The sequence below is a fragment of the Mesorhizobium sp. B2-3-12 genome (assembly GCF_006442205.1).
In the GTDB taxonomy this organism is placed as follows: domain Bacteria; phylum Pseudomonadota; class Alphaproteobacteria; order Rhizobiales; family Rhizobiaceae; genus Mesorhizobium.
In genome coordinates this window covers 1-221,627 of record NZ_VFVR01000001.1, presented here as the reverse complement: position 1 = coordinate 221,627, position 221,627 = coordinate 1, and the positions used below count along the sequence as shown (strand labels likewise).

232 protein-coding genes, 2 tRNA genes and 3 pseudogenes (1 of these 237 running past the window's edge) are annotated in these 221,627 nt (G+C 62.6%); 100 read left to right on the top strand and 137 right to left on the bottom strand.

From position 1 onward, the window contains the following. Together FJ948_RS01195 and FJ948_RS01190 are read left to right on the top strand one after the other, a co-directional pair. On the top strand, window positions 1-1,301 hold the 3' portion of the coding sequence (locus tag FJ948_RS01195; RefSeq protein WP_140701397.1) for an amidase family protein. The gene continues 265 nt to the left of window position 1, outside the view; the window shows 1,301 of its 1,566 coding nt (coding positions 266-1,566); the start codon falls outside the window, past its left edge; the stop codon is at window positions 1,299-1,301. A gap of 28 nt (window positions 1,302-1,329) precedes the next feature. Further along, on the top strand, window positions 1,330-2,127 hold the full coding sequence (locus FJ948_RS01190) for a YdcF family protein (protein WP_140701396.1): 798 nt from the start codon (window positions 1,330-1,332) through the stop codon (window positions 2,125-2,127). Here FJ948_RS01190 and FJ948_RS01185 read toward each other — a convergent pair. Beyond that, a complete protein-coding gene (locus FJ948_RS01185; RefSeq protein WP_140701395.1) occupies window positions 2,076-2,819 on the bottom strand; it encodes a DUF599 domain-containing protein in 744 nt (247 codons plus the stop codon). The two genes, FJ948_RS01190 and FJ948_RS01185, sit on opposite strands and share 52 nt — an antisense overlap. A 173-nt stretch (window positions 2,820-2,992) precedes the next feature. Here FJ948_RS01185 and FJ948_RS01180 point away from each other — a divergent pair, with 173 nt between their 5' ends. The 3 genes from FJ948_RS01180 (at window position 2,993) to FJ948_RS01170 (ending at window position 5,884) form a co-directional block, all read left to right on the top strand. Then, on the top strand, window positions 2,993-4,396 hold the full coding sequence (locus tag FJ948_RS01180) for an L-serine ammonia-lyase (RefSeq protein ID WP_140701394.1): 1,404 nt from the start codon (window positions 2,993-2,995) through the stop codon (window positions 4,394-4,396). 74 nt (window positions 4,397-4,470) lie between these two features. Next, window positions 4,471-4,908, top strand: coding sequence for a DUF1489 family protein (locus tag FJ948_RS01175; protein ID WP_140701393.1), 438 nt, complete (start codon window positions 4,471-4,473; stop codon window positions 4,906-4,908). Between the two features lie 274 nt (window positions 4,909-5,182). Continuing rightward, a complete protein-coding gene (locus FJ948_RS01170) occupies window positions 5,183-5,884 on the top strand; it encodes a DnaJ domain-containing protein (protein ID WP_140701392.1) in 702 nt (233 codons plus the stop codon). 46 nt (window positions 5,885-5,930) lie between these two features. On the opposite strand, the gene FJ948_RS01165 is transcribed toward FJ948_RS01170, so the two are convergent. After that, window positions 5,931-7,352, bottom strand: a complete 1,422-nt coding sequence (locus tag FJ948_RS01165) for a D-alanyl-D-alanine carboxypeptidase (protein ID WP_140701391.1) — start codon at window positions 7,350-7,352, stop codon at window positions 5,931-5,933. 284 nt (window positions 7,353-7,636) lie between these two features. Between FJ948_RS01165 and FJ948_RS01160 the strand changes: the two genes are divergently transcribed. The 6 genes and pseudogenes from FJ948_RS01160 (at window position 7,637) to FJ948_RS01135 (ending at window position 13,001) form a co-directional block, all read left to right on the top strand. Continuing rightward, window positions 7,637-7,966, top strand: coding sequence for a phasin family protein (locus tag FJ948_RS01160; protein ID WP_140701390.1), 330 nt, complete (start codon window positions 7,637-7,639; stop codon window positions 7,964-7,966). A 307-nt stretch (window positions 7,967-8,273) separates the two neighbouring features. Further along, window positions 8,274-8,603 (top strand): ATP-dependent Clp protease adapter ClpS, encoded by a 330-nt coding sequence (gene clpS, locus FJ948_RS01155; RefSeq protein ID WP_010909565.1) that lies wholly within the window; start codon window positions 8,274-8,276, stop codon window positions 8,601-8,603. A gap of 6 nt (window positions 8,604-8,609) precedes the next feature. After that, entirely contained in the window at window positions 8,610-11,078 is a 2,469-nt protein-coding gene (gene clpA, locus FJ948_RS01150) for an ATP-dependent Clp protease ATP-binding subunit ClpA (RefSeq protein ID WP_140701388.1), read from the top strand. Between the two features lie 65 nt (window positions 11,079-11,143). Further along, window positions 11,144-11,772: pseudogene (locus FJ948_RS01145) on the top strand (chloramphenicol phosphotransferase). A gap of 150 nt (window positions 11,773-11,922) precedes the next feature. Beyond that, complete coding sequence (locus tag FJ948_RS01140) at window positions 11,923-12,654, top strand: AzlC family ABC transporter permease (RefSeq protein ID WP_140701387.1); 732 nt, start codon at window positions 11,923-11,925, stop codon at window positions 12,652-12,654. After that, window positions 12,651-13,001, top strand: a complete 351-nt coding sequence (locus tag FJ948_RS01135) for an AzlD domain-containing protein (protein ID WP_140701386.1) — start codon at window positions 12,651-12,653, stop codon at window positions 12,999-13,001. Before FJ948_RS01140 ends, FJ948_RS01135 begins: the two co-directional genes overlap by 4 nt. A gap of 12 nt (window positions 13,002-13,013) precedes the next feature. Here FJ948_RS01135 and FJ948_RS01130 read toward each other — a convergent pair whose 3' ends face one another. The 4 genes from FJ948_RS01130 to FJ948_RS01115 all read right to left on the bottom strand — a co-directional run bounded on the left by FJ948_RS01130 (window position 13,014) and on the right by FJ948_RS01115 (window position 16,007). Continuing rightward, window positions 13,014-13,445, bottom strand: coding sequence for an HIT family protein (locus FJ948_RS01130; protein ID WP_140701385.1), 432 nt, complete (start codon window positions 13,443-13,445; stop codon window positions 13,014-13,016). Window positions 13,446-13,523: 78 nt separating this feature from the next. After that, complete coding sequence (locus FJ948_RS01125; protein ID WP_140701384.1) at window positions 13,524-14,744, bottom strand: GNAT family N-acetyltransferase; 1,221 nt, start codon at window positions 14,742-14,744, stop codon at window positions 13,524-13,526. 55 nt (window positions 14,745-14,799) lie between these two features. Then, a complete protein-coding gene (locus FJ948_RS01120) occupies window positions 14,800-15,528 on the bottom strand; it encodes a glycerophosphodiester phosphodiesterase (RefSeq protein ID WP_140702174.1) in 729 nt (242 codons plus the stop codon). A gap of 14 nt (window positions 15,529-15,542) precedes the next feature. Next, window positions 15,543-16,007, bottom strand: a complete 465-nt coding sequence (locus FJ948_RS01115; RefSeq protein ID WP_140701383.1) for a RidA family protein — start codon at window positions 16,005-16,007, stop codon at window positions 15,543-15,545. A gap of 138 nt (window positions 16,008-16,145) precedes the next feature. On the opposite strand from FJ948_RS01115, the gene FJ948_RS01110 reads away from it, so the two are divergent. From FJ948_RS01110 to tsf, 5 genes are all read left to right on the top strand, one after another. Further along, window positions 16,146-16,976 carry a cell envelope integrity EipB family protein gene (locus FJ948_RS01110; protein ID WP_140701382.1) on the top strand — a complete coding sequence of 277 codons (831 nt, stop codon included), beginning with the start codon at window positions 16,146-16,148 and terminating at the stop codon, window positions 16,974-16,976. A gap of 36 nt (window positions 16,977-17,012) precedes the next feature. After that, window positions 17,013-17,291, top strand: a complete 279-nt coding sequence (locus FJ948_RS01105) for a DUF4031 domain-containing protein (protein ID WP_140701381.1) — start codon at window positions 17,013-17,015, stop codon at window positions 17,289-17,291. Then, the gene (locus FJ948_RS01100) at window positions 17,288-17,899 is read left to right on the top strand and encodes a LysE family translocator (RefSeq protein WP_140701380.1); all 612 of its coding nucleotides are present in this window, start codon (window positions 17,288-17,290) and stop codon (window positions 17,897-17,899) included. The genes FJ948_RS01105 and FJ948_RS01100 overlap by 4 nt, the downstream gene beginning before the upstream one ends. Before the next feature lie 177 nt (window positions 17,900-18,076). Continuing rightward, a complete protein-coding gene (gene rpsB / locus FJ948_RS01095; RefSeq protein ID WP_140505484.1) occupies window positions 18,077-18,859 on the top strand; it encodes a 30S ribosomal protein S2 in 783 nt (260 codons plus the stop codon). Window positions 18,860-18,985: 126 nt separating this feature from the next. Beyond that, window positions 18,986-19,906 carry a translation elongation factor Ts gene (tsf, locus tag FJ948_RS01090; protein ID WP_140701379.1) on the top strand — a complete coding sequence of 307 codons (921 nt, stop codon included), beginning with the start codon at window positions 18,986-18,988 and terminating at the stop codon, window positions 19,904-19,906. Window positions 19,907-19,919: 13 nt separating this feature from the next. Here tsf and FJ948_RS01085 read toward each other — a convergent pair whose 3' ends face one another. Next, on the bottom strand, window positions 19,920-20,855 hold the full coding sequence (locus tag FJ948_RS01085) for a LysR family transcriptional regulator (RefSeq protein WP_140701377.1): 936 nt from the start codon (window positions 20,853-20,855) through the stop codon (window positions 19,920-19,922). Between the two features lie 112 nt (window positions 20,856-20,967). Here FJ948_RS01085 and FJ948_RS01080 point away from each other — a divergent pair, with 112 nt between their 5' ends. From FJ948_RS01080 to lpxB, 13 genes are all read left to right on the top strand, one after another. Further along, window positions 20,968-21,495, top strand: coding sequence for a nuclear transport factor 2 family protein (locus FJ948_RS01080; protein WP_140701375.1), 528 nt, complete (start codon window positions 20,968-20,970; stop codon window positions 21,493-21,495). 35 nt (window positions 21,496-21,530) lie between these two features. Beyond that, a complete protein-coding gene (locus tag FJ948_RS01075; RefSeq protein ID WP_140701373.1) occupies window positions 21,531-22,640 on the top strand; it encodes an aldo/keto reductase in 1,110 nt (369 codons plus the stop codon). 152 nt (window positions 22,641-22,792) lie between these two features. Then, on the top strand, window positions 22,793-23,515 hold the full coding sequence (gene pyrH / locus FJ948_RS01070; protein ID WP_140701371.1) for a UMP kinase: 723 nt from the start codon (window positions 22,793-22,795) through the stop codon (window positions 23,513-23,515). 110 nt (window positions 23,516-23,625) lie between these two features. Further along, window positions 23,626-24,180 carry a ribosome recycling factor gene (gene frr / locus FJ948_RS01065; RefSeq protein ID WP_140701370.1) on the top strand — a complete coding sequence of 185 codons (555 nt, stop codon included), beginning with the start codon at window positions 23,626-23,628 and terminating at the stop codon, window positions 24,178-24,180. Between the two features lie 32 nt (window positions 24,181-24,212). Beyond that, entirely contained in the window at window positions 24,213-24,947 is a 735-nt protein-coding gene (locus FJ948_RS01060; RefSeq protein WP_140701368.1) for an isoprenyl transferase, read from the top strand. Beyond that, window positions 24,944-25,759: a phosphatidate cytidylyltransferase gene (locus tag FJ948_RS01055; protein ID WP_140701366.1), complete on the top strand. Its 816-nt coding sequence runs from the start codon at window positions 24,944-24,946 to the stop codon at window positions 25,757-25,759. The genes FJ948_RS01060 and FJ948_RS01055 overlap by 4 nt, the downstream gene beginning before the upstream one ends. A gap of 97 nt (window positions 25,760-25,856) precedes the next feature. Then, window positions 25,857-26,999, top strand: a complete 1,143-nt coding sequence (gene rseP, locus FJ948_RS01050) for an RIP metalloprotease RseP (RefSeq protein ID WP_140701364.1) — start codon at window positions 25,857-25,859, stop codon at window positions 26,997-26,999. A 217-nt stretch (window positions 27,000-27,216) separates the two neighbouring features. Beyond that, window positions 27,217-29,598: an outer membrane protein assembly factor BamA gene (gene bamA, locus FJ948_RS01045; protein WP_140701362.1), complete on the top strand. Its 2,382-nt coding sequence runs from the start codon at window positions 27,217-27,219 to the stop codon at window positions 29,596-29,598. Window positions 29,599-29,673: 75 nt separating this feature from the next. After that, complete coding sequence (lpxD, locus tag FJ948_RS01040) at window positions 29,674-30,729, top strand: UDP-3-O-(3-hydroxymyristoyl)glucosamine N-acyltransferase (protein WP_140701360.1); 1,056 nt, start codon at window positions 29,674-29,676, stop codon at window positions 30,727-30,729. After that, window positions 30,722-31,189, top strand: a complete 468-nt coding sequence (gene fabZ, locus FJ948_RS01035; RefSeq protein ID WP_015317790.1) for a 3-hydroxyacyl-ACP dehydratase FabZ — start codon at window positions 30,722-30,724, stop codon at window positions 31,187-31,189. The genes lpxD and fabZ overlap by 8 nt, the downstream gene beginning before the upstream one ends. 13 nt (window positions 31,190-31,202) lie before the next feature. Then, window positions 31,203-32,036 carry an acyl-ACP--UDP-N-acetylglucosamine O-acyltransferase gene (gene lpxA, locus FJ948_RS01030; protein WP_140701358.1) on the top strand — a complete coding sequence of 278 codons (834 nt, stop codon included), beginning with the start codon at window positions 31,203-31,205 and terminating at the stop codon, window positions 32,034-32,036. Then, window positions 32,008-32,913 carry an LpxI family protein gene (locus tag FJ948_RS01025; RefSeq protein WP_140701356.1) on the top strand — a complete coding sequence of 302 codons (906 nt, stop codon included), beginning with the start codon at window positions 32,008-32,010 and terminating at the stop codon, window positions 32,911-32,913. The genes lpxA and FJ948_RS01025 overlap by 29 nt, the downstream gene beginning before the upstream one ends. A 1-nt stretch (window position 32,914) precedes the next feature. Beyond that, a complete protein-coding gene (lpxB, locus tag FJ948_RS01020; RefSeq protein WP_140701354.1) occupies window positions 32,915-34,093 on the top strand; it encodes a lipid-A-disaccharide synthase in 1,179 nt (392 codons plus the stop codon). A gap of 72 nt (window positions 34,094-34,165) precedes the next feature. Here lpxB and gltA read toward each other — a convergent pair whose 3' ends face one another. Both gltA and gltX read right to left on the bottom strand, forming a co-directional pair. Further along, on the bottom strand, window positions 34,166-35,488 hold the full coding sequence (gene gltA / locus FJ948_RS01015) for a citrate synthase (RefSeq protein ID WP_015317794.1): 1,323 nt from the start codon (window positions 35,486-35,488) through the stop codon (window positions 34,166-34,168). A 183-nt stretch (window positions 35,489-35,671) separates the two neighbouring features. Further along, window positions 35,672-37,096 (bottom strand): glutamate--tRNA ligase, encoded by a 1,425-nt coding sequence (gene gltX / locus FJ948_RS01010; RefSeq protein ID WP_140701352.1) that lies wholly within the window; start codon window positions 37,094-37,096, stop codon window positions 35,672-35,674. A gap of 103 nt (window positions 37,097-37,199) precedes the next feature. Between gltX and FJ948_RS01005 the strand changes: the two genes are divergently transcribed. Beyond that, window positions 37,200-39,665 carry a ComEC/Rec2 family competence protein gene (locus FJ948_RS01005; RefSeq protein ID WP_140701350.1) on the top strand — a complete coding sequence of 822 codons (2,466 nt, stop codon included), beginning with the start codon at window positions 37,200-37,202 and terminating at the stop codon, window positions 39,663-39,665. Here the strand turns inward: FJ948_RS01005 and lexA are convergent. Together lexA and FJ948_RS00995 are read right to left on the bottom strand one after the other, a co-directional pair. Beyond that, a complete protein-coding gene (gene lexA / locus FJ948_RS01000; protein WP_140701348.1) occupies window positions 39,659-40,402 on the bottom strand; it encodes a transcriptional repressor LexA in 744 nt (247 codons plus the stop codon). The two genes, FJ948_RS01005 and lexA, sit on opposite strands and share 7 nt — an antisense overlap. 386 nt (window positions 40,403-40,788) lie before the next feature. Beyond that, a complete protein-coding gene (locus FJ948_RS00995) occupies window positions 40,789-41,562 on the bottom strand; it encodes a GntR family transcriptional regulator (protein WP_140701346.1) in 774 nt (257 codons plus the stop codon). 153 nt (window positions 41,563-41,715) lie between these two features. On the opposite strand from FJ948_RS00995, the gene FJ948_RS00990 reads away from it, so the two are divergent. From FJ948_RS00990 to kynU, 4 genes are read left to right on the top strand one after another with little or no spacing between them, the layout of a single operon-like run. Next, complete coding sequence (locus FJ948_RS00990) at window positions 41,716-42,702, top strand: ABC transporter substrate-binding protein (RefSeq protein WP_140702172.1); 987 nt, start codon at window positions 41,716-41,718, stop codon at window positions 42,700-42,702. A 60-nt stretch (window positions 42,703-42,762) separates the two neighbouring features. Continuing rightward, window positions 42,763-43,542: an ABC transporter ATP-binding protein gene (locus tag FJ948_RS00985; protein ID WP_140701344.1), complete on the top strand. Its 780-nt coding sequence runs from the start codon at window positions 42,763-42,765 to the stop codon at window positions 43,540-43,542. A gap of 5 nt (window positions 43,543-43,547) precedes the next feature. Next, window positions 43,548-44,471, top strand: coding sequence for an ABC transporter permease (locus FJ948_RS00980; protein WP_140701342.1), 924 nt, complete (start codon window positions 43,548-43,550; stop codon window positions 44,469-44,471). A gap of 34 nt (window positions 44,472-44,505) precedes the next feature. Continuing rightward, entirely contained in the window at window positions 44,506-45,753 is a 1,248-nt protein-coding gene (gene kynU, locus FJ948_RS00975) for a kynureninase (protein WP_140702170.1), read from the top strand. Window positions 45,754-45,796: 43 nt separating this feature from the next. Here kynU and kynA read toward each other — a convergent pair whose 3' ends face one another. Beyond that, window positions 45,797-46,633 (bottom strand): tryptophan 2,3-dioxygenase, encoded by an 837-nt coding sequence (gene kynA / locus FJ948_RS00970; protein ID WP_140701340.1) that lies wholly within the window; start codon window positions 46,631-46,633, stop codon window positions 45,797-45,799. Continuing rightward, window positions 46,630-48,255, bottom strand: a complete 1,626-nt coding sequence (locus FJ948_RS00965) for an AMP-binding protein (protein ID WP_140701338.1) — start codon at window positions 48,253-48,255, stop codon at window positions 46,630-46,632. Before FJ948_RS00965 ends, kynA begins: the two co-directional genes overlap by 4 nt. 307 nt (window positions 48,256-48,562) lie before the next feature. Between FJ948_RS00965 and FJ948_RS00960 the strand changes: the two genes are divergently transcribed. Further along, window positions 48,563-49,393: an alpha/beta hydrolase gene (locus FJ948_RS00960; RefSeq protein ID WP_140701336.1), complete on the top strand. Its 831-nt coding sequence runs from the start codon at window positions 48,563-48,565 to the stop codon at window positions 49,391-49,393. Window positions 49,394-49,436: 43 nt separating this feature from the next. Here FJ948_RS00960 and glp read toward each other — a convergent pair whose 3' ends face one another. From glp to FJ948_RS00935, 5 genes are read right to left on the bottom strand one after another with little or no spacing between them, the layout of a single operon-like run. Then, window positions 49,437-50,642 carry a gephyrin-like molybdotransferase Glp gene (glp, locus tag FJ948_RS00955; RefSeq protein WP_140701334.1) on the bottom strand — a complete coding sequence of 402 codons (1,206 nt, stop codon included), beginning with the start codon at window positions 50,640-50,642 and terminating at the stop codon, window positions 49,437-49,439. Continuing rightward, the gene (moaC, locus tag FJ948_RS00950) at window positions 50,642-51,124 is read right to left on the bottom strand and encodes a cyclic pyranopterin monophosphate synthase MoaC (RefSeq protein ID WP_140701332.1); all 483 of its coding nucleotides are present in this window, start codon (window positions 51,122-51,124) and stop codon (window positions 50,642-50,644) included. The genes glp and moaC overlap by 1 nt, the downstream gene beginning before the upstream one ends. A gap of 2 nt (window positions 51,125-51,126) precedes the next feature. After that, on the bottom strand, window positions 51,127-51,939 hold the full coding sequence (trpC, locus tag FJ948_RS00945; RefSeq protein ID WP_140701330.1) for an indole-3-glycerol phosphate synthase TrpC: 813 nt from the start codon (window positions 51,937-51,939) through the stop codon (window positions 51,127-51,129). Between the two features lie 3 nt (window positions 51,940-51,942). Then, window positions 51,943-52,953, bottom strand: coding sequence for an anthranilate phosphoribosyltransferase (trpD, locus tag FJ948_RS00940; protein WP_140701328.1), 1,011 nt, complete (start codon window positions 52,951-52,953; stop codon window positions 51,943-51,945). Continuing rightward, a complete protein-coding gene (locus tag FJ948_RS00935) occupies window positions 52,950-54,842 on the bottom strand; it encodes a SurA N-terminal domain-containing protein (RefSeq protein WP_140701326.1) in 1,893 nt (630 codons plus the stop codon). Before FJ948_RS00935 ends, trpD begins: the two co-directional genes overlap by 4 nt. Before the next feature lie 143 nt (window positions 54,843-54,985). On the opposite strand from FJ948_RS00935, the gene tpiA reads away from it, so the two are divergent. The 5 genes from tpiA to FJ948_RS00910 all read left to right on the top strand — a co-directional run bounded on the left by tpiA (window position 54,986) and on the right by FJ948_RS00910 (window position 60,080). Beyond that, window positions 54,986-55,756 (top strand): triose-phosphate isomerase, encoded by a 771-nt coding sequence (tpiA, locus tag FJ948_RS00930; protein ID WP_140701324.1) that lies wholly within the window; start codon window positions 54,986-54,988, stop codon window positions 55,754-55,756. Window positions 55,757-55,923: 167 nt separating this feature from the next. After that, window positions 55,924-56,415 carry a preprotein translocase subunit SecG gene (secG, locus tag FJ948_RS00925; protein ID WP_140701322.1) on the top strand — a complete coding sequence of 164 codons (492 nt, stop codon included), beginning with the start codon at window positions 55,924-55,926 and terminating at the stop codon, window positions 56,413-56,415. A gap of 211 nt (window positions 56,416-56,626) precedes the next feature. Beyond that, window positions 56,627-57,757, top strand: coding sequence for a L,D-transpeptidase (locus tag FJ948_RS00920; RefSeq protein ID WP_140702168.1), 1,131 nt, complete (start codon window positions 56,627-56,629; stop codon window positions 57,755-57,757). Window positions 57,758-57,894: 137 nt separating this feature from the next. After that, complete coding sequence (locus FJ948_RS00915) at window positions 57,895-59,532, top strand: CTP synthase (protein ID WP_140701320.1); 1,638 nt, start codon at window positions 57,895-57,897, stop codon at window positions 59,530-59,532. Window positions 59,533-59,540: 8 nt separating this feature from the next. Continuing rightward, complete coding sequence (locus FJ948_RS00910) at window positions 59,541-60,080, top strand: DUF1697 domain-containing protein (protein WP_140701318.1); 540 nt, start codon at window positions 59,541-59,543, stop codon at window positions 60,078-60,080. A gap of 35 nt (window positions 60,081-60,115) precedes the next feature. Here the strand turns inward: FJ948_RS00910 and FJ948_RS00905 are convergent, their stop codons facing one another. Both FJ948_RS00905 and FJ948_RS00900 read right to left on the bottom strand, forming a co-directional pair. After that, a complete protein-coding gene (locus FJ948_RS00905; protein ID WP_140701316.1) occupies window positions 60,116-61,573 on the bottom strand; it encodes an NCS1 family nucleobase:cation symporter-1 in 1,458 nt (485 codons plus the stop codon). A 250-nt stretch (window positions 61,574-61,823) separates the two neighbouring features. Then, the gene (locus tag FJ948_RS00900; protein WP_140701314.1) at window positions 61,824-62,726 is read right to left on the bottom strand and encodes a LysR substrate-binding domain-containing protein; all 903 of its coding nucleotides are present in this window, start codon (window positions 62,724-62,726) and stop codon (window positions 61,824-61,826) included. Window positions 62,727-62,987: 261 nt separating this feature from the next. On the opposite strand from FJ948_RS00900, the gene FJ948_RS00895 reads away from it, so the two are divergent. The 9 genes from FJ948_RS00895 to dusA all read left to right on the top strand — a co-directional run bounded on the left by FJ948_RS00895 (window position 62,988) and on the right by dusA (window position 72,735). Next, window positions 62,988-64,502, top strand: a complete 1,515-nt coding sequence (locus FJ948_RS00895) for a leucyl aminopeptidase (RefSeq protein ID WP_140701312.1) — start codon at window positions 62,988-62,990, stop codon at window positions 64,500-64,502. A 39-nt stretch (window positions 64,503-64,541) separates the two neighbouring features. Beyond that, window positions 64,542-65,447 carry a proline iminopeptidase-family hydrolase gene (locus FJ948_RS00890; RefSeq protein WP_140701310.1) on the top strand — a complete coding sequence of 302 codons (906 nt, stop codon included), beginning with the start codon at window positions 64,542-64,544 and terminating at the stop codon, window positions 65,445-65,447. 18 nt (window positions 65,448-65,465) lie between these two features. Beyond that, window positions 65,466-67,127 carry an ABC transporter substrate-binding protein gene (locus FJ948_RS00885; protein ID WP_140701308.1) on the top strand — a complete coding sequence of 554 codons (1,662 nt, stop codon included), beginning with the start codon at window positions 65,466-65,468 and terminating at the stop codon, window positions 67,125-67,127. A 61-nt stretch (window positions 67,128-67,188) separates the two neighbouring features. Further along, window positions 67,189-68,184 (top strand): ABC transporter permease, encoded by a 996-nt coding sequence (locus FJ948_RS00880; protein WP_140702166.1) that lies wholly within the window; start codon window positions 67,189-67,191, stop codon window positions 68,182-68,184. After that, window positions 68,184-69,155 (top strand): ABC transporter permease, encoded by a 972-nt coding sequence (locus tag FJ948_RS00875; RefSeq protein WP_140701306.1) that lies wholly within the window; start codon window positions 68,184-68,186, stop codon window positions 69,153-69,155. The genes FJ948_RS00880 and FJ948_RS00875 overlap by 1 nt, the downstream gene beginning before the upstream one ends. After that, window positions 69,152-70,111, top strand: a complete 960-nt coding sequence (locus FJ948_RS00870) for an ABC transporter ATP-binding protein (RefSeq protein ID WP_140701304.1) — start codon at window positions 69,152-69,154, stop codon at window positions 70,109-70,111. Before FJ948_RS00875 ends, FJ948_RS00870 begins: the two co-directional genes overlap by 4 nt. Before the next feature lie 8 nt (window positions 70,112-70,119). Then, window positions 70,120-71,106, top strand: coding sequence for a dipeptide ABC transporter ATP-binding protein (locus FJ948_RS00865; protein WP_140701302.1), 987 nt, complete (start codon window positions 70,120-70,122; stop codon window positions 71,104-71,106). 140 nt (window positions 71,107-71,246) lie between these two features. After that, a complete protein-coding gene (locus FJ948_RS00860) occupies window positions 71,247-71,549 on the top strand; it encodes a DUF982 domain-containing protein (RefSeq protein WP_140701300.1) in 303 nt (100 codons plus the stop codon). Window positions 71,550-71,742: 193 nt separating this feature from the next. Further along, window positions 71,743-72,735 carry a tRNA dihydrouridine(20/20a) synthase DusA gene (gene dusA, locus FJ948_RS00855; protein WP_140701298.1) on the top strand — a complete coding sequence of 331 codons (993 nt, stop codon included), beginning with the start codon at window positions 71,743-71,745 and terminating at the stop codon, window positions 72,733-72,735. A 2-nt stretch (window positions 72,736-72,737) separates the two neighbouring features. Here dusA and FJ948_RS00850 read toward each other — a convergent pair whose 3' ends face one another. After that, the gene (locus FJ948_RS00850; RefSeq protein WP_140701296.1) at window positions 72,738-73,442 is read right to left on the bottom strand and encodes a TIGR02281 family clan AA aspartic protease; all 705 of its coding nucleotides are present in this window, start codon (window positions 73,440-73,442) and stop codon (window positions 72,738-72,740) included. A 9-nt stretch (window positions 73,443-73,451) separates the two neighbouring features. After that, on the bottom strand, window positions 73,452-73,682 hold the full coding sequence (locus tag FJ948_RS00845) for a DUF1289 domain-containing protein (RefSeq protein WP_140701294.1): 231 nt from the start codon (window positions 73,680-73,682) through the stop codon (window positions 73,452-73,454). 198 nt (window positions 73,683-73,880) lie between these two features. Here FJ948_RS00845 and FJ948_RS00840 point away from each other — a divergent pair, with 198 nt between their 5' ends. Beyond that, window positions 73,881-74,879, top strand: coding sequence for a nicotinate-nucleotide--dimethylbenzimidazole phosphoribosyltransferase (locus tag FJ948_RS00840; protein WP_140701292.1), 999 nt, complete (start codon window positions 73,881-73,883; stop codon window positions 74,877-74,879). A 32-nt stretch (window positions 74,880-74,911) separates the two neighbouring features. On the opposite strand, the gene FJ948_RS00835 is transcribed toward FJ948_RS00840, so the two are convergent. Next, a complete protein-coding gene (locus FJ948_RS00835; RefSeq protein ID WP_140701290.1) occupies window positions 74,912-76,432 on the bottom strand; it encodes an ATP-binding protein in 1,521 nt (506 codons plus the stop codon). Window positions 76,433-76,508: 76 nt separating this feature from the next. On the opposite strand from FJ948_RS00835, the gene FJ948_RS00830 reads away from it, so the two are divergent. From FJ948_RS00830 to FJ948_RS00815, 4 genes are all read left to right on the top strand, one after another. Further along, a complete protein-coding gene (locus tag FJ948_RS00830) occupies window positions 76,509-77,132 on the top strand; it encodes a thermonuclease family protein (RefSeq protein ID WP_140701288.1) in 624 nt (207 codons plus the stop codon). Between the two features lie 34 nt (window positions 77,133-77,166). Next, entirely contained in the window at window positions 77,167-77,778 is a 612-nt protein-coding gene (locus FJ948_RS00825) for a glutathione S-transferase (protein WP_140701286.1), read from the top strand. After that, window positions 77,718-78,392 (top strand): uracil-DNA glycosylase family protein, encoded by a 675-nt coding sequence (locus tag FJ948_RS00820; RefSeq protein ID WP_140701284.1) that lies wholly within the window; start codon window positions 77,718-77,720, stop codon window positions 78,390-78,392. Before FJ948_RS00825 ends, FJ948_RS00820 begins: the two co-directional genes overlap by 61 nt. Before the next feature lie 108 nt (window positions 78,393-78,500). After that, window positions 78,501-78,992: an Lrp/AsnC family transcriptional regulator gene (locus tag FJ948_RS00815; RefSeq protein WP_006205209.1), complete on the top strand. Its 492-nt coding sequence runs from the start codon at window positions 78,501-78,503 to the stop codon at window positions 78,990-78,992. 9 nt (window positions 78,993-79,001) lie between these two features. Here FJ948_RS00815 and FJ948_RS00810 read toward each other — a convergent pair whose 3' ends face one another. The 12 genes from FJ948_RS00810 to moaA all read right to left on the bottom strand — a co-directional run bounded on the left by FJ948_RS00810 (window position 79,002) and on the right by moaA (window position 88,230). After that, window positions 79,002-79,565 (bottom strand): DUF3299 domain-containing protein, encoded by a 564-nt coding sequence (locus FJ948_RS00810; protein ID WP_140701282.1) that lies wholly within the window; start codon window positions 79,563-79,565, stop codon window positions 79,002-79,004. A 103-nt stretch (window positions 79,566-79,668) separates the two neighbouring features. Next, window positions 79,669-80,373 (bottom strand): DNA alkylation repair protein, encoded by a 705-nt coding sequence (locus FJ948_RS00805; protein WP_140701280.1) that lies wholly within the window; start codon window positions 80,371-80,373, stop codon window positions 79,669-79,671. A gap of 6 nt (window positions 80,374-80,379) precedes the next feature. Beyond that, window positions 80,380-81,249, bottom strand: a complete 870-nt coding sequence (locus FJ948_RS00800; protein WP_140701278.1) for an NAD(P)-dependent oxidoreductase — start codon at window positions 81,247-81,249, stop codon at window positions 80,380-80,382. Window positions 81,250-81,374: 125 nt separating this feature from the next. Continuing rightward, window positions 81,375-82,199, bottom strand: a complete 825-nt coding sequence (locus tag FJ948_RS00795) for an ABC transporter permease (RefSeq protein WP_140701276.1) — start codon at window positions 82,197-82,199, stop codon at window positions 81,375-81,377. Then, complete coding sequence (locus tag FJ948_RS00790) at window positions 82,196-82,912, bottom strand: ABC transporter permease (RefSeq protein WP_140701274.1); 717 nt, start codon at window positions 82,910-82,912, stop codon at window positions 82,196-82,198. Before FJ948_RS00790 ends, FJ948_RS00795 begins: the two co-directional genes overlap by 4 nt. A gap of 75 nt (window positions 82,913-82,987) precedes the next feature. Then, window positions 82,988-83,773 (bottom strand): ABC transporter substrate-binding protein, encoded by a 786-nt coding sequence (locus tag FJ948_RS00785; protein ID WP_140701272.1) that lies wholly within the window; start codon window positions 83,771-83,773, stop codon window positions 82,988-82,990. Window positions 83,774-83,932: 159 nt separating this feature from the next. After that, window positions 83,933-84,442 (bottom strand): molybdopterin-guanine dinucleotide biosynthesis protein B, encoded by a 510-nt coding sequence (gene mobB / locus FJ948_RS00780; protein ID WP_140701270.1) that lies wholly within the window; start codon window positions 84,440-84,442, stop codon window positions 83,933-83,935. Beyond that, window positions 84,439-85,071: a molybdenum cofactor guanylyltransferase MobA gene (gene mobA / locus FJ948_RS00775; protein WP_140701268.1), complete on the bottom strand. Its 633-nt coding sequence runs from the start codon at window positions 85,069-85,071 to the stop codon at window positions 84,439-84,441. The genes mobB and mobA overlap by 4 nt, the downstream gene beginning before the upstream one ends. Before the next feature lie 54 nt (window positions 85,072-85,125). Next, window positions 85,126-86,046, bottom strand: a complete 921-nt coding sequence (locus tag FJ948_RS00770; RefSeq protein WP_140701266.1) for a DMT family transporter — start codon at window positions 86,044-86,046, stop codon at window positions 85,126-85,128. Between the two features lie 180 nt (window positions 86,047-86,226). Further along, window positions 86,227-86,586 (bottom strand): hypothetical protein, encoded by a 360-nt coding sequence (locus tag FJ948_RS00765; protein ID WP_140701264.1) that lies wholly within the window; start codon window positions 86,584-86,586, stop codon window positions 86,227-86,229. Window positions 86,587-86,706: 120 nt separating this feature from the next. Continuing rightward, entirely contained in the window at window positions 86,707-87,123 is a 417-nt protein-coding gene (locus FJ948_RS00760) for a hypothetical protein (protein WP_246677434.1), read from the bottom strand. Between the two features lie 111 nt (window positions 87,124-87,234). Next, window positions 87,235-88,230 carry a GTP 3',8-cyclase MoaA gene (gene moaA, locus FJ948_RS00755; protein WP_140701260.1) on the bottom strand — a complete coding sequence of 332 codons (996 nt, stop codon included), beginning with the start codon at window positions 88,228-88,230 and terminating at the stop codon, window positions 87,235-87,237. Between the two features lie 192 nt (window positions 88,231-88,422). Here moaA and FJ948_RS00750 point away from each other — a divergent pair, with 192 nt between their 5' ends. Continuing rightward, window positions 88,423-88,776 (top strand): DUF971 domain-containing protein, encoded by a 354-nt coding sequence (locus FJ948_RS00750; protein WP_140701258.1) that lies wholly within the window; start codon window positions 88,423-88,425, stop codon window positions 88,774-88,776. Between the two features lie 80 nt (window positions 88,777-88,856). Next, window positions 88,857-89,468, top strand: coding sequence for a pyridoxamine 5'-phosphate oxidase family protein (locus FJ948_RS00745; RefSeq protein WP_140701256.1), 612 nt, complete (start codon window positions 88,857-88,859; stop codon window positions 89,466-89,468). A gap of 23 nt (window positions 89,469-89,491) precedes the next feature. Here the strand turns inward: FJ948_RS00745 and FJ948_RS00740 are convergent, their stop codons facing one another. Continuing rightward, window positions 89,492-89,944 (bottom strand): MarR family transcriptional regulator, encoded by a 453-nt coding sequence (locus FJ948_RS00740; RefSeq protein ID WP_140701255.1) that lies wholly within the window; start codon window positions 89,942-89,944, stop codon window positions 89,492-89,494. Window positions 89,945-89,991: 47 nt separating this feature from the next. Here FJ948_RS00740 and FJ948_RS00735 point away from each other — a divergent pair, with 47 nt between their 5' ends. Next, entirely contained in the window at window positions 89,992-90,903 is a 912-nt protein-coding gene (locus FJ948_RS00735) for an alpha/beta fold hydrolase (protein WP_140701253.1), read from the top strand. A 12-nt stretch (window positions 90,904-90,915) separates the two neighbouring features. Here FJ948_RS00735 and FJ948_RS00730 read toward each other — a convergent pair whose 3' ends face one another. Beyond that, window positions 90,916-91,311, bottom strand: coding sequence for a rhodanese-like domain-containing protein (locus tag FJ948_RS00730; RefSeq protein ID WP_140701252.1), 396 nt, complete (start codon window positions 91,309-91,311; stop codon window positions 90,916-90,918). A 64-nt stretch (window positions 91,312-91,375) separates the two neighbouring features. Next, the gene (locus FJ948_RS00725; protein ID WP_140701250.1) at window positions 91,376-91,984 is read right to left on the bottom strand and encodes a TetR/AcrR family transcriptional regulator; all 609 of its coding nucleotides are present in this window, start codon (window positions 91,982-91,984) and stop codon (window positions 91,376-91,378) included. 99 nt (window positions 91,985-92,083) lie between these two features. Here FJ948_RS00725 and FJ948_RS00720 point away from each other — a divergent pair, with 99 nt between their 5' ends. Beyond that, the gene (locus FJ948_RS00720) at window positions 92,084-92,830 is read left to right on the top strand and encodes a 3-oxoacyl-ACP reductase family protein (RefSeq protein ID WP_140701248.1); all 747 of its coding nucleotides are present in this window, start codon (window positions 92,084-92,086) and stop codon (window positions 92,828-92,830) included. A 211-nt stretch (window positions 92,831-93,041) separates the two neighbouring features. After that, the gene (locus tag FJ948_RS00715; RefSeq protein ID WP_140701246.1) at window positions 93,042-94,931 is read left to right on the top strand and encodes a murein L,D-transpeptidase; all 1,890 of its coding nucleotides are present in this window, start codon (window positions 93,042-93,044) and stop codon (window positions 94,929-94,931) included. A 4-nt stretch (window positions 94,932-94,935) separates the two neighbouring features. Here FJ948_RS00715 and FJ948_RS00710 read toward each other — a convergent pair whose 3' ends face one another. From FJ948_RS00710 to FJ948_RS00690, 4 genes are all read right to left on the bottom strand, one after another. Beyond that, entirely contained in the window at window positions 94,936-95,412 is a 477-nt protein-coding gene (locus FJ948_RS00710; RefSeq protein WP_140701244.1) for a hypothetical protein, read from the bottom strand. A gap of 259 nt (window positions 95,413-95,671) precedes the next feature. After that, window positions 95,672-95,929, bottom strand: a complete 258-nt coding sequence (locus FJ948_RS00705) for a PepSY domain-containing protein (protein ID WP_140701242.1) — start codon at window positions 95,927-95,929, stop codon at window positions 95,672-95,674. Between the two features lie 661 nt (window positions 95,930-96,590). Continuing rightward, window positions 96,591-96,665 (bottom strand) — tRNA-Val (locus FJ948_RS00695). Window positions 96,666-96,788: 123 nt separating this feature from the next. Continuing rightward, a complete protein-coding gene (locus FJ948_RS00690; protein WP_140701238.1) occupies window positions 96,789-97,472 on the bottom strand; it encodes a phosphoglycolate phosphatase in 684 nt (227 codons plus the stop codon). Between the two features lie 164 nt (window positions 97,473-97,636). Here FJ948_RS00690 and rpiA point away from each other — a divergent pair, with 164 nt between their 5' ends. From rpiA to gor, 3 genes are all read left to right on the top strand, one after another. Further along, window positions 97,637-98,368: a ribose-5-phosphate isomerase RpiA gene (gene rpiA, locus FJ948_RS00685; protein ID WP_140701236.1), complete on the top strand. Its 732-nt coding sequence runs from the start codon at window positions 97,637-97,639 to the stop codon at window positions 98,366-98,368. Beyond that, window positions 98,355-98,969, top strand: coding sequence for a DUF2059 domain-containing protein (locus FJ948_RS00680; RefSeq protein ID WP_140701234.1), 615 nt, complete (start codon window positions 98,355-98,357; stop codon window positions 98,967-98,969). Before rpiA ends, FJ948_RS00680 begins: the two co-directional genes overlap by 14 nt. A gap of 116 nt (window positions 98,970-99,085) precedes the next feature. Then, window positions 99,086-100,477, top strand: a complete 1,392-nt coding sequence (gene gor, locus FJ948_RS00675) for a glutathione-disulfide reductase (RefSeq protein ID WP_140701232.1) — start codon at window positions 99,086-99,088, stop codon at window positions 100,475-100,477. A gap of 49 nt (window positions 100,478-100,526) precedes the next feature. Here the strand turns inward: gor and mgtE are convergent, their stop codons facing one another. From mgtE to FJ948_RS00655, 4 genes are all read right to left on the bottom strand, one after another. Further along, on the bottom strand, window positions 100,527-101,891 hold the full coding sequence (gene mgtE, locus FJ948_RS00670) for a magnesium transporter (protein WP_140701230.1): 1,365 nt from the start codon (window positions 101,889-101,891) through the stop codon (window positions 100,527-100,529). 272 nt (window positions 101,892-102,163) lie between these two features. Next, the gene (locus tag FJ948_RS00665) at window positions 102,164-104,056 is read right to left on the bottom strand and encodes an ABC transporter ATP-binding protein/permease (protein ID WP_181173528.1); all 1,893 of its coding nucleotides are present in this window, start codon (window positions 104,054-104,056) and stop codon (window positions 102,164-102,166) included. A gap of 490 nt (window positions 104,057-104,546) precedes the next feature. Continuing rightward, on the bottom strand, window positions 104,547-105,227 hold the full coding sequence (locus FJ948_RS00660; RefSeq protein ID WP_140701226.1) for a DsbA family protein: 681 nt from the start codon (window positions 105,225-105,227) through the stop codon (window positions 104,547-104,549). Between the two features lie 16 nt (window positions 105,228-105,243). Then, on the bottom strand, window positions 105,244-107,064 hold the full coding sequence (locus FJ948_RS00655; RefSeq protein WP_140701224.1) for an extracellular solute-binding protein: 1,821 nt from the start codon (window positions 107,062-107,064) through the stop codon (window positions 105,244-105,246). Window positions 107,065-107,295: 231 nt separating this feature from the next. Between FJ948_RS00655 and FJ948_RS00650 the strand changes: the two genes are divergently transcribed. Further along, the gene (locus FJ948_RS00650) at window positions 107,296-107,925 is read left to right on the top strand and encodes an invasion associated locus B family protein (protein ID WP_015317881.1); all 630 of its coding nucleotides are present in this window, start codon (window positions 107,296-107,298) and stop codon (window positions 107,923-107,925) included. Between the two features lie 94 nt (window positions 107,926-108,019). On the opposite strand, the gene hspQ is transcribed toward FJ948_RS00650, so the two are convergent. Next, window positions 108,020-108,343, bottom strand: coding sequence for a heat shock protein HspQ (gene hspQ / locus FJ948_RS00645; RefSeq protein WP_027142695.1), 324 nt, complete (start codon window positions 108,341-108,343; stop codon window positions 108,020-108,022). A 126-nt stretch (window positions 108,344-108,469) separates the two neighbouring features. On the opposite strand from hspQ, the gene FJ948_RS00640 reads away from it, so the two are divergent. After that, on the top strand, window positions 108,470-109,432 hold the full coding sequence (locus FJ948_RS00640) for an AEC family transporter (RefSeq protein WP_140701222.1): 963 nt from the start codon (window positions 108,470-108,472) through the stop codon (window positions 109,430-109,432). Here FJ948_RS00640 and FJ948_RS00635 read toward each other — a convergent pair. Next, window positions 109,409-110,620, bottom strand: coding sequence for a UbiH/UbiF family hydroxylase (locus FJ948_RS00635; protein WP_140701220.1), 1,212 nt, complete (start codon window positions 110,618-110,620; stop codon window positions 109,409-109,411). The genes FJ948_RS00640 and FJ948_RS00635 overlap by 24 nt on opposite strands. A gap of 112 nt (window positions 110,621-110,732) precedes the next feature. On the opposite strand from FJ948_RS00635, the gene FJ948_RS00630 reads away from it, so the two are divergent. The 8 genes from FJ948_RS00630 (at window position 110,733) to FJ948_RS00595 (ending at window position 119,029) form a co-directional block, all read left to right on the top strand. Beyond that, a complete protein-coding gene (locus FJ948_RS00630) occupies window positions 110,733-111,638 on the top strand; it encodes a DUF2182 domain-containing protein (RefSeq protein WP_246677433.1) in 906 nt (301 codons plus the stop codon). Continuing rightward, a complete protein-coding gene (locus tag FJ948_RS00625; RefSeq protein ID WP_140701216.1) occupies window positions 111,635-112,249 on the top strand; it encodes a DUF1326 domain-containing protein in 615 nt (204 codons plus the stop codon). Before FJ948_RS00630 ends, FJ948_RS00625 begins: the two co-directional genes overlap by 4 nt. Then, window positions 112,246-113,064, top strand: coding sequence for a phosphatidylcholine synthase (gene pcsA / locus FJ948_RS00620; RefSeq protein WP_181173527.1), 819 nt, complete (start codon window positions 112,246-112,248; stop codon window positions 113,062-113,064). The genes FJ948_RS00625 and pcsA overlap by 4 nt, the downstream gene beginning before the upstream one ends. Before the next feature lie 27 nt (window positions 113,065-113,091). Beyond that, window positions 113,092-114,069, top strand: coding sequence for a quinone oxidoreductase (locus tag FJ948_RS00615; protein WP_140701212.1), 978 nt, complete (start codon window positions 113,092-113,094; stop codon window positions 114,067-114,069). Window positions 114,070-114,285: 216 nt separating this feature from the next. Then, entirely contained in the window at window positions 114,286-115,863 is a 1,578-nt protein-coding gene (locus FJ948_RS00610) for an ABC transporter ATP-binding protein (protein ID WP_181173526.1), read from the top strand. Then, the gene (locus tag FJ948_RS00605; protein ID WP_140701208.1) at window positions 115,860-116,990 is read left to right on the top strand and encodes an ABC transporter permease; all 1,131 of its coding nucleotides are present in this window, start codon (window positions 115,860-115,862) and stop codon (window positions 116,988-116,990) included. The genes FJ948_RS00610 and FJ948_RS00605 overlap by 4 nt, the downstream gene beginning before the upstream one ends. Then, window positions 116,990-117,910: an ABC transporter permease gene (locus FJ948_RS00600; RefSeq protein ID WP_140701206.1), complete on the top strand. Its 921-nt coding sequence runs from the start codon at window positions 116,990-116,992 to the stop codon at window positions 117,908-117,910. The genes FJ948_RS00605 and FJ948_RS00600 overlap by 1 nt, the downstream gene beginning before the upstream one ends. 51 nt (window positions 117,911-117,961) lie before the next feature. Continuing rightward, entirely contained in the window at window positions 117,962-119,029 is a 1,068-nt protein-coding gene (locus FJ948_RS00595) for a BMP family ABC transporter substrate-binding protein (RefSeq protein WP_140701204.1), read from the top strand. Between the two features lie 76 nt (window positions 119,030-119,105). Here the strand turns inward: FJ948_RS00595 and rimO are convergent, their stop codons facing one another. The 6 genes from rimO to FJ948_RS00565 form a co-directional block, all read right to left on the bottom strand. After that, window positions 119,106-120,419, bottom strand: coding sequence for a 30S ribosomal protein S12 methylthiotransferase RimO (gene rimO, locus FJ948_RS00590; RefSeq protein WP_127872422.1), 1,314 nt, complete (start codon window positions 120,417-120,419; stop codon window positions 119,106-119,108). A gap of 156 nt (window positions 120,420-120,575) precedes the next feature. Further along, entirely contained in the window at window positions 120,576-121,262 is a 687-nt protein-coding gene (locus FJ948_RS00585) for a TerC family protein (protein ID WP_140701202.1), read from the bottom strand. Between the two features lie 184 nt (window positions 121,263-121,446). After that, entirely contained in the window at window positions 121,447-121,854 is a 408-nt protein-coding gene (locus FJ948_RS00580; protein ID WP_181173525.1) for a DUF930 domain-containing protein, read from the bottom strand. A gap of 56 nt (window positions 121,855-121,910) precedes the next feature. Further along, window positions 121,911-122,609, bottom strand: coding sequence for a DUF2161 domain-containing phosphodiesterase (locus FJ948_RS00575; protein ID WP_140701200.1), 699 nt, complete (start codon window positions 122,607-122,609; stop codon window positions 121,911-121,913). Between the two features lie 96 nt (window positions 122,610-122,705). Beyond that, window positions 122,706-123,512: an alpha/beta hydrolase gene (locus FJ948_RS00570; RefSeq protein WP_140701198.1), complete on the bottom strand. Its 807-nt coding sequence runs from the start codon at window positions 123,510-123,512 to the stop codon at window positions 122,706-122,708. A gap of 114 nt (window positions 123,513-123,626) precedes the next feature. After that, window positions 123,627-124,493 (bottom strand): sterol desaturase family protein, encoded by an 867-nt coding sequence (locus FJ948_RS00565; protein ID WP_140701196.1) that lies wholly within the window; start codon window positions 124,491-124,493, stop codon window positions 123,627-123,629. A 335-nt stretch (window positions 124,494-124,828) separates the two neighbouring features. On the opposite strand from FJ948_RS00565, the gene FJ948_RS00560 reads away from it, so the two are divergent. Then, window positions 124,829-125,062, top strand: a complete 234-nt coding sequence (locus FJ948_RS00560) for a hypothetical protein (protein ID WP_140701194.1) — start codon at window positions 124,829-124,831, stop codon at window positions 125,060-125,062. A gap of 18 nt (window positions 125,063-125,080) precedes the next feature. Here the strand turns inward: FJ948_RS00560 and FJ948_RS00555 are convergent, their stop codons facing one another. The 3 genes from FJ948_RS00555 to FJ948_RS00545 form a co-directional block, all read right to left on the bottom strand. Continuing rightward, window positions 125,081-125,296 carry a hypothetical protein gene (locus FJ948_RS00555; RefSeq protein ID WP_140701192.1) on the bottom strand — a complete coding sequence of 72 codons (216 nt, stop codon included), beginning with the start codon at window positions 125,294-125,296 and terminating at the stop codon, window positions 125,081-125,083. 58 nt (window positions 125,297-125,354) lie between these two features. Next, window positions 125,355-125,597, bottom strand: coding sequence for a hypothetical protein (locus FJ948_RS00550; protein WP_224691632.1), 243 nt, complete (start codon window positions 125,595-125,597; stop codon window positions 125,355-125,357). 132 nt (window positions 125,598-125,729) lie between these two features. After that, window positions 125,730-125,819 (bottom strand) — tRNA-Ser (locus tag FJ948_RS00545). Window positions 125,820-126,088: 269 nt separating this feature from the next. Here FJ948_RS00545 and FJ948_RS00540 point away from each other — a divergent pair. From FJ948_RS00540 to FJ948_RS00500, 9 genes and pseudogenes are all read left to right on the top strand, one after another. After that, a complete protein-coding gene (locus FJ948_RS00540) occupies window positions 126,089-127,312 on the top strand; it encodes a septal ring lytic transglycosylase RlpA family protein (RefSeq protein WP_140701190.1) in 1,224 nt (407 codons plus the stop codon). A gap of 92 nt (window positions 127,313-127,404) precedes the next feature. Further along, window positions 127,405-128,568: a D-alanyl-D-alanine carboxypeptidase family protein gene (locus FJ948_RS00535; RefSeq protein ID WP_140701188.1), complete on the top strand. Its 1,164-nt coding sequence runs from the start codon at window positions 127,405-127,407 to the stop codon at window positions 128,566-128,568. 80 nt (window positions 128,569-128,648) lie between these two features. Continuing rightward, the gene (tmk, locus tag FJ948_RS00530; RefSeq protein ID WP_140701186.1) at window positions 128,649-129,323 is read left to right on the top strand and encodes a dTMP kinase; all 675 of its coding nucleotides are present in this window, start codon (window positions 128,649-128,651) and stop codon (window positions 129,321-129,323) included. Then, window positions 129,320-130,375: a DNA polymerase III subunit delta' gene (locus FJ948_RS00525; protein ID WP_140701184.1), complete on the top strand. Its 1,056-nt coding sequence runs from the start codon at window positions 129,320-129,322 to the stop codon at window positions 130,373-130,375. The genes tmk and FJ948_RS00525 overlap by 4 nt, the downstream gene beginning before the upstream one ends. 83 nt (window positions 130,376-130,458) lie before the next feature. Beyond that, complete coding sequence (gene metG / locus FJ948_RS00520) at window positions 130,459-132,012, top strand: methionine--tRNA ligase (RefSeq protein ID WP_140701182.1); 1,554 nt, start codon at window positions 130,459-130,461, stop codon at window positions 132,010-132,012. Next, window positions 132,012-132,812, top strand: a complete 801-nt coding sequence (locus FJ948_RS00515) for a TatD family hydrolase (protein ID WP_140701180.1) — start codon at window positions 132,012-132,014, stop codon at window positions 132,810-132,812. The genes metG and FJ948_RS00515 overlap by 1 nt, the downstream gene beginning before the upstream one ends. After that, complete coding sequence (locus FJ948_RS00510; protein WP_140701178.1) at window positions 132,809-133,630, top strand: MBL fold metallo-hydrolase; 822 nt, start codon at window positions 132,809-132,811, stop codon at window positions 133,628-133,630. The genes FJ948_RS00515 and FJ948_RS00510 overlap by 4 nt, the downstream gene beginning before the upstream one ends. A gap of 314 nt (window positions 133,631-133,944) precedes the next feature. Next, window positions 133,945-134,463: pseudogene (locus FJ948_RS00505) on the top strand (dihydrofolate reductase family protein); the annotation flags it as partial. Between the two features lie 146 nt (window positions 134,464-134,609). Next, window positions 134,610-135,521, top strand: a complete 912-nt coding sequence (locus FJ948_RS00500) for an agmatinase (protein WP_140701174.1) — start codon at window positions 134,610-134,612, stop codon at window positions 135,519-135,521. A gap of 342 nt (window positions 135,522-135,863) precedes the next feature. Here FJ948_RS00500 and FJ948_RS00490 read toward each other — a convergent pair whose 3' ends face one another. The 5 genes from FJ948_RS00490 to FJ948_RS00470 form a co-directional block, all read right to left on the bottom strand. Further along, the gene (locus FJ948_RS00490) at window positions 135,864-136,745 is read right to left on the bottom strand and encodes an aldose 1-epimerase family protein (protein WP_140702164.1); all 882 of its coding nucleotides are present in this window, start codon (window positions 136,743-136,745) and stop codon (window positions 135,864-135,866) included. Between the two features lie 196 nt (window positions 136,746-136,941). Beyond that, window positions 136,942-137,658 (bottom strand): Bax inhibitor-1/YccA family protein, encoded by a 717-nt coding sequence (locus tag FJ948_RS00485; protein WP_140701172.1) that lies wholly within the window; start codon window positions 137,656-137,658, stop codon window positions 136,942-136,944. A 23-nt stretch (window positions 137,659-137,681) separates the two neighbouring features. Further along, entirely contained in the window at window positions 137,682-138,455 is a 774-nt protein-coding gene (locus FJ948_RS00480) for an anti-sigma factor (RefSeq protein WP_140701169.1), read from the bottom strand. Further along, window positions 138,452-138,970 (bottom strand): sigma-70 family RNA polymerase sigma factor, encoded by a 519-nt coding sequence (locus tag FJ948_RS00475; RefSeq protein WP_181173524.1) that lies wholly within the window; start codon window positions 138,968-138,970, stop codon window positions 138,452-138,454. Before FJ948_RS00475 ends, FJ948_RS00480 begins: the two co-directional genes overlap by 4 nt. Window positions 138,971-139,057: 87 nt before the next feature. Next, a complete protein-coding gene (locus FJ948_RS00470; RefSeq protein WP_140701165.1) occupies window positions 139,058-139,651 on the bottom strand; it encodes a histidine phosphatase family protein in 594 nt (197 codons plus the stop codon). Between the two features lie 119 nt (window positions 139,652-139,770). Between FJ948_RS00470 and FJ948_RS00465 the strand changes: the two genes are divergently transcribed. Continuing rightward, the gene (locus FJ948_RS00465; RefSeq protein WP_140702162.1) at window positions 139,771-140,955 is read left to right on the top strand and encodes an amino acid aminotransferase; all 1,185 of its coding nucleotides are present in this window, start codon (window positions 139,771-139,773) and stop codon (window positions 140,953-140,955) included. A gap of 89 nt (window positions 140,956-141,044) precedes the next feature. Further along, entirely contained in the window at window positions 141,045-141,869 is an 825-nt protein-coding gene (gene mazG / locus FJ948_RS00460) for a nucleoside triphosphate pyrophosphohydrolase (protein ID WP_140701163.1), read from the top strand. A gap of 53 nt (window positions 141,870-141,922) precedes the next feature. Here the strand turns inward: mazG and hflX are convergent, their stop codons facing one another. The 8 genes from hflX to dusB all read right to left on the bottom strand — a co-directional run bounded on the left by hflX (window position 141,923) and on the right by dusB (window position 152,046). Beyond that, complete coding sequence (gene hflX / locus FJ948_RS00455; RefSeq protein WP_140701161.1) at window positions 141,923-143,314, bottom strand: GTPase HflX; 1,392 nt, start codon at window positions 143,312-143,314, stop codon at window positions 141,923-141,925. After that, complete coding sequence (gene hfq, locus FJ948_RS00450) at window positions 143,315-143,560, bottom strand: RNA chaperone Hfq (RefSeq protein ID WP_006202172.1); 246 nt, start codon at window positions 143,558-143,560, stop codon at window positions 143,315-143,317. 144 nt (window positions 143,561-143,704) lie between these two features. Beyond that, on the bottom strand, window positions 143,705-144,568 hold the full coding sequence (locus FJ948_RS00445; RefSeq protein WP_140701159.1) for a D-amino-acid transaminase: 864 nt from the start codon (window positions 144,566-144,568) through the stop codon (window positions 143,705-143,707). An 87-nt stretch (window positions 144,569-144,655) separates the two neighbouring features. Further along, on the bottom strand, window positions 144,656-146,017 hold the full coding sequence (locus tag FJ948_RS00440) for a sigma-54 dependent transcriptional regulator (RefSeq protein ID WP_015317919.1): 1,362 nt from the start codon (window positions 146,015-146,017) through the stop codon (window positions 144,656-144,658). Further along, window positions 146,007-148,292 carry a PAS domain-containing sensor histidine kinase gene (locus FJ948_RS00435; RefSeq protein ID WP_181173523.1) on the bottom strand — a complete coding sequence of 762 codons (2,286 nt, stop codon included), beginning with the start codon at window positions 148,290-148,292 and terminating at the stop codon, window positions 146,007-146,009. The genes FJ948_RS00440 and FJ948_RS00435 overlap by 11 nt, the downstream gene beginning before the upstream one ends. A gap of 129 nt (window positions 148,293-148,421) precedes the next feature. Continuing rightward, window positions 148,422-149,882, bottom strand: a complete 1,461-nt coding sequence (gene ntrC / locus FJ948_RS00430; RefSeq protein WP_140701157.1) for a nitrogen regulation protein NR(I) — start codon at window positions 149,880-149,882, stop codon at window positions 148,422-148,424. Beyond that, complete coding sequence (locus FJ948_RS00425) at window positions 149,879-151,021, bottom strand: nitrogen regulation protein NR(II) (protein ID WP_140701155.1); 1,143 nt, start codon at window positions 151,019-151,021, stop codon at window positions 149,879-149,881. Before FJ948_RS00425 ends, ntrC begins: the two co-directional genes overlap by 4 nt. Continuing rightward, window positions 151,018-152,046 carry a tRNA dihydrouridine synthase DusB gene (gene dusB, locus FJ948_RS00420; RefSeq protein WP_140701153.1) on the bottom strand — a complete coding sequence of 343 codons (1,029 nt, stop codon included), beginning with the start codon at window positions 152,044-152,046 and terminating at the stop codon, window positions 151,018-151,020. Before dusB ends, FJ948_RS00425 begins: the two co-directional genes overlap by 4 nt. Window positions 152,047-152,186: 140 nt before the next feature. On the opposite strand from dusB, the gene FJ948_RS00415 reads away from it, so the two are divergent. Next, on the top strand, window positions 152,187-153,416 hold the full coding sequence (locus FJ948_RS00415; RefSeq protein ID WP_140701151.1) for a bifunctional 2-C-methyl-D-erythritol 4-phosphate cytidylyltransferase/2-C-methyl-D-erythritol 2,4-cyclodiphosphate synthase: 1,230 nt from the start codon (window positions 152,187-152,189) through the stop codon (window positions 153,414-153,416). Then, entirely contained in the window at window positions 153,413-153,922 is a 510-nt protein-coding gene (locus FJ948_RS00410) for a CinA family protein (protein WP_140701149.1), read from the top strand. Before FJ948_RS00415 ends, FJ948_RS00410 begins: the two co-directional genes overlap by 4 nt. Here the strand turns inward: FJ948_RS00410 and FJ948_RS00405 are convergent. From FJ948_RS00405 to eno, 11 genes are all read right to left on the bottom strand, one after another. Then, on the bottom strand, window positions 153,898-154,356 hold the full coding sequence (locus tag FJ948_RS00405; RefSeq protein ID WP_140701147.1) for a type II toxin-antitoxin system RatA family toxin: 459 nt from the start codon (window positions 154,354-154,356) through the stop codon (window positions 153,898-153,900). The genes FJ948_RS00410 and FJ948_RS00405 overlap by 25 nt on opposite strands. Before the next feature lie 36 nt (window positions 154,357-154,392). Then, window positions 154,393-155,358, bottom strand: coding sequence for a lipoyl synthase (lipA, locus tag FJ948_RS00400; RefSeq protein WP_127872368.1), 966 nt, complete (start codon window positions 155,356-155,358; stop codon window positions 154,393-154,395). Between the two features lie 136 nt (window positions 155,359-155,494). Beyond that, complete coding sequence (locus FJ948_RS00395; protein WP_019858028.1) at window positions 155,495-155,752, bottom strand: GlsB/YeaQ/YmgE family stress response membrane protein; 258 nt, start codon at window positions 155,750-155,752, stop codon at window positions 155,495-155,497. A gap of 99 nt (window positions 155,753-155,851) precedes the next feature. Then, window positions 155,852-157,318 carry a dihydrolipoyl dehydrogenase gene (lpdA, locus tag FJ948_RS00390; RefSeq protein WP_140701145.1) on the bottom strand — a complete coding sequence of 489 codons (1,467 nt, stop codon included), beginning with the start codon at window positions 157,316-157,318 and terminating at the stop codon, window positions 155,852-155,854. Window positions 157,319-157,333: 15 nt separating this feature from the next. Beyond that, window positions 157,334-157,969 carry an SGNH/GDSL hydrolase family protein gene (locus FJ948_RS00385; RefSeq protein ID WP_140701143.1) on the bottom strand — a complete coding sequence of 212 codons (636 nt, stop codon included), beginning with the start codon at window positions 157,967-157,969 and terminating at the stop codon, window positions 157,334-157,336. Between the two features lie 3 nt (window positions 157,970-157,972). Then, a complete protein-coding gene (locus FJ948_RS00380) occupies window positions 157,973-158,386 on the bottom strand; it encodes a hypothetical protein (protein ID WP_140701141.1) in 414 nt (137 codons plus the stop codon). A 14-nt stretch (window positions 158,387-158,400) separates the two neighbouring features. Continuing rightward, on the bottom strand, window positions 158,401-159,786 hold the full coding sequence (locus FJ948_RS00375) for a pyruvate dehydrogenase complex dihydrolipoamide acetyltransferase (protein WP_140701139.1): 1,386 nt from the start codon (window positions 159,784-159,786) through the stop codon (window positions 158,401-158,403). A 19-nt stretch (window positions 159,787-159,805) separates the two neighbouring features. Further along, window positions 159,806-161,191 (bottom strand): pyruvate dehydrogenase complex E1 component subunit beta, encoded by a 1,386-nt coding sequence (locus FJ948_RS00370; RefSeq protein ID WP_140701137.1) that lies wholly within the window; start codon window positions 161,189-161,191, stop codon window positions 159,806-159,808. A gap of 14 nt (window positions 161,192-161,205) precedes the next feature. After that, window positions 161,206-162,243 carry a pyruvate dehydrogenase (acetyl-transferring) E1 component subunit alpha gene (gene pdhA, locus FJ948_RS00365; RefSeq protein WP_140701135.1) on the bottom strand — a complete coding sequence of 346 codons (1,038 nt, stop codon included), beginning with the start codon at window positions 162,241-162,243 and terminating at the stop codon, window positions 161,206-161,208. A gap of 187 nt (window positions 162,244-162,430) precedes the next feature. Further along, the gene (locus tag FJ948_RS00360) at window positions 162,431-162,754 is read right to left on the bottom strand and encodes a septum formation initiator family protein (protein ID WP_140701133.1); all 324 of its coding nucleotides are present in this window, start codon (window positions 162,752-162,754) and stop codon (window positions 162,431-162,433) included. 152 nt (window positions 162,755-162,906) lie between these two features. Then, window positions 162,907-164,181 (bottom strand): phosphopyruvate hydratase, encoded by a 1,275-nt coding sequence (eno, locus tag FJ948_RS00355; protein ID WP_140701131.1) that lies wholly within the window; start codon window positions 164,179-164,181, stop codon window positions 162,907-162,909. Between the two features lie 200 nt (window positions 164,182-164,381). On the opposite strand from eno, the gene FJ948_RS30855 reads away from it, so the two are divergent. Continuing rightward, window positions 164,382-164,504, top strand: coding sequence for a hypothetical protein (locus tag FJ948_RS30855; RefSeq protein ID WP_140701129.1), 123 nt, complete (start codon window positions 164,382-164,384; stop codon window positions 164,502-164,504). Window positions 164,505-164,560: 56 nt separating this feature from the next. Here the strand turns inward: FJ948_RS30855 and FJ948_RS00345 are convergent, their stop codons facing one another. The 6 genes from FJ948_RS00345 to FJ948_RS30850 form a co-directional block, all read right to left on the bottom strand. Further along, entirely contained in the window at window positions 164,561-164,926 is a 366-nt protein-coding gene (locus tag FJ948_RS00345) for a PRC-barrel domain-containing protein (protein ID WP_140701127.1), read from the bottom strand. A gap of 84 nt (window positions 164,927-165,010) precedes the next feature. Further along, a complete protein-coding gene (locus FJ948_RS00340) occupies window positions 165,011-165,214 on the bottom strand; it encodes a dodecin family protein (RefSeq protein ID WP_027045027.1) in 204 nt (67 codons plus the stop codon). Between the two features lie 85 nt (window positions 165,215-165,299). Further along, window positions 165,300-166,145 (bottom strand): 3-deoxy-8-phosphooctulonate synthase, encoded by an 846-nt coding sequence (kdsA, locus tag FJ948_RS00335; RefSeq protein ID WP_140701125.1) that lies wholly within the window; start codon window positions 166,143-166,145, stop codon window positions 165,300-165,302. After that, window positions 166,142-167,026 (bottom strand): VOC family protein, encoded by an 885-nt coding sequence (locus tag FJ948_RS00330; RefSeq protein ID WP_140701123.1) that lies wholly within the window; start codon window positions 167,024-167,026, stop codon window positions 166,142-166,144. The genes kdsA and FJ948_RS00330 overlap by 4 nt, the downstream gene beginning before the upstream one ends. Before the next feature lie 139 nt (window positions 167,027-167,165). Next, window positions 167,166-167,456 (bottom strand): Dabb family protein, encoded by a 291-nt coding sequence (locus FJ948_RS00325; RefSeq protein WP_140701121.1) that lies wholly within the window; start codon window positions 167,454-167,456, stop codon window positions 167,166-167,168. Window positions 167,457-167,618: 162 nt separating this feature from the next. Continuing rightward, a complete protein-coding gene (locus tag FJ948_RS30850) occupies window positions 167,619-167,753 on the bottom strand; it encodes a hypothetical protein (protein ID WP_263491405.1) in 135 nt (44 codons plus the stop codon). A gap of 327 nt (window positions 167,754-168,080) precedes the next feature. On the opposite strand from FJ948_RS30850, the gene FJ948_RS00315 reads away from it, so the two are divergent. Then, window positions 168,081-169,325, top strand: a complete 1,245-nt coding sequence (locus FJ948_RS00315) for a cyclopropane-fatty-acyl-phospholipid synthase family protein (protein ID WP_140701119.1) — start codon at window positions 168,081-168,083, stop codon at window positions 169,323-169,325. Between the two features lie 51 nt (window positions 169,326-169,376). Here the strand turns inward: FJ948_RS00315 and FJ948_RS00310 are convergent, their stop codons facing one another. Further along, window positions 169,377-171,356: a bifunctional 2',3'-cyclic-nucleotide 2'-phosphodiesterase/3'-nucleotidase gene (locus FJ948_RS00310; protein ID WP_140701117.1), complete on the bottom strand. Its 1,980-nt coding sequence runs from the start codon at window positions 171,354-171,356 to the stop codon at window positions 169,377-169,379. 146 nt (window positions 171,357-171,502) lie between these two features. Then, complete coding sequence (locus FJ948_RS00305; protein WP_140701115.1) at window positions 171,503-172,768, bottom strand: NAD(P)/FAD-dependent oxidoreductase; 1,266 nt, start codon at window positions 172,766-172,768, stop codon at window positions 171,503-171,505. A 164-nt stretch (window positions 172,769-172,932) separates the two neighbouring features. On the opposite strand from FJ948_RS00305, the gene FJ948_RS00300 reads away from it, so the two are divergent. Both FJ948_RS00300 and FJ948_RS00295 read left to right on the top strand, forming a co-directional pair. Then, the gene (locus FJ948_RS00300) at window positions 172,933-173,583 is read left to right on the top strand and encodes a 5-formyltetrahydrofolate cyclo-ligase (RefSeq protein WP_140701113.1); all 651 of its coding nucleotides are present in this window, start codon (window positions 172,933-172,935) and stop codon (window positions 173,581-173,583) included. A gap of 10 nt (window positions 173,584-173,593) precedes the next feature. Next, entirely contained in the window at window positions 173,594-174,025 is a 432-nt protein-coding gene (locus FJ948_RS00295) for a hypothetical protein (RefSeq protein ID WP_140701111.1), read from the top strand. Here FJ948_RS00295 and FJ948_RS00290 read toward each other — a convergent pair. After that, on the bottom strand, window positions 174,022-174,495 hold the full coding sequence (locus FJ948_RS00290; RefSeq protein ID WP_015317948.1) for an Lrp/AsnC family transcriptional regulator: 474 nt from the start codon (window positions 174,493-174,495) through the stop codon (window positions 174,022-174,024). The genes FJ948_RS00295 and FJ948_RS00290 overlap by 4 nt on opposite strands. Before the next feature lie 157 nt (window positions 174,496-174,652). On the opposite strand from FJ948_RS00290, the gene ald reads away from it, so the two are divergent. Both ald and FJ948_RS00280 read left to right on the top strand, forming a co-directional pair. Next, a complete protein-coding gene (gene ald / locus FJ948_RS00285; RefSeq protein WP_140701109.1) occupies window positions 174,653-175,768 on the top strand; it encodes an alanine dehydrogenase in 1,116 nt (371 codons plus the stop codon). 214 nt (window positions 175,769-175,982) lie between these two features. Beyond that, on the top strand, window positions 175,983-177,287 hold the full coding sequence (locus FJ948_RS00280; RefSeq protein ID WP_140701107.1) for an outer membrane beta-barrel protein: 1,305 nt from the start codon (window positions 175,983-175,985) through the stop codon (window positions 177,285-177,287). A gap of 230 nt (window positions 177,288-177,517) precedes the next feature. Here FJ948_RS00280 and FJ948_RS00275 read toward each other — a convergent pair whose 3' ends face one another. From FJ948_RS00275 to FJ948_RS00250, 6 genes are all read right to left on the bottom strand, one after another. Continuing rightward, window positions 177,518-177,985, bottom strand: coding sequence for a DUF1203 domain-containing protein (locus FJ948_RS00275; RefSeq protein WP_140701105.1), 468 nt, complete (start codon window positions 177,983-177,985; stop codon window positions 177,518-177,520). A gap of 177 nt (window positions 177,986-178,162) precedes the next feature. Next, complete coding sequence (locus FJ948_RS00270) at window positions 178,163-178,720, bottom strand: OmpA family protein (protein WP_140701103.1); 558 nt, start codon at window positions 178,718-178,720, stop codon at window positions 178,163-178,165. A gap of 101 nt (window positions 178,721-178,821) precedes the next feature. Beyond that, on the bottom strand, window positions 178,822-179,385 hold the full coding sequence (locus tag FJ948_RS00265; RefSeq protein ID WP_140702158.1) for a GNAT family N-acetyltransferase: 564 nt from the start codon (window positions 179,383-179,385) through the stop codon (window positions 178,822-178,824). 5 nt (window positions 179,386-179,390) lie between these two features. Next, window positions 179,391-180,272 carry a 3-mercaptopyruvate sulfurtransferase gene (gene sseA / locus FJ948_RS00260; RefSeq protein WP_140701101.1) on the bottom strand — a complete coding sequence of 294 codons (882 nt, stop codon included), beginning with the start codon at window positions 180,270-180,272 and terminating at the stop codon, window positions 179,391-179,393. Between the two features lie 36 nt (window positions 180,273-180,308). Next, the gene (locus tag FJ948_RS00255; protein WP_140701099.1) at window positions 180,309-181,052 is read right to left on the bottom strand and encodes an alanyl-tRNA editing protein; all 744 of its coding nucleotides are present in this window, start codon (window positions 181,050-181,052) and stop codon (window positions 180,309-180,311) included. Then, entirely contained in the window at window positions 181,052-182,086 is a 1,035-nt protein-coding gene (locus FJ948_RS00250; RefSeq protein ID WP_140701097.1) for a cysteine synthase A, read from the bottom strand. Before FJ948_RS00250 ends, FJ948_RS00255 begins: the two co-directional genes overlap by 1 nt. A 225-nt stretch (window positions 182,087-182,311) precedes the next feature. On the opposite strand from FJ948_RS00250, the gene FJ948_RS00245 reads away from it, so the two are divergent. Next, on the top strand, window positions 182,312-183,133 hold the full coding sequence (locus FJ948_RS00245; protein WP_140701095.1) for an SDR family oxidoreductase: 822 nt from the start codon (window positions 182,312-182,314) through the stop codon (window positions 183,131-183,133). Between the two features lie 92 nt (window positions 183,134-183,225). Further along, on the top strand, window positions 183,226-184,200 hold the full coding sequence (locus FJ948_RS00240) for an alpha/beta fold hydrolase (RefSeq protein WP_140701093.1): 975 nt from the start codon (window positions 183,226-183,228) through the stop codon (window positions 184,198-184,200). A 103-nt stretch (window positions 184,201-184,303) separates the two neighbouring features. Here the strand turns inward: FJ948_RS00240 and FJ948_RS00235 are convergent, their stop codons facing one another. Beyond that, window positions 184,304-185,719, bottom strand: coding sequence for a DEAD/DEAH box helicase (locus tag FJ948_RS00235; protein ID WP_140701091.1), 1,416 nt, complete (start codon window positions 185,717-185,719; stop codon window positions 184,304-184,306). Between the two features lie 391 nt (window positions 185,720-186,110). Between FJ948_RS00235 and FJ948_RS00230 the strand changes: the two genes are divergently transcribed. Next, entirely contained in the window at window positions 186,111-187,643 is a 1,533-nt protein-coding gene (locus FJ948_RS00230) for an acyl-CoA carboxylase subunit beta (protein ID WP_140701089.1), read from the top strand. Between the two features lie 27 nt (window positions 187,644-187,670). On the opposite strand, the gene FJ948_RS00225 is transcribed toward FJ948_RS00230, so the two are convergent. After that, window positions 187,671-189,200, bottom strand: coding sequence for an NAD(P)H-hydrate dehydratase (locus tag FJ948_RS00225; RefSeq protein WP_140701087.1), 1,530 nt, complete (start codon window positions 189,198-189,200; stop codon window positions 187,671-187,673). A 355-nt stretch (window positions 189,201-189,555) separates the two neighbouring features. Between FJ948_RS00225 and FJ948_RS00220 the strand changes: the two genes are divergently transcribed. The 3 genes from FJ948_RS00220 to FJ948_RS00210 all read left to right on the top strand — a co-directional run bounded on the left by FJ948_RS00220 (window position 189,556) and on the right by FJ948_RS00210 (window position 191,912). Continuing rightward, window positions 189,556-189,894 (top strand): P-II family nitrogen regulator, encoded by a 339-nt coding sequence (locus FJ948_RS00220; RefSeq protein WP_006205430.1) that lies wholly within the window; start codon window positions 189,556-189,558, stop codon window positions 189,892-189,894. Between the two features lie 58 nt (window positions 189,895-189,952). Then, window positions 189,953-191,362, top strand: coding sequence for a type I glutamate--ammonia ligase (glnA, locus tag FJ948_RS00215; RefSeq protein WP_140701085.1), 1,410 nt, complete (start codon window positions 189,953-189,955; stop codon window positions 191,360-191,362). 331 nt (window positions 191,363-191,693) lie between these two features. Then, a complete protein-coding gene (locus FJ948_RS00210; protein WP_140701083.1) occupies window positions 191,694-191,912 on the top strand; it encodes a hypothetical protein in 219 nt (72 codons plus the stop codon). A 345-nt stretch (window positions 191,913-192,257) separates the two neighbouring features. Here FJ948_RS00210 and FJ948_RS00205 read toward each other — a convergent pair whose 3' ends face one another. After that, complete coding sequence (locus FJ948_RS00205) at window positions 192,258-193,295, bottom strand: glutamine synthetase beta-grasp domain-containing protein (protein ID WP_140701081.1); 1,038 nt, start codon at window positions 193,293-193,295, stop codon at window positions 192,258-192,260. Window positions 193,296-193,610: 315 nt separating this feature from the next. Between FJ948_RS00205 and FJ948_RS00200 the strand changes: the two genes are divergently transcribed. Then, window positions 193,611-193,805 carry a DUF2735 domain-containing protein gene (locus FJ948_RS00200; protein ID WP_140701079.1) on the top strand — a complete coding sequence of 65 codons (195 nt, stop codon included), beginning with the start codon at window positions 193,611-193,613 and terminating at the stop codon, window positions 193,803-193,805. Between the two features lie 78 nt (window positions 193,806-193,883). Here FJ948_RS00200 and FJ948_RS00195 read toward each other — a convergent pair whose 3' ends face one another. The 10 genes from FJ948_RS00195 to FJ948_RS00150 form a co-directional block, all read right to left on the bottom strand. After that, window positions 193,884-195,770 carry an MFS transporter gene (locus FJ948_RS00195; protein WP_140701077.1) on the bottom strand — a complete coding sequence of 629 codons (1,887 nt, stop codon included), beginning with the start codon at window positions 195,768-195,770 and terminating at the stop codon, window positions 193,884-193,886. A gap of 183 nt (window positions 195,771-195,953) precedes the next feature. Next, window positions 195,954-196,745, bottom strand: coding sequence for an ATP12 family chaperone protein (locus FJ948_RS00190; RefSeq protein WP_140701075.1), 792 nt, complete (start codon window positions 196,743-196,745; stop codon window positions 195,954-195,956). Between the two features lie 11 nt (window positions 196,746-196,756). Then, window positions 196,757-197,629, bottom strand: a complete 873-nt coding sequence (locus FJ948_RS00185; RefSeq protein ID WP_181173561.1) for a DMT family transporter — start codon at window positions 197,627-197,629, stop codon at window positions 196,757-196,759. A gap of 47 nt (window positions 197,630-197,676) precedes the next feature. Beyond that, on the bottom strand, window positions 197,677-198,657 hold the full coding sequence (locus FJ948_RS00180) for an RluA family pseudouridine synthase (protein WP_095091656.1): 981 nt from the start codon (window positions 198,655-198,657) through the stop codon (window positions 197,677-197,679). 110 nt (window positions 198,658-198,767) lie between these two features. Beyond that, a complete protein-coding gene (crcB, locus tag FJ948_RS30475; protein ID WP_246677431.1) occupies window positions 198,768-199,142 on the bottom strand; it encodes a fluoride efflux transporter CrcB in 375 nt (124 codons plus the stop codon). 283 nt (window positions 199,143-199,425) lie between these two features. After that, entirely contained in the window at window positions 199,426-201,129 is a 1,704-nt protein-coding gene (locus tag FJ948_RS00170) for a hypothetical protein (protein WP_246677430.1), read from the bottom strand. 215 nt (window positions 201,130-201,344) lie between these two features. After that, window positions 201,345-202,175, bottom strand: a complete 831-nt coding sequence (locus FJ948_RS00165) for an aspartyl/asparaginyl beta-hydroxylase domain-containing protein (RefSeq protein WP_140701070.1) — start codon at window positions 202,173-202,175, stop codon at window positions 201,345-201,347. Between the two features lie 157 nt (window positions 202,176-202,332). Beyond that, window positions 202,333-202,773: a DUF930 domain-containing protein gene (locus tag FJ948_RS00160; protein WP_246677429.1), complete on the bottom strand. Its 441-nt coding sequence runs from the start codon at window positions 202,771-202,773 to the stop codon at window positions 202,333-202,335. 236 nt (window positions 202,774-203,009) lie between these two features. Then, window positions 203,010-204,317: a replication-associated recombination protein A gene (locus tag FJ948_RS00155; RefSeq protein WP_140701068.1), complete on the bottom strand. Its 1,308-nt coding sequence runs from the start codon at window positions 204,315-204,317 to the stop codon at window positions 203,010-203,012. 57 nt (window positions 204,318-204,374) lie between these two features. After that, entirely contained in the window at window positions 204,375-205,868 is a 1,494-nt protein-coding gene (locus FJ948_RS00150; RefSeq protein WP_140701066.1) for a DegQ family serine endoprotease, read from the bottom strand. A 135-nt stretch (window positions 205,869-206,003) separates the two neighbouring features. Here FJ948_RS00150 and FJ948_RS00145 point away from each other — a divergent pair, with 135 nt between their 5' ends. Further along, a complete protein-coding gene (locus FJ948_RS00145) occupies window positions 206,004-206,630 on the top strand; it encodes a hypothetical protein (RefSeq protein WP_140701064.1) in 627 nt (208 codons plus the stop codon). A gap of 68 nt (window positions 206,631-206,698) precedes the next feature. On the opposite strand, the gene rplQ is transcribed toward FJ948_RS00145, so the two are convergent. The 28 genes and pseudogenes from rplQ to tuf all read right to left on the bottom strand — a co-directional run. Next, window positions 206,699-207,127, bottom strand: coding sequence for a 50S ribosomal protein L17 (gene rplQ / locus FJ948_RS00140; RefSeq protein ID WP_140701062.1), 429 nt, complete (start codon window positions 207,125-207,127; stop codon window positions 206,699-206,701). Window positions 207,128-207,230: 103 nt separating this feature from the next. Beyond that, window positions 207,231-208,241 (bottom strand): DNA-directed RNA polymerase subunit alpha, encoded by a 1,011-nt coding sequence (locus FJ948_RS00135; protein ID WP_006205443.1) that lies wholly within the window; start codon window positions 208,239-208,241, stop codon window positions 207,231-207,233. Between the two features lie 101 nt (window positions 208,242-208,342). Further along, window positions 208,343-208,732 carry a 30S ribosomal protein S11 gene (gene rpsK / locus FJ948_RS00130; protein ID WP_006205444.1) on the bottom strand — a complete coding sequence of 130 codons (390 nt, stop codon included), beginning with the start codon at window positions 208,730-208,732 and terminating at the stop codon, window positions 208,343-208,345. A 137-nt stretch (window positions 208,733-208,869) separates the two neighbouring features. Beyond that, window positions 208,870-209,238: a 30S ribosomal protein S13 gene (rpsM, locus tag FJ948_RS00125; protein WP_006205445.1), complete on the bottom strand. Its 369-nt coding sequence runs from the start codon at window positions 209,236-209,238 to the stop codon at window positions 208,870-208,872. A gap of 216 nt (window positions 209,239-209,454) precedes the next feature. Continuing rightward, complete coding sequence (locus tag FJ948_RS00120; RefSeq protein WP_140701060.1) at window positions 209,455-210,051, bottom strand: adenylate kinase; 597 nt, start codon at window positions 210,049-210,051, stop codon at window positions 209,455-209,457. Beyond that, window positions 210,048-211,388 (bottom strand): preprotein translocase subunit SecY, encoded by a 1,341-nt coding sequence (gene secY, locus FJ948_RS00115; RefSeq protein WP_013895692.1) that lies wholly within the window; start codon window positions 211,386-211,388, stop codon window positions 210,048-210,050. Before secY ends, FJ948_RS00120 begins: the two co-directional genes overlap by 4 nt. A gap of 194 nt (window positions 211,389-211,582) precedes the next feature. Continuing rightward, the gene (rplO, locus tag FJ948_RS00110) at window positions 211,583-212,056 is read right to left on the bottom strand and encodes a 50S ribosomal protein L15 (protein ID WP_140701058.1); all 474 of its coding nucleotides are present in this window, start codon (window positions 212,054-212,056) and stop codon (window positions 211,583-211,585) included. A 22-nt stretch (window positions 212,057-212,078) separates the two neighbouring features. Next, window positions 212,079-212,276: a 50S ribosomal protein L30 gene (gene rpmD, locus FJ948_RS00105; RefSeq protein ID WP_006205449.1), complete on the bottom strand. Its 198-nt coding sequence runs from the start codon at window positions 212,274-212,276 to the stop codon at window positions 212,079-212,081. Window positions 212,277-212,300: 24 nt separating this feature from the next. Beyond that, window positions 212,301-212,864, bottom strand: coding sequence for a 30S ribosomal protein S5 (gene rpsE, locus FJ948_RS00100; protein ID WP_032933400.1), 564 nt, complete (start codon window positions 212,862-212,864; stop codon window positions 212,301-212,303). Between the two features lie 76 nt (window positions 212,865-212,940). Beyond that, the gene (gene rplR / locus FJ948_RS00095) at window positions 212,941-213,300 is read right to left on the bottom strand and encodes a 50S ribosomal protein L18 (protein WP_140701056.1); all 360 of its coding nucleotides are present in this window, start codon (window positions 213,298-213,300) and stop codon (window positions 212,941-212,943) included. A gap of 137 nt (window positions 213,301-213,437) precedes the next feature. Then, window positions 213,438-213,971, bottom strand: a complete 534-nt coding sequence (gene rplF, locus FJ948_RS00090) for a 50S ribosomal protein L6 (RefSeq protein ID WP_013895694.1) — start codon at window positions 213,969-213,971, stop codon at window positions 213,438-213,440. Window positions 213,972-214,059: 88 nt separating this feature from the next. Further along, entirely contained in the window at window positions 214,060-214,458 is a 399-nt protein-coding gene (gene rpsH, locus FJ948_RS00085) for a 30S ribosomal protein S8 (RefSeq protein WP_006205453.1), read from the bottom strand. A gap of 12 nt (window positions 214,459-214,470) precedes the next feature. Continuing rightward, entirely contained in the window at window positions 214,471-214,776 is a 306-nt protein-coding gene (rpsN, locus tag FJ948_RS00080) for a 30S ribosomal protein S14 (RefSeq protein WP_010909282.1), read from the bottom strand. 27 nt (window positions 214,777-214,803) lie between these two features. After that, window positions 214,804-215,382: a 50S ribosomal protein L5 gene (rplE, locus tag FJ948_RS00075; RefSeq protein ID WP_140701054.1), complete on the bottom strand. Its 579-nt coding sequence runs from the start codon at window positions 215,380-215,382 to the stop codon at window positions 214,804-214,806. After that, window positions 215,375-215,689, bottom strand: coding sequence for a 50S ribosomal protein L24 (gene rplX / locus FJ948_RS00070; RefSeq protein WP_006205456.1), 315 nt, complete (start codon window positions 215,687-215,689; stop codon window positions 215,375-215,377). The genes rplE and rplX overlap by 8 nt, the downstream gene beginning before the upstream one ends. Before the next feature lie 12 nt (window positions 215,690-215,701). Further along, window positions 215,702-216,070, bottom strand: coding sequence for a 50S ribosomal protein L14 (rplN, locus tag FJ948_RS00065; RefSeq protein ID WP_006205457.1), 369 nt, complete (start codon window positions 216,068-216,070; stop codon window positions 215,702-215,704). Window positions 216,071-216,142: 72 nt separating this feature from the next. Continuing rightward, window positions 216,143-216,382: a 30S ribosomal protein S17 gene (gene rpsQ / locus FJ948_RS00060; RefSeq protein ID WP_006205458.1), complete on the bottom strand. Its 240-nt coding sequence runs from the start codon at window positions 216,380-216,382 to the stop codon at window positions 216,143-216,145. Window positions 216,383-216,386: 4 nt separating this feature from the next. Beyond that, complete coding sequence (gene rpmC, locus FJ948_RS00055; protein ID WP_140701052.1) at window positions 216,387-216,587, bottom strand: 50S ribosomal protein L29; 201 nt, start codon at window positions 216,585-216,587, stop codon at window positions 216,387-216,389. A gap of 13 nt (window positions 216,588-216,600) precedes the next feature. Then, the gene (gene rplP, locus FJ948_RS00050; protein WP_140701049.1) at window positions 216,601-217,014 is read right to left on the bottom strand and encodes a 50S ribosomal protein L16; all 414 of its coding nucleotides are present in this window, start codon (window positions 217,012-217,014) and stop codon (window positions 216,601-216,603) included. Between the two features lie 27 nt (window positions 217,015-217,041). After that, window positions 217,042-217,767 (bottom strand): 30S ribosomal protein S3, encoded by a 726-nt coding sequence (rpsC, locus tag FJ948_RS00045; RefSeq protein ID WP_010909278.1) that lies wholly within the window; start codon window positions 217,765-217,767, stop codon window positions 217,042-217,044. Next, window positions 217,767-218,156, bottom strand: coding sequence for a 50S ribosomal protein L22 (gene rplV / locus FJ948_RS00040; protein ID WP_010909277.1), 390 nt, complete (start codon window positions 218,154-218,156; stop codon window positions 217,767-217,769). Before rplV ends, rpsC begins: the two co-directional genes overlap by 1 nt. A gap of 2 nt (window positions 218,157-218,158) precedes the next feature. Then, window positions 218,159-218,437: a 30S ribosomal protein S19 gene (gene rpsS / locus FJ948_RS00035; RefSeq protein ID WP_015317982.1), complete on the bottom strand. Its 279-nt coding sequence runs from the start codon at window positions 218,435-218,437 to the stop codon at window positions 218,159-218,161. A 16-nt stretch (window positions 218,438-218,453) separates the two neighbouring features. Continuing rightward, window positions 218,454-219,287, bottom strand: coding sequence for a 50S ribosomal protein L2 (gene rplB / locus FJ948_RS00030; RefSeq protein ID WP_013895698.1), 834 nt, complete (start codon window positions 219,285-219,287; stop codon window positions 218,454-218,456). Window positions 219,288-219,309: 22 nt separating this feature from the next. Then, the gene (locus FJ948_RS00025) at window positions 219,310-219,603 is read right to left on the bottom strand and encodes a 50S ribosomal protein L23 (protein ID WP_010909275.1); all 294 of its coding nucleotides are present in this window, start codon (window positions 219,601-219,603) and stop codon (window positions 219,310-219,312) included. Further along, a complete protein-coding gene (rplD, locus tag FJ948_RS00020; RefSeq protein WP_140701047.1) occupies window positions 219,600-220,220 on the bottom strand; it encodes a 50S ribosomal protein L4 in 621 nt (206 codons plus the stop codon). Before rplD ends, FJ948_RS00025 begins: the two co-directional genes overlap by 4 nt. After that, entirely contained in the window at window positions 220,220-220,942 is a 723-nt protein-coding gene (rplC, locus tag FJ948_RS00015; RefSeq protein ID WP_140701045.1) for a 50S ribosomal protein L3, read from the bottom strand. The genes rplD and rplC overlap by 1 nt, the downstream gene beginning before the upstream one ends. Window positions 220,943-221,003: 61 nt before the next feature. Further along, entirely contained in the window at window positions 221,004-221,312 is a 309-nt protein-coding gene (gene rpsJ, locus FJ948_RS00010) for a 30S ribosomal protein S10 (protein ID WP_010909272.1), read from the bottom strand. A 69-nt stretch (window positions 221,313-221,381) separates the two neighbouring features. After that, window positions 221,382-221,627: pseudogene (tuf, locus tag FJ948_RS00005) on the bottom strand (elongation factor Tu); the annotation flags it as partial.

Below are 221,627 nucleotides of genomic sequence, written 5' to 3'. Positions count from 1 at the left end.
CTCAGGCCTGCAGCCACGTGCTCGACGGCTTCAAGCCGCGCTATGAATCGACCGTCACATCAAATCTGTGGGCTGACGGCGCTGTCATGTTGGGCAAGCTCAACATGGATGAATTCGCCATGGGCTCGTCCAACGAGACATCCTATTACGGTCCGGTCATCAACCCTTGGCGGCGTTCGCGCCTCGATACGGTGGTGATGCCGACGACGCATCAGGGTGACGGCGGCTTCGTATCGGCTGGCGGCACGAAAACCCAGCGCAGCCTGGACAATGCGCAGCTGGTGCCGGGCGGCTCGTCCGGCGGTTCGGCGACCGCCGTCTCGGCTTTCCTGTGCGCCGGCGCGACGGCGACCGACACAGGCGGCTCGATCCGCCAGCCGGCCGCCTTCACCGGTACCGTCGGCATCAAGCCGACCTATGGCCGCTGCTCGCGCTGGGGCATCGTCGCCTTCGCTTCGTCGCTCGACCAGGCCGGCCCGATTGCGCGTGACGTGCGCGACGCAGCCATCCTGCTCAAGTCGATGGCTTCGGTCGACCCGAAGGACACCACGTCCGTCGACCGGCCGGTGCCGGACTACGAGGCTGCGATCGGCAAGCCGATCAAGGGCATGAAGGTCGGCATTCCCAAGGAATATCGGGTCGACGGCATGCCGGAGGAGATCGAGGCCCTGTGGCAGAAGGGCATTGCCTGGCTCAGGAATGCGGGCGCCGAGATCGTCGACATCTCCCTGCCGCACACCAAATACGCGCTGCCGGCCTACTACATCGTCGCGCCCGCGGAAGCGTCTTCCAACCTCGCACGCTATGACGGCGTCCGCTATGGTCTGCGCGTGCCGGGCAAGGACATCGTCGAGATGTACGAGAAGACCCGCGCCGCCGGCTTCGGCCGCGAGGTCAAGCGCCGCATCATGATCGGCACCTATGTGCTGTCGGCCGGCTACTACGACGCCTACTATCTGCAGGCGCAGAAGGTGCGCAACCTGATCAAGCGCGACTTCGAAAACGTCTTTGCCGCCGGCGTCGACGTCATCCTGACCCCGGCGACACCGTCGGCCGCCTTCGGCATCGCCGACGAGGACATGGCCGCCGATCCGGTCAAGATGTACCTCAACGACATTTTCACGGTCACCGTGAACATGGCTGGCCTGCCGGGCATCGCCGTGCCCGCCGGCCTCGATCCCAAAGGATTGCCGCTCGGCCTGCAGCTGATCGGCAGGCCGTTCGAGGAAGAGACATTGTTCCAGACCGCCGCCGTCATCGAGCAGGCGGCCGGCACATTCCAGCCTGAGAAATGGTGGTAAGGATTTCGCCCGTCTCGAGGGAGGAGCGATGTTCTACTATCTTTCCAAGGTCTTCTGGTTCTTCATCCAGCCGCTTAACCTGACGATCTTCCTGCTTTTGGCGGGGCTGATCGCCGGGGTGACCGGCCGGCGGCGGCTTGCCGTCACCGGAAGTGCGCTGGCGTTTCTGATCCTTGCGTTGTCGGCCTGGACGTCGCTCGGCGCCATGATGCTCAATCCGCTGGAGGAACGCTTCCCCAAGCCGCCTCTGCCGGCAAAAATCGACGGCATCGTCGTGCTCGGCGGCGGCTTGGAGGGCGCCATCAACCTCGCGCGTGGCGGCTATGAATTGAGCAGCGGCGGTGATCGCATGGTCGAGACGGCGATCCTTGCCCGGCGCTTCCCGCAGGCCAAAGTGGTCGTGTCGGGCGGAAACGGTTCGCTTTTCCTCGATGGCGAGGGCGACGCCGACACCGCGCCGCGCCTGCTTGGCGCGCTGGGTGTTTCGGCCGATCGCCTCGTTCTCGAGGATAAATCCCGCAACACCTACGAGAATGCGGTCTTCAGCCGCGGACTTGTCGAACCCAAGCCGGGCGAGACCTGGCTGCTGGTGACGTCGGCCTTCCACATGCCTCGCGCCAAGGCGCTGTTCGACAAGGCCGGCTTTCCAACCGTTCCGTGGCCGGTCGACTATCGCACTTCTGGCAAGGAGGGCGTCGGCCTGTTCCGGGACAATGCGGCCGACTCGCTCGAAAATACGACCATGGCGGTCCGCGAGTGGATCGGGCTGTTCGCCTATTGGCTTTCCGGGCGCATAGACCGGCCGTTTCCGGCGCCGGGCGGCTGACCGATGACTGCGCGCCGCGCCGCCGAGAAGAACTGGCGCCGCACCAGCACGGCCAGCAGCAGAAGCGTCGACAGCACGAACACCACCGGATCGACGAACCAGCCGAGATAACCGATCGAGAAGAAGACGCCGCGCAGGCCCGAGTTGAAATGCTTGCCGGCCAGCATGTTCATTTGCGTCGCGCGCCACACGGCCGTCTCGGTGACCGGATTGCGCGAGGCTTCGCCATGCGGGATCGGCACGGCGCCGATCAGGATCGAGCAATAGTTGAACAGCCGGTAGGCCCAGCCGAACTTGAAGAAGGAAAAGGCCAGGATCAGCACCAGCCCCAGCACCTTGATCTGAAAAGCCGCCCGATCCGGCACGCCGCCGAGCGGCAGGTCGCTCAGCACCTCGATGACGCGGTCGGACGCACCAAGCAGCGCGAAACAGCCCCCCAGCGCGATCAGCGAACTGGACGCGAAGAACGCGGTTCCCTGCTGCAGGCCGCTCATGATGGCGGTATCGACGATGCGGATCTCGCGCTCGGCCATGGTGCGCATCCAGGCCTCGCGTTGCGCATTCATGGCGGTCGTCAGGGACATGCGGCTGACCAGCTTGCCGTCGGATGCGAGCGTGTGCAGCAGCCATGCGAGGAGGAAAAAGCCCAGCGCCGCGAGATCGGTCGTCGACAGATAGGAGGAATCGCCCATGGTTGAGCTTACCATATCCCGCGATTGGTTCGGTCACCGGCTATGGAGACAGACAACCAATGTCGCTGCCGGAGCAAACAAGGTCGGCAGGCGTTGCGCCGCGATTGTCAAAAGAGCGGAAACATCGGGGGAATTCCTATATGTAGTCCTCGAAGCGCGCCCCAGGAGACAAAGTGTTCCTTTCGGTTTTCGACCTGTTCAAGATCGGCATCGGCCCTTCGAGCTCGCACACGATGGGGCCGATGACGGCCGCGCGCCGCTTCCTCGACGAGGTAGCGGGCGACGACTGGCCGCGCCCCGCCGGCGCCAAGGTCGCCCGCATCGGCGCCAGCCTGCATGGCTCGCTCGCCTATACCGGCATCGGCCATGGCAGCGACCGTGCGGTCATTCTCGGCCTCGCCGGCCAGACGCCGCAAACGGTCGATCCCGACCAGGCCGACGGCATTGTCGCCCGTATCACCGCCGACAGGCGGATTCCACCGCCCGGTCACCCGACCTATCATTTCGACCCGGCCACCGATCTGGTGCTCGACCGCAAGACACCGCTCACCGGTCACGCCAACGGCATGGCATTCCATGCCTACGACGCCGGCGGCCGGCTGCTGCTCAAGCGCATCTATTATTCGATCGGCGGCGGCTTCGTGGTTTCGGAAGAAGAGCTGCAGCGGCTGAAGACCAAGGGCTCGGTCACGACCGAGGGCAAGAAAGTGCCGTATCCCTTCAAGAATGCGGCCGAGATGCTGAAGATGGGCGCCAAGAGCGGCCTTTCCATCGCCGAGATGAAGCGCGTCAACGAGGAGACGCAGATGTCGCGCGAGGAACTCGACACCGGCCTCGATGCCATCTGGGACGCCATGAAGGGCTGCATCGACCGCGGCCTGTCGCAGGACGGCATCATGCCGGGCGGCCTTAAGGTGCGGCGCCGCGCCAGGCAGCTGCATGACAAGCTGCAGGAACAGTGGCAGCAGAACCGGCCGAACCCGCTGCTCGCCAATGACTGGCTGTCGATCTACGCGATGGCGGTCAACGAGGAGAATGCGGCCGGCGGGCGAGTCGTCACCGCCCCGACCAATGGTGCCGCGGGCACGCTGCCGGCGGTGCTGCGCTACTGGCTGCATTTCCATCCCGAGGCCGACCAGCCGAGCATTCGCGACTTCCTGCTGACGGCTGCCGCCGTCGGCGGCATCATCAAGTCCAACGCGTCGATCTCGGGCGCCGAGGTCGGCTGCCAGGGCGAGGTGGGTTCCGCCTCGGCGATGGCGGCCGCCGGCCTGTGCGCCGTCATGGGTGGCACGCCCGAACAGGTGGAGAATGCCGCCGAAATCGCGCTCGAACATCATCTCGGCATGACCTGCGACCCGGTCGGCGGGCTGGTGCAGGTGCCGTGCATCGAACGCAACGCGCTGGGTGCCGTCAAGGCGGTCACCGCCGCGTCCCTGGCGATCAAGGGTGACGGCACCCATTTCGTGCCGCTCGACGCCGCGATCGAGACCATGCGCCAGACCGGGCTCGACATGAACGAGAAGTACAAGGAAACCAGCCTTGGCGGCCTGGCGGTCAATGTCGTGGAATGCTGAGGACGAACGTCTGGCACTGTGGAGAACTCGCGCAGGCCGTTGACGCGTTCGCGCCCCGGACTAAACCTTAGCGCATGGCTCTCAATCTCCTAAAGCTTTGCGTCGGCTGCGACAGCGTCGAGGATCTCGAAGAGTGGATCGCCTTCCGTCTTGACGAGCGCCGCCGTGCCGGCGAACCAGCCGAACACTGGCACACCACCCGCATGATGCCCACGCGTGGCGACGAGGTCACCGATGGCGGCTCGCTCTATTGGGTCATCAAGGGCAGCGTGCAATGCCGCCAATTGATCACGGAAATCCGGCCGTTTACCGATGATGACGGCATCGGCCGCTGCCATTTGATGCTCGACCCCGAGGTGGTGCGCACCGACTGGCAGCCGCGCCGCGCCTTCCAGGGCTGGCGCTACCTGAAGCCGGTGGACGCGCCGGCCGATCTCGGCAAGGGCAAAGCCGGCTTGGTCGAGATGCCGCCGAAACTCAGGCGCGAACTGGCCGATCTCGGCTTGCTCTAGACGTTGGGCGGAAGGATTGCCCGTTCCCGCGCTGGCCTTTTCTGGCCCTCAATCTTGCCCCGCGCTGGACTTGCAAGCAGCGCGACAACGCCACATCTTGAATCCATGCGCGATGAAGAACTGTCGGGGCCGGAATGGCTCGCGGCGTGCGGGAACCAGTTCGCATGATGGTCCTCTTCCGCTGGGGTAAAGGTCATGATTCTGGCGCAGAAAAAGTGTTGAAGGACATCACGCGGCTGTCCAGGCGGACAGGATATCGGCGGGGCGACGGGAAATGTTAGGCGCAATTATCGGTGTGGTCGCGTTGTTGCTGGTGCTCCTGGGAGCAGCCACGGCCTTTCTCCGCGCGGATCCGGCGCAACTGGCAAGCGGGATGAGAAAACTGGGGCCGATCCTGCTGGCGCTGGTCGGCGCCGCCGTGCTCCTTGTCGGTCGCCAAGGCATAGGCGGCGTCATGCTGTTCGTGGCAATCGCCTGGTATGGCGCCATGCACACGGGCCGGCCAAAGGCCAGGCCGGTTGCTGGAAAACGCGCAACCGTGCGGACGGCGGCACTCGAGATGGAACTCGATCACGATACGGGCGGCCTTGAAGGACTGGTCCTGGCTGGCCGCCACGATGGCAAGATGCTTGGCTCGATGACCCTTGCGGAGTTGCAGCATCTCTACCGCGAACTCTCCGGCGATGCGGAGAGCCGGCAACTGCTAGAGACGTATCTTGACGGCAGATTTCCCGTCTGGCGCAAACACGCTGAGACGAACGGTGGCGAAAGGCTGGGTGTTGCGCCAGGTCCGGGCGCCATGACTAAGGAGGAGGCCTACAAGGTCCTTGGTCTTGAAGCGGGGGCCGCCGCGGCGGATGTCCGCAAGGCGCACCGCCGCCTGATGCAGCGCCTGCACCCCGATATCGGCGGCACGTCTTTCCTGGCGGCGCGGATTAACGAAGCCAAGGACGTCTTGCTCTCCAACCACAATTAGTCTCCTTCGACGCAGTATTTTTCCGGGAGATTGTTGCCGCGCCGTCCTATTGCTGGACGGCGTAGCACTCGATTTTCTTCTTCTTCAAAGCGGTGCAGGCCTTCCAGGCGGCGTCCTTCGACCCGAAACCGCCGAAACGGGCGCGGTAATAGGTGACGCCGTCCTTGTCGAAAGCGACGGTGAAGCCGGAAGCGTCGGCCAGCACCTTGGGAGCCTGCCTGGTGGTCTTGTCGAGGAAAGCCTGGGCCTCGGATTGCTTGGGCGACGACGCGACCTGGATGGCCCAGCCCGACGGAACCGAAGCGGTGTTGACGGGGTCAACGGCCGGCGTGGGCTCGGCATAGGCGGCCACGACCTGCGCGGTGGCGACCTTGGGGGCGGCGACGATGACCGTTTTCACCTTCTTTGCCGGAACAACCAGCTTGGGCGCCTCGGCCTCGGCCGAATCCTCGTCCTCGCTGTCGCCCTGGGCAACGGTCGCGTCGTCCGCGACAGCGGTATCGTCTTCGGCCACGGTCACCGGCTTTTCGTCGGGGGTCGGCGCGTCGTGCTTGGGCAGGAGAACCTTCGCAAGGGCCTTGATGGGGTTGCTGTCAGCGTTGGCGACCAGATCGCCGCCACCACGAGTCGAGGCTCTCGGCAAATAGGTGTTGATCAAGCCAGCCATCTGGTTGTCGCGGCTGCCGCCCGACGTGCCACCCATGACAACGGCGACAAGACGCCGGTTGCCGTCGTTGACGGACGAGACGAGATTGAAGCCGGAGGCGCGGGTATAACCGGTCTTGATGCCGTCGACGCCCTTGATGCGCCCGAGCAGTCGGTTGTGGCCGTTGATGCGCTGGCGCCCATAGAGAAAGGACCGCTGCGCGAAATAGCCGTAGTACTGCGGGAAATGCTCCCGAAGCGCGATGCCGAGCGTGGCCATGTCGCGAGCGGTGGTGAACTGCCCCGGGTCGGGGAGGCCGTTGGCGTTGCGGAATACGGTGCCATTCATGCCGAGCTGCCGCGCCTTGGCCGTCATCATGCGGGCGAAGTTGGTTTCGTTGCCGCCGATCATTTCGCCGAGCGCGGTCGCCGAGTCGTTGGCCGACTTGGTGACGATCGACAGGATCGCGGTCTCGACGCTGACCGATCCACCCGGCTTCACGCCGAGTTTGGTCGGCGCCTCGGCGGATGCATGGGCCGAAAATACGACCGGCGAGTTTCTGTTGATCTTGCCCTTCGCCATCGCTTCGAAGGTCAGGTAGAGCGTCATCATCTTGGTCAGCGAGGCAGGGTAGCGCCGGCCATCGGCGTTAGCCGAGTAGAGCACCTTGCCGGTCTTGGCATCGACCACGATGGCAGCCGACTTCGCCGCCAGCGACGAGGCTGCGCCCGCGACGACGAATGTCATCGCCATGGCGAGGATCATGATCGTTTTGAAAGGAAACGCGGATTTGGAAACGATGCCCGACAACGCCTGACGCACTGGTAGTTCCTTTGAATTTCTCGTTGCGCTGGAGGCGGCAAAGGGATCCTGCCTCACTTCCGGCCAAGCTAGCGGGGCAGCGTTACCAATCCGTTTATGGTAACCGCCGCGTTCACCATTTTCTGGGAGTTTGAGCCTTCCTTTATTCGAATTTTAGCCATTGCCGCTGCCTGGAGGGTCGCGAGCCCCCGACTTCTTGACTTTTGTGCACTGCACAATATATATTATGCATTGCACAACGGCGCTCGGGGCAGGGCGCGTCAACCGTCCAGGGAGAGTACGAAATGACCCAGACCTATGAGGACTTCTCGAAATACGGCAAGGAGTTCGCCGACACCGGATTGAAGAGCTTCGCCTCCTTATCAAAGGGCGCGCAGGCGATCGCCACCGAGGCCGGCGAATACACCAAGAAGAGCTTCGAAGCCGGCAGCGCCGCTGTCGAGAAGCTGTTCTCGGCCAAGTCGCTGGACAAGGCGATCGAGATTCAGTCCGATTATGCCAAGCAGTCCTACGAGGCGTTCGTCGCCGAGGCCACCAAGATTGGCGACCTCTATGCCGAACTCGCCAAGGAAGCCTACAAGCCGTTCGAATCGGTCGTTGCCAAGGCGAAGTAATTTTCGCCCGGGCGAGTGATTTCGCCCTGGAATTTCAAATCCGGCCCTTTGGGCGCGGGAAGAGCCCGGTCGTGGAAACGCGGCCGGGCTTTTTCATGCCAATTTCCGATCCGCGACGGCGTACCGCTTCACGATTGCGAAAATCCGCCAAGAAAATCAGCGAAGTTGGTCACCTAGCCATATTGTCAGCTAACCAGAAGGGCTTAAAATCGTCCATCGAACACCTACATGTTGAACTCGCATGGGGATTCGAAAGAGGCAGGATTACGTGACTTCAGGTTTGACTGCCACGAGACAAGTGGCGCGGATGCAAAACGGCGGCGGCGACGGCAATGAGGCCGGCCGCGGGACGGCCGTCATCACGCGCACCAAAACCAAAACCAAGAAGCCCAGCCTTTACCGGGTTCTCATCCTTAACGACGACTACACTCCGATGGAGTTCGTGGTTCACGTGCTGGAGCGTTTTTTCCAGAAGGACCGCGAAGCCGCCACACGCATCATGCTTCATGTTCACAATCATGGGGTGGGCGAGTGCGGGGTCTATACATTCGAGGTGGCCGAGACCAAAGTGTCTCAGGTCATGGATTTCGCCCGACAGAATCAGCATCCGCTGCAATGCGTGATGGAGAAGAAGTGAGGTAACATGCCGGCTTTCTCCCAAGGCCTGGAAAAGGCGCTTCATCAAGCGCTGACGCTCGCCAACGAGCGGCACCATGAATACGCAACCCTTGAACATTTGCTGCTCGCGCTCATCGACGACACCGAGGCGGCCGCCGTCATGCGCGCCTGCAATGTCGATCTCGACGAGCTGAAGCACACGGTTCTCACCTATATCGATACCGAGCTCGACAATCTGGTCACCGGCTACGACGAGGACTCCAAGCCGACGGCTGGTTTCCAGCGCGTCATCCAGCGCGCGGTGATCCACGTGCAGTCGTCGGGGCGCGAGGAAGTGTCCGGCGCCAATGTGCTCGTAGCCATCTTCGCCGAGCGTGAAAGCCACGCCGCCTATTTCCTGCAGGAACAGCAGATGACCCGCTACGACGCGGTCAACTACATCTCGCATGGCATCGCCAAGCGCCCCGGCGCATCGGAGAGCCGCACCCCGCGCGGCGCCGATGACGAGCAGGGCGGCCAGAACGGCGCCGAGCCGCAGGAGGAAGGTGGCAAGAAGAAGCAGCAGCAGGACGCGCTGACCGCCTATTGCGTCAATCTCAACAACAAGGCCAAGGCCGGGAAGATCGATCCGCTGATCGGCCGCGAGAGCGAGATCAACCGCACCATCCAGGTGCTGTGCCGCCGCTCCAAGAACAACCCGCTCTATGTCGGTGACCCCGGCGTCGGCAAGACGGCGATCGCCGAGGGGCTGGCCAAGCGCATCGTCGAGGGCGACGTGCCGGAAGTGCTGCACAATGCCACCATCTTCGCGCTCGACATGGGCACGCTGTTGGCCGGCACGCGCTACCGCGGCGATTTCGAGGAACGGCTGAAGCAGGTCGTCAAGGAGCTTGAGGATTATCCGGGCGCCGTGCTGTTCATCGACGAGATCCATACGGTGATCGGCGCCGGCGCGACTTCAGGTGGCGCGATGGATGCGTCGAACCTGTTGAAGCCGGCACTGTCTTCGGGTGCGATCCGCTGCATCGGTTCGACCACCTACAAGGAGTTCCGTCAGTTCTTCGAGAAGGACCGCGCGCTGGTGCGGCGCTTCCAGAAGATCGACGTCAACGAGCCGACCATCGAGGACGCCATCGAGATCATGAAGGGTCTGAAGCCCTATTATGAGGAATTCCACAAGGTGAAGTTCACCAACGAGGCGATCAAGGCTTCGGTGGAGCTGTCGGCGCGCTACATCAACGACCGCAAGCTGCCGGACAAGGCGATCGACGTGATCGACGAGACCGGCGCCTCGCAGATGCTGGTGCCGGAAGCCAAGCGCAAGAAGACCATCGGCATCAAGGAGATCGAAGCCACGATCGCCACCATGGCGCGCATCCCGCCGAAGACGGTTTCGGCCGATGACGAGAAGGTGCTGCAGGGCCTCGATATCGAGCTCAAGCGCGTCGTCTACGGCCAGGACACCGCCATCACGGCGCTGACCTCGGCGATCAAGCTGGCGCGTGCCGGCCTGCGCGAACCGGAAAAGCCGATCGGCTCGTACCTGTTCTCGGGCCCGACCGGCGTCGGCAAGACCGAAGTCGCCAAGCAGTTGGCCGCCTCGCTCGGCGTCGAACTGATCCGCTTCGACATGTCGGAATACATGGAACGCCACACGGTCTCCAGGCTGATCGGCGCGCCTCCCGGCTATGTCGGTTTCGACCAGGGCGGCCTTTTGACCGACGGCGTCGACCAGCATCCGCACTGCGTGCTGCTGCTGGACGAGGTAGAGAAGGCGCATCCGGATCTGTTCAACATTCTGTTGCAGGTGATGGACCACGGCAAGCTCACCGACCACAATGGCAAGCAGATCGACTTCCGCAATGTCATCCTGATCATGACCACCAATGCGGGCGCATCCGATGCCCAGCGCGCGGCGATCGGTTTCGGCTCGACCAAGCGCGAAGGCGACGATGTCGAGGCGATCAACCGGCTGTTCACGCCGGAGTTCCGCAACCGTCTCGACGCGATCATCCCGTTCGGCTCGCTGCCGGTGCCGGTGATCCACCAGGTGGTGCAGAAGTTCGTCATGCAACTGGAAGCTCAGCTTTCCGAGCGTGGCGTCACCTTCGACCTGTCGCCGGACGCGATCGCCTGGCTGGCCGACAAGGGCTACGACGAACGCATGGGCGCGCGGCCGCTCGGCCGTGTCATCCAGGAGCACATCAAGAAGCCGCTGGCCGACGAGGTGCTGTTCGGCAAGCTGAAGAAGGGCGGCACGGTGCGCGTCACCGTCGAGAAGAAGGAAACCGGCGAGACCGGCCTGAAGCTCGAATCGCTCGCCGACGAGGCGCCGGTGAAGCCGAAGAAGGAAGAACCGGAAGACGCGCCGCAGCCGCCCAAGGCCGTGGCCAAGAAGCCCGCGGCAAAGAAGGCCGTGGCGCAGAAGCCGGAGCCCAAGGGCAAGGACGGCGGCAAGCGCAGCCTGGTGCCGCAACTGCCCAGAAAGGGCTGAGCCTGACAAGAAGTCGAAGAGAGCCCCGGAAACGGGGCTTTTTTCATTGGCACAATGAGATGCGCATGGCCGGGCAAATCATCATCCTCAACGGCGCGCCGCGTTCGGGAAAGTCGAGCATCGCCCGGGCCATCGGGGAGAGCTTTGACGGCCCATGGATGATCTGGGCGTCGACAGCTATGAACTGATTACGCCGCCGCCATATCGTCCCGGAATAGGCCTGCGCCCTGGCGGCGAGCGGCCCGATCTCGAAGTTTTCGTGCAGCGCTTCTATGCGGCCCTTTATGAATCGATCGCCGCCCATAGCCGGTTGGGCGAGAATGTCGTGGCGGATGTCGGTCACCACGAAGCCTATTCCAAACCGCTCCACATTCTGGCCGATTGCGCGCGACGGCTTGCCGGCCTGCCGGTCCTGTTTGTTGGCGTTCGCTGTCCGATCGAGGTCGTCATGGAACGGCGCGCTGCCAGCGAGCCGGGCAGGGGCTACGTCACCGCCTCGGCTGGTAATCCCGTGCCTTCGCCCGTCCGCCTGTGGCAGGAAGAAGTGCACAAACCCGGCATCTACGACCTGGAAGTCGATACCTCGCTGTTGAGCCCGCACGACTGTGCCGGGGCAATCCTGCAGCGTCTGGCCGGCGCACCGGAGCCATCGGCGTTCCAGACTGTGGCGCAATTGCCGATTGACGGACAGTAGAGGTCAGTTCCCGAGCGCCGCGCCAACTTGTTTGTCGCATCTTCGATCAAACCGGAAGCCGACTGCCACCAGTCTCTTGGATCAATGGAAAGACGATACGCGGCTTTCGGTGCGGTCGCATCCGGTGGCCGCGCGTGCTATGGGCGGCACATGTCGACCCCAGACGCCACAGCGCCTCGTTCCACCTGGTTCCTGCGTGGTGTTGGCGCGGCGTTTTCCCTGCCTGGCCTTATCCTCATCAGCTCGTTTATCGGCTTCGCCGCCCTGGCGAAAGACGCCGGGGTCACAGTGACACAGGCCGCTTTCATGACCGCAACGGTGTGGGCGTTGCCATCGATGGTCGTGCTGGTGGGCGCGGTCACATCGGGTGCAGCGCTGCCTGCGGCGATGTTGGCCGTCACATTGTCCGCCATACGTCTGATGCCGATGGTAATGGTGCTGGTACCCGAGATGCGCACCAGAACGACCCGGCAGTATGTGCTCTATCTCCTCGCGCATTTCGTCGCTGTGACGTCCTGGGTGCTCGCCATGGAGCGCCTGAAGCGCGTTCCGCCCAGCATGCGTACGACATATTATGCCGGCCTTGGCGCGATGCTGGTGATGACGAACGTCGTTGTCGTGACAGTCGTGTATGCCGTGGCGGATGCGCTGCCGTCCGCTGTTTCAGCGGCGTTGCTTATGCTGACACCGATGTATTTCCTGACCTCGTTGTGGGGTTCCGCGCGCGAACGGGTAGGGCATGTGGCAATGGTCCTGGGCCTCGTCCTCGGGCCGTTCTTCCACATCCTGCTGCCGCGGATCGACTTGCTGGCCGCCGGACTTATCGGTGGTACGGCCGCCTATGGCTGGCACCTGTGGCGGCGCAAGGCGCGCGCGGCGTGAGTTATTTTTCCAACGGCGCCTGGTGGTGGCCATACCTGTTCATTCTCGTTGCCGGCTTCGCCGCGACCGATGTCTGGCGCATCCTCGGTGTCTACCTCGGCGGCAAGCTTTCCGAAGATTCAGACCTGCTGGTGCTGGTTCGCACGATGGCGACCGCGCTTGTCGCCGCCGTCATCGGCAATTTGATTGTCTTTCCGGGCGGCGCGCTTGCGCATACGTCGCTTGCCTTGAGGATAGCGGCGGTCGCCCTGGGCTTCGTCGCTTATCTGGCGTCGGGAAAGCGCATGGTCGTCGGCATTGCCACAGCCGAGCTTCTGCTGCTGGCCGGACTTTACCTGAACTTTTGATTGCTCGCCGCGTCAGCCCGCCAGAGCCGCTCGGATCTTGCCGGCGTTTTCGGCCAGAACTTCCGGTTTCTCCATCTGCCCGGTATGCGGCTTGAGCGGCACGCCGTCGAAGCGCGGAAGGACATGGACGTGGAGGTGATAGACGGTCTGGCCCGAGGCCGGTTCGTTGAACTGCATCAGCGTGAGACCGTCGGCATCGAAAGCCTTTTTCACCGCCACCGCCACCTTCTGCACGACCGTGAACAAGGCGCCGAGCGTTGCCGGATCGGCATCGAGCAGGTTGCGCGACGGCGCCTTCGGCACCACCAGCGTATGGCCCGGTCCTTGCGGCATCACATCCATGAAGGCCACGACAGCCTCATCCTCGTACACGCGGTGCGAGGGGATTTCTCCACGCAGGATCTTCGCGAAGATGTTGTCGGTGTCATAGGCGGCCTCAGCCATGGCGAACGCTCCGGAGTGTGCCTTGAAATCCGGTGTAGCGAAGCCGCTTCCGAGCGGCAAGACGAGGCCGCGGCGCGATCAGTCGAGATCGCCAATATCTTTGCGGAACGGGGTATGTTCTTCCAGATATTCGCCCATCCGCTCGACCTCGCGCCGCTCGCGCTTGAGATAGTCGGCGACCGCATTGCGCAGGCCCGGGTGTGAAATGTAGTGTGCCGAATGCATGGTCACCGGCCGATAGCCGCGCGCCAGCTTGTGCTCGCCTTGCGCGCCCGCCTCGACCACCTTCAGCTTGCGTTCGATGGCGAAGTCGATGGCCTGGTGGTAGCAGACCTCGAAATGCAGGTAGGGGTGATCCTCGATGCAGCCCCAGTTGCGGCCGTAGAGCGCATCGGAGCCGATGAAGTTGATGGCGCCGGCAATGTAGCGTCCGTTGCGCTTGGCCATCACCAGCAGAATGTCGTCCGCCATGCGTTCACCGATCAGCGAGAAGAACTGGCGGTTCAGATAGGGGCGGCCCCATTTGCGGCTGCCGGTGTCCATATAGAAGGCGAAAAAATCGTCCCAGGCCTTTTCGGTCAGGTCCTTGCCGGTGAGCCAATCGATCGTGATGCCATCGGCGAGCGCTTCGCGCCGTTCCTTCTTCATCGCCTTGCGCTTGCGCGAGGCAAGCGTGGCGAGGAAGTCGTCATAGGTGGAGAAGCCTTCGTTGAAGAAATGGAATTGCTGGTCGGTGCGATGCAGGAAGCCCGCGGCCTCCAGCGTCGCGACGTCGCTCTCCTGCGCGAAGGTGACATGCGCCGAGGATACGCCGAGCTTGTCGGTCACCATTTTCAGACCGGCGGCAAGCCCGGCCTTCACCGCATCCTGATCCTCGCCTTTCCCGACCAGCAGGCGAGGGCCGGTAACGGGCGTGAATGGCACGGCACTTTGCAGTTTGGGGTAGTAACGGCCGCCGGCGCGCTCGAAGGCATCCGACCAGCCGTGATCGAACACATATTCGCCCTGGCTGTGCGACTTGAGATAACAGGGAACGGCGCCGAGCAGCCTGCCTTGCGCTGTTTCCAGCCGCAGGTGATGGCCTTGCCAACCGGTACGCCGCACGGCGCAGCCGGAATCTTCCAATGCGCTCAAAAAAGCAAAGGAAACCAGCGGATTGTAGTCCGTCTCTCCGTCACCGCGCGTGGTTCCGGCAAAGCCGTTCCATTCGTCGCGGGTAAAGGCACCGATGCCGGCGGCGATGCGGATCGAATAATCCGCATTCGCCGGTTGTTCGTCGCCATCGTCGCCCTGATCCATGAGGCTTATTTAAGCTCCATCCAAGCCGCTACAAGTCACGTTTCAGACACTCTGCTCAGGCGACCTCGACCAGGTCGGGTTCGAACCCTTCGAATGTCATCTGGTCGGCATATTTGAACGTCAGGTCGATCGCCGGCTGATCATGGACCGTCCAGGTGATGACAGGCATTTTGAGCTTTTCACGCACAAAGCTGACGAACGGGTTGGGCAGGTCGCCGGCGGCATAGGAGGTAAAGGAGAGCTCGTGTGCCAGCATGGAAAAATGGGCTTCGATCAGCTTGGCGTCCTTGCCATAGGCGGTCAATCCAGCCGGAATGCCGGGCGCGTGCCTGGGGAAATCGCGGATCAGCCAGTGATCGAAAGACATGATCGCCGCCTTGCCCTTATAGCGCGTGAGCATCTTGCCGACGCGCGCCACCAGCCCTTCGTCGCGACCAGGGGTTCCTTTCAGCTCGATAACCATGGGCACGCGGCCATCGACGAGATCGAGCGTTTCTTGCAGCGTCGGCACGTGATCGGCCGTGCCGCCAACCTTGAGCGCGGTCAGTTCAGCCGCGCTGCGTTGCCAGACGAAACCGTCCTGCCCGGTCAGCCTTTGCAAATCGTCGTCATGGATGACTATGGGAACGCCGTCGGACGACAGATGCACGTCGCATTCGATCGCGTAACCGCGTTCGGCCGCGGCAGCGAAGGCGGCAAGCGTATTTTCCCAGCGCGTCTTGTTCATGTCATGGAAGCCGCGATGGGCAACCGGCCGGGCAGTCAGCCAGGAGAGGTCGGTCATGTCTTCACCTTCACTCATTCGACTTCGAAGATCGCTTCGATTTCGACCGCCGCATTGAGTGGCAGGGAGGCGGTGCCGACGGCGGAGCGAGCGTGCTTGCCGCCCTCGCCAAGCACGGCAACCAGGAAATCGGAGGCGCCGTTGGCGACAAGATGCTGCTCGACGAAGTCGGGGGCAGACGCCACGAAGACGGTGATCTTCACCAGGCGGCGGATCTTCTCGAGGTCGCCAAGTGCGGCCTTGGCCTGCGCCAGGATGTTGATGGCGCAGTATTTCGCCGCGTCCTTGCCGGTTGCCGTGTCGACGTCGCGGCCGAGCAGGCCGCTCGCCTGCAGCTTGCCGTCCTTGAGCGGCAATTGCCCCGCCGTGAACAGCAGGTTGCCTGATCTGCAATAGGGCACGTAGTTGGCGGCGGGCGCGGCGGCAACAGGAAGCGTCACGCCGAGATCGCTTAGCCGCTTTTCGATTGTTTCACTCATTGCTTTTCCCTATTGCTGGAAGATGCCGCGCTGGCCGGGCCGAAATTGCTATTTTTGCCTCGCTTCCGCCACGACTTTTTTTAAGCTGGACCATCTTTCCCTGCGGCCTGCCATCAGCCGCGACGATTGGAGTACCTCATGCGCGCAGTGCGCCTTGCAGTCCACGCCGCTCTGTTGTCGGCGCTCTTCCCCGTAGGCTCCGCTTTCGCCGTCCCGGCGTTGCAGGCGCATCGCGCCGTCTATGATCTCACTCTCAAGAAGGCGGATGACCGATCCGGCATCACCGGCATCACCGGCCGCATGGTCTACGAGTTCAATGGCTCGGCCTGCGAAGGCTATACGGTGAAATTCCGTTTCGTCACCCAGATCGCCACCAATGACAACACGAAGCTGACCGACCAGCAGACCACCACCTTCGAGGACGCGGAAGGCAAGATGTTTTCCTTCGTGACGAAGTCCTTCGTCGACCAGAACCTCGACAAGGAGGTGAAGGGCGTCGCGACGAAGAATCCCAAGGGCCTGAAGGTCGATATCGACAAGCCGGAGAAGAACAGCCTGGAACTCGCGGCCACCCAGTTTCCGACCCAGCATCTGGTCGAACTGATCGGCAAGGCGGAAAAGGGCGAGAACTTCTACCAGACCAATTTGTTCGACGGCTCGGAGGACGCCAACAAGGTGATGACGACCACGGTTGTCGTCGGCAAGAAGACCGAAGCCGACAAGGCCGACCCGGAAGCGCCGGCACTGGCGAAGCTTGCCACCGACAAATATTGGCCGGTCGACATCGCCTATTTCGACGACAGCGCCCAGAACGGCGAGGAAGTGCCGGAATACCGCATTAGCTTCAAACTGCACGAGAACGGCATCACCCGCGATCTCACCATGGACTATGGCGACTTCTCCATGACCGGCAAGCTGGTCAACCTGTCGCTGTTCGACCAGACAAAGCCTTGCCCCGTATCGAAATAGCAGCGAGGCGCAAGTGAGTTGGCCGCGGCGGGCTTGATGGCGGTCTATGTCGATGCGGCGATCTGGAAATGGGCTGGTCATCTCTGGTGCCATCTCCTGGCCGACGACACCCACGAGTTGCATCGCTTTGCGGCTGAACTCGGCATCAAGCGCGCGTCTTACCAGGGCCCGCCCAAGACATCCGCTCCACACTATGACATAACCGGCTTCGAGCGCGACCGTGCGGTGCGGCTCGGCGCCATCGAGTGCAGCCGCGAGCAGATCGTCGCCATCTTCCGGCGCGTGCGGGTGCCCAACGGAAAGGCCAAGCGATGACACCAACGGCATTCCTGGCTTACTGCGCCGCCGTCACGCTCGCCGCCGCCACGCCGGGACCGGCAATGTTCGCGGTCATCACCAACGGCGTATCGCGTGGGTTCCTGCGGGCCTTCATGGCCGGCGTTGGGGTCGCCGCCGGCGACGCCGTGCTCGTCACTCTGGCGCTGCTCGGGCTGGTGGCCCTGGCTCAGACCTTCGAATGGATTTTTCTCCTGCTGAAATACGCCGGCGCCGCCTATCTGATCTTTCTCGGCGTCAGGATGTGGCGGGCCTCGGCGACGCAATCGAACGAGCAGGGGACGGGGCAGGCGAAATTGTCCCGATCATTCTTGCTGGGCGCATCCATCGCATTGGGGAACCCGAAGGCGATCCTGTTCCATGCCTCGATCATGCCGCTGATTCTCGACCTCGATACGATGACGTTTTTCGATGGCCTGCTGGTGGTGGCGACCGTCATCAGCGTCAATATCGTGACCATGGGGGTATATGCCGCGCTCGCCGGCCGGGCTTCGGGCTGGTTCAGGACGCCGCGGCGGATGCGGCTGATGAACAGGTTTGCCGGCAGCGCGATGATCGGCACCGGAGCGCTGATTGCCGCACGCTAGGCGTTAAAGCGCCGTCCCGCTTGCGTTTGTCGGACTTCCCCTCTATATGCCCGCTCATTCCACACACGGACTTTGGTGTCTGCCCGGGAGAAATCCGGCTGAAACCTCCGGTGGCGTTCAAGGACCTCGGTCCGAAAATGCCTGTGTCCGTGGAGGCTAACCGGAAAGGAAATGAGAATGGCACTGCCTGATTTCAGCATGCGCCAGCTTTTGGAAGCTGGCATTCACTTCGGCCACCAGACCCACCGCTGGAACCCGAAGATGGCGCCCTACATCTACGGCGCCCGCAACAACATCCACATCATCGACCTCTCGCAGACGGTGCCTTTGCTGCACCAGGCGCTGAAGCAGGTTTCCGACACCGTCGCCAAGGGCGGCCGCGTGCTGTTCGTCGGCACCAAGCGCCAGGCGTCGGACATCGTTGCCGATGCCGCGCAGCGTTCTGCTCAGTACTACGTCAACTCGCGTTGGCTCGGCGGCATGCTGACCAACTGGAAGACGATCTCGAACTCGATCCAGCGCCTGCGCAAGCTCGACGAGATGCTGGCCGGCGAAGCGCAAGGCCTGACCAAGAAGGAACGCCTGAACCTCGACCGCGAGCGCGAGAAACTCGACAAGGCGCTCGGCGGCATCAAGGACATGGGCTCGACGCCCGACCTGATGTTCGTGATCGACACCAACAAGGAAGCGATCGCCATCCTCGAGGCCAAGCGTCTCGGCATCCCGGTCGTCGCCATCATCGATTCGAACTGCGATCCGGACAAGATCGACTTCCCGATCCCCGGCAATGACGACGCGGCCCGCGCCATCCAGCTCTATTGCGACCTGATCGCCAAGGCCGCCATCGACGGCATCGCCCGCCAGCAGGGCGCGCTCGGCATGGATATTGGCGCTTCGGTCGAAGCTCCGGTCGAGCCGGCGCTCGATCCGGCCCCTGCGTCGGAAGCCCCAGAAGCTTGATAAACATCCGGGCTTGATAATCGAAGGCCGGCAGCGGCCTTCATCTTTCTCATATTTTGGCACGCTAAAACAGACGCACCATCGAGTACCGATGGTGCGTCGGTGCATTTAAACAAAGAGGCGACAATGAGCATTTCGGCTGCACAGGTCAAAGAACTCCGCGACTTGACCGGCGCGGGCATGATGGACTGCAAGACGGCGTTGAATGAGACCAACGGCAACATGGAAGAAGCCGTGGACTGGCTGCGCAAGAAGGGCATCTCCAAGGCCGACAAGAAGGCCGGCCGCACCGCCGCCGAAGGTCTGATCGGCGTCGACAACGGCGTGCGCGAAGCCGCCATCGTCGAGGTGAATTCCGAGACCGACTTCGTCGCTCGCAATGCGGCGTTCCAGGAAATCGTCGCCAACGTCGCCAAGGTGGCGCTTGCCTATGGCACGACGGAAGCCGTGGCCGCCGCGAAGTATCCGGGCTCCGACAAGTCGGTCACCGACACCATCAAGGACGCCGTCGGCACCATTGGCGAGAACCTGGGCTTCCGCCGCTCGGCCAAGCTCACCGTGCCGCATGGCGCGGTCGCGACCTACGTCCACAATTCGGTTGCCGATGGCCTCGGCAAGCTCGGCGTGCTGGTGGCGATCGAGACCACGGGCAACGAGCATGCCGCCAACGCCTTCGGCCGCCAGGTCGCCATGCATGTCGCCGCCACTAACCCCTTGGCGCTGACCGCCGAGCAGATCGATCCGGCGGCCGTCGAGCGTGAGAAGGCGATCTTCTCCGACCAGGCGCGCCAGTCCGGCAAGCCGGAAGCCATCATCGAGAAGATGGTCGAGGGCCGCCTGCGCAAGTTCTATGAGGAAGTCGTGCTCCTGAAGCAGGCCTTCGTGCTCAATCCCGACATCACCGTCGAGAAGGCGCTGAAGGATGCCGAAAAGGAAATCGGCGCGCCGGCCACGATCACCGCCTATCTGCGCTTCGCGCTGGGCGAGGGCATCGAGAAGGAAGAGACCGACTTCGCCGCGGAAGTCGCGGCGGCGGTCAAGAAGTAAGCGTCCTATCGCATTATTGCGACTGCGTTTTTCGGCCTGATGTCCGCAGGGATGTCAGGCCGATTTCGTTTGCGGTGTCGATAAAGGCCCTGAGCTTCGGCGCCATCGCCGCGCGGCGCGGGAAATAGAGGAAAAGCCCGGGTTCCTCGATCGCCGACTGCGGCAGAACCTGCACCAGGCGCCCGGCCGCAAGATCGCCGCGCGCCAAGGGCTCGAACATATAGGCTAGGCCCACTCCGGCGAGGGCCAGATCGATTGCCGCGAGCGAGTCGGTCACGATGGCTGTTCCGCTGGTCTCCATGACCACATCCTTGCCGTCCCAGGTCAAATCCCAGCGATAGAGCGCACCCGAGCGGACAAGCCGGTATCCGATGCAATTGTGGTTCGCGAGATCGGCGATTCCGCGCGGGCGGCCACGTCGCCCGATATAGGCAGGTGAGGCGACGATGACGGTTTTGAAGGGCGGCGTCAGCCGGATGGCCACCATGTCCTGCGCGATCATCTCGCCCAGCCGGATGCCGGCGTCAAAACCTTCGCCAACGATGTCGACCAACCCCTGATCGGCAAAAATGTCCACCGTAATGTCGGGATAACGCTCGGCCATTGCCGCGACGACCGGCGTCACGGCCAATGGGATCGCGATGTTGGAGGCGTTGATCCTGAGCAGGCCGGACGGCCTGCCCTTGACGCTGCGGATACGGTCCATGCGCTCGGCAATATCCTGGAGGGCAGGGGCCGCCGTCTCCACCAGCGCCTTGCCGGCCTCGGTAAGCGAGACGCTTCGCGTCGTGCGTGCAAACAGCGGCTGGCCGATCCGCTCCTCGACGAGGCGCACCGCATGGCTGACCGCCGAAGGGCTCATGCCCAGTTCGGCCGCGGCAAGCGCGAAGCCCCCGCGTCGGGCAACGGCGACTATGACAGGCAGGTGGCTGAGGAGATCGCGATCCATTCATGAATGATATCGCATGGTCCTTGCAAACAATGCAATCTTATCGATGTCGACGCATTGCTCCACATTGTCCCCAACAGCACGGCCATGGGCCAGATCAGGGAGCAAGGACATGAATGCGTTGAAGCACGTCAATTTCGCGGCCGGTATCGCACTGGCGCCAGCCGATGCCGGTGGCGCCGAACCGACCGGCTGGCAGGCGCTGGCCGATGAGCGCACCGTCATCCGCATCGCCGATGCCATCGACCGCGCGGTCGACGCGCGGGACTGGAAGCTTGCCCGCTTCTATCTCGCCGATCGCGTCACCGCCGACTTCAGCAGCCTGTCCGGGCAGCCAGCGGCCAACATTGCCTCCGACGATCTGATCGGCGCCTGGGCCGGCAATCTCAAGGCCGGCAAGACCAGCCTGCACCTGCGCACCAATCATCAGGTCGTCCTCGAAGCGGACACGGCGACTGTTCTGTCAAACGGCTATGCCTGGAACCGGATGGAGGGCAATGGCGATCCGCTGTGGGAAGTCTGGGGTACGTATGAGCACCACCTGACGCGTTCTGGCACCGCCTGGAAGGTCGATGGCTTCACCTTCCGCATGACGCATGAACGCGGCAATCCCTGGGTCAAGGCGACGCCTGGCCAATGACGCCCGCATCAACCGGATCAGGATCGGAAAAGACAATGACGATGAGCTATTACACACTCGGCAACAGCGGCCTGCGCGTCAGCCGGCTGGCGCTGGGCACGATGACCTTCGGCACGGAATGGGGCTGGGGCGCGGACCGGGACACGGCGCGCGCGATGTTCGACGCCTATGTCGCGGCTGGCGGCAATTTCTTCGACACCGCCGACCTTTATACCGGCGGCACGGCCGAGACCTGGCTCGGTGAATTCGTGGCCGAGCGCGGCTTGCGCGACAAGGCGGTGATCGCCACCAAATTCACCATGAACTCGAACCCCGGCAATCCGAACGCCGGCGGCAATGGCCGCAAGAACATCATGCGCGCCGTCGACGCCTCGCTGAAGCGGCTGGGCACCGACTACATCGATCTCTATCTCATGCATATCTGGGACAGGCTGACGCCGGCCGAGGAGGTGCTGCGGACGCTCGACGATCTGGTGCGGGCAGGCAAGATACGGCACATCGGCCTGTCCGACGTGCCGGCCTGGTATGCCGGGCGGGCACAGGCGATCGCCGAACTGCGCGGCTATGAGCCGATCTCGGCGTTGCAGCTCGAATACTCCCTGGCGGAGCGTGCCATCGAGCACGAATTCGTGCCGTTCGGGACACGCCATGGCGCCGGCATCATGGTCTGGAGTCCGCTGGCCAGCGGGCTGTTGAGCGGCAAGTACCGCCCGGCGCAAGGCGGCAATGCCGGCCGGCTCGACGGCTTTCGCAACACCACGCATCCAGGTTTCCAGAAATTCAGCGAGCACAACTGGGTTGTTGTGGCGGAATTGGAGAAAGTCGCCGCCGAACTCGGTCGCGGCATGGCTCAGGTGGCGCTCAACTGGGTGGCGACACAGCCAGGAATCGCCACCGTCATCCTTGGCGCAACGAGGCTTTCGCAGTTGCAGGACAATCTTGCGGCGCTCGATTTCTCCATACCGCCCGCGCTTCGCCAGCGGCTGGACAAGGTGAGCGGCACACCGGCGCCGTTCCCGCATTCTTTTTTCGGTCCCGAGATCCAGGTCCGTGTCGCCGGCGGTGTCGTGACCGGCGACAAGCCGTCCGGTTACGCATCGCCGGTCGTGGTCGAAGGCGAAGCCGTTGCCATCAGCAGCAACTGATCCAAAAAGCCTGGAATTTTGCACAAGGGCGCGGCGTGACATCGCCGCGCCCTTCGTGTATCCGGTCAACCCGTCATGACAGCACCGCCGGACGAAGCAGGAGGCCCTTTTCGCCTTCAAAGTTTGCCGCGCCGGGATTTTCGAGGAACCAGATGACGGTGAAGCCCCTCTACCGACGTGTTCTGCTGAAAGCTTCAGGCGAAGCGTTGATGGGCGAACAGCATTTCGGCATCGACGTCTCGGTCGTCGACCGCATCGCAGGCGACATTGCCGAAGCGCGCGCGCTGGGCATCGAGGTGGGTGTCGTCATTGGCGGCGGCAATATCTTTCGCGGCGTGGCCGTCGCTTCCAAGGGTGGAGACCGCGTTACCGGCGACCATATGGGCATGCTTGCCACGGTCATCAATTCGCTGGCGCTGCGCACGTCGCTGAACAAGATCGGCGTCGACGCCGTGGTGCTGTCCGCGATTGCCATGCCCGAGCTTTGCGAGAGCTTTTCGCAGCGCCAGGCGACCGCCTACATGAACCAGGGCAAGGTGGTGATCTTCGCCGGCGGTACCGGCAATCCGTTCTTCACCACCGATTCGGCCGCCGCGCTCCGTGCGGCCGAAATCGGCGCCGACGCGCTGTTCAAGGGCACGCAGGTCGACGGCGTCTATTCGGCCGACCCGAAAAAGGACCCGAACGCGACCCGTTTCGAGCGCATCAGCCACGCCGAAGTCATAAATCGCGGCCTTTCGATCATGGATACGGCTGCGATTGCACTTGCGCGTGAAAACAACATTCCGATAATCGTCTATTCGATCCACGAAAAGGGTGGTTTCGGCGATATTCTGAGGGGCGGCGGCCGTTGCACGGTCGTCGCGGACGAGTGATCCGGGCCTGATCCCTGGAGAGAAGGGAAACCGGTTTTCGAAATCAGGCTCGAAAACGGGGCCGTGCCCCGAAGCAGTGAACCCGCGGCAGACGGGTCGAGGAGACTAGAATGAGTGGTGAGTACGACGACCTCAAGCGGCGCATGGATGGGGCAATCGCCGCGTTCAAGCACGATCTGGCCTCGCTGCGGACCGGACGCGCTTCCAGCAATCTGCTCGACGCGATCCAGGTGCAGGCCTATGGCACCACCATGCCGATCAATCAGGTGGCCAACGTCACCGTGCCGGAGCCGCGCATGATCGCGGTCTCGGTCTGGGACAAGTCGATGGTTGGCGCCGTCGACCGCGCGATCCGTGAATCCAATCTGGGCTTCAACCCGATCGTCGACGGTACCAATCTGAGGATTCCGCTGCCGGAACTCAACGAACAGCGCCGCAAGGAACTGGTCAAGATCTCGCACGGCTACGCGGAGAACGCCCGTGTCGCCGCGCGGCATGTGCGCCGCGACGGCATGGATTTCCTGAAGAAGGCGGAGAAGGACGGCACGATCAGCGAGGACGATCAGCGCAAGCGTTCCGACCAGGTCCAGAAACTTACCGACGAAACCATCGGCACCATCGATCATCTGCTTTCCGACAAGGAAGCTGAAATCATGCAGGTTTAGGGTTGGCCCTTGGCTGACCCGAAAGCGAGATCATGACAACGCCCGCGCATGTCGCGATCATCATGGATGGAAATGGACGCTGGGCAAAGGCGCGCGGCATGCCGAGGCTCGCGGGTCATCGCGCCGGCGTCGAGGCCCTGCGCAAGGCGGTGCGCGCTGCCCCCGGTCTCGGCATCTCCTTCCTGACCGTCTACGCTTTCTCGTCGGAGAACTGGTCGCGGCCGAAGTCCGAAGTCAGCGACCTCATGGGGCTTTTGAAGCTGTTCATCCGCCGCGACCTCGCCGAGCTGCACCAGAGCGGCGTGCGGGTGAGGATCATCGGTGACCGGGCAGGGCTGCAGGCGGATATCAGAGGGCTGCTCGACGAAGCCGAATCGCTGACGATCCACAACACCTCGCTGACGCTGGTGATCGCCTTCAACTACGGCGGGCGCGACGAGATCGTCCGCGCCGCGCGCAAGCTCGCCCTGGCCGTGGCGCGCGGTGAAATCGACAGCGAGGCGATATCGGCCGAAAGCTTTGCCGGCGCTCTCGACACGCAAGGCATTCCCGATCCGGAGCTGGTCATCCGCACCAGCGGCGAGCTTCGCCTGTCCAACTTCCTCTTGTGGCAGGCTGCCTACAGCGAACTCGTCTTCCTGCCGTGCTACTGGCCGGACTTCAACCGCGAGCACTTCGCCGAGGCTTTGCGCGAATTTGCCGGCCGCGAGCGCCGCTTCGGCGGACTGGGCCCGCAAGACGTCGCTTCGCGGCCGGCCGCGGGATGAGCAACCTTCAGCTGCGTGTCATCTCAGCGGTCGTGCTCGCCATCGTCGCGCTTGGCCTGACCTGGCTCGGCGGCCTGCCTTTCCGGCTGCTGTGCGCCCTGATGTCGGCAATGATCTTTTATGAGTGGACCCGCATGTCGCGGCCCGTTGCGGCCGAAGGGCTTGGTTTTCCGCCGGAAGCGCTGATGGTCATTTTCGTCGGCGCCCTGATCGCGGGCCTGCCCGCATTCTGGCTGCTGCCGCTCGTCGTGGTCCTGGTCGCAATAACGGCGACCGCCGCCGGCATTCGCAAGATCGGCCAGTGGGACGCTGGCGGCCTTGCCTATGCCTGCGTATCCGGCCTCTCGCTTGCCCTTTTGCGCGACGGCGACCATTCGGGACTCCTCGCCATCCTGTTCCTGTTCGCGGTCGTCTGGGCGACCGACATCTTCGCCTATTTCGTCGGACGCGCCGTCGGTGGTCCCAAACTGGCGCCGTCGATTTCGCCCGGCAAGACGCGCAGCGGCGCGCTCGGCGGGGCGGTCGGTGGCGTCGTCGCGGGACTTCTGCTGGCCGCCATCGCCGGCGCCGGCAATCTGGCTTTGCTCGGCCTTGTGGCGCTGGTGCTGTCTGTTGTCGCCCAAGCCGGCGACCTGTTCGAATCCTGGGTCAAACGGCGGCATGGCCACAAGGATTCGGGCGTGCTCATTCCTGGCCATGGCGGCATCATGGATCGTGTCGACGGGCTTGTCGCGGCCGCTCTTGCCCTATACGTCATCGGCTGGATTTCGGCGGGCGCCGAGCATCCGGCACAGGGGCTGTTTCCCATTTGAATGGTGTCGTTGCACGATCGGGGGCGGACCTGCCTTGGATTCGCCTGGATTGATGTCACAGTCACGGCGCGACCGCGGAAGAATTTGAGGGCTTGAATTGAACGAGATTCTTCACGCGATTTTCGGCACGGAAGGCTTCTTTCTCGGCACGCTCGTGCCGTTTCTCTTCGTGCTGACCGTGGTCGTGTTCGTTCACGAGATGGGCCACTATCTCGTCGGCCGCTGGTGCGGCATCGGCGTCAGGGCCTTCTCGATCGGCTTTGGTCCCGAACTCATCGGCTTCAACGACAGGCATGGCACGCGCTGGAAGCTTTGCGCCATACCGCTTGGCGGCTATGTCAAGTTTGTCGGCGACATGAACGCCACCTCCAGCCAGCCGACATCGGAAGAGCTCGAGACGCTGACCGATGAGGAACGCAAGGTTGCCTTCCACACCCAGCCGATCTGGAAGCGCGCGGCAACGGTGGCGGCCGGGCCACTGTTCAACTTCCTGCTGACGATCGTCGTCTTTTCCGTGCTGTTTGCCTCCTACGGGCGTTATGTCGCGGAGCCGATGGTGGCGGAGGTCACCACCGACAGTCCCGCGGCCAAGGCCGGCATTTTGCCTGGCGACCGATTCGTCAGCGTTGACGGCAGCAAGGTCGAAACCTTCGGCGACGTGCAGCGGCTGGTTTCGGGCCGGGCCGGCGATACCATCACCTTCGTCATGCTGCGCAACGGCAAGGAGGTCACGGTGACCGCGTCGCCGCAACTGATGGAGCAGGAGGACGCGCTCGGCAACAAGGTCAAGGTCGCGGTGATCGGCGTCGTCAACAACAAGGAACTCGGCCAGCCTCGTCTCATCACCTACACCCCGGTCGGAGCCGTTGCGGCGGCGATTGAGGAAACCGGCCACGTCATCGAGCGCACCGGCCAGTTCATGCAACGCTTCGCCGTCGGGCGCGAGGACAAGTGCCAGTTGGGTGGCCCGGTCAAGATCGCCGACATGGCCGGCAGGGCCGCCAAATTGGGTTTCGAATGGCTGGTGCAGCTCGTCGCGCTGCTGTCCGTGGGGATAGGCATTCTAAACCTTTTGCCGATTCCCCCCCTCGACGGCGGCCATCTGTTGTTCTACGGGGTGGAGGCCGTCATCCGCCGGCCGGTGTCGGAACGGATGATGGAAATGGCCTATCGGGCCGGTCTGCTTCTGGTGTTGTGCTTCATGGGGTTCGTGTTCTGGAACGATCTCTTTGGGTGCTGAAATCATGAAGGAATTTGGCCTGGGCATGGTCGATGTTGAGACGCCGTTTACCATGCACGGGGATATGAGTGACGCGAAAGCCACGCAACAGGGTTAAGTAAATACAAATTAACCAGAAGCCTTGCGTGTAGGGAAAATCCGGTTAATACGGTAGGGGAAATGACCGCACGTCCGGTTTTCTCGCCGTGGGGACTACGAGAAAAGGTTATTAAGCCCGATGAAGGCAGCATCCAAGTTTCTAAACGCCGCGTCAGCGGCGGCACTGTCCGCCGCTCTGGTTGTACCAGGTGCGCTCGCAGTGCAGTTCGTTGCCACATCGGCGGCCGAAGCCGCTGTCGTAAGCAGGGTGGAGGTGAGCGGCAACCAGCGTGTCGACGCCGATACCATTCGCAACTACATCACCATCAAGCCCGGCAAGGCCTTCTCCAGCTCCGATGTCGATAGCGCGGTCAAGGCACTGTTCGGCACCGGCCTGTTCTCGGACGTCCAGATCAACCAGGTCGGCTCGACCCTGGTGGTCAAGGTTTCGGAATACAAGGTCGTCAACCAGGTGCTGTTCCAGGGCAACAAGAAGCTCAAGGACAACGCGCTTCAGGCCGCGGTTCAGCTGAAGTCGCGCGGTACCTTCTCTCAGGCCACGCTCGATTCGGATGTCGAGGCGGTGAAGGCCGCTTACAGGCGCATCGGCCGCGACGATGCCGGCGTGACCGCGCAGGTCATGGAGCTCGGCGACAACCGCGTGAATGTGGTGTTCCACATCACCGAAGGCGACCGCACGCAGATCGCGGCCATCAATTTCGTCGGCAACAGCGCCTATTCGAGCCGCCGTCTGTCTGACGTGATCAACACCAAGCGTTCGTCCTGGGTCTCGTTCATCCTGCGCGACGACGTCTATGACGAAGACAAGCTGCGTGCCGACCAGGAGCTGCTGCGCCGCTTCTACTACAATCACGGTTATGCCGATTTCCAGGTCGTCTCCGCTGTCGGCGAGCTCGACAACGCGACCAACAAATACACGGTCACCATCACCGTCCAGGAAGGCGAGCGCTACAATTTCGGCGACATCAGCGTCGAGAGCACCATTCCGGAAGTCGACTCGAAGTCGCTGGAGTCGGTGGTCGAAACCCGCAAGGGCGACGTCTACAACGCCAAGGACGTGGAAGACTCCATCATCGCGCTGACCGAGAAGGTGGCCGGTTCCGGCTATGCCTTCGCCCAGGTGACGCCGCGCGGTGACCGCAACTTCGAGAATCACACGATCTCGGTGGTCTACACCGTCGATCAGGGCACCAAGGCCTATGTCGAGCGCATCGAAATCCGCGGCAACGATCGTACGCGTGACTATGTCATTCGTCGCGAGTTTGATGTCAGCGAAGGCGATGCGTTCAACCAGGTGCTGATCCAGCGCGCCAAGAAACGCCTGGAAGACCTCAATTACTTTGACAAAGTCGACATTTCCACGGTGCCGGGCTCGGCCCCCGATCAGGTCGTGCTTGTGGTCGACGTGGTCGAGAAATCGACTGGCGAGTTCTCGGTCGGTGCTGGTTATTCGACCGGTGGCGATTCGGCTGGTCCGTCCGTCGAAGGATCGATCACCGAGCGCAATTTCCTCGGCCGTGGCCAGTTCATCAAGGTGTCGGCGGGTGGCGGCAAGAATTCGCGCGACTACAGCCTGTCCTTCACCGAGCCGTATTTCCTCGGGCGGCGTATCGCCGCCGGCTTCGACATCTACAAGTCGACGCGGGAATACAACAACAATTACGACAGCGACACCACCGGCGCGACGATCCGTTTCGGACTGCCGATCACCAACAGCATCACGACCCAGCTGGCGTATAATATCTCGCAGGAGAAATATAAGGTCGACGATAGCTGCGGTCCTACCACTGTTGGAGATCCGGACGGCACCTGCACGATTTCGCCGGCCATTCTGGATGGCATCGCCGAAAGCCCTTGGATCAAGTCGTCGGTCAGCCTGGGGCTGGTCTACAACACCATCGACGACATGAAGAACCCGCATGAGGGTATCTATGCCAACACGACGGTGGAAGTTGCCGGTCTCGGCGGCGATGCCAAGTTCGTGAAGATCACGGGGCGCGGCAGCATCTATCAGACGCTGTCCGAACAGCTTGACCTCGTCGGCCTCATTTCGGGCGGCGCCGGCCATGTCGAGGGGTATGGTGGCGATGGCGGTCTGCGTATCTTCGATCAGTTCCAGAGCACCGACCGCATGATCCGCGGCTTTGCCTACGGCGGCATCGGTCCCGTTGACTCCGCCGGTGTAGGCGATCACCTGGGCGGTACAACCTATTTCAACGCGTCGGCCGAAGCTCAGTTCCCACTGCCGGTCGTTCCCGAGAGCTTCGGCTTGCGTGGCGCGGTGTTCGCCGACGCGGCAACGCTCTACGGCAGCCAGATCGGCAACCAGAGCCTGGTTGATCAGTCGTCGGTTGGCATGAAGTTGCGCGCTTCCGTGGGTCTCGGCCTGATGTGGGCCTCGCCGTTCGGCCCGATCCGCATCGACTATGCGATCCCCGTCAGGAAGGAAGCCACCGACGACGTGCAGGAATTCAACTTCGGCATATCGACCCGCTTCTGATCGGCGGCCAACGATGCTCCCGGGTTTTTTCGATCCGGGAGAAATGTTCCGACCTAGCTGGATATAGCTTCTGGAATGACCGACCCGGTGTTCTTCGCGCCATCACGCCGGTATACGGCGGCCGAAGTCGCGAATCTGACCGGCTCGGTGCTAGTCGATTCCGGCCAATCCGGCGTTGTGATCGATGCGCTGGCGCCAGCCAATGAAGGCGGCGCCAACGCGCTGGTCTTCGTCGACGGCAGGCGTAATTCCGCGCTGATGCCGTCGCTGCGGGCTGCAGCGGTGCTGTGTCCGGCGGAGTTCGCAAACAAGGCGCCGTCCGGCATCGCTGTCCTGACCCATCCACGGCCGCAACAGGCTTTCGCGCTGGTTGGGCGCCTCTTGTTTCCGACAGCCGCCACGCCGGGAGCAATGACCGGCGAAACCGGTGTTTCGCCGCATGCCCATGTCGACCCGACCGCGCATGTCGAAGCCGGCGTCGTCATCGAGGCCGGCGCGGTCGTCGGGCCAGGAGTCTCGATCGGCAGCGGCACCGTCATTGCACCCAATGCCGTCATCGGACAGTCCTGCCAGATCGGCCGTGACGGCTATGTCGGCCCGGGCGCCAGCATCCAGTACGCGCTGGTCGGCAACCGGGTCATCATCCATGGTGGCGCCAGGATCGGTCAGGACGGCTTTGGCTTTGTCGGCGGCGCCAAGGGGCCGGAGCGTGTTCCACAGATCGGACGGGTCGTCATCCAGGACGATGTCGAGATCGGTTCCAATTCCACGGTCGATCGCGGCGCCATGTCCGACACTATCATCGGGCAAGGCACCAAGATCGACAATCTCGTGCAGATCGCCCATAACGTCCGCATCGGCCGCAATTGCATAGTAGCCGGGCTTTCAGGTATTTCAGGTTCCGTGGTGGTGGGGGACAATGTCACCATGGGCGGCGGTGTCGGGCTCGCGGATCATCTGACGATTGGTTCAGGTGCCAAGCTTGCCGCCAGAAGTGGATTTATGAGCAATGTTCCCGCCGGCGAGATATGGGGTGGCTACCCGGCACAGCCGATGGCGGAAGCCATGCGAGAGATAGCCATGTTGCGCACGATGGCCAGGGCACGCAAGCAGGGCAAGGACAATGGCTGACATGGTGGCGGCGACAACGCTGGAAGCGGTCGACATATTGGGGCTGATGAAGCTCCTGCCACACCGTTATCCCTTCCTGATGATCGACCGCATCGTCGACATCGATGGCGACGACTCCGCCATCGGCATCAAGAACGTCACCATCAACGAGCCGCATTTTCAGGGCCATTTCCCGGAGCAGCCGGTGATGCCGGGCGTGCTGATCGTCGAGGCCATGGCGCAGACGGCCGGCGCCATCTGCATCCGCAGCCTTGGGGCGTCGAAACCGTCGCTGGTCTATTTCCTGACCATCGACAACGCCAAATTCCGCAAACCGGTCGTTCCCGGCGACCAGTTGAAGATCCATGTCAAGAAAATCAAGAAGCGCGGCAACCTGCTCAAATTCGCCTGCGAGGCCCTGGTCGAAGGTACCAAGGCAGCCGAGGCTGAGATTTCAGCCATGATGGTCACCGGCGACTGACGATCGAGTGCCTATGAAAATCAAGACGTCAATCCATCCTTCCTCCGTCGTGGAAGAAGGCGCTCAAATCGGCGAGGGTGTGCGCATCGGGCCGTTCTGCCATGTCAGCGCCGAGGCGGTGATCGGCGACGGTGTCGAACTGGTCAGCCATGTCTCGGTGATGGGCGCCACCACCATCGGCGCCTCGACCAAGGTCTATCCGATGGCGACATTGGGCGCGCCGCCGCAGAACACCAAGCACAAGGGCGGGCGCACCACGCTCGTCATCGGCTCCAATTGCACCATACGCGAAGGCGTCACGATGCATGTCGGCACCGACACCAGCCGTGGCGAAACGACGGTTGGCGACAATGGCAATTTCCTTGCCTATGCCCACATCGCCCATGATTGCGCCGTCGGCAACAACGCTACCTTCGCCAATGGGGCGACGCTGGGCGGCCACTGCGAGATCGGCAACAATGTCTATATTGGCGGCCTCAGCGCCGTTCATCAATTCGTGCGCGTCGGCGACAATGCCTTTCTTGGCGGGTGTTCGGCATTTGTTGGTGACGTCATTCCCTATGCCATCGCCGCGGGCAACCGCGCCAGCTTGCGCGGCTTGAACATCATCGGCCTCAAGCGGGCCGGCCTGCCGCGTTCCGAAATCTATTTGTTGCGCAAGGCTTACAAGACGATTTTCGACCGCTCCCGCACCGTCGGCGAAAACGTCGAGTTCGCCAAGGCGGAATTCGCCTCTTCCCCAGCCGCGATGAAGATCATCGATTTCATCACCAGTCGCGGCAAGCGGCACTTTGCCGTGCCATCGCTCAAGCGCGGCGATGACGACGATACCGATGACGAAGGCTGAGACAGCCGCGGCTGGTCTCGATCTCCCGCCTGATGCCAGGGTCGGCATCATCGCCGGCGGCGGCAGCCTTCCGGTCGAAGTCGCTGCCGGTCTGGCCGAACAGGGTCATGCGCCCTTCATCGTGCTCATGGCCGGCGAGGCCGACCGTCTGGCGGAGTTGTCCCGGTACGAGCATGATACACTTGCCCTGGAGGCGATAGGGTCGCTCGTTCCACTGCTCAAGCGCAACCGGATTACCCATCTGGTGCTTGCCGGCGAGATAAAGCGCAGGCCCAGACTGACACATCTGCGCCCAAGCCTCAGCCTGCTCGCCGTGATACCGGTCGTTGTCATGGCGTTGGCGCGCGGCGACGACGGGCTGCTCAAGGTGGTGGCGCGCGGGCTCGAGGCCCGGGGGATAAAGGTCGTGGGCGCTCACGAGATCGTGCCGAGCCTCGTCGCCGCCGAAGGCGTGTTGACCAAGGCCGGGCCTCGGAAAACGGACTGGCGCGATATCGAGGCAGGGTTCGCCGCGGCAAAGGCCATCGGGGCACTGGATATCGGTCAGGCGGCGATCGCGGTCGGCGGCCGGACCATTGCACTCGAGGGCATCGAGGGCACGGCCGGATTGCTGGACCGCGCCAGGCTGCTGCGCGGCCATGGCCGTATCGCCGGCAAGACGCGCGGCGTTCTGGTCAAATGCGCCAAGCCAGGCCAGGAGCTACGCGCTGACCTTCCTTCGATGGGGCCGCAAACGGTCGAAGCGGCGCATGCGGCAGGGCTCGCCGGCATTGCCGTCGAGGCGGGTCGCTCGCTGATCCTCGAAGGTCCCGCGACCCTCTCGCGTGCCAACGAACTTGGGCTGTTCATCGTCGGCCTGGCCGCAGCGGAGTCCTGACATGGCTGACAGAGCGTTGAAGATCGCGATCGTCGCGGGCGAGGAATCGGGCGACCTGCTTGGCGCCGACATCATCCGGTCGCTCCGCCAGATGACGGGCCGCGAGGTGCAACTGGTCGGTCTCGGCGGCCGCCATCTGCAGGCGCTTGGGCTGGTTCCTCCGTTCGACGCCGGCGAGGTCGCGCTTATGGGTTTCAGTGCCGTCCTGCGGGATCTGCCGCGCCTGATGCGGCGGATCGGCCAGATGGCAGGCATGGTTGCCGACGCCAGGCCAGACTGCCTCGTCACCATCGACAGCCCTGATTTTTCGCTGCGCGTCGCCAGGAAGGTGCGCGCGGCCAACCCGTCGATCCCGATCATCCACTATGTCTGCCCGAGCGTCTGGGCGTGGCGTCCGGGCAGGGCGGTGGCGATGAAGCCCTATGTCGACCACATCCTGTGTATCCTGCCCTTCGAGGTGAAGGAGCTCGCGCGACTGGGCGGCCCGCCTGGCACCTATGTCGGACATCGTCTCACCCATGACGCGGGCGTGCTGTCGGCCGCCAAGGCTCAAGGTCAGCCGCGCGACCTCTCGCCGGATCGCGTGAAGACACTGCTTGTCCTGCCCGGCTCGCGGCGCGGCGAGGTGCGGCGGCTGCTCGAGCCGTTTGGCGAGACCGTGTCGATGTTGCGGGCTCGCGGGCACCGGCTCCGGCTGATGCTGCCGACGGTGCCGCATGTCGCCGATACCGTGCGGTCCGCTGTCACGCGCTGGGACGAGAAACCCGAGATCATCCTTGAGCCCGAGCGCAAATGGCAGGCCTTCGGCAAGGCCGACGCGGCGTTGATCGCCTCCGGCACCGTATCCCTGGAACTGGCCTTGTCCGGCGTGCCGATGGTCTCCAGCTATAGGCTCGACCCTGTCGCGCGTGTCGTCGCGCCCTATCTCGTCTCCGTCTGGTCGGCCCTGCTGCCCAACCTGATCTCGGATCGCGCGCTGATCCCGGAGTTCTACAACGAGTACGTCAAACCGAACAATCTGGCACGCCAGGTGGAAGCGCTGTTGGCCGACACAGGAATGCGCGCCTGGCAGAAAGACGGGTTTGCCGAGATCTCACGGCGCATGGCAACGGACAGGCCGTCCGGTGAGATCGCGGCGCAGGTCGTGATGGGGTACGTGAAGAGAGTGAGTAGGCAGTAGTGAGTAGTGAGTAGTGAGTAGCAAAATCTCCAATCTGACTACTTACTACTCACTACTCACTACTGCCTGATTTTAGCGCTTGGCGATCGGAACGTAATCGCGCTCCGGCGCTCCGGTGTAGAGTTGGCGCGGACGGCCGATCTTCTGGCGCGGATCCTCGATCATTTCCTTCCACTGCGCGATCCAGCCGACCGTGCGGGCAACGGCGAACAGCACGGTGAACATGGTGGTGGGGAAGCCCAGCGCCTTCAGCGTGATGCCGGAGTAGAAGTCGACGTTCGGGTAGAGCTTCTTCTCGATGAAATAGGGATCGGTCAGCGCGATCTTTTCCAGTTCCATGGCGATGTCGAGCAGCGGATCGTCCTTGATGCCGAGTTCGCCCAGCACCTCATGCGCCGTCTTCTGCATGATCTTGGCACGCGGATCGTAGTTCTTGTAGACGCGGTGGCCAAAGCCCATCAGCCGGAAGGGATCGTTCTTGTCCTTGGCGCGGGCGATGAATTCCGGGATGTGATCGACATGGCCGATCTCGCCCAGCATGTTGAGCGCCGCTTCATTGGCGCCGCCATGCGCCGGACCCCACAGGCAAGCGATGCCTGCGGCAATGCAGGCGAACGGATTGGCGCCCGACGAGCCGGCGAGACGAACGGTCGAGGTCGAAGCGTTCTGCTCGTGATCGGCATGCAGGATGAAGATGCGCTCCATGGCGCGCGCCAGCACCGGGTTGATCTTGTACTCCTCGCACGGCACGGCAAAGCACATGTGCAGGAAGTTTGCCGCGAAACCGAGATCGTTCTTCGGGTAAATAAACGGCTGGCCGATGTGGTATTTGTAGGCCATGGCCGCGATCGTCGGCATTTTGGCGATCAGGCGCATGGAGGCAACCATGCGCTGGTAGGGGTCGGAGATGTCGGTCGAGTCGTGATAGAAGGCCGACAAGGCGCCGACCACACCGCACATAACCGCCATCGGGTGCGCGTCGCGGCGGAAGCCGGTGAAGAAGCGCGACATCTGCTCGTGCACCATGGTGTGGCGCGTCACGCGGTAATCGAAATCGTCCTTCTGCGCCTTGGTGGGCAGTTCGCCATAGAGCAGGAGATAACAGACTTCGAGGAAGTCGCCGTGCTCGGCCAGCTGGTCGATCGGATAGCCGCGGTGCAGGAGGATGCCGGCATCGCCGTCGATGAAGGTGATCTCGGATTCGCAGCTCGCGGTCGAGGTGAAGCCGGGATCATAGGTGAAGGCGCCGGTGGTGCTGTAGAGCGAGGCGATGTCGATGACGTCGGGCCCGACCGAGCCGCTTCGCACCTTGAACTCGTGGGTCTTGCCGGCGAATTCCAGCGTTGCCGTGGCCTCCTGGCCGCCCACATCCAGTTTTTTCGCAGCTTCGGTCATTGCAAACTCCTTCTTGTTTCCTCATGCCGGCAAAGGCAAATTCCGCAGAGCGACACGTCGAAATCACCGCAATGCGCGTATTCGCCACCGCATTCTAGGAGGTGCGTGCCAGATTGGGCCAAGACCTAATGTTGCACTGCGAAACCCGCCTTTCAATGCCAATCTTCTTGGGCCAGTTTGCTCCTAATCGATTTGATCCGCTATGCGGGCCAGGCTTTCCTCGCGCCCCAGCACGGCCAGCACGTCGAACACACCGGGCGAGGTGCTTTTGCCGGTCAAGGCGGCGCGCAGCGGCTGGGCCACGGCGCCAAGCTTGTGGCCGCCAGCCAGCGCATAGTCGCGGATCGCGGCCTCGGCCGTGGCCGCCGTCCAGTCGCCCGCCAGCGACTTCAAAGCTTCGTGAGCGCCACGCAATATCTTGCGGGCATCGTCATTGAGCAGCAGTGCCGCCTTGTCGTCGATCGGCAGCGGCCGCGCGGCAAACAGGAAGGCGGCGCCATCGACGAGCTCGACCAGCGTCTTGGCGCGTTCCTTCAGCCCCGGAAGTGCCGCCAGCAACTGCGCCTTGTTCTTCTCGTCGAGGCGCGCCGCCATCGCCGGGCCGCCCTCCAGATAGGGCAAGGTGGCGATGAAAATGTCGAACAGTTCGGAATCGGCCATGCGGCGCATATGGACGCCGTTCAGCGCCTCGAGCTTGGCGAAATCGAATCGCGCCGCGCCCTTGTTGACGTCGCCGATGTCGAACCAGGAGATCATGTCCTTGATCGACATGATCTCGTCGTCGCCATGGCTCCAGCCCAGGCGCGCCAGGTAGTTGAGCAGCGCCTCCGGCAGGTAGCCCATGGCGCGATAGGCCTCGACACCGAGCGCGCCGTGCCGTTTAGACAGCTTGGCGCCATCGGCACCATGGATCAGCGGGATGTGCGACATCGACGGCACGTCCCAGCCCATGGCGTTGTAGATCACGCTCTGGCGGGCGGCGTTGGTCAGGTGGTCGTCGCCACGGATGATGTGGGTGACGCCCATGTCGTGATCGTCGACGACAACGGCATGCATGTAGGTCGGGTTGCCGTCCGACCGCAGGATGATGAAATCGTCGAGATCCTTGTTGGGAAAGCGCACCTCGCCCTGGACCCGGTCCTGCACCACCGTCTCGCCCTCGGTCGGCGCCTTGATGCGAATGGCGCCCTTGACGCCGACGGGTGCCTCCGACGGATCGCGGTCACGCCAGTGGCCGTTGTAGCGCGGCGGCAGGCCCTTGGCCCGCGCGGCCTCACGCATCGCCTCGAGTTCGGCTGGTGTCTCGTAGCTGTAATAGGCCTTGCCCAGGCGCACCAGTTCCTCGGCCACCTCGCGGTGGCGTGGCGCGCGCTCGAACTGGGAGACCGCATCGCCGTCCCACGACAGGCCGAGCCAAGTCAGCCCGTCGAGAATGGCCGTGGTGGCTGCATCCGTGGAGCGTTCGCGATCGGTGTCCTCGATGCGCAGCAGCATCGTGCCGCCGGTGTGCTTGGCATAGAGCCAGTTGAACAGCGCCGTGCGCGCGCCGCCAATGTGCAGATAGCCGGTCGGCGAGGGGGCAAAACGGGTGATGACCTTGTCGGACATGGAACTCTCGGAAAACGTCTGAAGCGGGGTGCGGCGTGCGCGGACTTTCGCGCGTCGCGCGTTCATGTAGCATAGGGCGTCGAGGGTGCAAGGGGCAGACCCGATGGCTGGACGGAGCCGGGGCTCGGATCAGGGCGAGGACGCCATTGTCGGCGTCAGCGAACGGTCCCTGTTTGCCAATCCCGCGCTCGCACCATCGGCGCCGGCGGCACTGCCCGTATTGCGCCCTGGCGAGCAGTCCTTGCCCGAGGGCATCAACGCGCCGGTCACCGTGCCCAGAACCGGTGCGGTCGCTCGCCTGCGCCGTCATCTCGGCCGCCTTTCGTGGCCTAGAGTACAGGCGGGCGTGGCTTCGGCGGCCACGCTGGAGCTCGATCGCGGCATCGCATTCCTGCTGGTGCCGGTGTTCCTGGCCATGGGCGTCATCGTCTATTTCTCGATGGCGGCTGAACCTGGGTTCGTCCAGCCCATCGCCGCCGTCGTGCTGATGGCTCTCTGTGCGGTCGCCTCGCGATCCTGGCCCAGGACCCATCTATGTCTGATGGCCGCGCTGCTCTGCGCCCTTGGCGTGCTCGCCGCCAAGGTCGAGACGTGGCGGGCGGGGACGCCGATGCTTGGCTCTGAAATCGCCACGCAGGTGACCGGCCGGGTGGTGTCGCTCGACTATATGGAGACCGGACGTATCCGGTTGACCATCGACGTGACGTCGACCGTCCGGCCGAAATTGCGCTATGCACCGGAACGGGTTCGCATTTCCGCCGCCAAGATACCGGCCGGCGTGAAGGCCGGTTCGCTGGTGAGCGGCTACGCCAGGCTGTTGCCGCCGACCGGTCCGGTGCGCCCGGACAGTTACGATTTTTCCTTCGACAGCTATTTCGCTGGGATCGGCGGCAGCGGCTTCTTCATGGGAACGCCAAGGATCGTTCCCGACGACGACGAGGCGCCGCTGTGGTCCCGCCTTGCCTCGTCGGTCGAAAATACCAGGCAGGACATCGCCGACCACATCAGAGCCAGTGTCGGTGGCGCCGAGGGTGAGATCGCGGCGGCGCTGATGGTCGGGGTGCGCGCGGGCATTCCTGATGAAATCAACGAAGCCATGCGGCGGACAGGCATCTATCACATCATTTCCATTTCCGGACTGCACATGGCGCTGGTCGCGGGCACCGTGATGATGCTGATGCGCGGCGTATTCGCGCTGTTTCCGGATTTTTCCTCACGCCGCCCGGTCAAGAAGTACGCCGCCGCCGCCGCGCTTTTCTCGATCGCGGCCTATCTCGTCATCTCGGGTGTCGTCGTCGCCGCCGAGCGCAGCTTCATCATGCTGGCCGTGATGTTGATCGCCGTTCTATTCGACCGGGCGGCGCTGACAATGCGCAACCTGGCAATCTCGGCCATTGCCGTCATCGCGGTGTCCCCGCACGAGGTCGTGGGCCCGAGTTTCCAGATGTCCTTCGCCGCGACCGCGGCGCTGGTCGGCGCTTATGCGGGCTGGGCGGATCACCATGCGGGAAAGACGAGGCCACCGGCGCCAAAGCGATCCCTGGCTGGGTTCCTGACGCGAAAACTCCTTTTGGGGGCAGGCGGACTGGCCATGACATCCATCATCGCCGGCAGCGCCACGGCGCTGTTTGCGATCTGGCATTTCCAGCGGGTGTCGCCGCTCAGCCTGTTCGCCAATCTGGCCGTCATGCCGATCGTGTCGGTCGTGATGTTCCTGGCCGTCGCCAGTGCGTTGCTGATGCCGTTCGGACTGGATTGGCCGGCTCTTTACCTCATGGGCAAAGGCCTGACGGCGATGATTGCCGTATCGGCGTGGATATCGGAGCGCTCGCCAATCGATGGTGTCGGGTTGATTTCGCGGCAATCCGTGCTGCTGGTGACCGTCGCATTGGTCATCGCGACGATGGCGACGACCCGGCTGCGGCTCGCGGCACTGCCATTCGCGCTTGCCAGCTTGTTGACTGTGTCGGATACGCGCACCCCCGATGTGCTGATCTCGGAAGATGCGCGGCTGGTCGCGCTACCGATCGGCGGCGGCGAACTCGCGGTCAACCGGGCTCGCCCGAACGAATTCACCGTCGACAACTGGAAACGCGCGCTGACATCGGAAGCCATCGTCGTACCGGAGATGTTCGACAAGGCAGGTGGGCAATTCGCCATCGCCGATGCGGCAAACCTGCCGGCGGGGGCGCCGTTCTATTGCACCGAAGGCGTCTGTATCGCCAGACACCCGTCCGGTGCGATCATAGCGCATGTCGAAGACCGCAAGGACACCTGGAAGGCCTGCGCGTTCGCCGACCTCATCGTCGTCAATGACGCGACCGCCTACGATGCCTGCCACAATCCGCTGGTTCTCGTCGTCACCAAACGGCAGCTCGCCCGCAAGGGAAGTGCCGCGGTCTTCTTCGATCCTCGGTCGGCCACGACCCCGGCCAAGATCGAATTCGCCGTCGACCAACCATACCGGCCCTGGCATGAGCAACGAAAATTCTCACGCGAGGCGAGGGGACTGCCGCCCTATAAAAAGCCCGACAAGCCCGACAAGCCCGATGGCAAACAGGCTCAGTAGCGCCTGATCAAGCCGACCAGCCTGCCTTGCACCTTGACCCTGTCCGGCCCGAAAATGCGGGTTTCATAGGCCGGATTGGCGGCTTCGAGGGCGATCGAGGCGCCTTTGCGGCGGAACCGCTTCAGCGTCGCTTCCTCCTCGTCGACCAGCGCCACGATGATTTCGCCTGGGCTTGCCGTATCGGCATTGCGGATGATGACCGTGTCGCCGTCGAAGATGCCGGCCTCGATCATCGAGTCGCCTTTGACTTCCAGCGCATAGTGCTCGCCGCCCATGATCATATCCGGCGGCACCGAGATCGTATGCGTCTGATGCTGGATGGCGTCGATCGGCACACCGGCGGCGATACGGCCCATGACCGGGATGGACACGGCTGAAACCGCATCGTCGTCATTGCCGGCCGCGGGCAGGCGCGAAGGTGCGGCCGCCGGCTTGATCTGGCGACCGAGATTGTTTTGACCCAGGCTGCCCTGGATGACGCTTGGCGAGAATTTCTTTGCCGCGTTGAGGCCGGGCGCGATCGAATCCGGCAGCCGCAGCACTTCCAGCGCACGCGCCCGATTGGGTAGCCGCCTGATAAAGCCGCGCTCCTCCAGCGCCGTGATCAGGCGATGGATCCCCGATTTGGAGGCAAGATCGAGCGCTTCTTTCATCTCGTCGAAGGACGGCGGTATGCCGCTTTCCTTGAGGCGTTCGTGGATGAACATCAGCAGTTCATGTTGCTTGCGTGTCAGCATGGCGCGGCCCCCAAGGCATTGAACAACGGTCTGATTCAGAATCGAAAAACAAACCCAGAACAAACACTATCTGTTCCAGTTGTGTTCTGCAACCGTTTAAAGTTTAATGAATTTGTTAAGGCGTCAGAAGCTTTTGGCTCGCGACTGCGGGCGGCAGACGACCTTTTCGTTTCCGCATGGGCCTTGAAATCGTTATGGTTAATGGCTTGCGGCCTACCCCTGAAGGAGGCTTGGCGCCAGCCCTTTCAAAGGATCCAGGTAAGGGGCTCCAGCAAGTGTTCGTGCCATCTCCGGCGGAACGAAACGAAATCAAAACGCCAACAGCCGGCAAGCCGCTCACGGGCGGCCTTTATTCCTCCAGCGTCGGCCGGTGCACGGGCCCGACGTCATCCGGCGATAGCCTTCAAGCTGCCGGCGCGGGCGGCGTATTTGGTCGCGCCACTGTCTTCGCTGTGGACATAGACATGCAGCGTGTAGCCGATATGGGCCGTCATCAGCGCCTTGGCCCGTTCGACATCACGATCGAGTGCCGCTTCCATGATCGCGGTGTGATGCTCGATGGCAATCGCTTCGCGCAATGCCTCCATCGCCTCCTCATAGCCATCCTTGAGGCCAGCCGCGGCCCGTAATGTCGGCGCCAGGCCAAGAAAGCGATGATGCCGGCGTAGCTGATCCGAGATTGTCGAGCGGAAACGCATCAGCCAGTTGCATGTGGCGGCGCTCAGCAGCGCCGCATGGAAGGCCTCGTGGTTCTCGTCCCATTTGTCGACGGCCGCATCCGAGGGATCGTCGACCGCGGTCTTGCAACGGGCGAGCCGGTAGTGGGCGGTGACAACGGCATCCTCCCATTCCTTGCCGCCTTTCTCCATCGATTCGAGGAACAAGGGGATCTCGACCACCATCCTGGCGCGCGCCAGATCCTCAAGTTCGGCCCGCGATACGGGAGCGACTGTAAAACCACGGTTGCTGATGGCGGTGACAAGGCGTTCGGCCTCGAGCCGCGACAAGGCTTCGCGCAACGGCGTCCAGCCGACGCCATAGGTGCCGCGCAGCGCGCTCAGCCTGAGGGGCGCGCCGGGCATGAGGCGCGTGGTCAGGATATCACGACGCAACAGCTGATAGGCTGCCTCCGCTTTTGTGGAGTTCGTCTCATCCTGCATCGCGGTCCATCCGTCGTCCGGCAAAGCGAAATTATATATGATGTCCGACCGTGGCAAGAATTATATATAATGTTTGACAGGGGACGGCCGACTGACCATGATCGTTGCAGTAGCCGCGCTGCAAGCGGCGCTGATCAAATCTGGGAGGAAATGATGTTGAAGTCGAAATCCGCTTGGGTGTCGGGTTTGTTCCTGGCTGGCGCGTTGATGGTGAGCGCCGGCAGTGCCGCCGCCGATCAGATCCGCATCGGCATTGCCAATTTCGGCGAACATCCGCAGCTCAACGCCGCCATAGCCGGCTTCAAGAAGGCGCTGACGGACAACGGCTTCGTCGAAGGCAAGGACGTCGTCTATACGGAGAGCCATACCAATTTCGATGCATCGCTGGTGCCGCAGATGATCGCCAAGCTGCAGGCCGAGCAGCCCAAGCTGATCTACACCATCACCACGCCGGTTTCGCAGATCGCCAAGAAGGCGCTCGCCGGTTCCGGCATTCCGATCGTCTTTGCCGCGGTCACCGATCCAGTGGCGGCCAAGCTGGTGCCCTCATGGGACGCCGGAGACGAAGGCATGACCGGCGCCAGCGATCTGCAGGACGTCGCCGCGGTGATGGCCTTCACCAAGAAGTTGCTGCCCAACGCCAAGCGCTTCGGCGTGCCTTACAATCCCGGCGAGGCCAACGACGTTGCCTTGGTCGAAAAGATCAAGGCGGCGGCGCCCGCGGCCGGCTTCGAGGTGGTGGAGGTCGGCATCGACAACGTCAATGACATCCAGCAACGCATCGCTTCGCTCGCCGGCAAGGCCGACGTGATCTACGGCCCGGCCTCGAACCTTATCCAGCCGGCGATCGCCGCTGTCTCCGCGGCCGCCCGCCAGGCCGGTATCCCGGTCGTCAACTCCGATGACAGCGCGGTCCGCAACGGCACCGTGCCGGCGAGCTTCGCGGTCAATTACACGCAGGTCGGTGTCAACGCCGGCATCATCGCCGCCGAGATCCTGAAGGGGAAGAACCCCGAGACGATCGCGCCGTCGCGCCCGGCCTACAAGGACCACATGGCAACGATCTCGCGCAAGGCGATGGCCGCGTTCGGTATCGAGATACCCGCTTCGATGGCCGATTGCGGCTGCATCGTCGACTGACATCGGAACCGCAAGGGGTGACGGCCTCGGCGCCGTCATCCTTGAGGTGAGGGAGGAACGATGCTCGAAATCCGATCGGCGCGCAAAGTATTCTACAAGGGCCAGGCCGACGAGAAGGTCGCGCTGGACGGTCTCAGCCTGTCGTTGGCCACGGGCGAGTTCGGCATCGTCATCGGCTCCAACGGTGCTGGCAAGAGCAGCATGCTCAACGCTATTTCCGGCGCCCTGATCCTCGATTCCGGCCAGATCCTGATCAACGGCGCCGATGTGACTGGAATGCCCGTGCACAAGCGCGCCGCGAAACTGGCGCGCGTCTTCCAGGATCCGATGCGCGGCACCGCCGCCAGCATGACGGTCGCGGAAAACATGCTGCTGGCCGACTTGCGCAGCAGCAAGCGCACCTTGCGCCAGGGGCTGAACGCCACCCGGCTCGCGTCCTACAGGGAACGCCTGTCGATACTGGGCCTCGGCCTTGAAAACCGCCTCGACACCCGCGTCGACCTGCTTTCGGGCGGGCAGCGGCAGTCGCTGTCGCTGATCATGGCGGTCGGCGGGTCACCGGACTTGCTGCTGCTCGACGAACATACCGCGGCGCTCGACCCGCGCACGGCCGAGATTGTCATGCGGGCGACGGTGCGCGCCGTCAACGCGCTAAAGCTGACGACCCTGATGGTAACCCACAACATGCAGCACGCCGTCGATTACGGCAGCCGCGTGATCATGCTCGACGCGGGCCGGGTCTTGCTGGAGGTCACCGGCGAGGAGAAGGCGAGGGTCACGGTTCTCGATCTGATCGGCCATTTTTCCGTCAAGACCGACCGCATGTTGCTGGCGAGCTGACCGACATGGGTTTTGTTCAGGAAATTCTCACCAGTTTCGTCGCGATCATTCCGGTCACGCTGGCGCAAAGCCTGATCCTGGCCTTTGTCGTGCTCGGGATCATGATCCCGTTTCGGATGCTGAATTTTCCCGATCTCACCAGTGAGGGCGCCTTTCCACTGGGCGGCTGCGTCTGTGGTGTGCTGCTGGCCGCCGGCGTATCGCCACTGGCAGCCATCGTGGTCGCATTCGCGGCGGGCTTCGCGGCAGGCTGCTGCACCGCCTTCATCCATCTGCGCTTCCGCATCCACACGCTTCTCGCGGGCATCCTGATGATGACGATGCTCTACAGCATCAACCTCCGCATCATGGGCAAGTCCAACCTCTCCGTCTTCGGCTCGCCAGCCGTCTTCGACTGGGTGCCGTTCGCGCGGCCAGGTTTTCCCGCCAGCAAGATCGTGGTCGCCGGCCTCCTCGCGCTGATCGCCTTCGCGTTGCTCTACATGTTCTTCCGGACCGAGAAGGGGACAGCGGTGCGTGCCGTGGGCGCCAATCCCGACATGGCCGAGGCGCAAGGCATCAATGTCTGGGCAGCCACCATAGGCGGAGTCGGGCTGGCGAGCGCGTTCTCAGCCTCAAGCGGCGCACTGATGGTGCAGTCGCAGGGGTTTGCCGACGTCAATATGGGGCTGGGGATCCTCATCAACGGCCTTGCCGCGCTGATGATCGGCGAGGCCGTCGTCGGCAAGCAGACGGTCTGGCGTCAGCTGCTGGCGCCGTTTGCCGGCGCGATCATCTATTACCAGCTGGTGTCGTTCTGCCTTGCCGCCGGCATGCCGCCGCCCGACCTGAAGCTTGCCACCGGCCTGTTCGTGCTGGCCATGCTTGCCTTGCCCAGCCTCAAGCGCGGCCGTGGGCCGGCGCCTGCCCGCGAAGCGATCCGTGAATAATCGGGGCGTGAATAAATCAGGGAATGTCACAATGATGCGTGCACCGCTCGATCTCGCAGCCGTCGAGGCCTTGGATGCGGCGGATCCGCTGCGTGCCATGCGCGACCGGTTCATCTTGCCGGAAGGCGTCATCTATCTCGACGGCAATTCGCTCGGCGCCGCGGCGCCCGCCGTCTTCAGCGAGCTGCAGAAGGCAGCGACACAGGAGTGGGCGCAGGATTTGATCCGCGCCTGGAATACCGCCGGCTGGTTCGACATGCCGGTGGCACTTGGCGACCAGCTCGGACGATTGATCGGCGCCGCGCCCGGCCAGACGGTGGTCTGCGATACGACCTCGATCAACATCTACAAGGTGCTGCATGCGGCCTTGGCCATGCGGCCGGACCGCTCGGTCATCGTGGCCGAAGGAGACAGCTTTCCGACCGATCTCTACATGGCCGAAGGCGTGGCCTCGACGCGGCCGGGCACGGTGCTGCGGCTCGAGGGCGTTGATGCGCCTGACATTGAGGACCTGATCGACGAGCGTGTCGCCGTCGTCCTGGTCAACCATGTCAACTACAAATCCGGACAGTTGCGCGACATGGCGGCACTGACATGCAAGGCCCATCAGGTCGGCGCGCTGATCGTCTGGGATCTCTGCCATACGGCCGGCGCCCTGCCGGTCGAGCTCGACAGCGCCAATGCCGATTTCGCCATCGGCTGCACCTACAAATATCTCAATGGCGGTCCGGGCGCGCCGGCCTTCATCTACGCCGCCACGCGTCATCACGACAAGGTCCAGCAGCCGCTCAGCGGTTGGTGGGGCCACGCACGGCCCTTCGCCTTCGAACAGGGCTATGCGGCCGGCAACGGCATCCGCCGCTTCCTGTGCGGCACGCAGCCCGTGCTGTCGATGCGGGCGCTGAAAGGTGCGCTGGATATCTGGGACGATGTCGACATGGCAGCGGTGCGCAAGAAGAGCATTGCGCTCACCGACCTGTTCATCCATCTCGTCGAGACCAGGTGCGGCGCCTACGGCCTGGAACTCGAAAGCCCGCGCGATGCCAAGCAGCGCGGCAGCCAGGTTTCGTTCCTCCACCCGCACGGCTACCAGGTGATGCGGGCCTTGATCGACCGCGGCGTGATCGGCGATTTCCGTGCGCCCTCGACGATCCGCTTCGGCTTCACGCCGCTCTATGTCGGTTACGCCGATGTGTGGCAGGCGGTCGAGGTGCTGGAAGACATCCTGCGCACCGACGCCTGGCAGGACGTGCGCTTCGCGGTCAAGACGGCGGTGACCTGAAAGTCGGCACATTTTTCCGTAGGAATTGCGTCGAACAGAGCGTTCAGAGCCGGGTGCGGACGGTCCACAGTTCCGGAAACAGGACGACCTCCAGCATCTTCTTGAGGTAAGAGGCGCCCGATGTGCCGCCGGTGCCGCGCTTCAGGCCGATGATGCGCTCGACCGTGGTGACATGGTTGAAGCGCCAGCGGCGGAAATAGTCCTCGAAGTCGACCAGCTTCTCGGCCAGCTCGTAGAGCATCCAGTAGCGCTGTGGGTCGCGGTACACGGTCTGCCAGGCGACGAGGACCTCTTCGTTCTCGGTCCGCGTCTCGCGCCAGTCCGTGCGCCTCGCATCCGCCCCGATGTCGAAGCCGTTGCGCGCCAGAAGCAGCAGCGCTTCGTCGTAGAGCGACGGCGCCGCCAGGATCGCCTCCAATCGGTCCGTCAGGTCCGGCCGGTGCTTGTGCGGCCCGAGCATTGCGAGGTTGCGATTGCCGGCCATGAATTCGATGGCGCGATATTGCCAGGACTGAAAACCCGAGGACTGGCCGAGCGCGTCGCGGAACTCGGTGTATTCGCTTGGAGTCATCGTGCGCAATACATCCCAGGCATTGTTCAACTGCTCGAAAATGCGGGCGACGCGCGACAGCATCTTGAAGCTCGGCTCGAGGCGATCGGCACGGATCGAGCGGATCGCGGCGCCAATCTCGTGCAGGGCGAGCTTCATCCACAATTCCGATGTCTGGTGCTGGATGATGAACAGCATCTCGTCATGCGCCGACGACAGCGGGGCCTGCGCGTCGAGTACTTTCTCCAGGTGCAGGTAGTCGCTGTAGGACATGCGTTCCTTGAACGACATCTGTGCGCCTTCTGACGCCGGATCGTAGGGCTCGCTCAATTGATTTTCTCCGTGCGCAGCCGGAACCGCTGGATTTTTCCGGTCTGGGTCTTGGGCAGAGCGGCAATGAATTTCACCGAGCGCGGATATTTGTAGGGCGCAATCGTTGCCTTGACATGGTCCTGCAGGCGCTTGACGGTCATCGCGTCCGGCGAAACGCCTTGCACCAGCACGACATGCGCTTCGACGATCTGGCCGCGCTCGCCATCCTCGGCGCCGATGACCGCGCATTCGGCGACATCGGGATGCGAAAGCAACGCCGCCTCGACCTCCGGGCCGGCGATGTTGTAGCCGGCGCTGACGATCATGTCGTCGGAACGCGCGGCGAAGTGGAAGAAGCCGTCTTCGTCTTGCCAAAAAGTGTCACCGGTGAGGTTCCAGCCGTCGCGCACATAGTCCTTCTGCCGGTCGTCGGCCATATAGCGGCAGCCGGTTGGCCCGCGCACCGCCAGCCGTCCTGGCTCGCCACGCGGCACCTCGCGCATTTCGTCGTCGACGATGCGCGCTTCGTAGCCGCCAACAGGCTTGCCGGTCGAAGCCGGCTTCCTGTCGTCGAAGCGGTTGGAGATGAAGATGTGCAGCATTTCGGTGGCGCCGATACCGTCGAGGATGGGCTTGCCGGTCTTCTTCGTCCATTCTTCGAAGACTGGAGCCGGCAAAGTCTCGCCGGCAGAGACGGCAACGCGCAGCGACGACAGGTCGGCGCCTTCGTCCATGGCCTTCAGCATGGCGCGGTAGGCGGTCGGCGCGGTGAAGGAAATGGTCGCTTTGTAGGTCTCGATGATGTGGATCATGTTGGGCGGCGTCGCCTGCTCCAGCAGGGTCGCCGCCGCACCGAAACGCAGGGGAAAGATGGCGAGGCCGCCAAGGCCGAAGGTGAAGGCGAGCGGTGGCGAGCCGACGAAGACATCGTCCGGTGTCACTTGCAGAACCTCGCGCGCATAGGCGTCGGCGATGATCAGCAGATCGCGGTGAAAATGCATCGTCGCCTTCGGCACGCCCGTGGTGCCCGAGGTGAAGCCGAGCAGGGCGACATCGTCGCGGCCGGTGCTGACCGCGGTGAAGGTGACCGGCTTGTCGAGGGCGGCGCGGTCGAGTTCGGCATCGTGGTTGGCGGTGCCGTCGAAACCGATGACCTGTTTGAGAAACCCGCTGTCCTTGGCGCAGGCGGTCATCTCGTCCATCAGCCTGGTGTCGCAGAGCGCTGTGGTGATCTCGGCCTTGTCGACGATCTTGGTGAGTTCGCCCGCGCGCAGCATCGGCATGGTGTTGACGACGACGGCGCCGACCTTGGTGGCGGCCAGCCAGCAGGCAACCATGGCAGGGTTGTTGGCCGAGCGGATCAGCACCCGGTTGCCCGGCCTGACGCCATAATTCTCGACCAGCGCATGGGCCAGCCGGTTCGTCCAGTCGGACAGTTCCTTGTAGGTACGGCGGCGGCCATTGCCGATCAGGGCGGTGTGGTCGCCGAGCCCCTTCTCGACCAACCTGTCGGTCAATTCGACACCGGCATTGAGGTGTTCTGGATAGTCGAAGCCGTCGAGCAGGAAGTCGGGCCATTGTTCGAGCGGCGGCAGATGATCGCGCGTGAATGTGTCGGTATGCGCTGAAGGCCCAAGCATCTCGCCGCTACCCCATCTGCTGCCCGGCCAGCGTGCGGGGCACCTGGGCGGTGGATTGAATTCCTGTCCGTCGCGGAAGGCTTCATGCGGCCGGCAAACGTCTTGTCGACATGCCACCGGAAAGGTGACCGTCGACACGTCCGAACAGCACAGCGGACCTCCCATTTTGTCAGCTGTTCCGCAGGCAGGATCGCACCAGTCGAAATTTGTTTCAAGCCTAAAATGTTTTGCCCCTGGAGCATTGACGCATGACGTGGCGGCGGCCATTGCTAGCGCGGAAACGATGCCGCTTCGGGGGAGGGTGCCGATGCCAGACCATCGCATTGCCGACTGGGACAATGCCTACGCCAATGGAGACAATATCGCGCGCAGCGACCGTTGGCCCGCCGCATGGTCGGAACCGGCGCAAGCGTTTCGTGACGCATTGTCGGCGCAGGGCCGGGCACGCCTCGACATCGCCTATGGCGATCGGCCGCGCAACCGGTTCGACCTTTTCCTTCCCAAGGCCACGCCGAAGGGACTCGTCGTGTTCATCCATGGCGGCTATTGGATGGAGACCAACAAGAGCTTGTGGTCGCATCTTGCCAATGGCGCGGTCGGCAGCGGCTTCGCCGTGGCGATGCCGTCCTACACACAATGCCCTGATATACGCATCGCCGGGATCGTCACTGAAATCGCGGCGGCCATCGGCACGGCCGCCGCCATGATCGACGGACCGCTGATGCTGACCGGGCATTCGGCGGGCGGGCACCTCGCCAGCCGCATGGTGACGACATCAACACCTCTGGCGACCGACGTCGCGCGGCGCGTGCGCCATATCGTCTCGATCTCGGGGCTGCATGATTTGCGTCCGCTGATGCGCACGGACATGAACGCGGCGCTGAAAATCGATGAGCATGAGGCGCTGACGGAAAGCCCGGCGCTGCTGCGCCCCATGGATGGTGTCCGCATCACCTGCTGGGCCGGCGGCGGCGAGCGTTCCGAGTTCCTGCGCCAGAATGCGTTGCTCGCCAACATCTGGACCGGACTTGGCGCAATCACCAATGCCGTGGTCGAGCCCGACCGGCACCATTACGACGTTGTCGATGGCCTCGCCGATCCCGCGCATCCGCTGACGCGGACCTTGATTTCGGAATAGTCGATAATTTTGTCCCGATGTCAGCTATTTACGGAGCAATTCTTCAGCGCAACATCAGAACGCTGCAAGTATCGCCGGCGACAGACGCAGGCGCAAAAGGCGCGCGTACGATCAATCCGTTGGCGTCTGCAAGCATCCTCAGCATGGAAGAATCCTGGATGCCGAACGGCGTCGCCACCAGTTCGCCGTCGTCTTGCCGAACCACCGCCCGTACATAATCCTGGCGCAGGTCATTGGCCGGCATCGCGCTCCCCAGCCTTGCCGGGCGGATGTCCTGACGATGCTCGCGGCCACCAAGCCTCGCCAGAAGCGGCTTCAGGAACAATTGCGAGCAGACCAGGCTTGCCACGGGGTTGCCGGGCAGGCCGATGCACCTGATGTCGCCGAGGCGGCCGAACATCAGGGGCTTGCCGGGACGCATGGCGATCTTCCAGAAGCCGAGCGTCATGCCTTCGCCGGTCAGCACATCATGGATCAGATCGTGGTCGCCGACCGAGGCGCCGCCAAGGGTGACGATGACATCCGCACCGACCGCGACCGCTTTTTGCACCAGCGCGGCGATAGCCTCCTTGCGGTCGGCAGCGATGCCGAGATCGAGAGCGCGGGCGCCGACCGATTGCGCGGCAGCGGCGACGCCGTAAGCATTGGACGAAATGATCTGGTCTGGCCCGAGTTCACTGCCGGGCGGCAACAACTCGTCGCCAGTGGCGATGATGGCGACCAGCGGCCGCCTGACCACAGTAACTGCTGGGTGGTTAGCAGATGCGGCGAGCGACAGCGCTGCCGGGTCGAGGACACGGCCTTTTTCCAGCAGGACGTCACCTTTGGAAAAATCGAGGCCGATGCGGCGAATGTTGCGCCATTCAGCCGTCGGTTCGGTCACTTCGATTTGGCCGCCGCCGAGATCGCGGACGTTTTCCTGGATGACGATGGTGTCGGCGCCATCGGGCAGCGGCGCGCCGGTGAAGATGCGTACTGCCTGTCGCTCGCCGACGGTGCCGTCAAAGCCGCGCCCGGCCGGCGCCATGCCGATCACCGAGAGTTTCGATGGCACCGAGGCAACATCAACCGCGCGGATCGCATAGCCGTCCATGGCCGATGCGTTGAAGGGGGGCTGGGTGCGAAGCGCCACGACCGGTTCGGCCAGTACACGATCGACCGCCTCGATGAGAGGGACGCTTTCGCCGGCCAGCGGTGCGGCGCCATCCAGCAGGCGTTCAAGCGCCTCGGCGACCGGAACCAGCGCCATCAGGCGTCTGCCTTGTAGTCGCCTGATTTGCCGCCGGTCTTTTCCACCAGCCGGATGCCGGAAATGACCATGGCGCGGTCGACTGCCTTGGCCATGTCGTAGATGGTCAGGCAGGCCACGGACGCGGCGGTCAAAGCTTCCATCTCGACGCCGGTCTTGCCGGTGACACGCGCCAGTGCCGTGACCTTCAGGCCCGGCAGTGCATGGTCTGGCTCGATGTCGACGGAAACCTTGGTCAGCAACAGGGGGTGGCAGAGCGGGATCAACTCGTGCGTCTTTTTCGCGGCCATGATGCCGGCGATACGCGCCGTGCCGAGCACATCGCCTTTCTTGGCATTGCCGGCGAGGATGGTCTTCAATGTTTCTGGTTGCATGGAGACAAAGCCCTCCGCGATCGCGGTGCGCGTCGTCTCTTCCTTGTCGCCGACATCGACCATGTTGGCTTCGCCCTGTGCGCCAAGGTGCGTGAGGGTGGCCGCCACGATCAGATCGCCTCGGCTGCTGCCTTGCCCGTCAGGAGCAAGCGCGTCGCGGCGGCGACGTCCTGTTGCCGCATCAGGCTTTCGCCGACGAGGAAGGTGCCGATGCCGCTCTTTTGCATCCTGAGACAATCGTCATGGGTGAAGATGCCGCTCTCGCTGACCAGCAGGCGATCGGAGGGTACCATCGCCGCCAGCCGTTCGGAGGTCTGGAGGCTGGTCTCGAACGTTCTCAGATTGCGGTTGTTGATGCCGATCAGCCGCGACGACAGTTTCAGCGCGCGCTCCGTCTCGGCCTCGTCATGCACCTCGATCAGCGCATCCATGCCGAGTTCGAACGCCGTCGCTTCAAGCTCGCTCGCCAGGGCGTCGTCGACGCTGGCCATGATGATCAGGATGGCGTCGGCGGCCCAGGCGCGGGCTTCATGGACCTGGTAGGGATCGAACAGGAAGTCCTTGCGCAATGCGGGCAGGGTGACGGCTGCCCGTGCCCTGGTGAGGAATTCGGGCGCGCCCTGAAAGGATGGCGCGTCCGTCAGCACGGAAAGGCAAGCGGCGCCGCCTTTTTCATACGCTTTCGCCAGTGCCGGCGGATCGAAATCGGCACGGATCAACCCTTTGGAGGGGCTTGCCTTCTTGATCTCGGCGATCAGGGCGAAATCGCCTGAATTGCGCTTCGCTTCAAGCGCCGCGAGAAAGCCGCGTGGTGCGTCGGCTTCTTTCGCGAGCGCCTTGATCTCGGCCAGCGGCAGGCGTGCCTTGGCGGCGGCGATCTCGTCGCGCTTGTAGGCTTCGATCTTGCGCAGAATGTCAGACACGGTTCACCCGTTCGAAATTTCGACCAGCCGGTCGAGCACCCGCAGCGCCCGGCCGCTGTCGATCGCCTGCGCGGCAATGGCGATGCCGTCGCCCAGCGTCGTCGCCTTGCCTGCGATCACCAGGCCGGCGCCGGCATTCATCAGCACAGTGTCGCGATAGGCGCCAGCGGCACCGCCCAGCATGTCGCGCAAGGCCTTGGCGTTGTAGGCGGCGTCGCCGCCGCGCAGCTCGTCCTTTGTATGGCGCTTCAGCCCAACCTCTTCCGGGGTTAGCGTGAAGCTGCGGATTTCGCCGCCGACCAACTCGGCGACCTGCGTCTCGCCGGTGGTGGTGATCTCGTCATAGCCATCGCCATGGGCGACCCAGGCGTGCTCGGTGCCCAGCGCCTGCAGCGTCTCGGCAACCGGCATGATCCATTCCGGCATGAACACGCCGACCATCTGCCGTTTCACGCCGGCCGGATTGGAGAGGGGCCCGAGCAGGTTGAAAATGGTCCGGGTGCCAAGCTCGACGCGGGTCGGGCCGACATGCTTCATGGCCGGATGATGCGCCGGCGCGAACATGAAGCCGACGCCGGCTTCATGGATGCACTTGCCAATCGTCTCCGGCGCGATGTCGATCTTGACGCCCAGCGCAATCAGCACGTCGGCCGCGCCGGTCAACGAGGACAGGCCGCGATTGCCGTGCTTGGCGACCGGCACGCCGCTGCCGGCAATGACGAAGGCGGAAGCCGTCGAAATGTTGACCGAGTGCGAATTGTCACCACCGGTGCCGACAATATCGATCGCGCCATCTGGCGCGTCGACGCGCAGCATCTTGGCGCGCATGGTGGCGACAGCGCCCGAAATCTCGCCCACCGTCTCGCCGCGCACGCGCAATGCCATCAGGAAGCCGCCGATCTGCCCCGGGGTCGCGTCGCCCGACATGATGATGTCGAAAGCCTCGCGCGCTTCCTCGAAGGAAAGGGCGGTGCCGGTCGCGACCTTGGCGATATGGGTTTTCAGCGCGCTCATCTTGTCGAGGCTTGGGCAACGGCGGCCTGGTCGATGCGGACGTCGTACTGCGTCTGCAACTGCGCCACCAATTGGTCGAGCAGGTCGTCGGACATGCCGGCGGTGAAGGATTTCTGTGCGTCGTCCGGCACCGAGCTGGCATCGGCGCCAGCCGGTTCGAACACTTCGGCCACCTTGAACAGGATCTGGCCGTCGCCGGTGGGCGAGGGGATCAAGCCGGTGCCGCCTTCGCCGACGCCGAACATCACGGCGGCGCCCTCCTTGCCGAAGTCGGCATCATCGGCTTCGCGCTTCAAGCCGCGCTTGGTCTGCTTTTCCAGCTTGAGTTCACCGGCGATGACGTCGAGCGTGGCGCCGGCCTTGAGCCGCTTCTCGAATTCGTCCGCCTTGGCGGCAAGCCGCTTGGTGGTCTCGGCCGCTGTCCAGTCGGCGACGACCTTCTGGCGCACCTCGTCGAGAGTGCGGTCGCGCGCCGGCGTGATCGAACCGACCTCGTAGAAGACGAAGCCGTTGTCCGCCGTGGTCAGCGCTTCGTTTTCAGTGTTGGGTTCGGCATCGAAGACGGCCTTGATCAGCGCCGGCGATTCCGGCAGGTCCTTGACGATGGAGCCATCGGGCCTGAGGCCACTGCGGTCGATGGCGTCGATGGTGACGTCCTTGAGCTTCAATTTGGCGGCCGTGTCGGCCAGCGAACTGCCCGATGCACGGGTGTCCTCATAATTGTCGTGCACATCCAACAGGATGCGGCTTGCCTCACCCAAAGCCAGGTCCTTGCGGATCTGATCGGACACTTCCGCCAGCGGCTTCACCACCTCGGGTTTGATCTCGGTCACACGCAGCAGCACTGGACCGAAGGCGCCTTGGACGACCGGGCTGACTTCATTGGCGGCGAGCGCAAAGGCGGCATCGGCAACCGCCTTGTCGGCGATCTTGTCCTTGGCAAGCGTGCCAAGCAGCGTGTCGGCCGGGGTCTTGCCTTCGGCGGTCACCAGCTTTTCGAAAGTGGCGCCCGCCTTGAGCGAATCGAACGCTGCCTTGGCGGCATCCGGCGTCTTGAACACAAGCTGCTCGATGGTACGCATTTCGGGCGTGGTGTAGCGCGCCTTGTTCTTGTTGTAGTCGTCGCTGACTTGGCTGTCGGTGACGGCGGTCGTATCCATGATGTCCACGGGCTCGAGGCGGACATAGGAGAATTTGCGGTATTCGGGTGCGGCGTAGGTTTTCTTGTTGGCTTCGAAATAGGCCTGAAGCACGCTGTCGCTCGGCGCCTCGATCGGCTCGACCAGCGTCTTGGGCAAGGTCACATAGTCAACCGTCCGGTCTTCGCCGCGGTAGAGAGCGACCGCCTTGAAGAACGTATCCGGCGCCTTGAGCCCGTCAGAGACCGCCTCAACGATCTGCTGGCGTACCGCGACCTGAGCCTTGTTCTTCAAATAGTCTTCCGGCCGCATGCCCAGGTCACGAAGCCGCCCCTCGAAAACCCTGCGGTCGAATTGGCCGTCTGGACCCCGAAAAGCGGGTTCCTCGCGCGTCAGTTCGGCCAGTTTGTCCTTGGAGAAGCCGAGCCCGAGCTTGCGTGCCTGTTCGTCGAGAACCGCGCCCGAGACGAGTTGCGCCAGAACCGTGTTGTCGATGCCGAGCGCCTTGGCCTGTTCATGGGTAAGGCGCTGACCGAATTGCTGCGACATGACGGCGAGCTGCCGGTCGTAGGCGAGGCGGTATTCGTTGATCGACACCTTGGTGCCGCCGGCCGTTATCACTGAATCATGGCCGGCAAATCCGCCCATCAGGCGTCCGGAGATACCCCAGGCGGCGAAACTGACCACCAGCAGCGAAAGCAATGTCTTCGCGACCCAAGTGCCCGCCGCGTTTCTCAATATACCAAGCATGGACAATTCCGATTTATGCGCATTTTCGCATGCGCCGAGTCTGAAACAAGCGCAATAGCGCCCTTCCGGCCCACTGTCGATTGCTTTGTGGCCTGATTTTGGTAGTGAGGGCGCTGCTTAATGTCGCCTGGAGAGACCGCCCAATGACCCCTGGAATTCGTCCGCTTGTCGCCGGCAACTGGAAAATGAACGGCACCAGCGCCTCGCTCAACGAACTCAGGATGATCGGCAACGGCTTCATGAGCGGACTCGACGCCGAAACAGAGGCGCTGGTCTGCGTTCCCGCGACCTTGCTTTCCCATGCGGCGGAGATTCTGTCGCGCACCCCCGTCCATGCCGGCGGTGAGGACTGCCACACAAAGGAGAGCGGCGCCTATACCGGCTGCATCTCCGCGGAGATGTTGAAGGACGCGGGCGCGAGCCATGTCATCGTCGGTCACTCCGAATGCCGCGAACAACGCGGCGAGGACGATGCGACGGTCCAGGCCAAGGCCACCGCTGCCTGGCGCGCCGGGCTCGTGGCGATTGTCTGCATCGGCGAGACGCAGCAACAACGTGAGGCCGGCGCCACGCTCGACGTGCTGTCGCGCCAGGTTGCCGGTTCGGTGCCGCCAAGCGCCACGCCATCCAACACCGTCATTGCCTATGAGCCGGTGTGGGCGATCGGAACCGGGCTGACGCCAACCGCTGCCGATGTGTCCGAGGCGCATGCGCATATCCGCGAAAAGCTGTCGGAAAGGCTCGGTGGCGTCGCGGCCAGGATGCGCATCCTGTATGGCGGTTCGGTCAAGCCGTCCAACGCCGTGGAACTGCTGGGTGTCAGGAATGTCGATGGCGCGCTTGTCGGCGGCGCCAGCCTGAAAGCGGCCGATTTCCTCGGTATCGCGGAAGCCTATCGCAGCATTGCGGGGTGAGATTCACTGGGACGGGCGGGGCTTGTCCCATCCAAATTCGTTGCAAAGGGTGCGTTGCTTCCCATATTCCGGCCACGGGCTTGGAAATGCCGTGAAAGCATTGTATTGAGCCGCCTCCAATTCACCGGTCGTGTCCGCGGCCGGGCAAGGCCTTGCCAGGATAAACTATGCAAACCGTATTGATCGTCATCCATCTCATGGTCGTGCTCGCCCTTGTCGGCGTGGTGCTGCTGCAGCGCTCCGAAGGCGGCGGCCTTGGCATTGGTGGCGGATCTGGCTTCATGACGGCGCGCGGTGCCGCCAACGCATTGACCCGGGCGACGGCGATCCTGGCGGCGGCGTTCTTCGTCACGTCGCTTACCCTGTCGATCATCGCCCGCTACGGCGAAAAGCCGATCGACATTCTCGACCGGGTTCCGGCGACTTCGGACAATGCCGGCAAGGGCGTGCTCAACCAATTGCCGGGTACGACCACCCCGGCACCCGCCGGCAACGCCACGCCGACGCCGCCGTCCGGCAACGATGCCGGCGCGACGCCCCCGGCAAACGCTCCGGCCACGGCACCCGCCGCCGGCTCGACGGCACCTGCCACCAACGGCGCTACCAACGCCGCGCCGGCGACCACAGCGCCAGCGACGCCGCAGGTCCCGAACCAGTAACCTCCAATTCTACAAGCCGCGATATGTGATCGTTTGAACACAGTCGCGGCAAATGCGGCGCGATCACGAAGATTCGACGGGGGCTGTTGCGGCCCCGCGCTTGAGGGATCCGCGCTTATTCGACTATAGATTGCACGCGGCATTTTCGGTGTCCTTGGGGGACGCCGGGCGACGCCGTGGGCAACAAGCATTGAACGATCGGATCTTCGCCATGCAGCTTCGCAGCTTCATTTTCCTGGGACTTTGCGCCGCAATCGGCCTGAGTTCCCCGGCCTTCGCCGTCATGCCGGCAAACATGGCCGCACAACAGTCGGTGTCGCTTGAAAAAACCGACGCCATCCCCGTCGCAGCCAAAAGCGATGCGGCGCAGTTGAAGCTTCTCAAGAAGAAGAAAAGCCCAACGCCGGACGATCTCGCTCAGATCAAGAAGATCGAGGCCAAGATCGCCGCCGACAAGGAAGATGCAAAGGCCAAGGCACTTGAAGCCAGGAAGATGGCGATGCGTGAGGCCGCGAAGGCCAGGGCTGACGCGGATCGTCAGGCCTTCCTGGCCCAGAAAGGCAAGAGCGCTCCGGCAACCGAAGTGGCCGAGGCCAAGCCAGCCAAGAAGACCACCAAGATCATCGAGCCCGTGACGCCGGTGGCGCCGATCCAATCGGCCGAGCCTATCCCCGCCGAGGCGATGAACGTCGCCTTGACCGGCAACAATGGCGAGTTGCGCAGCGAGGTCGTCGGCGGCCAGACGCAGCCCAGCGGCGGCATTTTCGCCGGCCTGTTCGGCGGCGCCTCGTCAGGATCGTCGATCAGCTATCTGCCGGAGACACGCGCGCTCGACTCCGCCCTTGCCCAGAGGAACGCCAAGAAGCCGTTCAAGGTGAAGCCGGAATTCGTACCGCAGGACGTGGAATTCACTGGCTATGATGCCGGCACGATCGTCATCGACACCAGCGCTCGCCGCCTCTATCTCGTCGAATCGTCGACCACCGCGCGCCGCTACGCCATCGCCGTCGGCCGCGAAGGCCTGCAGTTCAAGGGCACCGTCGCGGTCGGCGACAAGCAGGAGTGGCCGCGCTGGATCCCGACGCTCGACATGCAGAAGCGCGAGCCCAAGCACTACGGCCAGTACAAGGACGGCATGGCCGGCGGCGGACAGAACCCGCTCGGCGCCCGCGCCATCTACCTCTATGACGGCAAGAAGGACACGCATCTGCGCATCCACGGCACCATCGCGCCGCAGTCGATCGGCACCAGTGCCTCCAATGGCTGCTTCCGGATGATGAACGAGCACGTCATGGATCTCTACAGCCGCGTCCGGGTCGGCACCAAAGTCGTCATCATCTGACGTTTTCATCATCATGCCGAAAGGGCCGGCTCAGCCGGCCCTTTTGTTTTGCCTTGTTCCTGCCCTCGACGCCTTCTTGGGAAAAAGCCTTCGCGGCGGTTTTTTCTCTGGCGGAATCAATCCGGCCGCGTTAAGCGATGACTCCCATGGCGCGATATGTATTCATCACAGGCGGCGTGGTTTCCTCACTCGGAAAAGGCATAGCCGCAGCGGCCCTTGGGGCTCTCTTGCAGGCGCGAGGCTATCGCGCACGCATCAAAAAACTCGATCCCTACCTCAATGTCGATCCCGGCACGATGTCGCCGTACCAGCATGGCGAGGTGTTCGTCACCGATGACGGCGCCGAGACCGATCTCGATCTTGGCCATTACGAGCGCTTCACCGGCCGCTCTGCCAACCAGCAGGACAACATCACCACCGGGCGTATCTACAAGAACATCATCGAGCGCGAGCGGCGCGGCGACTATCTCGGCGCCACCGTCCAGGTCATTCCGCACGTTACCGACGAGATCAAGAACTTCGTTCTCGACGGCAATGACGATTATGATTTCGTGCTGTGCGAGATCGGCGGCACGGTCGGCGACATCGAGGCGATGCCGTTCCTCGAGGCGATCCGCCAGCTCGGCAACGATCTGCCGCGCAACAATGCCGTCTATGTCCACCTGACGCTGATGCCGTATATCCCGACGGCGGGTGAGCTGAAGACCAAACCGACCCAGCATTCGGTCAAGGAACTGCGCGGCATTGGCATTGCGCCCGACATTCTTCTGGTGCGCGCCGACCGCGCCATTCCGAAGGAAGAACGCAGAAAGCTGTCGCTGTTTTGCAATGTCAGGGAAAGCGCCGTCATCCAGGCGCTCGACGTGCCGCATATCTATGACGTGCCCATGGCCTACCACAAGGAAGGCCTGGATTCGGAAGTGCTGGCCGCCTTCGGCATCGATCCGGCGCCCAAGCCGCGCATGGAGCCGTGGCAGGCTGTCTCCAACCGCATCCACAATCCGGAGGGCGAGGTCACAATCGCCATCGTCGGCAAGTATACCGGCCTCAAGGATGCCTACAAATCGCTGATAGAGGCGCTCTCGCATGGCGGGCTGGCCAATCACGTGAAGGTCAAGCTCGACTGGATCGAATCAGAGATCTTCGAAAAGGAGGATCCGACGCCATGGCTGGAGAAGGTGCATGGCATCCTGGTGCCCGGCGGCTTCGGCGAGCGGGGCTCGGAGGGCAAGATCCTGGCGGCGAAATTCGCACGCGAGCGCAAAGTGCCGTATTTCGGCATCTGCTTCGGCATGCAGATGGCCTGCATCGAGGCGGCGCGGTCGCTTGCCGGTGTCGACCATGCCTCGTCGACCGAATTCGGCCCGACCAAGGAACCGGTCGTCGGCCTGATGACCGAATGGCTGAAGGGCAACATGCTGGAGAAACGCCGGGCGACCGGTGATCTCGGCGGCACGATGCGGCTCGGCGCCTATCAGGCCGAGCTCGCCAAGGGCTCGAAGATCGCCGACATCTATGGCGACACCCAGATTTCCGAACGTCACCGGCACCGCTATGAGGTCAATATCGACTACAAGCAGCGGCTCGAGGACTGTGGGCTGGTGTTTGCCGGCATGTCGCCCGACGGTGTGCTGCCGGAGACGGTCGAATACCCCGACCATCCCTGGTTCATCGGCGTGCAGTATCACCCCGAGCTGAAGAGCCGGCCGCTCGATCCGCATCCGCTGTTCGCCAGCTTCATCGAGGCGGCGGTGGAACAGAGCCGCCTGGTCTGACGGCTTCCATGCAAACCTATGTCGCGCTTCTCTACAGCATTATCCTGGGAGAGGGGCGGCGGGTTGTCATGTCGGACCTCAAGGCGATGGCGGAAGGCCTCGGACTGAAGAATGTCCGCACCTTGGTGGCGACCGGCAATCTGGTCTTCGAGAGCGGAAAGACTTCGATCGCCACGCTTGAGAAGCGGCTGGAATCCGCCTTCGAACGCGCCTTCGGCCGCCACGTCGACATCATTGTCCGTAGCGCCGGGGATTGGCTGAAACTCGCAGCCAGCAATCCGTTCCCGGCCGAATCGGTCGATGCCGGCGACCAGGTGGCGGTGCGCGTCATGCGCAAGGCTGTGGCCGAAGATGCGATATCGGAGCTTCGGACCCGTGCCGCCGAGGATGAAAAGGTGCACTTGGTCGGCGGCGACATCTGGGTCGCCTTTTCACGAGAGCGGCCAAGTTCGCGCCTGCTCGCGGCAGCCAACCATAAACGGCTGGGCGTCGGTACCTCGCGCAACTGGAACACGATACGCAAACTGGCCGAAATGGTCGCGACGTAAGGGGGCGGCTCAAGGCCGCCCCGCTATTTGCTCCGTCAGGCCTTCGCCGTCTTGGCGCCGGCACTAACGGCTGCCGTGCGCAGCACGTAGTAGATGACACCGGCGATCGCCACGCCGAAGAACCAGCCATAGACGCCCCACCAGGACGGCAGCCAGTTGGTGAAGTTCGGCAGGATCGAGGAGAAGATGGCGCCGATACCGGCGGCGATGAAGGCGTTGACATGCCAGCCGCCCTGGAAGCGGAATTCACCGTCTTCGCGGTACAGCGCCTCGACATCGACCTCACCTTTGCGGATCAGATAATAATCCACCATCATCACGCCGAAGATCGGCCCCATCGTCGCGCCGATGACGTTGACGAAAGAGGCGGCGCTGCCATCCCACGGCGCGAACGGATAGAGCACGAGCGCGATGACAGCGGCGATATAGCCGCCCTTCTTGAAGTCGATCTGGCGCGGGAAGACGTTGGAGAAGTCGAAGGCCGGCGAGACGAAATTGGCCACGACGTTGATGCCAAGCGTTGCCACCGCGAAGGTAAGTGCGGCCAGCGCGGCCAGGAACCAGCTGTCGAATTTCGCCGAGATCTGGTCGGGGTGCAAAAGCACCTCGTGGTAGACGTCATAGGCGGCGATGGTGGTGACGCCGGCGACAAGCGAGAACAGGATCAGGTTGACCGGCAGGCCCCAGATATTGCCCTTGCGCAGCGCCGCCTGGTCCGGGGCATAGCGGGCGAAGTCGCAGAAGTTGAGATAGAGCGCCGAGAAATAGGTTACCCAAATCGCGGCCACAGCGAACAGCGACGTCCACGAACCCGGCGTTCCCGGCACGCCGGCGTCCTTGGTCTTTTCCAGAAGCACGTCCATCGGAATGTCGCTGGTGAAGGCGAAGGTTCCTGACTTGACGCAGAGATAAATGGCCAGGAGCAGCATCATCACCCAGACGGCAGGCCCGGCCCAATCCTGGAAGCGGCGCACCGTTTCCATGCCTTTCTGGATGATCAGCAACTGCAGCGCCCAGATGACCACGAAGCAGATCACCTCCAGGCCGGAATGGCCGAGGAAATGCGTGTTGGCGTTGAAATCGGCGAACCATTGCGAACGGATGAGCAATGCGACGATGGCGCCGGAGGCGGCGGCCGTCTGCGCGCCGTACCAGAAGCAGGCGACGATGGCGCGCACCAGTGCCGGAATGTTGGCGCCCCAGATGCCGAAGGAAGCGCGGGCGAGCACGGGGTAGGGCACACCGGTCTTCACACCGGCGTAGCCGACCATGTTCATCAGCGCGTAGATGATCAGCGAACCGATGCCGATGGCGATGATGAAGTTGACGAAGCCGCCGCAGAACAGAAACAGGCTGGCGGCGAGGTAGTAGCCCCACAGGCTATGGACGTCCGACGTCCAGACATTGAAGATCGAGAACGGTCCCCAGTTTCGAACCTTGGCCGGAGCGAGGTCTTCATTATACAGGTCAGGCGATGCGCCTTGTATCGTCATTGCAATATCCCCTTCTTGCAGCACGCGCCCTCACGCGTTGACCGCACAGGTTACGCCTGACGCAGGGGAACCGACAAGCAACCGATTTGCCGGCTTTGGGCTTAAAGATATTCAATGCGAACCGCGATTATCAATGGGCCGTGGTGGTGAGCCGCTTTTGAAAAGCGCCTGTCTGTTGATTCGAGTTTCGATCCACGGCTTCAATTCGAGGGAAGGCGCGTTCCCGACTTCCGTCGGCAAGCGCAGCTGCCTAGGCGATGGCCATCACCCGCTTGTGGTCCTCGACTTCGGAAAGCAGCCAATCCTGAAACAGGCCGGTACCCGGCTTGTTGCCGATGCTGCGGCGCTGATGCAGGTAGATGCCGGCCGGATAGGTATGGCGGGCGCTGAACGGGGCGACAAGCTTGCCTTGCTGCAGCAGATCCTGGGCCATCATCGTGTCGGCAAGCGCTATTCCGGCACCATTGATCGCCTCGCGCATGATCAGCGTGCAATCGTCCAGCGTCGTGCTGGATTTCGGCGTCGTGTCCAACACGCCTTCCTGCTCCAGCCAGCGCTTCCATCGCATGCTCTCGCATTCGTGGATCAGGTGGTGGTTGACCAGGTCGGCGGGCGAGCGCAGCGGCATCGGCCCATCGAGCAGCGAGGGCGCGCAGACCGGCGTCAGCACCAGCGGGATCAGCAGCGTCAGGGCCGGGCCGGCCTTGTAGACGAACTCGTCGACGATGGCCAAATCGAAATTGGCCCGCTTGCCCGATGTCGAGATCTCCAGATCCACCGCTGGATGCAACCGGCGAAAATTCGGCAACCGGTCCGCCAGCCAAAGGTTCAGGACAGCGGGCACGCAGAGAACCCGGACACGCTGGGTCCTGCCGTGGCTCGGGCCGTCGATGAGGCTGACATCGTCGGTGGCGCGCCAGATGGCCTCGAACGCCTCGGAGAGGCTGCGTGCATAATACGAGCCTCGAATGGTCGGCGTGATCTGGCGAAAGCCGCGCTCGAACAGGTCCTGGCCGAGATTGCGTTCGAGTGCGCGGATGTGGCGGCTGATGGCCGAGGGCGTCAAATGCAGCTCCTCGGCCGCATCCTTGATGCTTCCGAGACGTGCCGCGGCCTCGAAAGCGCGCATGCCATTGAGTGAGGGTAGAGCCATTGGCCGATCATGAATTGTCAGTTGAGTTTTTGTCAATCGACATGGACAAAATTGGCGTTTGATCGCATGGGTCGTTCAGGGATACCCAAGAGGCAAGAGCAACTAAGTCGTCTCAAGAAAACGACTATTCGGGAACTTCGGCACCATTCCACCAACGGCGGCGACCGGTTTGACCGGCCTGCACCGGTGGCGGGCAAAGCATTGCGCCAATTGCAAGCGATGCCTCGGCCAAGGCCCCGCCAATGAGGAGAATGCCCGCTTATGCCTCAATCGCCAGTGCCGGTCTTTGAAACGGCGGACGAGATTTCCGCGGAAACCTCCGTCGTTGTGATCTTGCAGACTGCCCAGACGGGTTTTGGCCCACGGGCAACGGCACTGGACACGGAAACGGGCGGGATCCTCTCCCGAGCCTGCTCCGATGTGGCCGTCCTGGCTGAAGCCGGCACCTGTATCGATGTCATCGCGCCCCAGGCGGTATCGGCCCGGCGCGTGATTGTCCTGGCCTTGGGCAAGGCCGAGGCCGTCACCGCACTGTCATTGTCGCGCGCCGGCGGTCTGCTGGCCGCGCATCTGGAAGGCAAAGGGGAATGCGCGGCTACCCTGGTCCTGGACCCCATCGCGGGCGTCGATCTGCCCGGCGCCGAAATCATGGCGCGCATCGCACTCGGCATGCGGCTGCGGCGCTATCGTTTCGACATGCGCAACCGGCGCCAGGGAGCAGGGGCCGATCGGACCCTGCGGGTGCAACTGGTCGGAGCCGGCGGTGCGGAGCTGAATTCGGCGCTGGCGCGGATCAATGCCATCGCCGATGGCGTCGAATACGCGCGCACGCTTGTCAACCTGCCGCCAAACCATCTTCATCCCGACAATTTCCACGATCATCTGGAGCCGTTGCGCGAGGCTGGCATCGACGTCGAGATCCTCGATGCGGCGAGGCTCGGGGAACTCGGCATGAACGCCATCCTGGCCGTGGGGTCGGGCTCGGTGCGGCCGCCGCGCGTCGCGGTCCTGCGTTATCGCGGCAAGGGCGCCCCAGCACAGCCATTGGCCTTCGTCGGCAAAGGCGTCTGTTTCGATTCCGGCGGCCTCTGCATCAAGCGCGGCGAGCAGATGTTCGACATGAAGGCCGACATGGGCGGCGCGGCCGCGGTGGTCGGCCTGCTGATCGCACTCGCCCGGCAAGGCAGCCCCGTGCACGTGGTTGGCGTGCTCGGCATTGCCGAGAACATGCCGTCAGGCACCGCGCTCAAGCCGCGCGACATCATCACGACGGCATCCGGGCAGACCGTGGAAGTGTTCGACACGGATGCGGAAGGACGGCTCATTCTGGCCGACTGCCTCTATTACGCCGCCTCGCGCTTCAACCCGTCGGTGATCGTCGACCTCGCCACTCTGACCTATTCCGTCATGCGGGGTCTCGGGTCGGTGTTCGCCGGCCTCTTCAGCACTGACGACGCCATCGCCTCGCGGATGATCGCGGCCGGCGAGAAGGTCGGCGAGCGGTTCTGGCAGCTGCCGCTCGACCGGGCTTACGACGAGGGGCTCCAATCACCCTTCGCGGACCTGCGGCATCACGCCAAGGACATGGAAGATGGCGACGCCCCCTACGCCGCGGCGTTCCTGCGCCACTTCACCGAGGATCGGCCCTGGGTGCATCTCGACATCGCCGGCAAGGAACTGACCGGCAAGGATCAGCCGCTGGGCCGAGAAGGCGCCACGGCATTCGGCGTGCAGATGCTGGAAGAATGGGTTCGAGCGAGCCGGGTTGCAAACTAGGTGGCCAGCGACATGCCTTCAAACATTCAGGAGATCGGAATGTCATCGGAGATCGTCACCAGCGAAGGACGGGCCGGCTTCGGCGACTACGAAACCTGGTATCGGATCAGCGGCGCGCTCGATGCCGGCAAGGCTCCGGTCGTTATCCTGCATGGCGGGCCAGGTGCCGCCCACAATTACGTCGATGCCTACAAGCTTCTTGCCCGAACAGGCCGTGCCGTCATCCATTACGACCAGTTGGGGTGCGGCAATTCCACCTTGCTGCCCGACAAGGGCGCCGATTTCTGGACGCCCAGGCTGTTCATCGACGAACTTGAAAACCTCATCGATCATCTCGGCATCCGTGGCGGCTTCCATGTCCTTGGACAAAGCTGGGGCGGCATGCTGGGTGCCGAATATGGGGTGACGCGGCCGAAGGGCTTGAAGTCGCTGACCATCGCCAATTCACCGGCTTCCATGAAGCTGTGGGTCGAGGAGGCCAGCCGGTTGCGCGCCGACCTGCCTGTGGACGTACAGGAGACGTTGACCCGGCACGAGCAGGCCGGCACGACGGATCATCCGGACTACCAGGCCGCGACGTTGGTGTTTTACGAGCGGCATGTCTGCCGGGTCGTTCCGTTCCCGCGCGAGGTCACGGAGACCTTCGCCCAGGTCGTGCGCAATCCGACCGTGTACAACGTCATGAACGGTCCGAACGAATTTCATGTCATCGGAACGCTGAAGAACTGGAGCATCATCGACCGCTTGCCCGCCATCGATGTTCCCACGCTGATCATCTCCGGCCGCTACGACGAGGCCACGCCGGCGACCGTGCAGCCTTTCGAGGACGGCATCAAGGGATCGCGCTGGCGGATTTTCGAGCATTCCAGCCATATGCCGCATGTCGAAGAGCAGGATCTTTGCATGCGCGTGGTGGGAGACTTCCTGGACGACAACGACAACTGAGAAAAGGGGAACTACAACATGAAGAAACTGCTTCTGGCGGCCTCGGCCGCGGCATTGCTGGCTGGGATGTGGCTGGCGCCGGCGCAGGCCGAATACCTCAAGGAACATCGCGGCGGCACCATTCGGCTGCTGGCCCGCTCGGCGGCGGGAACGCTCGATCCGCACATCAACTACACGGACCAGGGCTGGCAGATGTACCAGCCGATCTATGACGGGCTGGTCGCTTTCCGCAAGGCCGAGGGCATGGACGGCTTCACCATCGTCCCAGACCTGGCCGAGGCGCTGCCCGAGGTGACCAATGACGGCAAGACCTTCACCTTCAAACTGCGCAAGGGAATCAAGTTCTCCGACGGCAAGGATCTCGGCGTGAAAGACGTCGTTGCTTCCTTCCAGCGCATCTTCAAGGTCTCGGGACCGACCTCGGGCACGTTCTATGCCGGCATCGTCGGCGCCGACAAATGCCTCGCCGACACCAAGAGCTGTACGCTGGAAGGCGGCGTCGTCGGCGACGAAGCGGCCGGCACCATCACGTTGAATCTCACCAAGCCGGACGCCGAGATTCTCTACAAGCTTGCCTTGCCGCACGCCGTCGTCCTGCCGGCCGATACGCCAGCGGAAGACATGGGTTCCAAGCCCATTCCCAGCACCGGCGCCTACATGATCTCCGCCTTCGATCCCAACAAGGGCATGACGGTGACCCGCAACCCGAACTTCAAGCAGTGGAGCGAGGAAGCGCAGCCGGACGGTTATCCCGACGTCGTCCAGTATGATTTCGGCCTTTCCGAGGAAGCCGCGGTGACGGCCATCCAGAACGGAGAAGCCGACTGGATGTTCGATGCGCTGCCCAGCGATCGCCTTGGCGAACTCGGCACAAAGGCCATGGACCAGCTCCACATCTCGCCGCTTTCGGCGTGGTGGTATGCGCCGCTCAACAATCGCCTGGCGCCGTTCGACAATGAAAAGGCGCGCCAGGCCGTTGCCTACGCGATCGACCGCAACACGCTGGTCAAGCTGTTCGGCGGCAAGGTGCTCGCCTCGCCGGTCTGCCAGGTCCTGCCTCCGGATTTCCCCGGCCACGAAGACTACTGCCCTTTCACCAAGAACCCCGGCACCAAATGGTCGGCGCCTGACCTCGACAAAGCAAAGCAGTTGGTCGAGGAATCCGGCACCAAGGGCCAGAAGGTGACCATCATCGTCGAGGACACGGCCATTTCCCGGTCGATCGGCGTCTATCTGCAGAGCGTGCTGACCACCATCGGCTATGTCGCCGACGTCAAGCCGATCTCGTCCAACATCCAGTTCACCTACATCCAGAACACCAACAACAAAGTGCAGATGTCCGTCACCCAGTGGTACAAGGACTATCCCGCGGCCTCGGACTTCCTGAACATCCTGTTCAGCTGCGCCTCGTTCCGCGAGGGGTCGGACGCTTCGATCAACATCGCCGGTTTCTGCGACAAGGATATCGACGCCAAGATGCAGAAGGCATTGGATCTCGGCGTTACCGACCAGAAGGCCGCCGACAAGATGTGGGCTGAAATCGACAGGCAGGTCACGGACAAGGCGCCGGCCGTCGGCCTCTTCACCCCGAAGCGACTTGACTTCGTCAGCAAGCGCGTGGGCAATTTCAAGTTCAACCGGCAGTTCAACTGGATGATCACCCAGTCCTGGGTGCAGTAAGGGCCTGGGTGCAGTAACGAACCGCGGAGGGGCACGTCCCGTGTCGAACCAAGTCGCTGCCATGTCGCGCAGGACGCGAGGGCCCTGGGCCGTCGCGTTCGCGAAGCTGGCAAGAAACAGGGCCGCCATGGCGTCCCTGGCCGTGTTCCTCCTCATTGTCCTTGCCTGTTTCAGTGCGCCCCTCTACGCCAACTGGGCAGGAACCGACCCCTTCGCCTCGACGCTCGACGCCGTCATCCAGATCGACGGCGCCGACGTTGCGGTGATGGAACAATCAACGGAGGGACTCGGGCTTGGCTACACGCCGATCGGCCCGACCTGGCGGCTCGGCAATTACTTCCTCGGCGCCGACAGCCAGGGGCGCGATGTCATGGCCCGGATGCTCTATGGCGGGCTGAGTTCGCTGCTGATCTCCGGAGCCGCCACCATCTTCACCTTGATCCTCGGCACGGCGGCGGGATTGGTCGCCGGTTATTTCGGTGGCATCACCGACACGGTGCTGTCGCGCTTCCTGGATGTACTGTGGGCGTTTCCGATCTATCTCCTGGCGATTTCGCTTGCCATCGTCACAATTTCGCAAGGCATTTCGATCGGACCGATCGAAATCGAGTCCGGCAGCCTGTGGCTGCCGGTCATCATCATCGGCATCGTCTACGTGCCTTATGTAGCGCGGCCGATACGCGGGCAGGTTCTGTCGCTGCGCCACAGCGAGTTCGTACTGGCCGCGATCAATCTGGGCGTACCGGGGTGGCGGATTTTGTGGCGCGACATCCTGCCCAACATCACCACCACGCTCATCGTGTTCATACCGCTGATGATGGCGTTGAACATGCTTACCGAATCGGCGCTCTCCTTCCTGTCGATCGGTGTCCAGCCGCCCGCGGCGAGCTGGGGAACCATCATCCAGGACGGGCAGGCGCTGCTTTACACACGGCCGCTGGTGGCGCTGGCGCCTGGCCTGGCGATCGCGATTTCCGTCATGACCCTCAATGTCTTCGGCGACGGGCTGCGTGACGCGCTCGACCCGCGCTCCAAGGTTCGGCTGGGGCGCGACTGATGATCTATGCCATCCTGCGTCGTTTCGGTCAGATGCTGTTCGTGATGTTCGGCATCTCGGTCATCGTCTTCCTGATTTTCTTCGCCACGCCGGGTGCCGACCCCGCCGCACGCATCGCCGGCCGCAATGCCTCGCCCGAAGTGCTGGAAGCGGTTCGTCACAGCTTCGGCTTCGACCGGCCGCTCTACGTGCAATATGTGACGATGATGGAGAAGATCTTCGTCACGGGAGATCTGACCTCCTTCGTCAATCGCGGCTGGAAGGTGGTGCCGGCGGTCATGGATTCGATTCCCGTCACGCTGTCGCTGGTGTTCGGCGCGGCGATCCTGTGGGTGGTTGTCTCCATCGTCATTGGCATCGTTGCCGCCGCCACACGCGACAGTTGGCTGGACAGGCTGCTGATGGCGTTGGGTTTGCTCGGTATTTCCATGCCGGTCTACTGGCTGGGCGAGGTGATGAACCTGATCACCCAGAGCCGCTATCACGACAGCTGGGCCTTCTCCTGGGTGCCGCCGCTCGGCTACAAGAATTTTTCCGACGATCCCAAGGGCTGGTTCCTGACACTGGTCATTCCCTGGATCACGCTGGCCATCCTCTATATCGGCATCTACGGGCGCGTCCTGCGCGCGGCGATCATCGAGTCCCTGCAGGAAGACTATATCCGCACGGCCCGGGCCAAGGGTCTGTCGGAGACTCGCATCCTGCTGCGCCATGCCTTGCGCACGTCGCTCATCGCCTTCGTCACCCTGTTCGGCCTCGATTTCGGCGCGCTGGTGGGCGGCTCGGCGCTTTTGACCGAGGTGGTGTTCGGGCTGCACGGCATCGGCAAGCTCACCTATGACGCGCTGCAGAACCTCGACCTGCCGATGATCATGGCGACGGTGATGTACGCGTCCATGTTCGTGGTGGTCGCAAACGCGGTGGTCGATTTCGTCTACATCCTTCTCGATCCGCGCCTGAGGACATCATGATATTGTCGGTGCGCGATCTCAAAGTATCGTTTCGAACCGATGACGGGCTGGTGCGGGCCATCGACGGCGTTTCCTTCGACCTCGCGGAAAGCGAGATCCTCGGCGTCGTCGGCGAATCCGGCTCGGGCAAGACAGTGTCGCTGCTGGCGGTGATGGGGCTCATCACCGACCCCAACGCCGTCATCGAAGGCTCGATCCGCTACAAGGGCCGCGAATTGGTTGGGCTGCCCCCGCGCGAACTCAGGCGCCTGCGCGGCAACGAGATCGCGATGATCTTCCAGGACCCGATGACGGCGCTGACCCCGGTCTACACGATCGGCTGGCAGATCGCCGAACAGATCCGCGCGCATCGAAACATCAGCAAATCCAAGGCCATGGAGCGGGTTGAGGAACTGCTGGCGGAGGTGAATTTCCCCAACCCGCACGAAGCGATGTCGCGCTACCCGCACCAGCTCTCCGGCGGCATGCGCCAACGGGCGGTGATCGCGATGGCGCTGTCGTGCAACCCGGCGCTGCTGGTGGCGGACGAGCCGACCACCGCGCTCGACGTCACGGTGCAGGCCGGCATTCTCGATCTCGTGCGCAAGCTGCGCGCGACGCACAAATCGGCCGTCGTCTTCATCACGCATGACATGGGCGTGGTCTCCGAACTCGCCGATCGGGTCATGGTCATGTATGCGGGCCGCATCGTCGAACGCGGCAGCCGTACGGCGCTGTTTTCCGACCCGCGGCACCCCTATACCCGTGCATTGCTTGGTTCGATCCCGCCGTTGACCGGTGCAAAACCCCGCCGCCTGCCGGCCATTCCCGGGTCACCGCCATCGCTGCTGCGATTGCCGCAAGGCTGCGCCTTCGGTCCGCGTTGTCCGGTCCGGTACGAACCCTGCCTGACCGGCAAGCCCGATCTTGGCGCCGCCACGCACGCGGCGGCCTGCTACCGGGTGGCACAAGCATGAGCGGGCCGATGACCGACAAAGACCGTCCGATCCTCGAAACACGTTCGCTCGGCAAACGCTTCTCGATCGGCACCCGTTTTTCCGCCGAAGGCAGGCGAACCGTCCATGCGGTCGACAATGTCTCGCTGACGGTGCGGCGCGGCGAAACCGTCGGGTTGGTGGGCGAGTCCGGATGTGGCAAGTCCACGCTGGCGCGCTGCCTGGTCAGGCTCTACGAGATTTCGGATGGTGAGCTTCTGTTCGAAGGCGATGACATCACCTCGAAGTCGCTGTCTGAACTGCGGCCGTTGCGGCGGCGCCTGCAAATGGTGTTTCAGGACCCGTCGGCCTCGCTCAATCCGCGCCGGCGCGTCGGCGACCTCGTGGCCGAACCGCTGCGCATCCATGGCAAGCTTTCGTCGCGCGAGATCGCCAGCCGCGTCGCGGAACTGTTCGACCTCGTCGGGCTGCTGCCGGACCATGTCATGCGCTACCCCCACGAATTCTCGGGCGGGCAACGCCAGCGTGTCGGCATAGCGCGCGCCATCGCCCTCAATCCCGATCTCGTGGTTCTCGACGAACCGGTCTCCGCGCTCGACGTGTCCGTACAGGCGCAGATCGTCAACCTGCTTGCCGACCTCCAGGAGAAGCTGGACCTGACCTATGTCTTCATCGCTCACGATCTTTCGGTCGTGCGGCAGGTCTCGACCCGCATCGCGGTCATGTATCTCGGCTCGATCGTCGAAGACGGACCGGCGGAGGAGGTGTTTTCGACCCCGGCCCATCCCTACAGCCAGGCATTGATCTCGGCGGTTCCCGTCGTGGAGACGACACCCAGCGGCACGCGCAGGCGCATCATCCTCACGGGCGATGTGCCAAGCCCGCTCGATCCGCCATCCGGTTGCCGGTTCCATCCCCGCTGCCCGATAGCGGCGGAGCGGTGCCGCACGGAGCGGCCAGAGGTGAGGGAATTCAGGCCCGGCCGCAAGGTGGCGTGCCACTTTCCGACGGTGTAGGGCTCATTTCGACCGGCATCGACTGCAGCATCCGGCCGGAAAAATTTCTTCAAAATTCAGTTTTCCGCGTGGAACCAACCGCCGGACAGCACGTTTGATAGGGTTCGATCGAGCGCATCGCGATCGACCGGGAGGAAGCTATGGACTACCTGCATTTCTTTTCGCCCGTGCGGATATCGCGCGGGCAGGGGCATCCTGTGGAAGAGGTGGATAGTGTCGCCGAGGCGATGGTTTTCTTGCGTAAATGGCCGACGGGACGGCGTGGGCCGGTGTATCAGTGTGCGCTGAATTGCTGTTCGGCCGCCCTGTCTGGACAGATGTCGGCGGAGGAAGCCAGAAAGGCGTTCACCGGATTTGCCCGGATCACGCGGCTTCTTGACGACGACATGGCATTGCCGATGGGCGGCAACAGCATGGCGAGCATACACGCGCTGCGGCGGTAAGCGCCGCGCTGCCTTGCAGGGTTGGATCGCGTCCGTTGCGGGCGCGATGGCGGTTGTGTCCGCGCATTCCGGGCAGGCCCTTTGCCGGTAGCCAAGGCCGGGCGGCAGTTTGAATGGGCCAATAAATACGCTACATGTCGCGGCAAGATCCGATCCAGGTGGATGGATCATCGGGATAGCCAATCCGAATAACATGTTGAATGCAAAAATCGCCATTGCGCCGATGATGGATTGGACGGACCGGCATTGCCGGTTCTTCCATCGTCGGCTGACGAGCCATGCGCTGCTCTACACCGAAATGGTGGTGGCCGACGCGGTCATCCACGGCGCGCGCGGGCGGCTGCTTGGCTTCGATGAGGCGGAGCATCCGGTCGCCCTGCAGCTTGGCGGTTCGGATCCGGGAAAACTTGCCGAGGCCGCACGCATCGGCGAATCCTTCGGTTACGATGAGATCAACCTCAACGTCGGCTGCCCGTCCGATCGCGTCCAGTCCGGCACGTTCGGAGCCTGCCTGATGAAGGTGCCCGACCTCGTCGCAACTTGCGTCGCCGCCATGAAGGCGGCGGTGGCGGTGCCGGTCACGGTCAAATGCCGCATCGGCGTCGACGAACAGGATCCGGAGCCGGCGCTCGATGCGCTGGCGAATGGCGTTTTCGATGCCGGCGCCGATGCCTTGTGGGTGCACGCACGCAAGGCGTGGCTGGAAGGGCTGAGCCCCAAGGAAAACCGCGACATCCCGCCGCTCGATTATGACAGGGTCTATCGATTGAAGGCGGGAAATCCGAACGAATTCATCGGTATCAATGGCGGTATTCAGTCGCTTGAAGAGGCGCGCGAGCATCTCGATCATGTCGATGGCGCCATGCTTGGCCGCGCCGCCTACCACACGCCAGGCATTTTGACAGGTGTTGATGCCGCCTTCTACGGAGTGCGGCCGGAAGCGTTCGATTTCGCGGCACTGATCGATGCCATGGCGGACTACGCGGCTCGCCATATCGAACAGGGCGGCAGGCTCGGCCATGTCACCCGCCATATGGTCGGGTTGTTTCACGGACTGCCCGGCGCGCGCCGCTACCGCCAGATCCTGTCCACCGACGCGACCCGGCCCGGCGCCGGGCCGGAGATACTGAAGAGCGCTTTCGTAGCCGTCGAATTCGGTAGGGCGGCAGCCGACGAAGCGGCCTGACCTCAGTCGCGCAGAATCATACGATCGCCGCGCACATCGAAGCCCGAGAGCGAGCCGATGAAGTTCATGCCGAGCAGACTTTGGCTGAGCATGCCGGGCGCGGCGACCATCACCGACATATCCTTGCGCACGATGCCGCCGATTGCCAGCTCGTTGGTCTTGACCGCCGCGGCGCGCGCCATGCCGTTGGCGGTCGAAACCGGTATGGTGTAGTTCAGCGCCGCCGGATTGAAGCCCGCGGCCTGAGCGTCCTCCGAAGTCAATACGGTGCTGGTCGCGCCGGTGTCGACGACGGCCCGCACCGGATTGCCATTGACCAGAATGCGCGCCTCGAAGTGACCGTTGTCGGCCTTGTCCAGGGTCACCGTCGCGTGGCCGTCCTCGACGCCGAGCGCCAGGGGACTGACGGGAACTAGGCCCGCGGTCACCCGGCTGGCGACGTCCTGCAGCTCGTAGCGATATTGATAGCCGGCGATCAGAACGAGCACGATAGCCGCCCAGGTGCCGAGGTTGCGGGCCATCACGCCCAGCGGAGCCGACCGCAGCAAGCCGGCGCCGATGAGGGCGCCGAAGGCACCGAGCCAGATCAGCCGGCCGAAATCGTCATTGTCGACGCCGAGCGTGCTGCCGGCGGAATCGTTGAGCATGAGCAGCACCGCTCCCACACCGATCATCGCCATCACAATCCAGAACAGCCGGCTGCTCATCCGTCCTCGCTAGAATGCGTCGCGTTCGCGCGCCATGCGGGTGCGGCGCGTTTCGCGGCGCGGCCGGCGCTCGACGGTTTCCAGCCGGGCCGGCAGTTCGGCCATCACATTGCGGCGCGTCTCGGGCGTCATTCCCATCCAGGCGCCGATTTCCTCGCGCGTGCGGCCGCAACCGAAGCAGAAGCCGGTCTTCATATCGATCGAACAGACCAGGATGCAGGGAGACTCGATGACCGTCATGACTTTCTCTGGAGGACCCCGTTCGGAGTCCGCTCTTCCATCTCCACATGGTGCAACGGCAAAGCCAATGCAAGCCCTCGCGATAGCGCCGTCCATGGCCGCCTTTGCGGCAAACCGGGAAGGACGATCGAGGAGGTTGTGCCGATCACGCAACGCGGCTATGCCGCTCGCCAACATCCAGGAATGATTGTTCGCGACATGACCAGTGCACTGCCTTTCGACGATTTCCGCAACCTGCTCGACAATTTGCCGCCCGCGGACCTCAAAGCCGAGGCGCGCGTGCGCGCGCTGTTTGCCAAGGCCGACAAGCCGGTGAATTCGCTTGGCCGCGTCGAGGACATCGGCGCATGGCTTGCCGCATGGAGCGGTCGCGCTCCGCCTCTCGTGACGAGGCCCTTGATGGCTGTCTTTGCCGGCAATCATGGCGTTGTCAGGCATGGCATTTCGCCACGGCCGGTGGCGGCGACCGCCAACGCCGTCGAACTTTGCGCGGCCGGTGGTGCGGCGATCAACCAGATCTGCATCGCCAACGACCTCGGCCTGAAGGTGTTCGATCTTGCCCTGCACATCCCGACCGGCGATATCACCGAAGACGCCGCGCTCGATGAGCGCGGTTGCGCGGCCACCATGGCCTTCGGCATGGAAGCAATCGCCGGCGGCACCGATCTGCTTTGCCTCGGCGATCTTGGCGTCGGCAATTCCACCGTCGCCGCCGCCCTGTTGGCCGCGCTGTTCGGGGGCAGGGGTGCCGACTGGGTTGGCCCGGGGTCGGGCGCCGATGCGACGATGCAGGCCCGCAAGGCAGAGGTGGTCGATGCGGCGCTGGCCTTTCACGGCGCCCGTCTGGAAGATCCGCTCGAAGCGCTGCGCCGGGTCGGAGGCCGCGAGTTCGCGGCGATATCCGGCGCCATCCTGGCGGCACGGATGCAGCAGATACCGGTGCTGCTCGACGGCTTCGCGGCAACGGCTGCCGCGGCGGTATTGTATGCGGCTAACCCCGTCGCGCTCGATCATTGTCTCCTTGCCAGCCTGTCGCCGGAGCCCGCGCATGCAAGGGCCGCCGAACACATTGGGTTGCGTCCGTTGCTTGATCTCGGCATCAGCCATGGAGAAGGGGCGGGAGCGGCCCTTGCGGCCGGGCTGGTCAAGGCCGCGGCACTGACCAGTTCAGGCATGGCGGCGGCTGTTCGGGGATAACCACGCCCAACACCGGGCGCAGACGAGGTCCGCTACCGGCGTCGTGCGGCCACCGCGGCTGTCGGCAGCGCCGGCAGTTCTTCCATCACCCGGCTCAGCGGGAAGATGGCGATCGCCTCGGTGCCTTCACGCAGCTTGGAGTGAAGTTCGAACTCGCCGCCATGCATGGCGAGCAGCCCCTGCACGATCGGCAGGCCAAGCCCGGTGCCTTGCTCGGCGCTCTTGATGGCGATCGAACCCTGGCCGAAGGCTGAAAGCACGACCGGGATCTCGTCTTCTGGGATGCCCGGGCCGTTATCCCGAATCGAAATGTATTGCCCGCCGCCCGCCGTCCAGCCGACCCGGACGCGGATTTCGCCGCCGGTGGCGGTGAACTTGATGGCATTGGACAGAAGGTTGAGCGTGATCTGGCGCACGGCGCGCTCGTCGGCGAACAGCCGCGGCAATGTCTGTTCGAAGTCCTGGACGACGCGGATATCCTTGTTGCGTGCCTTGAGTTCCATCATATGGCAGCAATCCTCGACGATGTTGAGCAGCATGACCGGCTCCTCGTTGAGCTGGTAGCGGCCAGCCTCGATACGCGACAGGTCGAGGATCTCGTTGATCAGGTCGAGCAGGTGCTGGCCGGAATCATGCACGTCATGGGCGTAGTCGCGATAGGTGGGATTGCTCATCGGCCCCAGCACCTCGTTCGCCATCACCTCGGAAAAACCCAGAATGGCGTTGAGCGGCGTGCGCAATTCATGGCTCATCGAGGCGAGGAAGCGCGACTTTGCCAGATTGGCGTCCTCGGCCCGCCGCCGCGCCTCGTCCGACATCGACTTCGCCGTCTCCACTTCGGCGATCAACGCATCCTTTTCGGAGCGAAACGACAGCAGCATCAAGGAGGACAGGTTGAGATGGCGGGCGATATAGGCGAAGAAAGGCAGCGACACGACGAGCAGCCCGGCCATGATCGCTTCGACCGGCATCCACAGCTTCACCCCGGCATAGGCATAGAGCGCCACCGGAACGGCAAAGGTCGCCAAAAGAGCTCCACCCAGAGACGAGGCCATCACCGCGGTCGATGCCATGGCGAGCAGCAGCACCACCGCCTTGGCCACCTGGAACTGATCCACCGCGCACGCGCCACAGCCCAGCAAAACGAACCAGGCCCAGCCGAGGCCGCAAAGAAAATGCGCGACCAGGAATTCTCGTCGCGTTTGCAATGGGTTGAGCGCGGAAGCTTCCGTCCGCTCGATCCGCCTCGCCATGAAGGCGACAATGGTATGGGCGGTGAGCGTGAACAGCGCCCAGAGCCCGATCTCGTTTCCGACGCCGGCGAACCGGCCCGCCGCGGCGATTGCCAGGACGAGCAGCGGGATAACCACCGCGCCGCTTGTCATGGCCCGTGCGTGAAGCTTCAGCAGTTCCCGATCGAAATCGGGATTGCCGGCCTGCTGCGAAAGACGGTCGCGCGTCTTGCGCACCGCGCGCGCGACATCGGTGTTGCGATGCCGTTTCCTGCGGTCCACAATGAACTTGTCCGCTGTGTTCGAGCGTTGCAAGGGCATCAAAAGCTTCAATTTATGCGCGCAGCGATTTCAAGGTGTTAAGCTACGTTCGAATGATTAACCAACCGTTTGCCATATGAGCCGTTCGTGGTCGCCGAGGTCGCGCAGGCGGTACGCGGCGCCGCGCCCGAGAAGCCCGTGGCGCAAGCTGCTCGACTATGCGTTGGCCACCATCATTCTGGGACTGCTGATCCTGCTCGCGGCGCGTCTCGACCGGGTGGAGACGCGCAAGACGCAAGGTAGCGCCATCATCAATGACGGCGATTCGATCACGCTCGGCACCGAGCGCATCCGGATGCGCGGCATCGACGCCCCGGAATACACGCAGACCTGCCGCAGGAACGGGGCCGATTATGCCTGTGGCACGCTGGCGCGCCAGTCCCTGGTGCGGCTGATCGCCGGCAGGCCGGTCATCTGCAGCGGCTGGCAGAGCGATCGCTATGGCCGGTTGCTTGGCGACTGCAAGGCCGGCGGCACCGACCTCAACCGCGCCCAGGTCGAAGCGGGCTGGGCCGTCGCCTATGGTGATTTCGAAAGTGAGGAAGCGATTGCCCGCGCGGCAAGGGCCGGTATCTGGGCGGGCACGTTCGATCGGCCACAGGACTGGCGCGACAGCCATCATGGCGCGGTCGTGGAGCGGAAACACGGCAGGCTGGCGTCGATTGGTGATGCCGTGCGGGAGATCTTCCGCTTCTGGTGAAATCTCGTATGGCGTGAGGAAAAGGAGGATGGACATGAAGCTCTTTGACGGCGGCCGGGCGCCCAACCCGCGGCGGGTTCGCATTTTCCTCGCCGAGAAGGGGATCACGGTTCCGCTGGTGCCGGTCGACATGGGCGCGCTGGAGCACAAGCAGCAATCGGTCAGCTCGCGCAATCCGTTGCGGCGTCTGCCGGTTCTGGAGCTTGACGACGGCACCATCCTCACCGAATCCGTCGCCATCTGCCGCTATTTCGAGGAACTTCATCCCGAGCCGGCATTGTTCGGACGCGGCGCGCTTGGCAAGGCGCAGGTCGAGATGTGGCAGAGGCGGATGGAGTTCAACCTGCTCAGCAGTGTCACGCAGGCTTTCCGCCACATCCATCCGGCCATGAAGGAATGGGAAATCCCGCAGATTCCCGAATGGGGCGAGGCCAACAAGCCGAAGGCGGTGGAGTTTCTCGAGTTGCTCGATGCGGAACTCAGCAGCCGTGAATTCGCCGCCGGCGACAGCTATTCGATTGCCGACATAACCGGCCTGATCGCGATCGATTTCATGAAGCCGGCACGCATCAAGGTGCCGGAGGAATGCACCAATGTGTTGCGTTGGCATCAGGCTGTCTCCAGCCGGCCGAGTGCCGCCGCTTGAGCATGGACCTGGATAGCTTCGCCGCGACGATCCGCGCGTGCCGCATCTGCGTCGACAATCCCGTCGGCAAGCCGCTGCCGCACGGGCCGCGACCGGTGCTGCGCCCCTCGTCCAACGCCCGCATCCTGATCGCCAGCCAGGCGCCTGGAACCAAGGTGCATCTGTCGGGCATGCCCTTCACGGATGCCTCGGGCGACCGCCTGCGCAACTGGCTCGGTGTGACCAGCGAGGAATTCTACGACCTCGAGAAATTCGCCATCGTGCCGATGGGCTTCTGCTTTCCCGGACAAGACGCCAAGGGCGGCGACCTGCCGCCGAGGCGCGAATGCGCCCCGGCCTGGCGCGCGCCCTTGATGGCGCTGATGCCGCGCATCGACCTGGTGCTGACGATCGGCATCTATGCGCAGACCTGGCACATGGGCGCGGCGCGGCGCGCCTCGCTGACGGAAACGGTGATGGACTGGCGCGCCATCTGGGAGAATTCCGTCGGCCCCAAAGTACTGCCGCTGCCGCATCCGTCCTGGCGCAACACGGGCTGGTTGAAGCAGAATCCGTGGTTTGAAATGGATTTGCTGCCTTTCCTGCGGTCGGAAATCCGCTATCGCCTCGGCTAGGCATTCAGCAAGAAATCACTCGCTTTAGACGCTGGCGGCAGAATTTCTTTCTTGTAGATGGGCCAAATAAAAGGGAATATAGCGAAACTATTCCACCAGGAGCCTCCGATGGATCGCCTTGACCGAAAAATTCTCCGCCTCTTGCAGGAGGACGCGACGCTCGCGGTCGCCGACGTTGCCAAGAAAGTCGGCCTGTCGACCACGCCGTGCTGGCGGCGCATCCAGAAGCTCGAGGAAGAGGGCGTTATCAAGCGGCGCGTCGCCATTCTCGACCACGAAAAAGTCAATGTGCGGGTCACGGTCTTCGTGTCGATCCGCACCAATTCGCACAGCCATGAATGGCTGCGCCGGTTTTCCGAGGTCATCCAGGAATTTCCGGAGGTGGTAGAATTCTACCGCATGAGCGGCGACGTCGACTACTTGCTGCGCGTCGTCGTGCCCGACATCGCGGCCTATGACGCCTTCTACAAGCGGCTGATCGCCAAGATCGAGATCCGCGACGTGTCGTCGTCCTTCGCCATGGAGCAGATCAAGTACACGACCGAAATCCCGCTCGATTATATGGTGCTGGACAAGGAGTCGGGCGCGAACGCGGCCTGAGGCCGACGCTTAGTTCTTCTTCTTGTTGAGGAAGCTCCAGGGCGAGTTCACCGGCAACACGACCGAATCCGGAACTGTGTCGACGCTCACGACATCGGCTTTGCGCACGCTATAGCCGGACTGGATGACGCTGACGCCGTCGAGAATGAACAGCTGGCTTTTCTCCATGTCCGGCTTCATGGCGCCGGTGACGGAGACCGCTTCGTAGGCCTCCGTCATCTTGTACGGACGGGCTGGCGTGACCAGCACGATCTGGTTGGGCGGCGGCGTCGGCATGTGGCTGCACGCCCCGGTCCACGGCACCAGCAGGAACTGATAGACGAGGTCGCCGTCGCGATCGACCGGCAATGCATAGCCGGCTAATTGAATGGTTTTGTCCTGCAGGGCGACCGACAGCGTCTCACCATGATCTGGCAGTTTCGCCGCGATCATCGGCAGGCCGGCGTCTTCGGCGACCGCCTGCGTTGCCGGGCGCAAATCCTTCCAGAAGATGTGCGCGGTCTCGGCCGAAGCGCCGGCCGTGGAGAGGGCAAGCGCGGCGGCGAGCGCAATGATCGATTTGAGATGGTTCATGGCCGCATCCTTTGCGGGCGAGTAAAGACGCGACGGCGGGTGGCGTCAATGCACGAGCCCCATCACATGTCGGCGATATCCGGCCGCGGCAAACCTCAACTCGTCAGGCCTTTCTGGCGGCGAGGCGTTCGTGCGTTTTGGCATGCGAAAGTTCTCTCACCGCATCCTTGCCGATCCAGCGTGCCGTCTTGTCCGTGGAGGTGGCAAGCCTGTGCGCCAGCGCAAGGGCAGGGGCGTGCAAAGCCATTGACCGTTTGCCGATCTGCCGCAGCGCCCAATTGACCGCTTTGCGGACGAAGTTCCGCTCATCGCTGCAATGGGCTTCGACCAATGGCAGGTAGGACTGGAAGGTCGCGTCGGGTTCCTTTTTCAAGTGCACCGCCGCCCATGCCAGCATGGCGAAGGCGGTGCGGCGGACGAATTCACGCTCGTCGGCGGCAAACTCCGCGACCAGATGGCGCCAGAACGGCGTATCCACGAACAGATCGGAGACGGTGTCGACGATCTCCCAGGAATCGAAATCGCCGGCCCAGCGGCGGCACTCCTGGATGGTGATCTTCTTCGGCTCGCCGGTGAAAGCCGCCATCAGCCGCGCCTCGCGTATGCCGCTGTCCCACAGCGCCAGCGCTCGCTCGTGGTTGCGCTTCAGCTTGCGCGCCAACGGCCGCAAGTCCGCATTGCCGATACCGAGCGCGGTCGTGGTGTTGATGCCGAACCGCGCCATGCCGGCGCGGTTTTCCTCGGTTCCGATCGAACGCAGATGCGCGATGATGTCGTTCGCGGTCCAGCCTGGAGCAGGCAGGGACATTGTCGCCTACTTCTCCAGTCGCGCCAGCAGGGAGGATGTGTCCCAACGCTTGCCGCCCATGGCCTGCACGTCCTTGTAGAACTGGTCGACAAGGGCGGTCACCGGCAGCCTGGCGCCATTGCGGTCGGCCTCTTCAAGGCAAATGCCGAGATCCTTGCGCATCCAGTCGACGGCGAAACCGAAATCATACTTGCCGGCGTTCATCGTCTTGTGCCGGTTCTCCATCTGCCAGGAGCCGGCGGCGCCCTTGGAAATCACCTCGATCACCTTCTCGATGTCGAGCCCGGCCTTCTTGCCGAAATGGATGCCTTCCGACAGTCCCTGCACCAGCCCGGCGATGCAGATCTGGTTGATCATCTTGGTCAACTGGCCGGCGCCCGCCGGCCCCATCAGCCCGACCATGCGGGCAAAGGCGTCGATGACCGGCCTGGCCTTGTCGAAGGCTGCCTGATCGCCGCCGACCATGACCGTCAACACGCCATTTTCGGCGCCGGCCTGGCCACCGGAGACCGGCGCATCGAGAAAGGAAAAGCCGCCCACTTGCGCGGCTTCGGCCAGTTCGCGCGCGACTTCCGCCGAGGCGGTCGTGTTGTCGATGAAGACCGAGCCTTTCTTAATCGCCTTGAAGGCGCCTTCCGGTCCCGTGGTCACCGAGCGCAAATCGTCGTCATTGCCGACGCAGGAAAAGACGAAATCCTTGCCCTCGGCTGCCTGCGCCGGTGTCGCGGCATGGCTGCCGCCATGTTGGGCGACCCATTGCTCGGCCTTCGCGGCTGTGCGGTTGTAGACGGTGACGTCGTGGCCGCCCTTGTTCTTCAGGTGTCCGGCCATGGGATAGCCCATGACGCCAAGACCGAGAAATGCCACCGATGCCATGCCTTGTCCTTCCGGCGAAACAGAGTTTTCAGTTGCGGAAGCTCTAGGCCATGCGGCGAATTCGTCAAGGCGCGTGCCGCCGCATCGACTGGCACAGGCCGGTCAGGAGCGGTTTCGGCGATGCCTCAGCGGTGCAGGTGAATGGTGATCCGGCGCTCGATCCATTCGACGCCATGACGCAGGATCTCGACCATCACCAGGTAGACGATGGCGACCCAGACATAGGCCTGGAAGTCGAAGGATTTGGCGTAGGCGAGCTTTGCATTGCCCATCAGGTCATAGACCGTGATGATGGCGACGATCGCCGAAGCCTTGATCATCAGAACCAGTTCATTGCCGTAGGGCCGCAAGGCCACGATGAACGCCTGCGGCAGGATGACCTTGCGCAGCGTCTGCAGCTTGTGCAGGCCGAGTGAGGCGGCGCCCTCCCACTGGCCCCTGGGCACACTCTCTATGGCGCCGCGCAGGATCTCGGCCTGGTAGGCAGCGGTGTTGAGCGCGAAGGCGAAGACGCCGCAGTTGAAGGCCTCGCGGAAGAACCACCACAACCCGACGGATTCAAGCTGCAGCCGGAAAGAGCCCAAGCCATAGTAGACGAGGTAGACCTGAACCAGCAGTGGCGTGCCGCGGAAGAAGTAGACGTAGCAGTAGGCGAGGCCGGACAGGAAACGGCTCTTCGACATGCGGCCATAGGTGACGGGCAACGAAAAGATCGCGCCGACCACCATCGAGATCGCAACGAGCGACAGCGTCGTCCACAGGCCCTGCAGATAGGCTGGCGCATATCTGGCAAAGAACTCGCCATTCCAGGCATAGATGAGATAGGCGAGGATACCGAGGCCGAAGAGAATCCAGAGGCCGACGAGCGCGTACCCGACGATACGGGTGCGCGGCCAGCCGCGTGCCCGCGGCGGCGGCCGGTCGACGGAGATGGCTTGGCTGACGCTCATCGCGCTTCCCTCCGCCCGAGCGAGCGCAAGATGAACCCGGTCGCGATCGACGACAGGATTGCCAGCACAAGGAAAACCAGCGCGGCCACGCTGTAGAACAGGAAGGCGTGTTTGGTGACACGCGCCGCCACGCCGGCGTTGCGCAAGGTTTCGGCGAGGTTGACGACCGAGACCAGGGCGGTGTCCTTGAGCAGGCTGAGCCAGCAATTCTCAAGGCCTGGAAAGGCGATGCGCAGCAGCTGAGGCAGGATCACCTTGCGCATGGTCAGCCATGTCGACAGGCCGATCGCGTAGCCGCCCTCATACTGGCCCTTGGGAATGGCGCGAAAGGCGGAAAGAAACACTTCGCTGGCATAGGAGGAAAAGATCAGCGACAGCACGATCATGCCGGCGATGAAGCTGTCGACGTCGATCGTCGCCTCGGGCTTGAAGAGGCGGATGACGTATTGCAGCAGGATGGGCATGCCGAAGAAGAACAGGAAGAGCGTCACCAGTTCCGGCAGGCCGCGAAACACGGTGGTGTAGATGTTGGCGGCCGCCCGCAGCGACGGTTCTTCGGATTGTTTGGCCCAGGCGACGAAAAAGCCGATCGTCAGACCGATCGGCAGCGTTGCAAGGGCAAGCGCGATGGTAATCAACGCGCCATAGGCAATATCGTCACTCCAGCCTTCCGGTCCCCAACTGAGCAGTGTCCATATGCTTTGGGCTGGCATTGACTGGTCTTACCCCACGGCGCTCCCGAGATGAACAAGGCGGCAGGGGACCCCCGCCGCCTTGGCAATAAACTATCAGGACTCGGCGCCGTAGACGTCGAACTTGAAGTACTTATCGTTGATTTCCTTATATTTTCCGTTAGCGCGGATGGCGTCGATGGCGGAATTCAGCTTGTTGACCAGGTCGGTGTCACCCTTGCGAACGGCGATGCCGGCGCCAGGTCCGAAGATTTCGACCGGTTGCGGCGAGGGCTGGCCGAGGATCTTGCAGCAGGCGCCATCAGGCGTATCCAGCCACTGCTGCAGCACCACGATATCGTCCTCGATGGCATCGAGACGGCCATTGGCCAGGTCAGCCTGTTCCTCGGGGCTGCTCGGATAGCCCTTGACGGTGCTGTCCGTATAGGTCTTCGAGGCATAGTTGAAATGCGTCGTCGTGGTGGCGACACCGATGTTCTTGCCGGCAAGGTCTTCCTTGGTCACGCCCTTGAGCGGCGAATCCTTCGGCACCGCGAGCGCCGAGGGCGTGTTGTAGTATTTGTGCGAGAAGTCGACCTTCTCCTGCCGCTCCGGCGTGATCGACATCGAAGCGACGATGGCGTCGAACTTGCCGGCCTGCAGGGCTGGAATGATGCCGTCCCAATCCTGGGCGACGAAGGTGCACTTGACCTTCATTTCATCGCAGAGCGCCTTGGCGATGTCGATGTCGAAGCCGACAAGCTGGCCATCCGCGGTGAGGTTGTTGAAGGGGGGATAGGCGCCTTCGGTGCCGATCCGCAGGGTCTTTTCCTGGGCCTGGGCTACGCCGAGCGTCAGCAGCGCAGCCGATGCGGCGAGCGCGATACGCAGTGCAATACGCATGATAGTCCTCTCTTTATGGTCCCGGCCGTCGTTCCGAAACGGCTCTATGGGGCGGTGCTTTTTGACCGCCCGCTGGGGCGATACTCCCACTCTTTCCAAGAAAAAAGCAACTGCAAAACCGCCAAAATCGGCAATAGGCTTCTGCCCTTACGTTACTTCTCAAGCAACGAGGCCGGTCGTGCGCTCGATGAAGTCGGCTATGGATTTTACGTCGTTGAGGTCGAATACCGGCAGGACCTTGTCGGTGAGGGCGAAATCGGCGGCGACGGCGACAATATTGGGGTCAGCGGCCGCAAGCGGCGTCCGGTCCTTCGCCTCCAGCCGTCGCGTTTCGATCTTGCGGTGGGCTTCGCGCTTGTAGCCTTCGACCAGCACGATGTCGCATGGGGCAAGCCGCGACAGGATGGCGTCCAGCGGCGGCTCCTGCTCGCCACGCAACTCGTGCATCAGCGCCCAGCGATTGCCCGATACGATCGCAACCTCGGTGGCGCCGGCCTGGCGGTGGCGGAAGCTGTCGGCGCCCGGCTTGTCGATGTCGAAATCATGATGCGCATGTTTGACCGTTGAGACTTTCCAGCCGCGCCGCACAAGCTCGGCGACCAGCTTTTCCGTCAGGGTGGTCTTGCCGGAGTTTTTCCAGCCGGTGATGCCGAAGACGCGTCTGTTCATGACGTCATGCTCTGCAACAGGAGTTCAGCCTGGGCAAGATCGTCAGGCATATTGATGTTGAAGAATGGATCGATGGGTTGGCCGGCGGATTGCAGGACCGGGAATTCGACCTCGACATGGCCGTGCCGTTCGATGAAGGCCGAAACCCGCCTGTTGTCCTCATCGACCAGGAAAAGCCGCAAGGCGTCTCGGCATCCGATTGGCCATAGTGCGAAGGTCGGATGCGGCCTGCCTGCGGAGAATGCGACGGCGATCGAACCGGGACTTTCATCGGCCGCCGCCGCCAGACGGTCGACGAGATCAAGCGGCAGGAAAGGCGTGTCGCCGGCAGCGGTGACGATTGCCTTGCAAGGCGTGCCGGCGGCCGCCCATTCGAGGCCGGCCAGGATCCCGGCAAGCGGTCCGGCAAAGCCTTCGACGGTATCGGCAAGCACCGGCAGTCCGAAACGGTCAAACCGTGCGGGGTCGCCATTAGCACTCAGCGCCAGCGTTTCACTCTGTGGGGCGAATCGGGACAGGATCTGGTCAAGCACGCAGCCAGCGCCGAGCGGCAACAGGCTCTTGTCACCACCGCCCATCCGCCTCGACTGGCCACCGGCCAGAATGATCCCCGCGACATGCCGATTCATACCACCCAGCCTGTACGCCAGCCGCCGGAAACCGCAAGCACCTTCAAGGTCCGTCTAGAGTCCGTCCGGCGCCATCGCCGGACCGGTGGTTTCGGCGACGATCCTGCGCCGGCCGACCATCCGCTCGCGATAAAGCGCGTAGAGACCCGAGCCGACGACGATGGTGGCGCCGACGATCATCGGCATGTCCGGCACGTCACCGAAGATGATCAGGCCAAGCAGTATCGACCAGAGGAGTGCCGTGTAGCGGAAGGGGGCGATGAAGGAGATCTCGCCCGAGCGCATCGCCATGATGATGAACTGATAGCCGATCAGCACCAGCACCGCGGCCAGTGCCAGCAGCATCGTGCTTTTGCCGGCCATCGGTGTCCAGCCGCCCATCGGAGACAGCAGCGCCGCGCCGACGATGGTCATGGCAAGCGCGGTGGCGGTCGAGACCAGCATCGTGGGGATGACCTGCGGGATGCGCTTGGTCGAGAGGTCGCGCACCGTGCAGCACGCAACGGAGGCCAGCGCCCAAAGGGAATAGGCGCTGAATCCGTCGAAGCCCGGCCGCACGATGACCAGCACGCCGATAAAGCCGACGGCGATCGCCAGCCAGCGCCGCCAGCCGACCGCTTCGCCGAAAAACAGGGCGGCTCCCATCGTCACGGCCAGCGGCAGCGCCTGCAGAACGGCCGAAACGCTGCCGATCGGCAAATGCGCGAGAGCGACCAGGAAGGAGACCGTACCGCCCGCTTCACCCAGCACACGGATCGCAACCAGGGGATGCAGCATCAGGCGCGGCTGGAGAAGCGCGCCACGTTGCCAGGCCAGCAGGCCGACGAAGAGCGAGGCGAACGCCCCTCTGATCAGCATGACCTGCGCCATGTTCATCGACTGCGAAGAGTATTTGGTAATGGCGTCGTTGAGCGTGAAGCCAACCATCGCCACCACCATGAACAACGCGCCGCGAAGGTTTGGGGAGAGGGGCAAGACACCTACCGATTGCCTGAGCAGGCAAGCCTGTAACAGCCCGCCACGGAACAGCAACGGCAAAGGGCTGGGCCAGGGCCCGATATCCATCTTCACCAACGTGAAATCATCCTGGATCCGGCACGAATTCCATCGGAAGGCGGCATCGCCTCCCGAAAGCTGTCCAGCCGTAGGCGACGACTATTTCTTCGGCGTCAGCACCTCGGTGCCGTTGCCGTCCTTGCCGGCGATGGTCCACAGGCCATGCAGCGACCCGTCATCCTCGACTTTGTAGACGACGAGGCCGATATCCTTGCCCATGACGTAGCCGGCGGAGAAGGCGTTGTCGTTGCGCATGCAGATGCCATCCGAGGATGAGCCGCCCGTCTCCCAGTGGATCGTGCAGGTGGTGCCGCTGGTCAGCGTGATGGTGGCTTCGCCGCCATAGGCCGAACCGTCGAAATTGGTGCCGGCGACGGTGTAAGTGCCGCCGATCGATTGGGCAGCTGCGGGCAGGGCCGTGAAGCCAAGCAACGCAAGAGAAAGAATGAGTTTGCGCATGACGTATTCCCCCTGTGAGCGAAGAGCCGCTTACGGGCGGAGGCTAGGCTGGAACAAGCTGGCCGTAAATCCGGCACCGGTTTGCGAACAAGACTTTTTCTGGGGTGTGATCCGAAATACTCACTGTCCCTTGAGGCTGCCTGCGATGGCACCGACCAGCGGATCGTATTTCGACTTGAGGGCCGGCGGATAATCGATCCAGACCGTGCGGATTACGCCATCGCGGCCGAACAGGCGCCGCTCGTAAAAGATCTTTCCGTCCTTCATTCCCGACAGCACTGCCCAGTTCTTGCCGGTCTTGCTGTAGGTGACCGCATAGCCGGGTTCCTTGCTCGCCTTTTCGTCGGCGACAAAGCCTTTCGGCGTGTCTTCGTCGACGTTGAGGATGCCGGAGCAGGTCAGGCTGGCGCCGTCCTTGCTCAGCCACACCTGACCGTCACCGTTTTCAGGCTCGGGCTGACGATCGGTAAAGATTTCGTCGGGAAAGGTGCAGACGGTGCCGAAGCGCTCGTTCACGTAGGTGGATTGCGCGGCCATCGCGGTGCTCGCCAAGACAGCAGCCAGAGATATGACGATCAAAAAAAGCCACCGCATGCCTTGCCTCGAAGCCGATGATGCAAGGCATTCTCGCACAGGCAGGCGAGAAGGTCAGCCGCCCGTGACGCTCATATGCCGGGACACCGATGGACGGCTGGTGCGGCGATCGATGATGAAGTCATGGCCTTTCGGCTTGCGGCCGATGGCTTCGTCTATAGCGTCGCAAACAAGTTCGTTGCCTTCGGATGCGCGCAACGGCGTACGCAGGTCGGCGGCATCTTCCTGTCCGAGGCACATATAGAGCGTGCCGGTGCAGGTCAGTCTGACCCGGTTGCAGCTTTCGCAGAAATTATGCGTCATCGGCGTGATGAAGCCGAGCTTGCCGCCGGTCTCGGCGACGTTGACATAGCGGGCCGGTCCGCCGGTCTTGAAGGGGATGTCGGTCAGCGTGAACTGGCGCGCGAGCGATGCGCGCAGCAGGGATAGCGGCAGATACTGGTCGGTGCGGTCGGCGTCGATCTCGCCCATCGGCATGGTTTCGATGACCGTCAGGTCCATGCCGCGGCCATGCGCCCAGCGCATCATCTCCGGCAGTTCGGCGTCGTTGAAATCCTTCAGCGCCACCGCATTGAGCTTGACTTTCAGTCCGGCCGCCTGGGCGGCATCAATACCTGCCATGACCTTGCCGAGGTGACCCCAGCGGGTGATGGCGTGGAATTTGTCGGCATCGAGCGTGTCGAGCGAGACGTTGATGCGCTTAACGCCGCAATCGGCGAGCTCGCCGGCGAAACGCGACAGCTGCGAACCGTTGGTGGTCAGCGTCAGTTCTTCCAGCGCGCCGCTGTCGAGGTGGCGCGACAGCTGGCGCACCAGATGCATGATATTCTTGCGCACCAGCGGCTCGCCGCCGGTGAGGCGCAACCGTCTCACACCCTTCTCGATGAACACGGTGCAGAGCCGGTCGAGTTCTTCCAGCGACAGCAGGTCCTTCTTGGGCAGGAAGGCCATATCCTCGGCCATGCAATAGGTGCAGCGGAAATCGCAGCGGTCGGTGACCGACACTCTGAGATAGCTGATCGTGCGACCGAAGGGGTCGATCATGTTCATGTCCGAGCGTTTCCGTGGCCGTTACCGGCGTCGTTATATACAGCTATGTGATACGATCCAGCCCGCCATTCAAGATAGCTTGCCTCGATCTTTGGTAACATTCCCCGACCGACATTGCATGTCGGACGCCTTCGACGCCTTTGCGCAGCGGGCGAAGCAGCGTAGGGAAGGGACATTCAAGCAGGATAGATCATGACAGCGCCAAAGGAACTGAGGGTCTCCAGGGACCGCAAGCTGCTCACCGTGACGTTTCCGGGCCACCAACCGTTCGAGCTGCCGGCGGAGTTGCTGCGCGTGGCATCGCCTTCCGCGGAAGTGCAGGGTCATTCGCCGGAACAGCGGGTGACGGTGCCCGGCAAACGCGATGTGACCATCCTGAAGATCGAGCCGATCGGCAATTACGCCGTGCGCATCACCTTCGACGATTTCCACGACACCGGCATCTTCACCTGGACCTATCTGCATACGCTCGGCCACGAGAAGGACGCTCGCTGGAGCGCCTATCTAGCGGAACTCGCCGAGAAGGGCTTGAGCCGCGATCGTTAGCCGCCGTTGCGTCGTCAAAACGTCATGGATCGGGAGTACGGGCGATCGGGAGTAGGGGGGCGGATCGGGAGACGAAAAAGATGTCAGTCATCACCACGGTCGAGCAACTCGAAGCGCTTTACGGATTGCCCGGCGAAGCCTCCGTGGTCAAGGAACTCGACCATGTCATTCCCGAATATGCCGCCTTTATCGAAGCCTCACCCTTCGTCGCGCTCGCGACCAGCGGTCCCGAGGGACTGGATTGCTCGCCGCGCGGCGATCTCGCGGGCTTCGTGAGGATCGTAGATCCAAAGACCGTGATGATGCCGGACCGGCGCGGCAACAACCGTGCCGATTCGCTGAAGAACATCATCCGCGACCCGCGCGTCGGCCTGCTGTTCCTCGTGCCGGGCTCCGGCACGACGCTGCGCATCAATGGCCGTGCGCATATCAATACGGACGCAGCGCTGTGCGCGTCGTTCATCATCGAAGGCAAGCCGGCGCGTTCGGTGACCGTGATCGAGGTCGAGTCGGTTTATTTCCAGTGCGCCCGGGCGATCGTGCGGTCGGAACTGTGGAATCCGGAGAGACACGTCGACCCGAAATCGCTGCCGACCCCCGGCCAGATCCTGGAAATCACCAGCCGCAAGAACATCGACGGCGAAACTTACGACAGGGAATGGCCGGAGCGGGCGAAGAAGTCGATGTGGTAGTCAGTTGAGGGCGGAAGAGGCGATCACGCCTCGTTCAGCACCTCATAGATTTTACGCATCTGCTCGCCGATCATGTCGCATTGCTCCGGTGTCGACTGGCTCATCGCCTTCTCGATCAGCGCCATATGCACTTTCAGCGCCTGCATCAGCAGCGCCTCGCCAGCTTCGGTCAAAGTAAGCCGCAAGATGCGCTTGTCCTTCTCGTCGCCTTCGCGCCGCAGCAGACCACGCACTTCCAGCTGCGGCAACAGCATGGTGATGTTGGAACGGCCGACGAGCAGCTTGCGGGCAAGGTCGTGCTGCGACATGCCGGGATGGCGGTAGAGATTCATCAACACGTCGAGCTGCGCCGGCTTGAGGTCGAGCGGCGCGAGTTTCACCGCCAGCGTGCGCTCCAGCACATGGCAGGCGCGCGCCACCGCGACCCAGTTGCGAAAACGCGGGTTGTCCCAGGGTAGCTCTTGTTTATTGTTCATCTTTGAACTATTATGTTCATGCTTGAACGTATGGATGGATTCCCACTATGGCATCATTCGGGCTGAAGGTCATCCGAGGTGTGTTTGGTGCGGCCGAACATGTCGCGCCACGCATCACCGGGCGCGCGGCTTTCGAATTGTTTTGCCGCACGCCAAGCACGCGGACGCTGACCGACGGCGAACGCCGCGCCATCGATCGCGCCGCGGCATTCATGGCCGAGGCGCGGCATCACAGGCTGAAGACCGCGACCGGCTGCGTCATGGTGCATGAATTCCGCCCGGAGCCGGGCCATGAGCCCGCCGGCACCGTTCTCGTCATTCATGGCTGGCGTTCGCGCACCGAATATATGCGCGTGCTGATCGAAGGTTTTCGCGCCGCCGGCTACAAGGTCGTCTCGCTTGATCTTCCTGGCCATGGCCATTCGCAGGGCAGGCACCTGAACATGGTCAATGCCGTCGAAGCCGCGAGGGTGGCCGGCCAGTGGTTCGGACCGTTCGTGGCCGCCGTCGGCCATTCCTTCGGAGGCGCCGTTGCCGCCAATGCCATCGCCGGTTCCGTCAAGGACATCCCGCCGCTGGCGGCGGGACGTCTCGTGCTGATCGCGGCGCCAAGTTCGCTGCCGGCGATTTTCGCCGATTTCAGTCGCATGCTCAATGTCGGTCCCCGCTCGCAGGTCGCGATGGCCGATCGTGTCGAATATCTCTCCGGCCGGCCGCTGCATGAATTCACCGGCGACCGCCAGCTGGCCCAGGCGCCGGTGCCGACGCTGGTCATCCATGCTTCCGACGACCGCGAGGTACCGGCTGAACATGCGCGACGTTATGCCGGCGCCGGCGACCATGTGCGGCTGCACTGGGCCGACGGGCTCGGCCATCGCCGCATTCTGGCCGACAAGGGCGTGGTTGAGCGCGCCGTCGGCTTCGTGACCACGCAGCGCGAGCCGTCGCGGATCCACTGATCCGCGTTCAGGCTATTTCTTCTTTTCCCCGGGCTCCACGGGCAGTCCGGCGGCCTTCCAGGCGGTGTAGCCGCCGAGGATGTGCTTGACCGGGGAGAGACCCATGTCCTGCGCAGTCTTGGTGGCCAGCGCCGAACGCCAGCCACCGGCGCAAAAGAAGACGAAGCTTTTTCCGGAAGCGAAAAAGGGCTTGTGGTAGGGGCTTTCGGGATCGATCCAGAACTCCAGCATGCCACGCGTGACATGCCTGGCGCCGGGAATTCTGCCGTCGCGCTCGATCTCGCGAGGATCGCGCAGATCGACGAAGATGGTGTCCTCGTCGTCGAGCAGCCCGGCTGCTTCCTCGGGTGACACCACCTCGATCTCGGCATTGGCCTCGTCGAGCAGCTCGCGATACCCTTTTTTCACGGACGATCCCCTCCCGGCGCTCTTTCGCCGCAGAGCGGATTTCCAGCACAACGCCAGCGCTTTGTCACGCCGTTCCGGCAAGTCCCTGCCATGCCGCCATCGCTCCGGCGACCGTCGCCATCAGCGCATCACATGAAGCGCCGTCGCGAGCCTGGATCGACATGCCGTGCTGGACCGTCGCATAGAAGGTCGCCGCTGCATCGCTGTCGAACCCCGCCGGCAATTCGCCTTCCGCGACACCGCGCTCCAGCCGCCTGAGCAAGAGGGTGTGGTTTTCGGCGCGGCGGCGGCGCAGATCATCGCAAATGGCGCCGCTGCTTGAATCCTGGTGCAGCGCGCCAAGCGCGATCAGACAACCCTGCGGGCGGTCGTTCCGCGAATAGGCCTTGGCGGTCTGGCGCAGAAAATTCTCGATCGCCTGGCATGCCGTCGGCGCCTCGTCCAGCGCGGTCCAGATCTCCGTGCCTTCGGTGCCCGTGTAGTAGTCGGTCGCTTCGAGGAACAGTGCCTCCTTGCTGCCGAAGGCGGCATAGAGGCTGGGTGAACCGATGCCCATCGCCGCCGTCAGGTCGGCGATCGAGGTGCCTTCATAACCTTTGGCCCAGAACAGCTCCATTGCCCGCCGCAAGGCGGCGGTTCGATCGAAGGTGCGGGGACGGCCTCTTTCCGGCATGGCGCTCTTTTGTGTGTTGATCGATACATAATTCAGTTGACGCCGCCGGACAAGGCTGCCAGAAATTTATGTATCGATCGTTACATAAAGGAGAATGACATGTCAGCGAACGGATTGAACGGCAAGGCAGCTTTGGTCACCGGCGGCAGCCGCGGCATAGGTGCCGCGATTGCAAAGCGGCTTGCGGCCGACGGCGCTGACGTCGCCATCACCTACGTGAACAGCGCGGCGCCGGCCCAGGCTGTCGTTGCCGAGATTGTCGCGGCGGGTGGGCGCGCCATTGCCATCCAAGCCGACAATCGCGACGCCGCCGCCATCGAAGGCTCGGTCACCGAGGCGATGAACGCCTTCGGCCGCCTCGACATTCTGGTCAACAGTGCCGGCATCTGGCGCGCCGCACCCATCGATACGCTGTCGCTTGCCGATTTCGACGAAACCATGTCGGTCAATCTGAGGGCGCCGTTCATTGCCTCGAAGGCGGCGGCAAGACATATGGGCGAGGGCGGCAGGATCATCTCGATCGGTAGCAATCTGGCCGAGAGGGTTACCGACACCAGCCTGGCTGCATACTCGGCCAGCAAGGCGGCGCTGGTCGGCCTGACCAAGGCATTGGCCCGCGACCTCGGGCCACGCGGCATCACCGCCAATATCGTGCATCCCGGCTCTACGGATACCGACATGAACCCTGCCGGCGGCCCGCATGCCGAACATCAAATCCAGAAGATGGCGACCCCGCGATTCGGCAAGGCGCACGATATTGCCGGCATGGTTGCTTGGCTCGCCGGCCCCGAGGGCCGTTTCGTCACCGGGGCCGCGCTGACCATCGACGGCGGCGCAAACGCCTGAAGACGCTGCGCCCCCGCGAACGGCGCGGCGATCTGGCCGCGCCGACCGTCACGATGTTGTGAAACCGTTCTGCAACAGGCCCGCCGAAATTTATGAAAGCTTAACGAAATCGGTATGAATCGGTATAGTCGCGCCTTACATCCGCCATGCGGTGAGCGGGACGGTCTAGCGTTGCGGAACGGGAACCGGTTGCGACCGGAGCGGGTGATCCATGAAATTCCTCGGTAAAAAAGCAACCGTGATGCCGCTGGTGGCGATTACGGCGACGCTGGCTTTCGGCATGCCTCAGGCAGGAGCTCAAGGGCTTTTCGACATGCTGTTCGGCGGCGGCATCAGGCATGAGCCGAAAGGCGAGTTTCCGCCTCCTCCGCCAAAGCACAAGCCGAAGGCGCCGGCCGGTGGCGGCGGCGGTGGCGGCGTGAAGATCAGCAGTCCGTCCTACTATACCTACAAGGCCGACAGACTGGTGCGGATCGACTTTTCCACGCTGGCGACCGCGCCGCAGCCGGCGACACCGCAAGACGCCGCTTTCGTTCCCTCGGCCACGGGGGCTGCCTTCCACGAAGCCATGGCCGGGCTCTCCGACTACGAACTCTATGCCGAGCCGGACATCGCCAAGGCGCTGATCGCCTACTATTCGGCCAACCCCGATTTCATCTGGGTCAGCGGAACCAGCCCCAACAGCCGCGCGCAGGATGCCGTGCGGGTGCTTGGCGAGGCTGCGAGCTACGGCCTCGCGCCTGCCGACTATACCGTCGATGTACCAGCCGGCAGTTCGGCCTCGACGGACGACGCAGCCAAGTTGAAGGAACTCGTCCGTTTCGAGATGGCGCTGTCGGCACGCGTGCTGCGTTACGCCCATGACGCCCAGAGCGGCCGTGTCGAGCCGAACCGCATGACCGGCTACTATGATTTCCCGACCAAGCCGCTCGACTTGGCCGGCGTGCTTAAAACGCTGGCGCATACGCAGGAAGTGCGCACCTATCTCGAATCGCGCCATCCGCAGAATGCGGAGTATCAGGCACTGCGCGTCGAACTGGAATCGCTGCAGGCGAGCGCCGAGAACGAGATCGTCGTCGATCCCAAGCTGCTTTTGAAGCCTGGCGAAACCAGCCCAGAACTGCCGAAACTCCTGTCGCTGATCGCGCGCAATCTCGATGACGAGATGGGCGGCACCTATGGCGAGGTCCTGTCGCGGCTGGCAACCAGCGAAGTCTACGTTCCCGAACTGGTTCCGCTCATCAAGGCGGTGCAGGTGAAAGAAGGCATGAAAGGAGACGGCGTCATCGGACCGCGCACCGTCGCCTCGCTGGCCGGGACATCGAAGGCCGACAGGCTGCTCAAGGTCGAAGTGGCGCTGGAGGAACTGCGTTGGCTGCCTTCCGATCTCGGCAGCCCGCGTGTTTTCATCAACCAGCCGGCCTTCACCGCAAGCTACATCGACGACGGCCAGGAGAAGCTGAAGACGCGCGCCGTCGTCGGTCGGGTCACCAACCAGACCGCTTTCTTCTACGACCAGATCAAGCAGGTCGATTTCCACCCTTACTGGGGCGTGCCGCAGTCGATCATCGTCAACGAAATGCTGCCCCGGTTGCGCAACGATCCCGGCTATCTCGATCGCGCCGGTTACGAGGTGACGGACTCGCGCGGCAAGCGTATCCCTTCGTCGGCGGTGAACTGGGGCGCCTATGGTGCTAACATTCCCTACAATGTGCGCCAGCAGCCGAGCGAGGCCAACGCGCTGGGTGAGCTGAAGATCCTGTTCCCCAACAAGCACGCGATCTACATGCACGACACGCCGCAGAAATCGTTTTTCAAACAGGATATGCGTGCGCTCAGCCATGGTTGCGTGCGCCTGCAGGATCCGCGCGGGATGGCGGCGGCGGTGCTCGGCACCTCTGTCGATTATATCGCCGAGAAGCTGAAACACGGGCACTCGACCGAGAATGTGACGCGCACGATTCCGGTCTACGTCGCCTACTTCACCGCCTGGCCCGACATGTCCGGCAAGGTCGAGTATTTCAGCGACGTCTACGATCGCGACTCACGGCTGAAGCAGGCCTTGGACGCGACCGAAGCGGTGCGCTCGCCGTCGAGCTGAGCGCTTAACGCTCCGATAGCGGGCGCCGGAAACCGGCGTCGCGCCCGGCGATCAGCCAATAGACAAGCCCGGCAACCAGACCGGCGGCGGCGATGATGCCGATGTCGGCCCAGCGCTCCAGATCCACGTCCTCCGCCGCGCTCGGCCAGATCAGGAAGAAGCCGCCGGCGGCGGCCGCGGCGCCGAAAAGCATGTGGAGCAAGGCGCTGCGCAAGGAGAAGAACTCGGCGATCAGTGCGAAAATCAGCGTCTGCGGCGCGGTCACTACAATCGTCAGGAAATAGATGAACATGCCGAGCGGCGGCACCACAAAGGCCGCGATCGGCGAGACGCCCATCAGGTCGAAATAGGCCGGCGCGTTGGGCAGCGCGCTCAACGCAGCATAGATCGCCACCACGGCGATCAGGCCAACCAGTATGGCGACGAGATAGCCGGCGAGCATCATCAGGACGCGCTTCAGTATGTGCTTCGCTGTCGACATGCCCACCCCCGTGAAGCCCAGTCATTCCACAATCAGCCATCAATGGCGAATTGACGCAAGGGGAGACGGAAGACGTCATGGCTGGTGAAAGCCGTCGTCAGGCGCCGCCGCACAGATGCTGCGAATCCGGCAAGCAGGATCAAGGCCGGCCCAAAGAGCCAGGTTCGAACACACCCCCGCACTTGCCCAAAGGCGCGATGCTTCTTCGCGGCAAGGAGCGCGAGGGAACGAAGCGTTGTGCCGGCGGTCCGCTTACGTCTTATTTAGGTTCGGCCGTGACGGGATCGTAGGTGATTTCGACCTTCGCCTTGTCCGCCGTGTAATAGGTGATGGTGTAGGCGCCATCTTCCCAATCGACTTCCTTGACATAGCGGAAGCCGTTGCGCTGCTCGACCTTGGCGAGGATTTCAGACAACTTCTTGGCGTTGGGGGGCGGCAGCGGTTTGTCATCGGCGGCAAAGGCCGAACCGACACCGCAAAGAAGCGCCATGCCGGCCACGAGAACCAATCTGGACATGATTTCCCTCATATTTGAACGAGAAGAAACGCCCGATGGCTGCGGTTTGTTCCGACGGAAGCAGATTACCTGACAGGTTGTGGTGGATGAAGTTCAAGCCTTCGCCGCCCATGCGGCTCCCGATATCCACGGCGGTTGAGGCGGTGACGCATTCCACGAAGCCTCCATCGCATGGACGCCGGGCGCCCGCTTGCGAATCCCGCCGCCTCGCCAGGGGGCGGCAAAAGAGGAAGCAGCCTATTTCTGAGGAGGTCGAACCTCCGCCTCCTCGGCCCGGACGTCGCCCGCCGGTGACGAGCGCCCTTTGGGGTCGTCATAGAGGTTGTTTACCGCTTCGTCCTGGTGAACCTTGGCACGCCGCGAAAGCCTCCGCTGGTTTACCAGAGCATAGATGATTATCGCAGCCAGAATGACAGGTCCGATGATTGTCAGGGCCCAAATGGCGTCAGGTCTAATCACAACAGTTCTCCTTCGCAGGCCAACACCACAGAGCTGAAAATGTTCCCCGCATCAATTGACGGGCGAAGCCGCCCAGGGACCGGGCTCGACCGGCGCCGATGCCACGCTCCTGCTTCAAGCGGAGAGGATGGCCAGTTACGCGCTTCTAGCCGAAACGGCGAAAGCTCTCGAAACCGGACAAGTCGTAAAATCAGAAGAAAAATGGTGGGCGATGCAGGGATTGAACCTGCGACCCCACCCGTGTGAAGGGTGTGCTCTCCCGCTGAGCTAATCGCCCGCTCGTTGCCCGAAGGCCAAGCGAGCCGCGATATAAGGGAGGCATACCGATTAAGTCAAGGCGATCCCTGGCGATCTTTGAGCGATTGGATCCGCTGATTTGAAGACTGTTCGGGCGCGGTCGTTATTGGGCCGAGGCAGCGATCAGTCTGTCCGCGAGTTCCACCGTCAGCGAATCGAAATGCGAGATCACGACCGAGGGTTCGAACTCGCGCACGTGCCGGTCGGTGTAGCCGAAATCGACAGCCACGACAGGAATGCCGGCGGCCTTCGCCGTGTCGATGTCGGTCTGCGAATCACCGACCATCACGGCGCGATGCGGATCGCCGCCAGCGAGTTTGATGGTTTCGATCAGATGGCGCGGATCGGGTTTGCGGAACGCGAACGTGTCCTGTCCGGCAATTGCCGCGAAATGCCTGGTCAGGCCGAGCGCCTCGATCAGCGCCAGCGAATTGGCTTCGTATTTGTTGGTGCAGACAGCCAGGAGATAGCCGGCCTTCTCGAAGCGGGCGATCGCCTCGATCACGCCGGGGTAGGGGCGCGACTTGCCAGGAATGTTGAGGGTGTAGTGATCGAGGAACAGTTTCAGCAGCCGGTCGTGCTCCGCGACGTCGAGGGATCGTTGCTGGGCGTTGTGCGCCCGTTCGATCATGACGCGGCCGCCATGGCCGACGAAGCGCTTGAAACCGGCCTCGTCGACGGCCGCGAGTTCGCTGGCGGCAAGGCTGTGGTTGAGACTGTCGAGCAGGTCCGGCGCCGTGTCGATCAGCGTTCCATCGAGGTCGAACACGATGATCGGTCGGGTCATTGTCTGTTCCTATGCGGATTTTGCTGTTCGGACGCGATAGCGGCTGTGGGCCGTCTAGGCAAGCATTGGTGGACGGATGGTCAAGGCCCCGTGCTCAAGGGCTTTGACCCGCCCGGCAAAAATGCTAGGAGCCCAAACACCAGTTTCCCGGGGCAGCAAGCGGCATGGATGCAAGGCAATTGAAGGTCGAGGCCGCGCGCGCGGCCCTTGCCCATGTCACCGACGGCATGCGCCTCGGCATCGGCACCGGCACAACGGCGGAAGAGTTCGTGCGGCTGCTCGCCGACAAGGTCGCCAGCGGCATGAGGGTCATCGGCGTGCCGACCTCGGAACGCACCGCGGCGCTGTGCCGCGAACTCGGCGTGCCGTTGTCGACGCTGGAGGAAACGCCCGAACTCGATCTGACCGTCGACGGCGCCGACGAGGTCGACCCGGAGCTGACATTGATCAAGGGCGGCGGCGGTGCGCTGCTGCGCGAAAAGATCGTGGCCGCGGCTTCGCAGCGCATGATCGTCATCGCGGATCGATCGAAGATGGTCGAGACACTCGGCCGGTTTCCCCTCCCCATAGAAGTCAACCAGTTCGGCCTGCGCGCGACCGAGATCGCCGTGGCCGTGGCGGCTGAAAACCTCGGCCTTTCCGGCCCGGTGACATTGAGGATGACGGGAGGCCAGCCTTTTGTTACAGACGGCGGCCATTTTATCCTCGATGCATCTTTTGGCCGCATTCCGGATACAAGAGCGCTTTCGAATGCTCTCCATGCCATTCCTGGCGTGGTCGAGCATGGTCTTTTCATCGGGCTGGCGTCAGTGGCCATCATCGCCGGCGGCGACGGCATCCAGGCCGTCCATGCCGCCCGAAAACCAGGGAGTTCTACCGATCATGATGTTGCATAACCGGGTTCGCAGCCTTTGCGCCGTTCTGGCGGCTTCAGCCGTCCTTGCTTTCTCTTCGCCGGCGTTTTCGCAGGACGTCACGGAATCGCACCTGAAGGCGGCCCGGGCGGCGGTCACGGCGATCCATGCGACCGACCCGTTCGACAACATTTTGCCGCAAGCTGCGGCCGCGCTGGAATCGCAGCTCATCCAGAAGAACCCTGATATGCAGGAGCTGATCGGCAAGACGATCAACGAGAAGGCGTTGGCTATGGCCTCGCGCCGCGCGGATCTCGAGAAGGAAGCGGCTCTTGCCTATGCGAAAGTGTTTTCCGAAAAGGAACTCACCGACATCGCGACCTTCTACAGCTCCGAGTCCGGCAAGAAGCTGCTCGACAGCGGCCCGGCCGTGACGCGCGACCTCGTCAAGGCGGCCGACATCTGGCAAAACGGCGTGGCGCGCGATCTCGCCCAGCAAGTTGGCGAGACGCTGGCGGCGGCGGCGAAAGCAAAGGCGCCAGCCGCACCCGCGGATGGTGCGGCTCCGGCGGATGGCGCAGCACCCGCCGACGGGTCTGCTCCGGCGGATGGTTCGGCCCCCGCGGACGGCACGCAGAACTGATCCTGATCTGCCAATGGTCTTGCGGCCATCCATGAAGCCCGGCTTGTCCGGGCTTTTCTTTTGATGGTTTGCGGCCTACCTGTCACTCACATTTTCAGACGTTCAAGGAGCCGTTCATGGCCGGTTACGACTACGATCTCTTCGTCATCGGCGGCGGCTCCGGCGGGGTGAGGGCGGCGCGGGTCGCGGCAACGCTTGGCAAGCGCGTCGGCATCGCCGAAGAATCCCGCTTCGGTGGCACCTGCGTCATCAGGGGTTGCGTGCCGAAGAAACTCTACGTCTACGCCTCGCAGTTTCCCGAGCATTTCGCTGACGCCGCCGGCTATGGCTGGACAGTGCCGGAAGCCAGTTTCGACTGGCAGACACTGGTCGCCAACAAGGACCGCGAGATCAGCCGGCTGGAAGCGATCTACAAGAAGAATGTCGAGGGCTCGGGCGGCGAGACCTTTCATTCGCGAGCGATGATCGTCGACCCGCACGTGGTGCATCTCCTGGGCGAGGACCGCACCCTCACCGCCGATCAGATCCTGATCGCCACGGGCGGCCGCCCGGCGGCGCATCCGGCACTGCCCGGCCACGAACACTGCATCTTTTCCAATGAGGCCTTCGACCTCAAGGAACTGCCAAAGGCGATCATGATCGAAGGCGGCGGCTATATCGCGGTCGAGTTCGCCAACATCTTCCATGGCCTCGGCGTCGACACCACGCTGGTCTATCGCGGCAAGGAGATTCTCAGCCGCTTCGACATGGACCTGCGGCGCACGCTGCATGAGACGATGGAGAAGAAGGGGATCAAGATCCTTTGCCATGCCGTCTCAGAATCGGTCAGCAAGCGGCCGGACGGACGGCTCGACGTGCGGATCACCGGGGATCAGGTGCTGACGGTAGACCAGGCGATGCTCGCCATCGGCCGCATTCCCAACACCGAGAATATGGGCCTGGAAGGCATAGGCATCGAAATGGTCACCGCGACCGGCGCGATCAAGGTCGACCGGTATTCCCGCACCAACATCGACAACATCTGGGCGATCGGCGATGTCACCAACCGGGTGCAGCTGACGCCGGTGGCGATTCACGAAGCCATGTGCTTCGTTGAAACGGTATTCAAGAACAATCCGACCGCGCCCGACCATGATACGATCGCGACCGCCGTTTTCTCGCAACCGGAAATCGGCACGGTGGGCCTGTCGGAGGACGACGCCGTCAAACGCTTCGCCGATATCGAAATCTACCGCGCCAGCTTCCGGCCGATGCGGCACACGCTGTCGGGCCGTGACGAAAAGATGCTGATAAAGCTGGTCGTCGACGGCGCTTCGCGCAAGGTTCTCGGCGCGCACATATTGGGTCCGGATGCCGGCGAAATGGCGCAGTTGCTCGGTATTCCGCTGAAGGCGGGTCTGACCAAGGATGATTTCGATCGCACGATGGCCGTGCACCCGACCGCGGCCGAGGAACTGGTTACCATGTACAAGCCGACCTATCGGGTGAAGGACGGCGAGCGCATCTGATGTCGCCTGCCGCCGCCAGCCATGGCCGGCGGCGGCAGTCGAACTGTCGTTACAGTAGTGTTCCGCGCAGGATGACCAGCGCCACCGAGAAATAGATCACCAGCCCGGTGACATCGACAAGCGTGGCCACGAACGGCGCCGATGCGCTGGCCGGATCGAAACCGATCCGTTTCAGGGCGAAAGGCAGCATCGACCCCGATAGCGAGCCGAAGGTGACGATGCCGACCAGCGCGGCACCAACCGTCGCGGCAATCAGCGGCCAGTGCGGGCCATAGTTATAGAAGCCCATATACTGCCAGAGCGCGATGCGGCAGACGCCGACCACGCCGAGCATGGCGCCGAGCACGAGACCGGTCGGCAGTTCACGCAAGGCCACCCGCCACCAGTCGCGAAGCCCGATCTCGCGCAACGCCAGCGCGCGGATGACCAGCGACGTCGCCTGTGAGCCTGAATTGCCGCCGGAGCTCATGATCAGCGGGATGAACAGCGTCAGCACGATCGCTTTCTCCAGCTCGCCCTCATAGCTTTGCATCGCATTGGCCGTCAGCATTTCGCTGATGAACAGCGCGCAGAGCCAGCCGCCACGCTTCTTGATCATGGCGAGGAAGCTCATCTTCATATATGGCTCGTCAAGGGCCTCCATGCCGCCGAAGCGATGCACGTCTTCCGTCGTCTCCTCGATCATCGTGTCGATGATGTCGTCGATGGTGACGATGCCGAGGATCTTGCCGTGGTCGACGACCGGGACGGCGAGCAGATCGTATTTGGAGATCGTCTGCGCCAGGGTCTCGCGATCGGTCAGCGGGGTGACCGTCACAGGCACGTGGTCGGGCGCCACCGACAAGATCGGGTCGTCCGGCTCCCCGGTGATGAGCCGGCGCAAGCCGGTCGACCGCACCAGGAGGTGTGTTCGCGGATCGACGATGTAGATCGCATAGACGGTCTCACGCGTGCGCTCGACCTTGCGGATGTAGTCGAGCGTACGCCCGACGGTCCAGTCCGAGGGAACGCTCACGAACTCGGTCGTCATGATCGAGGCGGCGCTGCCTTCGGGATAGCCCAGAATGGAAAGCAGCGTCGCGCGCAGCGGCGGGGCCAATGCGCCGAGCAGCTCGGAGCGTGCCGGCTCGTCGAGCTCGCGCAGAATGTCGGCCGCGCGGTCAACGGACATGGCGGTGATGAGCTTGCTCGCCTTGGCGCGGGGCAGGGCCTCAGCCAGTTCGGATGCGCCTTCCAGTTCCGGCTGGTCGAAAATCTCGACCAGCCGCTCGAAAGGTACGGCGCAAAGCAGCTCCGTCGCGGTTTCACGCGATTCATGATTGAGGGCCTCGACAACGTCGGCGACGTGGTCGTTGGCAAGGATGCGGGCGATGGCGACGGCCTCGTCGTCCGCCACGGGGAAAAATTCGTTCATGGTTCACTCCTTGCCGTCCGGCAGGACATGAACCAGTCAGGTCACGTCTAGGCGGACGGCGGTTGCGTTCGACTGTGACTGTCGCCAGGCATGGCGCGGTGACCTTTCTGCTTGCGAGTTCGCTTTTTGAATGGCTGCAAGCCGGCGCAACATAGGAGCGCGCCTTGCCGAGTCAATCGCTGTGAGGACGGAAAACAGTGCCGAACGAACCTGATCGCGAGACTGTGATCAGCGTCCGCCGCTTGACGCGGCATGTCCCGGTGCCATCAGCGTTATTTCTGCTTCAGCCGGCGTGAGAAACGCGTCCATTTGTCCTCGATCGGCCTGGGCTGAGCCAGAATCGTGGTGAGTTCGAGGGGCAGGGTCGGGGTAAGCGGCTTCTTGGTGGCGACGCCGTCGGCGATCAGAACCATCGAGTGGTAGAACTCGGTCCCGGCAGCCGATCTCGGCGCCACGGCTTCGTGCATGACGCTGATAACGGTGACATCGGGGCAATTGTCCTTGATGGCCTGATGGAAGGCAATCTTGCCGTCAGGGTCGAGAGCGCCGGTCGCCTCGTCGAGGAACAGCAACCCCGGTTGCTGCAGGATGATACGAGCCACCACCAGCTTCTGCTTCTGGCCACCCGACAGGACCTGATCCCAGCTCTTGCCCTCGCGGCTTTCATTGGCCATGTGTTCGATGAAATCGCCGAGGCCGGCCTTGTGCAGCGCGGCCGCGACCTGGGCATCGCCATGGTCGCCTTCGGAGCCTGGCAGGCAAACCAGCTGCTTCAGAGATACCTGCGGCAGCTTGACCTCCTGGGCGGCATAAAAACTCTTGACGCCCTCGGGGAAGACGATGGTGCCGCGGCCATAGGGCCACAAGCCGTTGATCGCCTTGATCAGCGAGGTCTTGCCGCAACCTGATTCGCCTTTCAGGAAGGTCCATTCACCGCGCCGGAAGCGCAGATTGGCCGAACTGAGGAATGGCGTCGCATCCTCGCCCTGATGCGCCAGCTCCAGCTTCTGGATGGTCAGGCCGAACACCGGATTCTGACTGGCGTATTGGAAATCGGAGCGGCCGCTCTGGCTGTAGAACTCCTGCGGGTGCTGGACGTTCTCGATCGCGTTGGCGAGCTCCGTCACACGCTGGCTGTTGGCGCGCAGCGTGGCGATGGCGGGCATCACATGGATGAACCAAGAACACTGGCTGATGAGCTGGGCGACCATTTCGGAGCCGGTGATGTAGCCTTTATAGTCCAGGCGGCTGTGGATGAACGGCACCAAGCCTGGAGCATAGGCGACAATACGGGCGCCGACGAAATTGTAGATCAGCTCGAACGACATGTAGCTGGTGTTGACCACATTCAGCCGCCCCCAGGTGCGATCGATGTCGACATAGAGCCGGTCGTGCATCCTCTTCTGCACGCCCTCGCCATGCGAGGCGGCGACATGGAAGCTGCGGCGCAGGAACGTCGTCAGTTCGCTGCGATAGCTTCCCTCGGCCTTCTGCATGCGAATATTGAGACGTTCCAGCAGGCTGCCGAGCTTGACGGCGATCCAGGTGTTGAGGGGAACGTAGATGGCAACCGCGAGAAGGGCGAGAACAGCGCTGCCATAGCTGCCAAGGAACTCTAGACCTTTGACCTCGACCGACGACTGCAGCAGGTTCTGGCCGATAAAGTAGAGCGATGTCGCGAGACCCAGCACGCCCATGGCGAGCCCGATCGCGCCGCCGGTCATGTCCTTGATCGATTCCTGGATGCGCTGGTCAACATTGTCGGGCGCAACGATGCCGCCGTCCACGGAACCATGCTGGGCGTGAAAATGTGTATGGTTGCCGTCGAGCAAGGCCTGGTTGAATTGGTCGTTCAGCCAACCACGCCATTTGCGGTGCAAGGTTGCCGAGACAAGATTGCGTATACCGGTAAAGCCGGCGTCCTTGAGCAGGACCAGCAGCACCAATATGCCGGCGTTGGTCAGGATTGTCTCAAGCGGGCGAGTGTTGGCGGCGTCGTGCAGGAAGGCGATGGAATTCACCAATTCGCCCGAAGCCATGGCGAACCACACGCTTGCCTTGCTGGACAGCGCGGTGAGCAGCGCGATCACCAGCGTCAGCGTCCAGGCTTCCTTCCAGCGGTCCGAAACCCAGTAGGCTCGCATGAGCCCCCAGAAATTGCGCATCGAGGATACCGGTGTCAGGTGCGACTGCCCCGCGGCGTCGCGGTGTAGTCCATCCGGTACTGACGCTTGCGATCGTCTGCCGATCCGAATCACGATCCCGCCCAAACCTTTTTTGTTTTGTTACGGATGGTAACACCAATTGATCATTTTCCATTAATTTTTAAAGCGGGCAGACGGGATTGCGTCCGCAGCCGTTGCCCTGAGGCAACATATCGAGGATTGAATCGCCAACCGAACGACTGGCAACAGTTAGAAAATATATAGATATTCAGCTATTTACGCATAGATAACGTAGCTGCGGAATATCTTCCCTAAGGGAAGCTCCGCACACGGTTTTGTGAATCAAAAATCCTGTTGGCGGGACAAATTTTTCGTCGGGAACCGACCAGAATTCCCGAACAACGCCTTCCTTGATGTCCGATTCATGGCGGCCGGGAGCCCGGTTGCTCACGCGACGCCAGCTCATGCTATCGCTGCGAGATGGCTGGCCTCAGCCGGCCGTTTCCAACTCGCCACGCGCCTTGGCTGCCGCGACCTGACGGATCGCGTCGGCCAGCGTGTCGACGTCCTGTGCACCCATCACGGCATATTTGCCTTCAAGCAAAAAGCACGGCACGCCCGTGATGCCCATGCGCGAAGCGGTGGCGATTTCCGTGCCAACCGCCTCGACGTCGGCGTCGCTCGGCAGGAGCGTGGCGACAACCGAGGCGTCCATGCCGGCCTCGCGGGCGGCTTCGACCAGCACGGTGTGGTCGCCGATATTGGCGCCTTCCTCGAAATTCAACTGGAACAGGCGGCGCACCAGCCGGTTCTGAACATCCTCGCCGGTGGCACCGGCCCAGCGGATCAGACGATGCGCGTCGAGCGTGTTCGGCGCCACCTTTATGGCATCGAAGGCGAAGGAGATGCCCTCGGCCTCGCCAAGCGGTTCGATGCGGGCATGAATTTCGCGAATGCGCTCGTCGCTGCCGAACTTAGCCAGCATGTATTCGCGGCGGTCCTTGCCTTGCCGCGGAATGGTCGGATCAAGCTGGAACGGCCGCCAGCGTATATGCACCTCGACATCCGCGGCCGCGGCGACCGCCTTGTCCAGCCGCTTCTGACCGATGAAGCACCAGGGGCAGACGACGTCGGACACCACATCGACGGTAATGGCGTTCGATTCGCTCATATCGATCTCTGATCCTTCAATTGGTCTTGCGCCACCAGGTAGGCAGTTGGTACCCGAATATGGGCGTCTTCTTCGGATGTTCCAAGTAGCTCCAGTAGGCGATCCATTGCTGTGTGTTGTACTGGGTCGGCACCATGTAGTTGCCGGAGATCAACAGGCGGTCGAGGACCCTGACGGCAGCGACGTAGTCTTCCTTCGAACGAGCGCGCAACATCGCCTCGATAGCCGCATCAACCGCCGGATCCGCGACCCCGGCGAGATTGAAGGAACCTTCGGCCTTGGCCGCCTCGGATCCCCAGCGTCCGAGCTGTTCGAAGCCCGGCGACAGCGAGTTGTTGAAGCCACTCGATCCGATCAGAGCCTCGAAATCGAAGCGCTGCTTGCGGGACTGGATCTGGTCGCCGTCAAGGCTGCGAATGGTAACATCGATGCCGATCTTCTCCAGTGTTCGCTGATAGATGCCGGCGAGGCGCTCCTCATCCTGAGAGGCGACCAGAATCTCGAAACCGAAGGGTTGCCCGTTCGGATCGAGCATCGTCCCGTCCTTGACGTGATAGCCGATGCTTTTCAGCAGATCGAAGGCAGCTTTCAACACCCTGCGATCCTGCCCCGAACCATCGGTGACAGGCGGGCGGTATGTACCGTCCATGACATCGGCCGGTACGCGGCCGGGGTAAGGGGCCAGAAGTGCTTTTTCCCTGTCGTCGGCCGGGTGGCCAAGCGCGGAGAGCTCGGAATTCTGCCAATAACTCATCGCGCGCGCGTATTTGCCGCCGAACAGATTCTTGTTGGCCCACTCGAAGTCGTAGAGCATGCCGAGTGCACGCCGCACCGTCGGGTTGGAGAACTTCTGCAACCTCGTATTGAACAGGAAACCGGTCACGACGGGCGGAATGCCGGTGTCGAAGGTCTCGGCGATCACCTCACCCCTGTGGAAGGCCGGGAAATCGAGATCGCGCTCACGCTTGACCGGATCGCTGTCGTCATCGATCGCGCAGAGGCCTTTCTTGAAGGCCTCGAGCTTGGCGTTGGCGTTGAGAAAATACTCGATGGTGATCTGGTCATAATTGTCGAAGCCGCGCTTGGCTGGAACATCCTTGCCCCAATAATCGGGATTGCGCTTGAACACGATGCGTTGACCGGGTGCCACCTGGGCAATTGTATAAGGTCCGCTGCCGATCAGCGGCTTCAGCGTTGTCTTGTCGAAAGTCTCCTTGTTGAAGGCATGTTTCGGCAGGATCGGCGTCAGCGCGATGATCAGGGGCGTTTCACGATTGGCCTTGTCGTTGAAGGTGAAGCGCACGCTGTGATCGCCGGTCTTTTCAAGCTTGGAGATCAGGCTCATGCGTGCGCTGTAGGGCGGGCGCCCCTTGTCGGTATAGACATCGTAGGTGAACAGCACGTCCTCCGGCGTCACCGGCTCGCCGTCGGACCATTTCGCATTGGGATTGAGGTGGAATTCGATCGACTTGCGCTCAGGATCCATATCGGCGCTGTCGGCGAGCAGGCCATAGAGACTGAAGGCCTCGTCGTAATTGCGCTGCATCAGCGGCTCGAAAACGAGGTTGCCGTAGGTCAGATCCATCATGCCGCGCGCGGTGGTGCGCAGGCTCTTCAGGATGAACGGATTGAGATTGTCGAAGCTGCCGACCACGCAATAGGTGATGTTGCCGCCTTTCGGCGCATCGGGATTGACGTAGTCGAAGTGGGTATAGTCGGGTGGCAGTGCCGGCTCGCCCTGCATGGCGATAGCGTGCTTGGGTTCCGACATGGCTGGCCGCGGCGAAAGGGTGAAAAGCGATAGTGCGGCGATCAGCCAAACAAGAACGCGGCCCATGACCGTCTCCTTCACAGGTCGGCTTGATGATTCGGTGCGCACCCTAGCATGAGCCAACCGCGCGCCCGCCAATGTCGTTGCCAAGAATCGCAGATACCGGGCTGGATTCGATCCAGCTTGCAGTGTAACACGCCGTCCGAAGTCATTCTGTTGCCTCATTTCGGCAACAGGTAGCTGGACCACAGGGCACGAAGAAGCCGGTCCCGGGATCATTGAGAGGAAGTGCACGACATGACGAGCCTGAACAGCAATGCGTACCGCCTGTCGGTCATGGCCGCGGGCGTGGTCGGCTTCCTCGGCGCGGGCCTCCCTTCGGCTTCCGCCCAGCAGCAGCCGCAGATTCCACAGGGCTGGTTCAAGGCCTGCACCAAGCAGGAAGACGTCGACATCTGCAACGTCCAGAACATCGTCACCGCTGGCAACGGCCAGCTCGTCACTGGCGTCAGCCTGATCGAGCTCAAGGGCAAGGTGAACCGCAAAGTGTTCCAGGTGACCGTCCCGACCGGCCGCCTCGTGCCTCCCGGCATCGGACTGCAGATCGACACCGGCAAAGCCCAGAAGCTCGACTATGTCATCTGCTTCCCGGATCGTTGCGTGGCGGAAGTGCCGCTGACCGACCAGCTCGTCGCCTCGTTCAAGAAGGGCCAGGGCATCACGCTGACCTCGATCAACTTCCAGAACCAGGCCAACCCGATCAAGATCGCGCTACAGGGCTTTAGCGGCGCCTATGACGGCCCGCCGCTGCAGCAGTCGGATATCGAGGACCGGCAGAAGAAGCTGCAGGACTTCGTCGCCAAGAACAACCAGGACTTCGCCAAGAAGCTCAAGGACGAGCAGGACAAGGCGAAGACCGCCAACTGATCGTCCGTCACTCACCGGGTCATTTCAAGCCAAGAAAAAGCGGGGTCCTTTGCCCCGCTTTTTTCGTTCCCGGAATGCCGCATGTCTCGGGCGGTCAGTGCCTGGATTGCCGTTTCGGCGCGTAGCGCCCATCCGGCTTCTTGTCGAACATCTCCTTGATCTGCGGGTGGCGGACCGGCTCCCCCGACTGATCCTCGAGCAGATTCTGCTCGGACACATAGGCGATGTATTCGGTCTCCGAATTCTCGGCGAGCAGATGATAGAACGGCTGGTCCTTGCGCGGCCGCACGTCGGCTGGAATGGCCTCGTACCATTCGTCGGTGTTGGCGAATTGCGGATCGACGTCGAAAATGATGCCTCGGAATGGAAACAACCGGTGGCGAACCACCTGTCCGATCGCGAATTTGGCCGTTTTCATCGTACTCACCACTGAATTCCTTGGCTTTATCTGGCGCAGACTCCGAGTCAATTCAATCCCGGCACGCTTGACGCGCCTTTAAGCTACGGGCTAGCCCCGTATGAAGGTTTCTAGCCAAGCGTTCAAATGTCTGACGTCGTCGGTCTTGTTCTTCCGTTCTTCGGCCTGATTTTCGTGGGTTTCCTGGTTGCGCGCATCACCAGGCAGCCGCTGGAAGCGCTCGGCTGGATGAACACCTTCATCGTTTATGTCGCGCTGCCGGCGCTGTTCTTCCAACTGCTTGCCAAGACGCCGTTCGAAAAGTTGACGGAGTGGCGTTTCATTTTCGGCTCGGTCGTTTCGACCTATCTGATATTCTCGTTGATGTTCGTGGGATCCGTCCTGCTGTCGCGCGGCGAGATCGCGCAGTCGACCATCAAGGCGCTGGCGGCGGCCTATGGCAACATCGGCTATATGGGTCCCGGGTTGGCGCTGCTGGCATTCGGCGAAGAGGCGGCCGTGCCGGTCGCCCTGATATTCTGCTTCGAAAACATCATGCATTTTGCCATCGCGCCGATGATGATGGCGCTGTCGGGCGCCGAAAAGACGGCGCCGTCCCGGCTTGTGCTGGGCGTCTCGCGCAAGATTGTGCTGCATCCGTTCATCATCGCGACCGCGCTCGGCGTCGGCGCCGCTTATATCGGCTTCAGACCGCCCGTGGCGGCGGATCGGTTCCTGGAATATCTTTCCCGGGCCGCGGCACCTTGCGCGCTGTTCGCCATGGGCGTCACGCTTGCGCTCAGGCCCCTCAACCGGGTGCCGCATGAGGTGGGTGCGATCGCGGTGCTGAAACTGATCCTGCATCCGCTGCTGTGCTATGTAATGTTGAGTTGGATCGGCAATTTCTCCGGAGCCTGGGTGTTTTCGGCGGTGCTTCTGGCGGCGTTGCCGACCGCAACCAATGTCTTCGTCATTGCCCAGCAATATGGCGTCTGGGTGCAGCGCGCCTCCGCGAGCATATTGATCACGACCTGCCTCTCGGTGGCGACGGTGACAGGGCTGCTTTATCTGATCCGCCACGGCGTCCTAGCGCCGGACCTGTTTCCCTAGACCGCCGCCAAGTGCGGCAAAGCCGCTGCCGGGACGAAGTCCTTCCCGCATGAAGAAGGCGCGTAGCGGCGCAAAGCCGCCAAGCACGCCGAGGCCAGCGCCGCGTGCCATCTGCGCCGGCAGCATGTCGGAAAGAAGCGACATGTTGAGCAGATTGACGGCGGTGCTGCGCGCCAGAATATCTGGCCGGCGTTTGAAATCGTAGGCTGCAAGCGCTTTCGTGGCGCCGGGATCTTCGCGATTCTCGGCTGCGATTCCAACCAGATCGTCGATGTCCCTGATGCCAAGGTTGAGACCTTGCGCGCCGATCGGCGGGAAGACATGGGCCGCCTCGCCAACAAGCGCCACCCGTTCGCGCGCGAACCGAAGGGGGGTGGCGGTCGAAAGCGGATAGATTTGGCGGCCTGGCTCGACCGAGACCCGACCGAGCATCGATTGCATTTGATTCTCGACCCGAAGCGAAAGCGTTGCATCGTCCAATGCGGCGAGTTCATTGGCGGTCTCGGGCTTCACCACCCAGACGAGACTCGAGCGATTTCCGGGCAGCGGAACCTGCGTGAACGGGCCGGTCTCGGTGTGGAACTCCGTCGAGATGAAGGCATGGTCGCGGCTATGATGGAAATTGAGCACCAGCGCTGCCTGTGGGTAGGAGCGCGAGGCGGTCGAAATGCCCGCCGCCTCGCGGGCCGGCGACTGGCGTCCATCGGCGGCGACCGCGAGCGATGCGCTGACCTCGCTGCCGTCGGCGAGGTCGGCATGGGCGCTATCGGCGCCGAGATGCCAGGCCTTCACCATCGATCTGCGCCATTCGATCCCGGAATGCGCGGCCACCTTGCCGGCAAGCGCCGGGCCAAGGACGCTGTTGGGCAGGTTCAGGCCAAACTGGTCCTCGTCGATCTCGCTGGCGCGGAAGGTGACGACGGAGCTGCGGATCAACCGGTTGGTCGCATCGACGATGCGCATCATTTTCAAGGGGGCGGCCCTGGGCTTGATGTCTTCGAGGACATCAAGCCGCTCAAGCACTTTGAGGGCAGGGTTCATGAGCGCCGTCGTGCGGCCATCGGGGGCCAAAGCATCGGGGCCGACAAGCGCCACCGGGAACCCGGCGCCGGCGAACGCGAGCGCGGCGATCAGTCCCGCCGGCCCAGTGCCGGCGATCAGTATCCGCGCTGTTTTCTGATGCTCCAAGATCGGCTTCCGGCTTGCGATGCGAGGCGGCCCATCAGACCTGCCAGTCGTTGAGCATATAGGTCAGATCATGCGGCTTGATCAACGCGGCGATTCGGCCCATTCGAGTGTCATGACCGGCCAACAGGACGACTTCAGCCATCTCGACCGCGCCGGCCGCGCCACGGCTGATATTGCCCGCAACCCGCGCCTGACGGTCAATGTCGTCGTTGGTGCAGGCATAGCACTGGCCTGGCTGCTGCTTGCCGCGATGGCGATTCGGGGCGCCGAGGCCTGGGGCGGGGCGCCCGGCGATACTCTGCTGCGCGGCCTGCCGCAACTGCCGTTGCCGGCCGTTCTCGAACGGTTCTTCGCACTCTGCCTTTCACCAGCGCCGCTGGGTGGAAGCATCGGTCCGCGCGCCCTGGCGCTCACCCTGATGTGGTTTTTGATGGCGATCGCCGCGATGCTGCCGTCCGCCGCGCCAATGATCCGCACCTATTGCGAGATCGCCGATACGGCGCGGATCAAGGGGGAGCCAGTCGTCCATCCGCTTGTGCTGGTTGCCGGCTACCTCAGCGTCTGGTTCGCCGCCTCGATGCTGTTTGCGGCACTGACACTTGCCGTGCACGCATTGGCCGGTTCCGGAGGGATGTTCGATCCGGTGCTTGGCGTTGCCGGTGCGCTCGCCTTGCTGCTTGCCGGCCTCTACCAGTTCAGCGGCCTCAAGGAGGCCTGCCTGACGAAGTGCCGGAATCCGTTCTCGATCCTGTTTTCGAATTGGAGCGCACGACCCACCCGTGTCTTCCGGCTCGGCCTTGCGCAAGGTATCTGGTGCCTGGGATGCTGCTGGGCGTTGATGCTGGTGATGTTCGCCGTGGGCGTCATGAACATCTTCTGGATGGCGCTGATCGGCGTGTTCACCCTGATTGAAAAACAGACGACGGGCAGTCTTCCAACCCGACTGGCTGGTGCGATACTGCTTGTCTGGGCAGCCGCGCTGCTAGTAGTCTCGCTGCGACTGGGGGGAATTCGATGACTGATCCGGGCTGGGCAATGAAAGGGGAGCTCGTACTCTCCTGCAATTGCACGGTTTTCTGCCCTTGCGTGCTGTCGCTCGGCAGTCACCCTCCGACCGAGGGCTATTGCCAGACCTGGGCGGGTTTTCGTATCGACGCCGGTCATTTCGGTGAGGTCGACCTGTCCGGTCTCAATCTTGGGCTGATCATGGAAATCCCCGGTTACATGAGCCGCGGCAACTGGACCGCGGGCCTGTTCATCGACAGCAGAGCCTCGATCTACGCGGTCAAGGCATTGACCAAGATCTTCACCGGCAAGGCCGGCGGGACCACATCGCTGCTGTCGATTCTGGTCGGCAAATTCCTGGGTGTAGAACAGGTGCCGATCACCTACGAGACGCGGGACAAGACGCGTATTTTCCAGATACCGAAGATCATCGACGGCGCGGTCACGCCAATCGCGGGCAAGGACCGCGAGAAGGATACGGTAATCACCAATTCCGAATATTGGATCGCGCCGGAGATCATCGTGGCCCGGTCCGACAAGAGCAAGATGCGCGCCTTTGGCCGCAACTGGAATTTCGCCGGCCGCTCGGCCGAGATATGCAAGCTGGATTGGCGGGGCCCGTGAGCAAGAACACAAAGGCCCGCAAGATCGCCGGGAAGATCACCGAACGGATTCCACGGCCGAAGAAGAAGGTCACCTGGCCGCAGGCGCGCGCGTTTTCGGTGCATCTGCTGACCGCCTCCGGTTCGTTCCTGGCTTTCCTGTCGCTGGTGGCGGCGAGCGAGGAGCGCTGGACCGCGATGTTCTGGTGGCTCGGCCTGGCGCTGTTCGTCGATGGTATCGACGGGCCGATCGCCCGAAAGCTGGAGGTCAAGGAGATCCTGCCGACATGGTCGGGCGAACTCCTCGACAACATTATCGACTATGTGACCTACGTGCTGATCCCGGCCTTCGCGCTCTATCAACGCGGCTTCATGGGCGAGGGCCTGTCGTTCCTGTCGGCGGCGATCATCGTCGTCTCCAGCGCGATCTACTATGCCGACACCGGCATGAAGACGAAGGAGAATTTCTTCAAGGGATTCCCCGTGGTCTGGAACATGGTGGTGTTCACGCTGTTCGTCATCGAACCGGGACAATGGGTTTCGTTCGCGGTCGTGGTGGTGGCCGGCGTTCTGACGTTTATCCCGATAAACTTCATCCATCCGGTGCGGGTGGTGCGGCTGCGGCCGCTCAATCTCGGCATGACGCTATTGTGGTGCGCCTTCGGCGCGCTCGCGCTCGCGCAGGCGGCGCTCGCCGCCTTCTACGACCAGATCGGCGTGCTGGGCGAGCAGGTCGGCACTTTCACCAAGATCGGCATCACCATCACCGGGCTCTATTTGGCCTGCATTGGCGGCATCATGCAGTTCTTTCCAAACCTCGGTGCCAAAAAGGCCTGATCAGCCTCTCTTCAAGGAATCCTCTCCATGTCCAAAGCCATCCGCATCCACGCCAATGGCGGCCCCGAAGTCCTGACCTACGAGGACGCCGATCCCGGCCAACCGGGTTCCGGGCAGATCCTGATCAGGCATACCGCGATCGGTCTCAATTTCATCGATGTCTATCATCGCTCGGGCCTCTATCCGCCGCCCGGCGGATTTCCGCTCATTCCCGGCAGTGAAGCCGCCGGCGTGGTGCTGGAAGTCGGTCAGGGCGTCGACTGGCTGAAGCCGGGCGACCGGATTGCCTATGCGGTGACGACGGGCGCCTATGCGCAAGAGCGCGTCATCGATGCCAGCAAGGTCGTCAAGGTGCCGGACGGCATCAGCGACGAACAGGCCGCCGCCATGATGCTGAAGGGCATGACGGCGGAATATCTGCTGCGCCGGACCTTCAAGGTGAAGGCAGGCGACACCATCCTGTTTCATGCCGCGGCCGGTGGCGTCGGGCTCATCCTGGGCCAATGGGCGAAGCATCTGGGAGCAACCGTCATCGGCACCGCCAGTTCGACTGACAAGATCGAGCTCGCCAAAGCCCACGGCTTCGACCACGTCATCAACTACAAGGAGCAGGATTTCGTCGCCGGCGTCGCCGCCATCACCGGCGGCAGCAAATGTGACGTCGTCTACGATTCGGTGGGTAACGACACATTTCCAGCCTCGCTCGACTGCCTGAAGCCGCTCGGCATGTTCGTCAGCTTCGGCCAATCCTCCGGCCCGATTCCGCCATTCTCGATGTCGCTGCTGGCGCAGAAGGGCTCGCTGTTCGCCACCAGGCCGACGCTGTTCGTCTACAATGCGAAACGCGAGGATCTCGATGCGTCCGCCGCGGCGCTGTTCGAAGTCGTGCTCAGCGGTGCCGTCGAGATCAAGATCAATCAGCGCTATGCCCTGAAGGACGCCGGCAAAGCGCACGCGGATCTCGAGGGACGTAGAACGACAGGCACGACCATCCTGGTTCCCTGACGGAAGTCTGCCTTGGGTTTCAGCGCACTGCCGCAACCGCGGGCATGGTTGCACAGGAAAAGTGGCGTGCCACGCCCTTGTGCGAAGAGGACTAATCTTTGCCCTTGAGTTTCCGCTGAAATTCTTGAAGCTCTTTCAAGTTGGGTGCTGCTTTCGCATGAGAGCCGGCCGCGCATACGATGCTTGCGGGAACACAGAACATGTCCGGCAATCCGGATGGGAGGCACTGTGAGTGCAAATCATGATGGGGCGAACCTGCTCGAGGTTCGTGGCCTGACCAAGATATTCGGCACGCTGACAGCGTGCGATCATGTCGACCTCAACATAGCCAAAGGCGAAATCCACGCTTTGCTAGGCGAGAACGGCGCCGGCAAATCGACGCTGGTCAAGATGCTATTCGGCTCGCTGGAGGCCAATTCCGGCGAGATCTTCTGGAACGGCCAGGCGGTGCGGATCACCAGCCCCGGCGTCGCCAAGAAGCTCGGCATCGGCATGGTGTTCCAGCATTTTTCGCTGTTCGAGGCGCTGACGGCCGCCGAGAACATCGCGCTTTCCTTGGACGACGGTTCCCCGATCAGCAGCATCGCGGCAAAGGCGAGGGCGCTTTCCTACAGCTACGGCCTGCCGCTCGATCCGGAATCGCTGGTCGGCGACCTGTCGGTCGGCGAGCGCCAGCGCATCGAGATCATTCGCTGCCTGTTGCAGACGCCGCAACTCATCATCCTGGACGAGCCGACATCGGTGCTGACGCCGCAGGAGGCCGACAAGCTGTTCGAGACGCTGGAGCGGCTGCGCGCGGAAGGCAAATCGATCCTCTACATTTCGCACCGGCTCGAAGAGGTCAAACGCATCTGCGACCGCGCCACCGTGCTGCGGCACGGCAAGGTGGTCGGTCACTGCAACCCGCGCGAGGAGACCGCCGGTTCGCTCGCCCGCATGATGGTCGGCAGCGAGGTGCAGGCCGTGGTGCGGGCGCCGGTCGAGGGGATCGAGACCGCGCGGCCGCTGCTCGAAATCCGAGGCCTCGATCGCAAGCCGGCAACGCCGTTTTCCATTCCGCTCAAGAACATCAGCCTCAATGTCCGCGCCGGCGAGGTGATCGGCATTGCCGGTGTCGCCGGCAATGGCCAGGGCGAGTTCTTCGAATCCGTCTCGGGCGAGGTTTTGCAGCAGGATGGCGCCTCGGTGCGCATTCGCGGCAAGGACGCCGGCGGCCTCACCATCACCGGGCGGCGCCTGCTGGGAGCCGCTTTCGTCCCGGAAGAGCGTCTCGGCCATGGTGCCGCGCCACGCATGAAACTCTCCGAAAACCTGCTGCTGTCGCGCCATGCCACGGACGGCAAGGCTTTTGTCGGCACCGGCGGCATGGTCAAGAGCGGCGCCGTCTACGCCGCCTCGCAACGCATCATCGAGGCGATGGATGTGCGCAAGAGCGCACCGGATCCCGAAGCGGCAGCACTTTCAGGCGGCAATCTGCAGAAGTTCATCGTCGGCCGTGAGCTCGACCGCCGGCCAAGCGTCATGGTGGTGAACCAGCCGACATGGGGCGTCGATGCTGGCGCCGCCGCCCACATCCGCCAGGCGCTGATCGAACTGTCGCGCAGCGGATCGGCGGTGCTGGTGATCAGCCAGGACCTGGACGAGTTGTTCGAGATATCCGACGCGATCGCGGTCATGCACAATGGCGAATTGTCCAGGCCGATGCCGATCGCCGAAGCGACTTTCGAGAAGGTCGGCTTGCTGATGGGCGGCGCCGAGCCCGGCCACGCCGAACATACGCTGGAGACGGCATGATGCGCCTCGAACTCGTCAAACGCCCGCAGCGCTCGGCGCTGTTTTCGATGCTGTCGCCCTTCATCGCCTTCGCGCTGACCATCATCGCCGGCGCGATTCTGTTCGCGCTGCTCGGCGTCAATCCGCTCAATGCCTTCAAGATCTATTTCATCGAGCCTATCAGCCAGGTCTGGCAGTTGCATGAGCTGGCCATCAAGGCAGCACCGCTGATCCTGATCGCCGTCGGCCTGTCGGTCTGCTACAAGGCCAACATCTGGAACATCGGCGCCGAGGGCCAGTTCATTTTCGGCGCCATTTTCGGCTCGGCCATTCCGGTGCTGTTCCCACAGTTCGAAGGGCCGCTGGTGCTGCCGCTGATGCTTCTGCTCGGCATGGTCGGCGGCGCGGCCTATGCGGCCATCCCGGCCTTGCTCAAGACGCGGTTCAATACCAACGAGATCCTGACCAGCCTGATGCTGGTCTATGTCGCCCAGCTCTTCCTCGACTGGCTGGTACGCGGCCCCTGGCGCGATCCGCAGGGACACGGCTTTCCGCAGACGATCCAGTTCGGTGACTCGGCCGTGCTGCCGGAACTGATGCCCGATGCCGGGCGCGCCAATTGGGGTTTTGTGTTCGCCCTGGTTGCCGCGGTGCTGATCTGGATCCTGATGGGCCGCATGCTCAAGGGTTTTGAGGTCCGCGTGCTGGGCTCCAGCCCAAGGGCAGGGCGCTTCGCCGGCTTCGGCCTCAACCGCATGGTGTTCTTCGCCTTCCTGCTGTCGGGAGCGCTGGCCGGTCTTGCCGGCATCTCGGAAGTCTCCGGCGCCATCGGCCAGCTTCAGCCGGTGATCTCGCCCGGCTACGGCTTCACCGCCATCATCGTGGCCTTCCTCGGCCGTCTCAATCCGCTCGGCATCATCGGCGCCGGCCTGGTGCTGGCGCTGACCTATCTCGGCGGCGAGGCCGTGCAGAGCGCGCTCGGCATTTCCGACAAGGTGGCAAGGGTGTTCCAGGGGATGCTGCTGTTCTTCGTGCTCGGCTGCGACACGCTCATTCATTACCGCATCCGGTTGATCGGCCTGGCCCTGACGAAACAGGAACCCGCCGCGAAGCTCGAGGCCGCGCCCAAGCTGAAGGAAGCCCGCTGATGGACATTACCGTCAACATCCTCCTGACCATCGCCACGGCGGCGACACCGCTGTTGATCGCGGCGATCGGCGAACTGGTGGTCGAGCGGTCCGGCGTGCTCAATCTGGGCGTCGAAGGCATGATGATCATGGGTGCGGTCGGCGGCTTCGGAGCCGGCCATCTGACCGGCTCGCCCTGGATCGGCCTTCTGGCGGCAATCGCCATGGGAGCGCTGTTCTCGCTGTTGTTTGCCGTCATGACCCTGTCCCTGGCCACCAACCAGGTGGCGACCGGCCTGTCGCTGACGCTGCTCGGCCTCGGCCTCTCCGGCATGATCGGGACGAGCTTCGTCGGCCAGCCTGGTGTCAGATTGCCCAACCTCGACATTCCTGTGCTGACCGACATTCCGGTAATCGGCAAGCTGCTGTTCGGCCAGGATCCAATCTTCTACATCTCGATCGCGCTGACATCAGCCGTGATGTGGTTCCTGTTCAAGACGCGTACCGGGCTGACCCTGCGCTCGATCGGCGACAGCCACACATCGGCGCACGCGCTCGGCATCAAGGTCATCCGCTACCGCTACCTCGCTGTGATCTTCGGCGGCGCCTGCGCTGGTCTGGCCGGCGGCCACCTTTCGCTGGTCTACACGCCGCAATGGGTCGAGAACATGTCCGCCGGACGTGGCTGGATCGCGCTGGCGCTTGTGGTGTTCGCGTCGTGGCGGCCATGGCGGGTGCTGGCTGGCGCCTACATCTTCGGCGCGGTGTGGATCGGCCAGCTCCATGCACAGGCTTTTGGCATTCCGGTGCCCTCGCAGATGCTTTCTTCTCTGCCCTATCTGGCAACGGTCGTGGTTCTCGTTCTAATCTCGCGCAACAAGCGTCTGACGATGATGAACACGCCGGCATCCCTGGGGCAGCCATTCGTTCCGGATCGTTGACAACAAGAACAAGACGGGAAGCTCCAAGGCTTAACTCAGAGAGGTAACACAATGAAAAAACTGCTTATTGCCCTGATGACCACGACCGCTGCAATGTCGCTGGCGGTGTCCGCGGAGGCTGCCGACAAGTTGAAGGCCTGCTGGGTCTATACCGGTCCGATCGGCGATTTCGGCTACTCCTATCAGCATGACCAGGGCCGGCTCGAAGTCGAGAAGGCGCTCGGCGACAAGGTCGAGACCGCCTATCTGGAGAACGTCTCCGAAGGCCCCGACGCCGACCGTGCCTTCGAGCGCCTGGCGCGCGAAGGCTGCAAGATTATCTTCGGCACCTCGTTCGGTTTCATGGACGCCGAAGTGAAGGTCGCCAAGAAGTTTCCCAAGGTGATGTTCGAGCATGCTACCGGCTACAAGACGGGGGACAATCTCGGCATCTACAATGCGCGCTTCTATGAGGGCCGCTACGTGCTTGGCCAGATCGCCGCCAAGGAATCGAAGTCCGGCGTCGCCGGTTACATCGTTTCCTTCCCGATCCCGGAAGTGGTGATGGGCATCAATTCCTTCATGCTCGGCGCGCAATCGATCAATCCGAACTTCAAGGCCAAGATCGTCTGGGTGAACTCGTGGTTCGATCCGGGCAAGGAAGCCGATGCCGCCAAGGCGCTGTTCGACCAGGGCGCCGACATCATCGTCCAGCACACCGACTCGACCGCTGCCCTGCAGGTGGCCGAAGAGCGCAAGCTGCACGGCTTCGGCCAGTCGTCCGACATGATCAAGTTCGCGCCGAACGCGCAGCTGACATCGCTGACCGACGAATGGGGTCCGTATTACATCAGCCGCGTACAGGCCGCCATCGACGGCAGTTGGAAGCCGGATAATGTCTGGCTCGGCATCAAGGACGGCGCGGTCAAGCTCGCGCCCTACACCAACATGCCCGACGACGTGAAGGCGATGGCCGAAGCCACCGAAAAGAAGATCGCCGGCGGCTGGAACCCCTTCACCGGACCGATCGCCAAGCAAGACGGCTCGGCGTGGCTGAAGGATGGCGAGGTCGCCGATGACGGCACGCTGCTCGGCATGAATTTTTACGTCAAGGGCGTCGACGACAAGCTGCCGCAGTAAGGCGGCACTTCACATTCCGAATAGGAAAGGGCGCCGCGAGGCGCCCTTTTCATTGCCTGGAGAATCGACGGACAGCTCAGACAGCCGAGCCGTAGAGGTCGTAGGCGTCGGCGCGCTCGATCTTGACGGTAACGATGTCGCCGGCGCGCATCGGCCGGCGCGACTGGATGTGAACCGAGCCATCGATCTCGGGCGCGTCATATTTGGTGCGGCCCTTCGCCGACGTGCCATGCGCCTCGTCGATCAGCACTGGCAGGCGCTTGCCGACCTTCCTGGCCAGTTGCGTCGCCGAAATCTTCTGCTGGCGCTGCATGAAGCGATGCCAGCGCGCTTCCTTGACCTCCTGCGGCACCTGCTCGAGCCCGAGATCGTTGGAGCGGGCGCCCCTGACCGGCTCGTATTTGAAGCAGCCGGCACGGTCGATTTTCGCCTCGTCCAGCCAGTCGAGCAGCATCTCGAAATCGTCGTCCGTTTCGCCGGGGAAGCCGACGATGAAGGTCGAGCGGATGGCGAGATCGGGGCACACGTCGCGCCAGCCGCGGATGCGTTCGAGCGTTTTTTCGCCATGCGCCGGACGCCGCATGTTCTTCAGCACCTGCGGCGAGGCATGCTGGAACGGGATGTCGAGATAGGGGAGGATCTTGCCGTCGGCCATCAGCGGGATGACGTCGGCGACATGGGGGTAGGGGTAGACATAGTGCATGCGCACCCAGATCCCGAGCTTGCCCAGTTCCTCTGACAAATCGAGGAACTTCGCCCGCACTTCACGGTCGCCGAACATCGACGTCTGGTACTTGATATCGATGCCGTATGCGCTGGTGTCCTGCGAGATGACGAGCAGTTCCTTGACGCCGGCCTTGGCCAGTTTCTCGGCTTCGCGCAGCACATCGGCCGCCGGCCGCGAAACGAGATCGCCGCGCAGAGCCGGAATGATGCAGAAGGTGCAACGGTTGTTGCAGCCTTCCGATATCTTCAAATAGGCGTAGTGGCGCGGCGTCAGCTTGACGCCCTGCGGGGGCAGGAGGTCGATATAGGGATCGTGTGAGGGAGGCGCCGCCTCATGCACGGCTGCCATTACGCTTTCGTAGGCCTGTGGCCCGGTGATCGCCAGCACGTTGGGGTGCTTTTCGCGGATCACGTCCGGCTCGGCGCCGAGGCAGCCGGTGACGATGACCCTGCCGTTTTCCGAAAGCGCGGAGCCGATGGCGTTGAGCGACTCGTCGCGGGCGGAATCGAGAAAACCACAGGTGTTGACGACGACGAGGTCGGCGCCATCATGCTTGCGCGCGATCTCGTAGCCCTCGGCCCGCAAACGCGTGATAATGCGCTCGGAATCGACAAGGGCTTTGGGGCATCCGAGACTGACGAAGCTGACGCGCGGGGCGGACATGGGCGATTTTCCAATGGACGCGTACCCGAACACCGATCCGGCGAGCAGTCTCAACATATAACGGTTTGCATGGCTCCTGGCAGGAGCTCAATTCGGGCGGCGCAATAGCACGGCTTGCCCAATCAGGCAAACGGAGCCCGCGCGCCAGCCAGTATCTCAGTGTCCGCTTGACCCGAACCACGGTGACAGGAAGGCGAAATGCTCGGGAAATTGCTGCACGGCCCCGTCCAGCAGCATCTTGACCGCGACATAGAGGATGATCACCAGGCCGATATAGGCAATCCAGCGGTATTTGTGCAGCAGGCGCGCGACGAACGACGCGGCAAAGCCCATCAATGCGATCGACAGCGCCAGGCCCACAATCAGCACCGTCGGGTGGTTCATCGCCGCGCCCGCCACGGCGAGCACATTGTCGAGCGACATCGAGACGTCGGCGATGACGATCTGCCAGGCGGCCTGTGAGAAGGTCTTGCTTGGCCCCTTGCCGCCAACGACTCCATCCTTGTTGAAGTCGCCGTTCGACAGCGCCTCAGTGGCGTCGCGCTCGTCGTCGTGGCTGACACGCAATTCGCGCCACATCTTCCAGCAAACCCACAGCAGAAGCAGGCCGCCGCCGATAAGCAGCATCGGCCCGATGGTCAGCAGCCATTGCGTGATCAGGGCGAAGAAAATGCGGAGAACCGTGGCGGCCGCGATGCCGACAAGAATGGCGCGTTGGCGTTGGCTGGCCGGCAGACCAGCCGCGGCGAGGCCGATGACGATGGCATTGTCGCCCGCCAGCGCAAGGTCGATGGCGATGACCTGAAGGAGAGCCGAAAAACCAGCGGCGGTAAATATTTCCATCGACCTGGAAGCCCTTCGTGGAGTGTTCGTCGTCGATCGTCCGAACGGGCCTAAAGGCACGGTCCGCTGGCGTCAAGTCGCAGCTACGGACAACGCCGGAAAACCATTTTGGTGGCAGTGGAATTACAGGGGATTTTCAACAACCCTGGCGGCAAGCCAAATGTCGGCGCAGGCCAGCGAAAAACTAATCGTAGAGATTGTACTTCGCCCAGTCGGCTTCCGGAATCTCATCGCCGATGCGGTAGCGCAGTTGCAGGACTTCCATATGGTCCGGCCCCGTCTGGCATTTGAATTTCAGCCGGTACCACTGTCCCTTGCTGCGGAACGCCGCACCGGGGCTTCGGATCGCGTCGGCGCTCATCTCAGGCGTCGCGAAGGCGTAGGCGACGACGCGGTCAGCCTTGAACTTGCGATCATCATGGGTGATCCGGTCCAGGATTTCGGCATCGCAACGCTGCTCGAGGCGGGTCTGCGGATCAAGTTTCATCAGTCCGGCGCGCAAGGCATTGTCCATCGCACTGGCCGGAAAAGCCAGCGTCAGCGACGCGATGGCCATCATGCAGAGTGTCTTCATGGGCGCGACAAGCAGCATGTTTTGTCTGAAAAATCAACCAACGGGGGCGGTTCATGCTCCCCAAACCCCGGCATTCAGAGGTCCGGCGCAATCAAAATCTCGTGTCGGGCCTCATCGTGCGGGACCTGCGGCCAACGAAGCAGCGAGGCGCGGCCGGCATCCGTGAGATCATAGAGACCGCGCTCGACCCTGGCGAACCAGCCATAGACATTGTGCTGCAGAATCTTCGGCGCGATCGGCGTCACGACTTTCAGATCGCGCGGCCGTTTGGGGCCGTCGACAAGCGCGGCGGCACAGGCGAGGGCACTTTGCCGGTAAGCGGTCATGATCGGATTGCGCGATCCGCCGCCGGCCACCGGATCGCCGCGACGACGCTGGTGCTCGTCAACGAGGCGAGAACGCCGTCGCGCATTCTTACGCGGCGCCAAGGCGATCGGACTGAGAAGCACTTCGACCCGATCATTGGCGGTTACGCCAATCAAGCCGAAGCCGAGCCGGCGGCAAAGGTTGCGGAACCTGGCATCGCTTTCGCGCCCTTTACCTCGCGCCGACATGCGCGCCGCCAGCCACACTTCATCGCAGGCAGCCGCGCGGTCGACGCCCTGCAGAACCAGTTCGAGGTTGAACTGCAGCTTCAGCTCGCAGATGACGACGATCGGCGGCTCCCCGTCGCGCAACGCGACGATATCGCAGCCGCCGATTTCCCCTTTCACGACGAAGTCGAGATTTTCGAGGAACCGCTTCACCGGCGCATAGAGTGAGGTCTCGTTCATATCGCAAGATCTAGCCGATTCGGCGTGAAAAGCCCCCCCGGAGATGGTGGCGCGCGCCCGCCAGAGCGGGAATTCAGGAACGCTGTGTGGCGGGGCTCAAGGATGAATTTTTTCGACGAAAGCCAACAGCACGCGGTTAAACTGTTCGGGACGCTGCAAGGGCGCGAAATGACTGACGTCGGCCAGCATGATCAATTCCGATGCCGGTATGCTGCGAGCCAGATAGGTGGCGTGCTCGTCCTTGATAAACTCGTCGTGCTCGCTTTGGACGACCGCAACGGGCACGCGGATCTTTCCCAGTTCGGCCGCGTAATAGTTGGGTTCGCTCTTCATCATCAGGCCGACAGCTTCGACAAACGCATCGAATTGACCTGGGGTGGCCGACAGCTCGGCATAGTCCTTTTTGTGCCGGCCGAAACACCGCTCGATGACGGGATTGGCCTCGAAGTCCTTGGTCCCGCTGGGATCCATATTGCAACCGAAGAAGAACACACCCGCGATGCGATCGGCGGCCTTCATGCCAAGGATCAGGGCAACGCAGGCGCCATCACTCCACCCCGCCGCGATAGCCTTGTTCAGTTGCAGGCGATCCATCACCGCCAGGACGTCCGAAGCCATCAGTTCGTATTTGTACGGCCGCTCGTCGCGGGTGCTGCGTCCATGGCCTCGGCTGTCGATGGTGATGACCTGATAGCCGTGCCTGACCAATGCGGGGACCTGAAATCCCCAATTGCCGCTATGGCCGAGGCCGCCATGCAACAGGATCACGGGATAACCCGTCCCAAACGTCGCATACCAGATTTTCGCACCATCGTGCTCCACCTGGTCTTGCTCCGTAGCGACCGGCAAAGGGGCAGCGCCATGCGCTTCGAATTTCTTGAGGTCGTCGTCGCGATAATCCATGCCGTACAGCCTCGTGGCAAATACACCGGGCCTACATTTATTGCTGGCACCCGCCGAGACCACCCGCGAGGGAATCTCTCCTGCCATTGGTCGACACGAGGGCGAGATTGTTGCCTAACCGCCGATATTGACCGCGCTTGTCGCCGCCTGATCCTGGCTGTTTCGCGGAGGCTGGCTTTCATGGAGGGCTTCGCTGTCCGGCATTGCCGGATTCGGTCGTTTCTTGCGGGGGCGCAGCGGATAGCCGATCTGTCCGAAGTAGCTGGAGGGCACTGGATCATCGACGCCATACTTTTCGGGCACCTTATTGCCGGTGGCATTGTACGTGCCGAAAACCACGTCGAGGAAGGGCAACTGTCCGGCGAAGTTCTTGTCATAGGCTTCGCGCTGGTTGGCGTGGTGCCAGCGATGGAACTGCGGGCTGGCGATCAGCCATTTCAAGGGGCCGAACGGAATGCGCAAGTTCGAATGAACAAGCAGCGTGTGCCAGAAGTAGATGGCGGAAAACACGGCGATCGAGGTTTCGGAGAAGCCGAGAAAAAAGATCGGTGTCAGCGAAATAGCCTTCGTGAGCAGGGCGTCGACGGGATGAGAGTGGAATGCACCGAGCCAATCCAGTTCCTCGATGCCGTGATGAACCGCATGGAACTTCCAAAGCGCGGGGATTTCGTGAAACGCACGGTGTGCCCAGTAGACGCCGATATCGGTGATCAGGATGATTTCGGCGACCTGCAGCCAGATGGGCTGGCCGCCGACCGCTTGCGTTATCGATTGCGGGACCAGCATCGCGGCGGCTTCGAGCGTGTTGGCCGCGATCAGGATTATTGCCGCTTTTATGACGAGGCCGTTGAACAGCACATAGATCAAGTCCACGCCCAGGCCCTTGCGCAGGATCTTCTGCGGCCGCTCGGCAAACAGATGCTCGAACGGAATGAAGATCAGCGCACAGATCAACAGCCCCTTGATGCCAAAGATATCCATTCGACCGCTTCTATCGCCTTGCCTTTGGCCAGCGCCACTCGCGCTTCAGCTTTCCGACAGAACCACATGTCTCCTTTCCAAAGGCTTGACGCAGGCCGCCAGGGTCGCGCCCGCGAGGCTGGTCATGAGACAAAGGCGCTCGCCGGTGTCACATCCTTGTCGCAACCCGACGCTATCTGGTCGGCGCGCGCTTGATGAACGCAGCGAAACGCGCGTCCTCCCAGGACTAACCCTGCCGGTCCCTGCCGGTGGGGTTTTTCATTTCGAGAACCATATTGTCGGTCGCGAGTTGTCCTTGCTATTGTGGCACTACGGTCAGCACAGGAACGCCCATCATGGACGCAACTGAAATGAGTGCGATCGGCGACACCCTCATGAGGATCGTCACGCCCGACATGTCTCCCAAGCAGCTTGTCAAAGCTGCCCGGAAGGCCCACCCCAAGGCCTCGAAGAAGGATATTGCGAGAGCGGCCTTCTTCTCGATCATCGCAAACGCCGATCAGGATATCGGCAAGGCCAGGAACCTGCAGGCATTTGCCATCGCGGAACGCACACAGCAGTCCGATTGAGCAGGTCGGGGCCTTGGCTTATCCCGGCTGCTCAGGGTGGCGGGGCCTTCTCAGTGATAAATGGCCGACCATACGCAATCCAACCAGCATGATCGCCATGGCGACGGCACAGATGCCGACTCCGCGCCGAAGTGAGGCCGTCAGCCCCTGCCTTTCGTACGACATTTGCGGATCGGCATTGAAATCCTCTTGTATTTGGCGCTCGATCTTTTTCAGCAGCTCGGCTTCCGACACCTCTAGCCCCTGTCGCCGTCAGATGAATTGATACCGCGAACGCTTGCGGCTTCTGCTGCTAGCCCTTTATTGATCCGCCGTCATGGCGATGAGTTTCCGGGCCTGGACGCGCTTTACGCAGTGAGCGGGGAAAATCCGGCCAGGTGGCCTTCGCGCAGTCTTTCGCGGTGGCGATAGGTTCATCGGGCGGAACGTTCGATGCCTGCGTGGACGCCGATGAAAAAAGCAGCGTTTGGGTGGTCAATGCCGAGACGGCGGCGACTTGTATGAGGAGCGCGGCGAAGGCGATATTTTTGAGCATGCGCGACAACGCGCCTACCTGTACAACGTTCCAGCCAGTGGGCTTGGGGCTTTCTTACCGATTTCCCGGGCCAGGTAACGGCTACGTCACAAGCGCAAATAGCCGTCTTGGGGCAATTGAAGTACATGGTTCTGGCGGAGGGAGTGGGATTCGAACCCACGGTGAACTTGCGCCCACGCCGGTTTTCAAGACCGGTGCCTTAAACCGCTCGGCCATCCCTCCGTTGACTGCCGGCCACTGCTCTAGTGTGCCCGGCAAAGGCCTGTCAACCGGTTGCATCAAGCGCGGGGTCTCGGGGGGACCCGAGGACTGGACAAGCTGCGTCACAATCTTGCCCGGTTCCGGCCACAATCGATTAATACCGTGATAAACAATTCCTGCGCACAAAGGATCGGGGTCCAAGACGTCGTTGACATTGTCGAGTGAGCCCTTGGCGCCTCCGGTGGTCGGATACGACGTCGTTTGGTAGAGACTTTAGGGGGCATTCAAGAATGCAGGCTGTGACGCATCCGCGTCTTCGTCGCGTTGCAACGGTTGCGTTGCTTGCGGCGTCGGCTGCATTGCTTGCCGCTTGCGCGTCGCAGCCCGAGCCGAAAGGCATGGTCTACAAGAAGACCCGCTCCAAGGAATATTTCGCCGAGACGGAATATGGCGTGAAGGCCAGCCCGCGCGTTGCCTTCATGCGGCGCGGCGGCGGCCGCGACCAGCTTGGCAAGCCCTATCAGGTGCGCGGCAAGTGGTATTATCCCAAGGAAGACAAGAAGTACGCCAAGGTGGGCCTGGCCTCGTGGTATGGCGATGCCTTTCATGGCCGGCTGACCGCCAATGGCGAAGTCTATGACACGGCACAACTGACGGCGGCGCATCCGACCATGCCGCTGCCCAGCTATGCCCGCGTCACCAACCTCGAAACCGGCAGTTCGGTCATCGTGCGCGTCAACGACCGCGGCCCCTATCACGAGGGCCGCATCATCGACGTCTCGGAGCGGGCGGCGCAGATGCTCGACTATGACAAGGTCGGCACCGCGAAAGTGAAGGTCGAATATGTCGGCCGCGCACCGCTCGACGGCAATGACGACCAGTATTTGATGGCCTCCTACCATCCAGGCAACCGGATACCGGATCCATCGGATGGCTTGCCGACCGGCGTCATGGTGGCCATGAACGGACCGTCGCCAAGCCTTCCTGTCGGTGCTGCCGCCGTGCCGTTTCCAGGCCAGCTGACCGATGCCGGAGCCTCGGTGCAGGGACAGATGTCCGCGCAGTCGCCGGCCTTCGGCGATCTGCCGCTGCCCGATTTTGGACCGGTTGTGCCCGAGCGGCCGGAGATCGGCTTGCCGGCGCAATCGCCCTTTGCCATGGCATCGCTATCCTATGCCGATGAACGCGTCCATCGCGCGGATGTCTTTGCCGCGCTGGACGACAGCGGCATGTCGCCCGCCGACATACTGCGGTCGTGGAAAAAGACCAGCCGCCAAGCGGCGCCGTCCAGCTCCGACTATGTCGCCGCCGGCACGTTCGACGATGCCGCCGAAGCCAAGCGTGTGGCCTCGGCACTGAAGCCCTTCGGCAGAATAGAAATCCAGCGGTCCGATCTCGACGGCAATGACTGGTATGCGGTCAACCTCTATCCGGACGGTCATGGCGGCCTGGACGAGTTGCTTAAGGCGGCATGGTCGCATGGCGCGCCCGACGCGCTGGCCGTGCGCGACTGATCCAGATCCGGCCGCCGCCGGCAGTTGATCCGTCACCGAAAAAGCCCGATAGTTTCGGCACGCCGGAGGGGCCGGCCAACGGGTCGAATTTCATGCAGTTTCGCTTGCTTCCGCCTTTTGCCGTTTTTTTTCTCCTCAGCCTCCTGCTTACGCTTTCGCCAGCCCAAGCGCAGCTCTTCGAGACCAAGGCCGCGCAGGCCTTCATGATCGATGCCGACACCGGCACGGTGTTGTTTGCGAAAGATGCCGACAAACCCATTCCGCCGGCCTCGATGGCCAAGCTGATGACGATGGAAGTGGTTTTCAACGCCCTCAAGTCCGGGCGCCTCAAACTCGACGACACGTTCGTGGTCAGCGAGAACGCCTGGCGCAAAGGTGGCGCGCCATCGGGGACCTCGACGATGTTCGCCAAGCTCAAATCGGCGATCCGGATCGAGGACCTGATCCAGGGGGTGACCGTGCAGGCCGCCAATGACGGCTGCATCGTCATCGCCGAAGGCATGGCCGGATCCGAGGACAATTTTGCCGGAGAGATGACCGAACGCGCGCGCCAGATTGGCCTCAAGACGTCGACTTTCGTCAATTCGACCGGCTTGCCGGCCGATGGCCAGCAGACAAGCGTACGCGAACTGGCGCAACTCGGCCTGCATCTGTGGCGCGAATACCCGGATTTCTATCGGTATTACGGCTTGAAGGATTTCACCTGGAACAAGATCTCGCAGAGGAACCGCAACCCTCTGCTGACCATGGATATCGGCGCCGACGGCCTTGCTGTCGGCGCCAGCGAGACATCCGGCTTCGGCATCGTCGCTTCGGTCAGCCACGACGGCAAGCGGGTGGTCGCTGCAATGAGCGGGCTGGCCAATGACAAGGAGCGTGCCGAAGAGGCGCGCAAACTGCTCGATTGGGGCGTTCGTTCGTTCGAGAAGACCGAGATCTTCGCCAAGGATGAGGTGGTCGGGGAGGCGCAGGTCTTTGGCGGTGCGAAATCCGGCGTGACGTTGAAAGCAAAAGGTCCGATCGACATCTTCCTGCCGATCACCAACCGCGACAAGCTGACCGCCAGGATCGTCTACACCGGCCCGGTCGCAGCTCCCGTGGAGGAGGGGCAGCCGGTGGGGGCACTGCGCGTCTGGATTGGCGATACGCTCAGCCAGGAGACGCCGCTGTTCGCCGCCGAGTCGATCGGCGTCGGCACGTTGCCGCAACGCGCCTTCGATGCCGTCAAGGAGTTGGCGATCGGCTGGCTGCGATAGCACCTACGGCATGGATTTTTTCGCGAACGCGGACTATCTAGAGCGCAACAATCCACTCAAACACGAATAAAGGCCCTCGGTTGGCGCGCGGATTTTTCATCACCTTCGAAGGCGGCGAAGGCGCAGGCAAGTCGACACAGATCGAGCGACTGGCCAGAAAGATGCGTGCCAAGAAGTATGATGTGCTGCGCACGCGCGAACCGGGCGGCTCGCCGGGCGCCGAAGCGGTTCGGCATGTGCTGCTTTCGGGTGCCGCCGAACCGTTCGGGCCGAAAATGGAAGCACTGCTCTTCGCCGCCGCGCGTTCCGATCATGTCGAGCAGGTCATCCGGCCGGCGGTCGAACGCGGCTCGATCGTGCTTTGCGACCGCTTCCTCGATTCCTCGCGTGTCTATCAGGGCGTCACCGGCGGGATCGATCCGGCCTTCATGGCCATGCTGGAACAGGTCGCCATCAACGGCATGATGCCCGACATGACGCTGATCTTCGATATCGACCCGGCCGAGGGTTTGAGGCGCGCGACATTGCGGCGCGGCAGTGATGCCGATGCCGACCGCTTCGAAAAGGAGACGCTGGCCGTTCACCAGGCCCGCCGCGAAGCGTTCCTGACGATCGCTGCGGCCGAGCCGGAACGCTGCGTCGTCATCGATGCGTCCGCCGATCCGGACACGGTGGAGGACGTCGTCACCGCGGCCGTGTTCGCAGCGCTGGAGGCGAGGGCACCCGCGCGCAACAGGCAGGCCGCACCTGTATGATCTTCGAACGCATCGCGCCTGAACAACACGACACGCTGGACGGTGTGCCGGAACCTTCCGAAACGCCGCGTCTGGTCGGGCACGGCCAGGCCGCCGCCATGCTCGCCGCCGCCTATCGCGCGGGAAAGCTTCCGCACGCGCTGATCTTCGCCGGACCGGTCGGGATCGGCAAGGCGACGTTTGCCTTCCATCTCGCCCACCACCTTTTGAAGCATCCGGCCTTCGACCAGGCGCCAGGCAATCTTGCGGTACCCGATCCGGCCTCGCCGCTGTTTCGCCAGATCGCCACCGGGGCGCATCCAGGCGTGCTGCATCTGACCCGCCCGTTGAACGACAAGACCAAGAGCTTCAAGACCGTCGTCACCGTCGACGAAATCCGCAAGGTCAGCCGCTTCCTGTCGCTGACTTCGCACGACGGCAGCTACCGGGTGGTCATCGTCGATCCGGCCGACGACATGAATGCCAATGCGGCCAATGCCTTGCTGAAGAATCTCGAGGAGCCGCCGGCACGAACCCTGTTCATTCTCATCGTCCATGCGCCTGGCAGCCTGCTGCCGACGATCCGCTCGCGCTGCCAGGTGGTGCGGCTGACGCCGCTCGACGCCGACGAACTGATGGCGGTGCTGGAGACCGCGGAGCCGCCGCCGCCCGACGATCCGGCCGCGCGAGCCGCACTGGTCGAACGGGCAGGGGGAAGCGCCCGCAACGCGATCCTGTTGACGCAGTATGGCGGGCTGGAGATCGCGCAGACACTCGATGGCCTGGTGGCGACGGGTAAGGGCGATATTGGCCGCGCCTATCGCCTGGCCGAAGCCGTCGCGGGCAGAGACCAGGCGATCCAGTTCGACATCTTCAACCGTCGCGCACTGGACCTTCTGTCGGACGCGGCAAGCCAGGCGGCGCTGGCCGGCGACCTCGCAAGGGCGAAAACATTATCGGACACTTGGCACGAGGCGCTGGACGCGATATCTGAGACCGATACCTACAATCTCGACAAGAAGCAGCACGCCTTGACCATGATCGACCGCCTGAATTCTGCGATGCGAATGTGACGGTCCCCACGGGATGGCAATCGCCATTCCGATGCGATATCCACCGCCACGGCTTCCATTCAGACATTCATGACGGTTCATTCATGTCACGCGACACATTCTACATCACGACCGCGATTTCCTATCCGAACGGCAAGCCGCATATCGGCCATGCCTATGAGCTGATCGCCACCGACGCGCTTGCCCGCTTCCAGCGGCTCGACGGCAGAAAAGTCTTCTTCCTCACCGGCACCGACGAGCACGGCATCAAGATGCTGCAGACGGCCAAGCGCGAAGGCATTTCGGCGCGCGAATTGGCCGACCGTAATTCCGCCGAGTTCAAGCGCATGGCGACCGCGCTCAACGCCTCCAACGACGATTTCATCCGCACCACCGAGGAGCGGCATTACGCGGCGTCGCAGGCGATCTGGAAGGCGATGGCCGCCAATGGCGACATCTACAAGGGCGGCTATGCCGGCTGGTACTCGGTGCGCGACGAAGCCTATTACGGTGAGGAGGAAACCGAGGTCCGCCCCGACAATGTCCGCTACGGGCCACAGGGAACGCCGGTCGAATGGGTCGAGGAAGAGAGCTATTTCTTCCGCCTGTCGGCCTATCAGGACAAGCTCATCGCGCTTTATGAAAACCAGCCCGACTTCATCGGCCCGGCCGAGCGCCGCAACGAGGTCATGAGCTTCGTCAAGTCGGGGCTGAAGGATCTGTCGATCTCGCGCACCACCTTCGACTGGGGCGTGCCGGTGCCTGACGACGAAAAACACGTGATGTATGTGTGGGTCGACGCCTTGACAAATTACCTCACCGGTGTCGGCTATCCCGATGAAAAGGCTGATGATTGGCGTTTCTGGCCAGCCGATGCGCACATCATCGGCAAGGACATCGTGCGTTTCCACGCGGTGTACTGGCCGGCCTTCCTGATGTCGGCCGGCATTCCGCTGCCGAAGCGCGTTTTCGGCCATGGCTTCCTGTTCAACCGCGGCGAGAAGATGTCGAAGTCGGTCGGCAACGTCATCGACCCGTCCACCATGGTGGAGCATTACGGGCTCGACCAGGTGCGGTATTTCTTCCTGCGCGAAGTTCCATTCGGCCAGGACGGAAGCTACAGCCATGAAGCGATCGTCAACCGCACGAATGCGGATCTGGCCAACGGTCTCGGCAATCTGGCGCAACGCTCGCTGTCGATGATCGCCAAGAACTGCGGCGGCGTGGTGCCGAAGCGCGGCGATCTGACGGAAGCCGACAAGGCGATCCTGGATCAGGCGGTCGACGCCCTCGCCACCGCGCGCAACGCAATGGCCGAGCAAGGCATCCATCTGGCATTGGCGGCGATCTTCGGCGTGGTGGCGGAGGCCGACCGGTATTTCGCCGGACAGGAACCCTGGGCGTTGAAGAAAACCAACCCGGAGCGCATGGAAACGGTACTTTGGACGACGGCCGAAGTGGTGCGGCGCGTGGCGGTCCTGTGCCAGCCCTACATTCCGGGATCGGCCGGCAAGCTGCTCGATTTGCTGGCGGTGCCGGCGGACAATCGCGATTTCGTGCATGTCCATGCCGACCATGCGCTTGTGTCCGGGACGGCGCTGCCTGCGCCGGAGGGCGTGTTTCCGCGCTATGTCGAGCAGACGGACGCGAACGCCTGATGCTCGTCGACAGCCATTGTCATTTGGATTTTCCAGATTTTGCCGAAGAGCGGGCGGCCATTGTCGCCCGCGCCAAGGCGGCTGGTATCAGCCGGATGGTGACGATCTCGACGCGCGTGAAGCGGTTTCAGCAAATCCTTGAGATCGCTGAGACTTTCGACGAAGTCTATTGCTCGGTGGGCACCCATCCGCACAATGCGGCAGAAGAGCTCGACGTCACCACCGCCGATCTTGTCCGCCTGTCCGCTCATCCGAAGGTGGTGGCGATCGGTGAGGCCGGGCTCGACTATTTCTACGACAAGGCACCGCGCGACGCGCAGGCACGGGGTTTTCGCGCCCACATCGCCGCCGCCCGCGAAACCGGGCTGCCTCTCGTCATCCACTCGCGCGACGCCGACGACGACATGGCCGCCATTCTCGAGGACGAGACAGGGAAGGGCGCCTTCCCGTTCATCCTGCATTGTTTTTCCTCGGGACGGCGGCTCGCCGAGGTCGGCGTCTCGTTAGGCGGCTACGTGTCGTTCTCGGGTATCCTGACCTTCAAGAACTCGGTCGAATTGCGCGCCATCGCCGCCGATGTGCCGCATGACCGTTTGCTAGTCGAGACCGACGCGCCATATCTGGCGCCGGTGCCGTTTCGCGGCAAGCGCAACGAGCCGGCCTATGTCGCGCAGACCGCCAAGGTGCTGGCCGAGACAATCGGCGTCAGCGAGGCTGCAATCGCGGCAGTGACGACCGACAATTTCTTTCGGCTGTTTGGAAAAATGCCACGACCGGACCAGCGGGCGCTCGAGGCATGAGCGACCGGCTGCGCCTGACCATCCTCGGCTGCGGATCGTCGCCAGGCACGCCACGCATCACCGGCGACTGGGGCAATTGCGATCCCGCCAACCCCAGGAACCGGCGCATGCGCACGGCGGCACTTGTCGAGCGCATTGGTGCCAATGGCGGCCGTACCACGGTCGTCATCGACACCGGGCCGGATTTCCGCGAGCAGATGCTGATGGCTTCGGTCAGGCGCATCGATGGCGTGATCTACACGCATCCGCATGCCGACCACATCCACGGCATCGACGATCTGCGCGGCTATGTGCTGGAGCAGCGCCATCGCATCGACATCCATGCCGACGAGCCGACCATGCTGCGGCTGCGCGAGGCATTCGGCTATTGCTTCGAGACGCCGCCAGGCAGTTCCTATCCGCCGATCGTCGATGCCCACATCATCGATCATGCTAGGCCGGTCGTGATCGAAGGAGAGGGGGGTGCCCTCACCTTCGAGCCGCTGCCCCAGATCCATGGCGACATCATCTCGCTCGGCTTCCGCATCGGCGGCCTCGCTTACTGTCCCGATATCAGCGATTTTCCCAAGACCACCGCGGAACGGCTGCAAGGCCTCGACATGCTGGTCATCGACGCGCTGCAATACAACACGCATCCAAGCCATCTCTCGCTTGGCCAAGCGCTCAACTGGATCGCGGCGCTTTCGCCTGCGAAAGCGGTGCTGACCCACATGCACGTGCCGCTCGATTACACCGCCGTGATGACCGAGACGCCCGACAATGTCGAACCGGCCTATGATGGCATGGTGATAGAAATCCCATACGAGTCAGGACGATAGAGACAGCGGCTCGGGTAGTTTCAATTTGCCGTTCGAACGTTCGAGAACTCAAAGTCGTGAAGTGTGACTTGGAGTTCGAGACGCTTGCCGCCAATGGCCAAAACGCCGCCAATCCCCGATCCATGCCTCCGGGGTAGTTCCATAATATATGTTATGCGACTTATGGATGCAGGCGCAAAGTTAAAGGCGCGCGGCAGCAACAGCCCTCATCAGAAAAAATTGGGGCACGTGTCGGGCCGCTTCGGTTTCGTTCGTCTTGTAGGAGGATCGCCTGGATTGGTCCCGCATAGCTGACACGAGCGGAGATTTTGCACATGGCGAAGATCGTCTTCGGAATGAACGTGTCGCTGGACGGATACGTCGACCACGACAAATTCGCGCCTGATGCGGCGCTGTTTCGTCATTGGATCGAACACGTGCACGGGCTAACCGGCAGTTTGTACGGTCGCCATATGTACGAGATCATGCGCTACTGGGACGAAGACCGGCCTGAATGGACTCCGGATCTACGCGACTTTGCAGCGGCATGGCGGCGGCAGCCGAAATGGGTCGTGTCGCGCTCGCTGAAGTCTGTCGGCCCTAACGCCACACTTGTCGGGGATGACACGGAGGCTGCGGTGCGCAGGCTTAAAGATGAACTGCCGGGCGAGATTTCGGTTTCCGGACCAGGCCTGGCGGGAAGTTTGACCGAGCTTGTCGATGAATATCGACTTTACGTCCACCCCGTCGTACTCGGTCGCGGCAAGCCGTTTTTCGCCGCCCCCCGCCCGCGGCTGCGCCTCGTGGCCAGCGACCTGATCGGCGGAGACGTCATCAGGTTGACTTACGTTCCTGGTGGTTGCGTTCAGTTCATAAGAGACGAACTCGCCTGCCCGGGTCCATGCGGCGGGCGGTTTCGGCTGTGGAATCCGGCCGACGAACCAACTACCCTGCCCCAATCTGCTCACCGCGCTTCGGCTGGACGCAAAAGGCACAAGAAATGACCCCTCGACCTTCCTTTCTCGGCTTGCCTGATCGCCTAGCCGATGGCGTGACGCCTCGTGCGGTAATCTTCGGCGCTGGTCACGGCAGCACCTATCCCGGCAAGGACAGCAGCGCCTATGCCCTTGCCGCCGATGCTGTCCGTGGCGCGAGCCTTGACGATGCCGGGCTCGTCGAACACTGGGATTTCGACCTCGGCGGGCCGCTGTTTGACGGCAAGCCCAACTGTTGCATCGATGCCGGCGACATCCCGACGACCCTACATGACAATGCCGGCAATCGCGCCCGGATCGAGGCCAAGACACGCGAGATCCTGGCCTTGCCGGCTGTGCCAATCCTGCTTGGCGGCGACTGCTCGGTGACCATCCCCTTCCTCGCCGGTTTTGCGGACCAAGGTCCGGTATGGGTCCTGCAGATCGATGCCCATATCGACTGGCGCGACGAGGTGCATGGCGAGCGCTACGGCTATTCGAGCCCGATGCGGCGCGCCAGCGAGACGCCGCATGTCGCGGGCATGGTGCAGGTTGGTCTCCGCAGCGTCGGCAGCGCCCGCCTTGCGGAAATCGAAGCGGCACAACGCTACGGCAGCCGTTTCGTGACCGCCCGCGAGATCCACACCCAGGGTATCGAAGCCGCCCTGCGGCATATTCCGGAAGCAGCGCGGGTTGTCGTCACCCTAGATTTCGACAGCCTCGACCCTTCCATCATGCCGGGCGTGGCGGCGCGTACGCCAGGCGGCCTCACCTACACGCAACTGATCGACCTGATCGCCGGCCTTGGCAGGCGGGCCAAAATCGCCGGTTTCGACCTCGTCGAGTTCTATCCTCCCGCCGACATCGACAATCTGTCGGCGCTTACCGCCGCCCGGGCTCTCGTAAATGTGATCGGAACCATTGTTCGACGGGTTTGAAATCCGGCCTTTCCGTACTGAGCGATTGATGAATATTCAGGCAGTGCGACTGAAACGCGCTTGAGTTCATCGCGGCCCAACCGTCCGCTCGCCAGGGCGGTACGGCGAATGGAAACGCTGACGCGGGGCGTCTGCCGCTCGAGTTCGAGGCGTTTGGGGACGGCGTCGGCGGATGTCACGATGCCGCGCGCGACAAGCCCCTGCCCGCCTTCGTTCTCGCTGGCGAACAGGAAGACGACGTCACCCTCGGCGATGTGCTTGCCGCCATACATGGTTTTCTGGGCGGCGAAGACGAAGGCCTCCGACCGCGGGTCCCTCGGCCTTGATGGCATACGCCATGGCTTACGGTTTCCGGCTGAGGCGTATCCGGTAGTTCAGCACGCGCCGGGCGCCCGGCTCGATCAGCATGACACCCGGCTTGTCGGCGAAGTCGCCGTCGAAATCGACGGGGCTGGCGATGCCGTGCCAGGGCTCGATGCACAGGAACGGCGCGCCACCGGGTTTGGACCAGATGCCCAGTTCCTGAAATTCCTGCCATGAGACCTCGATCGCCGGGCCGTGATCGGCGCCGTAGCGAACACTGTGGCTGGCTGGGTTGTCCAGGATCACGGCATCCTCATCGAAGAGCCGCTCGGAGAGTTCGAGGGTATTGCCTTTGACAGGCGTCGGCTGCGCTGCCGGAAGCAGAAGGCCTTCCTTCAGGCGGCGGATTGGTGCCCGCTCTGGTTCGGCGAAGGTCAGCCGGTAGGCTTGCTTGGGCAATTCCGGCAGCAGCGGCCAGTTGAACGCCGGATGCGCCCCGATCGACGCCGGCATCGGCTCGTCGCCGGTGTTGGTGATCTCGAATCCTATGTCGAGTTGCCCCTCGCCCAGCGCATAGGTCACGGCAAGGCGAAATGCGAACGGGTAATGCGTTCGGGTCTCCGCGTCGTCGGTGAGCAGCAGGCTACAGGATCGCGAGCTCCTCTGCGCCCAAGCAAACGGCTTGTCGCGGGCGAAGCCGTGCTGCGTCATCGGATAGGTCTGGCCGCGATGGCGCAGTTGATCGCCCTTCAGCCGGCCGACGATCGGAAACAGCACCGGTGAATGGCGGCGCCATTCCGGGCCGGCCTGCCACAACAGCTCGCCGCCATCGGCATCGCGCAGGGAGACCAGTTCGGCGCCCTGCCCGACCACCGTCGCCGAGATGCCGTCGCCTTGAAGCGTGTAGCTGTCCTGTTGCATCCCGTCCTCGCGGCTGTGCGGCGTGGCTGGCACGCTAGCAAATGGTCGGGCGTGAACTCAAGGCGGCGGGCGTCGTTTGCATTTCACACAGTGGCGATGACCGTTGGTGGCGAGCTAGACGTCTTTCGAACGAAAATGGCCGGAGGTTCCCTCCGGCCACGCCAAGACTCAAAGCTGTTGCCTGCTACGGTCCGGACTATTCGCGCTCACCGGTGAAATTCAACAGCAACTGGAAGATGTTGATGAAGTTCAGATAGAGCGAGAAGGCGCCGAAAACGGCGAGCTTCTGGCGCGATTCGCCGTCAAAATTCTCGGCATACTGTTCCTTGATCGTCTGCGTGTCCCAGGCGGTCAGGCCGATGAACACGGCGATGCCGATCACCGAGATGGCGAACTGCAGCGCGGTCGAGCCGAGGAAGATGTTGACGATGCTGGCGATCACCACCCCGATCAGGCCCATGATCAGGAATGACGAGAACTGGGTCAGGTCACGCCTGGTCGTGTAGCCGTAGAGGCTGGTGGCGCCGAACATGGTGGCGGCGATGAAGAAGGTGCGCGCGATGCTGGTTCCGGTGAAGACCAGGAACACCGAGGCCAGCGACAGGCCCATGACAGCACAGAAGGCCCAGAACATCGCCTGCGCGCTCGATGCCGACATGGTCTGCATCTTGAACGAGAACAAAAGCACGAAGGCGAGCGGCGCCAGCATCACCACATATTTCAGCGGGCTGGAAAAGATCGGCACGTAAAGCGCCGGCGTCGACGACACCATGAAGGCGACAAGGCCGGTGACGACAAGGCCGAGGCCCATATAGTTGTAGACGCGCAGCATGTGCTGGCGCAGGCCTTCGTCATAGACGGCTCCGGACCGGGCGCCCGCGCCGACGCGGTATCCCATATTGGGGGTATTCATCTCAATTCTCCTTTGCGGGTCGATCAGTAAAGCGTTCTGGCGAGCGTCTCCGCGGCGCGGTCGAGGTCATGGACCCCACTTTTCGCGACAACCGCATAGGCGACCTCGCCGATCTGGAAATAGGCCGAGGAAATATCGCCCGAAGGCGCCACAGTCGGCTTGACCACGTCGAAGCTGCCCGGCCGGATCGCGAACAACGACACCAGGCCCATATCCTTCGTGTCGACAGCCATTTCGACGCTCGGTCCGAAGCGCGACGGATAGATCTGCACGTCGCGGACCTTCCAGTCCTTCGGCAGGGATGGCATGACGATGGCGGTGGCGGCGCGGATCTCGCCGGCATTGTAATTGGGCGCCTCGGTTTGCGAGGGCATGCTCTCACGCACCAGTGTCGTCCTGTGTGCCCGCACGGCCTCATCGACATAGGCAGGCGGCTGCGGCGAGGCGATAACCTTGGTCACCGACATCGGCCCGATGATGCCATTGGCCAGCCAGCCGGCGCCGACCAGGGCGGCAACCGTCGCCGCGCGCTGCAGCACGCCGAAGATGCGGCCCCGGCCAAGCCCCCTCTCCAGCCGCCGCGCGGCATCGGCCGTCGCCGGCCGCGCCATGCCCTTGGAGCCGGCAAGCGCCACGCGCAGCTCGTCGCGGGTTCTGAGATCCAACATCACACGCGCGGCCGTCTCCGGGCGCGCGGACAGGAAAGCTTCGACCTCGATGCGGCGGGTGACATCGAGTTGATCGTCGACATAGGCGTCGAGATCGGCGTCTGTAACCGGGTCGACCAGAGTGGTCATGAGTCGCCTCCCACGATCCTGAGATGATTTTTGCCGCGCGCCGGTGCTTCTTCCATCTGGCGCAAGGCGGCGCGCGCCCGGCCGATGCGCGACATCAGCGTGCCCAGCGGCACGCCGCTGGCATTGGCGGCCTGCTGGTAGGAAAGGCCCTCGATGGCAACGAGATGCAGGGCCGAGCGCTGCTCTTCCGGCAGGCTGAAGAAGGCTTCTCGCACCTGCGCAAGGCGCACCGAATGCTCCTGCGGCGCTGGCGTGCTGCTGTCGGCCAGATATCCGGCCTGTTCGAGGCGCGCGGCTTCCGACCGGTGCGAGCGCACCCGGTCGATGAAGGTGTTGTGGACGATCGACAACAGCCAGGCCCGCAGGTTTCCGCCCGAGCGGAACGTGCCGCGCCGCTCATAGGCACGCACCAGCGCGTCATGCACGAGATCCTCGGCCTCGACGCCGTCGCGCGTCAGCGAGCGCGCGTAGCGCCGCAGCGACCCGAGCTGTCCTATGATGTCAAAGCGTGGCATCGACCGTTTCATGCCCTGTTTACGGAGCACGTGGGGATTTTAATCCCGGCTACCGCCAAATTTTTCGCCGGGCATCCGACGCCGCACTCAAGCCTGGCGCGGATTTGCCGGTTTGGGAACCGTCACGCCACAAGCGCGCAGCACCCACCGGCAGCCGTCGCTGCGAATATCGGTGATGCTCAAGGGTTCGATGTCGATCTTCGCGCTGGCGGCAAGCGGTGCGCCGAGAACGTGCAGGATAGCGGTGCGGATGACGCTGGCATGCGTCACGGCGATGGTGTGGCCGGCTTCGGCAATCAATCCATCCATCAGCTTTGACGCCCTGCCCGCTACATCGGCCAGCGACTCGCCACCATGCGGGGCGGTATTGGGATTGCTAAGCCAGGCAACGATCTCATCCGGCTGTTGCGCCTGCACCTCTTCGAAGCTCCTGCCTGACCATCGTCCGTAGTCCTGGTCCGCCAGCAGCGGTTCGACCGATGCTTCCAGCCCCAACGCCTCGGCGGTCTGGCGAGCCCGCAGCGCCGGCGCGGTCCAGACGCGATCGGCGCGGCGCAGCGTCCCGCGCATCGCTCTGGCCGAGGTCAGCGATCTCGGCTCCAGCGGCTCATCGGCCGGAAACGATCCTTTCCGGGTCGCCGCCGTAGCGCCGGCACAGATCATGGTCAGACGGACGAGCATGGAGCATGCTTTCTCTGAAGTGGTTGAAAGCCGCACCAACAGGTGCGGGCGCAATCAAAACCGCTGGTGAAACGTAGCCAATTTGCGTATCACTCCGCCGCGCCAACGGAACCATAATGATGTTCGAAGACCTGCAGCCAGCTCCCGCCGACAAGATTCTCGCGCTGATCGGGCTCTATCGCGCCGATCCACGTCTTGGCAAGGTCGACCTCGGCGTCGGCGTCTACAAGGATCGCGACGGCAAGACGCCGGTCATGCGCGCCGTGCGCGAGGCCGAAAAGCGGCTGCTGAATAGTCAGGACACCAAGACCTATCTCGGCCTTGCCGGCGATATCGGCTTCAACACCGTCATGGCCACGCTCGCCTTTGGTCCGGGTGCCGACATGGCGCGCATCCGCGCGGCACAGGCGCCTGGCGGTTCCGGTGCGCTGCGGCTGGTGGCGGAACTGCTCAAGCGGACGCGTTCGGACGCGACGGTGTGGGTCTCCGACCCGACCTGGCCGAACCATATGCCGGTGATGCGGGCCGCCGGCCTGCAAATCCGCGAATACCCCTATTTCGACGCGGCTTCGGGCGCGGTTCGTTTCGATGACATGCTGGCGGCGCTGCGGACGGCGCAAAGCGGCGATGTGGTGCTGCTGCACGGCTGCTGCCACAACCCGACCGGCGCCAATCTGGACGCCGCTCAGTGGGAGGCCGTGACCGATCTTGTCGTCGAGCGCGGTCTGCTGCCGTTTGTCGACATCGCCTATCAGGGCTTCGGCGATGGCCTGGAGGCTGATGCCCTCGGCTTGCGGCTGCTGGCGGCGAAAGTTCCGGAAATGGTTGTCGCGTCGAGCTGTTCAAAGAATTTCGCCGTCTACCGCGACCGTGTCGGTGCTGCCATGGTCCTGGCCCGGGACGGCTCGCAGGCGGACATCGCGATGAGCCAGATGCTGTCGGCGGCGCGCGCCATGTATTCGATGCCGCCGGACCATGGCGCGGCCGCCGTACGCATCGTTCTGGAAGACGCCGCGTTGCGTGCCGACTGGGAAGCCGAACTTGAGGAGATGCGCCTGCGCATGCTGCGGCTTCGCGTGGCTTTCGCCGAGGCACTGCGCCGGCAATCCAACTCCGACCGTTTCGACTTCGTTGCCAGCCATCGCGGCATGTTCTCCAGGCTCGGCCTCACGGAAGCGCAGGTCGAACGGCTGCGCGTCGAGCACGCCGTCTACATGGTCGGCGACAGCCGCATCAACGTGGCAGGCCTGCCAGAGGACGGCATGGATGACCTCGCCAAGGCGATCGTTTCCGTGCTGGACTGACGAAGCTGATACGGTGCAACTGTGGACAAGGTCCCCTTCCCGGCTGACAGCGTTGGCCGTGCGTCGGTCGGCGCGATAGCATTCGCCGCATGACACCATCGAAAGATATTTCACGCCTGATCGAGATCATGGCGGCGTTGCGCGCGCCGAAGACCGGTTGCCCGTGGGATATCGAGCAGAATTTCTCCACCATCGCGCCCTATACGATCGAGGAAGCCTATGAGGTGGCCGATGCCATCGCACGCGGCGATCTCGACGATTTGCGCGACGAGCTTGGCGATCTCCTGTTGCAGGTCGTATACCATGCCCAGATGGCGCAGGAGGCCGGCGAATTCGCCTTTGGCGACGTGGTCCAGGCCATCACCACCAAGATGATCCGCCGCCATCCGCATGTCTTTGGCGACGAAAAGGCCCGCAGCGCCGGCCTGGCCAAGGGCATGTGGGAAAAGATCAAGGCGCAGGAGAAGGCCGAGAAGCGACAAGCCCGCCTCGCGCGAGGCCTCGACCCCGAGGACAATGGCAAGGGCTTCCTGGACAGCGTTCCGGTCGCCCTGCCCGCCTTGACGCGAGCCCTGAAACTTCAGGAAAAAGCCGCCCGCGTCGGCTTCGACTGGAGCGAGGCTGCCCCCATCCTGGACAAGATCGAGGAAGAAATCGGGGAGTTGCGCGAGGCACTGGCCAAAGGTGAAACGGCCGAGATCAAGGACGAGTTCGGCGACATGCTGTTTGCTGTCGTCAATCTCGGCCGCCATCTGAAGCTCGATTCGGAGGCAGCACTCAGCGGCACGAACGAGAAATTCCGCTCACGTTTCCACTATGTCGAGCAGGCCCTGGACAAATCAGGCGGCTCGCTGGAGGAAGCTACGCTGGAAGAAATGGAAGCGCTCTGGCAGGAAGCAAAGACCGCGAAGTAGGCCCGGCAATTCCTTACGAGAAACGCGATACAATTTCCCGGAATTTACGCGCGTTACCCGTTGTTTTTGCGACGCAATCGGCTTTCGATCTCTTCTCGGGCGCTTTGTGTGGCCTTCAGCGAAAGGGTAGCGCTGCCGTCGTCATTGTCAGTCCGCGAAACGACGTCACCGTTGCGATAAAGCCAGTCGACCAAGCCGAACTGTGCCGGCTCGATCGTCACCGTCAGCTCTTCGAGCTCGCCGGCCATCCGGGTTTCGATGAGGGCCTTCAGCGCATCGATGCCTTCGCCCGATACCGCGGATACGGCAATTGGCGGTTCCTTGCTGCCGTCGGCACCGTCGGCTAGCAGCCGCTGCCTGTTGCCGTCGTCCAGAAGGTCGATCTTGTTCCAGACTTCGATGACCCGCTTGGTGTCGCTGGCATCGACGCCGAGGTCGGCGAGGATGCGCTCGACGTCCTCGGCCTGCGCAGCCGTATCGGGATCGGAAATGTTGCGCAGATGGATGACGAGATCGGCCTCGACCACCTCCTCCAACGTCGCGCGGAAAGCCGCGATCAGATGCGTCGGCAGGTCCGAAATGAAGCCGACCGTGTCGGAAAGAATAATCGGTGTGCCATGTGGCAGGCGCACGCGGCGCAGGGTCGGATCAAGCGTGGCAAACAGCATGTCCTGCGCCAGCACCCCTGCTCCGGTCAGCTTGTTGAACAGCGTCGACTTGCCGGCGTTGGTGTAGCCGACGATCGCCACCACCGGAAACGGCACCTTCTTGCGCTTGGCGCGGTGTAGGTCACGGGTGCGGCGCACGGTTTCCAGCTCGTGCTTCAGTTTTATGATCTTTTCCTGCAACTGCCGCCGATCGGATTCGATCTGCGTTTCACCGGGACCGCCGAGGAAGCCGGCACCGCCGCGCTGGCGCTCCAGGTGGGTCCAGCTGCGTACCAGGCGGCCCTTCTGGTAGTTGAGATGGGCAAGCTCGACCTGCAGCGTGCCTTCCTTGGTACGCGCCCGCTCCCCGAATATCTCCAGGATCAGCCCGGTACGATCCAACACCTTGGCGTTGAATTCCTTCTCGAGATTGCGCTGCTGCACCGGCGTCAGCGGGTGGTCGACGATGACCACTTCCGCGTGACCTTCCTTGACGATTTCGGCCAACTCCTCGACCTTGCCGCTGCCCAGCAGCGTCGCCGGGCGAGGGTCGTTGACGGTCACGACCGCCGTATGGATCAGATCTAGGTTGATGGCGCGGGCAAGGCCGACTGCTTCGTCGTGGCGCGCCTCGGCCGAGCGGGTCAGCCGGGGACGGTTCGTGTCGTCATCGCCGCGCTGCTGGCGGGTAAGCACCGGCACGATGACAACAGCCCGGGTCGGGGCTTCGGCTACCGTCCCGGGATGATGTGCTGGTTTTCCGCGAACCGTGCCGTCCGCGTCCTTCTCACGTGCCAATCAGGCGCCCTGGCTTTCCTCGCCATCGAACATCTGAACCGGCTGGCTCGGCATGATCGTGGAAATGGCGTGCTTGTAGACGAGCTGGGAGTGGCCGTCGCGGCGCAACAGGACGCAAAAATTGTCGAAAGAAGTGACCACGCCGGTCAGCTTCACGCCGTTGATAAGAAAGATGGTGAGCGGGTTCTTGCTCTTGCGAACTGAATTCAGGAACAGGTCCTGAAGGTTTTGCGATCGTTCCGCCATTGTTTTTGTCTTTCGCCGATCCCCTTCGGTTTGCAGCCAATGCGCCAAATTAGCGGGCACATGTCAAGCGCGCAAACACCCTCTTGCCGTCAGTAACGACAAGCAGAACGAGATATATTGATGTTCATTCCACCTGAGCGGTTATCAGGCTGGACTTTTTTCCGCAATGTCAAAAAAGGCCTGCCGCAACGAAAGTGTTATTGAGCCGGGGTGTCCGTTGGCTACGGGATCACCGTCAATGGCCACGATCGGCATGGCAATAGTCGTCGCCGAACTGATGAATGCTTCGCGGGCCGCCTTGGCCTCGGCGACGGAAAATCCACGCTCCTCGATCTTCAGGCCGAGCTTTGCCGCGACTTCGAACATGGTGGTGCGCGTGATGCCGCGCAAAATGCCATGTTCGGCCGGCCGGGTGACCAGAACGCCGTCCCTGGTAACGATCCAGGCATTCGACGAGCCACCTTCCTTGACGTTGCCATCGGTATCCACGAACCACGCCTCCTGCGCGCCCGCCTCCTTGGCCTTCTGCTTGGCCAACACATTGGGCAGCAGTCCGACGGTCTTGATGTCGACACGGTCCCAGCGGTTCTCCGGCACGGTGATGACCGCGATGCCGGTCTCGGCGCGTTTCGTGCCGGCGGCAGGATCCGCCTTCCTGGCTGTCACCACCAAAGCCGGCTTGGTGTCCGCCGACGGAAAAACGAAATCGCGGCTGGCGACACCACGCGTCACCTGAACATAGACCAGACCGTCGACGACATGGTTGCGGTTGACCACCTCGCGCAGGATCAGCGGCAACACGTTGCGCGTCACCGGCCAGGCGATCGACAGTTCGGTCAGCGAGCGGTTAAGCCGGGCGAGGTGGCGCGGCATGTCGACGATGAAGCCGCGCGCCACCTCGCAGACCTCGTAGACGCCGTCGGCGAACTGATAGCCGCGATCCTCGATATGCACGGCGGCATCGGCATGAGCGATGTAGCGCCCGTTCACATAGGCAATGCGCGGCATTTGTCACCTCGGGGAATTTGGTCCGGCCTGTTTAGGCGATTCCGCCCTTGAGGTAACGGACAATCGCGTGGGCCACTGGATATCCGGTCAGACGCCCAGCGACTTCAGCTTGCGATGCAAGGCGGAGCGTTCCATGCCGATGAACTCGGCGGTCTTCGAAATGTTGCCGCCGAACCGGTTGATCTGGGCGATCAGATAGTCCTTTTCGAACTGTTCGCGTGCCTCGCGCAGCGGCAGCGCCATGATGTGCTGGTCCGACTGGTTGGGTGTGCGCGGCATGACATCGCCGATTTCGGACGGCAAAAGATCGGCGGTGATCGGCGCGTCGACGTCCTCGCCGCGCGCCAGGATCATCAGGCGCTCGACATTGTTGCGCAGCTGGCGGACGTTGCCCGGCCAATTGTGCGCCTGCAACACGGCCAGTGCGTCGTCGCCGATGCGGCGCGGCTTGATGCCGGCCTGGCGGGCGATCTGCTTCATGAAATTGTCGACGAGATAGGGAATGTCCTCGCGCCGCTCGGCAAGTCCGGGCACCATGACCGGGACGACCGCGAGACGGTGGTAAAGATCCTCGCGGAAACGCCCGTCGGCGATCATCGCCTCCAGGTTCTGCGAGGTCGAGGAAATGATGCGCACATCGACCTTGACCCGCTTCGTGCCGCCCACCCGCTCGAACTGCTGTTCGACCAGCACGCGCAAAATCTTGTTCTGCGTCTCGCGCGGCATGTCGGCCACTTCGTCGATGTAGAGAATGCCGCGATGGGCTTCCTCCAGCGCTCCCACCTTGCGTTCGACCCCGTTCGATTCGGTGCCGAACAATTCGATCTCCATGCGCTCGGGCGTGATGTTGGCGGCGCTCAGCGTCACGAACGGCCCACCCTTGCGTGTCGACAGCGTATGGATGGCGCGCGCCGCCAGTTCCTTGCCCGAACCGGAGGGGCCAACGATCATCACGCGGCTGTTGGTCGGCGCGACGCGCTCGATGGTCTGGCGCAACTGGCTCATCGCCGACGACATGCCGATCAGGTCGAAGGTTTCGCCGCTGCGCAGTTTGAGGTCGGAAACCTCGCGGCGCAATTTCGAGGTCTCGAGCGCGCGCTCGGCGATGAGGATCAGCCTGTCGGCCTTGAACGGCTTCTCGATGAAGTCATAGGCGCCGCGGCGAATGGCGGAGACCGCCGTTTCGATGTTGCCATGACCTGAAATCATCACCACGGGCAGGTTCGGATGCATGGTCTTGATCTCGTCGAGCAACGCCAACCCGTCCAGACGCGAACCCTGCAGCCAGATGTCCAGGAAGATCAGCCTCGGCGCCCGATCGGCGATGGCCGCCAGTGCACTGTCGGCGTCGAATGCCGTACGGGTTTCGTGACCCTCGTCACTGAGGATGCCTGCGACGAGCTCGCGGATGTCTTCCTCGTCATCGACGATGAGAATATCAGACGCCATTACCGACCTTTTCAGTTTCTCGTTCGTGGTCCGCCCTGCCTTCGCCGCGCGCTGGGGTGCCGGCCGAGGGCGGCAGGATAATGCTGATCATCGCACCACGCCCGCCATGGAAATCCGCGGGCGCGTCATGGAGTTCCAACCTGCCGCCATGGTCCTCCACGATCTTCTTGACGATAGCGAGACCAAGTCCGGTGCCCTTCTCGCGTGTGGTCATATAGGGCTCCAGCAGCCGTTGGCGATTCTCGCGCGGCAGACCTTTGCCATTGTCGATGACGTCGATGCGAATCGCGCCATTGTGGCGGCCGGCTTGAATCCGGATTATGCCGTGCGAGCCGTCCTTCTGTTCCAAACCGTCGATCGCCTCGGCGGCGTTCTTGATCACATTGCCGAAGGCCTGGGCCATCAGCCGGCTGTCGAAGGTGCCCTTGAGCGGTTCACTGCCGAATATCCGCTCGAAAGTGATGTCGGCCCGGCTGACTTCGACCAGGAAAGAAGCCTCGCGTAGTGATTCGCGAAGGTCGATGGCCTTCATCTCGGGTTTTGGCATGCGCGCGAAAGCCGAGAACTCGTCGACCATGCGGCCAATGTCCTCCACCTGCCGGATGATCGTGTCGGTACACTGGTCGAAAACTTCGCGATCCTCGGTGATCACCTTGCCATAGCGGCGCTTGATGCGCTCGGCGGAAAGCTGGATCGGCGTCAGTGGATTCTTGATCTCGTGGGCAATGCGCCGCGCGACATCGGCCCATGCGGACGAACGCTGGGCCTGAACCAGGTCGGTGATGTCATCGACCGTCACCACATAGGATTTTTCCTCGGAGCCATCGTCGCCTGCCTCGATCGTGACCTGCACATTGAAGGTCCGCTCGGCGCCGGCGCGATAGAAGGTCACCTGCTCGCGGTAAACCGGTTTGCCGGACTTGCGGCCAATCTCGAAAACGCGGCCGACATGCGGCAGGACAGCGGAAAGATTCTGCCCAAGGGCCGCGCTGGCGGAAATGGCCAGCATGGTCTCGGCCGAGCGGTTGACGATGGTGACGATGCCATACGGATCGACGCCGATGACGCCGGCCGTGACGCCGGCAAGCACCGCTTCGGAAAAACGGCGGCGCTCGTCGATCAGGTCCTTGGCGGACAGGATTTCGTTTCGCTGCGATTTCAGCTCGAGCAGCATCTTGTTGAACGTGTCGCCAAGCGAGGCGACATCGCCGTCGGACGGCCGCACCGGCACCGCAACGTCCAGGTTTCCGGTAGCAACCTCGTCGGCGGCACCAATGAGCTGCCGGATCGGCCGCACCAGACGGTCGGCGACGGCAATGCCGGTCCAGATCGCCGACAGGATGACAATCAGCGTCAGCGACAGATAGGGCAGCGCGAAGGCCACCTGCGAGGTGCGGCGATTGTCTTCCAGACCACGATATTCGTCAGTGTTGGACCGCACGATCTGGCGCGCCTTGATCACGTCGGGATCGACAAGGCGGATGGTGTAGAGATAGAGCCCTTCGATCTCGCGCAGCTTGACGATAGCGCCCATGATGTTGCGCGTGCGCGGTTCGATCAGCACGGGCTTGCCGTCTTCGGCACTGGCCACGGCGCCTTCGGGTGGCTCCGGCATGGCGAAATCGACATCGGTCTTCGCGCTCATGACGAAGGAGCCGTCGGCCTTGATCAGCGCGGCGTGGGCAAGCGAGCGGCCCACGGCCTCCTTGTTCATCAGATCGAGAAAGCCGGTGCGATCGAGGCCGTAGAGCGTCCGCGACGCATCGAGGTCATAGGCCATCGACAATGTCGTGCCCTGCAGGTTGCGCGCGTTCTCCTGAACATAGGCGTCGGCGATCGACAGGGATGAGTTGACGATCGTCTTGGTGCGAATCTCGAACCAGCGATCAAGGCCGATGTCGAGCGTGATGGATGCGATGATCGCCACCATGATGGCCGGAATGGCGGCGACGAGCGCGAACATGGCAACGATGCGCACATGCAGCCGCGAGGCAGCCTTGCCATGCCGGCGTGCCATGATGATGCGGTGCACCTCACGGCCGATCAAGGCTATGAGGAAGAGCACGAAGGCGGCGTTGAGTGCGATCAGCGACCAGGTCGCCTTGGCGTCGGGCGCGATCGGAGTGGCGCCCACCAGGATGGCGAACGAGATGGCCGCCATGATCAGCGCGCCGACAACCGCCACCACGCCGGGCAGCGCCAGCAGCCGGCGCCCGTCGCGCGCGCCGGGTTTGCTAAAAAGCGGTTCGTTCAGTGTTGGTGCCTGCGAAGCCATATCGCCGTCTAGAACCAGTGATTGCGTCCGATCTATGCAACGCATTGTGGCGATTATGCAACAAGTGTGACACGGACGGGAATCTTTCCCCGTTCGGTCCCCTGAAAAAATCGTGTGCCTGGCGCGGGCTCAGGTCTGGCGCGATGACTTGTAGACGTTGACGCCCAATTCGCGAATCTTCTTGCGCAGCGTGTTGCGGTTGAGCCCCAAAAGCTCCGCGGCCTTGATCTGGTTGCCGCGGGTTGCCGTCATCGAAGCCAGTACCAACGGATATTCGACTTCGGACAGAATGCGCTCGTAGAGGCCGGCGGGCGGCAATTCGCCAGCAAAGGAGGCGAAATAACGCTGCAGGAAGTGCTCCACCGCCTGACCGATGGAAAGATCGTCGGGAATGAGGTTGCCGGCACCGGGTACCACCGGGCGCTCGCCTGTCTTGAGCTCAGCCTCGATGATTTCGGCTGAAATCTCGTCCTGCGAATAGAGCGCGGCGAGCCTGCGAACGAGGTTTTCAAGCTCGCGCACATTGCCCGGCCAGGGATAGCGCTTCATCAGTTCGATGCCGCCCGAAGAGATGCGCTTGGTCTGCAGCCCCTCCATCTCGCCAAGCTTGAAGAAATGCCGCACCAGGTCGGGCACGTCCTCGGAGCGTTCGCGCAGCGCCGGCAACCTGAGCGGCACGACGTTGAGACGGTAGAAAAGGTCCTCGCGAAAGAGGCCCTGGTTGATCAGCGTGCGCAGATCCTTGTTGGTGGCGGCGACGATGCGCACATCGGTCTTGATCGGCGTGCGGCCGCCGACCGTCGTGTACTCGCCCTGTTGCAGGACCCGCAGCAGGCGCGTCTGCGCCTCCATCGGCATGTCGCCGATCTCGTCGAGGAACAGCGTGCCCCCCTCGGCCTGCTCGAAGCGACCGGTCGAGCGGTTCTGCGCGCCGGTGAAGGCGCCCTTCTCGTGGCCGAACAATTCCGATTCGATGAGATCGCGCGGGATCGCCGCCATGTTGATGGCGACGAACGGACCGCCTCGGCGGCGTCCATATTCATGCAGCGCCCGCGCCACCAGTTCCTTGCCGGTGCCCGATTCGCCCGAGATCATCACCGTCAGGTCGGTCTGCATCATGCGCGCCAGCATGCGGTAGATGTCCTGCATGGCGGCCGAACGGCCGACCAGCGGCATCGATTCGGGCTGCTCATCCGGCCGCGTGTCGATCTTTGGCCGGCGGGGCTCTGACAGCGCGCGGTTGACGATGTTGAGGAGCTCCGTCAGGTCGAACGGCTTCGGCAGATATTCGTAGGCGCCGGTTTCGGAAGCACGGATCGCCGTCATGAACGTGTTCTGGGCGCTCATGACGATGACCGGCAGTTCCGGCCGCGCCTTCTTGATGCGCGGCAACATGTCGAAGGCGTTCTCGTCCGGCATCACGACGTCGGTGATGACGAGATCACCTTCCCCGGCCGCCACCCAACGCCACAGGGTCGAGGCGTTGGAGGTGACGCGCACCTCGTGACCGACACGCGACAGGGCCTGATTGAGCACGGTGCGGATCGCCGCATCGTCGTCGGCGACGAGAATATTGCCGCGAACGGTCATTTGCGATCTCCTTCGCCATCTTGATCGGCGCCCAGCGCCGTTTCCTTCCAGGCCGGCATCAAGACCCGGAACGTTGTCGCGCGCGGGGTCGAATCGCATTCGATGATGCCGCCATGTTCCCCGACGATCTTGGCAACCAGCGCCAGTCCCAGCCCCGAGCCGTTCGGCTTGGTGGTGATGAAGGGATCGAACAGGATCGGCAGGATATCTTCCGAGACGCCGGAACCATTGTCGCGCACGCAGAACTCCAGCGGCAAAGATACGCGGTCCTGAGTGCCCGGGACCGAAACACGAATGCCGGGCCGGAAGGCGGTTGACAGCACGATCTCGCCCTGGGGATCGCTGCCGATCGCCTCGGCGGCGTTCTTGACCAGATTGAGGAACACCTGGATCAGCTGGTCGCGATTGGCGAATACCGGAGGCAATGATGGATCATAATCCTCCAATATCTTGATTTTCTTTGCGAAACCGTTCTTTGCGATCGCTTTCACATGATCGAGCACGACATGGATATTCACGGGATAGCGGTCGATCGGGCGTTCGTCCGAAAACACCTCCATACGGTCGACCAGCGACACGATGCGGTCCGTCTCGTCGGTGATCAGCCGCGTCAGCGCGCGATCCTCATCGGACGCCGACAGTTCGAGCAGTTGCGCCGCTCCCCTGATGCCGGAGAGCGGGTTCTTGATCTCATGCGCCAGCATCGCCGCCAGGCCGGTCACCGAGCGTGCCGCACCGCGATGCGTCATCTGGCGGTCGATCTTGTCGGCCATCGATCGTTCCTGGAACATGACCACGACGGAGCCCGGAAATTCCGGCACCGGCGCGACATAGAGATCGACGACCTTCTCGATGCCAAGGCGCGGTGACGAGACGTCGACCCGATACTCGTTGACGGGCGCGCGGCGCTCGCGCACCTGGTCGACCAGCGTCAGCAACGGGCTGCCGAACGGTATGAGTTTGGACAAGGTGTTGCGCGCCAGCATGGTTGCGCTGGAGCGAAAGAAATCCTCGGCATCGGCGTTGGCGAAGGTGATGAACCCTTCCTCGCTGATCATGATCACCGGGCGGCGAATCGTGTTCAGCACGATCTGGGCGGCATCCGCCATTTCGGTGCCCTGGACGGCAGTGGCGGTCATGCGGCGCTCCGCAGGTTCAAGGTTTGCGGATCGCGCGAGAACACATCGCGCAGCAAGGCAATGACGCGGGCCGGTTCGAACCCGGTCATGATCGCTTTTCTAGTGTCGCCGGCGGCACCTTCGGCATGTCGGTCTAGATACCAGCCGAGATGCTTGCGCGCCTGCCGCAGGCCGCTCTCGACGCCGTAAAGCGCCAGCATGTCCTCGTAATGGGCAACGACATAATCGGCGAGCGCTTGGCGGGTCTCGGGAATGCCGGGCGAAAATGTCCCGGCGGCGGCCGACGCGATGCTGCCGGCGATCCATGGCGCGCCATAGTGGGCGCGGCCGACCATCACCGCGTCGGCGCCGGACTGTTCGAGAATGAGCGAGGCTTCGGCAGGCGAGCAGACATCGCCGTTGGCGACGACCGGGATGGATACGGCCTCCTTGACGCGAGCGATGGCGCGCCAGTCCGCTTTGCCCTGGTAGAACTGGCAGCGTGTGCGGCCATGGACAGTGACCATCCTGACGCCCGCCTGCTCGGCCCGGCGCGCAAGGACGGGAGCGTTGAGTGCGCCTTCGTCCCAACCCAGCCGCATTTTGACCGTCACCGGCACCTTGACGGCGCCGACCACGGCCTTGATCAGCGAAAGCGCGTGGTCGAGGTTGAGCATCAACGCCGAGCCGGCATAGCCACCGGTGACCTTCTTGGCCGGGCAGCCCATGTTGATGTCGATGATGTCGGCGCCCTCACCGGCGGCGATTCGAGCGCCTTCGGCCATGTGGATAGCCTCACGGCCGGCAAGCTGCACCATATGGACGGGCAGGCCGGAATGGCGTATGCGCAGATCGCAGCCGGCCCTGCCCTTGGCGAGTTCGCCGCTTGCCACCATTTCGGACACGACCAGGCCGGCGCCATGCGCATACGCGCGCTGCCTGAACGCCTCGTCGGTGATCCCCGACATCGGCGCGAGGAAAACGCCGTTGCGGATTATCACGCCGCCGACATCGAGTGGCGCGGCCAATCTGATCAAGTTAACCATGCACAAAAACCAAGCATGTCCATTCGTTGCACATTCTCTAGCCAGATCGAGAGAAATGTGCAACGCGCAATGACGCCACATTAAGGCGCAATTGGGAAAAAGCTGGCCTTCGTCCTTGGCCGCGACTAGGACCAGACGGCATGACGGGCGCAACTGAAAATCAGGCTTCGGATCCGAGTGGCAAAGTCGCGGTGGTTATCGTCGCGGCAGGCCGCGGCGCGCGCGCCGGACAGGCCGATGGTCCCAAGCAATATCAACGAGTTGGCGGTCGCGCCGTCATCGCTCGCGTCATCGACATTTTTCTGGCGCACCCGCTCATCGGCCGGATCGTCGTGGCCATTCATGCCGAGGACCGCGAGCTTTTCCGGCAAGCGGTCGGCACCGACGCCGATCGGGTGACGGCAATCGCCGGGGGCGCAACCCGGCAGGATTCGGTTCGGCTAGGGCTGCAGGCGCTGAGAAGCTACGCGCCGGACAAGGTTCTCATCCACGATGCCGCACGCCCCTTTGTCGACGTGGATCTGATCGACCGCACCATCGCGGCTATCGGCGAGCGAGAGGGCGCGCTTCCCGCACTGCCGGTCGCCGACACGCTGAAACGCGAATCGGCCACCGGCATGGTCGGCGAAACAGTCCCCAGGAGCGGGCTGCACGCGGCGCAAACGCCGCAAGGCTTTCCATTCCTCGCCATCATGACGATGCATGAGGAAGCCTACAGCAGCGGCAAGACCGACTTTACCGACGACGCGTCGATCGCCGAATGGATGCAGATGCCGGTGAAGCTCGTTCCGGGCTCACCGGACAATGTCAAACTCACCTGGGCACGAGACATCGCCATGGCACACCAGCGGCTTTCCAGCGAACGGGCGCACTTCCCCGACGTCCGCACCGGCAATGGCTATGACGTCCATGCCTTCGAGCCCGGCGACCACATCACGCTCTGCGGCGTCGCCATCCCGCATGACAGGAAACTGTCGGGCCATTCCGACGCCGATGTCGGCCTGCACGCCCTCACCGACGCACTGTTGGCGACCTGCGGGGCCGGCGACATCGGCACGCACTTTCCGCCGTCCGATCCGCAGTGGAAAGGCGCTGCCTCGCGCATATTCGTCGAACATGCGGCAAGACTGGTGCGCGAGCGCGGCGGCCGCATCGCCAATGCCGACATCACGCTGGTCTGCGAGGCGCCGCGCGTCGGCCCGCACCGCGAGGCGATGACATCGGTCCTTTCCCAGATGCTGGGCGTTTCGGCCGACCGTATCTCGGTCAAGGCGACAACCAACGAGAAGCTCGGCTTCGTCGGTCGCGAGGAAGGCATCGCGGCGATCGCCACCGCCAGTGTGGTGTTTCCCGGCGAGGTTCCGGAATGACCAACGGCGAACTGGCCATCGCCCTGTTCGAGGCCTGCCGCGAGCGCGGCATCATGCTGGCGACGGCGGAAAGCTGCACGGGAGGCATGATAATCGCCGCGCTGACCGACATCGCCGGCTCTTCCGCCGTGGTCGATCGCGGCTTCATCACCTATTCCAATGAAGCCAAGATGGACATGCTCGGCGTTCGCGCCACCACGCTCGACGCGCATGGCGCGGTATCCCGCGAGACAGCGACCGAGATGGCAACCGGCGCGCTTGCCCGTTCGCGCGCCGCGCTGACGCTGGCGGTCACAGGCATTGCCGGTCCGGGTGGCGGTTCCGCGGAAAAGCCGGTCGGGCTGGTCTGGTTTGGCGTTGCCGTCAACGGCCGACCCGTGACGGCCGAACGAAAGCTGTTTGCCGACAATGGCCGCGACTTCATCCGCCGGGAAACGGTCAAACATGCGCTGGAGCTCGGCTTGCAGGCACTTGGCGAGAGTCAGGCCGCCGGTGTCTTGCCGTAGATGACATCAGCGCGCTTCTCGAAAGCCTCGGCGAACATACGGAAGGCACGATCGAACATCGTGCCCATCAGCGCGCCCAGGATGCGGCTCTTGAATTCATAGTCGATGAAGAAGCGCACGGCGCAGCCGGCGCCGTCTGGCTCGAAACGCCAGACATTGCTCAGATATTTGAACGGGCCGTCGATGTATTTCACATCGATGGCGTTCTCGTCGGGCTTCAGCAGCACCTGCGTGGTGAAGGTCTCACGGATCGCCTTATAGCCGATGCTCATGTCGGCGACGAGGATGGTGCGTCCGTCACGCTCCTTGCGCGAGCGAACCGTCAGCGCCTCGCAAAGCGGCAGGAATTGCGGATAGGTCTCGATATCGGCGACCAGCGCGAACATCTGCCGAGGCGTGTGGGCAACGCGGCGGGTGGCTTCGAATTTCGGCATGAATCCGGCTCTAATACGCGTCGCGTCGAAGATGCATCAGAGCGATTTCGCGAGCTGCGCTTCGCGCGCCGCGCGCAGCCTGGCGAAATCATCGCCGGCGTGATGCGAGGAGCGCGTCAGCGGGCTCGACGCCACCAGCAGGAAACCCTTGGTCTTGCCGATCGTCTCGAAGGACTTGAATTCTTCAGGGGTGACGAAGCGGATCACCGGATGGTGCTTCTTCGACGGCTGCAGGTACTGGCCGATGGTCATGAAGTCGACATTGGCCGAGCGCAGATCGTCCATCAGCTGCAGGATTTCATTCCGCTCCTCGCCCAGCCCCACCATGATGCCGGACTTGGTGAAGATCGACGGATCGAGCTCCTTGACCCGCTGCAGCAGGCGGATCGAGTGGAAATAGCGGGCGCCGGGCCGGACCTTCAGATAATTCGACGGCACGGTTTCGAGATTGTGGTTGAAGACGTCGGGCCTGGCCGCCACGACGATTTCCAGCGCCCCGTCCTTGCGCAGGAAATCCGGCGTGAGAATTTCGATCGTCGTCAGAGGCGTTGCCGCCCGGATCGCACGGATGACATCGGCAAAGTGCTGCGCGCCACCATCGGCCAGATCGTCGCGGTCGACCGAGGTGATGACGACGTGGGTGAGCCCCATCTGCTTGACGGCGTGCGCGACGCGCGCCGGCTCATCGGGATCGAGCGCGGTCGGAATACCGGTGGCGACATTGCAGAAGGCGCAGGCGCGCGTGCAGATCTCGCCCATGATCATGAAGGTGGCGTGCTTCTTTTCCCAGCACTCGCCTATATTCGGGCAGCCGGCTTCTTCGCACACCGTCACCAGCTTGTGCGACTTCACGATCTCGCGTGTCTCGGCATAGCCTTTCGATACCGGCGCCTTGACGCGGATCCAGTCCGGCTTGCGCAACACCTCCTGGTCGGGCTTGTGGGCCTTCTCGGGATGCCGCAGCCGCGGCGCGTTGGCGATCGTGTCGAGGACAGTGACCATCTGAACCCTGGCTTTTCTCGCGACCGCCCACCGGCGATCGTCATTTCAACGTCATTTAGGACTTTTCAGCACAAAGAAAAAGGCTGCGGCGGCACATGCCGCCACAACCATTTGCGCATAGCCGAAGAGATATCGGCTAGCGGCGCACCAGGCGCCCGACCCAGATCAGCAGGCAGGCGCCGATGAAGCCGGTGATCAGATAGGCTGTCCAGCCGACGCCGAATGGCCCGAAATTGAGTGCCTGCAAAATGGCGTTCAACACGACAGCCCCAACGATGCCCATGATAATGTTCATGAAGATGCCGGTGTTGCTCTTCATGACCATTTCGGCAAACCAGCCTGCCAGGCCGCCGATGATGATGGCTGCGATCCAGCCCACGCCGTTCAAATGCATATGCCTTCTCCTTGTGCGCGTAAAAATGCGTCCGGAAACGAGCTGCCTTGCCGTCGAGATCCCACAGCTTGCGCGGCTGAGTCTCCTGCGGCAAATCTATCATGCGTTCAAGGCGCGGCCATAGGCGTCGAGCACGCTTTCCTTCATCATCTCGGACAGCGTCGGATGCGGGAAGATGGTGTGCATCAACTCTTCCTCGGTCGTTTCGAGGTTCATCGCGACCACAAAGCCCTGGATCAATTCGGTCACTTCGGCGCCGACCATGTGCGCACCCAGCAGCTGACCGGTCTTCTTGTCGAAGATGGTCTTGATGAAACCCTGGTCCTCGCCAAGCGCGATCGCCTTGCCGTTGGCGGCGAACTGGAAGCGGCCAACGCGGATGTCCTTGCCCTCCGCCTTGGCCTTCGCTTCCGTCAGGCCGACCGAGGCGACCTGCGGGTTGCAGTAGGTGCAGCCGGGGATCTTGAGCTTGTCGATGGCATGTACGCCGGGAAAATTCGCGATCTTCTCGACGCACACCACGCCCTCATGCTCGGCCTTGTGGGCAAGCATCGGCGGACCGGCGACGTCGCCGATGGCGTAGATGCCGGGCACGTTGGTCTTGCCGTAACCATCGACGACGACGCAGCCGCGATCCGTCTTCACGCCGAGCGCTTCAAGGCCGAGGTTCTCGATATTGCCCTGAACGCCGACGGCGGAGATCATGCGGTCGGCGGTGATCTTCTCGACCTTGCCGTCCTTCATCTCGACATGGGCGGTGACCGAATTGGCGCCCTTTTCGACCTTGGTCACCTTGGCTTCGAGGATGATCTTCATGCCTTGCTTCTCGAACTGCTTTTGCGCGAATTTCGAGACTTCGGCGTCCTCTACCGGCATCACCGCCGGCAGCAGTTCGACGACCGTCACGTCGGCGCCCATCGTGCGGTAGAAGGAGGCGAATTCGATACCGATGGCGCCGGAGCCCATCACCAGAAGCGACTTCGGCATCTCCTTGGGCACCATGGCCTCGAAATAGGTCCAGATCAGCTTGCCGTCCGGCTCGATGCCGGGCAGCGCGCGCGGCCGCGCACCCGTCGCCAGGATGATGTGCTTGGCGGTGTACGTGCCCTCGCCCTTGACGCCTTTCGGCACTGGTGGCTGCGGTTCCATCGGCTTCTTGGCTGTCTTGGTCACGACGATTTCGCCAAATTTTTCACCAGAAGGGGGCTTCGACAACTTGGCTTCGCCCCAGATCACGTCGACCTTGTTCTTCTTCATCAGGAAGGCGACGCCGCCATTGAGCCTGAGCGACACTTTGCGCGAGCGGTCGACGACAGCGGCGGTATCGGCACTGATCTTGCCGCCATCGAGCTTCAGCCCGTAATCCTTCAAATGATCGGAATAATGCATGATCTCGGCCGAGCGCAGCAGCGCCTTGGTCGGGATGCAGCCCCAGTTCAGGCAGATGCCGCCCAGATGCTCGCGCTCGACGATCGCCGTCTTGAAGCCAAGCTGGGCGGATCGCACCGCCGTAACGTAGCCGCCGGGGCCGGAGCCGATGATGATGACGTCGTAGTTCTCAGCCACGGTTTTCTCCTTCAATCACAATTCCAACATGACGCGTACGGCCGGTGCCAGCGCCTTGCCGATATTTCGCGTGTTTTCGGCGTCGAGGTGGACACCGTCGAGCGGCGTGGTTTGCGCCACGGTGCCGGCGTCGAAGAAGCCGCAGCCGGCTTCGTCGGCGAGTGCCTCGTATTGCGGTGCAAGCTGTTTCGAAGCGTCGTCGCCGCCGGCGAACATCGCCTTGAAATCGGCATTCTCGGTCCGGGCTACAACGGGCGGCGAGACAATCAGGATCTGGGGTGCCGGCCAGTCGAACGGATAGTCGTGGCCACGCACGATATCGATCAGCCGCTGGATGCCTTGCTTGGCCGCGACCGGATTGCCATGGATCCACGGCTTCATGTCATTGGCGCCGAGCATGATGACGATCAGGTCGATCGGCGCATGCGTCGTCAGCACCGTCGGCAGCAACCGCGCACCATTGCGGTCGGCTCCGGCCAGATGATCGTCGAAGGCGGTGGTGCGGCCATTGAGGCCGTCGGCGATCACCTGAACGCCTTCACCGAGCCCGGCCTGCAGCACACTTGGCCAGCGATCCTCGAGCGCATGACGTCCACCTTCGGCATTGTAGCCCCAGGTCAGCGAGTCGCCGTAACAAAGAACCGTCTTCATCCGTCAACCCGCCTTTATGTCGGCCACACCGCGCTTCACGCGCCAGCGCACGAACAACCAATGGATGATGATCGTCACCAAACCCGGCAGACCGAGACCGGCAACCATCGGCATGTCTTTCCTCACCACCGCGGCGCTGCTGTCGCTGTAGAAGATCACCCCGACCAAGAGGACGATCAGCGCCACAAACACATTCAGCGTCCACTTCCCGGCCCTCGTCACCGCCGCGACCGGATCGTTCATCAATTGCGCCACGAAGAAGATGAAGGTGACGACAAAAGTCACCAGCACCGAGACCATGAAGACGATGATGTATTCTTCCTCGGCGCCGGTCGCGACAGCCAACCATTGCGCGATCAGGCCGCCGGCCAACCCGGAAATGAAAAAAGCGAAAAGGCTGGTGAAGAATATTCGCACAGCCTTTCCCTTTCCTAGACCAGCATGCCCATCGGATTTTCGATCAGCTTCTTGAAGGCGACCAGCAGTTCGGCGCCCAAGGCTCCGTCGACGGCGCGATGGTCGGTCGACAGCGTCACCGACATCACCGTGGCTATCTTGATCTCGCCGTTCTTGACCACCGCCCGCTCCTCGCCGGCCCCGACCGCCAGGATCGTCGCATGCGGTGGGTTGATGACGGCGGCGAAATCCTTGATGCCGAACATGCCGAGATTGGACACCGCCGTCGTGCCGCCCTGATACTCCTCCGGCTTCAGCTTGCGGCTCCTGGCGCGGCTCGCCAGATCCTTCATCTCGTTGGAGATGACCGACAGCGTCTTTTCGTCGGCATGGCGGATGATCGGCGTGATCAGGCCGCCGGGGATCGAGACGGCGACCCCGACATCGGCATGTTTGTGCTTGACCATGGCGCTCTCGGTCCAGGAGGCGTTGGCATCCGGCACTGCCTTCAGCGCCATCGCCATCGCCTTGATCACCATGTCGTTGACCGACAGCTTGTAGGCCGGCGCCTCGCCCTTGTCGGTCTTCTTCACCGGAGCCGCCGCATTGAGCTGCGAGCGCAGGGTCAGCAGCGCGTCGAGTTCACAGTCGAGGGTCAAGTAGAAATGCGGGATTGTGGTCTTGGCTTCGACCAGGCGCCGCGCGATGGTCTTGCGCATATTGTCATGCGGGACCAGTTCGTAGGAGCCTTGCTCGAACAGCTTCAGCACCTGATCGTCCGACATCGCCTTTACGGCCGGTGCGGCGGCCGGCGCACCAGCCGGAGCCTTGGCCGCAGGCGCTGCCTTGGCGCCGCCGCCGGCGATCGCGGCATCGACATCGGCCTTGACCACGCGGCCATGCGGACCGGTGCCGGTCACAGCGGACACGTCGACGCCCGCGTCCTTGGCAATGCGGCGCGCGAGCGGCGACGCAAAGGTGCGCTCGCCACCGGCATGGCCGTTGGCGGCCGGAGCAGGCTCAGCCTTCGTCGGCGCCGGCGCAGCGGACGTCGCCGGCTTCGGCGATTCCTTGGGTGACTCAACCTTCGGAGCATCCGCTTTTGGAGCTTCAGTCTTTGAAGCTTCAGCCTTTGATGCGGCATCGCCACCGCTTTTGGCGGCAGCACCCGCATCTTCGCCCTCGGCCGCAAGCACGGCGATCAGCGCGTTGACCTTGACGCCCTCCGTTCCGGCCGGCACGACGAGCTTGGCCACGGTACCTTCATCGACGGCTTCGACCTCCATCGTCGCCTTGTCGGTCTCGATCTCGGCGATGACGTCGCCCGGCGAAACCTTGTCGCCTTCCTTGACCAGCCACTTGGAAAGATTGCCCTCTTCCATCGTGGGCGAGAGCGCCGGCATGGTGATGTTGATTGGCATTTTTGTCCTCCCGCCCGGTTCAGCGATACGTGACGGCTTTGACCGCCTCGATGACCTCGCCGACATTCGGCAATGCCAGCTTTTCGAGGTTCGCCGCATAAGGCATCGGCACATCCTTGCCGGCGATGGTGATCACAGGCGCATCGAGGAAATCGAAGGCGCGCTGTGACACCTGGTTGGCGATATGGTCGCCGACCGAATTCTGCGGGTACCCTTCTTCGACCACGACCAGCCGGTTGGTCTTCTTGACCGAGGCAATGATGGTGTCGAGGTCGAGCGGACGAACGGTTCTGAGATCGATGATCTCGGCGTCGATGCCCAGGCCACGCAATTCGGCTTCAGCCTTCACCGCATAGGTCATGCCGATGCCGAACGAGACGATGGTGACGTCCTTGCCCTGCTTGTGGATGCGCGCCTTGCCGATCGGCAGCACGAAATCGTCCAGCTTCGGCACGTCGAAGGACTGGCCGTAGAGGATCTCGTTCTCGAGGAAGATGACCGGGTTCGGATCTCGGATCGCCGCCTTGAGCAAGCCCTTGGCGTCGGCGGCCGTATAAGGCATCACGACTTTCAGGCCTGGAATGTGGCTGTACCAGGCGGCATAGCATTGGGAGTGCTGGGCGGCGACGCGGGCTGCCGCGCCGTTCGGCCCACGGAACACGATCGGCGCGCCCATCTGGCCGCCCGACATATAGAGGGTCTTGGCGGCCGAATTGATGATCTGGTCGATCGCCTGCATGGCGAAGTTGAAGGTCATGAACTCGACGATCGGCTTCAGGCCCGCCATCGCCGCGCCGACGCCGACGCCGGCAAAGCCATGTTCGGTGATCGGCGTATCGACGACGCGCCGCGGACCGAATTCCTGCAGCAGGCCTTGGGTGATCTTGTAGGCGCCCTGATATTCGGCGACTTCCTCACCCATGACGAAGACGTCGCCGTCACGGCGCATTTCCTCGGCCATGGCATCGCGCAGCGCTTCACGCACGGTGGTCGAGACCATCTCGGTGCCGGCCGGAATGTCCGGATCGGCGGCGATTTCGGTCTTCGGTGCCGCCGCGACAGGTGCGGCGGCCTCGCTCTTGGCCGCAACTGGCGCAGGCGCCTTTGCCTGAGCCTTGGCAGGCTCTTCGCCGATGCCTTCGCCGGCCTTGTCGGTGTCTTCGCCTTCAACGGCAAGGACGGCGATCACGGCATTGACCTTGACGCCTTCGGTGCCGGCGGGAACCACGATCTTGGCCAGCGTGCCTTCGTCGACGGCTTCGACTTCCATCGTCGCCTTGTCGGTTTCGATCTCGGCGATCACGTCGCCGGCGACGACCTTGTCGCCTTCGTTCTTCAACCACTTGGACAGATTGCCCTCTTCCATGGTCGGCGAGAGAGCGGGCATGAGAATTTCGATCGGCATGTCCTGGCCCTCCCTTACAATACGATATCGGTCCAGAGCTCGGACGGATCCGGCTCGGCATCGTTCTGGGCAAATTCGGCGGCGTCGGCGACGATGTCGCGAACCTCCTTGTCGATGGCCTTGAGTTCTTCCTCATCAGCCCACTTCTTTTCGATGAGCCGCGCCTTGACCTGCTCGATCGGGTCGTGCTCGGAGCGCATCTTCTGCACTTCTTCCTTCGACCGGTATTTTGCAGGATCGGACATGGAGTGGCCGCGATAGCGATAGGTCTGCATCTCGAGAATCAGCGGACCATTGCCGGCGCGGCACCATTCGGTTGCGAGATCGGCGGCGGCCTTGACCGCGCGCACATCCATGCCATCGACCTGGATGCCGGGAATCTTGAAGGAAGCGCCACGGTGCGAGAAGTCGGTCTCGGCTGAGGAGCGCGACACCGACGTGCCCATGGCGTAGCGGTTGTTCTCGATGATGTAGATCACCGGCAGCTTCCACAGCGAGGCCATGTTGAAGCTTTCATAGACCTGGCCCTGGTTGGCGGCGCCGTCGCCGAAATAGGTCAGCGACACGTTCTTGTTCTCGCGATAGCGGTTGGCGAAGGCCAGGCCCGTGCCGAGCGACACCTGCGCACCGACAATGCCGTGACCGCCATAGAAATGCTTCTCCTTGGAGAACATGTGCATGGAGCCGCCCTTGCCTTTCGACAGGCCGCCTCGGCGTCCGGTCAGTTCGGCCATGACGCCGCGCGGCGAAAGCTCCATCGCCAGCATGTGGCCGTGATCGCGATAGGCCGTGATCATCTGATCGCCGTCGATCAGCGCCATCTTCATGCCGGTGACGACCGCTTCCTGGCCGATGTAGAGGTGGCAGAAGCCGCCGATGAAGCCCATGCCATAGAGCTGGCCGGCCTTTTCCTCGAACCGGCGGATGAGCAGCATGTGCCGGTAGGCGGCAAGCTCTTCGTCCTTGGTGAAGTCAGCAGGCTTGGGTGCTGACAGGCCGGATTTACCGTCGGATTTCGATTTGGCAGGCGCTTTTCTGGCTGCGGTGGCCATGCATCACTCCCTGTTGGCGTCTCTTTGCGGACACTGGAGCAAGACTTGCTCCGGGGAGATCGCCCTCCCCTTCGATTTATGGGAGGCTAACACGTCGAAAGGCGTTCCGCCATGTCGAAATTGCATAGCTGGCATGCACCTAAGCAATTAAAATCATTGCAAATATTGGTGATTAACCGGATATTGGTTATTTCGTCGAGACCGGCAGCATGATGGTGATCTCGTCGGCTTGGGACAGATTGAGCGCCCGGCGCGCCTGCTCGTCAAGCATGTCCTTCTCGAGCGTGCCATCATGCATGAGCCTGACGCGCCGCTCCAGCTCCATCCTGCGCGCCTTGATCGCATCGAGCTGACCCTGCAGCACGACCGTCTCGGCTTCCAGCTTGTATTTGGAATTGATGCCGAATTCGCCGTGATAGGCGTGGAAGCCGAAATAGGCCAGGAACACCACGCACAAAGAGGGAATGATCAGCCGCCCGGTGTTTCTCTGCTTGTGCTGACGCGTCCACATGACCGATTCCCCGTGGCCGCGAACTCAGACGGCACTAAGCCTTTTTCGCCTGATTGTGCTTAACGGACGGTTACGGGAGGCCGCGCGGGCCGGCTTGAAATGCAAAAGGGCGGGATGTCCCGCCCTTTCCCTATCAACAAGATGCCGCCGGATCAGCCCTTGATCACTGACTTGCCAGCATAACGCGCCTGCTTGCCGAGTTCTTCCTCGATGCGGATCAGCTGGTTGTACTTGGCCATGCGGTCGGAGCGGGACAGCGAGCCGGTCTTGATCTGCCCGCAATTGGTGGCGACGGCGAGATCGGCGATGGTCGAATCCTCGGTCTCGCCGGAACGGTGCGACATGACGGCGGTGTAGGCTGCCTTGTGCGCGGTCTCGACCGCGTCGAGCGTCTCGGTCAGCGAGCCGATCTGATTGACCTTGACCAGGATCGAATTGGCGACGCCCATGCGGATGCCGTCGCGCAGGCGCGCCGTGTTGGTGACGAAAAGATCGTCGCCGACAAGCTGCGTCTTCTTGCCGATCAGGTCGGTCAGGTACTTCCAGCCTTCCCAGTCGTCCTCGGCAAGGCCGTCCTCGATCGAGATGATCGGATAATCGGCGGCGAGCTTGGCGAGGTATTTGGCCTGCGCCTTGGGATCGCGTGTCTTCTTCTCGCCTTCATAGACGTAGTTGCCGTCCTTGAAGAATTCGGTCGCGGCGCAATCGAGGCCAAGCGCGATCTCCTCGCCCGGCTTGAAGCCGGCCTTCTCGATCGATTCCATGATGAAATCGAGCGCCACCGGCGCGCTCTTCAGGTTCGGCGCGAAGCCGCCCTCGTCGCCGACATTGGTGTTGTGGCCGGCATCCTTCAGCTTCTTGCGCAGCGTGTGGAAGATTTCCGACCCCCAGCGCACGCCTTCGCGCAGCGTCGGCGCGCCGACCGGGAGGATCATGAATTCCTGGAAGTCGATCGGGTTGTCGGCATGCGCGCCGCCATTGATGATGTTCATCATCGGCACCGGCAGGACGTGCGCCTTGGCGCCGCCGACATAGCGATAGAGCGGCAGGCCTGAGGCATCGGCCGCGGCCTTCGCAACCGCCAGCGAAACGCCCAGAATGGCGTTGGCGCCAAGCCGGCTCTTATTGGGCGTGCCGTCGAGCTCGATCATGGTCTGGTCGATGTGGATCTGGTTTTCGGCTTCCATGCCGCCGATCGCCTCGAACAGTTCGCCATTGACCGCTTCGACGGCCTTGAGCACGCCCTTGCCGAGATAGCGGGCGCCGCCGTCGCGCAATTCCACGGCTTCATGGGCGCCGGTCGAGGCGCCCGAAGGCACCGCCGCGCGGCCCATCGAACCATCTTCGAGAACGACATCGACCTCGACGGTCGGGTTTCCACGGCTGTCCAGGATTTCACGCCCGACAATATCGATGATGGCGGTCATTGCGATGTCCTCGATTGATCTGGAGAAAACGTCGCGCCCGTCTTAGCCAAAGCAACGCAAAAGGCAATCGGGCCGTGGCCGAATATTGCCGGGTCCCCGATTCACGAAGCGCAAATTTCTGTCATCATAAGTCATGCCGTCGAACACGCATTTTCGGCTATGGCTATGCATGCGCGGGGCGAAACAGGAGGAGTTTCGCCATGTCCGAGTTAAGCGGTATTGTCAGTCTGTTCCTGATCGCGGCCGCGTTCCTGACATCATGCGATGGTCAGCCGCCGCCAAAAGCCGGGATGTCGCTGCCGGCGCTGCACCTCAGCGAATAATCCTTGCGTTGAATCAAAAAGGGCCCCGTCGAAACGAGACCCTTTTTTGTTCGCGTTCAATGCCAGTAGGGCGTGACCTTGTAATACTCATAGGAGGCGTCGCGCGCGCTCTCGCCATCCGCGCCGGCCAGTTCGTTGATCGAATAGGCGGGCGCGGCCTTCAGCTGTTCCTTCGAGAAGGGCACGACATAACCGCCCTTGTCCTCGTCATAGTCGAGACTTGCCCAGGGAACGGCGTGGTATTTCTCGCCGATGCCGAGAAAGCCGCCAAAACCGATCACCGCGAACATGATGCCGTTCGACGTCTTGTCGAGCATGATGTCCTCGATGCTGCCGATGCTGGTGCCCTCGGTGTTGTAGACCGACGTGCCGATGACCCGCGAAGCGGCAATGGCTTCGGTGTGACCTGTCTGGGTTGTCATTGTCATACTCCTCGTTGTCGTTGATCTCTGCTTCGACAATGAGGGGCGCGGGCGAAAGTTCCCGACTTTTTGGCGGCTGCCCGATCACTCCGCCAGGATGAAAGTCACCTTCATATTGACGCGGTAGGCCGCGATCTTGCCGTCCTCGACGACGATCTTCTGATCCTGGATCCAGGCGCCTTCGACGTTCTTCAGGGTTTTCGAGGCGCGGGCGATTCCCTTCTCGATAGCGTCCTGAAAGCTCTTCTTCGACGATGAGGTGATTTCGGTGACGCGGGCAACGGACATGGCTTCCTCCTGCCAAAACGCTCATTTGCCGGCCAAGCGTACAACCGGCCCCCAGCAACCACAAGCGCCGGCTGAAAGCCCTGGATCAGTGCCCTTTGGCCACCCGGTCCAACGCCATCAGCGTTTCCAGCAGTGCCGGCATATCTTTCAGCGGCAGCATGTTGGGACCGTCGGAAGAGGTCGAATTGTCGGGATCCTGGTGGGTCTCGATAAAGACGCCGGCAACCCCAACCGCGACGGCCGCGCGGGCCAACGTCGCGACAAACCGGCGTTCGCCGCCGGACGAGCCGCCCTGCCCGCCCGGCTGCTGGACCGAATGCGTGGCGTCGAAGATCACCGGCGCGCCGATCTCGGCCATGACAGGCAGCGCCCGCATGTCCGACACCAGCGTGTTGTAGCCGAAGGAGGCACCGCGCTCGGTGGTCAGGACATTGGCATTGCCGGAGCCGGTGATCTTGGCGACCACGTTCTTCATGTCCCACGGCGCCAGGAACTGGCCCTTCTTGACGTTGATCACCTTCCCCGTCCTTGCGGCGGCGACCAGCATGTCGGTCTGGCGCGACAGGAAGGCCGGAATCTGCAGCACATCGACATGCGGCGCGACGATCGCGCACTGTTCCTCGGTGTGGACATCGGTCAGCACGGGAAGCGAGAATTCCTTGCGCAGTTCGTCGAAGACCGGAAGTGCGGCGTCCATGCCGGCGCCACGCGTTGCCGACAGCGAGGTCCGGTTGGCCTTGTCGTAACTCGTCTTATAGACGAGGCCGATGCCGAGCCTGCCGGTCAGTTCCTTCAGCGCGCCGGCCATGTCGAAGGCGTGCTGGCGCGATTCGAACTGGCACGGGCCTGCGATCAGCGCCAGGGGTGCCGCATTGTCGAAGACGACATTGCCGACGGTTACCGCCGAATTGGGCGCTAGGGGGTTGCTCATTGGATCTCCCGAAAGATGAAAGCGGCGCCTTGGCCGGCTGCGGGCCGCACGATGATGTCATTGCCCGACATATCGTGTTCGATGGCATTGGCCGCAAGCAGGCTTGCGGCGGCGCCAGTGTCGCGGATCGAAAAAACCACGGCGGCGAAGCGCAATTCCGACGGCGCCCCGGCCGGTGTTCCAAAGCGCGCGGCGAAAGACGCGGGATCGAGCACACGCAAATTTGCGGTCGGCAAGAGAAACGCGCCGCCTTGTCCGCCAGACGGGTCGTTGACCGCCACGGCAATCAGCCTATGCTGCTCGGCGGGAGAACTGCTGACCGCAATCACCTCGGCGATCCCGTGGACCCCATTGGGATGAGCCTGCAAGGCGGCACGGTCCACTTTTGGCGCGTTGATGCGCTGGCAGGCAAAAAGAAATGCGTCCGTTTGGCCCTGAGCCGCGGCAAAGGCGAGCTTGAACGACGCCGTATCGCTTTTGCCCGTCGTGTCGGTGAAGGCTCGCGAGAAGCTCAGCGTGTCTCCCGCCGACAGGCCGGCTTCCACATAGCGTTCATGGTCGCCATCGGCATTGTCCGTACCAAGCACCACCGCGGAGAATCCCTCGTCGCCCCGGCTTTCGCGATAGAGCCGATCGCGTGCGACGAAGACGTTGCCCTGCGCAACCGCTTCTACCGCAGCCGGTTCACTGCCGATCGCGAGTGGCTCCAGATAGGTGCCATCGGCGAAGAAAACGCAGCAGTTTTCCGTGCCAAAGGGATGGACGCCGGTCGGGGCGACGACGAAGCCCAGCGCTGTGAGCCGAGTCCGCGCCGCATCGAGGCTCCGCGTCGGCAGAACGAGATGATCGAGCGGATGAATACCTGATGTGGTTGGGGTCATGCAGGCGCGATGTGCATCATTCCGAAGATCGGTTCAAGACTGGATCGCCATGCCGCCGGGCGGCGGCGCATTGTTCGCGTGGCACGATCCATCGGGAAAACGCGCCCGCGCGAAGGCTCCTTCTAGAGCAGGCGCAGGGTCAGCTCCCAGCCACGACGTCAGCCGAATAGCGCAGCTCGCGCAATGGTTTGACCTTGCTGGTGGTCTGCGCATAGAGCGGGTGCGCCTTGTAGGCGGCCAGCGCCGCGTCATCGGCGAATTCCGCGTAGACGACGACATCGATTTCATCCGACAGCGGGTCGACCTTGGTGTTCAACGTGACCTCGAAGAGGCTGGAATGAGGAATGTCGCCAAGCGCCAGCAGCCCGGTACGCACTGCTTCCACGTCTTGCCTGTGCCGCGCGCTGAAGAAAACGATATGCCGGATCAATCCCGCCTCCTCGATCTGAATGTCGGGGTCTTTTGTGGCGGCGGTCCCTTTGCGTCAACCGGTCATGGCGTCACGCGTCCTTGCGACGCGCCTCGATCGGTGCGGCACCTGATTCCGCGCGCATCAGGCATGAAGCGCCGGGCCACTCAATTGGAGGGATATCTAGACCTTGCCGGTGACGTAGCGCACCACATGAGAAATCTCCCTGACCGTGACGTCCAGATACCGGCCCTGATTGTAGAGACCGTCCCAGATCAGGAAGAAGGCGATGGCGGCAATGACAATTACATAACGCATGGCTAAAGCTATCGTACAAGCGATGCGGCTGCCATAGGCGTTTTCGATTTCAGGCTCAAGCTGACGCAAGGCCGCCAGAGCCTGGCGTGGCACAGTCCAGCTCTCGGCATGCCTCTTGAAGTTCCCCTTCATGACGTGGAAGATTGTGCCAGGCATTCACTGGGAAGCGCTGAAGCTCTGCCAAGGGCGCGCGCTTTCGTTCGAGCCCGCCTGCTGTCGAACCCGCAAGCTGCCGGGACCAAGCAACGGCGTTTGAACCCGGCGGATGATCCAAGAGAACCGTGGCTTGGCAATTGCGCCGACATCACGGAGATCCAGGGGCACGGAATGGCACACGGGGAACATCAAGGCGACGCGGTCAGGCTCGACGAATTCAATTTCGCCGAGATCGTCAAGGGTCTCCCGGCCAAGGCGCGGATGGTGCTGTCGGCGGCCATGAACCTGCCGCGGGGTTCGCTGAAGGTCAGGATGCCGGACGGCCGCGCCGTTCTCATCGGCGGCAAAGCGCCGGGCCCCGACGCCGAACTGGTGCTCAAGAACTGGCGCCTGCCGGGCCGCGCCTTTTCCGGCGGCACGATCGGCGTTGCCGAATCCTACATGGACGGCGATTGGGAGAGCCCCGATGTGACCAGTTTTCTCGAACTGTTCGTCGTCAACTCCGCCTTCGGCGAAAAGGTCGCCGGCGGAGCAAGCTGGCTCATCAACACTGTCCAGCGCATCCGCCACTGGTTCAACGAAAACACGCGCTCCGGTTCGAAGCGCAATATTTCGGCGCATTACGATCTCGGCAACGCCTTCTACAAGGAATGGCTCGACCCGAGCATGACCTATTCCTCCGCGCTCTACGCCAATGGTGCCAATGATCTCGAGAGCGCGCAGGCCGCCAAATACCGGGCGCTGGCCAGGGATACGGGCATCGGCGGAAAGGATCATGTGCTGGAGATCGGCTGCGGCTGGGGCGGCTTTGCCGAATTCGCGGCGCGCGAAATCGGCTGCCGCGTTACCGGATTGACCATCAGCCGCGAGCAGCACGACTTTGCCAAGGCCCGCATCCAAAAGGCGGGACTGGCGGACAAGGTCGATATCAAGTTGCAGGATTACCGCGACGAAACGGGCACTTACGATCGCATCGCCTCGATCGAGATGTTCGAGGCGGTCGGCGAGAAATACTGGCCGGTGTTCTTCTCCAAGATGAAAGCCTGCCTGAGGCCAGGCGGCACCGCGGGCCTGCAGATCATCACCATCAACGAGGCCGCTTACGATACCTATCGCGCCAGGCCGGATTTCATCCAGCGCTACGTCTTTCCGGGCGGCATGCTGCCGACGCCGTCGATCCTGAAATCGCTTGGCGCGGCACACGGCCTTGCGCATTTGCGCGAACGCGTTTTCCCCGAGGACTATGCCCGCACGCTTGCCGAATGGCGCCAGCGTTTCTGGGGATCGTGGGAGAAGATCGTGCCACTCGGCTTCGACGATCGTTTCAAGAAGCTCTGGGAGTTCTACCTGCACTATTGCGAGGCCGGTTTCCGCGCCAGCTACATCGATGTGCGCCAGGTGGTCTACAAGGCTTGAGGAGCCGGGGGAAACGAACGGGGCAGCCCGCTCGTCTCCTTGCTCGATGCTTCAAAGCAGGATGCGGTACTTCGCAAAGCCGGCTTCGCCGTCACCTGCCGGCTCGATCTTCAGCGACTTCACGTCGGCGATGAAGTCCTTTGCCTTGACGCCTGTCTCGAAGACGACGCTGGTTCCCGGCAATGGCGCGAACGACCAGTTGCCGTCCGCCGACGGGTTGATGGTGCCTTGACTGACGACGTAGCGGACGATGACGTCGCGATTGGTGTCGGGCGCGTCGTAGATGATCTTCGAGGCATTGATGTCAGGAAAGTTGCCGCCGCCGCCGGCACGGTAATTGTTGGTTGCGACGACGAATTTCGCCAAGGGATCAATCGGCTTGTCATCGAATTTGAGATCGACGATGCGGTTCGATCCGGCGTTGGCGATGCCGCCCTTGGCATCGTACTTCGGGGGCTGCGACAAATCTATCTTGTAGGTGACACCGTCGATGACGTCGAAATTGTAGGACGGAAATTCGGTGTCGATCAGTGGCTGGTCGGCCTTCCCCGCCTCGATCTTCTTGAAGATGCCGGCCGACATTTCCAGCCATTCCTTGACTTGCGCCCCGGTGATTTCGACGGCACGCACGGTGTTGGGGTAAAGGTAGAGATCGGCGACGTTCTTGATGGCGATGTCGCCCGCGGGCACGTCGGTATAGTAGTCGGCGCCGTTGCGCCCACCGGCCTTGAATGGAGCGGCGGCCGACAGCAGCGGCACGTCCTTCCACTGTGTGCTTTTCAATATGTCCTTGAGGTACCAGGTCTGCGCCTGGTTGACGACCTGCACCGACGGATCGTCCGCGACGAGGGCGAAGTAGGAATAGAGCGGCGCGGAGGTCCTGCCGACCGGGCGGCGAACATAGGCGAGCGTCGCCTCGTGGTCCTGCTCGAGAGCGGCAATGATGCGCTTGTCGTCGGCGACGGTCGGCTTGTTCTTGTTGTCGACACGCTCGAAGATCGGCCGCGCCTCCGATGTCGCGGAGACCACTTTCCAACTGGAGCCGTCACGCTCCAGCATCAGGTCGATCAGGCCCATATGCGAGCCCCAGAAACCGCCCATGACGGCTGGCTTGCCTTGCAGCGTGCCCTTCTGTGTATCGACGCCCTCGAGTGCCTGGAAATCCTTCTTGCCGGGGAAAACGAGGTGCTGGTGGCCGGTGAACACGGCGTCGATGCCTTCGACGCCGGCGATGAAAAACGAGGCGTTCTCCATCATCTCACCCTGCTTGACGTCGATGCCGGAATGCGAGAGCGCGATGACGATATCGGCGCCCTCCTCCTTCATCTGCGGCACCCAGGCCTTGGCCGCCTCGACGATGTCGCGGGTCTTGACGTTGCCTTCGAGGTTCTTGAGGTCCCAGACCATGATCTGCGGCGGCACGAAGCCGATGATGCCGATCTTGATCGGCTGCTCGGCGCCTGCTCCGTCCTTGATCTTCTTGTCCAGGATCACATAGGGCTTGAGATAGAGCTTGTCGTCGCGCGGATTGGCGGCAAGCTCGGTGCCCCGGATCAGATTGGCGCAGACGAACGGGAAATTGGCGCCGGCCAGCACCTTGTCCAGAAAGGACAGGCCGTAGTTGAATTCGTGGTTGCCAAGCGTCGAACACTCGTAACCGAGCAGGTTCATGCCTTTCATGATCGGATGGAGGTCGCCTTCCTTCAGGCCCTTCTCATAGGCGATGTAGTCCCCCATCGGATTGCCCTGCAACAGGTCGCCATTGTCGATCAGCATCGAATTGACGGCCTCCTTGCGCACGGCGTCGATCAGCGACGCAGTGCGCGACAGGCCCATCGTGTCGTTCGCTTTGTCGGCGTAGTAATCATAAGGCAGCACGTTCACATGGATGTCGGTGGTTTCCATGATCCTCAGATGCGCCTGGTTGGCCTGCGCCCGGGCGGAGAAAGGATGAAGCATGATCAGCGCCCCTGTGGCGGCGGCCCCCGCAAGAAGACCACGGCGAGAGACGGGATGGAGCAGTTGCGACATGTTTTCTCCTTCTTCGACCTGACACGCCCTGCCCCGAAGCGAACTTCGCGCCGAAATTGGCTCAAGTCCACTCAAGAAGTCGCGCGTATCCGGCATCAATCCATCAGCGGCAGATGACGCGCGGATGAATGGGACGGTGAAGAAAGTCAGGTTCTGTCGTCGTCGCCTTGCGTAATCAGCCGGGCGCTGCGCTGGCCCGTGACATAGATCCATAGCCAGCTCAACGAAACGGCAAGCCGGTTGCGAAAGCCGATCAGGAAATAGATATGCGCGATGCCCCACAGCCACCAGGCGAGCCAGCCCGTCAGCTTGATCCAGCCGAAATCGATCGCGGCGGCGCGCTTGCCGATCGTCGCCAGATCACCGGCATGCTTGTAGTGGAAAGGCCGCGGGCTCGTGTCGCCGGCAAGCCTGGCCCTGACGGTCGCGGCAACATGCCGGCCTTCCTGCTTGGCGGAAGGCGCCACGCCGGGCACAGGCCGTCCGTCGGGCCGCAGCACGAGTGCTGCGTCTCCGATGACAAAAATCTCCGCGCTGCCAGGCACGCTGAGGTCAGGCTCGACCAAGACCCTGCCTGCCCGGTCCGCCTTCGCTCCCAGCCATTCGGCGGCGGGCGAAGCGGCAACGCCTGCCGCCCACAGGATGGTGCGGGCCGGCAGAACCGTGTCGCCAAAAACCACGCCTTCGGGGTCGCAGCGCGTAACGGCGCGGCCAAGCTCGACTGTAACGCCAAGCCGTTCCAGCGCCTTGCCCGCGTAGTCGGAGAGCTTTGGCGCGAAATTGGCAAGGATGCGGTCGCCGGCCTCTATCAGCACCACGCGCGTCTGGCGCGTATCGATGTTGCGAAATTCGCCGCGCAGCGTGTCATGCGCCAGTTCGGCGATGGTTCCGGCAAGTTCGACGCCGGTCGGCCCGCCGCCGACGATGGCAATGGTCAGCAGCGCCTGGCGCCTGGCGGGATCCGGTTCCCGCTCGGCCTGCTCGAAGGCCAGCAGGATGCGGCGCCGGATGGTGGTGGCGTCCTCCAATGTCTTCAGGCCCGGCGCGAAGGGCTCCCATTCGTCATGGCCGAAATAAGCGTGGCGCGCGCCGGTGGCGAGCACCAGCGTATCGTAAGCAACGGCGCTGCCATCGTCGAGCAGAACGCGTTTGCCGATCCAGTCGATCCCTGTGACATTCGCCAGCAGCGTGGTCACATCCTTGCGCTTGCGCAGGAGATGGCGGATCGGCCAGGCAACCTCCGAAGTCGCCAGCGCTGTCGTCGCCACTTGGTAGAGCAGCGGCTGGAACAGATGATGGTTGCGCTTGTCGATCATGGTGATGCGCACCGGCGCGCCAGCCAGCGCGCGGGTGAATTCGAGGCCGCCGAACCCCGCGCCAACGACGACGACATGATGTCTGGCTTCGTTCATCTCGTTCACCCCTGATGGGCAAGATTGCCTGCCCTGAATGTAGGTATTTTTGTGCAATGCAACAACGGCAGGACTGCCCGAGACTCGTCGTTCCATGTCGTCAACGCACAAGATGTATCGTGTCGCGAGGTATAGCGTCATGGGACACGCGATGAGGTGAAAGCATGCCCAACGATCATGACGACCAGGGTCCGGCGCGGTATGCCTCGCCACCCTGCTTCATGCATGAACTCGAGCCCGCCTTCCAGGCATCGTCGAGCGACTGGACCGATGTCCGGCGCTGGCGCAAGGCCGAGCGCGAACGGCTGATCGCCGCGCGGCTCGCGGTTTCGGCCGACGCGCGAACCGCGATGTCCCGGCGTATCGCCGAAGGGCTCGATGCCGAAATCGGCGAGATCGCGGGCCGCATGGTCAGCCTTTACTGGCCGTTTCGCGGTGAGCCGGATTTGCGGCCATGGATGGCTTCGATCAACGACCGTGGCGGCCGCACGGCGCTGCCGATTGTGGTCGATAAAGGCCAACCGCTGATCTTTCGCGCCTACAAACCCGGCGACCGGTTGGAAAAAGGTGTGTGGAACATCCCAATTCCGGCCGAGGGCGATCCAGTGTTGCCCGATATCGTCATCTCGCCCATTGTCGGCATTGATCCGGCAAACTACCGCCTGGGCTATGGTGGCGGCTTCTTCGACCGGACGCTGGCGGCCATGCCCTTCAACCCATTGGTCATCGGCGTCGGCTACGAATTGCAGCGTATAGCCACCATCTATCCGCAACCGCACGACATCCCCATGGATCGGATCGTCACCGAGGCCTAAGATCGGCTGCTTGACAACGGGTGATGAGATGATCGGACGAACTGTAACGGCTGGGCTTGCAATTGCGTTGTCCTTGTCGCCCGCGCCTGCGCAATCACGGCATCGCTTGCCGAGCGGCTATAAATGGGGCCGTTGCCTGCTCGTTGTTGACGGCCAGACGCGTATATCGGGAAAATGCTCCTATCAGATCGAGAAGGGCGGCGATTTCAATATCCAGGGACCCCGGCAGGTTTTTGCAGGTATCGACTATCCCGATACGCATAGTGGGGCTGGTGAAATGTCCGAGGATTACTGGGCAGCCGTCTACAAAGACGGTGATGTTTGGAGCGGCTACGGTAACTCGGACATCCGCGCGACTCACGGCGATGAACGCTGGGAAGACCTTCGCCGCGACGGCGCATGCTATCTCGGGAAAGACGTCCGGGTGTGCCTTTGGCGTTAAGCCATTTCCGGCTTCAGGCCCATTGCCGTCCGGTCGACGATTTCGCGCAAGGCGAATGACGAATTGATCTTCGTTACATGCGGCATCGCCGACAGCCATTCCTTGTGGATACGCTCGTAGTCGACGAGATCCTTGGCCGCGATCCTGAGGATATAGTCGTACTCGCCCGACATCAGGTGGCACGACAGCACGTTGGGGCAACGCTTGATCGCCGCCTCGAAATCCGACAGCGTCTTCTCGAACTGGCCGGAGAGCGATATGTGGACGATCGCGGTCATCTGGTGGCCAAGGGCCGCGTTGGAAAGCCGGGCGTGATAACCGCGGATGGTCCCGGACTTCTCCAGATTGTCGAGCCGGCGCGAGCAGGCCGACTGCGACAGACCGACCTTTTCCGCAAGAGCCGCGTTCGGCATCCGGCCATCCTTCTGCAATGTCTCCAGAATGGCGATATCAATCCTGTCGAGCGGCATTCTTCGTGATTCCTGCGAATATCAGTGCATTTGACGCAACGATTATCGAAGGACTCACTCTCCCGCAAGTGCATTCGCAAACACCTGCGCACCGATTCATGGTTCACTGCGCCAATACAGGGAGTGAGCCCAAAAGGGCCCGGATCAGGAGAAGACAATGCGCGTCGGCTGCCCCAAGGAAATCAAGAACCACGAATACCGTGTCGGCCTCACGCCCGGCTCGGTTCGCGAATATGTCGCCCACGGCCATGAGGTTCTGGTCGAGGCCGGCGCGGGCGCCGGCATCGGTGCCGATGACAACGCCTATCGCGCCGCCGGCGCCATCATCGCCAAGACGGCCGCGGACGTGTTCGCCAAATCGGACATGATCGTCAAGGTCAAGGAGCCGCAGCCCAATGAGTGGGTGCAGCTGCGCGAAGGCCAGATCCTCTACACCTATCTTCACCTGGCTCCGGATCCGGAGCAGACCAAGGGCCTGCTCGCTTCGGGAGTCACGGCGATCGCCTATGAAACCGTGACCGACGATCGTGGCGGCCTGCCGCTCTTGGCGCCGATGTCGGAAGTCGCCGGCCGCCTGTCGATCCAGGCCGGCGCCACAGCGCTGCAGAAGGCCAATGGCGGCCGCGGCGTGCTGCTCGGCGGCGTGCCGGGCGTGCTGCCGGGCAAGGTCACCGTGCTCGGCGGCGGGGTCGTCGGCCTGCACGCGGCCCGCATGGCGGCCGGCCTCGGCGCCGACGTCACCATCATCGACCGCTCCATCCCGCGCCTGCGCCAACTCGACGATCTCTTCGCCGGCCGGGTCCACACCCGTTACTCCACCGTCGAGGCGCTCGAGGAAGAATGCTTCTCGGCCGACATCGTCGTCGGCGCCGTCCTCATCCCGGGCGCAGCCGCGCCGAAGCTGGTCAGCCGCGAAATGCTGTCGGGCATGAAGAAGGGCTCGGTGCTGGTCGACGTCGCCATCGACCAGGGCGGCTGCTTCGAGACCTCTCATGCCACCACCCACGCCGAACCGACCTACGAGGTTGACGGCGTCATCCACTATTGCGTCGCCAACATGCCAGGTGCCGTGCCGGTCACCTCGGCGCATGCGCTGAACAACGCGACGCTGCATTATGGCCTGCAACTCGCCGACAAGGGTCTGAAGGCTCTGGTCGACGACCACCACTTGCGCAACGGCCTCAATGTCCACAAGGGCAAAATCACCAACCGCGCGGTCGCCGAGGCGCTCGGCTACGAACTGGTCGAGCCGAAAGCAGTGCTCGCGGCCTGATACACCCAGAAAAAGTCAACCTACACTCTTGCCCGCCGGTTCGCTCCGGCGGGCTTTTTTGCTTTGGTAATGACGCGCCGATCCGCTTTCTTGAGGCCGCCTCGAAGCGTGTGCCGTAAGGGCACTTTGCCTCCCATTGTTGCATTTTTATCATACCTGTTTTGGCCGACTCCCTGCTAGGAACACCTTGGGCTTATTGATTAGGGGTACGGCTATGTTTATTCGCGTTTCAGCGAAATCTATTCTTCTTGGTGCAGTGTCGGCGGTGGCAATTATGTCGGCCGCGCACGCGGCTGATGTCGTGCAGCCGGTCGAGACCTCCGGTTTCGACTGGAGCGGCGTTTATGTTGGCTTTGGTGTCGGCGCCGGAGCCAACTCGCACAAGCTCAGCAGCGATTTCATCTCCGGTGTGTCTTTGGATGGCATCGGCGGTGAAGGCGTCTACGGCGAGCTTACCGCCGGTTACGACTACATGGTGTCGCCCCGCTTCCTTCTGGGCGGGCTTGTCGATGTACATGTCGGCAACATTGAAACCTCGCTGGATGTCGGCCCTTTCAACGCCTCTATTCAGGAGACATACGGCTTCGACGCCGGTTTGCGTGCTGGTTACCTGATCACGCCGAATACGCTGGGCTACGTCATGGGCGGCTATTCCTGGCAGAAGTACAAGCTTGATACCAATGCCGGCTTCGGCTTCGATTGGGACCAGAGTGGATATTTCGTCGGTGGTGGTCTCGAAACCGCGATCAACAGCAACTGGACGATCAAGACGGAATACCGCTACACCCGCTTCGGCACCAAGGACGATCTCCTTTCCGAGGCCGGCATTCCTTCGCCGGACGGCGCCCTCAATCTCGACACGTCGCGTCACACATTCCAGGTTGCCGCCAGCTATCGCTTCGGAGCGCAGAACGGCGCAGCCACTTCGTTTGAAACGCCCGCCTACAACTGGACCGGCTTCTACATAGGTGGTGGCTTGGGTGCCGGCGCATCTGTGCACCAGCTCGAAATCCCGCCGCTTCTCGGTGCCAAGTTCAACGGCCTTGGTGGCGAAGGCGTGCTTGGCGAGTTGAACGTCGGTTATGATCACGACTTCGGCAGCTGGGTTGCCGGCGTCATGGTTGATGCTCGCTATTCGGGCATGACCAGCCAGCTCGATATTCCAGGCGGCTCGATCAATCTGGATACGGACTACGGCTTCGATGTGCTGGGCCGCGTCGGCATGAAGATGAACGAATCGACCCTCGCTTATGCGCTGGCTGGCTACAGCTGGCAGCATTTCGATCTCAACGCTTCCGATCCGGTCGGTGATATCATCGACTGGGGTTCCAGCGGCTTCTCGGTTGGTGGCGGTCTGGAAACGGCTGTGTCCAGCAACGTCACGCTCGGACTGGAATATCGCTATTCGCAGTTCGCCAAGAAGGATTTCTCGTCGGATCTCGGTCTCCCCGACGACTCCGTCACTTCCAAGGCTTCCTTCCATACCGTGCGTATCGGCGCGAAGTACAAGTTCAACTAAGCCCCTCCAGGCAAACAATCGGAACCCGTCGGCCATGCCGGCGGGTTTTTTTTCTTGCGCGAATTTTTTCTTGCGCGAAGAAGACTTGGGGCTGAACGCAGGCAACAAAAAAGCGGAGCCAAAGCCCCGCTTCCTCGATATCGAGATTTGCCGCCGGTTCATCCGCGGTCGACCAATCAATCGATACTGGCTTTCTACAGAAACAATGCGACGGGAGTACGACAGCTTCGTCAGACGCGCTCGATCCGGCATTGGTAGCAATTGTTGCGCGCCGAGCGGACATGCACATAGGCAATGTCTTCGCGCTTGAACAAGGTCTCGGCTCGCGCGGCGATTGCCTCGGTCGGGATGACGCCACCGCTGCCATAGACGATGCGATCATCGCTGCCATAGCCGCGCACGATATAGTCCGGGCTCTCGAGGATCTCCGGCGGCTCCCCTGTGCCGACGGCACGCTCGCATTCCTCGGCGTGCAGGAAGATCGGCCCTGTTTCGGCATAGGGCTGAAGGTTCGGAAATGGCCGATAGGCGAGGATGAGATAGACATCGCCGGCAGCGATATTGCTCAGACAATGACGGCATGGCACGCCGTCACCGTCGGAGATTTTCCGCTCGGGCGTGTGGCCATAGGCATCGGGGCCGCCGCGCTGCAGGGCTCTTACATCGTCGGTCGGCAGCGCTGTGAACTGAATGGTCATGGCAAGATCTCCGGTGCTGTCGACCGGAAACTATGCGCTCGCGGCAACGCTTCCCACCCGATTCCCGCCAACCATCCGGTGACCGATCCGGTGTCGCGTATCGGTCACCGTCCAGCACCGGCACGGACCGCCGGGATCATCGAGCAGGTGAACGAAGTCGGCTAATAACTTCGAAAATCATCTGATGAAATCGTCGAAGCGGCGCAGCGTCACCCTGCGATTCTGCCAGTTTTCGTTCTGCGTCGGCACGAGCAGGAACTCCTCGCCATAGCCGACGGTTTCCAATGCATGGCCGGGCACGCCGAATTCGCGCACCAGCGTACGCTTCAGCGAGGCAGCGCGCTGTTCCGACAGGACCTGGTTCGACTGGAAGGAACCGACCGCATCGGTATGCCCCTCGATGAGCACACGCGCACCTGGATCGCGGCGCAGGATGCGCCGCAGCGCATCGGCGATGTTCTCGATCTTGTCATACTGCGAGGTGGAAATGGCAGCTGAGCCAAAGGCGAAATTGATCGACTGGATATCGATCGAGCGCGCCATGCGGCGCAGGTCCGGCCGGCGCTTGAATTCGCGGATGGTGACGCGCTCGTTCGGCCGCAGCTTGACCCGAGGGGCCGCCTCGAGCTTCCGCTCGATCGTCGCGGCCGAGGGCGTCGTCGCCTGGGCGGCGGCAAGGCTCGGCATGGCAATGGCCGCGATCAGCGCGGCGGCGAGAGTACGTCGGGTCAGCATGTCTTTTCTCCTTCGGCCTCGGCCGCATTTGACAATGCGGGCAAGATGCCAAAGCCAGGCTGAAGCGCCGATGAACGGAAGGTTCAGGTTTGCGGCTGGAGTTACGGCCGCATGACGCTGGCCGAACGCTCGGCGAATGGCAGCGGGTGCACGACTTCCTTCTTCTGCGCCACCGGCTTGAAACCAAGCTTCTGATAGAGCGGCAGGGCTGCGGGGTGGTCGAGCGTACAGGTCTGCACCGTCACCCGTTTCGGCCCATGCGACCATGCCGCGGCAATCGCCGAGCCAAGGAACCAGCGGCCGATGCCTTGCCCGGTGGCGTGTTCCATCATGCCGAAATAGGCGAGTTCGACTTCCTCGGGCAGATGCGGCTTCAGATCAAAGAAGCCCGCCGGCGAACCGTCGAGATAGAGCACCCTGATGTCGCGATCCTCGCGGTGGATTCCGGCGGACAGCTCATCGTCGTTCAGCCTCAGAACATTCACCCAGTGCCATTTGCGCCCCACCCGGTCCATCAGGTAGCGGTAGAAATGCAGGGGAATGTCCCTGGTCTTCAGCAGTGCGACCTGGCGATTGTAGGGCACCGGCGGCGAGACGGCCGGCGGGGCATGCATCTCCAGAAAAGTCACTGTGACTTCAATGTCCTGCAGCACGCCATTTTCCATCGTCGTCATTCCTTGCCGGCCAGCGCTGGGCCGGCCGCCGCTGGGCCGGTCACGACAGGGGTATCGGAGAGCCCGCCCCATTCGGTCCATGAACCGTCATAAAGCCTGTTTTCAGTGTGGCCAAGCGTCTCCAGCGCCAGCGTGACCGCCGCGGCTGTGACACCGGAGCCGCAGGATGTGACCACGGGTTTGGACAGATCTATACCGGCGTCCTCTATCACCTTGCGCAAACGGTCCTTCGGCAGCAGCCTGCCGTTTTCGGAAAGCGCCGAATAGGGCACGTTGCGGGCGCCTGGCATGTGGCCGGAGCGGATGCCTGCGCGGGGCTCGGGCTCGGCACCGGTAAAGCGCCCTGCCCCACGCGCGTCGGCAATCTGACTTTCACCGGTATCGACGATCCGGCGCATGTCGGCCAGGCCGACGACGCGCGCGGCATCGAAATCGGCATGGAACACGCTCGGCGCGATCTTGGTCGGCTCGGCCGTGTCCGGGCGGCCGGCCGCCTTCCAGCCGTCGAAACCGCCGTCCAGAACATAGGTCTGGAAGACGCCCATGACGCGGAACATCCACCATGCCCGGGGCGCCGAGAAAAAGCCCGGCCCATCATAGACGACGATGGTGTCATCGGCCGAAACGCCCATCGCGCCGACATATTGGGCGAAATGCCGCGGCGATGCGAGCGTATGCGGCAGAGCGGCGTCGGAATCCGAAACGGCATCCTGATCCAGGAACCGGGCGCCCGGGATATGGGCCGCATCATATTCGGCGCGCGCATCGCGCTTTTGCGCAGGCAGGTACCAGGAGGCGTCAATGATCGTCAGCCCCGGCTGGCTTAGGCGCTGCTGCAGCCAGTCCGCATCGACCGTGAAAGGACTGTCTTCGGCCATTTTTCCTCCTGCCGCCTTCTGACGGTGTGTGTCTGTTCAGTTCGCCGGCATCGGACCGAAGCGAATGCGAAAGCGCCTGTTCTCCCGGCCCTTCTTCTCGATCTTGCCGATGTGAATTTCGCCGATTTCGCCAGTGCTCTTCACATGCGTGCCGCCGCAGGGCTGGCTGTCCACCGCGCCATTCTCGCCGATGCAGACCAGGCGGATCTTGCCCGTGCCGACCGGCGGTCGAACATTCTTGGATTTGACCAGGCCAGGATTGGCGGCCAATTCCTCGTCGCTGATCAGCCTGGTGAAGATGGGATGATCCGCCCGCACCAGGTCCATCATGCCGGCAGTCACCTCTTCCCTGGTGAAGCTGGCGTCCGGAATGTCGAAATCGACGCGGCTGTCGTCCTCGGAGACCGACGCACCGGTGATCGGGAACGGACAGACGACGGTAAGCAGGTGGCAAGCCGCGTGCATGCGCATCAGCAGGTGCCGGCGCTCCCAGTCGATGATGAGCTTCACCGTTTCGCCGACCACCGGCATCGCCTGCTCCGGCGCCGGCACATGGATGATCTCGTCCTTGGTCTCGCCGGTGATCGTGGCGGCAATTGCGATGCGGCTGCCGTCAGTGCGTTCGAGATGGCCGGTGTCGCCCGGCTGGCCACCAGAAGTGGCATAAAAGATTGTTCGGTCGAGGATGATGCCGCCGCGCTCGTTGATGGCGACGACCGTTGCGTCAGCCGTCTTGAGATAGGCGTCGTCGCGAAACAGCGCTTCGGTCCTGTGCGCCATCACGCGACCTTTTCGAACGGCACCGAGATCTTGCTTTTGAGCTCCATCCAGCTTGGCACAGGCAGGTTCTTCTCCCGCAGGAATTCCGGATTGAACAATTTAGACTGGTAGCGCGTGCCGTAGTCGCAAAGGATGGTCACGATGGTGTGGCCCGGGCCCAATTCCCTGGCCAGCCGCATCGCGCCGGCAATGTTGATGCCAGTCGAGCCGCCGACGCAGAGCCCCTCTTCCTGGATGAGATCGAAGATGATCGGTAGCGCTTCCTCGTCCGGGATTTGATAGGAGAACTCCGGCGTGAACCCGTCGAGATTGGCGGTGATGCGGCCCTGGCCGATACCTTCGGTGATCGAGTTGCCATCGGATTTCAGTTCACCGCTGGTGTAGAAGCTGTAGAGCGCGGCGCCCAGCGGATCGGCCAGCGCGATTTTCACATCCTTGCTCTTGGCTTTCAACCCGAACGCGACACCGGCCAGCGTTCCGCCCGAACCCACCGCCGAAACAAAGCCGTCGACCTTGCCGCCGGTCTGGGTCCATATTTCCTGCGCCGTGGTGCGGATATGGCCATCGCGGTTGGCGACATTGTCGAACTGATTTGCCCAGATGGCGCCATTCGCCTCGGATCCGGCCATCTGCTCGGCCAGCCGCCCTGATAGCTTCACGTAATTGTTGGGGTTCTTGTAGGGCACGGCCGGCACTTCGATCAGCTCGGCGCCGAGCAGCCGGATCACGTCCTTCTTTTCCTGGCTTTGCGTATCCGGGATGACGATGACGGTGCGGTATCCGAGCGCCTTGGCGACGAGCGTCAGCCCGATGCCGGTGTTGCCGGCCGTTCCCTCGACAATGACACCGCCCGGCTTCAGCAGGCCGCGTTGTTCGGCGTCGCGGATGATGAACAGTCCGGCGCGATCCTTGACCGACTGTCCCGGATTCATGAACTCGGCCTTGCCCAGGATCTCGCAGCCGGTTGCTTCAGAAGCTTTGTTGAGGCGGATCAGAGGCGTGTTGCCGATCGCGTCGATCACAGAACGGGGCATTCAGGATTCCTTGTGTACGTGCGCCGAAACCCTAGAAACCCAACGCTGCGGTTTCAAGGCAAGAATTCGTCTGGTCCAGTCGCATTTCCGGCCTTGCGAGTGCCGACCTTGTCGCGACCTGGCTCGATATCACACAGTTCATTTGCACCTGTGGTGGAAAAGCACTCTTTTCATTCGATTTCTTCGCCGTTAGAGCAAAGCACCAACAAGTCGACAGGGCGCAGCATGACACTCTATCGGGCCGATCCGAAACACGGCGTCGCCTGGGTCACGGGCGGCAGCAGCGGCATTGGCCGCTCGCTGGCCAGGGATCTGGCGTCACAGGGCTATGCGGTGGCGGTGACCGCGTTGGACGACGATCCGATCGACACGCTCATCGTCGAGACCGCGCAGATGCCGGGCAAGGTCGTGGCTTTTCCCTGCGACGTCACCGACGAGCCGCGCATGGCAAGAACGGTGGCGGCGATCGAGAAGGACCTCGGGCCGATCGTGCTCGCCATCTTCAATGCCGGAAATTACATCTCGACCCCTGGAGAGTCACTCGTCGTCAGCGACTTCCGCCGCACCTTCGAGGTCAACTATTTCGGCATCATCAATGGGCTGGTGCCTCTCGTCGAGCACATGCGGGTGCGTGCACGCGGCCATGTCGTTCTGGTCGGCTCGGTGACCGCCTATTTCGGCTGGCCAACAACGGCCGCCTATGGCGGCACCAAGGCCGCCATCAACATCCTGGCCGAGTCGCTGAAATATGATTTCGACAAGATGAACATCCGCGTTCAGGTGATTAACCCCGGGTTTGTCGACACGCCTTTGACCGAAAAGAACATGCTGCCGATGCCGGGCCTGATGCCGGTCGGCCGCGCGACCCGCCGCATGGTGCGGGGCATCAAATCCGGCGGCTTCGAAGTGACCTTCCCGTACCGGACGAGCTGGCCGCTGAAATTTCTTGGCTTGCTGCCAAGGCCTGTATCCCGATGGGTGATCAGCCTGACGACCAGCTGGAAGGCACGGCCACTGCATTACGAGCGGAAAACGCCCAACGAGTAGATGCCCACAGGATTGGTGGCTTGGCCGCCCGAGCGGCCGTTGCCTGTTCACGGCGACCACCATAGTTTGAATGTTGTTGCGTGGAGTCTGCGATGGGGCGACGGATCGTGCTTGCTGTGCTGGGCCTGATCGCCATCCTTGCCCTGGCCTTCGTGCTTGGTCCACGCGTTCCCGTCGACACCACGATCCGTTTCGATCCTTCCGCCATCGGCGACGACCCGCAGGCCTATGTGGCCAAGGCGGAAGCCGCCATACCGGGCATCAGCGACGGGCTGGAGAAGGAAATCGTCTGGGCCAACCCGATGGTGCACGCCAAGACGCCGCTGTCGATCGTCTACATCCACGGCTTTTCAGCATCGAAGGGCGAACTCCGCCCCTTGCCCGACGATGTGGCCGACCAGCTCGACGCCAACCTGTTCTACACCCGCCTCACCGGTCACGGACAGGACGGCGAAGCCATGAGGCAAGGCAGCGTCAATGCCTGGATCAACGACTATGAGGAGGCGCTCGCCATCGGCCGGGCAATCGGTGACAAGGTGATCGTCATCTCGACGTCGACCGGCGGCTCACTGGCGGTCTGGGCGGCAACGCAGTCCGGAGCATCCGAGGGTGTGGCGGCCATCGCATTCATCTCGCCCAATTTCGGCGTAAAAGCATCCGGCGCCGAGATCCTGACCATGCCCTGGGGCAAGCAGATCGCCGAACTCGTCGCCGGCAAGGAACGCAGCTTCGCGCCGCGCAATGCGCTGCATGAGAAATTCTGGACCACCAGATATCCGATCGCCGCCACGATGCCGATGCAGGCCCTGACCGAGCTTGCCTATGGCGCGCCGGTGGAGAAGGCGACCATCCCGGCTTTGTTTATTTTCTCGGATTTGGACAGAGTGGTGCGACCCGACCGCACCCGCGAAATCGCCGCGCGCTGGGGTGGTGCGCATGAGCTGGTACCCATCGAAAGCACTGGCGATCCCGACAATCATGTCCTTGCCGGCGACGCGCTGTCGCCATCGACCACGGCCTTCCTGGCGCAACGGATTGCCGTCTGGGTCGAAGCCGTGGCGAAGTGAGGTTCTGAAATAAAACGGGCGGCTGAAGCAATGCCTCAGCCGCCCTTTCTCTATTGCTCAGGCAACCAGCCAACCGCCAGGGATTGGCCGACTGCCATAATGGTCAGGCAGCCCGCGCCGCCGGACGCTTGCCGCCGAAGCGGCGCTTGTTGTTGCCCTTGAAAGGCTTCGCACCTTCGGGCTTGCGCTCACCGGCAAAGGCCGGCTTGTCGCCGAAGCGCTTCTTGCCGAAGCCGTTGTTCTGCTTCTTCTCGCCGCCCGGCCGCCTGCCGTCGCGACGGCCATTGCGGTCATTGGCGGGTTCGAAGCGCTCGTTCTTTTCAGCCGGATTGCGCGCCGGATCGGGGCTGCCGAGATGGTCGGCAACGATTGGCAGCTTGGTGCGGATGATGCGCTCGACCTGACGAAGCTTGCTGTTTTCCGAAGGATCGCAAAGCGTTATCGCGATGCCATCCTTGCCGTTGCGGCCGGTGCGGCCGATGCGGTGGACATAGCTTTCGGCTTCGTCCGGCAGGTCGAAGTTCACGACATGGCTGATGCCGGGGACGTCGATACCGCGCGCGGCGATGTCGGTCGCGACCAGAATGCGCACCGATCCATCACGGAAATCGTTCAGCGCCTTCTGACGGGCATTCTGCGACTTGTTGCCATGAATGACGGCGGCCTTGAAACCGTCGCGCTCAAGGTCCTTGGTCACCCGGTCGGCACCATGCTTGGTGCGCGAAAAGATGATGACGGACTTCATCGCCGCGTCGGCGAGCATCGTCGACAGCACCTGGCGCTTCTGCTTGGTGCGGGCAAAGACGACGCCCTGGACGATTTCGACGGCCGCGGTGCTTTGCGGCGAGACCTCGACGCGGACCGGGTTCTTCAACAGACCCTTGGCGAGCTCGGCGATCTCGTCAGGCATGGTGGCCGAGAACAGCGCCGTCTGGCGGTCGGGCGCGGTCGCCTTGGCGATGCGCTTGACGTCGTTGATGAAGCCCATATCGAGCATGCGGTCGCCCTCGTCCAGCACCAGCCATTTGGTGTCGGACAGGATGAGGTCGCCCTCGCGCACCAGGTCGGTCAAGCGGCCGGGCGTGGCGATAAGGATATCGACGCCTGGGGCAACCTTCTTCACCTGGCTGAAGCGCGAGACGCCGCCCAGCACGAGTGCCGTCGAGACATGCGCGCCCTTGGCGAGAATCTTGATGGTGTCCTCGATCTGCACCGCGAGTTCGCGGGTCGGCGCCAGGATGAGCGCGCGGGTCGTCTTGGCGCGGCGCTTGGTGCCGAGCGCGATGATCTTCGACAGGATCGGCAGCGCGAAGGCAGCGGTCTTGCCGGAGCCGGTCTGCGCGATGCCGAAAATGTCACGGCCTTCCAGCTGCGGCGGGATCGCCTGCATCTGGATCGGCTTCGGTTCCGTGAAGCCTGCATTGTGGGTGGCCTTGAGCAGCGCACCCGTAATTCCCAGCGCCGCGAAACCGGAGAGTTCCGCGGTATCGTTGCCGGGCAATGTGTTTTCGTTGGTCAAAGTAATCTTCTTTCACGCGGCCTCTGGCCGCAACGTCGATGGCGGCAGGGCGCAACCTGCCGTCGAAAAATTTGATATGAAACGACAAGGCGGGCGGACGGTAACGTCCACTCGGCTGCGCTGTCGTGCCCGCAGGCGTCATGCCACGGGGCTTTTTCGCCACCTTTGCCGACTTGCCGGAAAGAGGGAAAACAGACGCAACCAGTCTCATTCGTCGAGAAGGCCGGAATCTCCCGGCCCAAGCGCCTATGGGCTGCATATGGCTGAGTTCGCCCCGGAATGCAAGGGGCGTCATGTTGCGCTGCAGCAAAAACCAGCCAAAAGCCGACGCTTGCGCTCCATGGCTGGCATCATTACCACAAACAAAGCTTCCGATTTTGGGGACCGAGCGATGAAGGACGTGCTGAAGGAACTCGAGCGGCGGCGCGACATTGCCCGCATGGGCGGCGGCCAGGCCCGCATCGATGCGCAGCACAAAAAGGGCAAGCTCACCGCGCGCGAACGCATCGAGGTGTTCCTCGACGAAGGCTCGTTCGAGGAGTTCGACATGTATGTCGAGCACCGCTCGACCGATTTCGGCATGGAGAAGACCAAGATCGCAGGCGATGGCGTCGTCACGGGCTGGGGGACGGTCAATGGCCGCCCGGTCTATCTCTTCGCCAAGGATTTCACCGTGTTCGGCGGCTCATTGTCGGAAGCCCATGCCGAGAAAGTCATCAAGGTGCAGGAGATGGCGCTGCGCAACCGTGCGCCGATCATCGGCCTCTACGATGCCGGCGGGGCGCGCATCCAGGAAGGCGTGGCGGCACTCGGCGGCTATGCCGAGATCTTCCAGCGCAACGTGCTCGCCTCCGGCGTCATTCCGCAGATTTCCGTCATCATGGGCCCATGTGCCGGCGGTGACGTCTATTCGCCCGCCATGACCGATTTCATCTTCATGGTGCGCGACACCTCCTACATGTTCGTCACCGGGCCGGACGTGGTGAAGACCGTGACCAACGAGACGGTGACCGCAGAGAGCCTCGGCGGCGCTTCCGTCCACACGACGAAATCCTCGATCGCCGACGGCGCCTATGACAATGACGTCGAAGCACTCTTGCAGATGCGCCGGCTGGTCGACCTGCTGCCGGCTTCCAACACATCGGAGATTCCCGAGATCGAATGCTACCAGTCGGTCACCGACCATGACATGTCGCTCGACCGGCTGATTCCCGACAACGCCAACAAGCCCTACGACATCAGGGAATTGATCCTGAAGGTCGCCGACGAGGGCGACTTTTTCGAGATCCAGCAGAGTTTTGCCAAGAACATCGTCACCGGCTTCGGGAGGGTAGAAGGCCGCACGGTCGGCTTTGTCGCCAACCAGCCAATGGTGCTTGCGGGCGTGCTCGATTCCGACGCCAGCCGCAAGGCGGCGCGCTTCGTGCGTTTCTGCGACTGTTTTTCGATCCCGCTCGTTACCTTCGTCGATGTTCCCGGCTTCCTGCCCGGCACGGCGCAGGAATATGGCGGATTGATCAAACACGGCGCCAAGCTGCTCTTCGCTTATGCCGAGGCGACCGTGCCGAAGATCACCGTCATCACCCGAAAAGCCTATGGCGGCGCCTATGACGTGATGGCGTCAAAACATCTGCGCGGCGACATGAACTATGCCTGGCCGACGGCGCAGATCGCGGTGATGGGCGCCAGGGGGGCGGTCGAGATCATCTACCGCAAGGATATCGGCGATGCCGAAAAGATCGCAGCCCATACAAAGACCTACGAGGATCGCTTCCTGTCGCCTTTCGTGGCCGCCGAGCGCGGCTATGTCGACGAGGTGATCATGCCGCACTCGACCCGCCGCCGTATCGCCCGGGCGCTTCGCATGCTGCGCAACAAGGACATGCAGAACCCCTGGAAGAAGCACGACAACATTCCGTTGTAATCACCGGCAATCAACAGACCGCGTTTATCAACGGCTGCCGCGAGCAGTAACCAGTTCGCGCAGCACCGGCACCAGCGCCAGCGGCAAATCCTCGGCAATCAGCCCAGCGCCGGACCGGCTTCCGGCCTCGGCATGGATCCAGACCGCGGCACAGGCTGCTTCGAACGCCGGCATGGCCTGGGCAATCAGTCCGGCCGTGATACCGGACAACACGTCACCTGATCCGGCCGTGGCGAGCCAAGCCGCGCCGTTTGAATTGATCGCCGCCCTGCCATCCGGAGCGGCAATCACCGTATCGGCGCCCTTGTAGACGATGACGGCATTGGCCGCCGCGGCGGCCGCGCGTGCCTTGTCCAGCTTCGAGGAGGCATTGTCGTCGGCGAGGCCGGGAAACAGCCTGGCGAACTCGCCTTCATGCGGTGTCATCACCAGCACGGGCGCGTGCGGCCCGCGGGCGGCTTCGAACAAGACATCTGGCGCCTCCCGAAACGACGTGATCGCGTCGGCGTCGAAGACCAGACCGTCAATTCCGGTGGAGGCGCCCGCCGGCTTGCCCGACGCGAGCAGAGCAAGCGCGAACGCCTGGGTTTTTTCACCGACGCCAAAGCCGGGCCCGAGAACAAAGGCCGACGGCCGGCGCTCCCCGACAAATGCCTCGATGTCGGCCATCTCGTCGGTCCTGCGCAGCATGATCGAGGTCAGGTGCGCTGCGTTGACCTGCATGGCGTTCGCCGGCGACAGTACGGTCACCGCCCCTGCCCCGGATCGAGCAGCGGCAAGCGCCGACAGCCGCGCCGCACCGGTGGCACTGGGGCCGCCGGAAAAGACGCCGACATGGCCGCGCTTGTATTTGTGCGCGTCGACGGCCGGCACCGGCAAACCGCGCAACCAGAGTGCCGGTCCGTTCTCGAATGTCCGAGGCTCAAGCTTTGCAATGATGTCATCGCCGATGCCGATATCGGCAAGCACGATCTCGCCGCATCGCTCCCGGCCCGGCAGGAGCAGATGGCCTGGTTTCTTGCGCGCGAAGGTCACGGTGAGGTCCGCCGAAAACGATGTGCCTAGCACCTTGCCGCTGTCACAGGAGATGCCGGAAGGCAGGTCGACCGCGACAACCGGCAAATGCAGTCCGGCGGCCAGATCGGCCGCCCTGGCGGCTTCGCCGGATAGCGGCTTGGACAGCCCTGCCCCGTAAAGCGCATCGACCACGATCGAGCCCGGCTCGGCTTCAAAGCCGACCAGCGGCCGAGGCTTGATCGAACATTCCGCCGCGGCGAGCGCCGCATCGCTTTGCGCCCTCGGCGCACCTGATGCCCAGATCGTCGTCGCAACGCCGCCGCCTGCCAGGATGCGGGCGACGACATAGCCGTCGCCGCCATTGTTGCCAGGCCCGCAAAGCACATGGACATGGGCCGCTTGGGGATAGCGGACGAAAACCTCGGCCGCGACCGCTTCGCCTGCTCTGCGCATCAACCCAATGCCGTCGGTTGGACCGGCGGCAATCGTCAGCCGGTCCGCCTCGCCCATCTCGGCGGAAGTGAGAAGTTCGTCGCTCATGGATTGCCGATCCGCATTCGATCAAGCATTGTCCAGTTTTCGAGCCGAAGCAAACAAAGAGGGAGGTCTTGCCAGCTGCGCTACATTGCCGGGCGAGCATTCGAGGCGCGAAACCGCACAAAAAATGGGCTGATTGCCTAATTTTCGTGCGGATGCAAGTGAGGAACTGCGCGGGCTTCTGCAGTCCATGGCGCTTCCGGTGCAGCGAATGACGCGAAATTGCATGCCGGCGCGGTTTGGCTTCGAAATCATATGAGACCGCTTCAAATCCCCCTATCTGGCACAGTTCGTGCTTGATGGAGGCGCAAGCGGGGGCTCACAACCCGTTTTTTTGGCAGTGGAGGCCACTTTTTACATGAAAAAGATCGAAGCGATCATCAAGCCATTCAAGCTGGACGAAGTGAAGGAAGCGCTTCAGGAGGCCGGACTGCAAGGCATTACCGTGACCGAGGCCAAAGGCTTCGGCCGCCAGAAGGGCCACACCGAGCTCTACCGCGGCGCCGAATATGTCGTCGACTTCCTGCCCAAGGTGAAGATCGAGGTCGTGCTCGGCGACGATGCCGTGGAAGGCGCGATCGAGGCCATCCGCAAGGCGGCCCAGACCGGCCGCATCGGCGACGGCAAGATCTTCGTCTCCAACATCGAGGAAGTCGTGCGCATCCGGACCGGTGAAACCGGAATGGACGCGGTTTGACGGCCATCCTCTAAGAAACGTCATCATCAAAAAACGTCAGCACACAGGGATAAATGACATGACGACAGCCAAAGACATCATGAAGCAGATCAAGGACAACGACGTGAAATTCGTCGACCTGCGCTTCACCGACCCGAAGGGCAAACTGCAGCACGTCACGATGGATGTCGTCGAGGTCGAGGAAGACATGTTCGCCGATGGCGTCATGTTCGACGGCTCCTCGATCGCCGGCTGGAAGGCAATCAACGAGTCCGACATGGTGTTGATGCCCGATCCGGACACGGTCCACATGGACCCGTTCTTCGCGCAGTCGACGATGGTCATCCTGTGCGACATCCTCGATCCGGTCTCGGGTGAATCCTACAACCGCGATCCGCGCGGCACGGCCAAGAAGGCCGAGGCCTACATGAAGGCGGAAGGCATCGGCGACACCATCTATGTCGGGCCGGAAGCCGAGTTCTTCGTGTTCGACGACGTCAAGTACAAGGCCGATCCCTACAACACCGGCTTCAAGCTCGATTCGACCGAACTGCCGTCGAATGACGACACCGACTACGAGACCGGCAACCTTGGCCATCGCCCCCGCGTCAAGGGCGGCTATTTCCCGGTGCCGCCAATCGATTCGGCGCAGGACATGCGTTCCGAAATGTTGACCGTGCTGGCTGAAATGGGCGTGCGCGTCGAAAAGCACCATCACGAGGTGGCCGCCGCCCAGCACGAGCTCGGCATCAAGTTCGACGCGCTGGTCCGCAACGCCGACAAGATGCTGATCTACAAATATGTCGTGCACCAGGTCGCCAACGCCTATGGCAAGACGGCCACCTTCATGCCGAAGCCGATCTTCGGCGACAACGGTTCGGGCATGCATGTCCACATGTCGATCTGGAAGGGTGGCAAGCCGACCTTCGCCGGCAATGAATATGCCGGCCTGTCGGAGAACTGCCTGTTCTTCATCGGCGGCGTCATCAAGCACGCCAAGGCTATCAACGCCTTCACCAACCCGCTGACCAACTCCTACAAGCGCCTGGTGCCCGGCTATGAAGCGCCGGTGCTGCTCGCCTATTCGGCACGTAACCGCTCGGCCTCCTGCCGCATCCCCTTCGGCAGTTCGCCGAAGGCCAAGCGCGTCGAGGTCCGCTTCCCCGATCCGGGCGCGAACCCCTACCTGGCCTTTTCCGCGTTGCTGATGGCCGGCCTCGACGGCATCAAGAACAAGATCCATCCGGGACAGCCGATGGACAAGGATCTCTACGACCTGCCGCCGAAGGAACTGAAGAAGATCCCGACCGTCTGTGGCTCACTGCGTGAAGCTCTGCAAAGCCTCGACAAGGATCGCGGCTTCCTGAAGGCCGGCGGCGTCTTCGACGACGACCAGATCGACAGCTATATCGAACTGAAAATGGCGGAAGTGATGCGCTTCGAAATGACCCCGCATCCGGTCGAATACGATATGTACTATTCGGTGTAAGACCACTGGGATAGCGTACAGAGCCTTTGAGGGATTACCCCTCAAGGGCTTTTTGCCGTCCTCGACGCCCCGAGGAGCGTCGCGACATCATTGCTTTTCAGTTCAAGGATTGTTTGGCCGTGGCCGGCACGCGGCCGTTGGCGGAAGCCGAAATTCAGGGTCGCGACAGGTTGTTGCGGGCCATTGGCGGATCGCTCCAAAGCGCAATCGGTCGCCAGGAGCGAGCGGCACACTGCCTCAGGCTGCAATGCCCGCTCGTCCGGCGCCCCCGCCAATGCCGTCGTTCACGAAACCCCCGCCCCGTTCGAACAGCATTGCTTGGCGTAACCCCATGGCCATGAATACGCATGCCGCGACATGGTATGTCAACGCACCGGAGGAATCGCAGGAATCGGCGATTTCCTTGTATGAACAGTGGCTTATAGAAGGCTTTGTTGGTGTACGGATGAGCCGGAAACAGGCAGTTTTCCGGGCTTTTTCACCATATCCAGAAACGCAATCCATTGATGACGGCCGCGGTATGCCAGCCAAAAGCCCCTTCATTTGCTGAAGCTGGCTCGACCTTTTCAGTCTGACTTTTTTTGGGTGTATTCAAGTCGCTGCCGTTCGATCGGCTTTGACGGACCTTCGGAGCCTTTTCCGCCCACTCGCTGTCAAGTGGCATCTCCGAAGCGAGTCTGTCCGCATGGGTGAGCGCGAGGGTATCGGTCAGCCCGGCAGCGATCGGCGACGAGGGCCGGCTCTTGCATCGGCATCGTCGCCACCGACGCACCACTTTGCTTCGCCGGGCGAGACAGATGCCACCACTCGCAATATAACGAAAAAAGCCCCGACGCGGAGCGCCAAGGCTTTTTTTCTATACGGCAAGGACCTTGCGATCCACCCGAGCTATAGGTCAGGCAGCAGCCGAAACAGCCGCTGTCGAAACTTGCGATATCGTCTTCAGGATCTGCGAAGCGATCTGGTAGGGGTCGCCTTGCGAGTTCGGACGACGGTCTTCCAGATAGCCCTTGTAGTCGTTCTTGACGAAGGAGTGCGGCACGCGGATCGAAGCGCCGCGGTCCGCGATGCCGTAGCTGAACTTGTTCCACGGCGCGGTCTCGTGCTTGCCGGTCAGACGCTTGTCGTTGTCGGGACCGTAGACGGCGATGTGGTCCATCAGGTTCTTGTCGAACTGCGCCATCAGCGATTCGAAATACGCCTTGCCGCCGACTTCGCGCATATAGGCGGTCGAGAAATTGGCGTGCATGCCCGAGCCGTTCCAGTCGGTATCGCCGAGCGGCTTGCAGTGGAATTCGATGTCGATGCGGTATTTTTCGGTGAGACGCAGAAGCAGGTAGCGAGCAATCCACATCTGGTCGGCGGCTTTCTTGGAGCCTTTGCCAAAGATCTGGAATTCCCACTGGCCCTTGGCCACTTCGGCGTTGATGCCTTCATGGTTGATCCCGGCGGCAAGGCAGAGGTCGAGATGATCCTCGACGATCTGGCGCGCGACATCGCCAACGTTCTTGTAGCCGACGCCGGTGTAGTACGGACCCTGCGGGGCGGGATAACCGCTCTCCGGGAAGCCGAGCGGGCGGCCGTCCTTGTAGAAGAAATACTCCTGCTCGAAGCCGAACCAGGCACCCTCGTCGTCAAGAATAGTGGCCCGCTTGTTCGATGCGTGCGGCGTCACGCCGTCAGGCATCATGACTTCGCACATGACCAGCACGCCGTTGGTGCGGGTCGGGTCCGGATAAACCGCGACCGGCTTCAGCACACAGTCGGAGCTGTGGCCCTCGGCCTGCATCGTGGAGGAGCCATCGAAGCCCCAAAGCGGTAACTCCTCGAGCGTCGGGAATTCGGCGGACTCCTTGACCTGCGTCTTGCCGCGCAGATTGGGGACCGGGGTGTATCCATCGAGCCAGATATACTCGAGCTTGTATTTCGTCATTCTAGCCTCTCGTTGCTTGTTCACCGAACACCAGACGGGGTCGACACGGGTCCGCCGTCGGCAGCCGGCGCTGCCAATCAATAAAATGCAATTCGTATGCCACTCCGGTGTCGGCCGGTGCGGCAAAATGACAGGGAGATGGGGGCGGATTTGTTGAGCCGCCTCATCAATGATCAAGATCAGTCAAACATCAATTGTGCATATATATTAGGCAAATAATGATCTTTTCGTAGGCATATTGCCTAAAGGAATCGCAAGACCTATGTTGTGAAGAGACTGAATCGACAAGCTCCCGAAGAAGAAAGGAGAGCGCCCATGGAAGTCGCCCCTTCCCGTCCGTCGGCAACAATCCTGATGTTCCCGCTGGCAGCGCGCAGGCCTGCCTTAAATTTAGGCGCCAAGGCCAAATTCGCGGCAGAGCTTGCCGCGCTTCGCGGCGAGCACGCCGATTCCGATGGCTGGTATCACGAAGCCGCCGTCGAGGAAGAGAATTCACACCGGAAGAGCTGAAGCCTTCAGCATAGAGTTTGCATGAAAAAGCCCGGCGCGATCGCTCGCGCCGGGCTTTTTATTCATATCGGCGATCGACTACTCCTTGGTCCGCAGATCGGTCCCAAGCGTATCCTTGACGAAGATCATGCCGATGATCAGCGTCATCGCGGCGATGACCACCGGGTACCAGAGGCCATAGTAGATATCGCCCTTGTAGGCGCTGAACGCGAACACGATCGCGGGCAGCAGTCCGCCGAACCAGCCATTGCCGATGTGATAGGGCAGCGACATGCCGCTGTAGCGGATGCGGGTCGGAAACATCTCGACCAGGATCGCCGCGATCGGTCCGTAGACCATGGTCACGTAGAGGACCAGGATGAACAGGATGCCGATGACCTTTGCCCAGTTGACTTGTGCGGGATCGGCAAACATCGCGAACGCACCCGCTGCCGGAATGGAGTAGACGGTCACCTCCGGGGCGCCGGCCGCCTCATCCTTGGTCAGCACCTCGTCCTTGATCGCCTGCTCGACCGGAACCGTTGCCTTCTCGCCGCCACGGATGGCCGCGGTATCGAGCTTCAGTTCCGGATTGGCGGCGACGAAGGCGTCGAGCTTCTGGTCGGCGACCTTGGCGGCAGCGCGCTTCAGCGGATAACCGCCGTCCTGAAGAGCCATGTTGACCGACTTCTTGAAGGCGGTGTCGCTTGCAGCCTTCTTGTCGCCAGCGGCCGCCGCGTCATAGGACGTCACGGTCTCGTTGCCGATCTTGACGGTTGCCGCCGTGCCGGCCGCCGCTGTCGAAACGATATCGTAAGGCACCGAGTTCTTGGAAAGGAAGTCGGTTGCGATATCGCAGGACGTCACGGGTACGCGTGTTCCGGTCGGATTGAACTGGAAGTTGCAGTCTCCAGGGGCCGCGGTCACCGTGGCGCGCGTGTTCTGTTGCGCGGTGGCGAGAGCCGGGTTGGCGGCCCAGGTCAGTGCCTTGAACAGCGGGAAGGTGGTGACGACCGCCAGCGCAAGGCCGGCCATGATGATCGGCTTGCGGCCTATCTTGTCGGACAACCAGCCGAAGAAGACGAAGAAGCCCGTGCCGAGCGCGAGCGCAATGGCGATCATGATGTTGACCGACTGCGCATCGACCTTGAGCACATTGGCCAGGAAGAACAGCGCGTAGAACTGGCCGTTGTACCAGACGACGGCCTGGCCGGCGGTCAGGCCGAACAGCGCGAGGATCGCGATCTTGGCATTTTTCCACTGGCCGAAGGCTTCAGACAGCGGCGCCTTGGAACTCTTGCCCTCCTCCTTCATGCGCAGGAAGGTCGGCGATTCCGAGAGCGACAGACGGATCCAGACCGAAATCGCGAGCAATACGGCTGAAACGATGAAGGGAATGCGCCAGCCCCAGGCCGCGAAAGCCTCCTTGCTCAAGGAGTTCTGCACGATCAGGATGACGATCAGCGACAGGAAAAGGCCGAGCGTCGCGGTCGTCTGGATCCATGACGTGTAGAAACCGCGCCGATCGTCGGGCGCATGTTCGGCGACATAGGTCGCGGCACCGCCATATTCACCACCAAGCGCCAGGCCCTGCAGCATGCGCAGCGCGATCAGCAGGATGGGCGCCGCGATACCCCACGTCTCGGAACCGGGAAGCAGGCCGACCAGAAAGGTCGAAAGGCCCATGATCATGATGGTCATTAGAAACGTGTATTTGCGGCCGACTAGATCGCCGATGCGGCCGAACACCAGCGCGCCGAAGGGACGCACGATGAAGCCGGCGGCGAAAACCAGCAGCGTGAAGATGTAGCGGGTACTTTCGGGAAACGAGTTGAAGAATGTCGTGCCGATCGCGGCCGCCAGCGCGCCGTAGAGATAGAAATCGTACCATTCGAAAACCGCGCCCAGCGAGGAAGCGAAGATGACTTTCTTCTCTTCCCGCGTCATGCCGCGGCTCGTTCCGCCGGCGGTCGATGCCATTGCCATTGAGTTATCCTCCCGTGAGACCCAGTCCTCGATGCTGTGCGCCAGCGTCCGCGTTCTCCTCCGAACGCGGACTCACAAAACGCAGCCAACACAGGAAAAATGGCAGAAAGCGCCGGGGAAAGGCACCGCGACGATGGGATTATGACTTTCGTATTAGGTGCAGTGCGAAGGCGGGCGTCGCGCTCAGGCCCGCAGCGCTTCAAGCAGACTGACGGCGGCCATCATGTCGCGTTTGCGGGCGGCGCGGCGCGCGACGGCTTCGGCGTCCTGTCCCCACTGCGCGATCTGCCAATCCTCGTCGACATGGCCGGCGGCCCAGGCCTCCTCGCCGTCGAGCGCGCCGAAATCGACGGCGAGCGCCAGCAGTGCGGAGCCGGTCAGCGACGTCATGACATGAATGGCGGCCAGGCGCAGCGGCTCGGAGCGCTGCGCCAGATGGCTGCCCAGCACGGCAAGGGTTTCGCGCGGCTGCTCGACATGGATGATACCCTCGGCAAGGTTGAAGCGAACCCCAAGCGAGGCGCGGGCCCAGTCGATGACGGGATCCCACTGCTCGTTCTGCCGCTCGACCAGCCCTTGCGGGGCGTCGGCGCGATAGCAGAGCATATCCGACGAGGCAAAGCGCAGTACGTCTTCGAGCACGGCCTGCGGGTCGGTTGCGACGCCGTCAATGGCGGTGTTGGCCAGCCGCATCACCGGCATCGTCACCGGATTGATCGTCTCGCCCTGCTGCGCGAACTCGTCGGCGACCAGCGCCGCGGCCGCCTCAGTCGGCAGCGCCAGCAGTGCCTTGCCCGGGGTGCGCACAGGCTTGCCATCGAGATGGACGGCAAAGCCACCTTCCACCGGCGCGACCGACACCTCCTTGTAGAAGCGCTTGGGAAGCGGCGTCTTCATCTGGATCTGGGCGCGACGCACCGGATCCGGGTCGGAGAGATATTTGCCCGCTTCGAGGTCGTTGAGGATATCGCGCATAAAAATCTCTTTCAAACCGGCGTCAGCTTGCGCGCCGGCCGGTTGACGATGATCAGGCCCGCCGCAATCAACCCAAGTGCCAGGAAAATGCGAATGGTCAGCGGCTCGTTCAAGATGATCGCCCCGCACAAAACACCGAAAACCGGCGACAGGAAGGTGAAACTGGACAAGCCGGAGGCGGGATAGCGGCGCAGCAGCCAGAACCACAGTACGTAGGTGAAAGCGACGATGTAGATCGCCTGGAAAAGCAGCGCCAGTGTCGGCAGCAAGGAGGGATCGCGGACCGGCGGACCGGCGAGAGGTAACACCAGCACGCCAACGATCGCCGCGCCGGCGAGTTGGTAGAGCAGCAGCTTCTCCGCACTTGCCTCGACCAGTTTCGAGCGCTTGATGAGGATATTTGTCAGGGCCCAGAAGAATCCGGAGCCCAGGCTCAGCAGGTCGCCGAACAACATGTCACCACCCCCGCCGAGTTTATCGGAAAAGACGGCGGCAAGCCCCGCGAAGGCCAATAGCAGGCCAAGGAACTTGCGCATGGTGATCTGCTCGCCGAGCAGAAAGTGACCGCCAATCAGCATCCAGAACGGCATCGAGTTGACGAGCAGCGTGTTGCGGGCAACCGTCGTGTGCTCCAGGCCGACGTAAAGACAGAGGAATTCGATGCCGAACAGCACGCCGACCGCGATGCCGGCAAGCAATGTGCCGTCGTGCGCGAACAGCGCTATGCCGCGCCAGCGGCACCAGAGAAAAACACAGAGCCCACCGATGATCGAGCGCGCGATCGACAGGAAAACGGGGTCGTAGCCGGCGTAGGAAATCTTGGCGGCAACGTAGTTCAGCCCCCAGGAAAAGGTCAGACCGACCATGATGGCGGCGGCGGCCATATCGATTGTGTCGCGCCGATCGAGCGCGTCGGCGGCGCCGCTCACGGTCAATCCTCCGCGCTGGCGTCGTCGAAGCCGATCAGGTTCCAGCTCTGGCGCATATGCGGCGGCATCGGCGCGGTGACGTCGATGACGCCCTTGTCGGGATGCGGGATAATGATGCGGCGCGCGTGCAGATGCAGGCGGTTTTGAATGCCGCCGGGAAAATCCCAGTTGGTGTCGGCCTCGAAGTATTTCGGGTCGCCGATGATCGGGCAGCCAATATAGGCGGCATGGACGCGAAGCTGGTGGGTGCGGCCCGTATAGGGCTCCATCTCCAGCCAGGTCATCGTCTGCGCCGCCTGCTCGATGATACGGTAGTAAGAGACCGCGTGGTCGGCACCCTTTTCGCCATGCGCGGCAATGCGCACGCGGTCGCCGTCGGGCGTCGGCTCCTTGATCAGCCAGGTCGAGATCTTGTCCTCGCGCTTGGGCGGCACGCCCTTGACCAGTGCCCAGTACGTCTTCTTGGTTTCACGAGCGCGAAACGCTTCCGACAGCTTCATGGCGGCCAGCCGGGTGCGGGCGACGACCAGCACGCCCGACGTGTCACGGTCGAGGCGATGCACCAGCCGCGGCTTCTCGCCCTTCTGGTTGCGCCAGGCTTCCAGCATGTCGTCGACATTGCGCGTGACGCCGGAACCGCCCTGAACGGCGAGGCCGGCCGGCTTGTTGAAGACGAAGACCTTCGGGTCCTCGTGGATCAGCATCTTGGCGAGTACATCGGCGTCGCCCTGGTTGCGGATCGAGTGGCCGGTAAGCGCGCTCTCGCCCTTCTTGTCCACCTCGAGCGGCGGAACGCGCACCATCTGGCCAGGCTCGACACGGGTGTCGGCCTTGACCCGACCGCCATCGACACGGATCTGGCCGGAGCGCAGCAGTTTCTGCAGGTGGCCGAAGCCAAGTCCCGGAAAATGGGTCTTGAACCAACGATCGAGCCGCATGCCCGCCTCGCCGGCCTCCACCGTGATCTGTTCAACGCCTGCCATGTCTTTTTCGCTTATCCGTTTCCCGAGCAGGGCTCTTGGCCTGCTGCGTTTGGCGCGGCAATAGCACTAATGCACGCCGCCCAAAACCATAAAGCATGCCATGGCGTGCTTTATGGCAGGCTTCTTGCGAGCCAAAGTCCCAGAAACAGGGCAATGATCGCGCCAATGACGCTTGCAAGCGCATAGCCAAACGCCGGCAGCGTGGCGCCCCGCTCCCACAGTGTCGCGAAGTCGAGCGAAAAGGCCGAGAAAGTGGTGAAGCCGCCGAAGATGCCGGTGGCGACGAAGAGTCTGAGCTCGTTCGATCCGCTGCGGCGCGCCAGGGTGGCGATGAACAGCCCCATGGCAAAGGAGCCGATGATGTTGATCGCCATCGTGCCCCAGGGATAGTTGGGGCCGACGAGGCGCAGCGCACCCATATTGGTCAAATAGCGGATGCCGGCACCAAGGCCGCCACCGACAACGACAAGAAGCAGATTGAACATAGCCGTTACTGCCTCTGCGAAGGCGCCGGCGTCAATCCCTTGAAGCCGGTGACGCCGCCCCGGAGATGGGACGGACGGTCGACCGCGTACCGTCGACCGCGTCAGGAACCGCCTTTCGCGGCCATTGTCGAGCGAGAACATGCCGCCCCTGCCTAGCACCACGTCAATGCCCGGCACCACCTCAATGATGAGATCGGTGTGCTTCCACGCCGCCATGGCGCTATAGGACGATGGTGCTAACGGCGACGCTGCGGCTAGCAGGGGGCGGCCAGCCGCGCGGCTGTCACCAGTCAGGCGTCGCCCAGTCCGGATATTTTTTCCTGAACTCGCCGTAGAGAGCATCGACCTCAGCCGCGCTGACCGGGCGAACCTGCTCATAAAGGTAACCGTTGAAGCCTCCGGACAACCGATATGCGCCAATGCGCCTGTATGCGGCGCCGATACCCGTGCCTGCGAGTATCTGCTGGTCGGGGATCGTTATGCAGAGCTGCGCTCCCGCCTGCAGATGCACCACAGGCGGATCGGTCACGACGGCATATCGGGATTTCAACGCTCTCGGTCCGAATCTGTCGCGGCTGTCAACTTGGCAAGTCCACTCGATGTGAGCGGACAGATCGCCATCCATGCCGACCAACATCCAGTCGTTCATGACCAAATCGGACGCAAATACGGAAAAACGATCCTCAGGGCCCATCCTGCCGAGAAGGTCGCCGATAAGGCGACGATACTCCGGCTGATTGTCCAGGTGCAGAGGAAGTGTGGCTTCCCTGGCAAAGACGTAACTGATCGGAGCCAGCGCCTGACGCCCAACCGGAAAGAAAGTGCCCAAAAATGCACATCCAGCCAAGACGGCAATGGCGGCAACCGACCATCGCGACCTCGATGCCGGCATCGAAACGATTGCAACGATTGCTTGGGCATATGCGGGAAAAAGCCAAAGAAATATCGGTATTGAGTGATGGCGATCTGGATCCTGCGTTCGGGTAAAAAGGAAAAAAGTCAGTGCAGAGGCGACGGCGCAAAATAAGGCAAAGTGGTTGCGGCGTACTATTGAAAAATAAAGGCCCAACGCTACGAGTGACCAGTTCGCAAAACTGATCCTGGCTCCTACTTGGCCAAGTTGCGAGAGCAAGTCGGTCTTGTATCCGGCGTAGAGGTCACCGTAGTTGGTCCCCAGGATCTTGAGTATGAGGGGCGCCTGGAAAATCCATGCGGCTCCGGCGATAACGGCAAGCGCACACATGCCCCCCAAGACCGCATTCCTGAGCGCGGCGAAGTCTCGGTCTTTTGCGATCCGCAACAGACAAAAGAAGACCGCGGAAATCGCGAGCGCGACGGCGGAATATGCGTACCAGCGGCGCAGCATGAATGCCAACCAGACATATGCCCCGACGCGTATGCCACTGACCACGGGCTCGCGGGTGAGGAATTTTGATTTCCAGAAAAAATAGGTCGCCGCGACAAGCGCCAAGGAACCACCGACATCGGGCATCCCACGAAGTGTCGCGGCCCAGAACGGCGTGTACAGAAGGGCCGCAATCAACACGGCGAGCCAGCTTTGCGACGAGCGCGTTTCGGCTATAGCCTCCAGATAGCTCAGTCTTCCCACAAAGAGCGCCGTGGGGACCAAATAGACCACGACTATCGCCGCGACGTATGAAAGCCTCGAGCCGCCAAAGAATATGTGAAACGGCATCAGCGGCGCCAGAGCCGCCACACTGTAATCATCCGCCTTGATGGACGCCCTCAACTGACGCAGCCATTGAACCGGCTCCTGGACCAGAAATTCGCCTTGCTGGTTGAATGCCTTGAAATAGGCGTCGAAATCCCAATAATAAACGGGATCTTCCAGATTTATATACGCCGCGGTAATGGCTACGCACAGCAACGCGCTACAAATGTAAAGCGCGAACCAAAATCTAAAATTTCTGGAACTTTCCACCCAAGCCACCGAGGAAAAGAGACTCAACCGATCAAGCGAGAGCATTAGCGATACCGCGAATAATATTCGCCTCTCAGAATATAACGTCAAATTCGCATAATCATCATAAGGTGCATACTTTAATGCATTGTCACCACAATCATTGACGACGCGACCGGAAAGCCGTCGCAGGCATAGTGGCGACGTGCGAGGGAAATGACGCGCCAGGCAAAGCGCGCCAGAATGCTGCCGGCGGCGCCGGCAGCATGACAGCTTTTACCTCAGGTGGTTTCGACCTTCTTTGGCTTGGAGGAGCCAATCATCTTCCAGTTCTTGTAGAACATCGAGTTGATGCGCTCGACGCTCACCGAAACAACCGCAAGCATGCCTGCGATCAGGCCCGGGAATGGCGACGGCCTGATAATGTCCATGAACACGCAGTAGCGGCGGCCATCATACTCGTTGACCGAGCGGTGCAGCAGCGTGTCGTCGAAAATGTAGAGCGGATTGTCATGCCAGTAGTTCCTGGCGTTGTTGCACTCGACGAAAACCTCCGCCTTTACGGGCAGCAGATTGTAGAGAATGCGCAGGCTGAGCCGTAGCGGCCCGAAATGCCAGGAGGTCGATTCCTTGCCCCTGAAAACCGAAACGGCAATGGTCTTGATGTATTTGAAATCCTTGTTGAATTCAGCGACGTTGTCGATCCGGTGCTTGCCGTACCATTGATAGACATACATGCCGCGGCGGCCGGTGCCGAAATTGGCGTCGATGTCGGCGATGATCTCGTCCTTGCGCGCCTTGAAGACATCCAGGACCTCGTTGACCTCACCCTGATAATCGGCGGGAAACTGCTCCAGCTTCCACACGCCGGGGTTCCTGTAGCACAGGAGATCGACCAGCAGGTTGAAGGGTGAGAGCAACCAAGTGAAGAGCCCATTGCCAAGGAAATAGCCGCTGAATAGCGCCAGATCCTTCCTTTGGTTGCGCAGCACGTCGATCAGGCCACAGACGATGAAGATCGTCGTCAGGATCGGAATGAAATAGAAGCCAAGGGCGAGAAGCGGGATGGCAATGGCGAATTTGCGAAGGGATTTGCGAAGGGTTTTTGTCATTTTTCCACGCGCGAAGCGCGATCCTGTTGCGAATGAGGTGCCCAAATCATGGCAACGGCCACCGCCCGACCGTGCGCCTTGATAAGGTTTTTTGGGTCACCGCACAACGGCCATGGTGTCTGGCCGGGCTGGCTGCCTGGTGGAGCCCGCCGGGCAGTCAATGCACTGCCGGCAAGCCAAGCTCGTCCCATTTGTCCCTGGCCACGGGATCGCCGACCAGGAATTCAAAGCCAATGACGCTTTCGCCGTCCTGCGCGAGCTGGCATTTGAACTTCAGACTGTACCAGTTTTTACGGCTGCGAAAAGCCGCGCCAGCAGCGGCGACCGTCGTGCCTGTGATTTTTTCCTCGGCGGTTGCGTAGGGCACCACGCGCTCCGGCTGGAAATCCGCGCGCCATTGGCGGATCTGATCCATGGCTTCCAGATTGCAAAGCTGCACCATGCGCTCGTCGGACGCGAAGGTCTCGAGATCGGCGCGGGCTTGCCTGCTACGCGGATCGGCGAGCGTCTTGGCCGACAACATCCGCGTCGGACGAATCATGGCGGGCGCGGCGGGAGACTGGGGAGCGCTTGGCGTCGGAGCCGGCGCCTCGGGCATGGGCGCGCTGGGCGCCGCTTCGGCGGGCGGTGAAGGCTGTCTTGTCGAAGCCTCGAACTGCTGTTGCGTCAGGATATCTACCGAGACGCGCTCCTCCTCGGGCCGGATCGGAGGTTTCGGCACTGGTATCAACATGACCGTGGCGGCGAGCAGTGCGTGCAGGAGAACCGAAGTGGAAATGCCCCAGGGCGAGGCCTCGTTTCGCACCGCCAAGGCCACCGGGCTCCGCAAGCCGACTATTCCCGCTCTTTGCGCAGCTTTGCCCAGTAGTCGAGCCGCTTCCTGATATCGCGTTCGAAACCGCGCTCAGGCGGATCATAAAAGGTCTGGCGGCCCATCTTCTCCGGAAAATAGTCCTGCCCCGAAAAGGCGTCCGGCTCGTCATGATCGTAGCGATAGCCGGCGCCGTAATCCTCTTCCTTCATCAGCTTGGTCGGCGCATTGAGGATGTGCTTCGGAGGCAGCAGCGAGCCATGTTCCTTCGCGGCCCGCGTGGCTGCCTTGAAGGCGGTATAGACGGCGTTGGATTTGGGTGCCGTGGCGAGGTAGACGGTGGCCTCGGCGAAGGCGAGTTCGCCCTCCGGGGATCCCAGATAATCGTACGCGTCCTTGGCGGCGTTGGCGACGACCAGCGCCTGCGGATCGGCAAGGCCGATGTCCTCCATCGCCATGCGCACCAGCCGGCGGCCGAGATAGAGCGGATCCTCGCCGGCGTCGAACATGCGCGCGAGATAGTAGAGCGCGGCATCGGGATCCGAGCCGCGCACCGACTTGTGCAGCGCCGAGATCAGATTGTAGTGGCCGTCCTGGCCCTTGTCGTAGATCGGCGCGCGGCGCTGGACGATGCGCTGCAGCCCTTCGGGATCGAATATCTCGCCAGGTTTGGCCGCGCGCCAGACTTCCTCGGCCAGCGTCAGGGAGGCGCGTCCGTCGCCATCGCTCATGCGAATGAGCATCGTGCGCGCTTCGTCGTCGAGCGGAAGCGCCCTGCCCTCGGTTTCCTCCGCGCGCGTCATCAGCTTGGCGATGCTGTCTTCGCCGAGCGAATGAAAAACCATGACCCGCGCGCGCGACAACAAGGCCGCGTTGAGTTCGAAGGATGGGTTTTCGGTCGTGGCGCCGACCAGGACGACCGTTCCATCCTCCATGACGGGGAGGAAAGAATCCTGCTGGGCACGGTTGAAACGATGGATCTCATCGACGAAGAGCAGCGTCTGGCGGCCGTTGGCGCGGCGCAGCTTTGCTGCTTCGAACACTTTCTTGAGGTCGGCGACGCCTGAGAACACCGCCGATATCTGCTCGAAAGCAAGGCTGGTTTCGCCGGCAAGCAACCTTGCCACCGTGGTCTTGCCGGTGCCTGGCGGCCCCCAGAAGATCATCGATCCCAGCGAACCGGAACCGATCAGCCGGGTCAGCGCGCCATCTGGTCCCGTCAGATGCTCCTGGCCGACGACCTCGCCAAGATTTTTCGGCCGCAACCTGTCGGCCAGCGGCCGCCCGGGCGGCACCTTCTCCGGTTCGTCAACGCTGAACAGATCGGCCATCTATGTCTTCAGCTTGGGGATGTCATCCGGTTGGAGCACGGTCCCTCTGGATTGAACTCAGTAACGCAACACCTGGCGCAGTATCTGCCCGCCGCGTTCGACGGTAAAGCGCCACCAGCGCGTATCCTGCTGGGCAACCTGCGCCAGCGTCGCGGCGGTGTCGATGCTGGTGCCGTTGACCTCGCGCACGATGTCGCCCGGCTGGAAGCCGAAATCGGCGGCCGGCGAATCACGGTTGATGTCGATCACCGTCACGCCCTTGAGATCGGTGCGCAGGCCGAGCTTCTGGGCCAGCCGCGGCGACAGTTCCGACACCTTGGCGCCCGAGAACGGGCTGCGGCCATGCAGCGTCACTTCCGAGGCTTTCGCACCTTCCGGCGCACGTTCCAGGGCGATGTCCATCGCCGCCTGCTGTCCCTTTGTCAGGATCGCGAAATTCGCCTTGGTGCCGATCGACAGCGTCGCCATCCGATAGTCGAGCGCTTCGATGCTTTCGACCCCCTTGCCATTGACCTGCAGCACGACATCGCCGGGCTTCAGTCCGGCTTTACCGGCGGGACCTGTCGCTTCGACCGACGACACCAGCGCCCCGGTCGGCTTTTCCATGCCGAGCGATTCGGCGATCTGCGGCGTCACCGCCTCGAACTCGGCGCCGATATAGGGCCGCTCGAAGAAATCGAGGCCGGCCTTGGCCGCATCGGCGAACGCCCGCACCATGTTGGCGGGGATGGCGAAACCAATGCCGATCGAACCGCCGCTGCGGCTGTAGATGGCGGTATTGATGCCGACAAGCTGGCCGCCCATGTTGATCAGCGCGCCACCGGAATTGCCTGGATTGATGGCGGCGTCCGTCTGGATGAAATAGCCCGAATCCGAAACGCCGATATGGCTGCGCGCAAGGGCCGAAACGATGCCGCTGGTGGTGGTCTGGCCGACGCCGAACGGATTGCCGATGGCCAGCACCAGGTCGCCGACCTCGAGCGCGTCGGAATCGCCGATGGCGATGACCGGGAACGGCTTGTCGGATTCGATCTTGAGCACCGCAAGGTCGAGCGTCTCGTCCTTCAGCATCACCTTGCTGGTGAATTCGCGTCCGTCGGCGGTCGCCACCTTGACCTCGTCGGCATTCTTGATGACGTGGAAATTGGTGACGATGACACCGCTTGGGTCAACCAGCACGCCCGAGCCCAGCGATGACTGCGCACGCGGCTGCGCGCGGCCGAAGAATTCCTCGAAGAACGGATCGCCATCGAAAGGCGATGTGACCTTGGCTGTCTGGGAGGCATAGACGTTGACCACGGCGGGCGCCGTCTGCTTGACCAGGGGCGCGAAGGAAAGCTGGACCTCCTCGCGGCCGAACGGCACGCGCTTGTCCGGACCTGACGTGGCGTTCTCGCCTTCGACGCCATGCAGCAGGTCTGTCAGCACGTCGGAGAGCCCTGGATCGGCGGGCTTGGCGGCGTCCTCGGCCAGCGCCTGCCGGGCTGCCGGTGCGGCTGCAAACACCATGAAGGCGCAGAGCAGAACAAGGGACAGTCTTTTGGCGCGCATTGCGAATCCTCCAAGCGAGTTCGGGCGCATTGTCCCGACGAATGTGCAAAATGAAAGGCTAAGCCGCTGAAGTCCGATTATTTTAACCAGCAAAGCGGCTACAACTGAACTTGAAACCGGAAACCCCTCGGCCTGATGAAAAAACAGCTCGCTTCATTCCGTGATTTTTTGGCCACCGGCAAGTTGGGGCCGGTGACGCCTGGCATGAAACTGATTGAGGTCGCCGAGAGACTTGGTTCACCAGACGGCTGGAATATCGACGATGGCGACCTTATCCCGGTCTATTGGTTCTTCGGCCCGTTGGAGATTTCGTTCAATAGCATCGCTCCATACCAGATGAACTGGCTTCAGATCGAGGGCGCTGCGCAACTCACAGGCAAATCTGAATCTCTGACGGAACAGTTGAAGTTGTCTTTGGATGGATTTAGCGGCGAGACGAAACCGTCGGAATTCCTTGCTGCAGGTTTGTGGGACACCACGCAAACAGCCGTCTATTATGGAGCTGCAAGCGACGATATCCTGCTGAACATCTGCGCTGGCTGCATCCAGATTCACTTCCAGGTCGCCACTGCGGTCATTGGCGATCGAGAAGCGATTGAATATCTGAATGAATCAACGCTGTCCCAGCTTGTTCGGGCAATCGACTCTAGAACTAAGGTCGACAGCATTTATTCATACTCGCAGGTTGCCAAGGAAGAGATGCCGGGGGCTTTCAACTGGCGCTCGCTGACCGGCCAGGACTATCTGGATCTGCTTCGATAGCCGATCACGGAAAGGCAACGAAAAAGGGGCCCGCAGGCCCCTTTGAACGCTTTGTGGAAACCCGAGCCTTATGCGGCCGCGGCTTCGTCCGTGCCTTCCGCCTCGAGGCGCGCGCGGTCGCCGGCGCCCTTGGCGTCGGTGTCGCGGTCGACGAATTCGATGACCGCCATCGCGGCATTGTCGCCGTGACGGAAGCCCGCCTTCATGATGCGCAGATAGCCGCCATTGCGGTTGGCGTAGCGCGGGGCGATGGTGTCGAACAGGCGCTTGACGACGCCTTCATTGCCGATCTGGGCGATCACCTGACGGCGGGCGTGCAGGTCGCCGCGCTTGCCGAGCGTCACCAGCTTCTCGACGATCGGACGCAGGTCCTTCGCCTTCGGCAAGGTGGTGACGATCTGCTCGTGCTCGAGCAGCGACACGGCGAGGTTGGCGAACATCGACTTGCGATGGCTGATGCTGCGGGCGAAGCGGCGGCCTTTGAAACCGTGGCGCATGCTCTTTTCCTTCTTCAGTTGTCCAAGAGGCCGCGGCCCCTGATGGTTTTCCGCATGACCGTCGGATCGGGCGGCCCACGCCGCCGATCCTTGGAATTCATGCTCAATATTGGTCTTCGTAACGCTTGGCGAGGTCTTCGATGTTTTCCGGCGGCCAGTCCGGCACTTCCATGCCGAGATGGAGGCCCATGGCCGCCAGCACTTCCTTGATCTCGTTCAGCGACTTGCGGCCGAAGTTCGGGGTGCGCAGCATCTCGGCTTCGGTCTTCTGGATCAGATCGCCGATATAGACGATGTTGTCGTTCTTCAGGCAGTTGGCCGAACGCACCGAAAGCTCGAGTTCGTCGACCTTCTTGAGCAGCGCCGGGTTGAAGGCGAGCTCGGTGACGGCTTCGGCGGCGACTTCCTTCTGCGGCTCGTCGAAGTTGACGAACAGGCCAAGCTGGTCCTGCAGGATGCGGGCGGCGAAAGCCACCGCGTCCTCGCCCGAGATCGAACCGTCGGTCTCGATGGTCATGGTCAGCTTGTCATAGTCGAGAACCTGGCCCTCGCGGGTGTTCTCGACCTTGTAGGAGACCTTCTTGACCGGCGAATAGAGGCTGTCGACCGGGATCAGGCCAATCGGCGCGTCCTCGGCGCGGTTGCGCTCGGCCGGCACGTAGCCCTTGCCGGTGTCGACGGTGAATTCCATGCGGATTTCAGCGCCTTCGTCCAGCGTGCAGATGACGTGGTCGGGGTTGAGGATCTCGACGTCGCCAACCGTCTGGATGTCGCCGGCCAGAACCGCACCCGGGCCCTGCTTGCGAACGACCATGCGCTTCGGGCCATCGCCTTCCATGCGGATGGCGATTTCCTTGATGTTGAGGACGATGTCGGTCACGTCCTCGCGCACACCGGCGATGGACGAGAATTCATGCAGAACCCCGTCGATCTGAACGGCGGTGACGGCCGCACCGCGCAACGAGGACAGAAGCACGCGGCGCAGCGCGTTGCCGAGCGTCAGGCCGAAACCACGCTCGAGCGGCTCGGCGACCAGCGTGGTCAGCGTCTTCTTCTTCGACGAGAACTCGATCTTGTTCGGCTTGATCAGTTCCTGCCAATTTTTCTGGATCATGATGCTTTCCTTCCGTTGACCCGCCACCATCCAATCGTGGCGGGCGACCTGGAATACCGTGGAGGAACGCCTTTGGGGCGTTCACGCGGCGTTCGATAGTATTAGACGCGGCGCTTCTTGCGCGGGCGGCAGCCATTGTGCGGGATCGGCGTCACATCACGGATCGAGGTGATGGTGAAGCCGGCCGCCTGCAGGGCGCGCAGCGCCGATTCACGACCGGAGCCGGGTCCGCAGACCTCGACTTCGAGCATGCGCATGCCGTGTTCCTGGGCCTTCTTGGCGACGTCCTCGGCGGCCATCTGGGCGGCGAACGGGGTCGACTTGCGCGAACCCTTAAAGCCCTGGGCACCGGCCGACGACCAGGCGATCGAATTGCCCTGCGCGTCGGTGATGGTGATCATCGTGTTGTTGAAGGTCGAATTGACGTGGGCAACGCCCGACGAAATGTTCTTGCGTTCGCGGCGGCGAACACGTGCGGCTTCCTTGGCCATGGTAGTCCTTTCAGTTGATCTCTACACCGCCGTAATGCCAGCGGCTCCACCTGGAAAAGTGAGCAGTGAATTAGTGAGTAGTGACAGTGCAGGCATCAACGCCGCAATTCACTACCCACTACCAGCTACTCACTCTCTTACTTCTTCTTGCCGGCGATCGACTTGGCCGGGCCCTTGCGGGTACGTGCATTGGTATGGGTGCGCTGACCGCGAACCGGCAGCGAGCGGCGGTGACGCAGGCCGCGGTAGCAGCCAAGGTCCATAAGACGCTTGATGTTCATCGACACTTCACGACGCAGGTCACCTTCGACCTGGTAATCGCGATCGATGGTCTCGCGGATCTGCAGCACTTCCGCGTCGGTCAGCTGGTTGACGCGGCGCTCGGCCGGGATGCCGACCTTGTCGACGATCTCCTGGGCGAACTTCTTGCCAATGCCGTGAATGTACTGAAGCGCGATGACGACGCGCTTGTTGGTCGGAATGTTGACGCCGGCTATACGAGCCATGTTCTTCTCTTCTCCATGTGGACCGGACAACCTTCAACAAGGCAGATCCTGGCGCTGTTCAAATTACCCCGCGTCCGGTGGAGGCCGGCCCTTGCGGGAGTTTCCAGTTCAAAGCGACTGCCTTGCCCTTGCGGACAAGCAAAGTGCGCATCTGATAGGAGACGGGCCGCCATACCGCAGCGAACCGCCTCCGTCAAGCTTAATCTTTAAATTCCCTTACCGCGCCTTTGTGGCCGCCGCGAGCACGGTCTCGATCTCGGCGGTTACCGCGTCGATGCTGGCCATGCCGTCGACAGTCTTGAGCCTGCCCTTGGCGTAATAGTAGCCGGTCAGCGGCGCGGTCTTCTTGTAGTACTCCCGCAGGCGCTCTTCGAACACGGCGGGATTGTCATCCTTGCGCACCGGCTGGCCGGCCGCCTTGGCATCCTCGGCGCGCTTGACGATACGGCCGACGAGCGCCCTGTCGTCGACGACGAGTTCGATGACCGTGTCGAGACCAATGCCGCGCTCCGAAAGCATCGATTCAACCGCATCGGCCTGCACCAGCGTGCGTGGGTAGCCGTCGAGGATGAACCCCTTGGCGCAGTCCGCCTGATCGATCCGTTCGGCGACGATGGCGTTGACGATGGCATCGGACACCAGTTCACCGGCATCCATCACCGCCTTGGCACGTTTGCCGACCTCGGTGCCGGCCTGGACGGCGGCACGCAACATATCACCCGTCGAGAGCTGGGGTATGCCGTGTTTTTCTACCAGTCTTTGTGCTTGTGTCCCCTTGCCCGCCCCTGGCGGCCCAAGCAAAATCAACCTCATCTGGCTTTCTTCCCCCCGCGCAGCTTCGACTTCTTGATCAGGCCTTCATACTGGTGCGCGATCAGGTGACCCTGAATCTGCGCAACCGTATCGAGCGTGACACTGACCACGATCAGAAGCGATGTGCCACCAAGGTAGAATGGTACGCCAGTCGCCGAGATCAGGAACTCCGGCAGCAGGCACACCAGCACCAGATAGATGGCGCCGACGACGGTGATGCGGGTGAGAACGTAATCGATATAATCGGCGGTGCGCTCGCCCGGGCGATAGCCCGGGATGAAGCCCGAATGCTTCTTGAGCTGGTCGGCGGTGTCCTTCGGGTTGAAGACAATCGCTGTGTAGAAGAAGGCGAAGAACACGATCATCGCCGCGTAGAATGCCATGTAGAGCGGCTGGCCGTGGCCAAGCGAGGCCAGGATGGTGCTGGCCCAGGCCGGCATGTTGGTCGTCTGCGAGAAGCCGGCGATGGTGGCCGGCAGCAGGAGCAGCGACGACGCGAAGATCGGCGGGATGACGCCCGACGTGTTGAGCTTGAGCGGCAAATGCGAGGTGTCGCCCTGGAACATGCGGTTGCCGACCTGGCGCTTCGGATACTGGATCAGCAGGCGGCGCTGGGCGCGCTCGAAGAAGACGATGAGCGCGATAACGACGATGGCCAGAACGATGATCGCCAGGATCAGGCCGGTCGACAGCGCACCGGTGCGGCCGAGTTCCAGCGTGCCGGAGATGGCATGCGGCAGGCCGGCGACGATGCCGGAGAAGATGATCAGCGAAATGCCGTTGCCGATGCCGCGCGCGGTGATCTGCTCACCGAGCCACATCAGGAACATGGTGCCGCCGACCAGGGTGACAACGGTCGAGATGCGGAAGAACATGCCGGGATCGCTGACGATGCCGTTGCCGTTCTCCAGGCCCACCGAAATGCCATAGGCCTGCACCAGCGCCAGAAGCACGGTGCCGTAGCGCGTGTACTGGTTGATGACCTTGCGGCCCTGTTCGCCTTCCTTCTTCAGCGCTTCCAGCGAGGGGATGACCGAGGTCATCAGCTGCATGATGATGGAGGCGGAGATGTAGGGCATGATGCCGAGCGCGAAGATGGCCATGCGCTGCACGGCGCCGCCGGCGAACATGTTGAACATGCCGAGCACGCCCTTGCTCTGCGAGGAGAAGGCCTGGGCGAAAGCGTCGGGATTGATGCCGGGAAGCGGGATGTAGGTGCCCAGACGATAGACGAGCAAGGCGCCGATGGTGAACCAGATGCGTTTCTTGAGGTCCTCCGCCTTGGCGAAGGCCGAGAAATTCAGATTCGAGGCTAGTTGTTCAGCAGCCGAAGCCATGCCTGATTCTCCGCTTGGTAACGCTTGATGGCCCGTGAGGTCAGGCGGCGCGTTTCACCGAAGCTCACGAGATAAGCTCCGGGCTGTAAACATGCAAGCGGCCGCGTTGACGCGGCCGCCCAATTGATCAGATCGAAGCACGTTTCGAGGGCAAAAACGAAGTCATCCTTGCCCGACCGCGCTTCAAATCGCCGTTACTCGGCGGCGGCCACTTCAGGCAGTTTCACCGAACCGCCGGCCTTCTCGATCTTCTCGATCGCGGCCTTGGAAGCGCCGGCGACGTCGAAGGCGAGCTTGGCCTTGAGTTCGCCATCCGACAGCACGCGCACGCCATCCTTGACGCGACGGATGACGCCGGCGGCGACAAGCGCCTCGGCCGTCACGGTTGCCCTGGCATCAAGCTTCTTGGCGTCGACCGCTTGCTGGATACGGGCCAGCGAGACGACGACGAAGCTCTTGGCGAAGATGTTGTTGAAGCCACGTTTCGGCAGGCGCCGATAGAGCGGCATCTGGCCGCCCTCGAAGCCGTTGACGGCAACGCCGGAGCGCGCCTTCTGGCCCTTGACGCCGCGACCGGCGGTCTTGCCCGAGCCGGAGCCGATGCCACGGCCGAGACGCTTCTTGGAATGCGTCGCGCCGTCCTTGTCACGCAGATCATTGAGTTTCATCTGGGTTCTCCTGCGCTTTGGCTCAGCCCTCGTCCACGACGCGGACGAGATGCTGGACGGCGGCGATCATGCCGCGCACGGAGGGCGTATCTTCCAGCGTGCGCTGCTTGTGCATCTTGTTGAGGCCGAGGCCGACCAGCGTCGCGCGCTGTTCCTTCGGGCGGCGGATCGGCGAACCGATCTGCTCAACGGTGATGGTCTTGGTTGCTTTCTTGGCCATGGTCAAAATCCCTGGTCAGATCGACTATTCTTCAGCCGCAACGGCGGTGCCGCGGCGGGCCTGAAGGGTCGAATACTTGATGCCGCGCGCGGCAGCCACATCCTTGGGATGCATCTGGCTCTTCAGCGCGTCGAAGGTGGCGCGAACCATGTTGTAGGGGTTGGACGACCCCATCGACTTGGCGACCACGTCATGCATGCCGAGCGTCTCGAAGACGGCGCGCATCGGGCCGCCGGCGATGATGCCGGTACCCTGCTTGGCGGCGCGCAACAGCACGCGGCCCGCACCCCAGCGTCCCTCAACGTCGTGGTGCAGCGTGCGGCCCGAGCGCAGCGGCACGAAGATCATGTCGCGCTTGGCGGACTCGGTTGCCTTGCGGATGGCTTCCGGCACTTCGCGCGCCTTGCCGTGACCAAAGCCGACACGGCCCTTCTGGTCGCCGACAACGACGAGCGCGGCAAAGCCGAAGCGGCGGCCACCCTTGACGACCTTGGCGACGCGGTTGATGTGGACGAGCTTGTCCACCATGCCGTCATCGCGCTCTTCACGCTCGCGGCCGCGGCCGCCTTCCCTACGTTCCTGTGCCATATCCTGTTCCTTGTTCTTTTCCGGAAGCACGGGTTGCTGATTGCCGATGCCGCTTTGGGTCATCAGCGGCGAAAAATCAGAAGCTCAGACCGCCTTCGCGGGCAGCCTCGGCCAGCGCCTTGACGCGGCCGTGATAGATGTACGGGCCACGGTCGAAAACGACTTCCTTGACGCCGGCCTTGGTGGCGCGCTCGGCGATCAGCTTGCCGATCGCGGCGGCGGCGGCGGTGTCGGCGCCGGTCTTGAGCGAACCCTTGAGGTCCTTCTCGAGCGTCGAGGCGGCTGCGATGGTGTGGCCCTTGGCGTCGTCGATCACCTGGACGTAGATGTTCTTCGACGTGCGGTGCACCGAAAGACGCGGGCGCTCGCCGGCGACCTTCTTGAGCTGGCGGCGGACGCGCTGCGCGCGGCGCTGGATGGCTTCCTTGGTACCCATGGTGTCTTCCTTGCCTTCAGAGTCGGGGGCCGCCATATGCGGTAGGCGAAGCGCCTCCCGCGACCGCTCCCCGCGGCGTTACATTTCCGTGGCTTGGTCCTGTCCGAAAAGTCCGTAACTTCCCAGGACCGAGCCGATTACTTCTTCTTGCCTTCCTTGCGGACGATCTTCTCGCCAGCGTAGCGGACGCCCTTGCCCTTGTAAGGCTCGGGACCACGGTATTCGCGGATCTCCGCGGCAACCTGGCCGACCTGCTGCTTGTCGATGCCGGCAACGGTGATTTCCGTCGGCTTCGGGACAGTGATCGTGATGCCGGCCGGCGTCTCGTAGACGACATCATGGCTGAAGCCAAGGGCCAACTGCAGGTTCTTGCCCTGCAAGGCGGCGCGATAGCCGACGCCGGTGATCTCGAGCTTCTTCTCGAAGCCGTCCTTGACGCCCTGCAGGATGTTGACGATCTGCGTGCGCGACATGCCCCATTTGGAGCGGGCGGTCTTGGTCTGGTCGCGCGGCTGGACAGCGATCTCGCTGCCTTCCATCTTGACCAGCACTTCGTCGTTCACGACGAACTTCAGCTCGCCCTTGGGGCCCTTCGCCGTCACGGTCTGGCCGTTGACGGTCGCGGTCACGCCCTGCGGCAGCGAAACGGGTTTCTTTCCAATACGAGACATCAGGTTGTCCTCGTCACTTCTCTTGTTTCAGGTCTCTGTCTTCGGAACGATCCGAAGACCGGATTCCAATTTGCGGTGAGCTGCCAGATCAGAAGATCTGGCAGAGGATCTCGCCGCCGACGTTCTGTTCGCGTGCTTCATGGTCGGCCATCACGCCCTTCGGTGTCGAAAGGATGGCGATGCCGAGGCCGTTGGCGACGTGCGGGATCGACTTGGCCGAAACGTAAACGCGGCGGCCGGGCTTCGAAACGCGGGCGATTTCGCGCACGACCGGAGCACCGTCGAAATACTTCAGCTCGATTTCGATCTCGGACTTGCCGTTGTCGAAGTCGGTCTGGCTGTAATCGCGGATATAGCCTTCAGCCTTCAGCACGTCGAGGACGCGGGTGCGCAGACGCGAGGCCGGGGTCGAGACACTCGACTTCTTGCGGCCATAGGCGTTGCGGATGCGGGTCAGCATATCGCCGAGAGGATCGCTCAATGACATGTTATGTCCTCCTTACCAGCTCGACTTGACCAGGCCCGGGATCTGGCCGTTGTTGCCGAGATCACGAAGCGCGATGCGCGATACTTTGAGCTTGCGATAGTAGGCACGCGGACGGCCGGTGACTTCGCAGCGGTTGCGGATGCGGATCTTGGCCGAGTTGCGCGGCAGGGCAGCAAGCTTGAGCTGAGCGCGGAAGCGCTCCTCCATCGGCTTGGACTGATCCATGATGATCGCCTTCAGGGCAGCGCGCTTGGGACCGTACTGGTCGGCAAGCTTGCGGCGCCTGTTGTTCTTCTCGACTGAGCTGGTCTTTGCCATTTCAGATTTTTCCTTTTCTCGCTGCCGTTACTGGCGGAAGGGGAAGTTGAAAGCCTTGAGCAATGCCCTGGCTTCGTCGTCCGTCTTCGCCGTCGTACAAACGATGACGTCCATGCCCCAGACCTGATCAACCTTGTCGTAGTTGATCTCCGGGAACACGATGTGTTCCTTGATGCCCATGGCGTAATTGCCACGGCCGTCAAAGCTCTTCGGGTTCAGTCCACGGAAGTCGCGGACGCGCGGCAGTGCGATGTTCACGAGGCGGTCGAGGAACTCGTACATGCGTTCCTTGCGCAGCGTGACCTTGGCGCCGATCGGCATGTTCTCGCGGACCTTGAAGCCAGCGATCGAGTTGCGGGCGCGGGTGACGACGGCCTTCTGGCCGGCGATCATCGCCAGGTCCTCGGCGGCGACCGACGGCTTCTTGGAATCGGCGGTTGCTTCGCCGACGCCCATGTTCAGCACGATCTTGTCGAGGCGCGGAACCTGCATGTCGTTGTCGTAGCCGAACTGCTCCTGCAGCGCCTTGCGGATGGTCTCGTTGTAGACCTTCTTGAGACGCGGCACGTTGGTGGCAGCCGCCTGCTTGGTTTCAGCCTTAGCCATTGATGACTTCTCCCGAGCGCTTGGCGACGCGCACCTTCTTGCCGTCCTTCTGGAAGATGAAACCGACGCGGGTCGGCTTGCCATCCTTCGGATCGGCCAGCGCGATGTTCGACAGCTGGATCGGCGCTTCCTTGGTGATGATCCCGCCCTCTTGGGACTGGGACTGCTTCTGGTGACGACGGATCATGTTGACGCCACGCACCAGCGCGGTGTCATCCTTCGGCTGAACCGAGAGGACTTCGCCCGAACGGCCCTTGTCCTTGCCGGCCAGCACGACGACCTTGTCGCCTTTTCTAATCTTTTGCATTGGTCCGGCTCCTTACAGCACTTCTGGCGCGAGCGAGATGATCTTCATGTGGTTCTTGGCGCGGAGTTCGCGCGGAACCGGTCCGAAGATACGCGTGCCGATCGGCTCTTTCTTGTTGTCGACAAGAACGGCCGCGTTCTTGTCGAAACGGATCACGCTGCCGTCCGGGCGGCGGATGTCCTTGGCCGTGCGAACCACGACCGCCTTCATCACATCGCCCTTCTTAACGCGGCCGCGCGGAATGGCTTCCTTGATCGACACCACGATGATGTCGCCCACGGAAGCATATTTCCGCTTCGAGCCGCCCAGCACCTTGATGCACATGACACGACGCGCGCCGGAATTATCCGCCACGTCGAGGTTTGTTTGCATCTGAATCATGACTGGCCGCCTTCTTCTTTTCTAACGGGACAGGCTCGAAGCCCCTCCCCGGTCTGTCCAAAATTCGTTTGTTTACGCCTGGTCCGAGGCCACGACGATCCAGCGCTTATCCTTGGAAATCGGCTTCGATTCCTGGATGAACACCTGATCGCCGACCTTGTGGGCGTTGTTCTCGTCGTGCGCCTTGTACTTCTTGGTCATGCGCACGGTCTTCTTCATCACGGGATGCGTGAAGCGCCGTTCGACCTTGACGACGACCGTCTTCTCATTCTTGTCGCTGACGACGGTGCCCTGCAGAATGCGCTTTGGCATGGTCTTAACCCTTCTTGGCCGCGGCTTTTTCCGCGGCGATGGTCTTGATGCGCGCGATGTCCTTGCGGACCTGCTTCACGCGCGCGGTCTTTTCGAGCTGACCGGTGGCCTTCTGGAAGCGCAGGTTGAACTGCTCCTTCTTCAGGCTGGCCAGATCGTCGGTCAGCTGGTCCTGGGTCTTGGTCCGGATGTCTTCGGCTTTCATGATCAGCCCGTCCTTATTCTGCGATGCGCTGTACGAAGCGCGTCCTGACCGAGAGCTTGGCCGCGCCGAGACGCAGAGCCTCACGGGCGGTTTCTTCATTGACGCCGTCGATCTCGAACATGATGCGGCCCGGCTTGACGCGCGCCGCCCAATAGTCGACCGCGCCCTTGCCCTTACCCATGCGGACTTCGGTCGGCTTCGAGGTGACCGGCAGATCCGGGAAAATGCGGATCCAGACGCGGCCGGCGCGCTTCATCTCGCGGGTGATCGCGCGGCGGGCCGCCTCGATCTCACGCGCGGTGACGCGGTTCGGCTCAAGCGCCTTCAGCCCGAAACCACCGAAATCCAGGTTGGTGCCGCCCTTTGCGACCCCATGGATACGGCCCTTGAACTGCTTACGGAACTTTGTGCGCTTTGGCTGCAGCATCGTTCTAACTCCAAATTCCTAAATGTCTCAGGCGTTTTCGCGACGACGACCGCGTTCGCGATCACCACCACCGCCATGCGCGGCATCACCCTCGGTGGCGCGACGTTCCGAAGCCATCGGGTCGTGCTCGAGGATCTCGCCCTTGAATACCCAGACCTTGACGCCGCAGATACCGTACGCCGTGTTCGCCTCGGCCGTGCCGTAGTCGACATCGGCGCGCAGCGTGTGCAGCGGCACGCGGCCTTCGCGGTACCATTCCATGCGCGCGATTTCGGCGCCGCCAAGACGGCCCGAGCAGTTGATGCGGATGCCTTCGGCACCCAGGCGCATCGCCGACTGCACGGCGCGCTTCATCGCGCGGCGGAACGCGATACGGCGCTCGAGCTGCTGGGCGATCGACTGGGCGACCAGGGTCGCGTCGATTTCGGGCTTGCGCACTTCGACGATGTTGAGGTGCGTCTCGGACTTCGTCATCTCCATCAGCTTCTTGCGAAGCTTCTCGATGTCGGCGCCCTTCTTGCCGATGATCAGACCCGGGCGCGCGGCATGGATGGTGACGCGGCACTTCTTGTGCGGGCGCTCGATCACGACCTTCGAGATGGCGGCCTGCTTCAGCTCCTTCTCGAGATACTTGCGGATCTTGATGTCCTCATGCAGCAGCTTGCCGTACTCGCCGGTGTTCGCGAACCAGCGCGAATCCCAGGTGCGGTTGATGCCGAGGCGAAGACCGATCGGATTGACTTTCTGGCCCATTATGCGGCCTCCCCTTTTTCTTCGACTTCACGAACGACGATCGTGAGGTGCGAGAACGGCTTCTCGATGCGGCTGGCGCGACCACGGCCACGAGCGTGGAACCGCTTCATGACGATCGACTTGCCGACATAGGCTTCCGCCACCACCAGCGCATCGACATCGAGGTCGTGGTTGTTTTCCGCGTTGGCAATCGCCGATTCCAGCGTCTTCTTGACCGTGCCGGAAATCCGCTTGGCCGAGAATTCGAGATCGGAAAGCGCTGTCGCGACCTTCTTGCCGCGGATCAGCGCGGCAACCAGGTTCAGCTTCTGCGGGCTGATACGGATCGTGCGCAGAACGGCGCGCGCTTCGTTGTCAGCAAGCCTGCGCGGAGCTTTGGCCTTGCCCATGATTATTTCCTCTTCGCCTTCTTATCCGCGCCGTGACCGTAATAGGTCCGCGTCGGAGCGAATTCACCGAACTTATGACCGACCATGTCCTCGTTCACCGAGACGGGAACATGCTTCTGGCCGTTGTAGACACCGAAGGTGAGGCCGACGAACTGCGGCAGGATGGTGGAGCGACGGCTCCACATCTTGATCACCTCATTGCGACCGCCTTCACGAACCTTGTCCACCTTTTTGAGAAGGTAGCCGTCGATGAAGGGGCCTTTCCAAATAGAACGAGTCACTTGGCGTTACCTCTTCTTAGCTCTTGCGCTGATGGCGCGAGCGCAGGATGAACTTGTCGGTCGCCTTGTTGGACCGCGTCTTCTTGCCCTTGGTCGGCTTGCCCCACGGGCTGACCGGATGACGGCCACCGGAGGTGCGGCCTTCACCACCGCCATGCGGGTGGTCGACCGGGTTCATGGTCACGCCGCGATTGTGCGGGCGCTTGCCACGCCAAACCGTGCGGCCGGCCTTGCCGTCGTTGATGTTGCCGTGGTCGGGGTTCGACACGGCGCCGACGGTGGCCATGCAGGAGCCGTGGACGACACGCTGCTCGCCCGAATTGAGGCGCAGGATCGCCATGCCCTGGTCGCGGCCGACGAGCTGGGCGTAGCCGCCAGCCGAACGGGCCACCTGAGCGCCCTTGCCCGGCTTCAGCTCGATGTTGTGGACGATCGTGCCGACAGGCATCGAGGCCAGCGGCATCGCATTGCCCGGCTTCACGTCGACCGCTTCGCCAGCCACGATCTTGTCGCCGGCCGCAAGACGCTGCGGGGCGATGATGTAGGACAGCTCGCCATCGTCATACTTGATGAGCGCGATGAAGGCGGTGCGGTTCGGATCGTATTCAATGCGCTCGACCGTGCCGACGACGTCGAACTTGCGGCGCTTGAAGTCGATGATGCGGTACGAACGCTTGTGACCGCCGCCGATGAAGCGGGCCGTGATGCGGCCGTGATTGTTGCGGCCGCCCGACTTGGTCAGGCCTTCGGTCAGGCCCTTGACGGGCTTGCCCTTGTAGAGGCCCGAGCGGTCGACGATGACCAGCTGACGGGTGCTCGGCGTTACCGGGTTGAATTTTTTAAGTGCCATTGTCCTGTCCTCGCGGCCTAGCTCAGAGACCCGTCGCGACGTCGATCGACTGGCCGTCGGCCAGCGTCACGATCGCCTTCTTGACGTCGCTCTGGCGGCCGATCGTGCCGCGGAAGCGCTTGATCTTGCCCTTGCGGACAAGCGTGTTCACGGCCATCACCTTGACGCCGAACAGCGCTTCGACGGCGGCCTTGATTTCCGGCTTCGACGCCTTCTTGGCGACGTTGAAGACGACCTGGTTCTGCTCGGAGGCCATGGTCGACTTTTCGGTGATCGCTGGCGAGACGATCACGTCGTAGTGACGAAGGTCGGTCATTTAAAGCGCTCCTCGAGAGCCTCGACGGCGGCCTTCGAAAGGACCAGCGTGCCGCGGCGCAGAATGTCGTAGACGTTGATGCCCTGTATGGGCAGCACGTCGATGTTGGGGATGTTGGTGGCTGCCAGCTTGAAATTCTTGTCAAGCTCGGCGCCGCCAATCACCAGGGCGTTGGTCAGGCCCAGCGTCGCGAAATTCGCGATCAGCGCCTTGGTCTTGGCCTCGGTCAGCTTCAGTTCGTCGATGATGATGATCGACGCGCTCTTGGCCTTGGCCGAGAGAGCATGCTTCAAGCCCAGCGCGCGCACCTTCTTCGGCAAGTCGTGCTCGTGGCTGCGAACGACCGGGCCGTGGGCCTTGCCGCCGCCGCGGAACTGCGGAGCGCGTGCCGAATGGTGACGGGCGCGGCCCGTACCCTTCTGCTTGTACATCTTGGCGCCGGTGCGCGCGATTTCGGCGCGGCCCTTGGCCTTGTGCGTGCCCTGCTGCTTCTTGGCAAGCTGCCAGCGCACGACGCGCTGCAGGATGTCCTCGCGCGGATCAAGGCCGAAAATTCCGTCGGAAAGTTCCACCTTGCCGGCGTCTTTACCGCCGAGCGTTGTGATCTTGAGATCCATTATTCCGCTCCCTCTGTGGCCGGAGCCTCGTTCTTCGCAGCTGCCGCGACAGCGCGGATCGCGGCGGGCTTCGGCGCGTTGGCCGGCAGCGCCACCTTGGCCGCGTCGCGGACCAGGATCCAGGCGCCCTTCGATCCGGGAACCGCACCGCGGATGAGGATCAGGCCGCGATCGGCGTCGGTCGAGACGATCTCGACATTCTGCGTGGTGACCCTGACATCGCCCATGTGACCAGCCATATGCTTGCCCTTGAACACCTTGCCCGGATCCTGACGCTGGCCGGTCGAACCGTGCGTACGGTGCGAGACCGAGTTACCGTGCGTCGCGCGGCCACCACCCATGTGGTGGCGCTTGATGACGCCCTGGAAACCCTTGCCGATCGTCGTGCCGGTCACATCGACCTTCTGGCCGGCGACAAAGTGGTCGACGGTGATCTCGGCGCCGACATCGATCAGATTGTCGGCGGAGACGCGGAACTCGGCGAGCTTCGCCTTCGGCTCAACGGAAGCGGTCGCGAAATGGCCGCGCATCGCCTTCGACGTGTTCTTCACCTTGGCCAGGCCAACGCCGAGCTGAACGGCGGTATAGCCATTCTTCTCCTGCGTGCGCTGTGCCACGACCTGGCAGTTCTCCATCTGGAGAACGGTGACGGGAACGTGTTCCCCGGCATCGTTGTAGATGCGGGTCATTCCCACCTTCTTTGCAATCACACCTGAACGCATCGGTTCAATTCCTTTAGAGTTCCGGGCCAGGGGCACCGCCCCTTACCGCGCTCTCATTCCCTTAGAGCTTGATCTCGACGTCGACACCGGCGGCCAGATCGAGCTTCATCAAAGCATCGACGGTCTGCGGGGTCGGATCGACGATGTCGAGCAGACGCTTGTGCGTGCGCATCTCGAACTGCTCGCGGCTCTTCTTGTCGACGTGAGGCGACCGGTTGACCGTGAACTTTTCGATCCGCGTCGGCAGCGGAATGGGGCCGCGGACGTTTGCCCCGGTGCGCTTGGCCGTCGACACGATTTCCTTCGTCGAGGCGTCAAGCACGCGGTGATCAAACGCCTTCAGGCGGATGCGGATATTCTGTCCGTTCATGCGTCACTTCCTTGTTCTGGCGCGGCGCGGGCAACTTCCGCGCCCGCGACAGATCGGTTTAAGTCCAAATTACTCTTTGATGGTGACGACGATGCCGGCACCGACGGTGCGGCCGCCTTCACGGATGGCGAAGCGCAGCTTCTCTTCCATGGCGATCGGCACGATCAGCTCGACATCGACCGTGATGTTGTCGCCGGGCATCACCATCTCGGTGCCTTCCGGCAGCGACACGATGCCCGTCACGTCGGTCGTGCGGAAGTAGAACTGCGGACGGTAGTTGGTGAAGAACGGCGTGTGACGGCCACCTTCGTCCTT

Excerpts from the sequence above, each read along its gene's own strand:
- rplC (WP_140701045.1), bottom strand. The coding sequence starts at position 220,942 with ATGCGTTCAGGTGTGATTGCAAAGAAGGTGGGAATGACCCGCATCTAC.
- FJ948_RS00900 (WP_140701314.1), bottom strand. The coding sequence starts at position 62,726 with ATGGCTCTACCCTCACTCAATGGCATGCGCGCTTTCGAGGCCGCGGCA.
- gor (WP_140701232.1), top strand. The coding sequence starts at position 99,086 with ATGGCCGGTTACGACTACGATCTCTTCGTCATCGGCGGCGGCTCCGGC.
- FJ948_RS00345 (WP_140701127.1), bottom strand. The coding sequence starts at position 164,926 with ATGACAACCCAGACAGGTCACACCGAAGCCATTGCCGCTTCGCGGGTC.
- dusA (WP_140701298.1), top strand. The coding sequence starts at position 71,743 with ATGTTGAATGCAAAAATCGCCATTGCGCCGATGATGGATTGGACGGAC.
- rplE (WP_140701054.1), bottom strand. The coding sequence starts at position 215,382 with ATGGCTAAGGCTGAAACCAAGCAGGCGGCTGCCACCAACGTGCCGCGT.
- FJ948_RS01105 (WP_140701381.1), top strand. The coding sequence starts at position 17,013 with ATGGCGGTCTATGTCGATGCGGCGATCTGGAAATGGGCTGGTCATCTC.
- FJ948_RS00740 (WP_140701255.1), bottom strand. The coding sequence starts at position 89,944 with ATGAACAATAAACAAGAGCTACCCTGGGACAACCCGCGTTTTCGCAAC.
- FJ948_RS00275 (WP_140701105.1), bottom strand. The coding sequence starts at position 177,985 with ATGACCATTCAGTTCACAGCGCTGCCGACCGACGATGTAAGAGCCCTG.
- pdhA (WP_140701135.1), bottom strand. The coding sequence starts at position 162,243 with ATGGCCACCGCAGCCAGAAAAGCGCCTGCCAAATCGAAATCCGACGGT.
- FJ948_RS01170 (WP_140701392.1), top strand. The coding sequence starts at position 5,183 with ATGTTAGGCGCAATTATCGGTGTGGTCGCGTTGTTGCTGGTGCTCCTG.
- mazG (WP_140701163.1), top strand. The coding sequence starts at position 141,045 with ATGACACCATCGAAAGATATTTCACGCCTGATCGAGATCATGGCGGCG.
- FJ948_RS00270 (WP_140701103.1), bottom strand. The coding sequence starts at position 178,720 with ATGCTGACCCGACGTACTCTCGCCGCCGCGCTGATCGCGGCCATTGCC.
- FJ948_RS00425 (WP_140701155.1), bottom strand. The coding sequence starts at position 151,021 with ATGACCGCCACTGCCGTCCAGGGCACCGAAATGGCGGATGCCGCCCAG.
- rplX (WP_006205456.1), bottom strand. The coding sequence starts at position 215,689 with ATGCAAAAGATTAGAAAAGGCGACAAGGTCGTCGTGCTGGCCGGCAAG.
- FJ948_RS00300 (WP_140701113.1), top strand. The coding sequence starts at position 172,933 with ATGCCCAACGATCATGACGACCAGGGTCCGGCGCGGTATGCCTCGCCA.
- FJ948_RS00790 (WP_140701274.1), bottom strand. The coding sequence starts at position 82,912 with ATGCCAGCCCAAAGCATATGGACACTGCTCAGTTGGGGACCGGAAGGC.
- FJ948_RS00210 (WP_140701083.1), top strand. The coding sequence starts at position 191,694 with ATGGCCATGAATACGCATGCCGCGACATGGTATGTCAACGCACCGGAG.
- FJ948_RS00550 (WP_224691632.1), bottom strand. The coding sequence starts at position 125,597 with ATGCTCAAAAATATCGCCTTCGCCGCGCTCCTCATACAAGTCGCCGCC.
- FJ948_RS00410 (WP_140701149.1), top strand. The coding sequence starts at position 153,413 with ATGACCAACGGCGAACTGGCCATCGCCCTGTTCGAGGCCTGCCGCGAG.
- FJ948_RS01060 (WP_140701368.1), top strand. The coding sequence starts at position 24,213 with ATGACAACGCCCGCGCATGTCGCGATCATCATGGATGGAAATGGACGC.
- FJ948_RS00835 (WP_140701290.1), bottom strand. The coding sequence starts at position 76,432 with ATGCCCTTGCAACGCTCGAACACAGCGGACAAGTTCATTGTGGACCGC.
- FJ948_RS00665 (WP_181173528.1), bottom strand. The coding sequence starts at position 104,056 with ATGCGCAATTTCTGGGGGCTCATGCGAGCCTACTGGGTTTCGGACCGC.
- FJ948_RS00415 (WP_140701151.1), top strand. The coding sequence starts at position 152,187 with ATGACGGGCGCAACTGAAAATCAGGCTTCGGATCCGAGTGGCAAAGTC.
- FJ948_RS00920 (WP_140702168.1), top strand. The coding sequence starts at position 56,627 with ATGCAGCTTCGCAGCTTCATTTTCCTGGGACTTTGCGCCGCAATCGGC.
- rplQ (WP_140701062.1), bottom strand. The coding sequence starts at position 207,127 with ATGCGCCACGGTTTCAAAGGCCGCCGCTTCGCCCGCAGCATCAGCCAT.
- FJ948_RS00765 (WP_140701264.1), bottom strand. The coding sequence starts at position 86,586 with ATGCGCAAACTCATTCTTTCTCTTGCGTTGCTTGGCTTCACGGCCCTG.
- FJ948_RS00290 (WP_015317948.1), bottom strand. The coding sequence starts at position 174,495 with ATGCCGCTCGACAGGATTGATATCGCCATTCTGGAGACATTGCAGAAG.
- FJ948_RS00310 (WP_140701117.1), bottom strand. The coding sequence starts at position 171,356 with ATGTCGCAACTGCTCCATCCCGTCTCTCGCCGTGGTCTTCTTGCGGGG.
- FJ948_RS00715 (WP_140701246.1), top strand. The coding sequence starts at position 93,042 with ATGAAATTCCTCGGTAAAAAAGCAACCGTGATGCCGCTGGTGGCGATT.
- FJ948_RS00745 (WP_140701256.1), top strand. The coding sequence starts at position 88,857 with ATGTCAGTCATCACCACGGTCGAGCAACTCGAAGCGCTTTACGGATTG.
- rplB (WP_013895698.1), bottom strand. The coding sequence starts at position 219,287 with ATGGCACTTAAAAAATTCAACCCGGTAACGCCGAGCACCCGTCAGCTG.
- rpsM (WP_006205445.1), bottom strand. The coding sequence starts at position 209,238 with ATGGCTCGTATAGCCGGCGTCAACATTCCGACCAACAAGCGCGTCGTC.
- rpiA (WP_140701236.1), top strand. The coding sequence starts at position 97,637 with ATGGATGCAAGGCAATTGAAGGTCGAGGCCGCGCGCGCGGCCCTTGCC.
- rplD (WP_140701047.1), bottom strand. The coding sequence starts at position 220,220 with ATGGATCTCAAGATCACAACGCTCGGCGGTAAAGACGCCGGCAAGGTG.
- FJ948_RS00690 (WP_140701238.1), bottom strand. The coding sequence starts at position 97,472 with ATGACCCGACCGATCATCGTGTTCGACCTCGATGGAACGCTGATCGAC.
- FJ948_RS00370 (WP_140701137.1), bottom strand. The coding sequence starts at position 161,191 with ATGCCGATCGAAATTCTCATGCCCGCTCTCTCGCCGACCATGGAAGAG.
- FJ948_RS00785 (WP_140701272.1), bottom strand. The coding sequence starts at position 83,773 with ATGCGTATTGCACTGCGTATCGCGCTCGCCGCATCGGCTGCGCTGCTG.
- FJ948_RS00815 (WP_006205209.1), top strand. The coding sequence starts at position 78,501 with ATGGATCGCCTTGACCGAAAAATTCTCCGCCTCTTGCAGGAGGACGCG.
- clpA (WP_140701388.1), top strand. The coding sequence starts at position 8,610 with ATGCCGGCTTTCTCCCAAGGCCTGGAAAAGGCGCTTCATCAAGCGCTG.
- FJ948_RS00340 (WP_027045027.1), bottom strand. The coding sequence starts at position 165,214 with ATGTCCGTTGCCCGCGTCACCGAAATCACCTCATCGTCGAAGAAGAGC.
- lpxA (WP_140701358.1), top strand. The coding sequence starts at position 31,203 with ATGAAAATCAAGACGTCAATCCATCCTTCCTCCGTCGTGGAAGAAGGC.
- FJ948_RS00575 (WP_140701200.1), bottom strand. The coding sequence starts at position 122,609 with ATGAACGAGACCTCACTCTATGCGCCGGTGAAGCGGTTCCTCGAAAAT.
- bamA (WP_140701362.1), top strand. The coding sequence starts at position 27,217 with ATGAAGGCAGCATCCAAGTTTCTAAACGCCGCGTCAGCGGCGGCACTG.
- hspQ (WP_027142695.1), bottom strand. The coding sequence starts at position 108,343 with ATGAAAACGGCCAAATTCGCGATCGGACAGGTGGTTCGCCACCGGTTG.
- FJ948_RS00280 (WP_140701107.1), top strand. The coding sequence starts at position 175,983 with ATGTTTATTCGCGTTTCAGCGAAATCTATTCTTCTTGGTGCAGTGTCG.
- FJ948_RS00840 (WP_140701292.1), top strand. The coding sequence starts at position 73,881 with ATGACCAGTGCACTGCCTTTCGACGATTTCCGCAACCTGCTCGACAAT.
- FJ948_RS00735 (WP_140701253.1), top strand. The coding sequence starts at position 89,992 with ATGGCATCATTCGGGCTGAAGGTCATCCGAGGTGTGTTTGGTGCGGCC.
- FJ948_RS00810 (WP_140701282.1), bottom strand. The coding sequence starts at position 79,565 with ATGAACCATCTCAAATCGATCATTGCGCTCGCCGCCGCGCTTGCCCTC.
- rplV (WP_010909277.1), bottom strand. The coding sequence starts at position 218,156 with ATGGGCAAGGCCAAAGCTCCGCGCAGGCTTGCTGACAACGAAGCGCGC.
- FJ948_RS00255 (WP_140701099.1), bottom strand. The coding sequence starts at position 181,052 with ATGGCGCACAGGACCGAAGCGCTGTTTCGCGACGACGCCTATCTCAAG.
- FJ948_RS00315 (WP_140701119.1), top strand. The coding sequence starts at position 168,081 with ATGGCACACGGGGAACATCAAGGCGACGCGGTCAGGCTCGACGAATTC.
- FJ948_RS00660 (WP_140701226.1), bottom strand. The coding sequence starts at position 105,227 with ATGAGCGAATCGAACGCCATTACCGTCGATGTGGTGTCCGACGTCGTC.
- rpsN (WP_010909282.1), bottom strand. The coding sequence starts at position 214,776 with ATGGCAAAGACCAGCTCAGTCGAGAAGAACAACAGGCGCCGCAAGCTT.
- rpsK (WP_006205444.1), bottom strand. The coding sequence starts at position 208,732 with ATGGCCAAGGAAGCCGCACGTGTTCGCCGCCGCGAACGCAAGAACATT.
- FJ948_RS00560 (WP_140701194.1), top strand. The coding sequence starts at position 124,829 with ATGGACGCAACTGAAATGAGTGCGATCGGCGACACCCTCATGAGGATC.
- FJ948_RS30855 (WP_140701129.1), top strand. The coding sequence starts at position 164,382 with ATGTCCGAGTTAAGCGGTATTGTCAGTCTGTTCCTGATCGCGGCCGCG.
- FJ948_RS00875 (WP_140701306.1), top strand. The coding sequence starts at position 68,184 with ATGATCTATGCCATCCTGCGTCGTTTCGGTCAGATGCTGTTCGTGATG.
- FJ948_RS00360 (WP_140701133.1), bottom strand. The coding sequence starts at position 162,754 with ATGTGGACGCGTCAGCACAAGCAGAGAAACACCGGGCGGCTGATCATT.
- rpsQ (WP_006205458.1), bottom strand. The coding sequence starts at position 216,382 with ATGCCAAAGCGCATTCTGCAGGGCACCGTCGTCAGCGACAAGAATGAG.
- FJ948_RS00475 (WP_181173524.1), bottom strand. The coding sequence starts at position 138,970 with ATGCCACGCTTTGACATCATAGGACAGCTCGGGTCGCTGCGGCGCTAC.
- FJ948_RS00605 (WP_140701208.1), top strand. The coding sequence starts at position 115,860 with ATGATGCGCCTCGAACTCGTCAAACGCCCGCAGCGCTCGGCGCTGTTT.
- rplF (WP_013895694.1), bottom strand. The coding sequence starts at position 213,971 with ATGTCTCGTATTGGAAAGAAACCCGTTTCGCTGCCGCAGGGCGTGACC.
- rpsH (WP_006205453.1), bottom strand. The coding sequence starts at position 214,458 with ATGTCATTGAGCGATCCTCTCGGCGATATGCTGACCCGCATCCGCAAC.
- FJ948_RS00120 (WP_140701060.1), bottom strand. The coding sequence starts at position 210,051 with ATGAGGTTGATTTTGCTTGGGCCGCCAGGGGCGGGCAAGGGGACACAA.
- FJ948_RS00610 (WP_181173526.1), top strand. The coding sequence starts at position 114,286 with ATGGGAGGCACTGTGAGTGCAAATCATGATGGGGCGAACCTGCTCGAG.
- FJ948_RS00725 (WP_140701250.1), bottom strand. The coding sequence starts at position 91,984 with ATGCCGGAAAGAGGCCGTCCCCGCACCTTCGATCGAACCGCCGCCTTG.
- rimO (WP_127872422.1), bottom strand. The coding sequence starts at position 120,419 with ATGTCCGCCCCGCGCGTCAGCTTCGTCAGTCTCGGATGCCCCAAAGCC.
- FJ948_RS00540 (WP_140701190.1), top strand. The coding sequence starts at position 126,089 with ATGCAGGCTGTGACGCATCCGCGTCTTCGTCGCGTTGCAACGGTTGCG.
- FJ948_RS00265 (WP_140702158.1), bottom strand. The coding sequence starts at position 179,385 with ATGGAAAATGGCGTGCTGCAGGACATTGAAGTCACAGTGACTTTTCTG.
- crcB (WP_246677431.1), bottom strand. The coding sequence starts at position 199,142 with ATGTTCAATCTGCTTCTTGTCGTTGTCGGTGGCGGCCTTGGTGCCGGC.
- lexA (WP_140701348.1), bottom strand. The coding sequence starts at position 40,402 with ATGCTGACACGCAAGCAACATGAACTGCTGATGTTCATCCACGAACGC.
- FJ948_RS00710 (WP_140701244.1), bottom strand. The coding sequence starts at position 95,412 with ATGTCGACAGCGAAGCACATACTGAAGCGCGTCCTGATGATGCTCGCC.
- FJ948_RS01110 (WP_140701382.1), top strand. The coding sequence starts at position 16,146 with ATGCGCGCAGTGCGCCTTGCAGTCCACGCCGCTCTGTTGTCGGCGCTC.
- rpmC (WP_140701052.1), bottom strand. The coding sequence starts at position 216,587 with ATGAAAGCCGAAGACATCCGGACCAAGACCCAGGACCAGCTGACCGAC.
- FJ948_RS00800 (WP_140701278.1), bottom strand. The coding sequence starts at position 81,249 with ATGGCATCGGTGGCATTTCTCGGTCTTGGCGTCATGGGCTATCCCATG.
- FJ948_RS01005 (WP_140701350.1), top strand. The coding sequence starts at position 37,200 with ATGGCTGGACGGAGCCGGGGCTCGGATCAGGGCGAGGACGCCATTGTC.
- FJ948_RS00795 (WP_140701276.1), bottom strand. The coding sequence starts at position 82,199 with ATGAGCGTCAGCCAAGCCATCTCCGTCGACCGGCCGCCGCCGCGGGCA.
- FJ948_RS01085 (WP_140701377.1), bottom strand. The coding sequence starts at position 20,855 with ATGGATCGCGATCTCCTCAGCCACCTGCCTGTCATAGTCGCCGTTGCC.
- FJ948_RS00185 (WP_181173561.1), bottom strand. The coding sequence starts at position 197,629 with ATGGCCGCCGCCGCCATCATGGTCGGTCTGACCTTTTCCTGGGGGCTG.
- FJ948_RS01055 (WP_140701366.1), top strand. The coding sequence starts at position 24,944 with ATGAGCAACCTTCAGCTGCGTGTCATCTCAGCGGTCGTGCTCGCCATC.
- FJ948_RS00680 (WP_140701234.1), top strand. The coding sequence starts at position 98,355 with ATGATGTTGCATAACCGGGTTCGCAGCCTTTGCGCCGTTCTGGCGGCT.
- tsf (WP_140701379.1), top strand. The coding sequence starts at position 18,986 with ATGAGCATTTCGGCTGCACAGGTCAAAGAACTCCGCGACTTGACCGGC.
- FJ948_RS00200 (WP_140701079.1), top strand. The coding sequence starts at position 193,611 with ATGGAAGTCGCCCCTTCCCGTCCGTCGGCAACAATCCTGATGTTCCCG.
- FJ948_RS00240 (WP_140701093.1), top strand. The coding sequence starts at position 183,226 with ATGGGGCGACGGATCGTGCTTGCTGTGCTGGGCCTGATCGCCATCCTT.
- FJ948_RS00935 (WP_140701326.1), bottom strand. The coding sequence starts at position 54,842 with ATGCTTGGTATATTGAGAAACGCGGCGGGCACTTGGGTCGCGAAGACA.
- FJ948_RS00220 (WP_006205430.1), top strand. The coding sequence starts at position 189,556 with ATGAAAAAGATCGAAGCGATCATCAAGCCATTCAAGCTGGACGAAGTG.
- FJ948_RS00445 (WP_140701159.1), bottom strand. The coding sequence starts at position 144,568 with ATGCCGCGCATTGCCTATGTGAACGGGCGCTACATCGCTCATGCCGAT.
- FJ948_RS00245 (WP_140701095.1), top strand. The coding sequence starts at position 182,312 with ATGACACTCTATCGGGCCGATCCGAAACACGGCGTCGCCTGGGTCACG.
- FJ948_RS00995 (WP_140701346.1), bottom strand. The coding sequence starts at position 41,562 with ATGCAGGATGAGACGAACTCCACAAAAGCGGAGGCAGCCTATCAGCTG.
- FJ948_RS00985 (WP_140701344.1), top strand. The coding sequence starts at position 42,763 with ATGCTCGAAATCCGATCGGCGCGCAAAGTATTCTACAAGGGCCAGGCC.
- FJ948_RS00570 (WP_140701198.1), bottom strand. The coding sequence starts at position 123,512 with ATGGATTATCGCGACGACGACCTCAAGAAATTCGAAGCGCATGGCGCT.
- FJ948_RS00480 (WP_140701169.1), bottom strand. The coding sequence starts at position 138,455 with ATGACCACTCTGGTCGACCCGGTTACAGACGCCGATCTCGACGCCTAT.
- FJ948_RS00250 (WP_140701097.1), bottom strand. The coding sequence starts at position 182,086 with ATGCCCCGTTCTGTGATCGACGCGATCGGCAACACGCCTCTGATCCGC.
- FJ948_RS00915 (WP_140701320.1), top strand. The coding sequence starts at position 57,895 with ATGACTCCCATGGCGCGATATGTATTCATCACAGGCGGCGTGGTTTCC.
- rpmD (WP_006205449.1), bottom strand. The coding sequence starts at position 212,276 with ATGGCCAAGAAAGCAACCAAGACCATCACCGTTGAGCAGATCGGTTCG.
- rpsC (WP_010909278.1), bottom strand. The coding sequence starts at position 217,767 with ATGGGCCAGAAAGTCAATCCGATCGGTCTTCGCCTCGGCATCAACCGC.
- lpxB (WP_140701354.1), top strand. The coding sequence starts at position 32,915 with ATGGCTGACAGAGCGTTGAAGATCGCGATCGTCGCGGGCGAGGAATCG.
- metG (WP_140701182.1), top strand. The coding sequence starts at position 130,459 with ATGTCACGCGACACATTCTACATCACGACCGCGATTTCCTATCCGAAC.
- FJ948_RS00705 (WP_140701242.1), bottom strand. The coding sequence starts at position 95,929 with ATGTCCAGATTGGTTCTCGTGGCCGGCATGGCGCTTCTTTGCGGTGTC.
- glp (WP_140701334.1), bottom strand. The coding sequence starts at position 50,642 with ATGGCGCTGGTTCCGGTCGCCGAGGCGCTTGAACGCCTGCTGGATGGC.
- rpsJ (WP_010909272.1), bottom strand. The coding sequence starts at position 221,312 with ATGAACGGACAGAATATCCGCATCCGCCTGAAGGCGTTTGATCACCGC.
- glnA (WP_140701085.1), top strand. The coding sequence starts at position 189,953 with ATGACGACAGCCAAAGACATCATGAAGCAGATCAAGGACAACGACGTG.
- rplP (WP_140701049.1), bottom strand. The coding sequence starts at position 217,014 with ATGCTGCAGCCAAAGCGCACAAAGTTCCGTAAGCAGTTCAAGGGCCGT.
- FJ948_RS00305 (WP_140701115.1), bottom strand. The coding sequence starts at position 172,768 with ATGAACGAAGCCAGACATCATGTCGTCGTCGTTGGCGCGGGGTTCGGC.
- lpxD (WP_140701360.1), top strand. The coding sequence starts at position 29,674 with ATGACCGACCCGGTGTTCTTCGCGCCATCACGCCGGTATACGGCGGCC.
- FJ948_RS00580 (WP_181173525.1), bottom strand. The coding sequence starts at position 121,854 with ATGCTGCTTGTCGCGCCCATGAAGACACTCTGCATGATGGCCATCGCG.
- FJ948_RS00865 (WP_140701302.1), top strand. The coding sequence starts at position 70,120 with ATGACCGACAAAGACCGTCCGATCCTCGAAACACGTTCGCTCGGCAAA.
- ald (WP_140701109.1), top strand. The coding sequence starts at position 174,653 with ATGCGCGTCGGCTGCCCCAAGGAAATCAAGAACCACGAATACCGTGTC.
- kynU (WP_140702170.1), top strand. The coding sequence starts at position 44,506 with ATGCGTGCACCGCTCGATCTCGCAGCCGTCGAGGCCTTGGATGCGGCG.
- FJ948_RS00485 (WP_140701172.1), bottom strand. The coding sequence starts at position 137,658 with ATGAATACCCCCAATATGGGATACCGCGTCGGCGCGGGCGCCCGGTCC.
- gltX (WP_140701352.1), bottom strand. The coding sequence starts at position 37,096 with ATGTCCGACAAGGTCATCACCCGTTTTGCCCCCTCGCCGACCGGCTAT.
- FJ948_RS00510 (WP_140701178.1), top strand. The coding sequence starts at position 132,809 with ATGAGCGACCGGCTGCGCCTGACCATCCTCGGCTGCGGATCGTCGCCA.
- kdsA (WP_140701125.1), bottom strand. The coding sequence starts at position 166,145 with ATGAGCAACCCCCTAGCGCCCAATTCGGCGGTAACCGTCGGCAATGTC.
- FJ948_RS01160 (WP_140701390.1), top strand. The coding sequence starts at position 7,637 with ATGACCCAGACCTATGAGGACTTCTCGAAATACGGCAAGGAGTTCGCC.
- FJ948_RS00145 (WP_140701064.1), top strand. The coding sequence starts at position 206,004 with ATGAAAAAACAGCTCGCTTCATTCCGTGATTTTTTGGCCACCGGCAAG.
- secY (WP_013895692.1), bottom strand. The coding sequence starts at position 211,388 with ATGGCTTCGGCTGCTGAACAACTAGCCTCGAATCTGAATTTCTCGGCC.
- sseA (WP_140701101.1), bottom strand. The coding sequence starts at position 180,272 with ATGGCCGAAGACAGTCCTTTCACGGTCGATGCGGACTGGCTGCAGCAG.
- hfq (WP_006202172.1), bottom strand. The coding sequence starts at position 143,560 with ATGGCGGAACGATCGCAAAACCTTCAGGACCTGTTCCTGAATTCAGTT.
- FJ948_RS00825 (WP_140701286.1), top strand. The coding sequence starts at position 77,167 with ATGAAGCTCTTTGACGGCGGCCGGGCGCCCAACCCGCGGCGGGTTCGC.
- gltA (WP_015317794.1), bottom strand. The coding sequence starts at position 35,488 with ATGACCGAAGCTGCGAAAAAACTGGATGTGGGCGGCCAGGAGGCCACG.
- dusB (WP_140701153.1), bottom strand. The coding sequence starts at position 152,046 with ATGGTTAACTTGATCAGATTGGCCGCGCCACTCGATGTCGGCGGCGTG.
- secG (WP_140701322.1), top strand. The coding sequence starts at position 55,924 with ATGCAAACCGTATTGATCGTCATCCATCTCATGGTCGTGCTCGCCCTT.
- FJ948_RS00965 (WP_140701338.1), bottom strand. The coding sequence starts at position 48,255 with ATGCTTGGGCCTTCAGCGCATACCGACACATTCACGCGCGATCATCTG.
- mgtE (WP_140701230.1), bottom strand. The coding sequence starts at position 101,891 with ATGAACGAATTTTTCCCCGTGGCGGACGACGAGGCCGTCGCCATCGCC.
- FJ948_RS00565 (WP_140701196.1), bottom strand. The coding sequence starts at position 124,493 with ATGGATATCTTTGGCATCAAGGGGCTGTTGATCTGTGCGCTGATCTTC.
- FJ948_RS00135 (WP_006205443.1), bottom strand. The coding sequence starts at position 208,241 with ATGATCCAGAAAAATTGGCAGGAACTGATCAAGCCGAACAAGATCGAG.
- FJ948_RS00525 (WP_140701184.1), top strand. The coding sequence starts at position 129,320 with ATGATCTTCGAACGCATCGCGCCTGAACAACACGACACGCTGGACGGT.
- FJ948_RS00750 (WP_140701258.1), top strand. The coding sequence starts at position 88,423 with ATGACAGCGCCAAAGGAACTGAGGGTCTCCAGGGACCGCAAGCTGCTC.
- mobB (WP_140701270.1), bottom strand. The coding sequence starts at position 84,442 with ATGAACAGACGCGTCTTCGGCATCACCGGCTGGAAAAACTCCGGCAAG.
- FJ948_RS00330 (WP_140701123.1), bottom strand. The coding sequence starts at position 167,026 with ATGACCCCAACCACATCAGGTATTCATCCGCTCGATCATCTCGTTCTG.
- FJ948_RS30850 (WP_263491405.1), bottom strand. The coding sequence starts at position 167,753 with ATGCGTTATGTAATTGTCATTGCCGCCATCGCCTTCTTCCTGATCTGG.
- FJ948_RS00805 (WP_140701280.1), bottom strand. The coding sequence starts at position 80,373 with ATGTCCCTGCCTGCTCCAGGCTGGACCGCGAACGACATCATCGCGCAT.
- clpS (WP_010909565.1), top strand. The coding sequence starts at position 8,274 with ATGCAAAACGGCGGCGGCGACGGCAATGAGGCCGGCCGCGGGACGGCC.
- FJ948_RS00860 (WP_140701300.1), top strand. The coding sequence starts at position 71,247 with ATGGACTACCTGCATTTCTTTTCGCCCGTGCGGATATCGCGCGGGCAG.
- FJ948_RS00990 (WP_140702172.1), top strand. The coding sequence starts at position 41,716 with ATGTTGAAGTCGAAATCCGCTTGGGTGTCGGGTTTGTTCCTGGCTGGC.
- rpsB (WP_140505484.1), top strand. The coding sequence starts at position 18,077 with ATGGCACTGCCTGATTTCAGCATGCGCCAGCTTTTGGAAGCTGGCATT.
- rplN (WP_006205457.1), bottom strand. The coding sequence starts at position 216,070 with ATGATTCAGATGCAAACAAACCTCGACGTGGCGGATAATTCCGGCGCG.
- FJ948_RS00890 (WP_140701310.1), top strand. The coding sequence starts at position 64,542 with ATGTCATCGGAGATCGTCACCAGCGAAGGACGGGCCGGCTTCGGCGAC.
- FJ948_RS00830 (WP_140701288.1), top strand. The coding sequence starts at position 76,509 with ATGAGCCGTTCGTGGTCGCCGAGGTCGCGCAGGCGGTACGCGGCGCCG.
- FJ948_RS00630 (WP_246677433.1), top strand. The coding sequence starts at position 110,733 with ATGACCGGCCAACAGGACGACTTCAGCCATCTCGACCGCGCCGGCCGC.
- fabZ (WP_015317790.1), top strand. The coding sequence starts at position 30,722 with ATGGCTGACATGGTGGCGGCGACAACGCTGGAAGCGGTCGACATATTG.
- FJ948_RS01080 (WP_140701375.1), top strand. The coding sequence starts at position 20,968 with ATGAATGCGTTGAAGCACGTCAATTTCGCGGCCGGTATCGCACTGGCG.
- FJ948_RS00895 (WP_140701312.1), top strand. The coding sequence starts at position 62,988 with ATGCCTCAATCGCCAGTGCCGGTCTTTGAAACGGCGGACGAGATTTCC.
- FJ948_RS00980 (WP_140701342.1), top strand. The coding sequence starts at position 43,548 with ATGGGTTTTGTTCAGGAAATTCTCACCAGTTTCGTCGCGATCATTCCG.
- FJ948_RS00195 (WP_140701077.1), bottom strand. The coding sequence starts at position 195,770 with ATGGCAATGGCATCGACCGCCGGCGGAACGAGCCGCGGCATGACGCGG.
- FJ948_RS00165 (WP_140701070.1), bottom strand. The coding sequence starts at position 202,175 with ATGACAAAAACCCTTCGCAAATCCCTTCGCAAATTCGCCATTGCCATC.
- eno (WP_140701131.1), bottom strand. The coding sequence starts at position 164,181 with ATGACCGCCATCATCGATATTGTCGGGCGTGAAATCCTGGACAGCCGT.
- FJ948_RS01140 (WP_140701387.1), top strand. The coding sequence starts at position 11,923 with ATGTCGACCCCAGACGCCACAGCGCCTCGTTCCACCTGGTTCCTGCGT.
- FJ948_RS00440 (WP_015317919.1), bottom strand. The coding sequence starts at position 146,017 with ATGGCGTCTGATATTCTCATCGTCGATGACGAGGAAGACATCCGCGAG.
- frr (WP_140701370.1), top strand. The coding sequence starts at position 23,626 with ATGAGTGGTGAGTACGACGACCTCAAGCGGCGCATGGATGGGGCAATC.
- FJ948_RS00205 (WP_140701081.1), bottom strand. The coding sequence starts at position 193,295 with ATGACGAAATACAAGCTCGAGTATATCTGGCTCGATGGATACACCCCG.
- FJ948_RS01130 (WP_140701385.1), bottom strand. The coding sequence starts at position 13,445 with ATGGCTGAGGCCGCCTATGACACCGACAACATCTTCGCGAAGATCCTG.
- trpD (WP_140701328.1), bottom strand. The coding sequence starts at position 52,953 with ATGAGCGCGCTGAAAACCCATATCGCCAAGGTCGCGACCGGCACCGCC.
- FJ948_RS00760 (WP_246677434.1), bottom strand. The coding sequence starts at position 87,123 with ATGGCCGCGCAATCCACCTACGTGAACGAGCGCTTCGGCACCGTCTGC.
- FJ948_RS00490 (WP_140702164.1), bottom strand. The coding sequence starts at position 136,745 with ATGCAACAGGACAGCTACACGCTTCAAGGCGACGGCATCTCGGCGACG.
- moaA (WP_140701260.1), bottom strand. The coding sequence starts at position 88,230 with ATGAACATGATCGACCCCTTCGGTCGCACGATCAGCTATCTCAGAGTG.
- FJ948_RS01185 (WP_140701395.1), bottom strand. The coding sequence starts at position 2,819 with ATGGGCGATTCCTCCTATCTGTCGACGACCGATCTCGCGGCGCTGGGC.
- FJ948_RS00650 (WP_015317881.1), top strand. The coding sequence starts at position 107,296 with ATGACGAGCCTGAACAGCAATGCGTACCGCCTGTCGGTCATGGCCGCG.
- FJ948_RS00535 (WP_140701188.1), top strand. The coding sequence starts at position 127,405 with ATGCAGTTTCGCTTGCTTCCGCCTTTTGCCGTTTTTTTTCTCCTCAGC.
- FJ948_RS00845 (WP_140701294.1), bottom strand. The coding sequence starts at position 73,682 with ATGACGGTCATCGAGTCTCCCTGCATCCTGGTCTGTTCGATCGATATG.
- FJ948_RS00880 (WP_140702166.1), top strand. The coding sequence starts at position 67,189 with ATGTCGCGCAGGACGCGAGGGCCCTGGGCCGTCGCGTTCGCGAAGCTG.
- FJ948_RS00155 (WP_140701068.1), bottom strand. The coding sequence starts at position 204,317 with ATGGCCGATCTGTTCAGCGTTGACGAACCGGAGAAGGTGCCGCCCGGG.
- FJ948_RS01120 (WP_140702174.1), bottom strand. The coding sequence starts at position 15,528 with ATGACCGACCTCTCCTGGCTGACTGCCCGGCCGGTTGCCCATCGCGGC.
- rplR (WP_140701056.1), bottom strand. The coding sequence starts at position 213,300 with ATGGGTACCAAGGAAGCCATCCAGCGCCGCGCGCAGCGCGTCCGCCGC.
- FJ948_RS00885 (WP_140701308.1), top strand. The coding sequence starts at position 65,466 with ATGAAGAAACTGCTTCTGGCGGCCTCGGCCGCGGCATTGCTGGCTGGG.
- FJ948_RS00600 (WP_140701206.1), top strand. The coding sequence starts at position 116,990 with ATGGACATTACCGTCAACATCCTCCTGACCATCGCCACGGCGGCGACA.
- FJ948_RS01100 (WP_140701380.1), top strand. The coding sequence starts at position 17,288 with ATGACACCAACGGCATTCCTGGCTTACTGCGCCGCCGTCACGCTCGCC.
- FJ948_RS00230 (WP_140701089.1), top strand. The coding sequence starts at position 186,111 with ATGAAGGACGTGCTGAAGGAACTCGAGCGGCGGCGCGACATTGCCCGC.
- FJ948_RS01075 (WP_140701373.1), top strand. The coding sequence starts at position 21,531 with ATGACGATGAGCTATTACACACTCGGCAACAGCGGCCTGCGCGTCAGC.
- FJ948_RS00910 (WP_140701318.1), top strand. The coding sequence starts at position 59,541 with ATGCAAACCTATGTCGCGCTTCTCTACAGCATTATCCTGGGAGAGGGG.
- FJ948_RS01125 (WP_140701384.1), bottom strand. The coding sequence starts at position 14,744 with ATGGATCAGGGCGACGATGGCGACGAACAACCGGCGAATGCGGATTAT.
- FJ948_RS00435 (WP_181173523.1), bottom strand. The coding sequence starts at position 148,292 with ATGGCTTCGCAGGCACCAACACTGAACGAACCGCTTTTTAGCAAACCC.
- FJ948_RS01190 (WP_140701396.1), top strand. The coding sequence starts at position 1,330 with ATGTTCTACTATCTTTCCAAGGTCTTCTGGTTCTTCATCCAGCCGCTT.
- FJ948_RS00160 (WP_246677429.1), bottom strand. The coding sequence starts at position 202,773 with ATGCCCGAGGCGCCGGCTCCGACGCCAAGCGCTCCCCAGTCTCCCGCC.
- FJ948_RS00850 (WP_140701296.1), bottom strand. The coding sequence starts at position 73,442 with ATGAGCAGCCGGCTGTTCTGGATTGTGATGGCGATGATCGGTGTGGGA.
- FJ948_RS01025 (WP_140701356.1), top strand. The coding sequence starts at position 32,008 with ATGACGACGATACCGATGACGAAGGCTGAGACAGCCGCGGCTGGTCTC.
- FJ948_RS00470 (WP_140701165.1), bottom strand. The coding sequence starts at position 139,651 with ATGCTCGTCCGTCTGACCATGATCTGTGCCGGCGCTACGGCGGCGACC.
- tpiA (WP_140701324.1), top strand. The coding sequence starts at position 54,986 with ATGACCCCTGGAATTCGTCCGCTTGTCGCCGGCAACTGGAAAATGAAC.
- FJ948_RS00150 (WP_140701066.1), bottom strand. The coding sequence starts at position 205,868 with ATGCGCGCCAAAAGACTGTCCCTTGTTCTGCTCTGCGCCTTCATGGTG.
- rpsE (WP_032933400.1), bottom strand. The coding sequence starts at position 212,864 with ATGGCACAGGAACGTAGGGAAGGCGGCCGCGGCCGCGAGCGTGAAGAG.
- FJ948_RS00870 (WP_140701304.1), top strand. The coding sequence starts at position 69,152 with ATGATATTGTCGGTGCGCGATCTCAAAGTATCGTTTCGAACCGATGAC.
- FJ948_RS00385 (WP_140701143.1), bottom strand. The coding sequence starts at position 157,969 with ATGAAGACGGTTCTTTGTTACGGCGACTCGCTGACCTGGGGCTACAAT.
- FJ948_RS00625 (WP_140701216.1), top strand. The coding sequence starts at position 111,635 with ATGACTGATCCGGGCTGGGCAATGAAAGGGGAGCTCGTACTCTCCTGC.
- mobA (WP_140701268.1), bottom strand. The coding sequence starts at position 85,071 with ATGAATCGGCATGTCGCGGGGATCATTCTGGCCGGTGGCCAGTCGAGG.
- ntrC (WP_140701157.1), bottom strand. The coding sequence starts at position 149,882 with ATGACCGTTCGCGGCAATATTCTCGTCGCCGACGACGATGCGGCGATC.
- FJ948_RS00170 (WP_246677430.1), bottom strand. The coding sequence starts at position 201,129 with ATGCTCTCGCTTGATCGGTTGAGTCTCTTTTCCTCGGTGGCTTGGGTG.
- FJ948_RS00655 (WP_140701224.1), bottom strand. The coding sequence starts at position 107,064 with ATGGGCCGCGTTCTTGTTTGGCTGATCGCCGCACTATCGCTTTTCACC.
- FJ948_RS00515 (WP_140701180.1), top strand. The coding sequence starts at position 132,012 with ATGCTCGTCGACAGCCATTGTCATTTGGATTTTCCAGATTTTGCCGAA.
- FJ948_RS00595 (WP_140701204.1), top strand. The coding sequence starts at position 117,962 with ATGAAAAAACTGCTTATTGCCCTGATGACCACGACCGCTGCAATGTCG.
- FJ948_RS00190 (WP_140701075.1), bottom strand. The coding sequence starts at position 196,745 with ATGCGCGATATCCTCAACGACCTCGAAGCGGGCAAATATCTCTCCGAC.
- lipA (WP_127872368.1), bottom strand. The coding sequence starts at position 155,358 with ATGGTCACTGTCCTCGACACGATCGCCAACGCGCCGCGGCTGCGGCAT.
- FJ948_RS00375 (WP_140701139.1), bottom strand. The coding sequence starts at position 159,786 with ATGCCAATCAACATCACCATGCCGGCGCTCTCGCCCACGATGGAAGAG.
- FJ948_RS00395 (WP_019858028.1), bottom strand. The coding sequence starts at position 155,752 with ATGCATTTGAACGGCGTGGGCTGGATCGCAGCCATCATCATCGGCGGC.
- FJ948_RS00960 (WP_140701336.1), top strand. The coding sequence starts at position 48,563 with ATGCCAGACCATCGCATTGCCGACTGGGACAATGCCTACGCCAATGGA.
- FJ948_RS00025 (WP_010909275.1), bottom strand. The coding sequence starts at position 219,603 with ATGACCGACCTTCGTCACTACGACGTGATCGTCTCGCCAGCGATCACC.
- FJ948_RS00585 (WP_140701202.1), bottom strand. The coding sequence starts at position 121,262 with ATGGAAATATTTACCGCCGCTGGTTTTTCGGCTCTCCTTCAGGTCATC.
- FJ948_RS00225 (WP_140701087.1), bottom strand. The coding sequence starts at position 189,200 with ATGAGCGACGAACTTCTCACTTCCGCCGAGATGGGCGAGGCGGACCGG.
- FJ948_RS00500 (WP_140701174.1), top strand. The coding sequence starts at position 134,610 with ATGACCCCTCGACCTTCCTTTCTCGGCTTGCCTGATCGCCTAGCCGAT.
- FJ948_RS00905 (WP_140701316.1), bottom strand. The coding sequence starts at position 61,573 with ATGACGATACAAGGCGCATCGCCTGACCTGTATAATGAAGACCTCGCT.
- FJ948_RS00615 (WP_140701212.1), top strand. The coding sequence starts at position 113,092 with ATGTCCAAAGCCATCCGCATCCACGCCAATGGCGGCCCCGAAGTCCTG.
- FJ948_RS00405 (WP_140701147.1), bottom strand. The coding sequence starts at position 154,356 with ATGCCGAAATTCGAAGCCACCCGCCGCGTTGCCCACACGCCTCGGCAG.
- FJ948_RS00465 (WP_140702162.1), top strand. The coding sequence starts at position 139,771 with ATGTTCGAAGACCTGCAGCCAGCTCCCGCCGACAAGATTCTCGCGCTG.
- FJ948_RS01175 (WP_140701393.1), top strand. The coding sequence starts at position 4,471 with ATGGCTCTCAATCTCCTAAAGCTTTGCGTCGGCTGCGACAGCGTCGAG.
- FJ948_RS00180 (WP_095091656.1), bottom strand. The coding sequence starts at position 198,657 with ATGGCAGGCGTTGAACAGATCACGGTGGAGGCCGGCGAGGCGGGCATG.
- FJ948_RS01115 (WP_140701383.1), bottom strand. The coding sequence starts at position 16,007 with ATGAGTGAAACAATCGAAAAGCGGCTAAGCGATCTCGGCGTGACGCTT.
- pyrH (WP_140701371.1), top strand. The coding sequence starts at position 22,793 with ATGACGGTGAAGCCCCTCTACCGACGTGTTCTGCTGAAAGCTTCAGGC.
- FJ948_RS00820 (WP_140701284.1), top strand. The coding sequence starts at position 77,718 with ATGCACCAATGTGTTGCGTTGGCATCAGGCTGTCTCCAGCCGGCCGAG.
- FJ948_RS00720 (WP_140701248.1), top strand. The coding sequence starts at position 92,084 with ATGTCAGCGAACGGATTGAACGGCAAGGCAGCTTTGGTCACCGGCGGC.
- rplO (WP_140701058.1), bottom strand. The coding sequence starts at position 212,056 with ATGAAACTCAATGATCTGCGTGACAAGGACGGCGCGACGCATTCCAAG.
- FJ948_RS00640 (WP_140701222.1), top strand. The coding sequence starts at position 108,470 with ATGTCTGACGTCGTCGGTCTTGTTCTTCCGTTCTTCGGCCTGATTTTC.